General features: G+C 63.7%; 207 protein-coding genes, 1 tRNA gene, 8 pseudogenes and 1 riboswitch. Of the genes and pseudogenes, 96 read left to right on the top strand and 120 right to left on the bottom strand.

Annotated elements, in window-relative coordinates; translation table 11 throughout:
- Positions 1-142 precede the first annotated feature (142 nt).
- Positions 143-1,108, bottom strand: coding sequence for an NAD(P)H-hydrate epimerase (locus NTH_RS00005; protein WP_338528070.1), 966 nt, complete (start codon positions 1,106-1,108; stop codon positions 143-145).
- A 312-nt stretch (positions 1,109-1,420) separates the two neighbouring features.
- On the opposite strand from NTH_RS00005, the pseudogene NTH_RS00010 reads away from it, so the two are divergent.
- Both NTH_RS00010 and glnA read left to right on the top strand, forming a co-directional pair.
- A pseudogene (locus NTH_RS00010) lies at positions 1,421-1,741 on the top strand (P-II family nitrogen regulator); the annotation flags it as partial.
- Between the two features lie 57 nt (positions 1,742-1,798).
- Positions 1,799-3,193, top strand: a pseudogene (glnA, locus tag NTH_RS00015) (type I glutamate--ammonia ligase).
- Between the two features lie 81 nt (positions 3,194-3,274).
- On the opposite strand, the gene NTH_RS00020 reads toward glnA, so the two are convergent.
- The 4 genes and pseudogenes from NTH_RS00020 to NTH_RS00035 all read right to left on the bottom strand — a co-directional run.
- Positions 3,275-3,871: an ABC-type transport auxiliary lipoprotein family protein gene (locus NTH_RS00020; protein WP_338528071.1), complete on the bottom strand. Its 597-nt coding sequence runs from the start codon at positions 3,869-3,871 to the stop codon at positions 3,275-3,277.
- Between the two features lie 65 nt (positions 3,872-3,936).
- A pseudogene (locus NTH_RS00025) lies at positions 3,937-5,309 on the bottom strand (MlaD family protein).
- Positions 5,310-5,338: 29 nt separating this feature from the next.
- The gene (locus NTH_RS00030) at positions 5,339-6,145 is read right to left on the bottom strand and encodes an ABC transporter ATP-binding protein (RefSeq protein ID WP_338528072.1); all 807 of its coding nucleotides are present in this window, start codon (positions 6,143-6,145) and stop codon (positions 5,339-5,341) included.
- A gap of 1 nt (position 6,146) precedes the next feature.
- Positions 6,147-7,331, bottom strand: a pseudogene (locus NTH_RS00035) (ABC transporter permease); the annotation flags it as partial.
- A 100-nt stretch (positions 7,332-7,431) separates the two neighbouring features.
- On the opposite strand from NTH_RS00035, the gene dgcA reads away from it, so the two are divergent.
- Positions 7,432-8,415 (top strand): N-acetyl-D-Glu racemase DgcA, encoded by a 984-nt coding sequence (gene dgcA / locus NTH_RS00040; protein ID WP_338528073.1) that lies wholly within the window; start codon positions 7,432-7,434, stop codon positions 8,413-8,415.
- Between the two features lie 81 nt (positions 8,416-8,496).
- On the opposite strand, the gene NTH_RS00045 is transcribed toward dgcA, so the two are convergent.
- Complete coding sequence (locus NTH_RS00045; RefSeq protein WP_338528074.1) at positions 8,497-9,342, bottom strand: UDP-2,3-diacylglucosamine diphosphatase; 846 nt, start codon at positions 9,340-9,342, stop codon at positions 8,497-8,499.
- A gap of 213 nt (positions 9,343-9,555) precedes the next feature.
- Here NTH_RS00045 and NTH_RS00050 point away from each other — a divergent pair, with 213 nt between their 5' ends.
- From NTH_RS00050 to NTH_RS00060, 3 genes are all read left to right on the top strand, one after another.
- On the top strand, positions 9,556-10,335 hold the full coding sequence (locus NTH_RS00050) for an SDR family oxidoreductase (protein WP_338528075.1): 780 nt from the start codon (positions 9,556-9,558) through the stop codon (positions 10,333-10,335).
- Positions 10,336-10,371: 36 nt separating this feature from the next.
- Positions 10,372-12,678 (top strand): NADP-dependent malic enzyme, encoded by a 2,307-nt coding sequence (locus NTH_RS00055; RefSeq protein ID WP_338528076.1) that lies wholly within the window; start codon positions 10,372-10,374, stop codon positions 12,676-12,678.
- A 137-nt stretch (positions 12,679-12,815) separates the two neighbouring features.
- Positions 12,816-13,856 carry a DUF2865 domain-containing protein gene (locus NTH_RS00060; protein ID WP_338528077.1) on the top strand — a complete coding sequence of 347 codons (1,041 nt, stop codon included), beginning with the start codon at positions 12,816-12,818 and terminating at the stop codon, positions 13,854-13,856.
- On the opposite strand, the gene gltX is transcribed toward NTH_RS00060, so the two are convergent.
- The 10 genes and pseudogenes from gltX to rpiA form a co-directional block, all read right to left on the bottom strand.
- Entirely contained in the window at positions 13,762-15,135 is a 1,374-nt protein-coding gene (gene gltX / locus NTH_RS00065) for a glutamate--tRNA ligase (protein ID WP_338528078.1), read from the bottom strand. The two genes, NTH_RS00060 and gltX, sit on opposite strands and share 95 nt — an antisense overlap.
- Positions 15,132-16,376: an MFS transporter gene (locus NTH_RS00070; RefSeq protein WP_338528079.1), complete on the bottom strand. Its 1,245-nt coding sequence runs from the start codon at positions 16,374-16,376 to the stop codon at positions 15,132-15,134. Before NTH_RS00070 ends, gltX begins: the two co-directional genes overlap by 4 nt.
- Positions 16,377-16,555: 179 nt before the next feature.
- Positions 16,556-18,237, bottom strand: a pseudogene (locus NTH_RS00075) (NAD+ synthase).
- Positions 18,238-18,295: 58 nt separating this feature from the next.
- Entirely contained in the window at positions 18,296-18,889 is a 594-nt protein-coding gene (locus NTH_RS00080; RefSeq protein ID WP_338528080.1) for a hemerythrin domain-containing protein, read from the bottom strand.
- Positions 18,882-19,316, bottom strand: a complete 435-nt coding sequence (locus NTH_RS00085; protein ID WP_338528081.1) for a GFA family protein — start codon at positions 19,314-19,316, stop codon at positions 18,882-18,884. Before NTH_RS00085 ends, NTH_RS00080 begins: the two co-directional genes overlap by 8 nt.
- Positions 19,317-19,411: 95 nt before the next feature.
- Entirely contained in the window at positions 19,412-20,788 is a 1,377-nt protein-coding gene (locus NTH_RS00090) for a class II 3-deoxy-7-phosphoheptulonate synthase (protein ID WP_338528082.1), read from the bottom strand.
- 125 nt (positions 20,789-20,913) lie between these two features.
- Positions 20,914-21,576, bottom strand: a complete 663-nt coding sequence (locus NTH_RS00095; RefSeq protein WP_338528083.1) for a gamma-glutamylcyclotransferase family protein — start codon at positions 21,574-21,576, stop codon at positions 20,914-20,916.
- Positions 21,554-22,942: a glutathione-disulfide reductase gene (gene gor / locus NTH_RS00100; protein WP_338528084.1), complete on the bottom strand. Its 1,389-nt coding sequence runs from the start codon at positions 22,940-22,942 to the stop codon at positions 21,554-21,556. The genes NTH_RS00095 and gor overlap by 23 nt, the downstream gene beginning before the upstream one ends.
- Before the next feature lie 117 nt (positions 22,943-23,059).
- The gene (locus tag NTH_RS00105) at positions 23,060-23,629 is read right to left on the bottom strand and encodes a DUF2059 domain-containing protein (protein ID WP_338528085.1); all 570 of its coding nucleotides are present in this window, start codon (positions 23,627-23,629) and stop codon (positions 23,060-23,062) included.
- A gap of 41 nt (positions 23,630-23,670) precedes the next feature.
- Positions 23,671-24,369 carry a ribose-5-phosphate isomerase RpiA gene (rpiA, locus tag NTH_RS00110; protein WP_338528086.1) on the bottom strand — a complete coding sequence of 233 codons (699 nt, stop codon included), beginning with the start codon at positions 24,367-24,369 and terminating at the stop codon, positions 23,671-23,673.
- Positions 24,370-24,607: 238 nt separating this feature from the next.
- Here rpiA and NTH_RS00115 point away from each other — a divergent pair, with 238 nt between their 5' ends.
- The 3 genes from NTH_RS00115 to NTH_RS00125 all read left to right on the top strand — a co-directional run bounded on the left by NTH_RS00115 (position 24,608) and on the right by NTH_RS00125 (position 26,970).
- A complete protein-coding gene (locus NTH_RS00115) occupies positions 24,608-25,303 on the top strand; it encodes a phosphoglycolate phosphatase (protein WP_338528087.1) in 696 nt (231 codons plus the stop codon).
- Between the two features lie 55 nt (positions 25,304-25,358).
- Positions 25,359-25,433 (top strand) — tRNA-Val (locus NTH_RS00120).
- 79 nt (positions 25,434-25,512) lie between these two features.
- Entirely contained in the window at positions 25,513-26,970 is a 1,458-nt protein-coding gene (locus tag NTH_RS00125; RefSeq protein ID WP_338528088.1) for a TrkH family potassium uptake protein, read from the top strand.
- 4 nt (positions 26,971-26,974) lie between these two features.
- Here NTH_RS00125 and NTH_RS00130 read toward each other — a convergent pair whose 3' ends face one another.
- Together NTH_RS00130 and NTH_RS00135 are read right to left on the bottom strand one after the other, a co-directional pair.
- Complete coding sequence (locus NTH_RS00130) at positions 26,975-28,825, bottom strand: L,D-transpeptidase family protein (protein WP_338528089.1); 1,851 nt, start codon at positions 28,823-28,825, stop codon at positions 26,975-26,977.
- Positions 28,826-29,022: 197 nt separating this feature from the next.
- Positions 29,023-29,937 (bottom strand): alpha/beta hydrolase, encoded by a 915-nt coding sequence (locus NTH_RS00135; RefSeq protein WP_338528090.1) that lies wholly within the window; start codon positions 29,935-29,937, stop codon positions 29,023-29,025.
- Between the two features lie 45 nt (positions 29,938-29,982).
- Here NTH_RS00135 and NTH_RS00140 point away from each other — a divergent pair, with 45 nt between their 5' ends.
- On the top strand, positions 29,983-30,435 hold the full coding sequence (locus NTH_RS00140; RefSeq protein WP_338528091.1) for a MarR family winged helix-turn-helix transcriptional regulator: 453 nt from the start codon (positions 29,983-29,985) through the stop codon (positions 30,433-30,435).
- A 29-nt stretch (positions 30,436-30,464) separates the two neighbouring features.
- Here the strand turns inward: NTH_RS00140 and NTH_RS00145 are convergent, their stop codons facing one another.
- Both NTH_RS00145 and NTH_RS00150 read right to left on the bottom strand, forming a co-directional pair.
- A complete protein-coding gene (locus NTH_RS00145; RefSeq protein WP_338528092.1) occupies positions 30,465-31,100 on the bottom strand; it encodes a pyridoxamine 5'-phosphate oxidase family protein in 636 nt (211 codons plus the stop codon).
- Entirely contained in the window at positions 31,090-31,443 is a 354-nt protein-coding gene (locus NTH_RS00150; protein ID WP_338528093.1) for a DUF971 domain-containing protein, read from the bottom strand. The genes NTH_RS00145 and NTH_RS00150 overlap by 11 nt, the downstream gene beginning before the upstream one ends.
- A 134-nt stretch (positions 31,444-31,577) precedes the next feature.
- Between NTH_RS00150 and moaA the strand changes: the two genes are divergently transcribed.
- The 10 genes from moaA to NTH_RS00200 all read left to right on the top strand — a co-directional run bounded on the left by moaA (position 31,578) and on the right by NTH_RS00200 (position 40,282).
- A complete protein-coding gene (moaA, locus tag NTH_RS00155; RefSeq protein WP_338528094.1) occupies positions 31,578-32,585 on the top strand; it encodes a GTP 3',8-cyclase MoaA in 1,008 nt (335 codons plus the stop codon).
- A gap of 85 nt (positions 32,586-32,670) precedes the next feature.
- Complete coding sequence (locus NTH_RS00160) at positions 32,671-33,591, top strand: DMT family transporter (protein WP_338528095.1); 921 nt, start codon at positions 32,671-32,673, stop codon at positions 33,589-33,591.
- 18 nt (positions 33,592-33,609) lie between these two features.
- A complete protein-coding gene (locus NTH_RS00165; RefSeq protein ID WP_338528096.1) occupies positions 33,610-34,815 on the top strand; it encodes a multidrug effflux MFS transporter in 1,206 nt (401 codons plus the stop codon).
- A complete protein-coding gene (gene mobB / locus NTH_RS00170; protein WP_338528097.1) occupies positions 34,812-35,321 on the top strand; it encodes a molybdopterin-guanine dinucleotide biosynthesis protein B in 510 nt (169 codons plus the stop codon). The genes NTH_RS00165 and mobB overlap by 4 nt, the downstream gene beginning before the upstream one ends.
- 120 nt (positions 35,322-35,441) lie before the next feature.
- On the top strand, positions 35,442-36,227 hold the full coding sequence (locus tag NTH_RS00175; RefSeq protein ID WP_338528098.1) for an ABC transporter substrate-binding protein: 786 nt from the start codon (positions 35,442-35,444) through the stop codon (positions 36,225-36,227).
- A gap of 276 nt (positions 36,228-36,503) precedes the next feature.
- Positions 36,504-37,217 carry an ABC transporter permease gene (locus tag NTH_RS00180; RefSeq protein ID WP_338528099.1) on the top strand — a complete coding sequence of 238 codons (714 nt, stop codon included), beginning with the start codon at positions 36,504-36,506 and terminating at the stop codon, positions 37,215-37,217.
- 59 nt (positions 37,218-37,276) lie between these two features.
- A complete protein-coding gene (locus NTH_RS00185; RefSeq protein ID WP_338528100.1) occupies positions 37,277-38,047 on the top strand; it encodes an ABC transporter permease in 771 nt (256 codons plus the stop codon).
- A 111-nt stretch (positions 38,048-38,158) separates the two neighbouring features.
- The gene (locus NTH_RS00190; protein ID WP_338528101.1) at positions 38,159-39,028 is read left to right on the top strand and encodes an NAD(P)-dependent oxidoreductase; all 870 of its coding nucleotides are present in this window, start codon (positions 38,159-38,161) and stop codon (positions 39,026-39,028) included.
- Between the two features lie 21 nt (positions 39,029-39,049).
- The gene (locus NTH_RS00195; protein ID WP_338528102.1) at positions 39,050-39,625 is read left to right on the top strand and encodes a GNAT family N-acetyltransferase; all 576 of its coding nucleotides are present in this window, start codon (positions 39,050-39,052) and stop codon (positions 39,623-39,625) included.
- Positions 39,626-39,679: 54 nt separating this feature from the next.
- The gene (locus tag NTH_RS00200) at positions 39,680-40,282 is read left to right on the top strand and encodes a DUF3299 domain-containing protein (RefSeq protein ID WP_338528103.1); all 603 of its coding nucleotides are present in this window, start codon (positions 39,680-39,682) and stop codon (positions 40,280-40,282) included.
- On the opposite strand, the gene NTH_RS00205 is transcribed toward NTH_RS00200, so the two are convergent.
- From NTH_RS00205 to NTH_RS00220, 4 genes are all read right to left on the bottom strand, one after another.
- Positions 40,240-40,731, bottom strand: a complete 492-nt coding sequence (locus NTH_RS00205; protein ID WP_265518733.1) for an Lrp/AsnC family transcriptional regulator — start codon at positions 40,729-40,731, stop codon at positions 40,240-40,242. The genes NTH_RS00200 and NTH_RS00205 overlap by 43 nt on opposite strands.
- A gap of 100 nt (positions 40,732-40,831) precedes the next feature.
- Complete coding sequence (locus NTH_RS00210) at positions 40,832-41,446, bottom strand: uracil-DNA glycosylase family protein (protein ID WP_338528104.1); 615 nt, start codon at positions 41,444-41,446, stop codon at positions 40,832-40,834.
- A gap of 20 nt (positions 41,447-41,466) precedes the next feature.
- Positions 41,467-42,078 carry a glutathione S-transferase gene (locus NTH_RS00215; RefSeq protein WP_338528105.1) on the bottom strand — a complete coding sequence of 204 codons (612 nt, stop codon included), beginning with the start codon at positions 42,076-42,078 and terminating at the stop codon, positions 41,467-41,469.
- The gene (locus NTH_RS00220) at positions 42,075-42,647 is read right to left on the bottom strand and encodes a thermonuclease family protein (RefSeq protein WP_338528106.1); all 573 of its coding nucleotides are present in this window, start codon (positions 42,645-42,647) and stop codon (positions 42,075-42,077) included. Before NTH_RS00220 ends, NTH_RS00215 begins: the two co-directional genes overlap by 4 nt.
- Positions 42,648-42,784: 137 nt before the next feature.
- On the opposite strand from NTH_RS00220, the gene NTH_RS00225 reads away from it, so the two are divergent.
- A complete protein-coding gene (locus NTH_RS00225) occupies positions 42,785-44,320 on the top strand; it encodes a sensor histidine kinase (protein ID WP_338531760.1) in 1,536 nt (511 codons plus the stop codon).
- 9 nt (positions 44,321-44,329) lie between these two features.
- Here NTH_RS00225 and NTH_RS00230 read toward each other — a convergent pair whose 3' ends face one another.
- Positions 44,330-45,304, bottom strand: a complete 975-nt coding sequence (locus NTH_RS00230; protein WP_338528107.1) for a nicotinate-nucleotide--dimethylbenzimidazole phosphoribosyltransferase — start codon at positions 45,302-45,304, stop codon at positions 44,330-44,332.
- Between the two features lie 132 nt (positions 45,305-45,436).
- On the opposite strand from NTH_RS00230, the gene NTH_RS00235 reads away from it, so the two are divergent.
- Positions 45,437-45,667, top strand: coding sequence for a DUF1289 domain-containing protein (locus tag NTH_RS00235; RefSeq protein WP_338528108.1), 231 nt, complete (start codon positions 45,437-45,439; stop codon positions 45,665-45,667).
- A gap of 3 nt (positions 45,668-45,670) precedes the next feature.
- Positions 45,671-45,949 (top strand): hypothetical protein, encoded by a 279-nt coding sequence (locus tag NTH_RS00240; RefSeq protein ID WP_338528109.1) that lies wholly within the window; start codon positions 45,671-45,673, stop codon positions 45,947-45,949.
- A gap of 100 nt (positions 45,950-46,049) precedes the next feature.
- Here the strand turns inward: NTH_RS00240 and NTH_RS00245 are convergent, their stop codons facing one another.
- The 5 genes from NTH_RS00245 to NTH_RS00265 all read right to left on the bottom strand — a co-directional run bounded on the left by NTH_RS00245 (position 46,050) and on the right by NTH_RS00265 (position 52,723).
- Positions 46,050-46,871, bottom strand: coding sequence for a sulfite exporter TauE/SafE family protein (locus NTH_RS00245; protein ID WP_338528110.1), 822 nt, complete (start codon positions 46,869-46,871; stop codon positions 46,050-46,052).
- 116 nt (positions 46,872-46,987) lie between these two features.
- Positions 46,988-48,004, bottom strand: coding sequence for a tRNA dihydrouridine(20/20a) synthase DusA (dusA, locus tag NTH_RS00250; protein WP_338528111.1), 1,017 nt, complete (start codon positions 48,002-48,004; stop codon positions 46,988-46,990).
- A gap of 433 nt (positions 48,005-48,437) precedes the next feature.
- Positions 48,438-49,646: a flavin-containing monooxygenase gene (locus tag NTH_RS00255; RefSeq protein ID WP_338528112.1), complete on the bottom strand. Its 1,209-nt coding sequence runs from the start codon at positions 49,644-49,646 to the stop codon at positions 48,438-48,440.
- A 102-nt stretch (positions 49,647-49,748) separates the two neighbouring features.
- Positions 49,749-51,332 carry a LuxR C-terminal-related transcriptional regulator gene (locus tag NTH_RS00260; RefSeq protein WP_338528113.1) on the bottom strand — a complete coding sequence of 528 codons (1,584 nt, stop codon included), beginning with the start codon at positions 51,330-51,332 and terminating at the stop codon, positions 49,749-49,751.
- A gap of 569 nt (positions 51,333-51,901) precedes the next feature.
- On the bottom strand, positions 51,902-52,723 hold the full coding sequence (locus tag NTH_RS00265) for a helix-turn-helix domain-containing protein (protein WP_338528114.1): 822 nt from the start codon (positions 52,721-52,723) through the stop codon (positions 51,902-51,904).
- Between the two features lie 147 nt (positions 52,724-52,870).
- On the opposite strand from NTH_RS00265, the gene NTH_RS00270 reads away from it, so the two are divergent.
- The 6 genes from NTH_RS00270 (at position 52,871) to NTH_RS00295 (ending at position 60,354) form a co-directional block, all read left to right on the top strand.
- Positions 52,871-54,877 carry a CocE/NonD family hydrolase gene (locus NTH_RS00270; protein WP_338528115.1) on the top strand — a complete coding sequence of 669 codons (2,007 nt, stop codon included), beginning with the start codon at positions 52,871-52,873 and terminating at the stop codon, positions 54,875-54,877.
- Between the two features lie 92 nt (positions 54,878-54,969).
- Complete coding sequence (locus NTH_RS00275) at positions 54,970-56,511, top strand: ABC transporter substrate-binding protein (protein ID WP_338528116.1); 1,542 nt, start codon at positions 54,970-54,972, stop codon at positions 56,509-56,511.
- 11 nt (positions 56,512-56,522) lie between these two features.
- Positions 56,523-57,467: an ABC transporter permease gene (locus NTH_RS00280; RefSeq protein WP_338528117.1), complete on the top strand. Its 945-nt coding sequence runs from the start codon at positions 56,523-56,525 to the stop codon at positions 57,465-57,467.
- A 2-nt stretch (positions 57,468-57,469) separates the two neighbouring features.
- Positions 57,470-58,360 (top strand): ABC transporter permease, encoded by an 891-nt coding sequence (locus NTH_RS00285; protein WP_338528118.1) that lies wholly within the window; start codon positions 57,470-57,472, stop codon positions 58,358-58,360.
- Entirely contained in the window at positions 58,361-59,350 is a 990-nt protein-coding gene (locus tag NTH_RS00290; RefSeq protein ID WP_338528119.1) for an ABC transporter ATP-binding protein, read from the top strand.
- Positions 59,347-60,354, top strand: a complete 1,008-nt coding sequence (locus tag NTH_RS00295) for an ABC transporter ATP-binding protein (RefSeq protein WP_338528120.1) — start codon at positions 59,347-59,349, stop codon at positions 60,352-60,354. The genes NTH_RS00290 and NTH_RS00295 overlap by 4 nt, the downstream gene beginning before the upstream one ends.
- 133 nt (positions 60,355-60,487) lie before the next feature.
- Here the strand turns inward: NTH_RS00295 and NTH_RS00300 are convergent.
- From NTH_RS00300 to NTH_RS00320, 5 genes and pseudogenes are all read right to left on the bottom strand, one after another.
- Positions 60,488-61,832 (bottom strand): annotated as a pseudogene (locus NTH_RS00300) (IS5 family transposase).
- Positions 61,833-62,091: 259 nt separating this feature from the next.
- Positions 62,092-63,723, bottom strand: a complete 1,632-nt coding sequence (locus NTH_RS00305) for an ankyrin repeat domain-containing protein (protein WP_338528121.1) — start codon at positions 63,721-63,723, stop codon at positions 62,092-62,094.
- A 319-nt stretch (positions 63,724-64,042) separates the two neighbouring features.
- Entirely contained in the window at positions 64,043-64,339 is a 297-nt protein-coding gene (locus NTH_RS00310) for a hypothetical protein (protein WP_338528122.1), read from the bottom strand.
- 278 nt (positions 64,340-64,617) lie between these two features.
- Positions 64,618-65,649, bottom strand: a complete 1,032-nt coding sequence (locus tag NTH_RS00315) for a uroporphyrinogen decarboxylase family protein (protein WP_338528123.1) — start codon at positions 65,647-65,649, stop codon at positions 64,618-64,620.
- Positions 65,650-65,673: 24 nt separating this feature from the next.
- Positions 65,674-67,041, bottom strand: coding sequence for an amidohydrolase family protein (locus tag NTH_RS00320; protein WP_338528124.1), 1,368 nt, complete (start codon positions 67,039-67,041; stop codon positions 65,674-65,676).
- Between the two features lie 183 nt (positions 67,042-67,224).
- On the opposite strand from NTH_RS00320, the gene NTH_RS00325 reads away from it, so the two are divergent.
- Genes NTH_RS00325 through NTH_RS00350 form a run of 6 tightly spaced genes read left to right on the top strand, consistent with a single transcriptional unit; the run spans position 67,225 to position 72,318 of the window.
- Positions 67,225-68,367: a CaiB/BaiF CoA transferase family protein gene (locus tag NTH_RS00325; protein ID WP_338528125.1), complete on the top strand. Its 1,143-nt coding sequence runs from the start codon at positions 67,225-67,227 to the stop codon at positions 68,365-68,367.
- Between the two features lie 22 nt (positions 68,368-68,389).
- Positions 68,390-68,773, top strand: coding sequence for a YciI family protein (locus NTH_RS00330; RefSeq protein WP_338528126.1), 384 nt, complete (start codon positions 68,390-68,392; stop codon positions 68,771-68,773).
- Positions 68,774-68,796: 23 nt separating this feature from the next.
- Positions 68,797-69,876, top strand: a complete 1,080-nt coding sequence (locus tag NTH_RS00335; protein WP_338528127.1) for a C4-dicarboxylate TRAP transporter substrate-binding protein — start codon at positions 68,797-68,799, stop codon at positions 69,874-69,876.
- 20 nt (positions 69,877-69,896) lie between these two features.
- Positions 69,897-70,469, top strand: a complete 573-nt coding sequence (locus NTH_RS00340; protein ID WP_338528128.1) for a TRAP transporter small permease subunit — start codon at positions 69,897-69,899, stop codon at positions 70,467-70,469.
- Entirely contained in the window at positions 70,466-71,779 is a 1,314-nt protein-coding gene (locus tag NTH_RS00345) for a TRAP transporter large permease (protein ID WP_338528129.1), read from the top strand. Before NTH_RS00340 ends, NTH_RS00345 begins: the two co-directional genes overlap by 4 nt.
- Before the next feature lie 2 nt (positions 71,780-71,781).
- Positions 71,782-72,318 carry an NADPH-dependent FMN reductase gene (locus tag NTH_RS00350; protein WP_338528130.1) on the top strand — a complete coding sequence of 179 codons (537 nt, stop codon included), beginning with the start codon at positions 71,782-71,784 and terminating at the stop codon, positions 72,316-72,318.
- 241 nt (positions 72,319-72,559) lie between these two features.
- Here NTH_RS00350 and NTH_RS00355 read toward each other — a convergent pair whose 3' ends face one another.
- Both NTH_RS00355 and NTH_RS00360 read right to left on the bottom strand, forming a co-directional pair.
- Positions 72,560-73,108 carry a peptidase dimerization domain-containing protein gene (locus NTH_RS00355; protein ID WP_338528131.1) on the bottom strand — a complete coding sequence of 183 codons (549 nt, stop codon included), beginning with the start codon at positions 73,106-73,108 and terminating at the stop codon, positions 72,560-72,562.
- A gap of 120 nt (positions 73,109-73,228) precedes the next feature.
- Positions 73,229-73,402 (bottom strand): hypothetical protein, encoded by a 174-nt coding sequence (locus NTH_RS00360; RefSeq protein ID WP_338528132.1) that lies wholly within the window; start codon positions 73,400-73,402, stop codon positions 73,229-73,231.
- A 98-nt stretch (positions 73,403-73,500) separates the two neighbouring features.
- On the opposite strand from NTH_RS00360, the gene NTH_RS00365 reads away from it, so the two are divergent.
- From NTH_RS00365 to NTH_RS00380, 4 genes are all read left to right on the top strand, one after another.
- A complete protein-coding gene (locus NTH_RS00365; protein ID WP_338528133.1) occupies positions 73,501-74,007 on the top strand; it encodes a LysR substrate-binding domain-containing protein in 507 nt (168 codons plus the stop codon).
- A gap of 199 nt (positions 74,008-74,206) precedes the next feature.
- A complete protein-coding gene (locus NTH_RS00370) occupies positions 74,207-74,371 on the top strand; it encodes a hypothetical protein (RefSeq protein ID WP_338528134.1) in 165 nt (54 codons plus the stop codon).
- Positions 74,372-74,455: 84 nt separating this feature from the next.
- A complete protein-coding gene (locus NTH_RS00375; protein ID WP_338528135.1) occupies positions 74,456-75,931 on the top strand; it encodes a protein adenylyltransferase SelO in 1,476 nt (491 codons plus the stop codon).
- Positions 75,932-75,988: 57 nt separating this feature from the next.
- Positions 75,989-76,447, top strand: a complete 459-nt coding sequence (locus NTH_RS00380; RefSeq protein ID WP_338528136.1) for a metallophosphoesterase family protein — start codon at positions 75,989-75,991, stop codon at positions 76,445-76,447.
- A 271-nt stretch (positions 76,448-76,718) separates the two neighbouring features.
- On the opposite strand, the gene NTH_RS00385 is transcribed toward NTH_RS00380, so the two are convergent.
- The 4 genes from NTH_RS00385 to NTH_RS00400 form a co-directional block, all read right to left on the bottom strand.
- The gene (locus tag NTH_RS00385; protein ID WP_338528137.1) at positions 76,719-77,807 is read right to left on the bottom strand and encodes a TolB family protein; all 1,089 of its coding nucleotides are present in this window, start codon (positions 77,805-77,807) and stop codon (positions 76,719-76,721) included.
- Between the two features lie 3 nt (positions 77,808-77,810).
- Positions 77,811-79,721 carry a TRAP transporter permease gene (locus NTH_RS00390; protein ID WP_338528138.1) on the bottom strand — a complete coding sequence of 637 codons (1,911 nt, stop codon included), beginning with the start codon at positions 79,719-79,721 and terminating at the stop codon, positions 77,811-77,813.
- A gap of 77 nt (positions 79,722-79,798) precedes the next feature.
- Complete coding sequence (locus tag NTH_RS00395; RefSeq protein WP_338528139.1) at positions 79,799-80,794, bottom strand: TAXI family TRAP transporter solute-binding subunit; 996 nt, start codon at positions 80,792-80,794, stop codon at positions 79,799-79,801.
- 50 nt (positions 80,795-80,844) lie between these two features.
- Positions 80,845-81,786: a dihydrodipicolinate synthase family protein gene (locus tag NTH_RS00400; RefSeq protein WP_338528140.1), complete on the bottom strand. Its 942-nt coding sequence runs from the start codon at positions 81,784-81,786 to the stop codon at positions 80,845-80,847.
- A gap of 196 nt (positions 81,787-81,982) precedes the next feature.
- On the opposite strand from NTH_RS00400, the gene NTH_RS00405 reads away from it, so the two are divergent.
- The gene (locus NTH_RS00405) at positions 81,983-82,993 is read left to right on the top strand and encodes a LacI family DNA-binding transcriptional regulator (RefSeq protein WP_338528141.1); all 1,011 of its coding nucleotides are present in this window, start codon (positions 81,983-81,985) and stop codon (positions 82,991-82,993) included.
- Between the two features lie 200 nt (positions 82,994-83,193).
- Here NTH_RS00405 and NTH_RS00410 read toward each other — a convergent pair whose 3' ends face one another.
- Entirely contained in the window at positions 83,194-84,099 is a 906-nt protein-coding gene (locus NTH_RS00410; protein ID WP_338528142.1) for a LysR family transcriptional regulator, read from the bottom strand.
- Positions 84,100-84,205: 106 nt separating this feature from the next.
- On the opposite strand from NTH_RS00410, the pseudogene NTH_RS00415 reads away from it, so the two are divergent.
- The 4 genes and pseudogenes from NTH_RS00415 to NTH_RS00430 all read left to right on the top strand — a co-directional run.
- Positions 84,206-84,868 (top strand): annotated as a pseudogene (locus tag NTH_RS00415) (MFS transporter); the annotation flags it as partial.
- An 87-nt stretch (positions 84,869-84,955) separates the two neighbouring features.
- Positions 84,956-85,270 carry a TOBE domain-containing protein gene (locus NTH_RS00420; protein WP_338528143.1) on the top strand — a complete coding sequence of 105 codons (315 nt, stop codon included), beginning with the start codon at positions 84,956-84,958 and terminating at the stop codon, positions 85,268-85,270.
- The gene (locus NTH_RS00425) at positions 85,263-86,300 is read left to right on the top strand and encodes an endonuclease/exonuclease/phosphatase family protein (protein WP_338528144.1); all 1,038 of its coding nucleotides are present in this window, start codon (positions 85,263-85,265) and stop codon (positions 86,298-86,300) included. Before NTH_RS00420 ends, NTH_RS00425 begins: the two co-directional genes overlap by 8 nt.
- Positions 86,297-87,013 (top strand): glycerophosphodiester phosphodiesterase, encoded by a 717-nt coding sequence (locus NTH_RS00430; protein ID WP_338528145.1) that lies wholly within the window; start codon positions 86,297-86,299, stop codon positions 87,011-87,013. Before NTH_RS00425 ends, NTH_RS00430 begins: the two co-directional genes overlap by 4 nt.
- A gap of 470 nt (positions 87,014-87,483) precedes the next feature.
- Here NTH_RS00430 and NTH_RS00435 read toward each other — a convergent pair whose 3' ends face one another.
- Positions 87,484-88,167 (bottom strand): glutathione binding-like protein, encoded by a 684-nt coding sequence (locus tag NTH_RS00435; RefSeq protein WP_338528146.1) that lies wholly within the window; start codon positions 88,165-88,167, stop codon positions 87,484-87,486.
- A gap of 97 nt (positions 88,168-88,264) precedes the next feature.
- Between NTH_RS00435 and NTH_RS00440 the strand changes: the two genes are divergently transcribed.
- From NTH_RS00440 to NTH_RS00450, 3 genes are all read left to right on the top strand, one after another.
- Positions 88,265-89,713, top strand: coding sequence for a PLP-dependent aminotransferase family protein (locus tag NTH_RS00440; RefSeq protein WP_338528147.1), 1,449 nt, complete (start codon positions 88,265-88,267; stop codon positions 89,711-89,713).
- Between the two features lie 59 nt (positions 89,714-89,772).
- Positions 89,773-90,762: an RNA polymerase sigma factor SigJ gene (sigJ, locus tag NTH_RS00445; RefSeq protein ID WP_338528148.1), complete on the top strand. Its 990-nt coding sequence runs from the start codon at positions 89,773-89,775 to the stop codon at positions 90,760-90,762.
- Positions 90,763-91,030: 268 nt separating this feature from the next.
- Positions 91,031-91,438, top strand: a complete 408-nt coding sequence (locus NTH_RS00450) for a putative quinol monooxygenase (RefSeq protein WP_338528149.1) — start codon at positions 91,031-91,033, stop codon at positions 91,436-91,438.
- A 186-nt stretch (positions 91,439-91,624) separates the two neighbouring features.
- On the opposite strand, the gene NTH_RS00455 is transcribed toward NTH_RS00450, so the two are convergent.
- Genes NTH_RS00455 through NTH_RS00485 form a run of 7 tightly spaced genes read right to left on the bottom strand, consistent with a single transcriptional unit; the run spans position 91,625 to position 97,679 of the window.
- Positions 91,625-92,605, bottom strand: a complete 981-nt coding sequence (locus NTH_RS00455; RefSeq protein ID WP_338528150.1) for a threonine ammonia-lyase — start codon at positions 92,603-92,605, stop codon at positions 91,625-91,627.
- Positions 92,606-92,625: 20 nt separating this feature from the next.
- Positions 92,626-93,051, bottom strand: a complete 426-nt coding sequence (locus tag NTH_RS00460) for a GNAT family N-acetyltransferase (protein ID WP_338528151.1) — start codon at positions 93,049-93,051, stop codon at positions 92,626-92,628.
- 56 nt (positions 93,052-93,107) lie between these two features.
- Complete coding sequence (locus tag NTH_RS00465; protein ID WP_338528152.1) at positions 93,108-93,719, bottom strand: putative glycolipid-binding domain-containing protein; 612 nt, start codon at positions 93,717-93,719, stop codon at positions 93,108-93,110.
- Between the two features lie 31 nt (positions 93,720-93,750).
- Positions 93,751-94,239 carry a DUF1772 domain-containing protein gene (locus tag NTH_RS00470; protein ID WP_338528153.1) on the bottom strand — a complete coding sequence of 163 codons (489 nt, stop codon included), beginning with the start codon at positions 94,237-94,239 and terminating at the stop codon, positions 93,751-93,753.
- A 6-nt stretch (positions 94,240-94,245) separates the two neighbouring features.
- Positions 94,246-95,070 carry an NmrA family NAD(P)-binding protein gene (locus NTH_RS00475; RefSeq protein WP_338528154.1) on the bottom strand — a complete coding sequence of 275 codons (825 nt, stop codon included), beginning with the start codon at positions 95,068-95,070 and terminating at the stop codon, positions 94,246-94,248.
- A 44-nt stretch (positions 95,071-95,114) separates the two neighbouring features.
- Positions 95,115-96,632, bottom strand: a complete 1,518-nt coding sequence (locus NTH_RS00480) for an alpha/beta hydrolase (RefSeq protein ID WP_338528155.1) — start codon at positions 96,630-96,632, stop codon at positions 95,115-95,117.
- 39 nt (positions 96,633-96,671) lie between these two features.
- Positions 96,672-97,679 (bottom strand): hypothetical protein, encoded by a 1,008-nt coding sequence (locus NTH_RS00485; protein WP_338528156.1) that lies wholly within the window; start codon positions 97,677-97,679, stop codon positions 96,672-96,674.
- 211 nt (positions 97,680-97,890) lie between these two features.
- Here NTH_RS00485 and NTH_RS00490 point away from each other — a divergent pair, with 211 nt between their 5' ends.
- The 4 genes from NTH_RS00490 to NTH_RS00505 all read left to right on the top strand — a co-directional run bounded on the left by NTH_RS00490 (position 97,891) and on the right by NTH_RS00505 (position 104,793).
- A complete protein-coding gene (locus NTH_RS00490) occupies positions 97,891-99,084 on the top strand; it encodes a sensor histidine kinase (protein ID WP_338528157.1) in 1,194 nt (397 codons plus the stop codon).
- Positions 99,085-99,339: 255 nt separating this feature from the next.
- Positions 99,340-100,962 (top strand): alpha-amylase family protein, encoded by a 1,623-nt coding sequence (locus NTH_RS00495; RefSeq protein ID WP_338528158.1) that lies wholly within the window; start codon positions 99,340-99,342, stop codon positions 100,960-100,962.
- Between the two features lie 58 nt (positions 100,963-101,020).
- Positions 101,021-102,409, top strand: a complete 1,389-nt coding sequence (locus tag NTH_RS00500; protein ID WP_338528159.1) for a hypothetical protein — start codon at positions 101,021-101,023, stop codon at positions 102,407-102,409.
- A complete protein-coding gene (locus NTH_RS00505) occupies positions 102,406-104,793 on the top strand; it encodes a glycoside hydrolase family 31 protein (RefSeq protein WP_338528160.1) in 2,388 nt (795 codons plus the stop codon). The genes NTH_RS00500 and NTH_RS00505 overlap by 4 nt, the downstream gene beginning before the upstream one ends.
- A 494-nt stretch (positions 104,794-105,287) precedes the next feature.
- Here the strand turns inward: NTH_RS00505 and NTH_RS00510 are convergent, their stop codons facing one another.
- The 5 genes from NTH_RS00510 to NTH_RS00530 form a co-directional block, all read right to left on the bottom strand.
- A complete protein-coding gene (locus NTH_RS00510; RefSeq protein ID WP_338528161.1) occupies positions 105,288-106,580 on the bottom strand; it encodes an amidohydrolase family protein in 1,293 nt (430 codons plus the stop codon).
- A complete protein-coding gene (locus NTH_RS00515) occupies positions 106,577-107,518 on the bottom strand; it encodes an ABC transporter permease (protein WP_338528162.1) in 942 nt (313 codons plus the stop codon). The genes NTH_RS00510 and NTH_RS00515 overlap by 4 nt, the downstream gene beginning before the upstream one ends.
- The gene (locus NTH_RS00520) at positions 107,518-108,567 is read right to left on the bottom strand and encodes an ABC transporter permease (protein ID WP_338528163.1); all 1,050 of its coding nucleotides are present in this window, start codon (positions 108,565-108,567) and stop codon (positions 107,518-107,520) included. Before NTH_RS00520 ends, NTH_RS00515 begins: the two co-directional genes overlap by 1 nt.
- A 45-nt stretch (positions 108,568-108,612) precedes the next feature.
- On the bottom strand, positions 108,613-110,154 hold the full coding sequence (locus NTH_RS00525) for an ABC transporter ATP-binding protein (RefSeq protein ID WP_338528164.1): 1,542 nt from the start codon (positions 110,152-110,154) through the stop codon (positions 108,613-108,615).
- Between the two features lie 147 nt (positions 110,155-110,301).
- Positions 110,302-111,333 (bottom strand): BMP family protein, encoded by a 1,032-nt coding sequence (locus NTH_RS00530; protein ID WP_338528165.1) that lies wholly within the window; start codon positions 111,331-111,333, stop codon positions 110,302-110,304.
- A 235-nt stretch (positions 111,334-111,568) separates the two neighbouring features.
- Here NTH_RS00530 and NTH_RS00535 point away from each other — a divergent pair, with 235 nt between their 5' ends.
- Positions 111,569-112,225 (top strand): glutathione S-transferase family protein, encoded by a 657-nt coding sequence (locus NTH_RS00535; RefSeq protein ID WP_338528166.1) that lies wholly within the window; start codon positions 111,569-111,571, stop codon positions 112,223-112,225.
- Positions 112,226-112,439: 214 nt separating this feature from the next.
- Positions 112,440-113,150 carry a fumarylacetoacetate hydrolase family protein gene (locus tag NTH_RS00540; protein ID WP_338528167.1) on the top strand — a complete coding sequence of 237 codons (711 nt, stop codon included), beginning with the start codon at positions 112,440-112,442 and terminating at the stop codon, positions 113,148-113,150.
- A gap of 63 nt (positions 113,151-113,213) precedes the next feature.
- Here NTH_RS00540 and bhcD read toward each other — a convergent pair whose 3' ends face one another.
- The 4 genes from bhcD to bhcA are packed head-to-tail and all read right to left on the bottom strand — an operon-like array spanning position 113,214 to position 117,531.
- Positions 113,214-114,179, bottom strand: coding sequence for an iminosuccinate reductase BhcD (gene bhcD, locus NTH_RS00545; protein WP_338528168.1), 966 nt, complete (start codon positions 114,177-114,179; stop codon positions 113,214-113,216).
- A 7-nt stretch (positions 114,180-114,186) separates the two neighbouring features.
- The gene (bhcC, locus tag NTH_RS00550; RefSeq protein WP_338528169.1) at positions 114,187-115,350 is read right to left on the bottom strand and encodes a 3-hydroxy-D-aspartate aldolase BhcC; all 1,164 of its coding nucleotides are present in this window, start codon (positions 115,348-115,350) and stop codon (positions 114,187-114,189) included.
- 12 nt (positions 115,351-115,362) lie between these two features.
- Positions 115,363-116,316, bottom strand: a complete 954-nt coding sequence (gene bhcB, locus NTH_RS00555; protein WP_338528170.1) for a beta-hydroxyaspartate dehydratase BhcB — start codon at positions 116,314-116,316, stop codon at positions 115,363-115,365.
- Between the two features lie 12 nt (positions 116,317-116,328).
- A complete protein-coding gene (gene bhcA, locus NTH_RS00560; RefSeq protein ID WP_338528171.1) occupies positions 116,329-117,531 on the bottom strand; it encodes an L-aspartate--glyoxylate aminotransferase BhcA in 1,203 nt (400 codons plus the stop codon).
- A gap of 197 nt (positions 117,532-117,728) precedes the next feature.
- Here bhcA and bhcR point away from each other — a divergent pair, with 197 nt between their 5' ends.
- Positions 117,729-118,553, top strand: coding sequence for an HTH-type transcriptional regulator BhcR (gene bhcR, locus NTH_RS00565; protein WP_338528172.1), 825 nt, complete (start codon positions 117,729-117,731; stop codon positions 118,551-118,553).
- A gap of 25 nt (positions 118,554-118,578) precedes the next feature.
- On the opposite strand, the gene NTH_RS00570 is transcribed toward bhcR, so the two are convergent.
- The 5 genes from NTH_RS00570 to NTH_RS00590 all read right to left on the bottom strand — a co-directional run bounded on the left by NTH_RS00570 (position 118,579) and on the right by NTH_RS00590 (position 124,898).
- A complete protein-coding gene (locus tag NTH_RS00570; protein ID WP_338528173.1) occupies positions 118,579-119,580 on the bottom strand; it encodes an NAD(P)H-quinone oxidoreductase in 1,002 nt (333 codons plus the stop codon).
- Between the two features lie 78 nt (positions 119,581-119,658).
- Positions 119,659-120,393, bottom strand: coding sequence for a GntR family transcriptional regulator (locus NTH_RS00575; protein WP_338528174.1), 735 nt, complete (start codon positions 120,391-120,393; stop codon positions 119,659-119,661).
- 146 nt (positions 120,394-120,539) lie between these two features.
- Positions 120,540-121,457 carry a succinate--CoA ligase subunit alpha gene (sucD, locus tag NTH_RS00580; RefSeq protein ID WP_338528175.1) on the bottom strand — a complete coding sequence of 306 codons (918 nt, stop codon included), beginning with the start codon at positions 121,455-121,457 and terminating at the stop codon, positions 120,540-120,542.
- On the bottom strand, positions 121,457-122,656 hold the full coding sequence (gene sucC / locus NTH_RS00585) for an ADP-forming succinate--CoA ligase subunit beta (RefSeq protein ID WP_338528176.1): 1,200 nt from the start codon (positions 122,654-122,656) through the stop codon (positions 121,457-121,459). The genes sucD (NTH_RS00580) and sucC (NTH_RS00585) overlap by 1 nt, the downstream gene beginning before the upstream one ends.
- Before the next feature lie 115 nt (positions 122,657-122,771).
- Complete coding sequence (locus NTH_RS00590) at positions 122,772-124,898, bottom strand: acetate--CoA ligase family protein (RefSeq protein ID WP_338528177.1); 2,127 nt, start codon at positions 124,896-124,898, stop codon at positions 122,772-122,774.
- Between the two features lie 349 nt (positions 124,899-125,247).
- Between NTH_RS00590 and NTH_RS00595 the strand changes: the two genes are divergently transcribed.
- The 8 genes from NTH_RS00595 (at position 125,248) to sucD (NTH_RS00630) (ending at position 134,873) form a co-directional block, all read left to right on the top strand.
- Positions 125,248-126,270 carry a Bug family tripartite tricarboxylate transporter substrate binding protein gene (locus tag NTH_RS00595; RefSeq protein WP_338528178.1) on the top strand — a complete coding sequence of 341 codons (1,023 nt, stop codon included), beginning with the start codon at positions 125,248-125,250 and terminating at the stop codon, positions 126,268-126,270.
- Between the two features lie 116 nt (positions 126,271-126,386).
- Positions 126,387-126,893: a tripartite tricarboxylate transporter TctB family protein gene (locus NTH_RS00600; protein WP_338528179.1), complete on the top strand. Its 507-nt coding sequence runs from the start codon at positions 126,387-126,389 to the stop codon at positions 126,891-126,893.
- 80 nt (positions 126,894-126,973) lie between these two features.
- A complete protein-coding gene (locus tag NTH_RS00605) occupies positions 126,974-128,503 on the top strand; it encodes a tripartite tricarboxylate transporter permease (protein ID WP_338528180.1) in 1,530 nt (509 codons plus the stop codon).
- A gap of 358 nt (positions 128,504-128,861) precedes the next feature.
- Positions 128,862-129,017 carry a hypothetical protein gene (locus NTH_RS00610; RefSeq protein WP_338528181.1) on the top strand — a complete coding sequence of 52 codons (156 nt, stop codon included), beginning with the start codon at positions 128,862-128,864 and terminating at the stop codon, positions 129,015-129,017.
- A gap of 407 nt (positions 129,018-129,424) precedes the next feature.
- Positions 129,425-131,164 (top strand): oxalyl-CoA decarboxylase, encoded by a 1,740-nt coding sequence (oxc, locus tag NTH_RS00615; RefSeq protein WP_338528182.1) that lies wholly within the window; start codon positions 129,425-129,427, stop codon positions 131,162-131,164.
- Positions 131,165-131,174: 10 nt separating this feature from the next.
- The gene (gene frc, locus NTH_RS00620) at positions 131,175-132,449 is read left to right on the top strand and encodes a formyl-CoA transferase (protein ID WP_338528183.1); all 1,275 of its coding nucleotides are present in this window, start codon (positions 131,175-131,177) and stop codon (positions 132,447-132,449) included.
- A 370-nt stretch (positions 132,450-132,819) separates the two neighbouring features.
- Positions 132,820-133,995 carry an ADP-forming succinate--CoA ligase subunit beta gene (gene sucC / locus NTH_RS00625; RefSeq protein ID WP_338528184.1) on the top strand — a complete coding sequence of 392 codons (1,176 nt, stop codon included), beginning with the start codon at positions 132,820-132,822 and terminating at the stop codon, positions 133,993-133,995.
- A complete protein-coding gene (gene sucD, locus NTH_RS00630; RefSeq protein WP_338528185.1) occupies positions 133,992-134,873 on the top strand; it encodes a succinate--CoA ligase subunit alpha in 882 nt (293 codons plus the stop codon). The genes sucC (NTH_RS00625) and sucD (NTH_RS00630) overlap by 4 nt, the downstream gene beginning before the upstream one ends.
- A 113-nt stretch (positions 134,874-134,986) precedes the next feature.
- Here the strand turns inward: sucD (NTH_RS00630) and NTH_RS00635 are convergent, their stop codons facing one another.
- From NTH_RS00635 to NTH_RS00670, 8 genes are all read right to left on the bottom strand, one after another.
- Positions 134,987-135,760, bottom strand: a complete 774-nt coding sequence (locus tag NTH_RS00635; protein ID WP_338528186.1) for a fumarylacetoacetate hydrolase family protein — start codon at positions 135,758-135,760, stop codon at positions 134,987-134,989.
- A gap of 38 nt (positions 135,761-135,798) precedes the next feature.
- Positions 135,799-136,818, bottom strand: a complete 1,020-nt coding sequence (locus NTH_RS00640; protein WP_338528187.1) for a 2-dehydropantoate 2-reductase — start codon at positions 136,816-136,818, stop codon at positions 135,799-135,801.
- A 369-nt stretch (positions 136,819-137,187) separates the two neighbouring features.
- Positions 137,188-138,339, bottom strand: a complete 1,152-nt coding sequence (locus NTH_RS00645; RefSeq protein WP_338528188.1) for a putative sulfate/molybdate transporter — start codon at positions 138,337-138,339, stop codon at positions 137,188-137,190.
- Positions 138,340-138,380: 41 nt separating this feature from the next.
- On the bottom strand, positions 138,381-141,170 hold the full coding sequence (fdhF, locus tag NTH_RS00650) for a formate dehydrogenase subunit alpha (protein ID WP_338528189.1): 2,790 nt from the start codon (positions 141,168-141,170) through the stop codon (positions 138,381-138,383).
- A 1-nt stretch (position 141,171) separates the two neighbouring features.
- Positions 141,172-142,839: an NAD(P)H-dependent oxidoreductase subunit E gene (locus tag NTH_RS00655; protein WP_338528190.1), complete on the bottom strand. Its 1,668-nt coding sequence runs from the start codon at positions 142,837-142,839 to the stop codon at positions 141,172-141,174.
- Positions 142,840-143,210: 371 nt separating this feature from the next.
- The gene (locus NTH_RS00660) at positions 143,211-144,380 is read right to left on the bottom strand and encodes an Mrp/NBP35 family ATP-binding protein (RefSeq protein WP_338528191.1); all 1,170 of its coding nucleotides are present in this window, start codon (positions 144,378-144,380) and stop codon (positions 143,211-143,213) included.
- Between the two features lie 95 nt (positions 144,381-144,475).
- Positions 144,476-145,147 (bottom strand): DUF3306 domain-containing protein, encoded by a 672-nt coding sequence (locus tag NTH_RS00665; protein WP_338528192.1) that lies wholly within the window; start codon positions 145,145-145,147, stop codon positions 144,476-144,478.
- Positions 145,125-145,670, bottom strand: coding sequence for a DUF3305 domain-containing protein (locus NTH_RS00670; RefSeq protein ID WP_338528193.1), 546 nt, complete (start codon positions 145,668-145,670; stop codon positions 145,125-145,127). Before NTH_RS00670 ends, NTH_RS00665 begins: the two co-directional genes overlap by 23 nt.
- 104 nt (positions 145,671-145,774) lie before the next feature.
- On the opposite strand from NTH_RS00670, the gene NTH_RS00675 reads away from it, so the two are divergent.
- Entirely contained in the window at positions 145,775-147,814 is a 2,040-nt protein-coding gene (locus NTH_RS00675; protein ID WP_338528194.1) for a 4Fe-4S dicluster domain-containing protein, read from the top strand.
- Positions 147,815-147,944: 130 nt separating this feature from the next.
- On the opposite strand, the gene NTH_RS00680 is transcribed toward NTH_RS00675, so the two are convergent.
- From NTH_RS00680 to NTH_RS00725, 10 genes are all read right to left on the bottom strand, one after another.
- A complete protein-coding gene (locus tag NTH_RS00680) occupies positions 147,945-148,244 on the bottom strand; it encodes a hypothetical protein (protein ID WP_338528195.1) in 300 nt (99 codons plus the stop codon).
- Positions 148,245-148,257: 13 nt separating this feature from the next.
- Positions 148,258-149,310 (bottom strand): DUF6352 family protein, encoded by a 1,053-nt coding sequence (locus NTH_RS00685; protein ID WP_338528196.1) that lies wholly within the window; start codon positions 149,308-149,310, stop codon positions 148,258-148,260.
- Positions 149,307-150,068: a biotin/lipoate--protein ligase family protein gene (locus NTH_RS00690; protein WP_338528197.1), complete on the bottom strand. Its 762-nt coding sequence runs from the start codon at positions 150,066-150,068 to the stop codon at positions 149,307-149,309. The genes NTH_RS00685 and NTH_RS00690 overlap by 4 nt, the downstream gene beginning before the upstream one ends.
- Positions 150,065-150,256, bottom strand: a complete 192-nt coding sequence (locus NTH_RS00695; protein WP_338528198.1) for a DUF6494 family protein — start codon at positions 150,254-150,256, stop codon at positions 150,065-150,067. Before NTH_RS00695 ends, NTH_RS00690 begins: the two co-directional genes overlap by 4 nt.
- Before the next feature lie 87 nt (positions 150,257-150,343).
- Positions 150,344-150,472, bottom strand: a complete 129-nt coding sequence (locus NTH_RS00700; RefSeq protein WP_338528199.1) for a hypothetical protein — start codon at positions 150,470-150,472, stop codon at positions 150,344-150,346.
- Between the two features lie 62 nt (positions 150,473-150,534).
- Positions 150,535-151,707, bottom strand: coding sequence for a formate dehydrogenase subunit gamma (locus NTH_RS00705; protein ID WP_338528200.1), 1,173 nt, complete (start codon positions 151,705-151,707; stop codon positions 150,535-150,537).
- A 154-nt stretch (positions 151,708-151,861) separates the two neighbouring features.
- Positions 151,862-152,458, bottom strand: coding sequence for a formate dehydrogenase FDH3 subunit beta (gene fdh3B / locus NTH_RS00710; protein WP_338528201.1), 597 nt, complete (start codon positions 152,456-152,458; stop codon positions 151,862-151,864).
- 16 nt (positions 152,459-152,474) lie between these two features.
- Positions 152,475-155,393 (bottom strand): formate dehydrogenase subunit alpha, encoded by a 2,919-nt coding sequence (locus tag NTH_RS00715; RefSeq protein ID WP_338528202.1) that lies wholly within the window; start codon positions 155,391-155,393, stop codon positions 152,475-152,477.
- A 58-nt stretch (positions 155,394-155,451) separates the two neighbouring features.
- Positions 155,452-155,649 (bottom strand): twin-arginine translocation signal domain-containing protein, encoded by a 198-nt coding sequence (locus tag NTH_RS00720; protein WP_338528203.1) that lies wholly within the window; start codon positions 155,647-155,649, stop codon positions 155,452-155,454.
- An 82-nt stretch (positions 155,650-155,731) separates the two neighbouring features.
- The gene (locus NTH_RS00725; protein WP_338528204.1) at positions 155,732-156,307 is read right to left on the bottom strand and encodes a molecular chaperone TorD family protein; all 576 of its coding nucleotides are present in this window, start codon (positions 156,305-156,307) and stop codon (positions 155,732-155,734) included.
- Between the two features lie 243 nt (positions 156,308-156,550).
- Here NTH_RS00725 and NTH_RS00730 point away from each other — a divergent pair, with 243 nt between their 5' ends.
- The 3 genes from NTH_RS00730 to NTH_RS00740 are packed head-to-tail and all read left to right on the top strand — an operon-like array spanning position 156,551 to position 158,902.
- A complete protein-coding gene (locus NTH_RS00730; protein ID WP_338528205.1) occupies positions 156,551-157,258 on the top strand; it encodes an ABC transporter permease in 708 nt (235 codons plus the stop codon).
- Positions 157,251-158,045: an ATP-binding cassette domain-containing protein gene (locus NTH_RS00735; RefSeq protein WP_338528206.1), complete on the top strand. Its 795-nt coding sequence runs from the start codon at positions 157,251-157,253 to the stop codon at positions 158,043-158,045. The genes NTH_RS00730 and NTH_RS00735 overlap by 8 nt, the downstream gene beginning before the upstream one ends.
- 23 nt (positions 158,046-158,068) lie before the next feature.
- The gene (locus NTH_RS00740) at positions 158,069-158,902 is read left to right on the top strand and encodes a substrate-binding domain-containing protein (RefSeq protein ID WP_422392330.1); all 834 of its coding nucleotides are present in this window, start codon (positions 158,069-158,071) and stop codon (positions 158,900-158,902) included.
- A gap of 97 nt (positions 158,903-158,999) precedes the next feature.
- Here the strand turns inward: NTH_RS00740 and NTH_RS00745 are convergent, their stop codons facing one another.
- Genes NTH_RS00745 through glp form a run of 3 tightly spaced genes read right to left on the bottom strand, consistent with a single transcriptional unit; the run spans position 159,000 to position 161,429 of the window.
- Positions 159,000-159,890, bottom strand: coding sequence for a helix-turn-helix transcriptional regulator (locus NTH_RS00745; RefSeq protein WP_338528207.1), 891 nt, complete (start codon positions 159,888-159,890; stop codon positions 159,000-159,002).
- Positions 159,887-160,120, bottom strand: coding sequence for a sulfurtransferase TusA family protein (locus NTH_RS00750; protein ID WP_265518327.1), 234 nt, complete (start codon positions 160,118-160,120; stop codon positions 159,887-159,889). Before NTH_RS00750 ends, NTH_RS00745 begins: the two co-directional genes overlap by 4 nt.
- 52 nt (positions 160,121-160,172) lie before the next feature.
- Entirely contained in the window at positions 160,173-161,429 is a 1,257-nt protein-coding gene (gene glp, locus NTH_RS00755; RefSeq protein ID WP_338528208.1) for a gephyrin-like molybdotransferase Glp, read from the bottom strand.
- A 196-nt stretch (positions 161,430-161,625) separates the two neighbouring features.
- Here glp and fdhD point away from each other — a divergent pair, with 196 nt between their 5' ends.
- The 10 genes from fdhD to NTH_RS00805 all read left to right on the top strand — a co-directional run bounded on the left by fdhD (position 161,626) and on the right by NTH_RS00805 (position 173,553).
- Complete coding sequence (fdhD, locus tag NTH_RS00760) at positions 161,626-162,519, top strand: formate dehydrogenase accessory sulfurtransferase FdhD (RefSeq protein ID WP_338528209.1); 894 nt, start codon at positions 161,626-161,628, stop codon at positions 162,517-162,519.
- Positions 162,509-163,159: a molybdenum cofactor guanylyltransferase MobA gene (gene mobA, locus NTH_RS00765; RefSeq protein ID WP_338528210.1), complete on the top strand. Its 651-nt coding sequence runs from the start codon at positions 162,509-162,511 to the stop codon at positions 163,157-163,159. Before fdhD ends, mobA begins: the two co-directional genes overlap by 11 nt.
- Positions 163,160-163,332: 173 nt before the next feature.
- Complete coding sequence (locus tag NTH_RS00770) at positions 163,333-165,267, top strand: PrkA family serine protein kinase (protein ID WP_338528211.1); 1,935 nt, start codon at positions 163,333-163,335, stop codon at positions 165,265-165,267.
- A 24-nt stretch (positions 165,268-165,291) separates the two neighbouring features.
- Positions 165,292-166,614: a YeaH/YhbH family protein gene (locus NTH_RS00775; RefSeq protein ID WP_338528212.1), complete on the top strand. Its 1,323-nt coding sequence runs from the start codon at positions 165,292-165,294 to the stop codon at positions 166,612-166,614.
- Positions 166,607-168,115, top strand: coding sequence for a SpoVR family protein (locus NTH_RS00780; RefSeq protein WP_338528213.1), 1,509 nt, complete (start codon positions 166,607-166,609; stop codon positions 168,113-168,115). Before NTH_RS00775 ends, NTH_RS00780 begins: the two co-directional genes overlap by 8 nt.
- Before the next feature lie 261 nt (positions 168,116-168,376).
- Positions 168,377-168,865 (top strand): hypothetical protein, encoded by a 489-nt coding sequence (locus tag NTH_RS00785; RefSeq protein WP_338528214.1) that lies wholly within the window; start codon positions 168,377-168,379, stop codon positions 168,863-168,865.
- Positions 168,834-169,586 (top strand): DUF427 domain-containing protein, encoded by a 753-nt coding sequence (locus NTH_RS00790; protein ID WP_338528215.1) that lies wholly within the window; start codon positions 168,834-168,836, stop codon positions 169,584-169,586. Before NTH_RS00785 ends, NTH_RS00790 begins: the two co-directional genes overlap by 32 nt.
- A gap of 75 nt (positions 169,587-169,661) precedes the next feature.
- Entirely contained in the window at positions 169,662-171,383 is a 1,722-nt protein-coding gene (locus NTH_RS00795; RefSeq protein WP_338528216.1) for a glycoside hydrolase family 15 protein, read from the top strand.
- Between the two features lie 25 nt (positions 171,384-171,408).
- Positions 171,409-172,188: an SDR family NAD(P)-dependent oxidoreductase gene (locus NTH_RS00800; RefSeq protein WP_338528217.1), complete on the top strand. Its 780-nt coding sequence runs from the start codon at positions 171,409-171,411 to the stop codon at positions 172,186-172,188.
- Between the two features lie 18 nt (positions 172,189-172,206).
- Positions 172,207-173,553 carry a dihydrolipoyl dehydrogenase family protein gene (locus NTH_RS00805; RefSeq protein WP_338528218.1) on the top strand — a complete coding sequence of 449 codons (1,347 nt, stop codon included), beginning with the start codon at positions 172,207-172,209 and terminating at the stop codon, positions 173,551-173,553.
- A gap of 22 nt (positions 173,554-173,575) precedes the next feature.
- On the opposite strand, the gene NTH_RS00810 is transcribed toward NTH_RS00805, so the two are convergent.
- From NTH_RS00810 to NTH_RS00835, 6 genes are all read right to left on the bottom strand, one after another.
- Positions 173,576-174,283: a TVP38/TMEM64 family protein gene (locus NTH_RS00810; protein WP_338528219.1), complete on the bottom strand. Its 708-nt coding sequence runs from the start codon at positions 174,281-174,283 to the stop codon at positions 173,576-173,578.
- 125 nt (positions 174,284-174,408) lie between these two features.
- On the bottom strand, positions 174,409-176,301 hold the full coding sequence (locus tag NTH_RS00815; RefSeq protein WP_338528220.1) for a bifunctional sugar phosphate isomerase/epimerase/4-hydroxyphenylpyruvate dioxygenase family protein: 1,893 nt from the start codon (positions 176,299-176,301) through the stop codon (positions 174,409-174,411).
- Positions 176,302-176,436: 135 nt separating this feature from the next.
- Positions 176,437-177,945, bottom strand: coding sequence for a tripartite tricarboxylate transporter permease (locus NTH_RS00820; protein WP_338528221.1), 1,509 nt, complete (start codon positions 177,943-177,945; stop codon positions 176,437-176,439).
- A complete protein-coding gene (locus NTH_RS00825; protein WP_338528222.1) occupies positions 177,946-178,440 on the bottom strand; it encodes a tripartite tricarboxylate transporter TctB family protein in 495 nt (164 codons plus the stop codon).
- Positions 178,441-178,509: 69 nt separating this feature from the next.
- The gene (locus NTH_RS00830; RefSeq protein ID WP_338528223.1) at positions 178,510-179,505 is read right to left on the bottom strand and encodes a tripartite tricarboxylate transporter substrate binding protein; all 996 of its coding nucleotides are present in this window, start codon (positions 179,503-179,505) and stop codon (positions 178,510-178,512) included.
- 173 nt (positions 179,506-179,678) lie between these two features.
- A complete protein-coding gene (locus NTH_RS00835; protein WP_338528224.1) occupies positions 179,679-180,587 on the bottom strand; it encodes a LysR family transcriptional regulator in 909 nt (302 codons plus the stop codon).
- A 249-nt stretch (positions 180,588-180,836) separates the two neighbouring features.
- Here NTH_RS00835 and NTH_RS00840 point away from each other — a divergent pair, with 249 nt between their 5' ends.
- From NTH_RS00840 to NTH_RS00890, 11 genes and pseudogenes are all read left to right on the top strand, one after another.
- Positions 180,837-181,151, top strand: coding sequence for a co-chaperone GroES (locus tag NTH_RS00840; RefSeq protein WP_338528225.1), 315 nt, complete (start codon positions 180,837-180,839; stop codon positions 181,149-181,151).
- 49 nt (positions 181,152-181,200) lie between these two features.
- A complete protein-coding gene (gene groL / locus NTH_RS00845; RefSeq protein ID WP_338528226.1) occupies positions 181,201-182,835 on the top strand; it encodes a chaperonin GroEL in 1,635 nt (544 codons plus the stop codon).
- 125 nt (positions 182,836-182,960) lie between these two features.
- On the top strand, positions 182,961-183,158 hold the full coding sequence (locus NTH_RS00850) for a hypothetical protein (protein ID WP_338528227.1): 198 nt from the start codon (positions 182,961-182,963) through the stop codon (positions 183,156-183,158).
- A 46-nt stretch (positions 183,159-183,204) separates the two neighbouring features.
- The gene (locus tag NTH_RS00855) at positions 183,205-183,351 is read left to right on the top strand and encodes a hypothetical protein (RefSeq protein ID WP_338528228.1); all 147 of its coding nucleotides are present in this window, start codon (positions 183,205-183,207) and stop codon (positions 183,349-183,351) included.
- A 152-nt stretch (positions 183,352-183,503) separates the two neighbouring features.
- Positions 183,504-183,622, top strand: a riboswitch (TPP riboswitch).
- 118 nt (positions 183,623-183,740) lie between these two features.
- Positions 183,741-185,591, top strand: coding sequence for a phosphomethylpyrimidine synthase ThiC (gene thiC / locus NTH_RS00860; protein ID WP_338528229.1), 1,851 nt, complete (start codon positions 183,741-183,743; stop codon positions 185,589-185,591).
- 3 nt (positions 185,592-185,594) lie between these two features.
- Entirely contained in the window at positions 185,595-186,593 is a 999-nt protein-coding gene (thiO, locus tag NTH_RS00865; protein ID WP_338528230.1) for a glycine oxidase ThiO, read from the top strand.
- Complete coding sequence (gene thiS, locus NTH_RS00870) at positions 186,577-186,774, top strand: sulfur carrier protein ThiS (RefSeq protein WP_338528231.1); 198 nt, start codon at positions 186,577-186,579, stop codon at positions 186,772-186,774. Before thiO ends, thiS begins: the two co-directional genes overlap by 17 nt.
- Positions 186,775-186,777: 3 nt before the next feature.
- Entirely contained in the window at positions 186,778-187,551 is a 774-nt protein-coding gene (locus tag NTH_RS00875; RefSeq protein WP_338528232.1) for a thiazole synthase, read from the top strand.
- Positions 187,548-188,153 (top strand): thiamine phosphate synthase, encoded by a 606-nt coding sequence (locus tag NTH_RS00880; RefSeq protein ID WP_338528233.1) that lies wholly within the window; start codon positions 187,548-187,550, stop codon positions 188,151-188,153. The genes NTH_RS00875 and NTH_RS00880 overlap by 4 nt, the downstream gene beginning before the upstream one ends.
- Positions 188,150-188,907 (top strand): annotated as a pseudogene (thiD, locus tag NTH_RS00885) (bifunctional hydroxymethylpyrimidine kinase/phosphomethylpyrimidine kinase). The gene NTH_RS00880 and the pseudogene thiD overlap by 4 nt, the downstream one beginning before the upstream one ends.
- Positions 188,908-188,956: 49 nt before the next feature.
- Positions 188,957-189,565, top strand: coding sequence for a LysE family translocator (locus NTH_RS00890; RefSeq protein WP_338528234.1), 609 nt, complete (start codon positions 188,957-188,959; stop codon positions 189,563-189,565).
- 98 nt (positions 189,566-189,663) lie between these two features.
- Here the strand turns inward: NTH_RS00890 and dksA are convergent, their stop codons facing one another.
- Positions 189,664-190,080 (bottom strand): RNA polymerase-binding protein DksA, encoded by a 417-nt coding sequence (gene dksA / locus NTH_RS00895; RefSeq protein WP_338528235.1) that lies wholly within the window; start codon positions 190,078-190,080, stop codon positions 189,664-189,666.
- A 256-nt stretch (positions 190,081-190,336) separates the two neighbouring features.
- Here dksA and NTH_RS00900 point away from each other — a divergent pair, with 256 nt between their 5' ends.
- The 4 genes from NTH_RS00900 (at position 190,337) to NTH_RS00915 (ending at position 194,136) form a co-directional block, all read left to right on the top strand.
- A complete protein-coding gene (locus NTH_RS00900; RefSeq protein ID WP_338528236.1) occupies positions 190,337-190,843 on the top strand; it encodes a SixA phosphatase family protein in 507 nt (168 codons plus the stop codon).
- A gap of 54 nt (positions 190,844-190,897) precedes the next feature.
- Positions 190,898-192,394, top strand: coding sequence for a YcjX family protein (locus tag NTH_RS00905; RefSeq protein ID WP_338528237.1), 1,497 nt, complete (start codon positions 190,898-190,900; stop codon positions 192,392-192,394).
- On the top strand, positions 192,391-193,464 hold the full coding sequence (locus tag NTH_RS00910; RefSeq protein ID WP_338528238.1) for a YcjF family protein: 1,074 nt from the start codon (positions 192,391-192,393) through the stop codon (positions 193,462-193,464). The genes NTH_RS00905 and NTH_RS00910 overlap by 4 nt, the downstream gene beginning before the upstream one ends.
- Positions 193,465-193,590: 126 nt before the next feature.
- Positions 193,591-194,136: a hypothetical protein gene (locus NTH_RS00915; protein ID WP_338528239.1), complete on the top strand. Its 546-nt coding sequence runs from the start codon at positions 193,591-193,593 to the stop codon at positions 194,134-194,136.
- On the opposite strand, the gene folK is transcribed toward NTH_RS00915, so the two are convergent.
- From folK to folP, 3 genes are read right to left on the bottom strand one after another with little or no spacing between them, the layout of a single operon-like run.
- Complete coding sequence (gene folK / locus NTH_RS00920) at positions 194,123-194,668, bottom strand: 2-amino-4-hydroxy-6-hydroxymethyldihydropteridine diphosphokinase (RefSeq protein WP_338528240.1); 546 nt, start codon at positions 194,666-194,668, stop codon at positions 194,123-194,125. The genes NTH_RS00915 and folK overlap by 14 nt on opposite strands.
- Positions 194,652-195,017: a dihydroneopterin aldolase gene (folB, locus tag NTH_RS00925; RefSeq protein ID WP_338528241.1), complete on the bottom strand. Its 366-nt coding sequence runs from the start codon at positions 195,015-195,017 to the stop codon at positions 194,652-194,654. The genes folK and folB overlap by 17 nt, the downstream gene beginning before the upstream one ends.
- A gap of 9 nt (positions 195,018-195,026) precedes the next feature.
- Entirely contained in the window at positions 195,027-195,860 is an 834-nt protein-coding gene (folP, locus tag NTH_RS00930) for a dihydropteroate synthase (protein WP_338528242.1), read from the bottom strand.
- 169 nt (positions 195,861-196,029) lie between these two features.
- On the opposite strand from folP, the gene NTH_RS00935 reads away from it, so the two are divergent.
- Positions 196,030-196,641 (top strand): DUF922 domain-containing Zn-dependent protease, encoded by a 612-nt coding sequence (locus tag NTH_RS00935; RefSeq protein ID WP_338528243.1) that lies wholly within the window; start codon positions 196,030-196,032, stop codon positions 196,639-196,641.
- A 27-nt stretch (positions 196,642-196,668) separates the two neighbouring features.
- Here NTH_RS00935 and NTH_RS00940 read toward each other — a convergent pair whose 3' ends face one another.
- The 3 genes from NTH_RS00940 to NTH_RS00950 form a co-directional block, all read right to left on the bottom strand.
- A complete protein-coding gene (locus tag NTH_RS00940) occupies positions 196,669-197,694 on the bottom strand; it encodes an NAD(P)/FAD-dependent oxidoreductase (protein WP_338528244.1) in 1,026 nt (341 codons plus the stop codon).
- Between the two features lie 23 nt (positions 197,695-197,717).
- Positions 197,718-198,038 carry a 2Fe-2S iron-sulfur cluster-binding protein gene (locus NTH_RS00945; RefSeq protein WP_338528245.1) on the bottom strand — a complete coding sequence of 107 codons (321 nt, stop codon included), beginning with the start codon at positions 198,036-198,038 and terminating at the stop codon, positions 197,718-197,720.
- A gap of 167 nt (positions 198,039-198,205) precedes the next feature.
- Positions 198,206-198,535, bottom strand: a complete 330-nt coding sequence (locus tag NTH_RS00950; protein ID WP_338528246.1) for an Hpt domain-containing protein — start codon at positions 198,533-198,535, stop codon at positions 198,206-198,208.
- Between the two features lie 268 nt (positions 198,536-198,803).
- On the opposite strand from NTH_RS00950, the gene NTH_RS00955 reads away from it, so the two are divergent.
- Positions 198,804-203,831: a hypothetical protein gene (locus NTH_RS00955; RefSeq protein ID WP_338528247.1), complete on the top strand. Its 5,028-nt coding sequence runs from the start codon at positions 198,804-198,806 to the stop codon at positions 203,829-203,831.
- 179 nt (positions 203,832-204,010) lie between these two features.
- Positions 204,011-204,748, top strand: a complete 738-nt coding sequence (locus NTH_RS00960; protein ID WP_338528248.1) for a helix-turn-helix transcriptional regulator — start codon at positions 204,011-204,013, stop codon at positions 204,746-204,748.
- A 9-nt stretch (positions 204,749-204,757) separates the two neighbouring features.
- Here NTH_RS00960 and glpK read toward each other — a convergent pair whose 3' ends face one another.
- The 19 genes from glpK to NTH_RS01055 all read right to left on the bottom strand — a co-directional run bounded on the left by glpK (position 204,758) and on the right by NTH_RS01055 (position 223,782).
- The gene (gene glpK / locus NTH_RS00965; protein WP_338528249.1) at positions 204,758-206,251 is read right to left on the bottom strand and encodes a glycerol kinase GlpK; all 1,494 of its coding nucleotides are present in this window, start codon (positions 206,249-206,251) and stop codon (positions 204,758-204,760) included.
- Positions 206,252-206,328: 77 nt separating this feature from the next.
- Entirely contained in the window at positions 206,329-208,056 is a 1,728-nt protein-coding gene (locus tag NTH_RS00970; protein ID WP_338528250.1) for an ABC transporter substrate-binding protein, read from the bottom strand.
- 71 nt (positions 208,057-208,127) lie between these two features.
- Entirely contained in the window at positions 208,128-208,409 is a 282-nt protein-coding gene (locus tag NTH_RS00975) for a DUF2160 domain-containing protein (RefSeq protein ID WP_338528251.1), read from the bottom strand.
- Positions 208,410-208,421: 12 nt separating this feature from the next.
- Positions 208,422-209,240: a carbohydrate ABC transporter permease gene (locus NTH_RS00980; RefSeq protein WP_338531762.1), complete on the bottom strand. Its 819-nt coding sequence runs from the start codon at positions 209,238-209,240 to the stop codon at positions 208,422-208,424.
- 104 nt (positions 209,241-209,344) lie between these two features.
- The gene (locus NTH_RS00985; RefSeq protein ID WP_338528252.1) at positions 209,345-210,214 is read right to left on the bottom strand and encodes a carbohydrate ABC transporter permease; all 870 of its coding nucleotides are present in this window, start codon (positions 210,212-210,214) and stop codon (positions 209,345-209,347) included.
- A complete protein-coding gene (locus NTH_RS00990) occupies positions 210,211-211,287 on the bottom strand; it encodes an ABC transporter ATP-binding protein (RefSeq protein ID WP_338528253.1) in 1,077 nt (358 codons plus the stop codon). Before NTH_RS00990 ends, NTH_RS00985 begins: the two co-directional genes overlap by 4 nt.
- 10 nt (positions 211,288-211,297) lie before the next feature.
- Positions 211,298-212,380, bottom strand: coding sequence for an ABC transporter ATP-binding protein (locus NTH_RS00995; protein ID WP_338528254.1), 1,083 nt, complete (start codon positions 212,378-212,380; stop codon positions 211,298-211,300).
- Positions 212,364-213,947: a glycerol-3-phosphate dehydrogenase gene (glpD, locus tag NTH_RS01000; RefSeq protein ID WP_338531763.1), complete on the bottom strand. Its 1,584-nt coding sequence runs from the start codon at positions 213,945-213,947 to the stop codon at positions 212,364-212,366. The genes NTH_RS00995 and glpD overlap by 17 nt, the downstream gene beginning before the upstream one ends.
- Before the next feature lie 93 nt (positions 213,948-214,040).
- Entirely contained in the window at positions 214,041-214,820 is a 780-nt protein-coding gene (locus NTH_RS01005; protein ID WP_338528255.1) for a DeoR/GlpR family DNA-binding transcription regulator, read from the bottom strand.
- An 85-nt stretch (positions 214,821-214,905) separates the two neighbouring features.
- A complete protein-coding gene (locus NTH_RS01010) occupies positions 214,906-215,634 on the bottom strand; it encodes a proteasome-type protease (protein ID WP_338528256.1) in 729 nt (242 codons plus the stop codon).
- Between the two features lie 33 nt (positions 215,635-215,667).
- A complete protein-coding gene (locus NTH_RS01015) occupies positions 215,668-216,462 on the bottom strand; it encodes a transglutaminase family protein (RefSeq protein WP_338528257.1) in 795 nt (264 codons plus the stop codon).
- Between the two features lie 6 nt (positions 216,463-216,468).
- The gene (locus NTH_RS01020; protein WP_338528258.1) at positions 216,469-217,413 is read right to left on the bottom strand and encodes an alpha-E domain-containing protein; all 945 of its coding nucleotides are present in this window, start codon (positions 217,411-217,413) and stop codon (positions 216,469-216,471) included.
- Positions 217,414-217,455: 42 nt separating this feature from the next.
- Positions 217,456-218,865, bottom strand: a complete 1,410-nt coding sequence (locus NTH_RS01025) for a circularly permuted type 2 ATP-grasp protein (protein WP_422392331.1) — start codon at positions 218,863-218,865, stop codon at positions 217,456-217,458.
- Positions 218,866-219,013: 148 nt separating this feature from the next.
- Positions 219,014-220,144, bottom strand: a complete 1,131-nt coding sequence (gene tgt, locus NTH_RS01030) for a tRNA guanosine(34) transglycosylase Tgt (protein ID WP_338528259.1) — start codon at positions 220,142-220,144, stop codon at positions 219,014-219,016.
- Positions 220,141-221,214 carry a tRNA preQ1(34) S-adenosylmethionine ribosyltransferase-isomerase QueA gene (gene queA / locus NTH_RS01035; protein WP_338528260.1) on the bottom strand — a complete coding sequence of 358 codons (1,074 nt, stop codon included), beginning with the start codon at positions 221,212-221,214 and terminating at the stop codon, positions 220,141-220,143. Before queA ends, tgt begins: the two co-directional genes overlap by 4 nt.
- Positions 221,215-221,511: 297 nt before the next feature.
- Positions 221,512-221,988, bottom strand: a complete 477-nt coding sequence (locus NTH_RS01040) for a peptidylprolyl isomerase (RefSeq protein ID WP_265518415.1) — start codon at positions 221,986-221,988, stop codon at positions 221,512-221,514.
- A gap of 22 nt (positions 221,989-222,010) precedes the next feature.
- Positions 222,011-222,595 (bottom strand): peptidylprolyl isomerase, encoded by a 585-nt coding sequence (locus NTH_RS01045; protein ID WP_338528261.1) that lies wholly within the window; start codon positions 222,593-222,595, stop codon positions 222,011-222,013.
- Between the two features lie 24 nt (positions 222,596-222,619).
- Positions 222,620-223,120 (bottom strand): pantetheine-phosphate adenylyltransferase, encoded by a 501-nt coding sequence (gene coaD, locus NTH_RS01050; RefSeq protein ID WP_338528262.1) that lies wholly within the window; start codon positions 223,118-223,120, stop codon positions 222,620-222,622.
- 47 nt (positions 223,121-223,167) lie between these two features.
- Positions 223,168-223,782 carry a LysE family translocator gene (locus tag NTH_RS01055; protein ID WP_338528263.1) on the bottom strand — a complete coding sequence of 205 codons (615 nt, stop codon included), beginning with the start codon at positions 223,780-223,782 and terminating at the stop codon, positions 223,168-223,170.
- Positions 223,783-224,012: 230 nt separating this feature from the next.
- Between NTH_RS01055 and NTH_RS01060 the strand changes: the two genes are divergently transcribed.
- Positions 224,013-224,147 carry a hypothetical protein gene (locus NTH_RS01060; RefSeq protein WP_338528264.1) on the top strand — a complete coding sequence of 45 codons (135 nt, stop codon included), beginning with the start codon at positions 224,013-224,015 and terminating at the stop codon, positions 224,145-224,147.
- A 33-nt stretch (positions 224,148-224,180) separates the two neighbouring features.
- Here NTH_RS01060 and gyrA read toward each other — a convergent pair whose 3' ends face one another.
- Positions 224,181-226,976: a DNA gyrase subunit A gene (gene gyrA / locus NTH_RS01065; protein WP_338528265.1), complete on the bottom strand. Its 2,796-nt coding sequence runs from the start codon at positions 226,974-226,976 to the stop codon at positions 224,181-224,183.
- A gap of 354 nt (positions 226,977-227,330) precedes the next feature.
- Here gyrA and NTH_RS01070 point away from each other — a divergent pair, with 354 nt between their 5' ends.
- Complete coding sequence (locus NTH_RS01070; RefSeq protein ID WP_338528266.1) at positions 227,331-227,966, top strand: MarC family protein; 636 nt, start codon at positions 227,331-227,333, stop codon at positions 227,964-227,966.
- A gap of 133 nt (positions 227,967-228,099) precedes the next feature.
- On the opposite strand, the gene NTH_RS01075 is transcribed toward NTH_RS01070, so the two are convergent.
- Positions 228,100-228,579, bottom strand: coding sequence for a GyrI-like domain-containing protein (locus tag NTH_RS01075; RefSeq protein ID WP_338528267.1), 480 nt, complete (start codon positions 228,577-228,579; stop codon positions 228,100-228,102).
- Between the two features lie 48 nt (positions 228,580-228,627).
- Positions 228,628-229,122: a single-stranded DNA-binding protein gene (locus NTH_RS01080; protein WP_338528268.1), complete on the bottom strand. Its 495-nt coding sequence runs from the start codon at positions 229,120-229,122 to the stop codon at positions 228,628-228,630.
- Positions 229,123-229,588: the final 466 nt, after the last annotated feature.

The following is a 229,588-nucleotide window of genomic DNA, read 5'->3' on the forward strand; positions in this document are numbered from 1 at the left end:
GCGTCAGGAAGAGATCGCCACGCCTTTTCGAGGCGGCGTCGGCCAACCGTTGGGGGTCTCCGGCGAAGGCCGTTATTGCATCGGCGTCGAGCACCAGTCCGGCGCCTGCTGGGTTGCAGAATCGCTTCGGCGAAGCGGCGCGTCAGCTCGCCAATGCCGAAACCCGGCCCAGCACATAGGCCTTCGGCCGCCGTTCCTCGTGGAACTCGAGAAGTTCCCGCTCCTCTTCCACCCGGCGCAACATGATCGAGGTCAGGTGCATGGCATTGACGGCCAGCGCAGCGCCCGGCGACAGCAAGGTGACGGCCCCTGCCCCGATCCGGGCCGCCGCCCGCGCCGAAAGCCGCGCCGCGCCGGTCGCCATCGGCCCGCCGGAGAACACTCCGACATGACCGCGGCGATACTTATGCAGGTCCGGCTCCATGACCGGCCACTCCGCCCGCCAAAGCGCCGGATCGTTGACGAAGCACCGCGGCGCGATCTCGTCGAGCACACGGGCGTCTATGCCGATATCGGCGACCAGCGTTTCGCCGCACAGCGCCCGGCCGGGATAAAGCAGATGGCCGGGCTTGCGCCGGAAGAAGGTGACTGTCAGCGCCGCCGGCGCGGCAATGCCCAGCACCTGGCCGGTGGCGCCGGAAACGCCGGAAGGCAGGTCCACCGCGACCACGCGCACACCGGTTTCCGCCAGGCTGCCCAGAACGCGGGCTGCCGCGCCCCCGACCGGTTTGGAGAGCCCGGCGCCAAACAGCGCGTCGACGGCGATGCGCCCCGGCAGCGGCCGATAATCCTCGAGGGGAGCGCATTCGGCGTGGCACCGCGCCGCCACCGCTTCGCAGTCGGACCCTTGGCGCGGCATCGCCAGCCGCCAGACCTTTGTGTCGAGACCCCGCTCCCGAAGGAGATCGGCAACGACATAGCCATCGCCGCCATTGTTGCCGGGCCCGCACAGAATGTCGAAGCCGGCCGCACCGGCGAACCGTGCGAGAACCGCGTCCGCGACGGCGGCACCCGCACGGTCCATCAGGCCCGCGCCGTCATGCGGTCCCTTCTCCATGGCCAGCGCGTCGGCGCGGCTCATCTCTTGCGGCGTAAGCAGTTCAATCATGGCGGCCCTTTGTGCGACAAGTTTCCACGACGCCGCCCGTCGCGGCAATTGCATTTCGCGCTCTGCTAATTCTTTTTGCATGGTGCACAATAATTGATCACTTGTTAGGGTGCAGACTGCATGTCAGCCGGGCAGCACGGCCCGACCAAGCGCCATCATCTGCACAGCGGGCCGCGCTTCCCGGCGAAAAGCCACTCCCGCCCCGTGCCGGAACGCCCGCGCATGAACTGGCACGCTTCGTGCATACGATAACGGGAGCGGGGGGCGAACCCTGCTTTACAAAGCAATCGGAGGCCGCCAAAGCATGAAGAGATCGAGGCGATCATCAAACCGTTCAGCTCGACGAGGTGAAGGAAGCCCTTCAGGAAGTCGGGCTTCAGGGCATCACCGTCCCGAGGCGAAAGGTTTCGGCCGCCAGAAGGGACATACGGAGCTCTACCGTGGCGCCGAATATGTCGTCGACTTCCTGCCGAAGGTGAAGATCGAGGTGGTGCTCGCCGACGACATGGTCGAGGCCGCTATCGACGCCATCCGCAAGGCGCGCAGACCGGCCGGATCGGCGACGGGAAGATATTCGTCACGAATGTCGAGGAAGTGATCCGCATCCGCACCGGCGAGACCGGACCGGACGCGTCTGAACGGCCACCGAACCGATTGTTGAAGAGTTGTCATAGACAGGGATTGAAAAGAATGACGACAGCACAGGACCTTATGAAGCAGATCAGGAAAACGACGTGAAATACGTCGATCTGCGCTTTTACCGACCCAAGGGCAAGATGCAGCACGTGACCATGGATGTGGGCTCCGTGGACGAGGACATGTTCGCCGACGCGTCATGTTCGCGGCTCATCGGATCGCGGCTGGAAGGCCATCAACGAGTCCGACATGGTGCTGATGCCGGACACCGAATCGGCCCATATGGACCCCTTCTTCGCCCAATCCACCATGGCGGTGATCTGCGACATTCTCGATCCGGTTTCCGGCGAATCCTATAATCGTGATCCGCGCGGCACCGCAAGAAGGCGGAAGCCTATGTGAAGTCGGAAGGCTTCGGGGACACCGTTTATTCGGCCCCGAGGCGGAATTCTTCGTCTTCGACGACGTCAGGTACAAGGCCGACCCCTACAACACGGTTTCAAGCTGGACTCGACCGAACTGCGTCCAACGACGACACGGAATATGAGACCGGCAATCTCGGTCACCGTCCGCGCGTCAAGGGCGGATATTTCCCGGTTCCGCCATCGATTCCTGCAGGACATGCGCTCCGAGATGCTCACGTATGGGCGAGATGGGGTGAAGATTGAGAAGCACCACCACGAGGTGGCCGCCGCCCAGCACGAGCTCGGAATGAAGTTCGACACGCTGACCCGCACCGCCGACATGCAGCAGGTCTACAAATACGTCGTCCACCAGGTCGCCAACGCCTATGGCAAGACGGCCACCTTCATGCCCAAGCCCATCTATGGCGACAACGGCTCCGGCATGCACGTGCACCAGTCGATCTGGAAAGACGGCAAGCCCACCTTCGCGGCAACGAATATGCCGGGCTTTCCGAGACCTGCCTCTATTATATCGGCGGCATCATCAGCATGCCAAGGCGATCAACGCCTTCACCAACCCCTCGACCAACTCCTACAAGCGCCTGGTTCCGGGCTTCGAGGCACCGGTCCTGCTCGCCTATTCCGCGCGCAACCGTTCGGCCTCCTGCCGCATTCCCTTCGGCTCCTCGCCGAAGTCCAAGCGCGTCGAGGTCCGCTTCCCCGACCCGTCGGCAAATCCATACCTGGCCTTCGCGGCCATGCTGATGGCCGGCCTCGACGGCATCAAGAACAAGATCCACCCCGGCCAGCCGATGGACAAGGATCTCTACGACCTGCCGGCCAAGGAGCTGAAGAAGATCCCGACCGTCTGCGGCTCCCTGCGCGAAGCCCTGATGAGCCTCGACAAGGATCGCGGCTTCCTCAAAGCCGGCGGCGTGTTCGACGACGACCAGATCGATTCCTACATCGAACTCAAGATGGCCGAGTGCTGCGTTTCGAGATGACGCCGCATCCGGTCGAGTTCGATATGTACTACTCGGTCTGATCCGCGCCACGCGCTTTGCAACGAGCAGAACCCCCGGTGGAAACGCCGGGGGTTTTTCGTTTGCCGGCGGCGGGCGGGCGGCTACAGACGGTCGAGCGACCAGCTGACGATTTCGGCGGCGGCAACCTGGAAGGCGGCGTCGAGCGCACGGAAATAGGCATTGTTGCCGCTTCCGCTGACAGGCGCGCTGGCCACGAAGGTCTGCGAGGCCCGGACGACGCCCGTGCGGTCGTTCAAAACGCGGACGTAAAGCTCGACGAAAGCCGCCTCGCCGCCATCGGCGCGAATCTCGAATGCGCGGATTTCCGGAATGATCTGATAATCGATGGCGAGCCCATCGCCTGGCTTGCCGACGCCGCCAAGCGCATCGGTCGACTGAAAGGCCGCGGAGAGCTTGGCCTGGACGATGTTGGGCAGATTATCGGCCCAGCGCGCGCCGCCGAGGAGTTGGACGGCGCCATCCCGGGTCCGAACGACGATGTTCTCGCCGTCGAACACTTTCAGCGCGTCCGGCTCGGCAATCAATATCTGGACACGCGCCAGCCGACGGCCGCTCTCGACGCGCGGTGAACTCAGCTCATAGGCGTCGACCGGCGGCGGACCGAAGCCGGGAATGGCTGCGCATCCGCTCAGGGAAGCGGCGAGTGCAAGCCCGCATGCAATGCGCAATCTTCTCAATTCGAGCTCCCGGAAATCCCCTGCCCCCGTACAGGTCGAAAGTCTTGCGGGCCGATCTGTCCTTGTCAACGGCGCTGGCGGCCCTCATAGCGCCGAATGGAGCCTTCCCCACCGGTAATGATGCGTTGCGGGTTCTGCTCGAATTCGGTGACGGCGCGCTCTATGCGGTTGATCGCGCGCCGGGAGTCTTGCACCAGCGCCTCCACCTCGCGCAATCCCTGAACGGAAAAGCGCGAAAGCCCCTCGGTGATCGGTCCTATGCGGGCATTCAGCGTTTCGGCCACCTGGCGGAACGATTGCAGCGTGGCTCGCGCCTCTCCAATCAGGTCCTCGCCTTCGCCCGCGTCCAGCATGCCGTCGAGCTTCGCCAGCACGCCATCGACGCGAACGGAGGCCTGGTTGAGCCGACTGGCAAGCTGGCCCGCGTCGGAGATGAACTGATCGATATCCTCGGTGCGTCCGCCGATCGTCTGGCTGACGCGGGCGATGTCCTTCGAAGCCTCGTTGACGGCGGTGCTCGCCTGCTCGAAATTCTGAACGGCCGTGGCCACGGCCGCGGCGTCCACTCCCTCCAGCACGTCATCGACCTTGCCGAGCGTGACGGTCGCATTGCGCGAGAAGTCGCCGATCGAGGCGACCGCCTCGTCAACGCCCGCCATGATCGTGTCGAGCTCGTCGCTGGCGCTCGCCAGCCGGCTGGTGAACGTGTCGATATTGCCGACGATCTTGGCCACCCGCTCCCTGTCGACGGAAACGATCAGTTCCTCGGCTGCCTGCAGGGTCGTTTCGAGCTGGTCCGAAACCTTCGCGATGGTGCCGGACAGGTTGCTGACATTTTCGAGGAAGCGGTCGATGCCTTCGGCATTGCGCGACAGCGAGGCAGAGAAGGTCTCGACATTGCGTAGCGTCTCCGTCAACGGACCGCGCGCGTCGGTCACGAAGCCCTCCAGTTCCCCGATGACGTTGTCGGCGCGCGTCAGGAGGCTTTGGGCCGTCTGCAGCAGGTTCGTCACTGCGGAAGGGCTCGCCGTGATCTCGGCGACCGTATTCTGCTCCTCGGCCAGTTCGAGGAGGTTCGGCTCATCGGGATCCCCGCCTTCAGTTCGATATTTGCCGTTCCGGTGAGACCCGCCAGCCCGACATCGGCCTGCGTCGAGCGCGTGATGGGCGTCAGCCGGTCGACCTCCGCATCGGCGATGGCAACGCTCGGATTGGTAAGGTCGAGATAGACGCGGCGGACATCGCCCACCTGGACACCGTTGAAAAGAACCGCGCTGCCACGTCGAAGTCCGGACGCCGAACCGGGGATGCGGAAACGCAGCGTAGCGGTCTCGCCGCGATCGCCGATTGCAGCCGTCCAGTAGACGAACCCGAATGCCGCCAGAACGGCAAGGATCGTGAACAACCCGACGACGACATAATTTGCTTTTGTTTCCATCAGTTAGACGTCTTCTTTATATCTGTTCGTCAGCGATCTATACGCCGCGCGCGCTTGCCCCGGAAATAGGACTTCACCCACGGCTCCTCGCTTTGCATCATGTCGTCGACAGTGCCTTCCACCAGTACACGTTTCTTGCCCAGCACGGCAATGCGATCGCATGCCGTCAACAGGCTGTCGAGATCATGGGTCACCATATAAACGGTCAGGCCCATCGTATCGCGCATCTTGGCGACCAACTCGTCGAAGTCGGCCGCACCGATCGGATCGAGGCCGGAAGTGGGTTCGTCCAGGAACACGATGTCGGGATCAAGCGCCAGGGCGCGGGCAAGCGCGGCGCGCTTGATCATGCCTCCCGACAATTCGTAAGGGTGCTTGTAAGCGGCATCGCGCGGCAGCCCCACCAGTTCCACCTTGAGCAGCGCCAGCTCGTTCATGAGCGCCTTCGGCAGGTCGAGATATTCGCGCATGGGGACCTGAATGTTCTCCAGGACGGTCAACGCCGAAAACAGGGCGCCGTGCTGGAACATGACGCCGAGGCGCATGTCGAGCAGCATGCGCTCGTGCTCGTCCAGATGCTGCAGGTCCTTGTCGAACAGGCAGATCGACCCGGCGGCCTTGGGCACCAGGCCCAGTATGGCGCGCAGCAGCACCGACTTTCCCGACCCGGAAGCGCCGACGAAGCCCAGGATTTCGCCGCGATACACGTCCAGCGACAGGTTTTCCAGAACGCTTGTCTCGCCGAACCTCACGCTGACGTCCCGCGCCGAGAGCACCACCTCGCGCCGTTCGTTCTGCGCCGGCTCGGCGCCGTCGTTTTGGGGCGATGCGGCCATCAAAATCGATCGCCGCGTAGAACATGGCAAACATCCCGTCCACCACGATGACGACGAATATGGCCTTCACCACCGAGGCCGTGACGTGGCTGCCGAGCGACTCGGCGCTGCCGCCGACCTTCATGCCTTCGACCGAGGCGATCACGCCGATGATCAGCGCCATGAACGGCGCTTTGATGAGGCCGGCGAAGATGCTCGACAGATCGATGGCCTCACGCAGTCGGTCGATGAAGGCAGCCGGCGGGATGCCCGAATAAAGCCAGGCCGTGGCCATCGCGCCAGCCAGCGCGGCGAAATTGGCTACGATGGTAAGGCACGGTATGGCGATCACGAGGGCGACGAGGCGCGGAAACACCAGCACGCCAACGGGGTTGAGGCCGATCACGGTAAGGGCGTCGACTTCCTCCCGCATCTTCATGGAGCCAATTTCGGCGGTGATCGCACTTCCGGAGCGGCCGGAGATCATGATCGCCGTCATCAGCACGCCGAGCTCGCGAAGGATCAGGATGCCGACAAGGTCGACAACGAATATCTCCGCGCCGAAATAGCGCAGCTGGAACGCGCCCTGCTGGGCGATGATGGCGCCGACGATAGCCGACATCAACACGATGATCGGCACGGCGCCCACGCCCATCCGGTCGATCTGGCTGACGATGGCCGCCGGGTTGATGGCATGCTTGCGGCCCAGCTTCATCTGGGCGCCGCTGACGGTGGCCCCGAGGATGTGAAGCCCGTAGCGTATATCGTCGCGCGCTTCGTACATGGAGCGGCCGACAGCCATGGGAATACGAACGAGCCAGCCGTCCCGCGGCGGCTTGGGCGGCAATTCCGGCTGTTCCGCGATTGGCTCGACGGCCTCCAGCAATATTCTGGCGGCAGCGCTTTCGCCGCTGATCTCGACGGTTGCCCCGCGCCGCCGCTGTTCGGCGATGAGCCGGGCGATCAGCCATGCTCCGGCCGTGTCCAGATAGCCCGTTCGGGAAAGGTCGAGTTCCAGCGTTTCGAAATCGTCGCGTGCCAGAAGTGCCCGCATATCGCCGTCGACGAGGCCCACCGTCCGCGTGGTCCAGTCACCGGCAAGCCGGCAGGCCAGCGTGCCGCCGTCGGACGAGGTTTCCACGGCCGGGGCGCGCACCGCCCCAGGCTGGCCTTCGTCATGTGCTTGCGTCATCTCACTGCTCGCCATAAACGTGCTTTAGCGCATCAACCCGTTCCGTGGGAACCGATTTCGCCCCGCGCGGCTTCGGATAGAGGCTTGCCCACAACAGACGAACCCGAGAGGACCCATGCCGCTTTCCCTGATCGTCGAAGTCGAGCGCTTTCCCATTGCCGGCGTTTTCCGCATTTCCAGGGAATCGCGCACGGAAGCGACTGTCGTCACCTGCATTATCGGCGACGACAGGGCGACCGGGCGCGGGGAGTGCGTGCCGTACAAGCGCTATGGGGAGACACTGGAAGGGGTCGTTGAACTCATTGAAAGCCTCCGCTCCGACATTGCCGACGGCATCACGCGGCGGGAACTCATGTCGAAGATGCCGGCAGGGGCGGCGCGCAACGCCATCGACTGCGCCCTGTGGGATCTGGAAGCCAAGCGGAGCGGCAAGCCCGTTTACGAGCACGTCTGCCGGCAGCCGCCGCGGCCCGTGACGACCGCCTACACGATCTCGCTCGGAGAGCCCGACGAGATGGCCACACGGGCGCGCGCCGTCTCGGACCGGCCGCTGCTCAAGGTGAAGGTCGGCGGCGCCAATGACGTGGCCCGCATTCGAGCAGTCGCAGCGGCCGCGCCGAACAGCCGGCTCATCGTCGACGCCAATGAAGGCTGGAACGACGACAACATAAAAGACAATCTTTTGGCCTGCGCCCATCACAATGTGGCGCTGGTAGAGCAGCCGCTGCCCGCGGGGAAGGATGCGATATTACGGGATATTCCCCACGCCGTGCCGGTCTGCGCCGACGAAAGCCTGCATACCGCCGATGATCTGGAAGCGATGCGCGGCCTTTACGACGCCATCAACATCAAGCTCGACAAGACCGGTGGCCTGACGGCAGCGCTGGAACTGCGCGAAAAGGGCCGTGAACTCGGCTTCTCGATAATGATCGGCTGCATGGTCGGCACGTCGCTTGCCATGGCGCCCGGCGTCTTGTTGGCGCAAGACGCCGATTTTGTGGACCTCGACGGGCCATTGATGCTCAGGGAAGACCGTGTGCCGGGGCTCCGCTATTCCGGTGCCCTCGTTTCGCCGCCCGATCCCGACCTGTGGGGCTAGAGTGCTTCCAGGAAAAGTGGAAGCCGGTCTTCGGTCTAGAATTGCATACGGTTCGGCGCTCTTGTGAAATGGTGAACGGATCTAGGCCGGTTCGACTTCGACCGGCTTCGGGCGGATGCCGGCTTCCAGGCGTTTGCGCCCACGTTCGGCCGCTGTCGTCAACGCGGGATGGCCCGTCCATGACAGAATGTCGAAACGGCCGTCGAAATCCTCGACCAGCGCGGTGCAACTCTCCACCCAGTCGCCGGTGTTCATGTAGCGCACGCCGGCGATGTCCTCGATCGCGGCGTGATGGATATGGCCGCAGATCACTCCGTCGACATTCGACCGCACCGCTTCCTGCGCCAGGATGTCCTGAAAGGAACTGATGAACTTCACGGCCTTCTTGACCTTGACCTTGGCCCAGGAGGAGAACGACCAGTAGGGCCGCCCCATGAGCCGGCGGAAGAAGCCGACGGCCCGATTAACCAGAATGGCACCGTCATAGGCCTTATCGCCGAGATAGGCGAGCCAGCGGACATTGTGCACCACGGCGTCGAACTGGTCGCCATGGATGACCAGAAAGCGCTTTCCGTCCGCGGCCTCGTGGACAATGCGGTCGGCCACCACGATCCCGCCGAAATGCACGCCCTGGAAAGGCCGCAGGAACTCGTCGTGATTGCCGGCGATATAGTAGATTCTCGTCCCCTTGCGCGCCTTGCGCAGCAGCTTTTGCACGACGTCGTTATGGGCCTGCGGCCAATGCCAGGAGCGCCGCAGCCGCCAACCGTCGACGATATCTCCGACCAGATAGATCGTCTCCGCCTCGTGATGGCGCAGGAAGTCTATGAGGAATTCCGCCTTGGCGGGCTTCGATCCCAGGTGAACGTCCGAGATGAAGATGGTGCGGTATCTGTGGGGCGTGGCGGCGGTCATCGCTTCGTCCATGCTAGAGCCTTCTGCGGTCAGATCGAATCGTTTGGGCTCCGCATGGATGCGGAAAACCGAGGAAATGAGGGCATTTTGTGCGTTCCAGAGGCCTCAAGGCGTTCCAAGTGCGGTCGCGCCTCCTATGGCCAGATTCATGTCACAGCCATATGACGGTTGTTTATTGCCCCCCTTGCGGCTAGATGAACCGGACGGAAAATCGGGGAGAAAATCATGGATCTCGGCATCAGCGGGAAGAACGCCATCGTCTGCGCATCGAGCCGGGGCCTCGGCCGCGGTTGCGCCATGGCGCTGGCGGAGGCCGGCTGCCGCGTGGTCGTCAACGGGCGCAGCGCCGATTCGGTGAAGCGGACGGCCGAGGAGATCCGCGACCGCTTTTCCGCCGAGGTCGCCGAGGTCATCGGCGACGTGGCGGAGCCTGCGGTCCAGAAGGCGCTTCTGGCCGCGTGCCCCGCGCCAGACATCCTCGTCAACAATAATGGCGGCCCTCCCCGGCGCGACTTCCGGGAGCTTACGCGCGAAGCGATGCTCGACGGGGTGACCCAGAACATGGTCGTTCCTCTCGAGCTCATTCAGGCCGTGGTGGACGGTATGGCCGAGCGCGGTTTCGGCCGTATCGTCAACATCACCTCGCTTTCCGTGTACATGCCGATCGAAGGTCTCGACCTTTCGTCCGGCGCGCGCGCCGGTCTCACGGCCTTCCTTGCCGGGGTGTCCCGCACCGTGGCGTCCAGCAACGTGACCATCAACAACATCCTGCCCGGCAAGATGGATACCGAGCGCCTGCAAGGCGGAATTCGCCGCGGCGCAGAAACGTCGGGAATGAGCGTCGAGCAGCAGGCCAAGCTCCAGATGGAGGCAATCCCGGCCAAACGGTTCGGAACGGCAGAGGAGTTCGGCAAGGCCTGCGCTTTCCTGTGCTCTTCGCATGCGGGCTACATCACCGGCCAGAATCTCATCCTGGACGGCGGCCTCTACACCAGCGCATTCTAATTCTTCCCGCATCGCGAGCGGACAAGGGAATATTTCATGGCGGACGACCAGCCCCTATCGACCGACAGTGCGGATCTCGACGAGGCAGCCCTCTTCTTTCACCGATATCCCGTTCCAGGAAAGCTGGAGATCCAGGCAACGAAGCCGCTCGGCAATCAGCGCGACCTCGCGCTCGCCTACTCGCCCGGCGTTGCGGCGCCATGCCTTGCCATTCAGGAAGATCCGGGAATGGCGGCCGAATATACCGGGCGTTCCAATCTGGTGGCCGTGGTTTCCAATGGCTCCGCCGTCCTGGGATTGGGCGATATCGGCCCCCTGGCCTCCAAGCCCGTGATGGAAGGCAAGGCGGTTCTGTTCAAGAAATTTGCCGGCATCGACGTATTCGATATCGAAATCGATGCACCCGACATTGCGCGCATGGTGGACACCGTGTCGGCGCTGGAGCCGACATTCGGTGGCATCAACCTCGAGGACATCAAGGCGCCCGAATGCTTCGAGGTGGAAGATCAGCTCAAGAAGATCATGGATATCCCGGTCTTCCACGACGACCAGCATGGCACCGCCATCATCGTCGCCGCCGCGATCCTCAACGGGCTCGAGCTTGCCGGCAAGGACATCGCGAAAGCGAAGATCGTGACTTCCGGCGCCGGCGCGGCCGCGCTCGCCTGCCTCAACCTGCTGGTTCATCTGGGCGCCAGTATCGAGAACATCTGGATCACCGACCGCTTCGGCGTCGCTTATCGTGGCCGCACCGAGGAGATGGATCGCTGGAAGGAGCCCTACTGCAAGGACACCGATGCGCGCACGCTGGCTGACGTCATCGGCGGCGCAGACATTTTCCTCGGCCTGTCGGCGGCCGGCGTCCTCAAGCCGGAAATGCTCGAGCACATGGCGGATCGTCCGCTGATCCTGGCGCTGGCCAACCCCAAGCCGGAGATAATGCCGGACCTTGCCCGGAAGGCCCGGCCGGACGCGATGATCTGCACCGGCCGCTCGGACTTTCCGAACCAGGTCAACAACGTCCTGTGCTTCCCCTACATCTTTCGCGGCGCCTTGGACGTGGGCGCAACCGCGATCAACGAGGAGATGAAGATGGCCGCCGTGCGGGCCATCGCCGCACTGGCGCGCGAGGAGACCTCCGATGTGGCGGCCCGTGCCTATTCGGGCGAGACACCGGGCTTCGGGCCGGACTTCCTCATCCCCTCGCCTTTCGACCCACGACTCATCCTGCGGATCGCACCCGCCGTCGCCAAGGCCGCCATGGAAAGCGGCGTTGCCACACGGCCGATCACCGATATGGACGCCTATCTCGACCGGCTGAACCGGTTCGTCTTCCGCTCGGTGCTCATCATGAAGCCCGTTTTCTCGGCCGCCAAGGCGGCGGGGCGGAAGCGCGTCATATATGCCGACGGCGAAGACGAAAGGGTGCTGCGCGCGGCCCAGGTCGTGCTTGAGGAAGGCATCGCCGAGCCCGTCCTGATCGGCCGGCCCCAGGTGATCGAGACGCGCCTCAAGCGCTACGGGCTGCGTATCCGCCCCGACAAGGACTTCGCCATCGTCAACCCGGAGGACGACCCGCGTTACCGCGACTATGTCGATCTCCTGAGCCGCCTCACCGGCCGGCGTGGCGTGACGCCCGAGGCGGCCCGCACGATGGTCCGCACCAACAACACGGTCATTGCCGCGCTCGCCATGATGCGCGACGAGGCCGACGCGATGATCTGCGGACTTGAAGGCCGTTTCGAGCGCCATCTGCGCAATGTCGACATGATCATCGGCCGCCGTGAAGGCGTGGACGAACTGTCCGCCCTGTCGATGCTGATCACGCAGCAGGGCGTCATGTTCTTCACCGATACCTATGTGACCGTCGACCCTTGCGCCGCCGAAATCGCCGAGATGACCGTGCTTGCGGCCGAGGAGATCCGCCGTTTCGGCATTGAGCCCAAGGCGGCGTTGCTGTCGCATTCCGACTTCGGCTCGCGGGATTCGGCGAGCGCGCTGAAGATGCGCGAGGCGACCGATATCCTGCATCGCATCGCACCGAACCTGATTGCCGACGGCGAGATGCATGGCGACTCTGCCCTGTCGGAGACCCTTCGCATGCGCGTGTTCCCGCACGCCAGCCTGAAGGGCGAGGCCAACCTGCTGGTTTTCCCGAATCTCGATTCGGCGAACATCACCCTGACCACGGTGAAGGTGATGACCGACGCGCTGCATGTCGGCCCGATCCTGCTGGGTACGGCACGGCCAGCCCACATCCTTACGCCTTCCGTCACGTCGCGCGGCGTGGTCAACATGACCGCGCTTGCGGCGGTCGAAGCCCTGCAGCACCACGCTCGCTAAATTTGCTTGTACGCGGATAAGTGGTATTTAAGACCGATGCGCTAGAGGGAGCGCATTGTGGCTGAAAGCAGTCGAACGCAGGGTTCGGCGGCTGCTGGAGTTCGGGAAAGGCGCGGCCGCCTTCCCGGGGGGCGGGCATGAACACTCACAGGCATATCGCCTATATGGTGCGGGCGTTGGCATTGGCGCTCGCCTGCGTCCCGATCCTGGCACAGCCGGCTGGAGCGCAGTCACGCGCCTGCCGCAGCCTGCAAGCACAACTGGCCTCCCTGCCTACGAGCGCATCCGCCGGTCAGGCGGCGAAATACGACCGTGCCATCGCTCAGCAGGGCGTCGAACTCGGGCGCGCGCGCGACAATGCACGCACCGCCCGCTGCGGCGGCCTCTTCGCGAGCCGCTCGCAGCAGTGCGCGCAGCTCAACGCCACGATTGCCCGCATGGCGCGCAACCTGGCGGACCTGCAGAACAAGCGCCGCACGATGACGGTGCCCTCAGGCTCTCGGCGCGAGCGCGCACGCCTCCTTGCCTCGCTCAAGGCGAACGGGTGCGGCAACAGACCCGCAGCTTCGGTCCCGGTCCGGAAGGAGGCTCCGAAACACCAGCAGGCCGCGCGGCCCGACTCCGGCGGTGCCGTCTACCGCACCATGTGCGTCCGCCTCAGCGACGGCTATTATTTCCCGATCTCCTTCTCCGTTCCCAGAATCATGTTCGACCGGGACGCGGCAGCCTGCCAGGCCCGGTGCCTTGGCACCCAAGTGGCGCTATACGCCTATGACGTGACAGCGCAGGAGAGCAGCGCCATGGTCTCCGTGGCTGACGGCAGTCCGTACACCGAGCTCGATACGGCCTACAGATACCGACAGGCACCGGTGCGCACGCCTATGTGCGGCGCCGCCGCTCCCGCACAGAAGAAGAGCTTCACCATCCTGGCTGGAGCAACGGACAAGCGGGAGGTCGCGTCGATACCGGCCCCGATCCAGCGGCCCGATCCCGAAGCGCAAGAGACAGGCACCGAAGCGGCCGTCGATGTCGCACCCGCCAAGCGCGAACCTCGCGAGGGCGCGCCGGCGGGCGATCGTCGGGTCAGGGTCGTCGGGCCAACGTTTCTTCCCGACCAAGCAGAGGCAATAGATTTGCGAGCTCCGGCCCGGACTCCAGTCCGGTCAGCGCAACCCTGAGCGGCTTGAACAGCGCTTTTCCCTTGCGCCCGGTCCGCTCTTTCAGAACCGACGTCCATGCAGTCCAGGTCTGATCGTCCCAAGGCTCGGGCGGCAGATGATTCATGGCCTGGCGCACGAAATCGCGATCCTCTTCGGAAAGGTCTACCGGATGCTGAATGCCTTCGGTAACGATGCGCCACCAATCGACGGCCTCGCCGACGGTTTCAAGGTTGCCGCGCACGGCAAGCCAGAAGCGCTCGGCCTTCTCGCCGACAATTCCCATCGCTGCCAGCCGGTCTTCAACCGCCTCGAACGGCGTTTCCTGGATGAGGTTGCGGCTCAGCCCGCGCAATTCCGCCGGGTCGAATTTCGCAGCGGACTTCGAGCTGGACGACGGCGAAAAATGGGCGGCAAGTTCCTCCATGTTGCGGCAGGCGACAACGGGGCCGGATGTTCCGATCAGCACCGCAAGGGATGCGACCGCCATGGGCTCTATGCCGGCCTCACGCAGGCTCGATATCGATAGCGCACCGGTGCGCTTGGAAAGCCCTTCGCCGGTCACGCTGGTAAGAAGATTATGGTGCCCGAAGGAAGGCGCCTTGGCACCCAGGGCGTTGAACAGGGCGATCTGCGCTCCCGTGTTGGTTACGTGGTCGTCGCCGCGGATGATATGGGTGACGCCCATTTCGATATCGTCGGCGACCGACGGCAGTGTGTAGAGAAACGTTCCGTCTTCGCGGATGAGGACGGGATCGGACATGGAAGCAAGATCCACCGTCTGCGGGCCGCGGACGATATCGTCCCAATGCACCTCCGTGCGCTCGGTCTCGAACGGATTGTCCCTGAAATTGGGCAGCAGGAAGCGCCAGTGAGGGCGCCTGCCCTCCGCTTCCAGCGCCGCCTTTTCCTCGCCGCCAAGCTTCAGCGCCTCGCGGCCATAGACGGGTGGAAGCCGGCGGGAAAGCCTGATGCGGCGCCGCCGTTCAAGCTCCTCGGAGGTCTCGTAGCAAGGGTAGACAAGCCCTGCCGCCTTCAGTCTTTCGGCCGCAGCCTCATAGACCGGGACACGGTCCGACTGCCGGACGACGGCATGCGGGTGAATGCCAAGCCACTCCAGGTCGCGCTCAATCTGCTGGGCGAACTCCCGGCGCGACCGTTCGACGTCCGTGTCGTCGAAACGCAGGATGAAACGCCCATCCGCCTTCAGCGCGAAAAGCCAGTTGAACAGCGCCGTGCGCGCGTTGCCGATATGGATGTGGCCCGTCGGGGACGGTGCGAAACGAACCGTTGTGTTCATGCGGCGGGCGTAGCCGACCGTTCAGCCGTTTGCAAGGCGCGCGAGGCAAGCCGCCGCGAAACGAGCAGCATCAGGCCCGACGCGGCAATGCAGTAAAAGCCCATGACCAGCACCTGCAGGGGAAACGACACACCGAGATCGATCAGATATCCGGTCAGCCCCGGTCCCATTGCCGAAGCGAACACCATGACCGCCACCGTCATCGCGCGGACCGCGCCGAGGAAACGCGTGCCGTAGACCTCCGGCCACAACGCGCCCATCAGCGTGTTCGAAAAACCGCTGGAAACGCCGAGCAGCCCCATGAACACGAAAATGCTCCACTGCGCCTCCAGCATGCCGAGCACCAGACAGGCAAGCGCCATGGGCAGGAGAAAGACGGGAAGGAGCGCGGTGGCGGAGAATTTGTCGATCAGATGCCCGCAGATGAGCGCGAACGTCACGGTCGACACGGCCATGAAGGTGAAGGAAGCCGCGAAGACCTCCAGCGACCACCCCCGCAGTTCCACCAGGTAGACCTGGTGAAAGAAGATGCTCGTGCCGATGAAGGCAGGCGCCATGATGCCCAGCAGCAACAGGTAGAAGAACGGATCGCGCAGCACCTCCGCTCGGGTCCAGTCGCGGACGGCGCCGCCGCGCGGCAGCGGATCGCTGGCCCGGGGGCGCCGCTCCTGCGCGAACAGGCTTGCCACGAGAGGCATCGCAAGCACCGTCAAGGCGGCCGCGGCGACCAGCCACCCGTTGCGCCATCCCACGAGCCCGGCAATCGTGACGAAGAAAAAGGGGATCGTGGCCGACCCCGCGTCCACGCCCAGCGACACGACCGAGACGGCACGGCCGCGCTGGGACGCATACCATCGGCCGATGGCGGTCATGGCGTTCTGCGTCATCATTCCCTGGCCGAAGAGCCGGAGCAGGTAGACCGTGACGACGAGCACGGCGATCGACCGGGAAAGCGCCATGGAAACGCAGGCAAGCGCCAGCATCGGCACGATGAAAAGGGTCACCGCGCGCGGCGAATAGCGATCGACGATCTGGCCCAGATAAGGCAGCGTCAGTGCGCTTGCCAGCGTAGCGAGCATGTAGAGAAGCCCGAACTCGCCATGCGAAAGCGCATATTCCTGGCGGATGTTTCCGGCCGACAATGAAATGAAATAGGTCTGCCCGAATGCCGAGAAGAAGGTGAGCAGGAACCCGCCCGCAAGCCAGCGCGCGTTCTCGCGTAGAAACTGAAAAAAGGGCATCAAGCGTCTCGAGGCAGGATGAAAGGCGGCTCATCCGCAAATGGCGGCCGCACCGGGGATGCAGGCGATCTTAAAACCTGAAGCAGGCTTTGCAACCTTGCCCGTTGGGCCACGGCAGCAATGGCATCGCGACAGGCCGAGGCGGGCGTCGGGTTCCGTTGCCTGGCCCGGCGCCGGCCTCAGCTCCGGTCGCGGAACTTGTTGGTGATCGGATAACGCCGGTCGCGGCCGAAGTTCTTTCTGGTGATCTTCACGCCGGGCGCCGCCTGCCGCCGCTTGTATTCGGCGATATAGAGCAGGTGCTCCACCCGGTGCACGGTCTCCCGGTCATGGCCACGCGCGACGATCTCGTCGACGCCCATCTCGTTTTCGACCAGGCATTCCAGAATATCGTCGAGCACGGGATAAGGCGGCAGCGAATCCTGATCGGTCTGGTCGGGCCGGAGCTCGGCCGAGGGCGCCTTGTCTATGATCGCTGCGGGAATCACCTCTCCCGAAGGCCCAAGAGCGCCGGGCGGCACGGTCCCATTGCGCCAGCGCGACAGGCTGTAGACCTGCATCTTGTAGAGATCCTTGATCGGATTGAAGCCGCCATTCATGTCGCCATAGAGCGTGGCATAGCCTACCGACATTTCCGACTTGTTGCCTGTAGTGACCACCATCGAGCCGAATTTGTTGGACAGCGCCATCAGCAGCGTTCCGCGCGTCCTGCTTTGCAGGTTCTCTTCCGTCACGCCCTCCTGGGTACCTTCGAAAACCTGCGTCAGCGCGTTCAAAAATCCCTCGACCGGCTCGAAAATCGGCACGATTTCGTAGCGGCAGCCGAGCGCGCGCGCGCAATCCTCGGCATCCTTGAGCGAGTCTTTCGACGTATACCGGTAAGGCATCATCACGCAGCGCACGCGTTCCTCGCCGAGCGCATCCACGGCGAGCGCCGCACAGATGGCCGAGTCGATGCCCCCGAAAGGCCCAGCACAACGTTCTTGAAGCCGTTCTTGTTCACATAGTCCCGCAGCCCGAGCATGCAGGCGCGGTAATCCGCCTCTTCCTTCTCCGGAATTTTCGACATGGGACCCGACGCGCAAACCCAATGCTCCGCCTCCCGCTTCCAGATCGTCACCGCCAGCGTTTCCTCGAACTGGCTCATCTGGAAGGCCAGCGTCCTGTCGGCCTGTATGGCAAAGGATGCGCCGTCGAAGACAAGCTCGTCCTGCCCGCCGAGCTGGTTGGCGTAGATCAGCGGCAGGCCGCTTTCGATCACCTGGAGGATCGCCACCTGCTGGCGCACGTCCACCTTGCCCCGGTAATAGGGCGATCCGTTGGGTACGAGCAGCAGTTCGGCACCGGATTCGGCCAGCGTCTCGCAGATGCTGAGCGTGCCCCATATGTCCTCGCAGATCGGAATGCCCAGCCGCACCCCCCGGAAGTTCACGGGGCCCGGCACGCTAGGCCCGGCCTGGAAAACGCGTTTCTCGTCGAACTCGCCGTAGTTGGGCAGGTCGAGCTTGTGGCGCTCCGCGATGATCCTGCCGTCGTCGAGCAGGACGATCGAGTTGTGCAACCCGCTATCGCGCCGCAGCGGAGTGCCCATCACCATGCCCGGCCCGCCGTCGGCCGTATCGGCGGCAAGGTCCGCCACCGCCTTCTCGCAGGCCGCGACGAAGGCCGGCTTCATGACCAGATCCTCGGGCGGATAGCCGGCGATGAACAGCTCGGTGAAGAGCACGAGATCGGCGCCTTGCCGTGCTGCATCGGCCCTGGCCGCGCGCGCCATTGCAAGATTTCCCGCAACATCACCTACGACGGGATTGAGCTGGGCAACGGCGATGCGCAGGATATCGGGAGAAGCGTTCTTGATCATGCAGCCCCTGTAGCCCGCAACCATTCCGGTTGCAATAATGGCTGCTGTCAGGACGGCGCTAACTGACGCCCAGCCCGCCCTCGCCCCTGTCCAGGATGAGCGGAATGATCAGGTCTTCCTCATCATGCAGATGCCTGCCCAGCATGGCGATCAGCCGGGCGTTCTCGTCCGCATAGGCATCTCCCGCAAAGCGCTTCGCATCGCTGTCGGCTTTTTGGAGGACGGTCAGGAATTCCCTGGCCGCTTCGGCGTTCCGCTCGAGGGCGTCGTGGATGACGTGATGGTCGCTGTCGAGGAGTTCGAAGCCGCGCGCCAGCCTGGCCTCGGCGGCTGCAAATACCGGGAAATAGTGCATGTCCTCGATCTGGTGGTGGCCATGGAGCTGCTGCAGGAAGAAGCGCAGGCGCGGCGCGAACCATGTCTGGAAGGCATCCGGAGCCAACCGCCCTTCGCGGTAGTCGAGCACGCTGTTCTGCAGCATGCCGCTCAGCTCCCGAAACATGTCGTGCCGCTGAAGCCAGAACTGGGCCATGTCGCCCAGATTTTCGTGCGTCTTCCACTGTTCGCGCGGGTATTTTTCCAGCAGGAACCGCAAATCCTCGGGCAAGCCGTGGCGGATTTCCAGCCCAAGGCCGTCGATCCGGTTATTCATGCGGGCCGGCTTCCCCAGCCACAGGCACATCCCAGGACGAACGCTCGAACTGCGGCAGCCCATCCTGGATCTCGTAGAAGTCGCCCTTGTCGGCGACGAATATGTGTGACTTCGCCACCAGGCCGCTGGGCTGATCGAAGCTCCCGGCAAGAATGGACGTGACATCGGCGCCGAGACGCTTCCAGAACATGGCCGATCCGCAGCGGCTGCAAAAGGCGCGCCGGGCAAAGTCTGAGGCGGCGTACCACGTCAGATGTTCGCCGCCGTCGATCTCCAGCCGGGAATCCTCGAGATCGGTTGCCGCATAGTAGAGCCCTGACTGCCGTCGACACTGCGAGCAGTGGCAATAGACCACCTCCCGCAGCCGTCCCTGCGCGCGGAAACGGACAGCGCCGCAAAGGCACCCGCCGGTTCGTTCCTCAGTCATGAAACCTCCAAATGAAAACCCCCGCCACTATGCCATGACGGGGGCTCGATCTGCATCGCAAATTGCTGAACACAGCGGTCAACGCGACATGGGGCTCAGGCGCCGACGGCTTCCTTCATCGTGTGCGCTGCGCGGTCCTTCTTCAAGAGCTCGGCCACCAGGAAAGCCAGCTCGAGCGACTGGTCGGCGTTCAGCCGCGGATCGCAATGGGTGTGGTAGCGGTCCTGCAACTCCTCATCGCGGATGGCACGCGCGCCGCCCGTGCATTCGGTCACGTTCTTGCCGGTCATCTCGATGTGCATTCCGCCCGGATGCGTACCCTCGGCCCGGTGAACGTCGAAAAAGGTCTGAACCTCCTTCAGGATGCGGTCGAATGGACGCGTCTTGTAGCCGGCGGCGGTGATCGTGTTGCCGTGCATCGGATCGCAGGACCAGACCACCTTGCGGCCCTCCTTCTCGACCGCGCGGATCAGCTTCGGCAGGTGCTCGCCGACCTTGTCCGCGCCGAAGCGCGCGATCAGGGTCAGGCGCCCCGCCTCGTTCTGCGGATTGAGCAGATCGATCAGTTCGATGAGCCCGTCCGGCGTCATCGACGGTCCGCATTTGAGGCCGAGCGGATTCTTGATGCCGCGGCAGTATTCCACATGGGCATGGTCAGGCTGGCGCGTGCGGTCGCCGATCCAGATCATATGGCCCGAGGTCGAGTACCAGTCGCCGGAGGTTGAATCGATGCGCGTCAGCGCCTCTTCGTAGCCGAGCAGCAGTGCCTCATGGCTGGTGTAGAAATCCGTTTCGCGCAGCGAAGGATGGCTTTCGGCGTTGATGCCGACGGCGCGCATGAAGTCCATCGTCTCCGAGATCCGGTCGGCCAGCGCCTGATAGCGCTCGCCCTGCGGGCTGTCGGAGATGAAGCCCAGCATCCACTTGTGCACGTTTTCCAGATTGGCAAATCCACCCTGGGCGAAAGCGCGCAGCAGGTTGAGCGTGGCAGCGGACTGGCGGTAGGCCATCTCCTGGCGCGCCGGATCCGGAATGCGGGAGGCTTCGTCGAATTCGATGCCGTTGATGATGTCGCCGCGGTAGCTGGGCAGCACCACGTCGCCCTTCTTCTCGACATCGGACGAGCGCGGCTTGGCGAACTGGCCGGCGATGCGGCCGACCTTGACCACCGGCTGCGAGCCGGCGAAAGTCAGCACCACCGCCATCTGGAGGAAGACGCGGAAGAAGTCGCGGATATTGTCCGCGCCATGTTCGGCGAAGCTTTCGGCGCAGTCGCCGCCCTGCATCAGGAAACCGTCCCCGTCGGCGACCGCCGCAAGCTGCTTCTTCAGCTTGCGCGCCTCACCTGCAAAAACAAGCGGCGGATAGGTCGCCATCCGCGCCTCGACCTCGGCCAGCGCGGCCTGGTCCGGATAGGCCGGAACTTGGCTGATTGGCTTGCTTCTCCAGGAATTCGGCGACCAGTTTGTCATGTCAGCACCCATAGATGTTACGCGTCGGGCGGAATGCGTGGCATCTCGACCGGCAAGGCGGCTATTTAGCGAAAGCCGCACCCACATACTACCCCGGAAATGAACGCAAATCGAACCCCACCGTGTCAGCCCGGCAAGATTGTTGCGCCGGCATGGGGGATGAAGCGCAAAGGAAGCTGGGCAAGGGCGCCGTCGATCAGCTCCCGCTCCATTTCGCTCAGCCTCACCGGCCGCGGATAGAGCGGGGCCTGCCGGTCGGCCAACACGGGCGTGTCGAAGCCATGGGTGTCGCGGACGAAACGGCGCATTCCCTCCTCGCCGTGCACGCGCAGGAAGCCTTGCAGAACAGCGTCGAGATAGGACTGCAGAATGTGGCCTTCGCCATCCCGCTTCGCCGCCGGCGGCAGCGCTTCGTAAACGTAAAGGGGACAGTCGAACGGGAGCTCCGCCTCCAGTTCCAGGTCCTGCGGCTGGACCTGGCGGCGCACATAGCCGATCTCGCGTTCGTCTACCTGCGGAAGGTTCTCCAACAGGTCGAGAACGAGCAGCCCGTCGCAGACATGGCCCTCGTCCCGCTTGACGCTCAACAGGACGGCGCTGCGCATGTCCGCTTCGTGATAGGGTATCCAGTGGCGCCGCCAGCCCTTCAGCCGTGCCGGCACGCTGGTCACAATGCGCGTGCGGTGCGTGTCGGCGTTCACCAGCGAGCCGTAGCCGAAATAGCCGATGACCGCGCCCTCGGCCGGATATTCCTTCTTCGTGAGATCAATCGTCGATGCGTTCGCCATTTTTGACCCTGTAGCTCGGCTTGTACATCGTCACCAGTTCCTCCGCCGCGCTGGGATGGACGGCCATGGTGCGGTCGAAGTCTTCCTTTGTCAGCCCGGCCTTCAGCGGGATCGCGAGAAGCTGCGCCATCTCGCCGGCGTCGGGACCCAGCACATGCGCCCCGACCACACGCCGCGACGCCGCATCCACCACCAGCTTCATGATCATCTTTTCCTGCCGGCCCGAAAGCGTGTGCCGCATCGGCCGGAAACTCGCGCGGTAGACCTCCAGGGCGTCGTAGCGCTTGGCCGCTTCCTCCTCGCCGAGACCCACCGTGCCGATCTCAGGCTGCGAGAAAACCGCGGTGGCAATCATTTCGTGGTCGACCTTCGTGGGGTTGTCCCGGAACGCGGTCTCGATGAAGCACATGGCCTCGTGGATCGCCACCGGTGTCAGCTGAACCCTGTCGGTCACGTCGCCCACGGCCCAGATGTTGTCGACATTGGTGCGTGAATACTCATCGACGACGATTTCGCCCTTCACCCCGGTCTCCACGCCCGCTCTCTCCAACCCCAGGCCTTCCGTGTTGGGAATGCGGCCGATGGCAAGCATGATCTGGTCGAAGCTTTCCACCGCGCCCGACTTGAGGTGCGCGTCGAGCGCCCCGTCCGGCCGTTTGTCGACCTTTTCGATGAGTTCGTGGCAGAGAATGCGTATCCCCTTGGCTTCCATCGCCTCGTGCAAGCCGCGCCGAAGGTCGTTGTCGAAGCGGCTGAGAATTTCCTTGCCGCGATAGACGAGCGTCGTCTCCACGCCCAGGCCATGGAAGATGTTGGCGAACTCCACGGCAATATAGCCGCCGCCTTCGATGGCGATGCGCTTCGGCAGTTCCTTCAGATCGAAGGCTTCGTTGGAGAAGATGCAATGCTCGTGCCCGGGCAAGGCCTCATGCGGATTGGGCCGTCCGCCGACCGCGATCAGGATATTTTGCGCCGTCAGGGTCTCGCCGCCCACCCGCACGGTGTGGCGATCCACCAGCACGGCACGATCCTCGATGATCCGCGCGCCGGCGTTTTCAAGGCCCCTGCGGTAAAGGCCTTCCAGGCGGGAAATCTCCCGATCCTTGTTGGCGACCAGCGTTCTCCAGTCGAAGCGCGTCTCACCGACCGTCCAGCCGTAGCCGGCCGCATCTTCAAAGTGCTCGGGGAACTGCGAGGCGTAGACATAAAGCTTCTTGGGAACACAGCCGCGGATGACACAGGTGCCGCCGAACCGGTACTCCTCGGCGATGGCCACCTTCTTGCCCAGGCCCGCCGCCAGCCGCGCGGCGCGCACGCCTCCCGATCCTCCGCCGATGACAAAAAGATCGAGATCGAAATCGCTCATGTCGGAAAAACCCCGTGCTGCTCGTTCTGTCGCCTGAGGCAGCTATGCTCTTGTCGCACAAATTGAAAGCCCGGCGCGGCGGCCGGGCTTTCAATAATATTCAATCGGGCACGCTGTCTATTGTCCGGTGGCGTTGCTGTCGCCGGCGTTGCCAGCCTCGCCGGTGCCGTTGCTTTCGCTGGCGGGCGCCTGCGCGTTCGCTGCCGCTTCGATCTGTTCCGTCACGCTCTGGGTCAGGTCGCGCACGATGCCGCGGCGCCAGATCTCGGCCGCACTGAGCACTTCGCGCGTGACGATGGGCCCGTCCGCCAGAAGCTTCTTGCCTGTCTCGGAATTGTAGAAATTGGCGATGTTGTTCAGGTCTTCCTCGCTGAACACGCGCGCATAGGCCAGCGCCGCCTCCCGTTCCAGATCGGCCCGGCGGCTGGCCAGTTCCAGCGCCTTTTCATCGACCGTCGCATTGATGAGGTCGACGAGGTTCGGGCTCTGCTGGATAAGCTCGCTCTTCAGCGCCTGTGCAGCCTGGGGCAGCACATTGTCGAAATTTTCGGTGGCGTTGATGGCGGTGATCGCCTGGCGCGCGGCCCGCAGATGCGTATCAGATATTTCCTGCGCGCCAGCCGGCAAGGTGAAGGCGGTAAGGGCCATCGCCGCGGCCAGCGCAATGTGGCGAACATTCTTGGCCATGTTCATATCTGTTGGACTCCGTTTCTTATATAATTCAACCGTTACGCGTCGATGGTCCTGATGCCGTCCCCGCCCGCCAGGATCGCCAGACTGGCCAACCCGGTAAAGAGCCCCGTTTCGACGACGCCCGGAATACCGTTCAGCGCCTGTGCCAGCGCTCTTGGCTCCGGAATACGGCCAAATGATGCATCGAGGATGAAATGGCCACCATCCGTAACAAATGGCTTGCCGTCAGCCAACCGCATTTCGTGGGTAAGGGAAAGACCCAGCCGCTCCGCCGTTTTCTCGATGGCCAGCAGCGTGGCGCGCAGGCCGAACGGAACCACTTCCACCGGCAGCGGAAACCTGCCGAGCGTGGCGACATGCTTGCTTTCGTCCGCGATGACGATCATCCGGCGCGAGGCGGATGCGACGATCTTTTCGCGCAGCAGCGCGCCCCCGCCTCCCTTGATCAGCGCCAGCTCCGGCCCGATTTCGTCGGCGCCGTCGATAGTCAGATCCAGGCGCGGGGTCTCGTCCAGGTCCGTCAGCGGGATCGACAACTGGCGGCAGAGCGCGGCCGTGCGCTCGGAGGTGGGAACGCCCACGACCTTCAGCCCCTCGCCGACCCTGACGCCCAGCAATCTGATGAATTCTTCGGCAGTGGAGCCGGTACCGATGCCGAGCTTCATGCCGTCTTCCACATGTTCGAGCGCGGCCTGCCCGGCCGCAATCTTCAATGCCTTTGCATCGAGCGCCATCGATTCCCCCAGAACTTCCCCTGCCTCTACCGCATCGGCCCGAAAACCGAAACCGGCTTCGGACGGCCCGCTGCGGCCTTAATTATCCACGGCGTCTTTGGTGCATCCAACGATGCATGGCGCTGTAGCCGTTTTCCGCCGGCACGGCAAACCCGCTTGCGCATCGCCGCGCTTGCACGGGGCGATGCGGGAGGGTATCGCCTCCACGGAAGATCTTTGCAGGCTCAGGGGAAGCACCATGGCACCGCCCATCATCGTATTCGATCTCGACGGCACGCTCATCGATACCGCGCCCGATCTTCTCGACAGCCTCAACCACTGTCTTCAGACGGCGAACGTGCCACCGGTCGAGGCGGCGGAAATCCGCCGTTTCGTCGGCTTCGGCAGCCGCGTCATGATCGAAAGGGCCTTTGCCGATCACGGACAGCCCCTCATCGAGGGGCAGCTCGACGCCCTGCAGGCACTGTTCCTGGAGCATTATTCGGCCGCGATGCCCGGCAAATCCCGCCCCTTCGCCGGCGTGCCCGAAGCGATAACCCGTTTTCGCAAGGCGGGCTACCTGACCGCCGTGTGCACCAACAAGCTCGAAGGACTTTCCGTGTCTCTGCTGGACGCACTGGAAATGACCGAACTCTTCGGCGCGGTCTGCGGCGCCGATACATTCGCTCACCGCAAGCCCGATCCCCGCCACCTCCTGGAAACGATCGAGCGATGCGGCGGCGACCGCGACCGCGCCGTGATGGTCGGCGATTCGCGCACCGACATCGACACCGCCAAGGCCGCCGGCATTCCCGTCGTTGCCGTGGATTTCGGCTATACCGACGTGCATGTCAGCACTTTCGAGCCCAGCCGCGTCATCTCCCATTTCGACGAACTTACGGTCGAATTGGCTGAAAGCCTCATCCGCGAGGCATCGGGCATCGCGGTCTCTTGACTTGCGGCCCCTGCCCCCCTTATATCGCCGCGCGCTCGGTAATTGAGCACCGGGCGGGCGCGTAGCTCAGCGGGAGAGCACACCCTTCACACGGGTGGGGTCACAGGTTCAATCCCTGTCGCGCCCACCATTTGAATGAGGTTGGCCAGCCGCACCGGCCTGTTACCCCGGTCCCCTTATCCTTCCGCATCCATGAAAGTGAAGAAACCGTGCACGCTTCCGTTGTCCGGGCAAGTGCTTTCGCAGCTTCCATTTTCGCCCTTTACATAGCCGGCGCAATGCTCGTTCCGGCGGCTGTCGATCTTTATTACGGCAATAGCGACTGGCAGGTTTTCGTCTTCTGTTCCCTCACCACCAGCGGTGTGGGGCTGACGATCGCCGCCGCCACGCACGGACGGCGTCATGTCGGTTCGACGCGGTTTGCCTTCTTCGTCGTCGTGATGTTGTGGGCCACGCTCGGCCTCGTCGGGGCTCTGCCGTTCTACGCGGCGTCCCTCAGGCTAGACCTTGCCAGCGCCGTCTTCGAATCGGTGTCGGCGATAACGACGACCGGCTCCACAGTGATAGCGGGGCTCGATGGTCTTCCCCCGGGCATGCTCCTGTGGCGCTCTTTGCTGCAGTGGATCGGCGGCCTCGGCGTCATCGCCCTCGGCCTGTTCTTTCTGCCCATGCTGCGCGTGGGCGGCTTCTCCTATTTTCGCATCGAATCATCCGATATCGAGGAGGATCGGCCGTTCGGGCGGCTGGCAAGCTATACCCAGGCGCTGGTCGCCATCTATATCGCCCTGACCCTTTTGTGCGCGATCGCCTACGGCATGGCCGGGATGAGCTTTTTCGACGCCGTCAATCACGCGATGACCACGATCGCGACAGGCGGGTTTTCCACCCATGACGCTTCCTTCGGCTATTTCGAGGGCCGTGCCGTCCTGTGGGTCGGCGTCGTCTTCATGATGCTCTCGGCGCTCCCCTTTTCGATTCTGATCCTGTTCCTGGTCAGCGGCCGGCTGGACGCCCTGCGCGATCCGCAGATCCGGGTCTTCCTGGGTTACGTGGCGGCCGCCGTCCTCGTCATGGCCATCTACCGGCGGCTTGCGACGGGCATGGACTTCGGCGATGCGCTGACGTCGTCGGCCTTCAACCTTGTGTCGATCATCACCACCGCCGGATTCGCCAGCGAGGACTACACATTGTGGGGTCCTTTCGCCATCACCCTCTTCTTCTTCGCGACATTCCTTGGCGGCTGTTCGGGCTCGACCGCCGGCGGCGTCAAGGCTTACCGCTTTCTGATCCTGGGATTGATGCTGCGCAACGGGCTGCGATCGTTGATCCATCCGAGTTCGATCCAGCCGCTGCGCTATGGCAACCGGGTCGTCGATCCTCAGATGCAGCGTTCGGTCACGCTTTTCGCCATAGCCTTCATCGGTATCTGGGCCGCCGCCTCGCTGGCTCTGTCGGCGGGCGGGCTCGATCTTGTCACGTCGACCACCGCAACCCTCACGGCGATTACCAATGTCGGGCCCGGCCTGGGCCCCGTCATAGGCCCGGCGGGCAATTTCAGCGCGCTCAACGACTATGCCAAATGGATACTGACGGTGACCATGCTGCTCGGCCGGCTCGAGATCCTCGCCGTCCTGGTGCTGCTGTCGCCGGCCTTCTGGCGGGATTAGCGGGTCAGCTGCCGGCCGAGCGGGCGTCCCCGACCTTGGTCAGCGCCGTGGAGAGGCGGGCGTCGCGATCATAGACGTCGTCATGATAGGCAACGCTTCCCGACGCATCGGGCCAGGCCGTGAAATAGCCGACATAGACGGGTATCTTCGACGGCACGTTCCGGCGGCTGTTCTTGCCCCGGGCCACGGCCGCGCCGACATCTTCCTCGGTCGTACCCAGGACGGCCGCCGCCATCGCCCGCGGCTCATGCAGCCGCACGCAGCCATGGCTGAAAGCGCGGGTATCGCGGCTGAAGAGATTGCGGGCCGGCGTGTCGTGCATGTAGATGGCGTGCTTGTTGGGAAACATGATCTTCAACTCGCCCAACGCGTTGCGCTCGCTCGGCGTCTGGCGAACATTATAGGGGATGTTGGCGCCGTAGCGCGACCAGTTGACGGCCGATGAAGGAATGCGCCGCCCCTTGGCGTCCGTGACCTCATAGCCGGCCCGGTCCAGATAGCCCGGATCCTTGCGCAGACGCGGCAGCATCTCGTTGATCAGGATGGAACGCGGCACGCCCCAATAGGGGTTGAACTCCACATATTCGATCTCGTCGTAAAAGAAGCTGGTCTGGTTGGCGGTCTTGCCGACGACCGTGCGCATCGCCAGCTTCTCCTTGCCGTCCTCCATATAGCTGGCGGTGAAGGAGGCGGCGTTGATCATCACGCGCCGGCTGCCCATATGGGAAGGGTGCCAGCGCAGCCGCTCCATCGCCAGGATGACCTTGTCAATGCGGGCGGCCTTCGATTCGCCTGCAAGAGCGCCGACCGTGCGCCGCCCGACGATGCCGTCGGGGTTGAGATCATGCCGCTTCTGCGCGGCCTTTATCACGGGAACGAGCTCGTCCGCATAGGTTTCGCTGCCGGCGTAAGAGGCCAGGAGGACGCCGTGCTCCCGCCGGAATGCGTCGTCCGCGTCCCTGTCGATGATGCGCAGCAATTTCGCGAAATCCGGATGACTCCCGCCCGGCCGCACGAATGTGTCGGGATCGACGACGATTTCCCGCTCCTGGCTGGCGCGCAATGCGGCAAGCTCCTTGCGCAGCGCGGCGTAGATCTCGTTGGCCGGTTGAAGCGACGCCAGATAGCGCGGGGCATTGGCCGTCTGCGACAGGATATTCAATACGCGTCCGGCATCGAACGGCTTTTCCGGGAAATCGTGGTAGCCTGAAAGCTTGTTGGGATCGACGCGCCCCCGTGTGGCATCCCTGGCATATCGAAGCGCCCGCGCCGACAGCATCAGTTCGAAGCGCATCAGATCCGCCAGCCGCGCATCCTCGTCACCCGAAGCGGAGGGTTCCCGGACCGCATAATCGGCCTCGACCAGCCCATCCTCACTGGCGGCGCGAAGGACGCCGAGCGTGGCAAGCGCCCGCTCGTTCGGCCCATTCTCGTCGCTCCAGATGAAGGCGGGATTTTCCTGGTAATAGGCAGTGACGGCGTCGACGATCGGCTTTTCTGCAAGGATGTCGAGATCACCAGCCGCTGCCAGCGCTCTGGTGAAGCGTGAATCCGGTGGAAACTGCGCCCCCTCTTCCGCTTTCGGCGCAATGGCGGTCACGTCGAGCTTCCGCAGATCCTCGGCCCGATAGTTGTAATAGCTGGGGCCGCTGACCTTCGGCGCGGCCGCTCTTGGCGCTGGCTGCTCCGGCTCACGAACCACCGGAGCCTGCCGTACCGGCTGGCGGTTCGAACGATTGCCGAAAAGCATGTCGAACAGATACTGCTCGGCACTTGCCTGCGGCACATGTCCGGCAAGCCCGGCGGCGAACGCCAGAACGGTCAGGCTGACATATTTAACGGACCGCTTCGCCATCTGGCGCACTCCCCCAAGGTTTTGCAGGTCATCACTTACCGCCGCCACCGGCCATGGCGTGAGCCCCGCAGGCCGGACAACGACCACCGCGACACTATAATGATTCATCAAACTAAGGTTAAGCGCGCGCTAAGATCGGCCGTGGAGCCAGCGAAAGACACCATCAATTTAACGTGAAGGCGGCGACCGGGTTCCCTTTACTCGGCAGCGGCAAGCAGCCGCTGCCCGGCGAAGAATTCGGCCAGATGGGCAAGCGTCGCCGGATCGGAAAGGATACGGCGGTGGCCGGCGCCGTCGACAGGCCGGAGCCCGGCACGGTTTGCGCCCGCCGCGATGGCTTGCGCATCGGCGAAAGGAACCTCGCGATCGTCGGGCGCATGGAGAACCATGATCGGGACGGCCAGCGATGCAGCTTGCCGCGCTACGACGAACTCCGACAATGGCGAGCCCGTGACGCGTTCGACCCGATCGAAGAAAGCCTCGCGGCTTCTGCGGCCCAATCCGAGCTCGCGCGAAAAATAGGCGAACAGATCGGGCATGGAGTTCGGCGACGCGATCAGCGCCAGGCGACCGGCGTCGACCGGTTCCAGCCCGTTCACCGAGCCCTTGAGCGCATTGACCAGCACCGTGCCTCCGAAGGAATGGCCGACGAGGCCGGCAAACGGGCCGAACCAGTCCTGAACGGTTTTCACCGCCGCCACGGCGCTCGCCATGTGAAGCCGCCGTCCGGAGGAAGCGCCATGGCCGGGAAGATCGAGCGCAATCACCCGGAAGCCGTGCGCGCGCAGTTCCCCGATGATGGCCCGCATGTATTCGCTGCGCGATCCCCAGCCATGCGTGACCAGGATCGTCCCCCTGCCCCGCCATGCGCCCTGCGGCCGGAACTCGTGGGCAACAAAATATCCATAGGCGGATTTCAGGCAGTGCCGCCGCGCTTCCAGCATGAAGGCCTCGGCCGCAGCGATCCTTTCGCGCGCCCTTGGCGAGCGGCCGCCATCCGGTTTCGGCGTCCGGCAAAATATCTCGAAAGCCGCATGTCCGGCTAGGCGCGGCGCGATATGTTCTGCTATTCCAAACAGGATGCGCAGTGCAGACAGTCGGAGAGAAGCCATCATCGTCGCCCTGAAATGTTCATTATTGAACAGGATAGTTCAATCATGAACAATAAGCAACAGCTCCCTTGGGACAATCCGCGTTTTCACAACTGGATTGCCGTGGTCCGTGCCGAAAAGGCAGTCGTCAAGGCGCTCGGCCAGGCGCTTGCGCCGCTCGGGCTCAAGATCGCGCAGCTCGACGTCCTGATGAATCTCTACCGGCATCCTGGAACTTCCCAGCACGATCTTGCCCGGCGGCTTCTCGTGGGGCGATCGAACATCACCATGCTGCTGCCGCAATTGGAAGAGCAGGACCTCTTGCGCCGCGAAGGCGATCCCAATGACCGGCGCGTCATGCGCCTCTACCTGACCGAAAAGGGCGAAGCTCTGCTCATGAAGGCGCTGGAGGTCTACACGGGACTGATCGACCGCGTCATGGCGCAGTCCACACCCTCGCAGTGCCAGGCGCTCGGAGAGCACATGCGCCGCATCATCGACGAACTCGAGCGGGACTGAGCCGGCTCCGCTTCCCGCACGCTGCGGCTCTACCACATCGTCGCGGCAGCGCGCTCCGGCCATTCCCGGTCATATTTGGCGCCGTCGATCTTGCCCGAGGTGAGCGCGCCCAGTATGTCGCCTGGTGTCGGCAGGCCCGAGGCGGCGGCCTGCGACGCGGCATCCCACAGCCTGGACCGCTGTATGGCGCGGGCGCACTGAAAATACACCGTTTCCACATGCACGACGATGACCGAGCGTGGCGCCTTGCCGCCGACGGCGAAGCTGTCGCACAAGCCGGGATCGACGCTCAGCCGGGCACGGCCGTTGACCCGCAGCGTCGTGCCCGATCCCGGCACCAGGAACAGCAGCGCCACCCGGCCGTCGCGCACGATATTGCGCAGCGAATCGATGCGGTTGTTGCCCCGCCGGTCGGGCATCAGCAACGTCCGTTCGTCGTGGACCCGGACAAAACCCGGCTCGTCGCCGCGCGGCGAGCAATCGAGCCCTTCCGGTCCCGACGTGGCGAGAGCCACGAAAGGCGATGCCTCGATGAACGCGGCATAGGGCGCAATGATGTGATCGACCTCCTTCACGAGCGAGGCCGTGCCGGGCTCGCCATAGATGTCCTCCAGCGCTTCCACGCTCTCGACAAATCCGCAAATCCCACCTGCTTCATCGATCACGGCTCAGCCCCTTTTCATCCAGTTCTTCGAGATATTCCTGCCACCGTGCCTCACGCTCGCGGCACAAGGTGGCCAGATAGGTCCAGCTGAAAAGCCCGGTATCATGGCCGTCGTCGAATACGATGCGCACCGCGTAATTGCCCACGGGCTCCATGCGGGCAATGCCGACATCGCGCTTGCCGCCCACCGTCACGCGCTGATCCGGCGAATGGCCCTGCACTTCCGCCGAGGGCGACAGCACCCGCAGCAGCTCCGCACCGAGCGCGACGGGCTCCTCCCCGTCGAATGTGACGGTCAGCGTTCGCCGATCGCGGGAGACCCTGAGTTCGCTGGGAGGCTTCATGAGTATGTCCGCAGGTTGGAGCGATGAATATTGCCGAAGCGTCTGCCGTGATGCTAGCCTGCCCTTCGCCCTTGAAAAAGCCCCTGATCGGCCTGACATTCGGTCCAGCCGGAAAAACGAGCCAGGAGCGCGGAATGAACACGGTATCCAGCATGATCGACCCATTCGGACGCGCCATCGACTACCTGCGCGTCTCGGTCACCGACCGCTGCGACTTCCGCTGCGTCTACTGCATGGCCGAGGACATGACGTTCCTGCCCAAGCGCGACCTGCTCAGCCTTGAGGAGCTCGACCGGCTGTGCACGGTGTTCATCGAGAAGGGCGTGCGCCGGTTGAGGCTCACCGGCGGCGAGCCGCTGGTCCGCAAGAACATCATGCATCTCGTCCGCGAATTGTCGCGGCACCTGAAATCGGGCGCGCTCGATGAGCTGACCCTGACGACGAACGGCTCTCAGCTGGAGCGCTTTGCCGGCGAGCTTGCCGATTGCGGCGTCGAGCGTATCAACGTCTCGATCGATACCCTCGATCCGGACAAGTTCCGCGCCATCACGCGCTGGGGTCATCTCGACCGGGTGATGCGCGGCATCGATGCGGCCGCCGCCGCAGGCCTGAAGATCAAGCTCAATACGGTGGCGCTCAAGGGCTTCAACGAAGCCGAGATCCCGGAGATGCTTTCCTGGGCCCATGGCCGCGGCATGGACATGACCGTGATCGAGACCATGCCGCTCGGCGAAATCGACGGCGACCGCACCGATCAGTACCTGCCCCTTTCCCAATTGCGCGCCGACCTGGAAAAGCGCTTCACGCTGACGGACATACCCTACAAGACGGGCGGGCCGGCGCGCTATGTCGAGGTCGCCGAGACCGGAGGCCGACTCGGCTTCATCACGCCGATGACCCACAATTTCTGCGAAAGCTGCAACCGCGTCCGCATGACCTGTACCGGCACGCTGTTCATGTGCCTCGGCCAGGAGGACGCCGCCGATCTGCGCGGTCCGCTGCGGGCCTCGGAAGGCAACGACCTTCTGTCGGCTGCGATCGACGAGGCGATCTTCCGCAAACCCAGGGGCCATGATTTCGTCATCGACCGGCGCACGAAGCGTCCGGCCGTCTCCCGCCACATGAGCGTCACCGGCGGCTGAACCACTGTTTAGCGCCGCTGGACCGATTGCCAGGCGCGCCCGAAAATAATAAGCCATCCTGATCAATTCTGCCGACGGGGTGCGCGTGGCTCTTTCTCCCAATCTGCGTGGTGCGCTTTTCATGTCGGTCTCGATGGCCGGCTTCACCATCAACGATGCTTTTGCCAAGCTGGCCTCGCAGGGTATGAACATGGGCCAGATCATGCTCGTGCGCGGCGTCTTTGCCACCATCCTGCTGGCGCTGCTCGTCTGGCGCACCGGCGCATTCTCCAGGCTCGGCGGGCTCCGCCATCCAAGCGTTTTCCTGCGCATGGTTTGCGAGGTCGCGGCCACTGTGACGTTCCTGACGGCGCTCATGCGGCTTCCCATCGCTAATGTTCACGCTGTCCTCCAGGCCCTGCCGCTCGCCGTCACCATGGGTGCGGCGCTTTTCTACGGCGAGCCCGTCGGCTGGCGCAGATGGGCCGCCATCGCGGTCGGTTTCGCCGGCGTCATGATCATCGTTCGCCCCGGGCTGGAAGGTTTCAGCGGCTGGTCGTTGCTGGCGCTCGCCGCGGTCGGCTTCTGCATGGTGCGCGACCTTGCCACGAGGCAGATCCCCGGCACCACGCCCACGGCGCTGGTATCCATCGCCACCTCGATCGCGGTCTCCATATGCGGAGCGGCTCTGATCGGGCCTTTCGGCGGCTGGTCGCCGCTCACCTTCGCGAACGTTTCCCTGCTTCTGGCTGCCGCCGTTTTCCTGATCTTCGGCTACCAGTTCATCATCATGGCCATGCGCGAGGGGGACGTCTCCTTCATGGCTCCGTTTCGCTACACGGGGCTGCTGTGGGCCATTCTGCTGGGCCTTGTAATCTTTGGCGACATTCCTGATCTGATGATGCTTGCAGGAGCGGCGATCGTCGTGGCCTCGGGGCTTTACGCCCTGTACCGCGAGCAGGTCGTTGCGAGGAAAACGCCCATCGTCCACAGCACCGGGCCGGGCATGGCGCCCGACGGCGTGTAGGGCGGAGAAAGAAACAGCATGTCGGTCCGCAGCTTAGATCGCACGACCCCGCCGCACATTCTGACCCTCGTGATGGCGGCCGCCACCGCGGCCGTCGCCATGAACGTCTTCCTGCCGTCCCTGCCCGGCATGGCCGAGTACTTCGAGGCGGACTACGGCATCGTCCAGCTCGCGGTCTCGCTTTACCTCGTGGCGACCGCCATTCTCCAGCTCGGCATCGGCCCGGCCTCCGACCGGTTCGGACGCAGGCCGGTCATGCTGGCAAGCTTTGCGATCTTCATCGCGAGCACCTTTGCCGCGACCTATGCGCCGACCATCGAGATCTTTCTGGTCTGCCGTGTCCTTCAGGCATTCGCCGCAGCCGGAATGGTGCTGTCGCGGGCCATCGTGCGTGACACGGTCGGGACCGACGAGGCCGCGAGCCGCATCGGCTACATAACGATGGGCATGACCGTCGCCCCGATGATCGGCCCGTTGATCGGCGGCTTCCTCGACGAGCTTTATGGCTGGCAGGCCACGTTCCACCTGATGCTGGCCTTCGGCGTTCTGGCCTTTGCCGTGGTCTGGCTCGACCTCGGCGAGACCAATCACAGCCGCTCTGCATCCATGTCCAGCCAGTTGAGGAACTATCCCGAACTTTTCCGCTCCCGCCGCTTCTGGGGCTATGCGGCCACCGCCGCCTTCACTTCCGGCGCCTTTTTCGCCTTTCTGGGCGGAGGGCCCTTCGTGGCAACGGTGCAGTTGAACCTGTCTCCTTCGCAGTACGGCATGTATTTCGTGCTGATCACCTTCGGCTATATGCTCGGCAACTTCATTTCCGGACGGTTTTCGCGGGTCGTCGGCATCCATCCCATGATGCTGGCCGGCAACCTTGTGTCAGCCGTGGGGATGGCCCTGTCGATCGGCCTGTTCGCCGCTGGCCTCTACCACCCGCTTGCCCTTTTCGGCCCGACTTTCTTCGTCGGCATCGGCAATGGCGTCACGCTGCCCAACGCCACCGCCGGCATCGTCAGCGTACGGCCCCATCTGGCTGGGACCGCTTCGGGGCTTGGCGGCGCGCTGCAGATCGGCGGTGGTGCGGTGCTGTCGGTGGTCGCCGGCGCCCTGCTCGCCCCCGGATCAGGCCCATACCCGCTGCTTTTCGTCATGTTCTTCTCATCCATTGCGGGCGTGCTGGCCACCCTTTACGTCATTCACGTCGCTCGCAAGATGGAGAGCCTATGAACCGCCATGTCTTCGGCATTGCCGGCTGGAAGAATTCCGGCAAGACCACGCTGACCGAACGGCTCGTCTCCGAATTCGCCGCGCGGGGCCTGCGGGTGGCGACGGTCAAACATGCCCATCACGGTTTCGACATCGACAAGCCAGGCAGCGACTCCTTCCGCCACCGTGCCGCCGGCGCCACGGAAACCGCGGTCGTTTCAGCGCGCCGCTGGGCGCTGATGCACGAATTGGGCGACGAGGACGAGCCTCCGCTTGAGGCGATGCTGGCAAAACTGGCACCGGCCGACATCGTGCTGGTGGAAGGCTACAAGAAGGAGCCGCATCCCAAGATCGAATGCCGCGGCCCCGCCACGGGCGCCGTCCCCATCGCCAACCGGGTTTCCTCGGTCGTCGCCATCGCCTCCCACACCGGAACCGCTGAAGAACCGGTTCCCGCCTTCTCCCGTGACGACATCGCCGGCATCGCCGATTTCATCCAGCAATATCTGGGCATGAAGCGTGGCTGAGGGATCCGGGACCGCAGTTTTACGGTTGCAATTTTGTTTCAAAGAGTGGGAATATCGCTGCTCAAACCCGGCGATTGCAAGACAAATGCCCGGGGACAAGCAAGACAGAGAGGAACATTCATGAAGGTTTCAAGGCGTATCGCGCTGGGTCTTTCGGCTTTGGCCCTGGCCGCCACGATGGGTGCGGCCGGCGCGCAGGAGAAGATGCAGCTCAAGATCGGCACCGAGGGGGCGTATCCCCCCTTCAACAACCTCAACGCAGCCGGCGAGCTGGAAGGCTTCGACATCGACATCGCCAAGGCGCTGTGCGAGGAAATGAACGCCGAGTGCGAGTTCGTTACCCAGGATTGGGACGGCATCATCCCAGCGCTTCAGGCCGGCAAGTTCGACGCCATCGTCGCTTCCATGTCGATTACCGAGGAGCGCAAGGAGCAGGTCGATTTCACCGACAAGTACTATAATACGCCGCCGGCGCTTGTGGTGCCGAAGGATTCGGACATCACGTCGGCCACGCCCGAGCAACTGGAAGGCAAGGTGATCGGCGCCCAGGCCGCCACGACCCACGCCCAGTTCGCCGAGACGACCTTTCCCGACGCCGAGATCAAAGCCTATCCGACTGCCGAGGAATACAAGCTGGACATGGCGAACGGCCGTCTGGATGCCGTCATCGACGATGTGATCGTGCTCGAGGAATGGTTGGGTACGCCCGACGGCGAGTGCTGCAAGGTTCTGGACACGCTGACGCCGGTCGAGGAAATCTACGGCGAAGGCATCGGCATCGCCGTCCGCAAAGGCGAGGACGAACTGCGCGAAAAGCTGAACGCCGCCATCAAGGCCATCCGTGAAGATGGTACCTACAAGGAAATCAACGACAAGTATTTCAGCTTCGACGCGTACGGAGAGTAAGCGCGCCCCCAGAGCGCGGCGGGACCGGCCCGCCGCGCTTTCACTTGCTCCACTGTATCCTGCTGTATCAGTTCACGGTTTCACGGAAACGCTGAATTGATCTAACTATTTGATTTAAAGCAGTTCCGGACGGAAACCCGCTTTCCACTTGCCCTGGAACTGCTCTAGAAGCGTAAAGGGGCGCCCGGGCTTTCGGGCAGCCCAGCGCCGAATGTGAATGCGGCCGGGTGGATCGCGGCGGATCCCCTCCCGTCGAAAAATGCCTTGGGGAGCCTCATGGACAGGGTCTTGACCCTTCTCAGCTTTGGCCGCGAGGGCTGGGGCGACGACATTGCGGCAGGCGTGCTGGTCACAATATCGCTGGCGCTGGCAACGCTTCCCTTCGGCCTTGTCGTCGGTTTCACCGTTGCCCTTGGAAAGCGTTCGCAGGATGCGGCGCTCCGGCTGGCCGCCAACATCTACACGACCATATTCCGCGGACTGCCGGAACTGCTCACCCTCTTCCTCGTCTATTACGGCGCGCAGATCGGCGTCCAGCAACTCTGGCACCTCCTGGGCGGCACGGGCGGCATCGAGATCAACGCCTTTGTCGCCGGAATGGTGGCACTGGGCGCGGTGTTCTCTTCCTATGCGAGCGAGGTCTTCCTGTCCGCCTTCCGCGCCATACCGGCGGGACAATATGAAGGGGCCTATGCCATCGGCCTGTCGCGCTGGCTTACCATGCGTTTCGTCATCCTGCCCCAGCTTATCCGCGTCGCACTGCCGGGCCTCTCCAATCTCTGGCTCATCCTTTTGAAGGAGACCGCGCTCGTATCGGTAATCGGACTTTCCGATATATTGCGGCAGACAGGCATCGCATCCCGCGTGACCAAGGAGGCGTTCCTGTTCTTCGGCATTGCCTGTCTGCTCTATCTCGTGCTGGCGATGCTGTCCTCCATCGTCCTTTCGGCGATCGAGCGCAGGGTTTCGGCCGGCGGGGCGCCGCGATGAGCGCCGTGCGCCCAGCCGTCGTAACCGAGGATTCGCCGCCGCCGCCGCCGGCGCGAAGGATGACGCGCGCTCGCGCGCTCGGCATCGCGTTGATCTCCCTATGGGCGGTCCTCGGCCTCGGCATCGTGCTTTTCCTGATCTCGTCGTGGAACCCCGAGCTTTTCCAGCGCTACCTGCCGCGATACGCCTCGGGCCTTTGGGTAACGATCAAGCTGGTCACGCTATCGGTTTTAGCGGGGGCCCTGCTTTCGGTGCCGATCGCGCTCGGGCGCAACTCCCGGAACCGGCTGATTGCGGCACTCGCTTACGGCTATGTCTATTTCTTTCGCGGCACGCCGCTCCTGGCTCAAACCTTCCTCGTCTATTACGGCCTTGGCTCGTTTCGCGAGGAATTGCAGGCCGTGGGACTGTGGGGGTTCTTCCGCGACGCATGGAACTGCGCCGTCTTCGCCTTTGCGCTGAACACGGCCGCCTACCAGGCCGAAATCCTGCGCGGCGCCATCCAGAGCGTCGGACGGGGGCAGTGGGAAGCGGCCTCCGCGCTCGGCCTTTCGCGCCTCCAGACCATACGCATGATCATAGTCCCCCAGGCACTGCTGGTCGCCCTGCGCCCCTATGGCAACGAGATCGTGCTCATGATCAAGGGCTCGGCGATCGTCGCCATCATCACCGTCTATGACCTGATGGGCGAAACGCGCCGCGCCTATGCGCGCACCTTCGATTTCCAGACCTATATCTGGGCTGCGCTCATCTATCTGACCATCGTCGAGATGCTGCGCAGGGGCATAGACCGGATCGAACGGCGCTTGACACGCCACCTGATCCGCTGATCTTCATGGCGTGATCCGACGCGAAAGATCACGCAAAAGCATAATGATGGGCTGGATCGCGATGCTGCGTATCATGATCGGCCCGTGCATGTCGAACGAGGAGGTAGCGCCATGGCGAAGGTAGCATTCATCGGACTGGGGGTCATGGGATACCCCATGGCCGCGCATTTGAAGAACCGCGGCGGCCATGAAGTCACGGTCTATAATCGCACGCAGGCCAAGGCCGAAAAGTGGGTGGCCGAACATGGCGGCGCCTCCGCTCCCACGCCGGCCGAGGCGGCCGACGGCAAGGATTTCGTGTTCTCTTGCGTCGGCAATGACGACGATTTGCGCTCGGTGACGCTCGGCGGCGACGGCGCCTTCGGCGCCATCAAGCCCGGTGCGGTGTTCATCGACAATACGACCGCCTCTGCCGATATTGCGCGCGAACTGGCCGATGCCGCGGCGCGGAAGGATTTCGGCTTCATTGACGCCCCGGTCTCAGGCGGCCAGGCCGGCGCGGAGAATGGCGTCCTGACGGTCATGTGCGGCGGCGACCGGGCCGTTTTCGACAGGGCAAAGCCGGTGATCGAAGCCTATGCCCGTATGGTCGGCCTCATGGGGCCCGCCGGTGCCGGACAGCTTACCAAGATGATCAACCAGATTTGCATTGCCGGGCTGGTGCAGGGCCTGGCCGAAGGAATTCATTTCGGCAAGAAAGCGGGCCTCGACATCGAAAACGTAATCGAGGTCATCTCGAAGGGTGCGGCCGGCTCCTGGCAGATGGAAAACCGCTACAAGACCATGAACAAGGGCGAGTACGATTTCGGTTTTGCCGTCGACTGGATGCGCAAGGATCTCGGCATCTGCCTGACCGAAGCCAACAACAACGGCGCCAAGCTGCCGGTCGCCGCGCTCGTAGACCAGTTTTACAAGGAAGTGCAGGAGATGGGCGGCAAACGCTGGGACACGTCTTCGCTGCTGGCGAGGCTGGAGAGATAGCGAGGATCGAGGAAGAAGCCTGTGACCGCCCTTCGTTTTGCCCCGGTCACTGCCAGGACGTGGACCGATTTCGAGGCGCTGTTCGAAACACCCGGTGCGCCGAAATATTGCTGGTGCATGGCATGGCGGCACATGCCGGAGCGGCAGTCTGCCACCAACGCCGACAGAAAACGGGCGATGGAGTCGCTTGTCCGCAACGGCACACCGGTGGGGATGCTGGCCTATTCGGAGGATGAGCCGGTCGGCTGGTGCTCCGTCGCCCCGCGCAACAGCCTGCGCAAGCTCTCGCCGCAACAGGACGAGGCCGAGGAAGGGGTATGGTCCATTGTCTGCTTCTTCGTCCGAAGTGCCCAGCGCCGGAAGAAGATTGCGTCCGCCCTCCTCGAGGCGGCGGTGGAACACGCTTTCGCCTCGGGCGCAACAACGGTCGAGGCCTACCCGGTGGATCCAGGATCGCCGAGCTACCGGTTCATGGGCTTTCGAGACATGTTTGCCGCGCGCGGCTTCCGCGAGACGGGCATGGCGGGGTCGCGCCGCCACGTCATGCGTCTCGACAGATCCGCAGGAGCAACCGCCCGAAGCGGAAGTTCGGCTTGACCTGGCTGCAAACCGGAATTCTACTCGGAAAGCAGGAAACGCGGAGAGCGGCAAATGAACATGCCCATTTGGTTGTCGGCCGCCATACTGGCCACGCTCCTCCCGGCTTCTGGAGTAGCTGCCGAAAGCCTGCGGGTTGGCTGGAGCGACCTGTTGCCTGCCGGTGGCTCCCCGGGCTGGAGGAAGATGAGCCCTGCATCTACCGCAACACCCCCTGCCCTCGCCACAGAACTTGGCGGAAAGACGGTCGAGCTCTCCGGCTATCTGCTGCCGGCCGACCGCGAGGGCGAACTGGTCTATTCGTTCATGCTGGTGCCCCGCCGCGGCGCCTGCAGCCATATGACCCAACCGCCGCCGGCCCAGATCGTGCGCGTGGTGCCTGAAAGGCCCTATCGGCTCTCGATGAACTACGAGCCGGTGTCGGTGACCGGCAGGCTGACGCCGGGGCTGGAGAAGACGCAACTCTTCATCCTCGATGGCCCCGCCGTGGTGGAATCGGGCTACACGATCCGCCTGGCACAGGTCGCGCCCGCCGCGATCTCAGACGCCACGCCATCGCGGGCAGAAGGCCGCTCGCCCTGGTCTTTCATCGACAATCCGCATCCGGCGGGCACTCAAGCGGCAGACCCGGCGGGCTCCTTGTCCAGCACCAGATAGTCGAGCGGCAGTTCCGTCGTGTATTTGATCTGCTCCATCGCAAATGTCGAGGACACGTCCCTTATCTCGATCTTGGAGATCAATCGCTTGTAGAACGCGTCATAGGCGGCGATATCCGGCACCACCACGCGCAGCAGATAGTCGACATCGCCGCTCATGCGGTAGAACTCCACCACTTCGGGAAACTCCTTGATCACCTCCGCGAAGCGCTTGAGCCATTCGTGGCTGTGCGCATTGGTCCGGATCGAGACGAAAACGGTCACCCGCGCATTGACCTTGACCGGATCCAGCACCGCGACGCGGCGGCGGATGACACCCTCCTCCTCCAGCTTCTGGATGCGCCGCCAGCACGGCGTCGTCGACAGGCCGACCTTTTTGGCGATGTCGGCCACCGCCAGCGTTGCGTTTTCCTGGAGCAGGCGCAAGATTTTGCGGTCGAGACGGTCCATGCTTAAGACTCCTTAGAATGAAATTCCAAAATGAGGCCGACATAAGGTGTTTGCAAGAAAAATATTCTTGACGGCAGTTGAAGGCCGCTGAACCGCTCCGTTAAATCCGCCGAGCGATGTCCGCGCGCAGGACCGGCAGCAGTTCCGTCTCGAACCACGGATTCTTTTTCAGCCATCCGGTATTTCGCCATGAAGGATGAGGCAGCGGCAGGACCTTCGGCTTGCTCGAACGCTCATAGATCCCGCGCCAGTCCCGCACCGTGTCGGTCAGCGTCTTGCGCCTGAGATCGCCCAGATGCCAGGCCTGGGCGTATTGGCCGATGGTCAGAACCAGATCGACTTGCGGCATTGCGGCCATCAGCCGGCTGCGCCACAGCGGTGCGCACTCCCGCCTTGGCGGCAGGTCGCCGCCCTTGGAGTCATGCCCGGGGAAGCAGAAGCCCATCGGCGCAAACGCAAATATATCCGGATCGTAGAACGTCTCGCGCCCCACCCCCAGCCAGTCGCGAAGCCGATCGCCCGAGCGGTCGTCGAAGGGGATGCCCGATGCGTGAACGCGTGTGCCGGGCGCCTGCCCGGCAATCAGGACACGCGCCGTGCGCGAGCCGACGACCACGGGCCGCGGCTCGTGCGGCAGGCTTTTGCCCTGCGCGTTGTCTTTGCAATACCGGCAGGCTCGTATTGCCTCCAGCAGATCGTCCAGATTACCGCTCATGTGCCGTCAAGTAGGGCCGTTCACGCCTTCGCGCTCGGACGGCCCGCCACTGTGTGATACCAGCGCATCAGATGGTCGAGCCCATCCGGAATATCAATACGGGCCGGTTTCATGAAATCCACGCTCACCAGCGCGGTGATGTCGGCGATCGTGTAGCGGTCCCCGGCGACGAACTGCCTGCCGGCGAGCTCCTCGTCGAGAAATTTCAGGAACTCCCTTGCCTTCGGCTTGTTCGCCTCGCCCCATTCGGGCACCTGAGGCACCTCCCATTCCTTCATCGCAGGGTGCAGATGACGGAATGCGGCGGCGACCGGCATGAAGAGATGGAGTTCGACCCGTCTTTGCCACATCTCCACCCTCGCCCGCCCGAGCGCCCCCTCTCCGAACAGCGGAGGCTGCGGGTTGAGTTCCTCGAAATAGCGGCAGATGGCGACGGTCTCGGTGAGGCAGGTGCCATCGTCGAGTTCCAGCACCGGCAGCCGCCGCATGGGATTGAGCGCGCTGATCTGCGGCCCCTTGTGCTCCAGCGCGCCCATGTCGACCGGCACCGTGGGCACGACGATGCCCTTCTCGTGCAAGAAGATGCGCACCCTGCGCGGATTGGGCGCCCTGCCTCCATCGTAAAGCTTCATCGGTCCCCCTTCGTATCTGCCGTGTCCGCGGACCGGCCGTATCCGAGCAATTGCCGCAGGAAACCGGCGATCCGGCCGAACCAGTCGTGGGGTTGTTCGTTCACCCCATCCCGGTCGAGCGCCCGCCACTCCCTCGGCTCGTCGAAGGAGCCGGCCCACAGACCCCGGCGGAGAGCCCGTGCCCGCGCTTCCTCGGCACGGAAATCACCGTAGGAGATTGCCCATCCCGATTCCACCATCCTTTGCGCCAGGTCGCCTGCCTCCGTCGTGCATCGCGCCAGAAGCCGATCATATCGGTCGAACTCCCACCCCTCGCAGATGACGCGGCGACCCTGCACGAGTTCGCTCAGAGCCGCCCGGGCGCTACGTCCGCAGGCATAGGACCTTCCATCGAGCGAGCATTGCTGATCGAGTTCCGGCGCATCGATGCCGCGTAGCCGGATGTTTTCCGCCGAAACTCTCAGGCTGTCGCCATCCATGACCCGCACCGGTCCCGAATATTCCCGCGTCGCGATCCGCTCGAGCCGCGCCGAGACGAACGCGACGGCCGCCAGCAAGGCGAGGGCCACAAGCCAATCGCCATAGCGCCGCCATCCGCTTCGCCTTCTGCGACGCCTTGCGCTCCGGCGCACACTCATACGGTGAAGGGTCTCTTAATCATTAAAAGTTACCCTGCCGGCAACAAGGCGGGAAATTGAAGCAGCCTATGGGGCCCGGCAGCAACCATACAGCGGACAAATTCATTGTGGACCGTAGAAAGCCGCATCGCAACAGCGAGGTGGCGCGCGCGGTGCGCAAAACGCGCGACCGTCTTTCCCAGCGCATAGGCAGCCCGGATTTCGAGCGCGAGATGCTCAAGATCCACGCCCGCGCCATTATCAACAGCGGGCCGGCCGTGCTGGCCATGGCGCTGCTGATAGCCGCAGTAGGCCTCTCGGTCGGCATGGATTTCGCCCTTGCCGGCTGGGCGCTGCCGACCGCCTGCAGCTATGCCGGCCTCTACCTTCTGGCGCGCCGCACGGACCGGGCCCAGGTTTCCGACATCGACGCGCCCGCTACCCAGCGCCTTCTGCTCATCCTCTATTTCGTAAGCGGCATCGGCTGGGCCTGGCTCGTTTCGCTCGGCCGCTCCTCCTGGAGCGTCGACCAGATGCCGCTGATCCTTGCAATCGTCCTGCTCATGGCGATAGCCGCGACCGCGCTCATCGCCGCCTCCCTCCGCGGCGCCGTCATCGTCGCCTTCGCCCTGCCGGTGGGAGTGTTCGTCTGGCTCTTCGCCGGCCCGACCCTTTCCATACAAACCATCATGGCGGGACTGCTGACGATCTCGCTGCCGTTCTTTGCCTATGTCTCCCATCACCGCAACCAGGCCGCCGTCACGCTCTTGTCGTTTCGCAGCGAAAAAGACAGCCTTATCGCCGAATTGGAAACCGCCAAGGCGATGTCGGATGAGGCGCGGCGGCGCGCCGAGGAGGCCAACCTGGCCAAATCCCGCTTCCTGGCCTCGATGAGCCACGAACTGCGCACGCCGCTCAACGCTATCCTCGGATTCTCGGAGGTCATGGCCAAGGAAGTTCTGGGACCGATCCAGAACGATACCTACCGCGAATATGCCAATGACGTGCACGAGTCGGGCCAGCACCTGCTGGACCTGATTAACGAGATCCTCGACCTTTCCCGGATCGAGGCGGGGCGCTATCAGCTCAACGAGGAGCCGATCCTGCTCGCTGCTATTGTGCAGGAAAGCTGCCGCATGGTTGAGCTCAAGCTGCACGCCAAGGGCATCCGCCTCGTTCAGCAGATCGAGCCTGCCCTGCCGCCAATGGTGGCCGACGAACGCGCTATAAGGCAGATCATGCTCAACCTGCTCTCCAACGCGGTCAAGTTCACGCCCAGCGGCGGCGAAATCCGCGTGCGCGTCGGCTGGACCGTCGGCGGCGGGCAATATCTGGCGGTTCGCGACAACGGACCCGGCATTCCGCAAGACGAGATACCGGTCGTGCTTGCCGCCTTCGGCCAGGGATCGATCGCGATCAAGAGCGCCGAACAGGGGACCGGCCTCGGCCTGCCGATCGTGCAGGGGCTGACCAGTCTTCACGGCGGCCAGTTCGATCTCAAATCGAAGCTGCGCGAGGGTACCGAGGCAATCGTCGCATTTCCTGCCTCGCGGGTCATGGAAGAGCTTCCGGCGATGCCGCGTCAGCAACAGCAGCCGGCAGTGCCGAGGCGCGTTCGCGCTTGAAAAGCCGCATCAGGAGGCGGCGGTCTGCCTCTGCGCCACCTCGGCGGCCCCGCTAGCGACCTTGCATGCCGACTTGATCATGCCGGCCGCCAGCACCAGGCCCGCCGGATCCCGCGTGCCCGAATGGCACACGGGCGGAGGCAGGAGGGCCTCGAACCCGCCCTCGTTCGAGAAGCCACTATCGGCAAGCAGGCAATGATCGAGCGCCGCCGGATTGAGACCACGAAGAACCGCGGCCGCCGCGAGCGCCGGCAGACCGTCCAGCACCACGGCCACCTTTTGCGTGCGGGCTGCGAGTATCGCGCCCGCCAGCGCCGAGATCTCGCGGCCGCCGAGCCTGCGCAACGCTTCGAGCGGCTCCCCCAGATAGCCGGCATGAGCCGCCAGCGCCTCTTCGGCAAGCGCCGTCTCCTCAGGCGCGGCTTCCGCAGCGCCGTCCGCCCCCGTTCGGAGCGCCCGAAGCAGCGCCAGCGCCGAAACATCCGCCTGGGCGCCCACCGTGCCGAGGCACAGAAGATCGGCCCCGCTGGCCACGGCCTCCATTCCAAAAGCGATGGTCGCAGCGCAATCCCGCTCTTCGAGAGCGGCCTCAATGGTGATGTCGCCCACCGGCACCTCGAGCGCCAGGTCGAAGACGTCAAGGCCCAGATCGTTGGCGCCGCACAGCTGGCTCACCGGCGCTGCCCCCGATGCGATCTCTTCCACCAGCTCCAGCAGCGATGCGGCGGGACGATCTATGCCAAGCCTTGCCGATACGCCGTGGGTGCCGGCAAAAAGCGCAACCGAGGGACGGGCGACAAGTCCCGGCGCCCGGCCGGTCGCTGCCGAGTACCAGGCGGCCAGATCGGGCAGCCGGCCCAGCCGACCCTCTCCGCCTCCCGTCCGCAACGATGCGCGAACACGGCCGGCCGCATCTTCATCGACCGGCGGCAGTTCGCGCAGCAGATTGCGGATGTCGTCGAAAGGCAGGCCGGTGGCAGTCATGCGGAGTTCTCCAGGATCCGCCAGGGGCATAGCGGCCGGGGCGCGGCAAGGCAATGGCTCCCGGCCGTTGGGGTTGCATTGATCCTCCACGTCGCCCACATGCCTCTGATGAGAAGCTGCTAGTCTGGCAACATGATCGAATCGCCCTGCATCCTCGTATGCTCCATCGATACCAAGACCGGCTACTGTTTCGGCTGCGGCCGCACGCGCGAGGAGATCGCCTCGTGGACGGCCATGAACCCGGCCCAAAGGCGCGGCGTCATGGCTGATCTGCCGGCAAGGCTGGAAACGGTCGAGCGCAAGCCGCGCCGCGAAACCCGCAGACGCCGCATGGCGCGGTTGCGGGAGGAGAACGAAGGGTGAAAGATGCAGATATTGTGGATTGCGCTCGCCATCCTCGGCATCGGCCTTGCCCTGCTGATTGTCAATCACGACGGCGGCCGCGTCTTCGGCCTGCAGAACGACATCTTCGCCTCGCTGCTCTATCTCAGCCTGTGGGTCTCGGTGCTGATCGTCGGCCTCGCCGGCCATTACTACCGGCGCGGCAACATGCTGAGAGACCTCGCCTTCTGGGCGCTGCTCATCCTGATCCTGAGCGTTTTGTATGCATACCGCCTCGACCTTGCGGCATGGGTCGGGCTCTGAGCACCAGATCAGCCCATCGTCTCACAGAAGCGCTGAACTGATCTGACCGTTTGATTTCACGCAGTTCCGGACCGAAAACCGGCGTCCACTTTTCCTGACCCTAGATCAGGCTCCAGAAGAAGCGGCCGGCGACGAAAACCGCGAACAGGCCGAAGCTGATCTCCAGATGACGCTTGTCCAGCGCGTGGGCGATCCGCACGCCCAGCGGCGCGACGGCCAGCGTTATCGGAATGACCAGCGCCACCGCGATCCAGTTGACGAATCCGGTCGAGCCCGGCGGCAATTGCGGGGCGCCCCATCCGGCCCAGACATAGCCGAGAAATCCAGGAATGGAGATCAGCACGCCGACGCCCGACGACGTTGCCACCGCCTGGTGCATGGGCCGGCCGAACAGTGTCATGAAGGTATTGTTCAGGATGCCGCCGCCGATGCCGATCAGCGTCGACAGGAACCCGATGACGAAGCCGACGATGGAACGCACGGGGTTGCCTGGCAACTCATTTGCGATTGTCCAGCCCGTGCGGTTGAAGATCAGCTTGATGCCGATGAGGAAGATGATCGCTGCGAAGATCGCACGCAAGCCTGCGTCGGAGATCACTGCTGTCACCAGTGATGCCGCGACGACGCCCGCCGGAACGGCGAAGACGAAGCTGCGAAGGAGCGCCATATCCACCGCGCCACGCAGGAAATGGGCCCGGCAGGAACGCAGCGAGGTCGGCACGATGATTGCGAGGGACGAGCCCACCGACAGATGCATCGCCACGGCTTCGTCGACGCCGAGCAAGCCGAATACCTGGTAGAACACCGGTACCAGCACCGCGCCGCCGCCGATGCCGAACAAGCCGGCCAAAAGGCCGGCCACGACGCCCGCCGAGGCGATTGCCAAGGCAAAGGTGACTATTTCGCCCGCGGGCACATCCATGCCGGCAATTCCCCGTCCTGTTCAGCGCCAGTGGCTATAGTATTTTCCGCGCAAGGGGAAACGGCCGCCGACCGATAGATGAGGAAAACACCGGCAAGGACTGCCGCCGCCCTGTCCTATGCCGCCTGCTGCGACACGGCGTCCTCGACCGCGGCGAAAGCCTTGACGAGAACCTCGGGGCCGGCATTCGGACGCGTTGCCTCCGTCGACAGTATCTGGCGATAGCGCCGCGCGCCCGGCAGGCCGTGGAACAGCCCGGTCATGTGCCTGGTGACATGGGAAAGCCTGCCGCCGGCCGCTATATGCCTTCCGGCATAAAGGGCCATTGTCCGGATGACGTCACCAAGATCGACGGATGGACCCGCATCGCGATACACCTCTGCGTCCGCCGCGGCCAGGATTGCCGGCATATGATAGGCGGCGCGGCCGATCATCGCGCCGTCGGCCTTTTTGAGATGCGTGAGCGCGTCTTCGATGCTCCCGATACCGCCGTTGACGCCGATGAAGCGCCCGCTCAGCCGCTGCTTCAGCCGGTAGACCCGATCATAGTCGAGCGGTGGAATGTCGCGGTTCTCGCGCGGGCTCAGCCCTTCCAGCCAGGCCTTGCGGGCATGCACCCAAAGGGCGTCCGCGCCCGCTTCGAATGCCATATCCGCCAGACGGTCGAGCGCGACCTCGGGATCCTGATCGTCCACGCCCAGCCGGCATTTGACGGTGACGGGCACCTCGACCGCCCGTTTCATGGCCGCAACGCCGCGCGCCACCGTTTCCGGCTCCTTCATTAGGCATGCGCCGAAAGTCCCGGACTGCACCCGGTCGGACGGACAGCCGACATTCAGATTGATCTCGTCATAGCCGAAATCGGCGGCCACCCGCGCCGCCTCCGCCAGCTTGGCCGCGTCGCTTCCCCCAAGCTGCACCGCAACCGGATGCTCGCAGGCATCAAATCCCAGGACCCGCCCCCGGTCCCCATGGATCACCGCATCCGCAACCACCATCTCGGTATAAAGCAGCGCCCGCCGCGTAAGCTGGCGATGAAAGAACCGGCAATGCCGGTCCGTCCAGTCCATCATCGGGGCGACGGCAAACCACAGCCGTGAATAATTCGTATCCGCGCGCACTCGTCCTGACAATATTTCTGCTCCAATGCACCTTTCAGATGCCCGTGCCAGATATAACCGTCGTCCCCCTCCCCCGCCAGTCTGTTGACACCAAAATAGTCCAAGCGGAAGAGACACTCGTCAAAATCGATCAGCTCCCGATCCAAAGCGTCAATCGGGCTACATTATTGCTCACAGCGTCCGCTTCGCGCCCCCATATCGGTCATTCCGGCAAGTGCCTGACGATCCCCAAAGCGGTCGTTTGTCAGTTGCTGAGCCGCGGCTTGTGCACTGCCGCGCCGAACGGGCGCTCGCAATCAGCATCGCGGCAGTCAGCCGGACCCAGGGTGCTCGGGCACAATGCACAGTCTTCCTTCCGAGGCGGTGACCGGGGCTGCGGTGCTACCGCGCGATCAAAGATGCCATCTTCCGCGCTTGTTTCAGCGGGACGCCGGTCGCGCCGACGTCAACCCTTCCTTGCGGCGGCGATCCAGCCCGCAACGCGCTCAGCATCGCGGCCGACGCCGGCGACCATCGTGGAGGACACCGCGTACTGGAAATGAAGCCCGGCGAAGTAGAGCCCGTCCATGTCGGTCGCCTTGCCGAACCGCTGGCGCGGCTCGCCGTGGTCGTCCAGGACCGGCAGGTCGATCCAGTCGAAGCCGGAGTGGAAGCCGGTGCACCAGATCACGCTCTCGAAAGGCACGGCCTTGCCGTCGTCGGAGACCGCCTTGCCGTCCCTGATTGCGGTGATCTTGCCGATGCGCCGCACGCCGGCGCGCTCGATCTGGCCCGGACGTGTCCGGATCAGCGGCATGCCGTGCCCGTGCATCTTCGAACGGAACTTGCGTCCCATGGGTGTGCGCATGGTGAGGACGCGGTGAAAAATGCCGCGAATGACCAGGCGAACCAGGAGCTTGCGCCCCATGAAGCCGGCGATGTCGAACGGAATGTGCCCGACGTTGCGCCCTGACAGATACACCTGGTGCGTTCTGGCCAGGTCCATTGCGATCTCGGCGCCCGAATTGCCGGCACCGACCAGCAGCACCGGTCCGTCCGGAACCTGGGCAGAGTTCCTGTATTCGTGCGAGTGCATCTGGAAAACCTGCTCGTCCAAATCGTTGGCGAAGGCCGGCAGGCGCGGCTTCTGATAGCTTGCCGCCGCGACAACCACGCGGTCCGCCTCATAGACGCGGTCCGTGGTTTCCAGGCGGAAGCGGCCGTTCGCCTTGTACAGCCGCTCGACCGGCTCGTTCACCCGCACCGGCAGGTCGAACTTCACGGCATATGCTTCGAGGTAGTCCGCCATCTCGTCCTTGGTGGGGAAGGTGTCCTTGTGCGCCGGGAAGCGATAGCCGTCGAGCGAGTCGAACTTCGCCGGGGTGAAGAGGCGCAGCGAGTCCCAGCGATTGCGCCAGACGTCGCCAACGCGGGGCGCACCCTCAAGGATGACGTGATCGATGCGTTTCCGCTTAAGGTGGTAACCGACGGATAATCCCGCCTGGCCGGCGCCGATCACCACGACATCGTGACGCTCGGGTCTGGATTCGGCCGTTTCCCGGGACGATGCCGCCGGAAACGTGTCGGGTTGAGTTCTGAGCAGGTTGCCCGTCTCTACCAGGTCCGCCGGATGGCGTTCGATGTGGGCGCTGTCGGTCGTGCGTGTGCTAGCCATGGCTCTTCTCCTGTCGTCGTTGTGGAGACGAGCTTAGGTCTTCGACCGGCGGCCTTTCATCGTGAGGATGACCCACGACGCATTTATATCGAATGGGGCGTTCTACCCATTCCGGCGCGAGTCGATCGACCCTGACTGCAGGCCCTTCGCGACAGCGGCCGCGCGCGAGGAAACCCCGAGCTTGCCGAAAATGTTCTCGAGGTGGCGATTGACTGTCTTGGGGCTGAGTTTGAGTTCGTCCGCGATCTCGCGGTTGGTGCCGCCGTCGGCGACCAGCGCCAGCACCTGCCGTTCGCGCGCCGTCAGATTGTCCGCTCTCGCCGCCTTCAACCCGGCCCGCAACTTGGGTATTCGCGCCAGGTCGGGTGCCGCGCCGAGATCCTCGAAGATTTTCTCGGCAGCGTCGAACTCCCTTTCGGCACTTTCGACGTCGCCGAACTCCGCACATGCGCGCGCGATGTCGACGCGCAGGCGCGCAACGAGATAGGGCGCGCCGAATTCCGACCAGTAGCGCCGGGCACGGGTGAGCGCAGGCACGGCGTCGCCGAACTGGCCGCGCGCCAGCGCCAGCGAGGCGTGTCCCTGATCGGCCACGCGGGCGAGGATTTCCGTCCCGAAGCGCTCCGCGATGTCCGACACTTCACCGCAAAGCCGTTCGGCCTCGTCCAGAGCGCCGCAGGCGATGAATATCTCGATGCCCGCAGGCAGCAGTGCAGCCTTCCGGGGCATGTCGCCGGCCGTTTCCAAAGCGCGCCGAATCCCGGCAAGCGCCTCCTCGCGCCGGCCCTGTGCGAGGCGCAGCAGCGCCAGTCCGGGCTGCGGGTCCACCCCGATTTCTCCAGCCAGACGATACTCGGCATCGGATTTGTCGAACTCACCGCGCAGGCGCAGGATTTCGCCGCGCCGGTAGGCGGCGTTGGCCATGGCGGTGTGCTCGGTCGTGCCACTCAGGCCATTGCCCGCGCGCTCGGCCTCCGCGAAGGCTTCGCTCCAGTTGCCTTCGAGCTGCAGCACCTCGGCCCGGTGCACCTTGCAGACACCGTTGAACGCCTTGGCCTGGGGATTGCGCCGGCACCATTCGGTGAGGATCGCAGTCCATTCGCGCGCGCGGACCATTTCAAGAACACGGCAGCAGGAGGCGACGATCTCGCAATAGACGACGCCGCATACCACTGGCGAAAGCCGCCGGCTGTTGGCCAGCAGCATCGCCTCGTCGATAGGGACATAACCCTCGCCGATCCGCCCGAGCCGGAAAAGGATACCGCCCTTCAGGCTGCCGGCCAAGGCGATCAGGTCCGGGTCTTCTCCATTTTCTCCGATGGCGATTGCCTTGTCGGCAAGTTCGATCGCCGCTTCGTAGTCGCCTTTTCCCCGTTGCATGTAGATTTGAGGCAGGAGCAGATAGCCGCGTTGCACGCAATCAGGCGCGGTCTGTTCGGCATGTTTCGCGGCGCGCTGGAGCCAGCCGGATCCCAGTCCGACCTCTCCGATCAGCATGTTCCGCAATCCGCTCCAAAATGCTGTGCGCGCGCATTCCACATGGTTCTCGTCGGCGGCGTAATGCCCGTAGAGCCGCTCCAGCCCGTCGAGCATGACGCGATCCTGGGCCGAAATCCCCGCGGCCCAGACCAGCGCCTCAAGATCGTCGGCCCCGAGCTCCGACTCCGCATCCGCGGTCAGAAACAATTCGGTCGCGTCCGCCCAGGCGCCTTCGCTGTAGGCGTCCTTCGCAGCCCTAAGGGTTTCACGCAGGTTCTGTGGCATCTCCCGGACAAATATACACCAGGGTTCCGGGATGCAGAAACTTGTATGAGGATAGCCTCAGCGGTTACAGGATGGTCGAGGAGCGAAGGGACAGCCGGGGCCGCGCGAGAAACCGCTCTTGTCGGCGCGCTCTGTGAATGCCGCGGTTGGATCTGGCTGCCTCGACACCGACCACGAAGCCTGAAGATCAGCTTCTGACAATCACAGCCTGCTAGTCCGCTGTCGGCCCCGATCGCCACTGTCCGCAACGCGCCCCCATCTCGGCCGTTGAACTCAGCATTACCATTGCCGGAAAACGGACATTGCGGTGACCATGCCGTAGGTCGTGGTCGCGCCAGGAGAAGCCGTTCGGTCCTCCGGATAACAATGGCCGCTACTGCTCAGTTCTCCGACATTGATCGTACACACCTCCAGATCGTGCCGGTCAACCGAATTTGCTTAGCTGAAGCAGGACCACATAAGAAGAGTGGTTCTGCTCGCCCGGCAGTGATTCAGCTTTCCGAGACCAGGAGAACGAATGCATCGTCAGCGATGTGATTATCAAGGCGAGCCTTGATAGCCGGAGCCACCTCGTCACCATCGTGCCTAAAAAGTCCACAGCTTCGCAATGCGCGTCGGATTTGAATGTCTCGCCCGAGGAACTCGAACACCACCTTTCCGGCAGCGGGCTCGCGGCTGCGTCGCCCTGCGAGAGTGCATTGGACGCCAAGTAATAGGTCGATGCGGCGGTAGGCGGGATAGAGGATCGTCTCCGAAACGATGTCGCGCAATACCGATTCATATTCCAAAAGGAAGATTCGGTCGTTCACGAGAAGCGGCAGGCCGAGATATTTGAAGCGGATCGCATGGCGCCGCTCCGTAGGCTTCTCAGAGAGGATGCCTAAGTTCTTGGAGTAGTAGATGTCGCCCTTACGGAAGAGACCGAACAGCGACTTTACGATCATTCCCGGAAATCCGTAGGAGTAGAAATAACGGTAGTAGTAGCCGAGATAGGCGTCGAGCTTGTTGCCTCCTATCTGACGCAAGGCTTCAAGATGATCGATGTGTGTCGCGTGGTCGGCCGTCGTTCTCCGACGCTGCGGACGCAGTTCGATGATGTCGGCAAACCGCCGGCTCGGCAGAAGGATTTCCGCCTCCTCCACGCTAAAGAAGTCGCAGATGCGCCGCAGGTTGTGACGCGACGGCATCGCCCGCCCGGCAAGGTATTTATTGAATTGCTGGCGGTTGATGCCAAGCCGGCGACATACCTCGGACACAGAGCTGTAATAGCTGCACAAAAGCTCGAGGTTTCGCGCGAAATTTCCGTCCTCCACCGCAACCGCTCCCAAGAATAGTGTAAGCGACTTGACGCTATCACAGCTTCAATTGGCTAAAAAGAGTGACAAGACGCGAAATTGCCCATTCATGATCGCTGGGATCAACTGCTTTCCTGAAAGTCCAGGCGAGGACCAGAAATCCAGATGAACGTGCACGCAGCGCCGCTCAGGCAGACGACCGAAATAGAGAATTTCTGGATACCGCTTGCCGACGGCTGCCACCTCGCGGCACGGATGTGGATGCCGGTGGATGCCGCGAATAGTCCCGTGCCCGCGATTATCGAATATATCCCGTACCGGAAGCGCGATCATACAGCCTTGCGGGACGAGAGCATGCATCCACAGATGGCCGCGCGCGGCTATGCGTATGTCCGCATCGACATCCGCGGAAACGGCGAATCCGAAGGGCTGATGCTCGATGAATATCTGCCGCAGGAACTTTCCGATGGTGTCGAGGCGATTGAATGGATCGCGCGGCAACCCTGGTGCAACGGCAGGGTCGGCATGGTCGGAATTTCCTGGGGTGGTTTCAACGGTTTGCAGATCGCGGCGCTTCGGCCGCCGGCGCTCAAGGCTATTATCACAGTCTGTTCGACCGACGACCGCTACGCCGACGACATCCATTATCGCGGCGGCTGCCTGCTGAATGACAATCTCGGCTGGTCGGCGACGATGATGGCCTACTCGTCGCGGCCGCCGGATCCGCTGCTGGTCGGCGAGCGCTGGCGGGAAATGTGGCTCGAACGGCTGCAGAACATGCCGTTCCTCGCCGCCAACTGGCTGGAGCACCAGCAGCGGGACGAATTCTGGTGCCACGGCTCGGTCTGTGAGGACTTCGATGCGATCGCGATCCCGGTTCTCGCTGTCGGCGGCTGGGCCGATGCCTACACAAACGCGATCCCGCGCCTGCTTGCCGGCTTGAAGAGTCCTGCCTACGGGCTGATCGGCCCGTGGGGGCACAAATATCCGAATGCAGGCGTGCCCGGGCCGGCGATGGACTTCATCGCCGAGATGGCACGCTGGTGGGACCATTGGCTGGCGCAAAAGAGTGAAATCGAACTTCCCGCTTTGAGGGCATATGTGCTGGACGGGCCAGATACCGGCGAAGGCAACGATGAGCGGCAGGGGTTCTGGGTGAGCGAACCGTCTTGGCCGTCGCCGAATGTCGAAGAGCAGACGCTCTTCTTCACTGGAGACGGTCGACTTGCCGAGGCAACTGGAAGTCAGGGAGCGCGTGTGGCGCGCTCGCCTCAGACCGTCGGCCTGACGGGCGGACGCTATTATCCCAAGGTCGGCCGGCCCGACCTTGCAGTTGACCAGCGTCCGGACGATGCGGGCTCGATCGTCTTCGATGGAAAGCCGCTGGAAGAGCCGCTCGTTTTGCTCGGCGCGCCGGCGGTAAACCTTACGGTTTCAGTGGATCGGCCACAGGCCAACATCGCGGTCCGCCTGTCGCATGTTGCTCCCGACGGCGCTTCGCATCGCATCAGCGTCGGCGTGCTGAATCTCACTCATTCCGACGACCACCAAAGCTGGAAACCGCTTGAGCCGAACCGCGCCTTCACTACCCGCGTCGCCTTGGATGACATCGCCTACAAGGTGCCGGCAGGCCACCGGTTGAGGGTTTCGATTTCCACGACCTATTGGCCAATGATCTGGCCCTCTCCGGAACCGGTGACGCTCACCGTCGAGGCCGCAGGCAGCCGGATCGACCTGCCTGTGCGCAAGGATCGGGGGCAGCCGGCGGTAGAGATCGCGCCGACGCCACTGCCGCCTATCGGCAATGTCGAGTTCCTGCGCGATCCGGTCACCGAGCGTCGTGTCTGCCACGACCAACTGACCGGCGAGGTTACGATCGAAAGTACCGACGATACCGGGCTGAAGCGCCTACCCGCTCACGGGATCGAATTCCGTTCGGTCTGCCGCGAGCGCTATTCCATCCGTCGCGACAATCCGTTGTCGGCCGAAATGTCGACGGATTGGGTGACTGAAACCGGGCGTGAGGGATGGCGCGTGCGTACGGAGTCAAGTCACGCGATCCGTTCGGATGCGACCACCTTCTACCTCGAGGCCGAACTGGTGACGTTTGAGAACGAGAAGGAAGTCTATCGCAATCGATGGGAGCGCGCGATCCCCCGCCAGGGGGTCTAGTTTACGGTCAACATCGCCGGGATCCGGCAAGGGAGGAGAGTATGACCAACATTCAATCCAGGAAGTCCATGTGGATGACGCGACGCGGCTTCATGCTGTCGTCGCTGGTCTTCGGCGCCACTACGGCTATGCCCAGCGGCGTGGTCCGCGCCTTCGCCGCAGATGACGGTATCCTGCGCGCTAGGCTCTATAACGACATTAACCGTCTCGACCCGGCCATCTACGAAAATGCCTACAACGTGGATGTGATGGGGCTGATCTATCCGAAGCTCATCAGCTACAAGCCGAACAGCGACAAGTGGGAATGGCAGCTTGAGGCAGCCGAGGCGATCGAGCAAATCGACGACACTCACATTCGGTTCAAGCTGAAGGATGGAATGCGCTGGAGCGGCGATTTCGGCGAGATCACCGCCGAGGACGTGAAGTTCTCGTTCGAACGTGTGATCGACCCGGCATTGGAATCTCCCGTCGCGGGCGACTGGGGTCCCCTCAGCCATGTGGAGGTGGAGGACAAGCTTTCCGGTGTCGTCGTGCTAAAGGAGCCGTTCCAGCCGCTATGGACGGTAGCGCTGCCATACGGCGTCGGCCACATCGTCTCCAAAAAAGCGGTCGAAGCCGCTGGCGGCGGCAAATTCACGATGGATCCGCCCAAGGCCTTCGGCGGGCCCTATAAGCTCAAGGAATGGCGTGCCAATGAGGTGACGATCCTTGAACGCAACGAAGCATGGACTGGCGAAGAGCCCGCCTTCCAAGAAATCCATCTGCATCCGATTGCTGATCCGCAGGCCGGAGAGATTGCGTTCGAGGCGCGGGACATCGATTATACCCAGCCGAGCGCGGCCTCCCTGCAGCGCTACAAGGACAACCCGCCGGCCGATTCAAAGATCGCCGACTACCCGGCGTTGTTCTATGTCTGGGTCGGCATGAACACGGAGCACGAAAAGCTGAAGGACAAACGCGTGCGTCAGGCGGTGCAGAACGCGATCAACGTCCCCTTGATCATAGAGGCGGCCTATTTTGGGGTCGCTCCGGCGGCTACCGGCATCATCGCTCCAGGCCTGCCGGGCCATCGTGACAAGACCTTGGTTCCGATGGAAGGCGATCCGGAGAAGGCCCGTACGCTGCTCGCCGAGGCCGGCGCCGAGGGGCTCGAGCTGACGCTAACGGTCCGGAACACCGCCACCTTCACCACAATCGCCCAGATCATCCAGGCCAATCTCCAGGATGTCGGTATTACCTGCAACATCAATATCCTCGATTCAGGCGTGTTCTGGACGATTGGCATGGAGTCGGAAGGTGACCAGTGGAAGGACGTGCAGCTGATTCTCAATCGCTTTTCGTCTCTGGCCGATCCCTATTACGCGACGCAGTGGTTCACTACGGATCAAGTCGGCGAGTGGAATTGGGAGCGCTTCAGCGATGCCCACTACGACGAACTGCACAAGCAGGCCGTGCGGGAAACCAATCCTGAAAAGCGCGACGCCATGTATCGCGAGATGCAGGACATTCTCGAGGAGTCCGGCGCCTACCGATTCATCACGCATGAGGTGAACGCGGTCATGCATCGCGACTTCATCAAGCCCGCCGTCCGGCCAGACGGCTTTGCGCTCTACAAATATTTCGAGCGGGCCTGAGGAGCCGCGCCATGTGGCTCTACCTGGTGAGGAGGATCGGACTGGCCATTGCCATCGTTGCAGTGGCCGTCACGATGCTCTTCACCATGATCCATCTCGTTCCAGGGGATCCAGCCAGTATTCTGCTTGGGCCGCGCGCCACGCCGGAGATTCGAGAAGCACTGCGCATCCGTATGGGCCTGGACGAGACTTTTATCGTTCAAGTCGGCACGTTCTTCATGAACGTGCTGACTGGCGATCTCGGCATGGATATCGTGCGCAATCAGCCAGTTTCGCGGATCGTCCTGGGGCATCTGCCTCACACGGTCGCGCTGGTGCTGACGTCGATCGGTTGGGCCGCTGTGGTGGGGTTACCACTGGGGTGTTTTTCTGCAATCAGGCGCGACAGCGTCGCCGACAAGCTGATCGCGATATCATCCGTCAGCTTCATCGCGATTCCGTATTTCGTCGTCTCCATCTACGCACTGCTCATCTTTGCCGTCTCGTTGCAGTGGTTCCCGGCGATCGGGGTGGGTGAACCTGGCAACATCGCGAGCCAAGCTCGCCATCTCGTACTGCCGGCATTCGCTGTTGGCCTGAGTTGGGTCGGCTACATCGCGCGCATGGTTCGAGCCTCCATGCTGGAGGTTCTGGGGGAGAACCATATACGGACGGCACGGGCCTTCGGCCTGTCGGAGTGGCGGATAACTTTCCGCTATGCACTGCCTATTGCGGTGCTGCCGACCGTCACCATCCTTGGCGTGGGGATCGGCTATCTGATTTCATCTGCAGTTTTCGCGGAGATCGTATTTTCCCGTCCCGGCATCGGCAGTCTGATCTATGAAGCCGTCGGCCAACGCAATTACCCGCTCGTGATGGGCGGTGTTCTGGTAACCACCGCGCTCTTTGTCGTATCGACGACCTTGGCCGACCTGATCAACGCCGCGCTCGATCCGCGCAGCCGGGAGAAGCTTTAACGATGGTCGCCGTGGAAGCTCCGTCCAATATGGGAAAGACACGGCGGGCTGGCACGGTCGGCGTCGCCTTGCGGCTGCTGCTAGCTAACCCGCTTGGCATGCTCGGTCTCGTCACTGTGGTCGTGATCATCCTTGCGGCCGTCTTTGCCCAATGGCTGGCGCCCTATGATCCGACGCGGATCATGGCCGGCCCGCGCTTGGCGCCCCCTTCGCTCGACCACTGGTTGGGGACCGATCAGATCGGGCGCGACGTCTTCTCGCGCGTACTGGTCGGCGGCCAGATCGCGCTTCAGGTGGCGCTGGCCTCGATATCGGCGGCACTCACCCTCGGTCTAGCCCTGGGACTCCTCGCCGGTTTCGGCCCCCGCTGGCTCGACAATATTATCATGCTTCTTTTCGATACGGTGCGCTCGTTCCCGGTCGTTATTTTCGGTCTTGCCACGGTCACGGTGATCGGACCAAGCCTTGCCACGATCATCCTGATCGTGGTCGTGACATCTATACCGACCTTTGGCCGCGTCGCACGTACTCAGACCATGGCGATGCGGAACGATGAGTTCATTCTGGCCGAGCGAGCGATGGGAGCCGGGACGGCACGCATTCTAGCGGTTCATGTTCTGCCCAACATCATCGGACCGCTTCTGATCCTCGCTTCGATGGATATTCCAGTCGTCATCACCATTGAGGCCGGCCTGAGCTTTCTCGGAGTCGGCGTGCCGCCGCCGGCACCAAGCTGGGGATCGATCCTAAACGACGGCTTTTCCTTTATCCGAAACACGCCCTGGCCGGTGATCGCAGGCGGCATCCCGCTCATTCTCACCACTCTAGCCTTCACCTTTTTGGGCGAAGCCTTGCGCGACATTTTTGATCCCAAGCTGCGCAGGGATGTCTGAATGAAGACGGGTACAGGGAAAAACCTGGTCGAGATACGCGATCTGTCGCTGCGCTTCCGCACTCCCCGTGGGCCGCTCAACGTGTTGCGGAACGTTTCGCTGGACGTTCCACGAGGCCGAATCGTCGGCATTGTTGGCGAATCCGGCTGCGGGAAGTCGACGCTGATCTCCAGCGTGATGCGTCTGCTTCCCGGCAACGCCGAAATTGTGGGCGGGGCGATAAATTTTGACGGCCGGAATATCCTGCGGTTGAGCGAAAGCGAGATGCGCGGCCTTCGCGGTGGCCGCATCTCGATGATCTTCCAGGATCCCATGACGTCGCTCAATCCGGTGCGCTCGGTCGGCCAGCAAATGATAGATGTGCAGCATCGCGAGCGACGTTCAGCCCGCGAGAAGCGGGAGCGTGCCGCCGACATGCTGGCGCGCGTCGGAATTCCTGATCCGGTATCGCGGCTCGACGCCTATCCGCATCAATTCTCAGGAGGAATGCGCCAGCGCATCGCGATCGCCATGGCACTTATGGTCGAGCCGGACCTCTTGATTGCCGACGAGCCGACGACTGCGCTGGATGCCACACTGGAAGTGCAGATCATCGGGCTGCTGGAGCGGCTTCAAGAAGATTTCGGCTGCTCGGTCATGTTCGTCACCCATCACCTCGGCGTCGTTGCCGAACTCTGCGATGATGTGGTGGTGATGTATGCTGGCGAGGTAGCAGAGGCCGGCTCGGTACGCGACATCTTCCATCGACCGGCGCATCCCTATACGGCCATGCTGCTGGAAGCAGATCCGGGCCGCATCTCAGAACGCACCCGACATTTGCCCACCATTCCCGGTGAAATACCCGATCTGGTCAATCTGCCGACCGGCTGCGTCTTCCGCGACCGGTGTCCACACGCCTTCAGCGCCTGTGTCGAAGCCCCGCCGCTTTATCCGGCTGCGGCCGGCCATGTGGCCGCATGCCATCTGCTGGCGTCGGAGACTGTCGCATGACCGCCCTGCTCGAGGTTCGCGATCTCAAGGTGCGCTTCCGCGCCAAGCCAGCGCTGCGGGCGTTTATCAATCGCGATCCGAACGTGTGGGTTGATGCCGTCTGCGGCGTTTCGTTGGATATCGCTGAAGGCGAGACGTTCGGACTTGTTGGTGAGTCCGGCTCCGGCAAGACGACGCTCGCCCGCGCCATAATCGGGTTGGTTGATGTCGCCGGTGGAACGATCCGGTTCGCCGGCCAGAAAATCAACGGCCTCTCGCATCAGGCTATGAAGCCAGTGCGGCGCAACATCGCCATGATGTTCCAAGACCCTATCGGCTCGCTCAGCCCACGCCTGACAGTGCGGTCGCTGGTCACCGAGCCCTACCGGATCCATGGCTTCAACAATCGCTACCGAGATGCCGAGTGCCGCCGTTTGCTCGGCATGGTCGGCTTGCCTGCGGACTTCGCCGAGCGATATCCGCACCAGCTCTCCGGCGGGCAGGCGCGTCGGGTTGGCGTGGCGCGCGCGTTGGCACTGGACCCCAGGCTCATTCTTGCGGACGAGCCGACCGCCGGACTCGATGTCTCGGTGCAAGGTGAAATCCTTAACCTGCTCGCAAAGCTACAGGACGAGATCGGCTTGTCGATCCTGATGGTGACGCACAATCTAAACGTGGTCCGCCATGTCACCAATCGCGTGGCGATCATGTATCTAGGCCGGTTCGTCGAGACGGGGGCGACCGAGGAGATTTTTCGTCAGCCGCGTCACCCCTATACTGCGGCTCTTTTGTCAGCGAATCCCGAGCCCGATCCGGATGCGCGTTCGGAACGGATCGAGCTTGCAGGCGATGTACCGAGCCTGCTGCGCCGTCCTGCAGGTTGCGAATTCCACACACGCTGCTTTCGCGCCCAAAGCTGCTGCAGAGACGCGGCTCCGGCGGTCACTGTGGAGGCTAAGGCACGGCTGTACACTTGTCATTTCCCCCTCGGGCTGGACCATGATGTCCGCGACAACGCGGCGTAAATCCTGAAGCCCATGTCCCGTTTTGCGGTCATGCGGTGATCCAGACGCTGTCGGGGTCAAAGCTTCATGCTCCCGATCCGCTTGATTGATCGAGCCGGATCTAGTCCGTAGTCGATCGTGAACAATCCGGGTTCTAAGCGGCGGCCTGCATCGGCCGGAATTGAAGCACAGCGATCAAGAACGATAAAAACACCTTCAGCCACCTGAGCAGGAGGGAGAAGTTGTAGCCGGCGGCGGCCAGGATGGCGTTGATGGCATCGCCCTGGGCGTGGGCGAGGTAGTTGCGGCCCATCCTTGCTCGTTCTTGATATGGCCGATCACCGGCTCGACGGCGGATCGTCGTCGCATCTGGCGCTTGATGGCCGGCGTCACGCGACGCTTCTGGCCTGCGGTGAAGACCCTGAACCTGTGGCTTTGCGGCGCGTTGTGGCCGCGGTAGCCGGCGTCGGCGAGGATGCGCTCGATCTCGGCGCCGACGGTGTCTTGCATCGCGGGGATGACCGTTCCCAGGGTATGGCCGTCATAGGGGTTGCCGGGAAGGGCCATGACGTGCAGGGCGAACTGGCCGCCCTTCGAGCGCTTCAGCGTGGTGGCGATCGAGACTTTGACGCCGAATTCATAAGGGGCGTGGGCCTTGCCCTTGCCGATGCACTCGACCTCATGGGCGTGCAGGCTGTAGATCTTGCGGCCACGCTGGCGTTGCCTCTGCTCGAGAACGGTGGAGGCCTGGTAGAGCGGCCACTTGAAGACCGCGTCCAGCTCCGCATCGCCGGCGATCTGGCGCTTGATGTCGCGGATGGTCCGTCCGAGATAGGTCTTCAGCTTGCGCAGCGCCTTGCCCGCTCGCTTGAATTGCTTGGCGTGGGCATAGCGCTGATGCTTGATCAGCGCCAGCTTGCCGACCCGGACATAGGACTGGCGCAGGTCGAGCCCCGTCTTCTTGGCCAGCCGTACCAGCCGCTCGCGGGCACGATGGATAAGCTTGGCGCCGGTCGGAAACATGACATTCTTGGGCTGCACCGTCGTGTCGACGATGACCCGCCGCGTGTCCTGCGGCTTCATCGCGCCAGTCTTCACCGCCACGCACGGCTTTCCTGCAGCAGGACTGCGATCCGTTCCTCGCCCATGCGCTGACGCCAGCGCGTCATCGAGGAGCGGTCAAAAGGCAGTTCGTGCTGGAAGAACTCCTCGCCGCACAGATACTGGTAATAAGCGTTCTCGATCCACCGCTCGCACAGTGCCTCGTCCGACAGGTCGAAGGTGTGCTTGAGGAGCGCCAGCCCAGCCATCAGCCGTGTCGGCAAGGGCGGCATACCCGGCCCGTCGGAATAGACCGCGCCGAAACGCTCTTCCAGCACCGGCCAGTCGATGGCCTGCGTCAACCGCACCAGCTCGTGCTTCATGTTGAGAATCTGATCAAGGCGGGCGCGGAACAGATCCTGTTCTCCCGTCTCACGCCGCTCGCGTGGTTTGCCCATCGCCTGGCTCTCCGATTCACCGCGATAAAGGCAGTGAATCATGCTTCGCCGGGCAGACCATAAACTGGAATTGCAAGAAAACGACCCACAACAAGGCTGTTTCCTGCAATCTCGAAATCAACACTGCAGACTTTTTCTACGAAATATCAGTGGCTTCCGGATTCTTCACGGCCGACTCCGTAGCGGGGCATATCAGGAAATGCGCCAAACGACTGCACTACACTGTAGTGCAGTCTGCGCCATGGCCATCTCGGCGCTGTTAGCCCGAGGGCGCGGAGCCACTCTCCAGAAGATGCGCTGCCACGTCCTCCGAGAACCGCCTGCGTTTGCCGCCGACGAGGACGCATTCCGGATATTCAGGATCCCGTTGCGCGCCCGGCATACCGTGCTCGACCAGCGCCTCGGCGCAGGCCACCCAGTCGCCATCCTCGACGGGCCGGTTCCATGAAGCCCAGCTCAAAGTACCGCACACGTTGTCGCCGTAGCCGTGTTCTTCGGTCCAAGAGGCACCGCATCCGAGCAAATGACGCACCAACTCAGCGTCGCCCCGAAAGACAGCATGATTCAACGCGCTCGCGCTCCAGTCGCCGCCGCGAACGGAGATCGGCCAGCCGAGATCGGTCATCAGACGGACTGATCCGGAACAGCCAGCCGCAGCCAATTCTGGAAGCATCCGTAGCCGGGCCTCATCAAGCGTAGCAGGAAGATCAGGCTGGCGGGCCTTGATCCGACGGGCAGCCTCCGCATCGTTGCTCGCGCAGGCGGCCAAGAACAGGTCCGCGTCGTCGAGATCCGCAGTAGCACCTGCCTTTTTGAGCACGGCAGCAACCTCCGGCACTCCGTATCGCAGCGCGTGCGTATAGGCGCTGACACCGTCCGGCGTCCTGGCCGTGGGATCGGCGCCCGCTTCGAGCAGAGCCTCGATATGGGCGGGCGAACGACGACGTCGTATCGCCCAGAGGACCAGCTTTCCATCCTTCAACTCGTCGGTGCCAGCGGCATCCGATAGGAGAAGTCCAAACGTGTCGAGATCATCAAAGTCGAGGCATCGATAGAGCGCGTTTGTGCCGGTGACGATGGCACCAGCCTCCAGCAAAATGGGCGTGCAGATCGGTTTGTCCAAAGAGTGATAGAGGGATTCACCGTCATTCGGATCGGCACCCGCCGCAAGCAGACGGCGCGTGAGATCCGGATCGTAGTTCACTCCGGCCGCGCCATGGAGCGCCGAGACCTGCCATTCCTGACCTGGTGCACCGGCCAAAGCAGCCCAGCGCTTGCCCACGGTCAGGTTCGGATCGGCACCGGCTTCGAGCAACAGATCCACCACCTCGTGCAACCGGCCCGTATAGTCAGCGATGCGGAGCAGGCTCGAATGCGTTACGGCGATAAGCGGGGTCAGATCGAGCGGGCCGCCGGTTCGGTTGACCCAGGAGGGGTCCTCCTCTATGCGGCGGCGGACCATCTCAATGTCTCCGACGGCGCAGGCGAGCCAGGCATCTTGCTTGGGCAGGTCCGGGTGATCGGCCAAGAGCCGTGTTGCGGCCTTGGGCCTGGCGCTGTTCGTGCCGCCGGCCAAGTCGCCGGCATAGACCAGTCCGCAGAACGCCTCTGCGAGGGTGCCCGAATCCGTATCACGCGCCCGGCTGGCATCCACATAGGCCTTGAGGTCGGCCCACGAATCAAAACCGTATTCGCGGGCTATGCAAGATTGCGCGTCGTGCAAGCGCAACTTCAATCCGCTTATCGCGGCAGAATCGCGGCCTGCCGCTATGGGTAAAGCATTGTGGAAGCGTGCGATGGCCTCCGGTGTCGCGCATCTGAAGTCTGCCAGCAGGTCTTTCGCCTGACGCTTCAGGTGGTCGATGTCGGGCCGGCGGGGGAGCGATTTCATGAAAACCTCCGTGCATCTGACGCCGACGACTCGCAACTCGGCTGCACAAAGGCTGGAGAGCTATCAGGTTTTCAGTGCAAGTGGGCTCTGCCCTTCCCGCGAGTCCAGGTGCGGCTTGCCCGCACGGCAGAAGCTATTTCAGTGCGCGATCCAAGTCAAATGGTGGGGGCACGCGGAAGCGCAACATTCGAGTTGGGTCAGGATGAGCTATTCGGCACGCATCCCGCGGAGCCGGTTCGCTCTAGACTTTCCGTCGACTCCCTCCGATGTACGCTTCCAGCGAAAATAGAAGCTCGCCGCTACGACTGGGCCGAGGTCATCAGCCGAACGGCGGCTTACTTAGTTTTTCGGCCAATACCGGATAGGCAGAATCGGCCCCAACAGGACGTTCGTCAGCGCGCGAGAGTGCCCGCATTCCACCTACTTCAGCCATCGCTGTCACCCGACAATCCTTGCGTCGTCTTTGATTTCCTGGTGCACGGATAGCGCACAGGAACGCTGGTAACTCTTTGAAAAAAGTTCTCTTTTCGGTCCAGTCCATCATCGGTGCGACGGCAAACCGTGGCCCAGAGTAATTCACGCGCGCGCATTCGTCCTGACAATATTTCTTCTCCAATGCGCCGTTCAGATGCTCGTGCTAAATATAGCCGTCATCCCCCTCCCCCGCCAGTCTGTTGACACCAACATAGTCCAAGCGGAAGAGACACTTTCAAAATCGATCAGCTACCGATCCAAAGCGGCAATCGGGCTACATTGCTCGCAGCGTCCGCTTCGCGCCCAATTTCGGTCATCGAGCCAACCGTGCCCGCGATCTCAAAAGCCGCCATTCGAACGATCAAGCCGGCGTGGCTGATAAGCAAAAATGCCGCCTACATGACCACCGATGGCACCGGATCATGCCATTTCGGCACGCACGATCGCCGCGCCATCGGCCATTGCCTTCATCTTGCCGAAGGCGATGTCGCGAGGCAGGTACTTCAAGCCACAATCCGGCGCGATCACGAGCCGCTCAGGTGCGACGTAGGATAGCGCGCGGCGGATGCGCCCGGCCACGATTTCCGGCGTCTCGATCTCCAGCGTCGACAGGTCGAGAACGCCAAGGATGATCGTCTTGCCTTCCAGCGTCGCCAGGACCGAGCAATCGAGCTCTGACTGCGCCGTCTCGATGGAGATGGCCTTGACCGCGCTATCGACCAGTTCCGGTAGGAAGCTGTAGCCGTTGGGCCGTTCGTGGATGACCGCGGCATAACCGAAACAGATATGCAGCGCCGTCTCGCCGTTCACGCCATCGAGCGCGCGTGCAATCGCCTGCAAGCCGTATTCGCGGGCCTTCTCGGGCCGGGCCTGCAAATAGGGCTCGTCGATCTGCACGATGTCGGCCCCGGCGGCGAAAAGATCCTTGATCTCCTCGTTCACCGCGCCCGCATAGTCCAGCGCCAGTTCCTCGTCGCTGTCGTAGAAATCGTTCTGCGCCTGCTGCGCCATCGTGAAGGGACCGGGCACAGTGATCTTGATCGCCCGGTCGGTGTTGGCGCGCAGAAACTCGACGTCGCGCACCTCCACCGCATGCCTGCGCTTCACCTTGCCGACCACGCGCGGAACCGGGTTGGGGTGGCCCGAACGGTCGAGCGCAGTGCCAGGATTGTCGATATCGATGCCGTCGAGCGCCGTGGCGAAACGGTTGGAGTAGCTTTCGCGCCGCATCTCGCCGTCGGTGACGATGTCGAGGTCTGCCCGCACCTGGTCGCGGATGGCAAGGAGCGTGGCATCGTCCTGCGCCTCGTCGAGAAACTCAGGCGCGACCCGCCACAGTTCCTTCGCCCGCACGCGCGGCGGGAACCGGCCGGCCAGCTTGGCGCGATCGAGGAGCCATTCGGGCATGGCATAGGAGCCCACCAGGGATGTGGGAAAGAGAGGTAGTTTCATGAGGTCGCGTCTCCCGGTCTTATGTTAGTTTCTGAACACGTCACGATCGACGCCGGATGCCTCGAAGAGATGATCGCGGCTGGCTTCCAGTTCGGCCCGCAGTTTGGGCAGGTCGACGCCGAGCAGTTCGCCGCGCCATTTGCGGATCTTGCCGGCGACCAGGACCGTGTCGACATTCGACCGCTCCATCAGCGTCACCACGGCGCCCGTCGCATGGTTGAGCGGCGCGACATTGATCGCATTCGCGTCGAGAAGGACGATGTCCGCCTCCTTACCGGGCGTCAGGCTGCCGGTCTTCGCGTCCAGCTTAAGCCCCTTCGCGCCTTCAAGCGTCGCGAAGCGCAGCACGTCGCGCGAGGTCACCATGGCCGAGCAATCCGTCCGGCCGCCGAGCGCTTCCTCGTTGATGAAGGCGCGTTGGAGCGTCATCGCCGAGCGCATCTGCGTGAACGGGTCGGCCGTCATGGTGCACTCCACGTCGGTGGAAAGCGAGGGCTGCATGCCGAGGTCGAGCGCCTTCTGGATCGGCGGCATGCCGTGGCGCATCGTCATCTCGATCGGGACGGACAACGACACGTGCGCGCCGGCGTCGGCCGCCGCCTTCCAGGCGAGATCCGACATGCCCGTCATGTGGATGAAGATGTTGTCCGGACCGAACAGGCCCGACGTCGCCAGTTCGTCGAAGGTCTCGCGCATGCCGAACGTGCCGACGACGTGGAGTGCAACGGGGACGTCCAGTTCACGGCCCAGCGCCCACGACGTCTCATAGCCAGGGATATAGATCTCGCCGCCCATCACCATGGTGAGAAGCTGATCATCGGAGGAGAAATGCTCCCGTTTCAGCCGGCGCGCGTCGTCCGGATATTTCGACTGGTCGCCCCAGCCCTCGAAATAGCCGAAGACGGCACGCCGTCCGGCCTGGCGCAGCGCCTCCACCACGGCGTCCGAATGCTCCGGCGAATGGTGAATCTGCGACACGTCCATCACGGTGGTAACGCCGGCGTCGAGCTGCGAGAGCGAGCCGAAGAGCTCGTTGATGTAGACGTCGTGCGGACGATACACCATCGAGAACTTCTGCAGCATGTGCTCGTAGTAATTGTAGAAGCTGTGCGGCTGTCCGTCATTGACGAGGATGCAGTCGGCCAGGAAGCCGCGCAGCGCGGTCTCGAACTGGTGATGGTGCGTGTCGACGAAGCCTGGAATGACCACCATGCCGGTCGCGTTGACGACTGTCGTGTCGTCCGCCTGCAGGTTCATGCCCACCGCTTCGATGCGCTTTCCGGAGATCAGGATGTCGCCGCCGGCAAAATCGCCCACGGCCGGGTCCATCGACACGATATGGCCGCCGCGGATCAGCAGCCGGCGCCCTTCCTCGCCCGACCATGACGGCATTGCGCCGGCGCCCGGCCGACCTCCGGCTGCCGCACCGGATGCCTCCCCGGACGGGCTGTAATGTATCGCCGAGCCCAGCGCTCGATCGGCTTCATCATGTCCCACAAGGCTGATCTTGCGATCGCCTATGACGGCGCGCCTTCCGCTGCTGCCGCCGCCAAGAAGAATTCCTGAGGCCGGCACATGAAGATACTGAAGGACATACGGGTTATCGAGATGGGGACCTACATCACGGGTCCCGCCGCCGGCATGCATCTGGCAGACCTCGGCGCCGACGTGATCAAGGTCGAGAGGCCCAAGACCGGAGACCCCTTTCGCGCGTTCAAGGGCGGGCTCTATTCGCCGCATTACCAGACCTATAACCGTAACAAGCGCTCGATCGCGCTGGATACCAGCCAGCCAGACGACAAGGCCGTCTTCGATGACCTCATCCGTGGCGCCGACGTATTCATCCAGAATTTCCGACCTGGCGTCGCCGAGAAGCTCGGTGCAGGCGCAGCCCAACTCAGCGCGCTCAATCCCAAGCTCGTCTATTGCGCCATTTCCGGCTTCGGCCAGAGCGGCCCATCGCGCGACAGGCCGTCCTTCGACACCGTCGCACAGGCCGCCAGCGGCTATTTGCGGCTGCTGACGCCACCGGCAAATCCACGCGTGATCGGCCCCGCGATCGCCGACGCCGTAACCGGCCACTATGCGGCGCTCGGCATCGCCGCCGCGCTTCTGGAACGCACGAAGACCGGCAAGGGCCGTCGCCTCGACATCTCGATGATCGAGGCCATGTGCCATTTCAACCTCGACAGCTTCACGCACTACTATTCCGTGGGCGAGATCATGGGTCCGCTCAGCCGGCCCACGGTCTCCCAGTCCTACACGTTCGCCTGCTACGACGGGAAGTGGATCGCCATCCACATGTCGTCTCCGCCCAAGTTCTGGGAAGGGCTCGTCGCCGCCGTCGGCATGCCCGAGCTTTTGAGCGACCCGCGCTTTGCCGAACGCCCGGCGCGCATCGCGCATCAGGACGACCTGATCGATATCCTCACGCCTGTCTTCGCAAGCAAGTCACGTGACGAATGGTGCGATCTTCTTCTCGCGAACGAGGTGCCGCATTCGCCGGCCTACGATGCCAACGAGGCGCTGGAAGACCCACAGGCGGTCCATCTCAATATCAAGGTTGAGGCAGAGCATCCGGAGATGGGGCAGTTCACCACCGTGCGCGCGCCTTACAGCTTCGATGGCGAACCGGAACTCGGCGTGCTGCCGCCTCCAACCCTCGATGAGCATGGCGCGGAGATCCGGCAGGAACTCGCGCGCGGCAAGACGAAGTGACCTGAGTTGCGAAGGGGGAGCCATGGGAATTCCAGTCGAAAATGTGAAGCAGGCATCGAGCGCGATGCTCCAGAAGGAGCTCTATGCGATCTTCACCGTGCCGACGGGCGGCATCGAGCCGATACTGGAAGGCCTTGAGGAACACCTCGCATTTCAGACCGGGCTCGAGCGCGACGGCATCATGTTCGCCGCCGGGCCGATGTGGAGCAATGACGGGAGCGAGTGGAACGGCGACGGGCTCGTAGTAGTGCGCGCCTCTTCCCGCGAAGAAGCGATCCTCATAGCCGAGCGCGACCCCATGCATATCAGCGGTGCACGCCGGTTCACGGTGCGACCGTGGATGGTCAACGAAGGAACCATGACGGTAAGGCTCGCGATGTCGAGCCAGACCTTCACACTGCTCTGAAGCAAGAAACGGGAGGAACAGACATGAACAGATTGAAAGGACTGCTGCTTGCAGCCACGATTGCCTTTCCGGCGGTCGCGCAGGCCCAGGAAGAGATCGACCTGACGGTCGCCTCCAGCCATCCGGTGGTCATTCCCTGGGTCGGGATGATCAAGTCCGTTTTCATGGCCGAGACCGACAGGATCCTCGCCGAGAAGGGCAACTACAAGATCAACTGGAACGAGGCCTTCGGCGGCTCGCTTTATAAGGCCAACGCAACGCTGAGCTCGGTGCAGGAAGGCATCACGGATATCGGCTGGGTGTTCTCGTTCCTCGAAGGCGCGCGGCTGCCGCTCAGCCAGGTTTCCACCTACACCCCCTTCTCCACCGCCAATCCGCCGGTGCAGCTCGAAGTCATCTGGGACCTCCTGGAGAACAACGAGGTCTTCCGGAACGAGTGGGAGCAGTACAACATCAAGGTGCTCGGCCTGACTGATACCGACGATTACGACCTCTACACCAAGAAGCCGATCGAAAGCATCGCCGACCTCGAGGGCATGAAGATCTCCGCACCGGGCGTGCTGGGCCAGTGGCTGCGTGGCACCGGCGCGAATGCCGTCGACGGTTCGCTCACCTCGTTCTACACCGACATCCAGACAGGCGTCTCCGATGGCGTTCTGTCGCTGGCGCTTGGCGTTCTACCCTCGAAGCTCTACGAGGTCGCGCCATACATTACCCGCGTCAACATCGGCACGGCCTTCTCGGGCGCCATCGCGATCAATAAGGACACCTGGGACGGGCTGCCCGAGGAGGTCCAGCAGGCGATGATCGAGGCCGGCAAGACCTATACGGACACACATGCCCAGGACATGATCGACCTTCACGAGGCCGCTTTCGCCAAAATGATCGAAATGGGCGAGGACCAGAACCCGCCCGTGACCATGACGGAACTGCCGGCGGCCGAGCGCCAGAAATGGGTCGACGGACTTCCCGACATCGCAGGCGAATGGGCCGCAGACGTGGAAGCCCGAGGCCTTCCCGGCAAGGCTTTCATGAAGGCCTACATGGAAGGCCTGCGCAATGCCGGCGAGAAGCCCGCGCGCGACTGGGACAAGGACCTCTAGGGCACGACAGGGCAAGGATCATGCAGTCCGAAGGCGACAAGACCGTGGCGGGGCAAGGCGTCCCGCCCGAGACCGGAGGTCCGGCACGCTACTGGAACAGGGGCGTCGACGGGCTGGCCGCGCTCGGCACTGTGATGATCCTGTTCCTGATGGCGATCATTGTCGCGGACGTGGCCGCTCGAAACGCGATGGGCGCATCGCTGCCACTGATCGCGGAACTTGGCGCGCTGACGGTGGTGATCATCGTCTTCCTCCAGCTCGGCGCTGCGGTGCGCAACGACCGGCTGGCGCGCACGGATTTCCTGCTTGCAGCGATTTCGGTCCGCTGGCCTCGCTTCGCCGCTCTCATACGCGGCGTGTGGGACCTCGTCGGCGCGCTTCTTTGCATCGGCATCGCCTGGTCGAGCTGGGACATTTTCGGACGCGACCTCGAACATCGCGAATTCATCGGCGTCATCGGTGTGCTGACGCTGCCGACGGCGCCATTTCGCGCATTCATTTTTCTCGGCGCAGCCGTCGCGGCCATTCAGTTCCTGCTGATGGCGGCCATGTACCTGCGCGCGGCGATCACCCCCGGGGACAGACGCCCATGACCGGCGTGGAAATAGGCATTGCTGCGATTGCCGTTCTGCTTCTGCTCATCATCTTCGGCATGCCCATCGGCGTGGCCATGATGGCCTCTTCCTTCGGGGCCGTGGTCTTCATCCGCAACGAGAAGGTCGCCACGAGCATGCTCGGCTCCGTCGCGAACGACAGCTTGGAGGAATATCTCTACGCCATCGTTCCGCTGTTCGTGCTGATGGGTTTGCTGGTGACCGTTTCCGGCGTCGGCAAGGACACGTTCGACCTGTTCGAACGCCTGTTGCGCCGGGTGCGCGCGGGGCTGGGCATCGCCACCGTTTTCGCCAATGCGGTCTTTGCGTCCATCACCGGCATTTCGGTTGCCTCGGCATCGGTGTTCTCGCGCATTGCCGTGCCCGAAATGACCCGGCATGGCTATACGAAGAGCTTTTCCACCGGCGTTGTGGCGGGAAGCTCAGTGCTCGGAATGCTGATCCCACCCTCGCTGCTTATGGTCGTCTACGCCGTTCTGGCCGAGCAATCGGTCGGCCGCATGTTTCTTTCCGGCATCGGGCCGGGCCTGCTTCTGTCGGCGCTCTTCGCGGCGACAATCCTGCTGACGGCATGGCTGCGGCCGGCATCGGTCTTCGTGAAGGAAGACGGTCACGACGCGGGCGAACCGCTCGCCTTTCTCGGCTTCCTCCGCAAGGGTGCGCCGATTCTTATCCTGGTGACCGTCGTGCTCGGCGGCCTCTACGGCGGATTTCTCAACCCGACCGAAGCTGGCGCCATGGGAGCGCTGGGCGCGCTGCTGATTGCGCTGGCACGGCGCTCGCTCACTCTGAAAAGCTTCTGGTCGCTCCTTCTGGAAGCCGGCCAGATAACCGTATCTGTCCTGTTCCTGATCGTTGCCGCGACCTTTTTCAGCCGCATGCTGGCCATGTCCGGCCTGCCCATGGCGCTGGCCGGGTTCCTCATCGACGGGTCGCTCGGCCCGTGGGGCTTCATGATCGCCTTCATCGCACTTGTCATCGTGATGGGCTGCTTCATCGATTCCATCTCAATCATGCTGATCCTTCTGCCGATCGCGCTGCCGGTCGCGGAAGCCGCCAATTTCGACCTGATATGGTTCGGCGTGATGACGGTCGTGGCGGTCGAGATCGGCCTGCTGACGCCGCCTTTCGGCCTCTCGGTCTATACCATCAAGTCGTCGATAGACGATCCGGCGCTCAAGGTCGGCGACATCTTCCGCGGCTCGTTCCCCTTCGTCGTCGCCATGGTCGTCTGCCTGGTCGTCCTGTCGATTTTCCCCTGGATCACTACGTGGCTGGCGAGACTTTGACCATGCATTCGATACTCTGCATCTCGGGCAGTCTGCGCGCGGCCTCCTCCTCGACGGCGGTCGTCAACACCATCTGCCGGACACTCGCGGACGAGGCCGGCTTCTCGCGTTTCGACATCGGCTCCCTGCCGCATTTCAACGCCGATCTCGATCCGCTGCCGGAGAGCGCGACCGCGCTGAAGGCGGCGATTGCGGCGGCCGACGGGGTCGTCATTGTCACGCCCGAATACAACTATTCGATTCCCGGCGTGCTGAAGAACGCGATCGATTGGGCTTCGCGGCCCGGCTACGCCTCCGTCTTCAAGGACAAGCCCGTCTTCATCGCCACGGTTTCGGGCGGGGCACTCGGCGGGGTTCGTGCCCAGGCGCATCTGAAGAACGTGCTCGGCGCCGTTCTGGCCAGAACCTTCGTCTGGCAGGAAGTGGCGATCGCCAACGCCAATACAAAAGTCAAGGACGACCACTTGGTTAATGAAGCCAGCGAAGCGTTCCTGCTGGAAGCGCTCCGCGCCTTTCTTCGTTCCATCGACAAACTCTGATCTGCATGCGGAGCAACTTCTACCGGGGATTTGACGAAGTTGCCTGGAGAGCTGGTTCCGGTTGTTTGGTCATCCGGCGTCATCGGCAGCGATTTCCGCGCCGGCAATTCCGATAGAATTCGCACCCAACTGCGTATGTCTTTGCGCAACCGCTCGACGTCGTAGCGCTCGTTCGGGGCATGGATGGCGTCGTCGGCGAGGATGAAGCCGGTGACGATGCAATCGACATCGAGGCGATCCGTCAGGAGCTCCACCAGGGTGATGGTGCCTCCCGTCCCTTGATCGGCGCCGGCTGCGCCCACTCGGCTTCCAGCGCGCGGGCGGTCGCGGACACGTAAGGACTGGCCTCGTTCACGGACACTGCGGACGTTCCGCCGCTTCCTTTGAACTCGACACGGCAGCCTGCGGGAAGGCCGGCCTCCACGAATCTGCGAAACCTAGCGCGGATATGCTCGGGACGCTGCCGGCCGACCAGGCGAAACGACAGTCGCGCCGTGGCCGACCCGGGCAGGACCGACCGCTCACCCGGCCCGGCATTGCCTGCCACGATGCCGTTGAAGTCGACGCCGGGGCGGCCCCACATCAATTCGACCGTGCCCAACCCACCTTCGTCGGGCCCACCCGTGACGGAAACGCCCGAAAGAGCCTCCTCGATGTCGAGCGCCTCCCATTGGTCCCGGAGTGTCGGAGACACTGGTTGGACGCCATCGTAGAAGCCGTCGATGGTCACGCGTCCCTGCTCGTCATGCATCGAAGCCAGGATCCTGGCCAGCGGATACCGATGGGCCAATGGCCACGCAGACCTCCCCTTTCCCGATCGTCAGGTCTACGCCGCACAGAGCGTGGAAGTCGTTGTAGAATTTGCGGATTCCTTGGAGTTCGACGGCCGGACTGACTGGCGTACCATGCATCAGCGTGGCCCTCCCTCGGCAACGATCACGTCGTGGCCGCGGCCGAAATGACGTTCGAGATAGTATTGCCCGACCATCAGCACCGAGGTGATCGCGAGGTACCATGTCGCCGCGACAAGGAGCAGGGGGATGGGCAGGTAGGTCCGGTTGGCGATGGCATTGGTCGCGAACATCGCCGGCGCTCATCTTACCGATCGTCTCTCGTCCTCAGCGCCGCGCATGCTTACCAAGGCGCGACGGAGTGGCACCTTTGCAAGCCGCGGGAGGGCACATGCTCATGAAACCGCCACGCAAGACACCGGGCTTCGATACAACTTTCGTAATGGAAAGCCTGAGTCTGCCCGAAGAACAGATGCGGGACCCGGAGATCGGCTATCCAGCGCTGATCCCGCGGGTGCCAAACGATCTCATGACGCACGCCTGTCTGCACCATCGCTACGCGACGAGCGGCAAACTGGAACCCTGGGCACTCTACGAGGGCGAAACAGAGCTGCGCCTGGACCTGCCGGCGACCGCCGTTGTCGACACGATCGAACCACTGATCATGATGGCGGAACGCGGCGTGGGGATCGCCTCCCTGCCCGATTTCGCAATCGCCGACCAACTCGCCACAGGCCGCCTCGTAACCGTCCTGCCGAACTTTGTCCGGCACGAGGGTTCGTTTCGCCTGCTTTGGCCAACCAACCGTCACATTGCGCCCAAACTCCGGGTCTTCGTCGACTTCATGGCCGCGAAACTCTTTCCGGTGTCTCCGCATCGGAAGCCGATCACTGCATAACCGGCAGATACCTAGGATTGCTCTTAAGCTCAAGCACCGAAGCTGTCTCGTATTCAAATCACGTTTTCAATGCCCGCCCCAGGCAGATGGACATCGGAGCCATCCGTCGCCGCCGCGATCATCATCGGCGCGGGCAATCGCGGCGAAATCACCTTTTGGCGCCCTGCAGGCGACCCTGGATCGCGGCTACAGCCCGTCCATGATCTTCTTTACATGGGCCGGCTTTGATGAAATGGACGAGCTCAGCGGCGACGGCCATGCCGAATTACTCGATGACGGCTCCATCGAGATCACATTCGCCTATCACAATGGCGATGAGGCAATCCTCAAAGCCACACGGGATACTTCTTCAACAGCCTGCTAGAAATCCGGCATCGGCAACGCCACCTATGTGCAGAACGGTCGAGAGCCAGCGGCCGAGCGGTACGATGGAAGCGATGCGGAAAAGATGACGGTACATTTCGACTTCGACAACAGCTACGCGCGCCTCGGTGCCGCCTTCCACTGGCCTGCCGTGCCGTCACCCGTCGCTGCGCCGCATCTCCTGAAGCTGAACCGGCGGCTCGCCGAGGAGCTCGGGCTCGACGCGGATGTGTTGGACAATGCTGAAGGGGTTGAAATCTTCGCCGGCAACCGACTCCCAACAGGAGCCGAGCCGATCGCGGCCGCTTACGCCGGACATCAATACGGAAACTTCGTGCCGCAACTCGGCGATGGGCGCGCCATCCTCCTCGGCGAGGTCGTCGATCGGCAGGGCCGGCGTCGCGACATTCAACTGAAGGGGGCTGGCCCCACCATCTTCTCGCGCAGCGGCGACGGACGGGCCGCGCTCGGCCCGGTCTTGCGCGAGTATCTCGTTAGCGAGGCCATGGCCGCGCTCGGAATCCCAACCACGCGGGCGCTGGCCGCAGTCGCGACGGGAGAACCAGTCTACCGGCAAACGGCCCTGCCGGGCGCCGTCCTCACGCGTGTCGCCTCCAGCCATGTACGCGTCGGCACGTTCCAGTTCTTCGCGGTACGGGGCGACGATGCCGCGGTTCGCCGACTCGCCGACCATGTGATCGACAGGCATTACCCCGAGGCCGCGGGCGCTCCCAATCCCTACCGCGCTCTTCTCGAAGGCGTCTGCGCCCGCCAGGCGGGACTCGTCGCACGCTGGATGCAAATCGGCTTCGTGCACGGCGTCATGAACACCGACAATATGTCGATCGCCGGGGAAACGATCGACTACGGTCCGTGCGCCTTCCTCGACGCTTACGATCCCGCAACCGTCTTCTCCTCGATCGACCGGAACGGGCGTTACGCCTACGCCAACCAGCCCCGCATCGCGAACTGGAACCTCGTACGTCTGGCAGAATGTCTGCTTCCTCATCTCGATCCAGACGAAAACAATGCCATCGAAGCCGCACAGGACGTCCTCTCCGGCTTTGCGAACGCGTTCAACACCGCTTATATCGACGGCTTTCGCGCGAAGATGGGTTTGCAGACACCGCAGACGGAAGACGCCGCGTTGATTGAGGATCTTCTTGGGCACATGGCACAGCAGAATGCGGACTTCACCTTGACCTTCCGCAGTCTCGGCAAAGCGGCGGAAAGCGAGCAGGCCGAGGAGTCGCTGCGCGGTCTCTTTGCTGATCCAACCGCCTACGACGGCTGGGCGGCTCGCTGGCGTATGCGCCTCGCGGCCGAACCGAGAGAGCCGGGTGAACGTCGCGTTGCGATGGATGCGGTAAACCCGGCGATCATTCCGCGCAACTACCTCGTCGAGGAAGCGCTTGCCGCCGCGGTGGCCGGCGACCTAGCGCCCTTCGAACGCTTGAACGAAGCGCTGGCCACGCCCTTCGAGGATCAGGCGGAGTTCACCGATTATGCCGGCCTTCCGCCGGTGCCCGAGGCGGCCTACCGGACCTTCTGTGGCACGTAAACGCGCGGCCCACGAGCGACGCAACCCTATTCGGCGGACCGAGGAGCAGCTCTTTCAATGGCGGTTATCGGGATCATTTCGGATACGCATGGGCTGCTGCGCCCCGAGGCCTTGTCGATGATCCAAGGCGTGCAGCACATCATCCACGCCGGCGACATCGGCAAGCCGGAGATAATTTCTGGCCTTGCCGAGATTGCTCCGGTCACCGCCATTCGCGGCAATGTCGACGTCGCGGATTGGGCGCGCGCTTTCCCTGAGACGGCTTCCGTAACACTGCTTGGCCGTCGCTTCTTCGTCATCCATGATCGCAATGATCTCTGGTTCGATCCTGCGAAAAATGGTTCCGATGTCGTAATTTCCGGGCATTCGCACCGAGCCAGCACAGAAACGGTCGACGGCGTTTTCTATCTGAACCCCGGAAGCGGCGGACCCAAACGCTTCAGTCTTCCGATAACAATTGCGACCCTCCACCTTGAGGGAAACTCGATGTCCTCGACAATCCATCGTATCGCATAAACGAGGACGGCGCGACCGATCCAACTGCTTCCATCCGCCTCGTTCACGGCATCGTACCTCCAAGGCCGTTCGGCTGCTGTCAGCTTCTTACAATAGAAATCGGAAGCCGACTTTCCGCTAACGGCCCCCTTGCCGGCATTCGTCTTTGGTCCCGCGAATGACCCTCACATAGCGTTCGAGGTTCGAAGGCAGTTCAGCAACCTCGCAGCCCGCCGCCACAGCCGATGAAACCCTGGAATATCTTCTGCAAACGACGGCAGGGGCCAGACGTCTATTCCGACATGCTCAAGACATAGACCTGTGCGTGGCCGGTGCGATCTGATGTGAACACAACCTGCCTTCCGTCCGGCGAGAAGCGCGGGTGCGGATGGGTGTGCTGCGGCGCATAGACTTTCACAGGGCCATTGCCGTAAGGAAAGGGCCGGGCCCAATGCGCGCCCATGGAACTGGCCTCAGGCTCGTGAATGAACATAGGCTCCGCATTGAGCGTGGCGGCAAGTTCGATAAGATGCAGCCCTCGATCAGGGAAGTTGGTGTCGCAGACCAAGCGCGTGCCGCCACGATCCGGCGCGCCATGCCAGGCGGGGAAGTTCGATATCTGCCGGACCTCGCCGGTCGGCACGTCAATCTCTCCGATCCCATTCGGCCAATCGACGAAGAGAATGGAGCGATGGCGGGGCCGCCAGACCTCGTGTGTGATCCACTGCAGATCGCGGGTGCGCTCATGCATCCGGCGGTCCATCGTGCCTGAACGGTTGGTCACCCAGACCCGGTCTGTCATGGGGCCGGCATAGAGGATCAGATCCTCATCGTCGGGGCAGAACTGCGGGTGGCCGATCGTCGGCCTCTCAAGGAAAACGTCTGCCGTCTGCCTTATCGTGTCGATCATCCAGAAGCGGGTGATCTCGCCGCTGCGCACCGGAACCGCCCAGTATCGCCCGCTGGCCGAGAGCGCCGTGGTGCCCATGGCCGCGCCGACCATGCCCTTCTCGCGCATTTCCGCTTGCCCGAAATCGACCAGACACTCGGCTTGCCCATCGAGTGGGCTGACGCGGTAACCAGCCTGCCCCGCAATGTAGTAGATCCAGCGGCCGTCGCGAGAAGGGATAACGGACCATTCCGCAAGGCTTTCCTCTTCGGTCAATTGGATCAGTTCGTGGCTTTGCTGGTCTTCGATAAAAATATTAGGCCTTCCGGTTCGGTGCGACAGGAACACCAAATGGCGCATCGCATCATCGAAGGACTCGACGAAGAAAAAGGGATGGTGATGGATCGATGGATGGGTCGTGACCTGCCGGACGACCACCCCGTGCTCGTCGCTGAAGATCTTCCCTTCTGCGGGCCAGACATGCCGGGACATTGGCTACTCCGCAGGCTGCACGAACAAGCGGTTGGCAAAGAGCCCCGCATTCAGGCGCGAGGCGGCAAAGGTCGCAGCGACCATACCCCATCCCACCGCAATCGCTATCATCCAGATCGTTCCTCCCATCGGCTCGATGACGGCCGCAAGACCTGCAACGCCGATGATTATGCGAAGCGGCAATCCGAGCGGCTTGCCGCACCAGCCACCGAAGGCGACCGCCCAAAGCGCGGTTGAAGCCAGCAAACTGACGGCGCTGAGCGCGATCGTGCCGTAGCTGCCTTGCCAAAGGATGCCGGGATCAAAGACGAAGCCGAATGGAATGAAGAAGGCGACGAGACTCAGGCCGAACGCCGAGAAGCTGGTTTTCATGGCTGATGTATTGCCCACGCCGGCCGCCGCGAAGGACGCCAGCGCCACAGGAGGCGTCACCATGGAGAGGACACAGTAGTAGAAGATGAAGAAATGCGCCGCGAGCGGCTCCAAACCGAGCTTCTGCATGGCCGGAACGTAAAGCACTGCACCGATGATATATGCGGCGACCGTGGGCAGGCCCATGCCCATGATGATGCAGCCGAGCATGGCGAGCGACAGCGAGGCGTAGATCGAGCCTTCCGAAAGCGACAGCAGCGAACCAGCAAATTTCAGGGCGAGGTTGGACTGCACCGCCACTGCGATAACGAGGCCGATGGCGGCGATGGGAACGGCTACTTCCGCCGCCTGCCTCGGTGCTTCGCGCAGGCCCTCCAGAAAGGCCGGCAGGCCGACGCGGGTGGACTTGCGCAGGAACGGCGTGACGAGGCAGCTCAGCGATGCAACGACGGCGGAGTAGGCTGCGGAATACCCCGTCACCAGGGCGACGATCAAAACGACCGGCGGGAGAAGCAGGTGGATGCGCGGCAGGAGCGCGCCGGTTTTAGCCACTTCCTCGGCGGTCATGGCACGCTGGCCGCCGCGCCGGGCGGAAAGGTCAACCACGAGCAGCAGTGCAAGATAGAAGGCGACGGCGGGGATCAGGCCGGCCAGCGCGATCTGCGCATAGGGCATGTTGAGCATTTCGGCCATGATGAAGGCCGCAACCCCCATCACCGGCGGCATCAACTGACCGCCGGTCGAGGCGATGGCCTCCACACCTGCCGCCCGGTGGTCCTTCATGCCGCAGCGCTTCATCAGCGGAATGGTAAAGACGCCGGTGGACACGACATTGGCGACCGCCGAGCCTGAGATCGACCCCATGAGCGACGAAGAGATGATGGCGGTCTTGGCCGTGCCGCCGACGGTGCGCCCGGCAAGCCGGACGGCGAGGTCGATGAAAAGTTGGCCGCCACCGATCGCTCCATAAAAGGCGCCGAACAGGATGAAATAGAAGACGAAGTCGGCCGAGGTGGAGGTGGTGATGCCAAGAACGCCTGCCGTCGTCATGGTTGTGATCTCGATGGCAGGCTCCAGATCAAAGCCGCGGAAGGAGAGCCAGCCCGGCAGCAGATTGCCGAAGAATGCATAGGCGATGAAAACCAGCAGCACGCCGACCAGGATCCAGCCGACCGCGCGACGCGCGCCCTCCAGCAGAAGGGCTACGAGCGCGACGCCGGCCCAGAGGTCAATCGGAAAGATCGGCGAGACGTTTTCCATGCGGGTCGTCAGACGGTCGAACTCAACGATGTAGTAGGCGCCGACGGCAAGCGTAGCCGCAATCAGCGCGAAATCGACCATGCGCGCCCACCGACACGTAAGAAAGGAGATACTGAAGGGCCGGCAGAGGAAGAGCAGCACCAGCGCGAAGCACAGGTGGACGGGGCGCTGGAACATCGGCTGCTGGGGTGCGAAGAGGATCCAAATCTGGAATGCAATGAAGAGCAAACCGATCAGAAAGACCGGAGAACGGAAGAGGGAACGGGGCTCGGTCGTGGTCATGGCTCTGGCTCCGGCTGCCGGAAACGGATAGGGGTCAGGCCCGGTGCGGAAATATTCCGCGCCGGGCAAGCGGCAGGTCACATCCAGCCGCGCTCCTTGTAGTAGCGGATCGCGCCGGGATGTAGTTCTATGCCGACATTCTCGGGCTTCCAGGCGTCTTCCGGCTTGAAGAACTTCCAGGCAGCATGGGCGTCGCCCATGGTCTCGGCATTCTCGACCAGCGCCTTGGTGATCTGATAGGCCTTTTCCTCATCAAGCGAAGCGCTGGCGATTAACACGGTGCCGAGATTGGCGCCCGAATTGGGCCCCTTCTGGTCGTCGAACCAAGGGCCATACTCGCCGGGCGTCAGGCCGTTTTCGGCGAGAAGGTCCATGGCCTCCTGCGGGATATCGAGAAACACCATGTCAGCGGTGAGATTCACTTCAGTGATGGTGGGATGGCCCCTGATCATCGTGTCGACATAGATGTCGGCGTTGCCGTTGCGCAGCGAATCGGCGATCTGCGCCTCGGCGACCTGGATCACGTCGCCGCCGTCGGCCTTCACCTTGTCGAAGCTTGAACCATAGGCCTCCAGCAGCATTTGGGCGGCGGGAACGGCGCTGGAGCCGGTGGGTTTGAGCAGCAGGCGGATGGGCTTTCCCGATTTCACGATGGCGCCAAAATCATTCGTCCCTGCAGCGTCGATGAATTCCTCGCGGGCCATGATGCCGACATAGACCTTGTTCAGGCCGCCCACGAGCGCGCGAATATCCGGGGCCGAAGCGCCTTCGTAAATCGGCGCGCCGGACTTGGCCCAGACGGCGGTCGCGACGTTGGAAAGGGCGATTTCGGCCTTGCCGGACTGCACGACCATCGGATTGGCGACACCGCCGCCGCGCGCGATCACCTCAACCGTGTTGTCGCCGAAGATCGGCTCGATCATCTGTTCAAGCGTGGCGGCGAAAACATACCAGGACGAGCCTTCGCGCATGGCGCCGATCCGGATTTCCTGTGCGAAGGCAGAGGTCGTGGCAAAAACTGCAGACAGCGCCAAGGCAGCGATCTTCAGGTGTTTTGCGAAATGTTCAATCATCTTGTTTCCTCCCGATGGATGGACCCCCGCCCACTGGCGGGGGCAATGACTTACTCGGCGGCCATTAGATCCTCGACCCGGCCGATACCGGCAGCCTCGAATGCGGCCTCGATCACGCGTTCGGCGGCTGCGCCAAGGTCCTTGAGCGGCTCGCGGATCGTCGCATGGTCAAGAATGCCGCGATACCGCAGGCCGATTTTGAGCGCCACGGTGCCTTCCATGTGAGATCCGCGGTGGTAGACAGCTCGTGTGACCGGCAGCAATTGCTCGAAGATCCGGCGGGCGGTGGGATAATCCTGCGCCTTTCCGGCCTTGATGAGATTGATCAGAAGCTCGGGTGCGATGTTTCCGTAGCCGACGAGCAGGCCATCGACATCGAACATGGTAGGCAGAAGCCATTCGTCATGGCACGACAGGATCTGGAGGTCGGACTGGGCCTTCTTCAGTTCCGGGATTTCCACATACCAGCGTTTCATGTTGCGAACGCCGTTCTTGGTCGCCACGACGCCTTCCTGCGCCGCGATGGCAAGCTGGGTATCGAGATCGTAGCTGGCCTTGGTGGCGTCCGGATACTGGAAGAGAATGCACTGCAGGCCCGAGCTTTCCCAGATAGCCTTGTAGCGGTCCTGGGGTGCACCCTTCTGAAAGCCGAAGCGCAGCCAGCCATGGTTCGGATAAACCAGCGCGCCAGTCGCACCTGCCTCGCGGCACTTCCGGGCTTCCTCAGCGGCAACCTTGGTTCCCTCGCCGGTGATGCCGGCAACGATCGGGATATCCACCGCGTCCGCATAAGCGCGGATGAGGTCGAGACGCTCACCTTCGGTCAGAAAAGTGCCTTCGCCGGCATGGCCGAGGATGACCAGCGACTTGACGTCATCGAATGAGGCCAGCCACTTGGCGATGCGGACGTTAGCGTCGAAATCTACTTCGCCATCGCGGGTAAAAGCGGTGACCGGTGCGGGGCTGAGACCGCGAAGATCCATGGTGGGCATATTGTTCTCCTAGTGATAGGAACGATAATCGGAACGTTCCCATCTTTGCGTCACTGATTTCCCGCTTGCGGAAAGGGATCGTTTATGGGAACGTTCCCATATTGAAATTTGACTCTCCTCCGAGTCAAGCAAAAAAGTAGCCGGAATATTCGACCGATACGAAAACGAGGGATCAACTTTGGATCAGAAGCTTGAAATGGCAGAGAAAAAGGGGCGAATCACGATTCTCGACGTCGCGGCTGCAGCCGGAGTATCGAAGTCGACCGTTTCGCGCATTCTGGACGAACGCCTTCCTCGCTCCGAAAGTGAAACGGCTCGACGTGTGCGCAGGGTCGCCATGGAGCTTGGCTACATACGTGACATGTCCGCTGCGAGCCTCCGGCGCGGCAAGACCATGACGATTGGCGTGATCGTACCGCGGCTGACTGACACCGTCATGGCCATGCTTTATGAGGCGATCACACGAGCTTGTCGAAGGACAGACCTGTTCGCGATCGTGGCGACCACGGACGATGACCCAGATGCCGGACGAGAGGCGGCAGAGACTCTTCTCAATCGTGGTGTCGATGCCCTCATTCTTGCGACCGCGCGCTTGGATGACGATTTTCCGGCGGAACTCGAAAGACGTGGCGTGAACTATGTGCTCACGTTGCGAACCAATGGCAGGAGCCCCGCCTCTGTAGGGGACGACCAATTGGGCGGTTACCTCGCTACGCGCCATCTGCTCGATCTCGGTCACAGATGTATCGGCCTAATCTCCGGTCCGTCTTATGCGTCGAGCGCCACGCAGCGCGTTGAGGGCTATCGCCAAGCGTTTTCGGAGGCGGGTATCGCCATTGATCAGGATCTTCTCATTGGATCGACTTTCGGCATCGATTCCGGTACTGAGGCCGCCGAAAAGTTAATGGCGCTGCCAAACCGGCCGACCGCTATATTTGCTGTCAACGACAATACTGCCATCGGCGCGCTTTCGGCACTCACGCGGATGGGATTGAGAGTGCCCCACGATGTGTCGCTGGTGGGCTACAACGATATCCCCCTCGTCAGCCGGCTTCCCATTCCGCTCACCTCCGTCCGCGTGCCCTTTGACCAGATCGCCAGCGCTGCGCTGGACCTACTCGCATGCGAGCCGCAAGCAAGTGACGATCGTGTCCGCGTCGCGACGCCATCATTGATTCCGCGCCGCTCGACTGCTGCGCTCAGCTAGGGCCCGATTTCTACATTGAAGTCTGACGCGGGTCGTAAAGGGAACGTGACGTGCTCCCCTTATTGGTACCTTTGTCTCGACAGCGGACGGGCAGATTCCGGGCCCCAAGTCTACTCTGATCGTACAGGCACGAAATGCGCTATGGTGGCTCATCGTCATGCTGGGGATGATCGGCGAACGGTGTGGATTGCCAAATGGCGTCAGAACACCTTTCCTTCCTCCGCGAGGAAATTGAGCAGCGCCCGGACGCTAGAGGGGAGCAGTCCGCCCTGGCCGACATAGACGGCGTGGAAGGCTTCCTTCTCGCCCGTGTCAAGATGATCGAGGACCGGCACCAGCCGTCCAACGGCGATGTCGTCGCGAACAGTGAAGGCGGCGAGGCGCGCCAGGCCCACGCCGGCGAGCGCCAGATGGCGCAGGCCCTCGCCGTCGCTGCCCTGCACGCGGCCTGTGGCGGGAACCACGACGGTCTCGCCGTTTTCCCGCAGCGGCCAGCCATCGACAGCGCGCGCATAGCCGAAGCCGAGACGATGGTGCTGTTCAAGATCGGCGATGGTGCGTGGCTCGCCGCATCGGTCGAGATAGGACGGGGCGGCTACGATCGTCTGCGCCGTCTCGCCGAGCTTGCGCGCCACGAGGCTGGAGCTTTTCAGCGGCCCGGCCCGGATCGCGACATCGGTGCGCTCCGCCAAAAAATCAACCACCGCATCGGTCTGCACCATGTCGAGCGTGAAGCCGGGATGGCGTAGCAGAAACTCCGGCAGAACCGGCGCGAAAATGTGGTTTGCATAGGAAGCGCTGGTGTTGATACGCACGCGCCCGACCGGCTGCTCGCCCACGCCCACTGCGCGCTCGGCGTCCTCCAGGTCGGCGAGGATGCGGGTCGCCCGATCGTAGAAGGTGCAGCCCTCCGGCGTGAGCTGGAGCTGGCGTGTCGAGCGGTTGAGCAACCTTGCGCCAAGCCGGGATTCCAGCCGCGCGATGAGCTTGCTCACCGCCGAGGGCGTCATGCGTGCGGCCCGAGCGGCTGTCGAGAAACCGCCGAGTTCGACCACACGGACGAACACTTCCATTTCGCCGGATCGGTTGACGTCAAGCCGCGCCATGATGAGTTCATCTCACAAGTAATGTTCCTTTCGGCATTCTATCTCATTCGATTTCGCCGATCTATCTTCGCCGCATCGCACAATCGAAGAAGATTGGACCGCATCCATGCCGCTGGCGCTCTATGCCCTGACGGCCGGAGCCTTCGGCATCGGCGTCACCGAATTTGTCATCATGGGCCTCTTGCTGGGGGTCAGCCGTGAGTTGGACGTGACCATTGCCGCCGCCGGCCTGTTAATATCCGGCTACGCCCTGGGCGTGGCAATGGGTGCTCCTGTCCTCACGGCACTCACCGCCCGGTGGCCACGCAAGCGCGTGCTGGTCGGGCTTATGGTCATCTTCATCATCGGCAATGCCGCCTGCGCGCTCGCGCCGACCTATGGCTGGTTGATGGCGGCGCGCGGGTTGACGTCGTTGACGCACGGCACATTCTTCGGCGTCGGAGCCGTTGTGGCGACCGGCCTTGTCGCCGAAGACAAGCGCGCCTCGGCCATCGCCATCATGTTCACGGGCCTCACGGCCGCGACCGTGCTCGGCGTGCCCTTCGGCACGTGGCTCGGCCAGCACTATGGCTGGCGCGCGAGCTTTTGGGCGGTGACGCTCGTGGGGCTGATCGCCCTGACCGTCCTCGCGCTGTTGGTGCCGCAGGACAGGACGCAGCCCGAAACCTCCGACTGGCGGGCTGGCCTGTGCGCCATCTGCCGCCGCCCGGTCCTGCTCGGGCAGCTGACGACGGTGCGCGGCTATGCCGGTGTCTTTGCGGTCTTCACCTAGATCGCGCCACTATTTACCGAGATCAGCGGGTTTGCCGAAAGTGCAGCCCATTTCTCCGAGGGCGAGCTGCGGGTCGGAACGACCGTGCTGGCGCGACCGAACGGCCGCGGGGCGGCCCTCCCCGCCGCATTGAGGCTCGGAATACGCCCCGAGCACCTGATTGTCAGGGAGGAGGAGCCCGGCGGCCTGGCCGCGCGCATCCAGGGCAGCGAGGCAATGGGCCGGGAAACCATGTACACCGCGGATACCGATCTCGGCATGTTGCGCTTCCTTGAGACGACGCCACTGCCGCGATTCAGACCGGGCGACAAGGTCCGGCTCGGTTTCGAGCCGTCGCACGCGCTCCTGTTCGACCGCGCGTCCGGGCGGAGAGTGGAGGGTCTCGAAATCCATGTCTGAAACATCGTTGCGCAACCGTGTGACCTCGACAGTAGACTTGCTCGACCGGCCGTCGCACACTTGGCGCGAGGCAGCCGAAGGAGGTGAGGCGAACCTTACCCGCCATGACAGCCTCCTGCAGGCGGCCGGATGCATGAATGCTGTCGAACTGCGCCAGCCGGTGAATCCCGCCACGCCGGCAAGCTCGCTTACCGTCGCCTGCTGGAACCTCGAGCGCTGCAAGCATGTGCCTGAGAGCGCCGCAAGGCTCCAGGGCACGGGCGCCGACATCTGCCTGCTGACGGAAATGGATCTCGGCATGGCGCGCTCCGGAAACCGCCATACGACCGCGGACCTCGCCCACCATCTCGGCATGGGATACGCCTTCGGCGTCGAGTTCATCGAGCTCGGACTGGGGGATCGTCGCGAACAGGCCGAGCACACGGGCGAGCGCAACGAGGCCGGCCTGCACGGCAACGCGGTGGCCACGCGCTTTGCCATCGACCGCGCGGCGCTCCTTCCGCTCGACCGGGGCGGCATGTGGTACAGCCCGGACGGGATCGACCAGCGGCGCATCGGCGGGCGCATGGCGCTGGCCGTCCGCCTTTGCCTGGCCGAGCCGGTCTGGTTCGTGGCCGTGCACTATGAGAGCCGGCTTTTTCCACATGACCGGGAGCGCGAGACGGCTTACCTGCTGCGCCATGTGGACGAGCTTTGCGGCGACGATGCGGTTCTCGTCGGCGGCGATTTCAACTGCCGGGCGATGGCGGACGAGGGTTTCGACGATGCGGCGCTCCTCGATCGGCCTCAGGAAGCCGAGCCCATGTTCGCGCGGTTGGCCGAAGCCGGATTCGACTGGCGAGCCTGCAACACGGCCCAGCCGACGACGCGTCTTCATTCCTGGGACGACCGGAAACGCATGCTGAAGAAGATCGACTGGTTCTTTTCGCGTGGACTGAAGCCCTCCGCGCCGCGCGTGATCCCGGCCGTCGCCGCCGACGGCCGGACCCTTTCCGACCACGAAATCATTGTTGTCACGGTGTCGCTGTGAAGAAGCCGCTCGTTGTCTGCCACCGTGGCGCCTCCCACCACGCGCCCGAGAATACCTTCGCGGCGGCCGACAAGGCCATCGAGCTCGGCGCGGACTATGTCGAGCTCGATGTCAGGGAGAGCGCCGACGGCGTTCTCTACGTCATGCATGACCGCACCGTGGACCGCACCACCAATGGCAGTGGGCAGATCGCTGCAATGTCCTCGGCCGAGATCGACCGGCTCGACGCGGGCTCCTGGTTCGGGTCGGACTTTGCCGGCGAAAAAGTGCCCCGGCTTTCCGACTATCTCGTAAATCTCAAGGGCCGCGCCGGCGCCTATATCGAGATCAAGTGGTGCGATCCCGAGAAGGTGGTGAAGACCGTTCGCGACCTCGGCATGGTCGACGACATCTTCTGGTACTCCCACAAGCAGTGCATGCGCCAGGCGATGCTGGCCTGCGCCTCGGGATTCGCCCATATGGTCACGCTCAGCACTGCGCGTTCACCCTCCGTGGCACAGGCAGTGTTCGGCGCGACCATGGTTGAGATGAACGTCGAGGAACTGCGGCCGGCCGTGCTCGCTGCCTGTCGCGAACTCAAGCTGCAGACGATGGCCTACTATATCGGCGACGAGGACGAGGTCTTCCGGACCATGGCCGCCGCCAGCGTCGACCTCGTCAATGTCGATCACGCGGATCGCTTTGTCGCTGCAACCAGTGCCCTGCCGCCGTGATCACGCCGGCACCATCGATATCGACTACCGGAGTCAGACCGATCTGCATGTTGCCGAGGCGCTTTGCTCGGCAGCCGAGGTGGGCGGTTGGCCGGTATTGCTGCACGGCCTGTCGGACGATCGGCTGCCAGTGGCTATAAAGGGGCATGCATGCAAGGGCGCGGCTGGACGGTGGCGACGGATTGCAGACAGCACCGGCAGGGTGAAGGCAGTCTGGCTCGAGTCGGTTCCGAAACGGGCAGTGCTGCGCCTTTTCGGTATGGCTCGGAATATGGCGAAGGAGCACACGCCATCTGAACTGGTTTTTCCAGTGTCTCTCACCAACAGGTAGGCGTGGGACTGGCTGTTCGGAAAACGCGGCAGAGGATGTTCCGGGCTGGTCTGCCAAAGGTCATCGTATAATTGCTTCATCTCGTTGCCTTTCCACATCATCCGCCTCGCTGGCGACGCCCGGGCTGGAAGACTCGTGATTACCGACCGAACAACACTCTGCGTTCCGCATCCGAGAGTCGTCTGCGTCGTGCGCCGTAGACATCCTCAACGCCCTCATACGTCCTGAACGTTGCAGGACGGGCGCCGATCGCGGCGAACCAGTTGGCGAGGTTGGGGAAGAGTTTGAGATTCAATCCAAAAGCTTCATGCGGCGCGATCCAAGGATAGCAGGCGATATCAGCGATCGAATATTCGTCAGCGATGAACTCGTGATCCGCCAGCCGCCGGTCCAGAACGCCATAGAGACGGGCGGTTTCTCGCGCATAGCGATCGATTGCGTAGGCCACCTTCTCTGGCGCGTGAACGTTGAAATGGCCGATCTGCCCGGCCATGGGTCCAAGCCCGCCCACCTGCCAGAAAAGCCACTGAAGGACCGTGTTACGCCCGCGCGGAGACGTCGGCATCAGCATGCCCGCTTTGTCGGCGAGGTAGACAAGCATGGCCCCCGACTCGAACATCGCCACCGGCGCCCCACCGTCGATGGGTGAATGATCGACAAGGGCCGGGATCTTGTTGTTGGGCGAGATGGCGAGGAACTCGGGTGCAAACTGTTCGCCCTTTGACAGAGCGATTGGGACAATCCGGTGCGGCAGACCGGTCTCCTCGAAGAATAGCTTCAGCTTCAGGCCGTTTGGCGTCGGTGAGAAATAGAGATCGATCATCGACGGACCCTCGTCCTTCTCGCCCCCAGAACAATGCGTTGCCCGCAAAGATGCCTGGGGATATGGTTCCAAAAAAGGTCCGATAGACCGGAGAATCATGGAGCCAATTCTCGACATTGCGATCGACCTGCCCGAGAAGGGATCGCGCGAGCTTTTGCGATCTCTGCACCGGCAATTGCGGGCAGCGATCATCGACGGGCGGCTCCAACCCGGACTTCGGCTGCCGCCGACGCGCGCGCTGGCAGAGGGACTCGGCATATCGCGCAACACTGTGATTGCCGCCTATGACATGCTGTTGAGCGAAGGGTATGTGGAGGGACGACGGGGCGCGGGCACCTACGTCGCGGATGTGCGCCCAAGGCTGGAGCGGCCCAGGGCTCCATTGCGGGCTGACCCCATCGCCGACAGGCGGCTTGGCCCCACTTGGCGCGGATGGCGGCCTTTGGCAGAGACTTGCAGCGGTGAGACCTACCGCTACGACTTCGTGGCGGGTATGCCCGACGGCCAGTTCCCGTTCGACATATGGCAGCGGCTGTCGACGCGTGCCGTGCGCAAGGTTGCCAAAAGCCAGGTCCGTGCGCACGACCCGGCTGGCGAACCACTATTGCGCGAGGCGATTGCCAGCCACGCATCTTTCGTTCGCGCGGTGGCGTGCCGGCCCGAGGACATCGTGGTGACGGCGGGCACGATACAGGCGATCGATCTCATTGCCCGCATCTTGGTGACCCCGGGCGAGACCGAAGTCGCGGTTGAAGACCCCGGATATGGACCCACACGCCGGTCATTTCTCGGGGCTGGCGCAAAAGTCCTTTCCATTCCTGTGGACGAGGAAGGGCTTGTCGTGGACCGATTGCCGCCGAGTGCGCGCGTCATCTGCGTTACACCATCGCATCAGCTTCCTCTCGGCGTCGCTATGTCGGCACGGCGACGCGCGGCTTTGCTCCATTTCGCCGAGAGCTTCGGTGCCGTCATCGTCGAGGACGACTACGATAGCGAGTTCCGGCACGATCATATGCCGCTCGACGCGCTGCAGACACTCGACCGTTCGGGGTCGGTCTTTTACGTCGGCACGTTTTCCAAGAGTATGTTCCCCGCGCTCAGGATGGGCTTCGTCGTCGTCCCGGAATGGGCGCGCTATGCACTCACGCTTGCCAAGCAGATGAACGATCGGCACAACCCGCTCATCAGTCAGCTCGCGCTTGCCGACTTCATCACCGAAGGGCACCTGGCGCGTCACGTGCGAAAGATGCGCAGGATCTATTCGGCAAGGCATGAGGCGCTGCGTGCGGCGCTTGATGAGCACCTGGGCGAACGCCTGCGCGCCTTTCGCGCCCATGCCGGGGTTCATCTTGCCGCCGAGCTCACTGTGCCTTGTGATGAACAGGCTCTCGTTGCCAAGGCCGCCGCCAGCCGCATCAGGATAGAGGACATCGCCCGCTACGCCTCACGCGACGTTGTCCAGAAAGGTCTCGTGTTCGGTTTCGGGATGATCGAGGCGGAGGACATCGAGCCGGCAGTTGAGGAACTGGCCAGCATGGTGACGTGATCGTAAGTCATTGCGACGCCTAGCCGGTAAAACCTCACCCAGTTGGTTCCGGGGAAATATTGGCTCGCGTCACAAATTTAAGGCCTGGATCGTCACGTCGTCAAAGAAGCCATCCTTTGACAAAAGAGCTCTCGACAATGACGCTAAAAAAGAGTGGACGAGCGATCGAAGGCCGGTCAGCGATCCGAACCTTCGAGCAGGCACGCCCGCGGCTCCTCGGCATCGCGTACCGTATTCTTGGCTCTCGGGTGGAAGCGGAAGATGCCGTCCAGGATACATTCCTCCGCTGGCAGGCAGCAGATATCGAGAGCATCCAATCTCCGGGCGCGTGGCTGACGACAGCCTGCACACGGCGCGCCATCGACATGCTGCGCGCCTCCTACCGCAGCCGGGTGGACTATGTGGGCAACTGGCTGCCCGAACCAGTCCACACGTTCATCGACAACGACACGGAGGCGCAAGTGGAGCTTTCATCCTCTCTCTCGACCGCCTTTCTGCTGATGCTGGAGCGTCTGACGCCGAAAGAACGGGCCGCCTATCTTCTCTACGAGATTTTCGAGATGTCCTATGCCGACGTCGCCGCATCGTTGGATATGAACGAGCCGGCATGCCGAAAGCTCGTTTCGCGGGCCAAAGCGCGGATTGGCGAAGGGCACGTCAGGTATCAGCCGCCGAAGGAACGTCAGGAGGAGCTTCTTGCTGCCTTCGAAGATGCAATCCGTACGGGCAAGCCCGATACCCTAGCCGCGATGCTCGCCAGTGATGTGCGCCTGACCGCCGACGGCGGGGGCAAGGTAGCAACGGTGACAGAGATCCTGGAAGGCGGTGCGGTGAGGGCCTTCCTGGTCGAACGTCTGAGCGAATGGTGGGCAGCCTATGACTGGACGTTCACCGACATCAACGGTGCCCGTGGGCTTGTCCTGCGAGAGGGCGAGAAGATCGTCGCAACGGTTTCTTTCGCTTACGACGAGGCGGACCTCATCACCGATATCTTCATCGTGCGCAACCCAGACAAACTGGAACGTCTCGGCGAGGTCAAGATTTGCTAACGCCAATGGGCTCTCAAGACGATCGGTCGGTCGCTGGCAGCCGATATCCACTTAGCCCCGAACCAGGCCGGGGACGCGTCTTGAAGCGTCCAGGATTGCCCTGGCGATTCGCATGCCACTGCGTCTCTCGGCGCGAGCGGCGCAGTGCGGCAAACTTCTGCCTAGCGGCGGTCGCATTGGCGAACACGTATTCACCCAGGCCGGGGACCTCGCCCATGCCGGGTTACGTTCTGAACCGCATGTCTCGACTTGGGAAAAAACTCCGCCCATGTCACAAACACCTCTCCTCGAACGTCACATGGTCATGGGCATGGTGCCCAGCCGTCGGCGGGAAAGCGCCGCGAAACTCGAGGTGAAGATCATGAGCATGAAAGCACTTTACATCAGGCACAAGGCGCAACCCGGCAAGCGCGACGAGGTGAAGCGCGTCTGGGAGAAGTACGCCCGCGAATATGTCGAGGGAGCCAGCGGACAGATCGCCTATGTGTATGGGTTCGACGACACCGATCCGGATGCGATCGTGGCCTACCAGCTCTATACCGGTGATGCAGCAACGGACGATTTCGTCAACCAAAGCTGGTACGAGGACTATCAGCGAGAGACGGCGGCCCTTCTCGTCGGCCAGTCCGAGTTTCGTACCATCACGCCGCAATGGATCAAAGGTGACAGGGCCTAAGCAGCGACATGAGCTCGGCGACCGCCCGGTCGCCGAGCGCATGTCGCGATCAGGCAATGTAAGGTTCGCCCAGCCAGTGGGGGTCGTGGGTGTCGCTGCTGCGTACACCTGGCCGAGCGGATGCATTCCAGATCACAGTCCTGGTGATCCGACGGTTTTCAGAAGAGCTTTGTGGAGCGGACGGTTTCATGCGACGATCTGCCGAAGCTGCTCTTCGGACGGGTTTCCCCCGGAAAGGATGACTGCAACGGTCTTGCCCCGGAACACGGCCTGATGAGCGATTATCGCCGCCAGTCCGACCGCGCCTGCGGGCTCAAGCAACACGCCGAGTTCGAGAAACGCCAACCGCATGGCAGTTCCGATCGTCGCCTCCTCCACAAGCAGAAAATCGTCCGCAACGTGCAGCAACTCGGTAACGGATTCGGCAAAGGGTGTCTGAATGGCAATTCCGTCCGCAATCGTATCGGGTACGTGTGTCTGCACCCGGCCTGTGCGCCATGATCGCTCCATAGCTGGCGCGCCCCTGGCGCAGACGCCGATCAGGCGTGTGTTGGCGGAGGTGTGCTTGACATAGGTGCCGATCCCCGAAAGCAATGCTCCGTCCCCAACCGGCACGACGATCGCGTCGATCGGCTCCTGCCACCGCATCAATTCAACGCCGATGGTTCCGGCTCCCTCGGCAATGGCAAGCTCCCGCCCGTCCTCGACAAACAAGGCTCCGCATCGATCTGCGAACGCTTTGGCGGCGACGTAAACCTTGTCGAGATCACCTTCGACGAGGCTGACGTCCGCACCAAGGGCGGAGATGCGGCTGATCTTGCTCCGGTTCGCGTCGGATTTCGCGAAGGCAGTCAGGCGCAGCCCCCGGGATCGCGCTGCATAAGCCATACCCTGGCCGAAATTGCCGGCCGTGACACAAACCAGATGAGAAACCTGGTCCAGCCGCGAAACGAGCGTCTGCGCACCCCTGGCCTTGAATGAACGAATGGGATTGGCTGTCTCCACTTTCACGATGATGCGGCAGCCCAATTTTTCGGAAATGTTTTCCGCCAGGAATTGCGGCGTGTCGCGGAACTCGGCGCTGATATGCGCCATTGCTCCCTCTATACGACCAACGGAAAGGCGCGGGCGGGTGTTGCTCGCTAAACCGGGCTCAATTCGTTCCATGGCAAAACGACCCTTCCTACCTACAGATCCAGCGTGAAATAGTAGGCAAACCGCTGCATACCCTTCCGCTCGTAGAAGCGGTGCGCGCTCTCCCGGGTGAGGGCAGAAACAAGCCGCAGGTGATTGCAGTTCTGTGAACGTGCGTAGTCGACGATCCAATCGAACAGTCTCCCGCCATGTCCCTGGGATCTGGAACCGGCTCTTACGACGAGATCTTCAATCTCAAGATAGCGTCCCTGGTGAAGCCACTCGGCGATGCGCAGTCCCGCCACAGACATGACCTCCTCATGCGCCAGATACGCCAACAGAAATCCATAGTGGCTGTGAAGGTGATCGATTTGCGAAAGAAAGCTCTCCTCCTGCAGATTGGGACGCAACTCACGCATTACCGGGAAGCAGGCGCGGATCTCGTCGTCTGTTTCGGCGAATTTGATTATCTCGGCCATGGGCGGTCGCCTCTGCATATCGGTCTTCGCAGGGTTATCGACATTGGCAATATCAATCATGCCATCCCGGGAGGCGCAGCGGACTCCTCCATCATCCACAGGTGCGGATAGCTTTGGACGAAGCCGTTCGGTGCCATTTCCAGGACCGCTTCATATGGAACGGACGGCGCCGAGTACTCGTAGGTCGTCTCGCTTCGCCGGATATAGACCTGCGGCAACGCCGTGATCCGGGTTTCGCCGATGTCGAACCAGGCTACGGTCAGTTCCGCCCTGCGACCAAGCTGGGGCCCGGCGCGCCGCAGTTGAAGCAGATTGGTGGCCGGCGTGAAGCCGAGATCGAGATCCCGCAGCCCTGCCACATCGGGCATCATTGAGCCGTCCAGCCGCCAACCGTCACCGTCGCGCCCGATTTCGTGCCGAACCGTCTCTCCGGCAACAAACCCTTCAATCTGGCCATAGATCGTGCTCCACTCGTGATCGACTTGGACCTGGTACCCGATGCAGGCAGGCCCTTTGGCGTGGAGGAATACGGCGGTTCCTGCCAGCAAATATCCTGCACCGGCCCTAACGAGTCGGGCCGCGTCGTGTCCGGGCGTGTCCAGTCGCCGCCATATGGCCCACGCGACATTCTCTCCGTCGGCGTTCTTGCGAAACTGGCTCATCTTCATCCGTCTTCTTCCAAGGGCTGATTGAGGCGCGTCAAGGCGAGGTGGAGTGCCGGGCAAGAAGTGCGACGATGAAAAGCGCCATCGCGGCCGTCGAGGCGACGGTTCGGACGTGGTTCCAGAAGGTCCAGTCCTTGAGATAGCGCGCCCATGCGTCCGCCGCGCCGGACCCCACTCGCGCCAATTCATTGTTGAGCGGCACGTTATAGACGACCGTACAGAGGAACATGCCGACAACATAGACCAGCCCGCCGGCGAGCATGACCATCGCGCCGGGTTCGCTCCAGCGGACGAGACCGAGTAAGGCCAGCAGCGCGGCAGCGGCGGTCGTGCCGAAAAACAGCGGCATGAACAAGGAGCCGAGAATGGTCGAGTTGATCGAGTTCATCGCGGCCGCGCCCTGCGCATGTCCGATGCGGTCGAGCGCGGTCATGATGAATGTGGAGAAGGCGAAGTAAAGTCCCGCGATCAGCCCGCATCCGATGGCTGAGAACCACAAAAGGGCGGTGATGAGCGTCTGCATCAGCTTTCACACCGCCCAGACCCCAGATGCAGCCACCCGGCGGGCATAATCAGCGAAGTCGACTGGCTTGCGTCCAAGCGCCTCCTCCACACCGTGCATGACATTGACGTTGCGCCCGTCGAGCACCACGGTGAACAGCTCCATGAGCAGGTTGAGGATGTCTTCCGGCACATAGGGCCGCATCTGCTCGACGAAGGCTTCGGCGGAGATCTGCCTGTAGCGGATCGGCCGACCGGTCGCCTCCGCAATCTCGTCGACAGCCTCGGCGAAGGTGAGCGCACGCGGGCCGGTCACCTCGTAGAGCCGGTTCTTGTGGCCGTCCTCCGTCAGCGCCGCGACGACCACGTCGGCGATGTCGTCGGCGTCGATGAAGGGTTCCGGGATCGGATCGGCCGGCAGAGCCAGCTCGCCCGCGAGGATGCCGTCGCGGAACGGACCTTCGGAAAAGTTCTGGTTGAACCAGCTCGCCCGCACATTCGTCCAGACCACGCCGGATTCCTGCAGCACCGCCTCGGCGCGCTGCGCGCCGGGCTCGCCGCGCCCGGACAGGAGCACGACATGCTCCAGCCCCTCTTCCCGGGCGAGACGGGAAAGCTCGGCGATGTCCTCGTCGGCGCCATCCACCGCAAGGTCGGGCTGATAGGTGACATAGGCCCTGGAAACGCCCTTGAGCGCGGGGGCCCATGTCTCGCGCCGCGTCCAGTCGAAGGGAGTCTCGCTGGAGCGCGATACCGGCCGTGTGGCCATGCCGCGCTCACGAAGCAGCGTGTTGACGCGGGCGCCGGTCTTGCCGGCTCCGCCGATGATGAGAATGGGTCGGTTCTCCGTCATTGTTGTTACCTCTGCGGGCTTGGCAATAGACGCGGGTCGCGCCGTCAGTTCGCATTACCGGACTGCGGCAGTTCGGCATCGAGGAAGGGGGCCACGAGTTCCGCGGCAACCGGCGTTGCAACCAGGTTGTAATGGGTCGTGCCGGGCACGATCGCCAGCCGAGCCTGCGGCCTCAACGAGCCGTCAAGTCCGGCATCGCGCTGCCCGCCGCCGAGAAGGCGCCAGGCCTCCATGATGTATTCCGGCGTCTGCGCATCCGCGTCGGCGAAAACCAGCATGGTCGGCGATGAGATCGCAGCAAATTCTTCGGACCAGTCATAGTCGCGCTTCAAAAGGTCGCCCATCTTGGTAAACAGCTGAACCCAGTCCACGTCCGGATGGAGCTCGGCCAGGGGAGATTGCGCGACGTTCGCACCGATCTGCGGCGCCATCGCTTCCATCTGGTCGAACGCGGCAATGACTTCGGGATAATACCCGCTGCGCTTCATGGCTTCGGAAAGGACGACCAGCCGGTCGACAGCGTCGGGATGCCGGATCGCCAGTTGCATGGCCACGCCGCCGCCGAGGGAGTAGCCCATCACGTCGGCCTTCTCGATGCCGAGGTGAGCCATCAACGCAGCGATATCGTCAGCCATGAGTTCGAAGCGAAGGGGCCGGTCGATATTCTTCGTCCGGCCATGCCCCTGCAGGTGCACGGGGATCACCTGGCGGGTGCCGGCGAATGCGGGCAGGCTCGTTTCAAAGAGTTCAAACGCCGCGATACCGCCGTGAAGCAGGATCAGGGGCTTGCCCGTGCCGTGGATCTCGTAATACAGCTCAAGCCCGTTGACGGGCGCATACCCGGTTTCCGTGGGAGTGGTCATATTGTTCTCCTCCTGAACATCTTGCGCCCTCGCTGGAGACGGGAAAAAGGTGGAAAAGGCCGGTATTGCTGCCAGTGAAAGAAATTGCCGCCTATGCATTTTCCGGCCTCCGAGTACTATGTCTGCGCAATAATTGTCGTGTCGAATGGCTCCCGAACAGGTCCAAAACTGAGCAACCTTGGGGAGCCAATTTGAGAGTGGGTTTGGTGTGGACGTGTGACCGATCTGGACATCAGACGGGCACAATGTCCCGGCCTCTCGAACGTCGATTCGATGGCGGACAACGACAATCCGGCGCTCAGGCGGCTTCTGAGCCTGGCGCGCGAATTCGCGGGCTGTGACAAGAGCAGCCTCTACCGCTCTATGCCAAGCTCTTCTGACCTCGATGTAGAGATCGCCTGTGCGCTCGCACCATTCATCAAGCGATTCTTCTTCGCTCGAAAACAGTCGCTCAAGCCAGCGGCCTTTGGCACCGCCCCAGCAACTGACGGTCACGAGCAGGTCTTCCGGCCGGACGCCGCTTCCATCCTGCTTGTGAAGCTGAGCAAGTTTCGCTGCGCGTTTCTCACCCAGCACCGCGATCGAATCATCGTTGGTGTGGTGGTTGGCACTGAGCAGAGATGCTTGGTCTGTGGCCGTGTACGGATGGCATTGGGGTGGTAGGCCGACAGGCGGCTTTCGGAGATTGAACCAGAGCAAGCAGCCGTTGCGTTTGCGTCCTTTGGGCGATCAATGCGGTTACTCTCCAACCGCCTTTGCATCGTCTCTTGGGCCTCCAACCTTTAGGGCGAGGATGCCCGCGGCGAGGACAATGGCCAGCATCGCTACGTTGTGCAGGTATTTGGGCAAGGGCTCTACCTCACCAAGAAGCGGAAAATAGGTGAAGGCCAGCACGCCACGGCTGAGCAAGTAGCCGAGTGCCACGGCCGCAGAGTGCCGGGGTGTCCAGACAAATCGCATCCTTAACTGGATGATCATGGCGAGGATCAGGATCGTCGAACCCAACCCCACCACCACGCCGAACCAACCCTCCCCCGCGAAATTGCTTAACACAGCCACAGCGAACGTCACCGCTAGCACCACAAGAGGGCTCACGCGGCCGGTTGGTGTTGATCGGATGCTCACATTGCGGCGGCCGATCAGGACGGCCGCCAGAAAGCATGCCGCGACCAGCAGCCATGAAGTAACAAGTTGGGTCTGAGAGGCACTTTGCGACTCCGGGTCAAGCATTATCAACGCGGCCGATCCCACGTAGAAGACCGCTGCAACGATCATGCCGAAGGGACGCAGCCAAGGCGCTTCCGCAGGCTTCGGCCGCCAGGCTTCCGCTATTGCGATGGGGCCGGCGTAGCTGAAGATGATATGGCCGATGATGAAGTTGTAGGCATTGTGCGCGCTGATGCCGAACTCTGGGATTAAGGTCGCCGACCGGCTTTCTTCCCAGCCGGCATATCCGTGGTACTGCTCGGCAAACATGGACTGGTCGATAATGCAGGCCTGGAGAACACCCAGAGCGGCGCAGAGCAACAGCAAGGAAGGCCAGCCCCATCCCAAGCGCCGGGCAAGCTCTCGCATGAGCAAGGCGGGCGCCCCATAAAGCGCCATGAAAAAGATCAGGTTGAACAGGACAGCGCCGATGTCGCCGGTGCTATCGGAGTATGCGGCCAGCAGCTCCGCGCTGACAGCACAAAGAGCCGCCAAGGCCAAGATTTGGGCGCTACCGAAAATCCAGTCTTTCCCGGCCATTCAAACCCCTGGCTTTGCTTCCATCGAGCATATCAGGCCCCCTCGCGCGCCTCCGTGTTCTCGAAGATCCCTGCAAGCGCCTTCATGCGTGCATTCGACCATAATGCGTTTTCGGACCTGCCATATAGAAATGAAATTGCAGGCCTGCTGCTGCAAGCATTAAGGTCGACTGAAATGGCGGACGCGGCGGGAGAACGAGGAGCAGGACCGGATGGAAAAAGACCGCTCGATTTCGGGAACGATGAGCTTCGATGAGGTCGACATAACGCACGAACTCCAAAGTCGCCCAGCCCGCGCACCGGCCCTGGAAGCCGAAAACACAGCCATCCGGCTTCTATTGGAGGAGATGGCCAACCCCCGTGTCGGCGTCCTCGAACTACTCAGTGAGACGGCCATGCGCCTGTGCGGCGCGCAATCGGCAGGGGTTAGCATTCTGGAGGAGGACGAGGATGGCAGAGAGCGCTTTCGCTGGCACGCGGCCACCGGACGATGGAGCATCTTGTCTGGTCAGAACATGCCTCGCCACAGCCCGTGTGGTGTCGTTGTCGATAGGCAGTCAACCATTCTCATGCAGCATCCCGAACGCTACTTCCAATACAGCAACAACATTCCCGCGCCGATCCAGGAGGCCCTCCTTGTCCCGTTTCATATCGATGGCCGAGCAGTAGGCACGGTCTGGGTCATTGCTCACGAAGAAGAGCCCCGTTTCGAGAGGGAGGACGAGCGGCTCCTCGGCGTCCTAAGTCATTTCGCGTCGATCGCTTACAATGAGCATGAGAAGCGCGAGCGCTTGTCCAGGAGCGAGCAAAGAAACCGGCTGCTGGCGCGCGAACTCAGCCACCGGGCGAAGAACCTGCTTTCGATCGTCCAAGCTCTCATGTCGCAGTCAGCATCGCGGGCGGAAACGCTGGAGGAATTCCAGCGGACGTTCCGCGCTCGCCTGCATTCGCTCGCGGCATCGCACGACGCGGTGTTCGCAAGCGGGACTGGAACTGTAAAGCTCGACGAGTTGGTCAAAACGCAGACTCTCTCTCTCGTCGAGGATTCCAGTGACTGCATCGTGCTTGAGGGTCCGGAGTTGCATCTCGACGCGGCATCAGCACAGATCATCGGGATGGCTTTGCACGAGCTCTCCACAAACTCTGTCAAGTACGGCGCACTGTCCGATGATGCGGGAGGCGTGGTGATCCGGACGAGGATCTTCGAAGAGGATGGAAGCAAGTTCTACCAGATATTGTGGTCTGAGCACGGAGGCCCGCCCGCCGAAGAACCCGCGGCGGCCGGTTTCGGCAGCATGTTGCTCAAACGCGTTGTGCCAAGTTCCACCGGCGGGAAGGCAAGTCTCGAATACCTCCCACATGGTCTTACCTGGAACCTGATCGCGCCTATCGCCGATCTTCCCTGAGCGTGAGGAACCCTGGCACCGGTTCCGGTGCCAGCGACCCATTCAAATGTCCCGTCTTTCGGCCACCGTGGCCGCGGAAAGCGGAACTGGTTCGGTATGATCCCGCCACCGCAACGTGACCCTTCAACTCAATGGTCAGCAGTTTAACCTGCCGACCGGTGCCGGGGCCTCTACGCAGATCCGTACCACTGGGAATGAACATCCGCGCAGCAATCGCGTTCCGTTCTCGAATGCCATTAGCCTCGCGGAGCAGATATGATCGATCGATGGTATAAGAACGCCATCATATACACTATCAACGTCGGCACCTTCATGGATTCGAATGGTGACGGCGTGGGAGACTTCGGGGGGTTACGAGACCGGCTCAACCATCTGACCTGGCTTGGCGTCGACTGCATCTGGGTGCAGCCCTTCTATCCGAGCCCGATGCAAGACTACGGCTATGACGTGACCGACTACTATGCCGCTAAACCTGCAAACGGCAACCTGGGCGAGTTTGTCGAGTTCAGTCAGCTTGCCCGCGACAAGGGCATCCGCATCCTCGTCGACCTGCCGGTCAACCACACGTCGGATCAGCATCCCTGGTTTCAGGAGGCGCGCAGGGATCGGAGATCCCGCTTCCGGGACTTCTACGTGTGGTCGGAGACGGAGCCGTCTGAAACCGACAAAGGCGTTGCCTTTCCCGGATTCCAGCAACGGATCTGGACCTATGACGACACGGCGCACGCCTGGTATTTTCACCGCTTCTACCGCCACCAGCCGGACCTGAACATCACCAATCCGAGCGTCAGGGACGAGATCAAGCGAATCATGGGTTTTTGGCTCAAGCTCGGCGTTTCCGGGTTTCGCATAGATGCCGCGCATTTCCTGGTCGATGAGGTGCGGCCCGACGGCTCCGTGGTGCGCCACTACAAATATCTCGAGGAGTTCCGGGAGTTCCTCTCCTGGCGCCAGGGCGATGCGGTCATGCTGGCTGAAGCACATGTCGATCTCGACGAAATCCCGCATTTCCTGGGGCGTGGGCGCATGCAGATGGGCTTTGCCTTCCAGCCCAATCAATACGTGTTCCTGGCGCTTGCCACAGGCGACTCGAAGCCGCTGATCGAAGGCATGAAGCGCATGCCCCACCTCGACCACACGGGCCAATGGGCGCAGTTCCTGCGCAACCACGACGAACTCGACCTGAGCGACCTTTCGCCCGACGAGCGCCAGCGCGTGCTCAAAGCCTTCGCACCCGATCCCAACATGCAGATCTTCGGGCGAGGCATAAGGCGCCGTCTCGCGCCGATGCTCGGCAACGATCGCCGCAGGCTGGAGCTCGCCAACAGTCTCATGTTCTCGCTGCCGGGAACGCCCGTCATCTACTACGGCGACGAGATCGGGATGGGCGAAGACCTCTCGCTCGAGGAACGCTGGCCTGTGCGAACCTGCATGCAGTGGTCCGATGCCCCGAGCGGCGGGTTCTCCACGGCACCTCCCGGCGAGCTTCTGCATCCGATGATCCACAACGGCGCATTCGGGGTCGAGACCGTGAATGTCGACGAGCAGAGGCGAGATCCCGATTCTCTGCTCAACTGGATGCGCCAGCTCTGCGACATCCGCAAATCTTGCCCGGAGATCGGCTGGGGCGAGATGGAGATCATCGAGACCGACGACGATGCCATGCTTGCCTTGCACTACCGCTGGCAAGGCGGCAAGGTCCTGCTGCTGCACAACCTGGCCGATGTCGCCCGCGGCGTGCGGCTGGAACTCAAGGAGGAGGAGGCTGGCGAGCTGGTCGACCTCTTCGGCAACCAGGTCTATCCGCGGGAAAGCGGCGCAAGCCGCACTATCGAGCTCGACGGCTACGGCTATCGCTGGTTTCGGGTGCGGCAATGATGACGGCCCCATGGACCGCCGAGCTTTTCCGCCGCCCGCAATGCGCAGTCCGAACGCCATGACGCGCCTTCCCGACTACGTCACGCTTTTCGATTCCGGAAGCCTGCCGCTCGAGGCGCTCGCCGCCCATCTGAAAGGCAAGGATTACAGATGGTTCGAAGGTTCAAGAATACGGGCAGCGGCGGTCCGCGTGGTGAGCCATCTTCCCGGCCGGCTGCGGGAGGAGCTTTATCGGCTTGCTGGCGGGCTCGACGCCGTTCCGCCGCGCCGGATCGAGGACGTGGACGCCGAAGCGATCGCCCGCTGGGCGACGCGGAGCTATCCGGCACGGCAGTACCCGGCGGTCATGATCGGCTCCTCCACCGGCGCTGCGGTCCATCTCTGCGCGGCGCTCGGGATTCCCTGGCTGCCGCAGACGGTGCTCGTGCCGGTGAGGCGGACGCTCGATCCCGACCGCCCCCGGGACGACCTCGAATGGGGACGCGAGCCGGCGGCGCGGCTGGTCGAGCGCAACCCCGAGCTTCGGGTCTACCAGATGCACGATCCGAACCAGGACCGGCTGATGCTCATGCACATGGGCTATTTTCGGGCGAAGCGCCGCCGCCTCGGCCAAAGTTACGAGGAGTTCCTGCGCCGCAGCCTGCCGCCTGGGGGCACGATCTTTCTCCTGGAATGCAATTTCCGTTGGCCTGCGGTGCGCGTCTCGGACAGCCACTTCTTTCAGACCGGCGGCTATGGCGGCCTCGCGCCCGAAGAGTACCTGCACGGCAGCGAGCGCGTCCGCCGGCATCTGGAAAGGCTGGGCGCCGGAGTGGACCGCTGGGACGCGCCGCAGCCGGATGGGGACTTCCCCGAGGCCGAGTGGGGCTTCGACCCCGATCTCGGCAAGGACGCCGAGCGCTTCGCGCGGGAGAACGGCTATCGGCTCTGCCGCATCGTCTATGACGACCCGGTCGATCTCAGCCCCTTTGTCGCCGATCTCCATCGCTGGTGGTACCGGCGCCTGGGCCAGCCGGACGATCGGCTGCTGGTGGAATCCTTCATCATGCTCCAGCCGCGCCTCGCGCTGACGGCGGGCGCGGTGCCCTACTGGATGACCTTCAATTCCGTGCGGTCGGCGTCGGACCTGCGCGCCTATATCGAAAGCCGCCCACGCTTCAACGAGATCTATCTGATGCCGTTCTCCAACAGCATCGAGGGCGCGGGATTGGCCCCGGTGGAGACCTGGCGCGATATCCTGGCGAAGGCCGCGCATCGGGGCGAGTTCATCGGCATCGATCCCGACAAGTACCCCAAGGACCTCGCATCCTTCGTGACGCACACCGAGGCTATCGCGAAGCTCGCGTGCCGGGAGGTGCCGTCCCCGCTGTCACTCGACGAGCTGTCCGAGTTCTTCGCCAGGGACACGGAGGGCAAGGTCCGATTCGATATCAGGTGCGAGGCATGAGGCATAGGCTGCGGGAGCTGGCCGTCCAGTGGCGGTTCTGGGGTTTTCTGGGGCTGGCGCGGTCGGTGCACTATTCGGTGCTCGGAACTTGGGGGCAGTTGCGCCGCGCCCGGCGATCGAGGCCGTTGGAGAAGGTCGGACAGGTCATATCCTGCGCCGCGCGCCCCGACGGCGCCGACCTGGAGCTCGAGGCGGCGCGGCTGGAGATCCGGTTCCTGGCGGCCGATCTCGCCCGCGTCACCTGGACGCCGGGGCGCCTGCCCCTGCCGTACGGGCTTGCCGAGACCGACTGGTCGGGCGCACCGGTTCGCTTTGAGGAGACGGCGGAGGGGTGGCGGCTGGCGACCGGTGACTTGCACCTGAGCGTACTCCGCGACGGCACGCTTGTCTGGGCGACGCCGGACGGCACACCGCTGCGGCGGGAGGCTCCGCCTGAAAGACGCGGCGAGGAATGGCATCACAGGGCGAGCCTGGCGCCGGACGAAGCCGTTTTTGGACTCGGCGAGCACACGGGCCCGCTCGACCTGCGCGGAACCGAACGGCGGCTCTGGAATAGCGACCCCATGAAGTCCTACGGGCCTGACGAGGACCCGCTGTACATGGGCATTCCCGTCCTGCAGACGCTCAAACCGTCAGGCGGATATCTGGCCTTCTACGAGAACAGCCACGCCGCTGACTTCACGTTCAACGACGAGATCCGCGCCCGCTTCGAGGGTGGCGCGTTGCGGTATTATCTGACGCCAGGCCCGCCGGAGCATACGCTGCAGCGCTATACCGAGCTAACGGGCCGCCCGCCGCTGCCGCCCCGCTGGGCGCTCGGCTATCACCAGTCGCGCTTCAGCTACCGGACCGAAGCGGAAATCCGCGATCTCGTGCAGGGCTTTCGCAAGCACAATCTGCCGCTCAGCGCCATCCATCTCGACATCCACTATATGGACGGTTTCCGCGTCTTTACGGTGGACGAGGATTCGTTCCCCGATCTCAAAGGCTTGGCCGAGGAGCTTGATGCCGACGGCATTCGCCTCGTTACGATCCTCGACCCCGGGGTGAAGCGGGACAAGGATTACCGCGTGTTCCGACAGGGCAGCGAAGGCGGTCACTTCTGCCGGACGAAACGGGGCCGCATCGCGACCGCCCCAGTCTGGCCGGGCTGGAGCGCCTTTCCAGATTTCACGCGGGCCGAGACGCGGGCCTGGTGGGGCGAGCAGCATTCCGTGCTGCTGGAGCGCGGGGTCACCGGCTTCTGGAACGACATGAACGAGCCGGCGATGGTCGCGCTCTGGGGCGAGCGGACGCTGGCGCAGGACGTCGTCCACGATTTTGACGGACGCGGGGGCACCCATGCCGAGGCGCACAACCTTTACGGCATGCTGATGGCGCGGGCAACCGACGAGGGGCTGAGGCGCCTGGACCCGGACCGGCGCCACTTCCTGCTGACCCGGTCCGGCTGGGCCGGCATCCAGCGGCATGCGTGGATGTGGACCGGCGACATCTCCAGCGGCTGGGATATGCTGCACCAGACGGTTCGAACAGTGCTCGGCCTTGGCCTCTCCGGTATGCCCTATTCGGGACCCGATATCGGCGGCTTCAAGGGCACGCTCGGGCGCGAGGAGTATCTGCGCTGGTTCGAATTGGCCGCCTTCCTGCCCTTCTTCCGGACGCACTCCTCGCAGAGCACCGAGCCGCGCGAGCCCTGGCGCTTCGGGGCCGAGGCGCTGGAGCGCGTCCGCGGTCTCCTGCGGCTTCGCTACGCGCTTATGCCGTATCTCTACACGCTGGCCTGGGAGGCGAGCCGGACCGGCCATCCTCTCGTGCGGCCGGTATGGTGGGGCGCGCCCGGCGAGGACCGCCTGCGCTCGGTCGACGACGCGTTCCTTCTCGGCCCGGACCTTCTCCTCGCACCGGTGCTCGGCCCGGGCGAGCGGCGGCGGCGCACGATGCTGCCCCCGGGAGAGTGGTACAGCTACTGGTCGGGCGAGCGATACAGCGCGGAAGCCGATGTCGAGGCACCGCTCGGTCGCCCTGCGCTCTTCGTCCGCGGCGGTAGCGTCCTGCCCCTGGAGCAAGACCGGGTCCTCGAGCTGCGTCTGTTCCCTTCGGCCGGAGTTCGCCGCGTGAGCATGCTCTATTCGGATGCCGGCGGCATTGGTGCGGAAGCCCGCGTGGACACGTTCCTGCTGGAAGTGTCGGACGGCAAGCTGGCCCTTCGGAGGTCGTTCACCGGCAAAGGCCACTGTCCCTATGAAACGATCCGGCTCTCCCTCCCGAAAGCCGGGAACTGGGCGTGCGATGTGGACGGGCAACGGGTCCCTGCGGAGGCGGAAGGCTGGTCGGTCCGGCGGGACTTCCACACGGCACATTTCCTGCTACCGGGCCACGACTGAAGGGACGGGAACCAGGTGCAGCGCAGCGCAGCCCGCAGCAGAGCTCCGCGTCTCCTCCGGTTCCGACTGCCTCGGGTCGAGAGACGAGCCGCCGAGCGAATGAAGCGGCACCGAATTGAACATCTTCTCGAGCACTTTCGGCACTGCCGGGAGTCTGGCGTGGTGACAAACAGCTCCTCTCTGACGATGATCGAGGGGATGCAGGCTTTGAGTTCTCCGACCCACTCGAGCGCAATATCGCTCAGTCGGGACTCATCCTCTAGGTAGCTGCCGCCGGCATCGCTGTGGCAGCCGGCGAACCAGAGCGGGTCGAGCCATTGGGGCTTTCAGCCCTCACCTCCTGCACGGCGGCGCGCGTACCCTATTCAACTCGGGGGAAATCGGCTCGGTTTCGTCGATCGAGAGCGCATGGCGCGCAAAACCTGCACAGGGACGCAGCTAAGTCTTTAAATAAAAGGAGCTTTAGGTCCAGCCCATCATCGGCGGGGCTCGATCTAAGGACACCGGCCTTCCGGCCTGAGCCGCCTTTCCACAGTTGAGGGCCGGCCGTCGATGTTCAGCCTCGTCGCCCGTTTCTCGCGCTCGGCGACCACCTGCCCCCCGGCGACGACGCAGAGCCTTTCGGCGCGCAAGCGGATCGCCTCCACCGGATCGCCGGCGTCAAGCACCACGAGGCTCGCCTTCCTGCCCACTTCCAGCCCGTAATCGGCAAGTCCCATGATGGCCGCGCTCTCAGCGGTCACCATGTCGAAGCAGCGGCGCATATCGGCCGGGCTCGTCATCTGCGCCACATGCAGCCCCATGAACGCCACGTCCAGCATGTCGGCCGTGCCCAGCGAATACCAGGGGTCGAGCACGCAGTCCTGCCCGAAGCCGACGCGAATGCCGGCCGTCAGCATCTCCGGCACGCGCGTCAGTCCGCGGCGCTTCGGATATGTATCGTGGCGACCCTGCAGCACGATGTTGATCAGCGGGTTGGGGATGGCTGAAACCTGGGCTTCCGCCATCAGCGGCAGCAGCTTGGAGACATAGTAATTGTCCATGGAGTGCATGGAGGTGAGGTGCGAGCCGGCCACCCTGCCCTGCAGGCCCAGCCGCTGCGCCTCGTAGGCGAGCTGCTCGATATGCCGCGACAGGGGATCGTCCGTCTCGTCGCAATGCATGTCGACCATGAGGCCTCGGTCTGCCGCGATCTCGCAGAGTTCGGTGACGGAGCGGCGGCCGTCCTCCATGGTGCGCTCGAAATGCGGTATCCCGCCCACCACGTCGACGCCCTTGTCCAGCGCCCGGATCGTGTTTTCCCGCGCCTTGGGGTCGCGGTAGAAACCGTCCTGCGGAAAGGCGACGAGCTGCATGTCGATATAATGCGCCACCTCGCGCTTCACCTCGAGCAGCGCCTCGACCGCCAGCAGCCGGTTGTCGCAGGTATCCACATGGGTGCGGATGGCAAGCAGTCCCATGGAGACCGCCCAATCGCAATAGGCAAGCGCCCGCTCCTTCACTGCCTCGTGCGTGAGAAGCGGCTTGAGTTCCCCCCAGAGCGCGATGCCTTCGAGCAGCGTGCCGGAGGCATTGATGCGCGGGATGCCGTAGGAGAGCGTGGCATCCATGTGGAAATGCGGATCCACGAAGGGCGGCGTGACGAGATTGCCCGCAGCGTCGATCACGCGCCCGGCCTCCGCCTCGATGCTGGCCTCGATCGCCCGGATCGTCTGCCCCGAAATGCCGATATCGGCCCTGGATCCGTCCGGAAGCCGGCCGCCCTTGACGATCAGGTCGAAGCTCATCTTTCGCCTTTCTGATAGGGGATCATCAGCGCCTTGGGATAGGTCGCCCGCCGCGCCACCAGCACCAGCGCCAGGATCGATAGCACATACGGCATCATGAGGAATATCTGGTAAGGCACAACGCCGCCCGTAATCTGCTGCAGCCGCACCTGATAGGCATCGAAAGCGGCAAACAGGATCGCGCCGACGAGCGCCTTACCCGGCCGCCACGAGCCGAAGACGACGAGCGCGATGCAGACCCAGCCCCGTCCGTTGATCATTTCGAAGAAGAAGGAGTTGAAGGCCGACATGGTGAGAAACGCACCGCCGACGGCCATGAGCGCGCTGCCTGCCATCACCGCGCCCATGCGCACGGCGGTCACGCTGATCCCCTGCGCCTCCACCGCCGACGGGTTCTCGCCGGCCGCCCTGACGGCCAGCCCGAGCGGCGTGCGGTAGAGCGCCCAGGCGGTGAGCGCCACGGTGAGAAAGGCGAAATAGGTAAGCGGCGTCTGGTTGAAGAGTGCCGGCCCGACCAGCGGTATTTCCGACAGGACGGGGATGGGCAGCGGCTGGAACGGCGCGATCTTCGGCGGCGAGGTTACCTCCGGCAGCACGATGCGGTAGGTGAAGTAGGTCAGGCTGGTCGCCAGAAGCGTGATGCCTATGCCAACCACGTGTTGCGACAGGCCGAGCGGCACCGTAAGCGCGCCATGAAGCAATCCGAACAACGCGCCGACGGCTGCCGCGACGGCCACGCCGGTCCACAGATCTCCTCCGGCATAGACCGTGAGCCAGCCGGCGAAGGCCCCCGCCGTCATGATGCCCTCGATGCCGAGGTTCAGAACCCCTGCCCGCTCGCAGATCAACTCGCCCATGGTGGCGAAGATCAGCGGCGAAGCGATCCGCACCGCTGCGACCCAGAATGAAGCGGTCAGCAGGATGTCGAGAGCTTCCATCACCGCCACCGCACCTTGAAACGCATCAGCATGATCGCCACCACCATTGTCAAAAGCGCGGTCGCCACCATCACCTCAGCGATGTAGCTCGGCACCCCGGCCGAGCGGCTCATGGCGTCGGCGCCCACGAAGATGGCGGCGACGAAGATCGCCGAGGCCACGACGCCGATGGGATTGAGAAGGGCGAGCATGGCCACGACGATGCCCGTGTAGCCGAAGCCCGGCGACAGATCGAGCGTGAGGTTGCCCTTGAGCCCGGCCACCTCCGAAAAGCCTGCAAGGGCCGCGATGCCGCCGGAAAGGAGCGCCGTCTTCATCAGCACCACGTTGACCGGGATGCCGGCGAAGCGGGCGGCTTCAGCATTGTGGCCGACGGCGCGCATCTCGTAGCCGAGCGTGGTCTTCTTCATGATCACCCACACGACGGCTGCCGAGGCAATCGCGATGACGAAGCCGAGATGCAGCCGCTTGCCCTGGATAAGCCGCGGCAGTTGCGCCTCGGCGATCACCCGTTGCGATTGCGGCCAGCCAAGCCCCATCGGGTCCTTCAGCACGCCTTCAAGCAGCATGGAGACAAAGAGCAGCATGATGAAGTTGAGAAGCAGCGTAGTGACCACCTCGTCGACCCCGAAACGGGTCTTGAGCAGCGCGGGACCGAGCAGGAGAGCCGCGCCGGCGGCCATCGAAGCCACCATGATGATGGGGATGAGGATCGGTGCCGGCAGCGGTAGCGCGCCCGTGCCAAGCACCACCGTGACCACGGCGCCGGCATAAAGCTGCGCCTCAGCGCCGATGTTCCAGAGCCTGGCGCGGAAGGCGACGGCAACGGCCAGGCCGGTGAAGATCAGCGGCGTGGCACGCGAGAGCGTCTCCATGAGAGCGAACTGCGAACCGGCCGCGCCCTTGGCGACCAGCGCGAAAACGGACAACGGCGAAGCCCCCGCTGCCAGAACCAGGAGCGAGCTCACGAGCAGGGTGGCGAGCACGGCGCCCGCCGAATAGGCGAACGTTCCGGCAAGGGACGGGGCGGGCTTGGCCTCAAGGCGCATTGGAGCACTCTCGCGGCAGGCATGCCGCGGTTTTCCGAATCCACGTCACGCTGCCGCCTCCAGCCCGTGCCCCGCCATCATCTCTCCCAACTCCTGGATGGAGCGCGCGCCGCGCGGCGAAGGCGGAGAGATGCGGCCCTTGAACATGACGCATACCTCGTCCGATAGGGCAAGAATCTCGTCCAGGTCCTCGGAAATGAGCAGGACCGCCGCTCCCCTCCGCCGCGCCTCCAGCAGCCGCCGGTGCACATAGGAGACGGCGCCCACGTCGAGCCCGCGCGTAGGCTGGTTGGCGAGGATGACCGCCGGATCGGGATCGAGCGCGCGGCCGAGGATAAGCTTCTGCATATTGCCGCCTGAAAGCAGCCGGACACGCGCCTCCGGCGACGGGCACTTGACGTCGTAGTCGCGAATGATCTCCTCCGCGAAGGCGCGGGCGGCCCTCCAGTCGATGAAGCCGCGGCGGCTGAACGGCCGGTCCCGGTAGCGCTCGGCGATCACGTTTTCCGTCACGCTCATGTCCCCGATCGTGCCGACCGCGTGCCGATCTTCGGGAATGCGCGCGATGCCCAGGTTCAGCGCCTCTCGGGGCGACCCGCCGGCGATCGTTCGGCCGGCGATGCGCATCGTGCCGGAAACCGGGCGCTCCGTGCCCGCGATCAGCGCGGCAAGCGCCGACTGACCATTGCCCGAGACGCCGGCCAGGCCGGTGATGACGCCGGCATGGAGCGCAAGCGACACCTGTTCCAGCCGGCTGCCGGAAGCGCCTGGTCCGGTGGAAACGTTCTCGAGCTCGAGCAGCGCCGCGCCGGGCTCCGCCGGCGCTACGGCCGGGGCGGCGACCTCCTTCCCCACCATGAGCGCGGCCAGCTCGGTGCGGGTGGTCCCGTCCGTGCGGCGCTCGCCCACGAGCCTGCCGCCGCGCAAGACGAGCACACGGTCGCTTACCGCCATGACCTCGCCGAGCTTGTGCGAGATGAAGATGATCGAGAGTCCGCGCGCCACGAGCATCTTCAGCGTGCGGAACAGCGCCTCGGCCTCGATAGGCGTGAGAACCGCCGTCGGTTCGTCAAGGACAAGGATTTGGGCGTCGCGATAGAGCGCCTTCAGGATTTCGACGCGCTGGCGCTCGCCCACCGAGAGGGCGGAAACGGGGCTGTCCGCATCGACCGCCAGGCCGAAGTCCTGCGAAAGCCGAGCGATGCGCTCGCGCGCCGCGGACCGGTCGAGGCGCCACGACCACGGACTCTGCGTGCCCAGCGCGATATTTTCCAGCACCGTCATGTTTTCGGCGAGCGTGAAGTGCTGATGGACCATGCCGACCCCCGCATCGAGCGCGGCGCGCGGATCGCCGGGCGGGAGCGGCTCTCCGAAGACCTCGACCGTCCCCGCATCGGCCACATAGTGGCCGAACAGGATGTTCATGAGCGTGGTCTTGCCGGCGCCGTTCTCGCCCAAAAGCGCCACGACCTCGCCCTCCCCGAGATCAAGGCTGATCGCGTCATTGGCGACCAGAGCACCGAAGCGCTTGGTGATGCCGGAAAGGCGCAGGACGGTATTGCTTGTTGCAGCGGCGGATTGGAGCATGTGGAGGCGTCGCAATTTGTGAATCGGCCATTCTCCGCCGATCGGCAGATGACCCCGGAACGGTCGGGTGGGGTGAAAAGTCGATCATCACCCCTACCCTGCATTTTCGCGTGACCTCCCCGTCAAGGAGGAGGTGGATACGCTCCTCTAGCTTGCCTTCGGCTCCGCGTCGTCGATCTCGACGGTGAAGCTTCCCGCCTTGATCGCCGCCTCGCGCTCGGCCACCAGCTTCATCGCAGCCTCCGGCACTTTTCCTTCGAAGGTACCGAGCGGCGAGACGGAGCAGCCGCCCTCCTTCATGAAGGAGTAGACGCCGTAGTCGGCCGCCTTGAAGGTGCCGGCCTTCAGCTCGGCCAGCGCGTGGTCGAGCGTGGGCTCGAAATGCCACAGCGCTGATACCACCACCGTTTCCGGATAGTCCGCCTGCGTCTCGATGACGTTGCCGATCGCCAGCACATTCCGCTCCTGCGCTGCGTCGGAAACGCCGAAGCGTTCGGCATACATCATGTCCGCGCCGGCATCGATCTGCGCAAAGGCGGTCTCCTTGGCCTTGGGCGGATCGAACCAGGAGCCGATGAAGGCGACCTGGAAGGTGGCGTCGGGCGCGGTCTCCTTCACGCCGGCCATGAAGGCATTCATCAGCCGGTTCACCTCGGGAATCGGATAGCCGCCGACCATGCCGATATTCTTCGTTTCGGTCATGGCGCCCGCTATGATTCCAGTAAGATAGGAGGCATCCTGAATGTAATTGTCGAATACCGCGAAATTCGGAATGGCCGGATCCTCCTTGAAGCTGGAACCCATGAGAAAGGCCACGTCCGGATAATCGCGCGCCACCGATCTTGCGGCGTCCTCCAAGCCGAACACCTCGCCGAGGATGAGCTTGTGGCCGGCTTCGGCATATTCGCGCATGACGCGCTCATAATCATTGTTGGAAGTGTTCTCGGAGAAGACATATTCGATGCCGCCGCGGTCCTTGGCGGCGTTCGCGGCCTTGTGAATGCGGCTCACCCACTGCTGCTCGACCGGCACGGTATAAACGGCCGCGACCTTGATCGGCTCCTGCGCGAGCAAGCGGCCGGGAAGCCCGACGCCTGCCAGTGCGGCGGCTCCCGCTCCCGTCAGCAGCTGGCGGCGGCTTAGTGGAAAGAGCTCTGCATTCGCGGACTTGATTCTCATCTGTTCACCCCTGGCTGGATTGGCGCGTTTGCGACTGTTTTTTATCGTTTGGTCAAAGCTATGCCAAAATTGAGAACGCGGCAATGCGGAACAAGCTGTAGAACGCGCGGAAAACGAGACGGGTTGTCGGGAGCCGCACTGGCCGTTCGTCCTCGGGATGCCAAGCGCAAGAGCCGAATGCTCAGATTGCGCGCATCGCTCTCGACCGCATCATTCAATCACCCGGAGCCTTCCAATGACCCCCACCATTACCGCCTTTGAACGTTCGCCCGATCGCGGCCAGGGCCTGGCGCGTGACACCCGCGTTCGCTGGGCGCTGGAAGAAGTAGGCCAGCCCTATGATGTCCGCCTTGTTTCGTTCAGCGAGATGAAGGAGCCCGCGCATCTTGCCCTTCACCCTTTCGGGCAGATTCCGACCTATGAGGAAGGCGATCTCGCCCTGTTCGAGACGGGGGCGATCGTGCTCCATATCGCCGAGCGCCACGCGGGACTGCTGTCAGAGGATGCAAATGCCCGGGCACGCGCGATCAGCTGGATGTTTGCCGCGCTCAACACGGTGGAACCGCCGATCCTCGATCGTGAAACCACCAGGCTCCTGGAGCGCGACGAGGCTTGGTACGACCAGCGCATGCCCGGCGTCGAGGATCGCATCCGCAACCGGCTGGGCCAGCTTTCCGCCCGCCTTGGCGATTCGGACTGGCTGGATGGCGCGTTCAGCGCCGGCGACCTTATGATGGTGGCGGTGCTGCTCAGGTTGAAAGCCTCATCCGGCATGCTGGACGAATATCCCAACATCTCCGCCTATGTCGCCCGCGGCGAGGCCCGGCCCGCCTACAAGCGTGCTTTCGATGCCCAATTGGCGGTCTTCACCGCGGCATCGACCGGCTCATAAGGTCGCTCTGGCGCGCTTGATCCCACGGAAGCGAGTATCCGAATTGGGCGCTCCGGATTTCGGGCGGGCGGATGTCTCCCGGCGGTGCTCACCGAGGCGTTGGGAGGATATCAACGGCGATCCGGCCGTCGTCGCCGAGTTGCGTGCGCAGTATTGACCTCCTGCCCGACCTGCCGGATGAGGCAGCGGCCGAGCAGAAGTCAGGAGCAAGTGAATGTCCGAAGCCGCCTATCAGAACGCCGGTCAGTATGTGATTGCGCCACCCGCCATGGCAGCGCTGCCGGTGGACGGAAGCGATCAGCTTTTCCCCGTCAACCGCATTTTCTGCATTGGCCGCAATTATGCGGCCCACGCGGTGGAGATGGGCCATGACCCGTACAAGGAGCCGCCCTTCTTCTTCTTCAAGCATCCGACCAATCTGGCCGTCGGAGAAGATTTTCCCTATCCAGCCAGGACCAACGACGTGCATCACGAGATCGAGATGGTGGTGGCGCTCGCCAAGGGCGGAACGGATATCGGCGTCGAAGACGCGCTCGACCACGTCTTCGGATATGGCGTGGGCCTGGACATGACCCGGCGCGACCTGCAGGGCGAGGCCAAGAAGCTTGGGCGCCCGTGGGAGGTCGGAAAATCCTTTGAGAAATCAGCACCCTGCGGCCCGCTCGTTCCGGCATCCCGTATCGGTCATCCGACCGCAGGCGCCGTGACATTGGACGTCAATGGCGAAAGGCGCCAGAGCGGCGATCTCAACCAGATGCTCTGGAAAGTGCCTGAGATGATCGCCATCCTGTCGCAATATTTCGAACTGCAGCCAGGCGACCTGATCATGACGGGCACGCCGGCCGGTGTCGGGCCCGTCCAGCGCGGCGACGTGATGCATGGCAAGGTGGCAGGCATTGGCGAAATAGCCGTAAGGGTGATCTGATCCGCACCGGCTTTGCGGAAGGAGCGGCGTCCCATGCGGACGCCACCTTCTTCTGTGCGGTGTTCAAAGGTCGATCTCGGCGGCCAACCCCGCGCTGCGCGCCGCCTCCGCGGCCAGTGCGGCGACCGCCAGGTCCTGCAGGCCGACGCCGGTGCCGTCGAATAGGGTGATCTCGTCATCGTGGGTGCGGCCGGGATGCTTCCCGTTGACCACCGCGCCGACCGGCGTGATGTCGGCCTTGTCGATGAGCCCTTGCGCGACCGCGTGTTGGCACTCGCCGATGCTGGCGGACTGCGCCACCTCGTCGGTGAAGAGCGTGGCGGCCGCCACCAGTTCGGCATCGACCTCCTGCTTGCCCTTGGTGTCGGTGCCCATGCAGGCCAGATGCGTGCCGGGCTTGACCTGGCCGCGCATGAGGATCGGCTCGAAGCTCGAGGTGATGGTGATGATCACGTCGGCTTCCGCACCGAGCCGGTCGAGCGAAACCGGCTCGAAGGGCAGGCCGAGCTCGGCCGCCGTTTCGGCCAGACGCGGCAGCATTTCGGGGTGCAGGTTCCAGCCGATGACGCGTTCGAAATCCCGTTGCTCGGCCGCCGCGCGCATCTGAAAGGCCGACTGGAAGCCCGCGCCGAGCATGCCCAGCACCTTGGCATCCTTTCGCGCCAGATGGCGGATCGACACAGCCGAGGCAGCGGCCGTCCGGATCGCCGTCAGGTAGTTGCCGCCCACCATGGCGTGGGGCCGGCCCGTATCGGGATCGAACAGGAACACGGTCGACTGGTGGTTGGTCAGGCCGCGCTTCTCATTGCCCGGCCAGTAGCCGCCCGACTTCAGCCCGAGCACGCCGTTCTTCCGGTCGAAGCCCGATTTGAACCCGTAGAGAGCATCCGCATTGCCGATCGCCTCGCGGATAACGGGAAAATTACAGGCCTCGCCCGCCGCCATGGCGGCGAAGACGCCTTCGATGGCGGTGAAGGCGTTTTCGCGCGTGACCACCTTGCGGCAGGTCTCTTCCGAAACGACCAGCATACCGGCCTCAGTAGGCCAGGCCGCGCGCCGTCACCGGCCAAAGGCACTCCACCTTGCCGTTGCGGACGCCGACATACCAGTCGTGCACGTTGCAGGTGGGGTCGCAATGGCCGGGAACGAGGCGCAGCTTCTCGTTGATCTTCAGCACCCCATGAGGGTCCTCGATCACGCCGTGCTCGTCGGAGCATTTGATATATTTCACGTCGTCGCGGCCATAGACGAAGGGCAGGCCCGAATCCACCGACTGCGCCTTGAGACCGGCGTCGCAGATCGCCTTGTCGGCCTTGGCGTGGCTCATCACGCTCGTCAGGATGAACAGCGCATTCTCCCACTCGCCCTGGTCGATGCGGTTGCCGTCCTTGTCCTTGATGCGGCCGTAGTCGGCATCCATGAAGGCATAGGATCCGCACTGCAGTTCGTTATAGACGCCCGAATTGCTCTCGAAATAGTAGCTGCCGGTACCGCCGCCGCTGACAAGCTCGGGCTCCAGCCCTTCCTTCTTCAGCGCCTCGACGGCGTCTTCCACCTGAGCGATTGCGGCGTCGAGCTTGGCCTTGCGGTCCTCGTAGCTGTCGAGATGCTGCATCGCCCCCTGGTAAGCCTGGATACCGGTAAAATCGAGGTTCGGCGCGGCGGCGATCGCCTGGGCGATCTCCACCACCGCCTCACTGGTCGTGACGCCGCAGCGGCCGGCGCCGCAATCGATCTCCACGAAGCATCCGAGCGTGGTGCCATGTTTTTGCGCCGCCGCCGACAGGTCGGCGACGTTCTCGACATCGTCGATGCAGACGATGACGCGGGCGCCATAATTCGGCAGACGGGCCAGGCGATCGATCTTCGCCGGGTCGCGGACCTGGTTCGACACCAGAATGTCCTTGATGCCGCCGCGCGCGAACGCCTCGGCTTCCGACACCTTCTGGCAGCAGACGCCGACGGCGCCACCGAGCTTTTCCTGCAGTTTTGCGACATCGACCGACTTATGCATCTTGCCATGCGCGCGGTGGCGCATGCCGTGCCCCCTGGCATAATCGCCCATCTTCCTGATGTTGCGCTCGAGCGCATCGAGGTCGAGGATCAGGCAAGGCGTCTGGATGTCTTTCTCGGCCATGCCGATGGCGGCGGGAATGTCGTAGCCGACCTCATGTCCGGCGACGGTTTCGTGCTTGGTCATAGGCTTTATCCCTTATGATTGTGCCCAGGGCAATTTGCCGAGATCGACATTGCCGCCGGTCACGATGACGCCGACGCGCTTGCCGGCGAAAAGCTCCTTGTTCTTCAGGATCGCTGCCAGCGGCACCGCGCTCGACGGCTCCATGACGATCTTCATGCGCTCCCAGATGAGCCGCATCGCCGCAACGATCTCCTCCTCGGTGGCCGTGAAGATGTCCTCCACATGCTTCGAGACGAAGTGCCAGGTGAGTTCCTTGAGCGGTACCTTCAGCCCGTCGGCCACCGTCTGCGGCGCATCGTCGGCAATGATGCGCCCGGCCTTGAAGGAGCGGTAGGCATCGTCCGCGTTCTTCGGCTCGGCCGCATAGATCTTCGTCTTCGGCGCGATGGTCGACAGCGTAAGGCAGCAGCCTGAAACCATGCCGCCGCCGCCAATGGGCGCCACCACGGCATCGAGCTCGCCGAGATCCTCGACCATCTCCTTCGAGCATGTCCCCTGCCCGGCGATGACGCGCGGGTCGTTATAGGGGTGCACGAATTCGGCACCCGTCTCGGCCACCACCTCGGCGAAGACCGCCTCGCGCGAGGAGGTCGAGGGCTCGCATTCGACGATATGCCCGCCATAGCCGCGAACCGCCGCCTTCTTGGGCTCCGGCGCGGTCCTCGGCATCACCACGGTGACGGGAATGCCGCGCTTGCCGGCGGCATAGCTCAGCGACAGCGCATGGTTTCCCGAGGAATGGGTCGCGACGCCGACCTTTGCCATTTTCTCATCCAGCCCGAACACCGCGTTGGATGCGCCTCGCGCCTTGAAGGCGCCCGCCTTTTGGAAGTTCTCGCATTTGAAGAACAATTCGGCACCGGTCAGGTCGTTGATGAAGCTGCTGGTCAGGATCGGCGTTCGGTGGATATGCAGAGCGATGCGCGCATGCGCGGCCTCGACATCGGCGTAGGTCGGTATGTCCATATCGCGCTCTCCTCAGGCTGCGGCGCGCGGCATGGCGCCCGCGCCGCGCCCGGCGGTCGTCCGATAATGCTCCTGGGCGGCGGCAACGCCAGAGCCGAGCGTGACCGGCAAGCCGAGATCCGCCATGACCATCTCCGCCGTGGCGATGCCCGATAACGCCATGACGTCGGTCATAGAGCCCAGATGGCCTATGCGGAACAGCTTGCCGGCCACCTCGCCCAACCCGACACCGAAAGCCACGCCGTATTTTTCAGCGGCATGGGTAACGATACGGGTGGCATCGAAGCCGTCCGGAACGAGGATTGCGCTCACCGTGTCGGAGTAAAGCGCCGGTTCTTTCGCGCAGAGCGACAGGCCCCAGGCGCCGACCGCCTTGCGCACGCCGTCGGCAATACGCCGGTGGCGCCCGAAGACGCGCTCAAGCCCTTCCTCCTCCAGCACGGTGATGGAGACGCTCAGGCCGCGGATCAGATTGACCGGCGGCGTGTAGGGAAAGCCGCCAGCGGCCATGGTGCTCAGCATGTCGCGGAAATCGAAGAAGCAGCGCGCGCATCTGGCCGAGGAAACGACCTCCAGCGCCTTTGGGCTGATGCCCAGTATGGCGAGTCCTGCCGGCAGCATGAAGCCCTTCTGCGAACCGGTGATGGCGATGTCGACGCCCCATTCGTCCATGCGGAAATCCATCGAGGCGATGGAGCTCACCCCGTCGACGTAAAGCAGCGCCGGATGGCCGGCCGCGTCGATGGCGCGGCGCACGGCGGCAATGTCGCTGCGCACGCCGGTCGCCGTCTCGTTATGACAGACGAGCACCGCCTTGATCGCATGGCGCGTGTCGGCCTTCAGCGCTCGCTCGAACGCCACCGCCGGCGCGCCTTCGCCCCACGGCCTCTCAATGACCTCGACGTCAAGGCCGTGCCTCCGGCACAGGTCGATCCAACGGTGCGAGAACGTGCCGTAGCGTGCCGCCAACACCTTGTCGCCCGGCGACAACGTGTTGGTCACCGCCGCTTCCCACGCCCCGGTGCCGGTCGACGGGAAGAGGATCACCTCCGCCTCCGCCGACTGCAGGACACGGCGCACCCCTTCGAGTGCCGGCTTGTACATCTCGGCAAAGACGGGCGAACGGTGATCGATCGACGGATAATCGAGCGCCCGGCGCAACCGCTCTGGGATGTTGGTCGGGCCCGGAATGAAGATCGGATTCTGCGTCGACATCGACCTGTCTCCAAAGTCTGCAAGCAGCGAACGGACTGCGGGATCAGACTAAGCCCCTCCCCATCGCATTCGCAATTATTTTGAAAAACATTTTCATTGGTACAAAAATCTCGTTATACTCATGTTATGGAAGGGCTTTTGGGTTTTTCGCCTGGTGAAAAATCCGCAAGACCTATGATGGTTGAAGGGAAGACAGGATGGCTCATCGTGTCGGCCGCGCGCGAGGCAGACCGCGCTCGTTCCACAACAGCTCTGACAACACGCTCATACAGTCGCTCGACCGTGCAATGGACGTGCTCAAGGTCGTGGCGCGCGGTGACGGCCTGTCATTGACAGAGATCGCCGACCTGTCCGGCCAGTCGGCCTCCACCGCCTATCGCATCCTCATCACGCTGCAAAAGCACCGCATCGTCGAGTTCGACGAGCCGACGCAGACCTGGCATGTGGGGATCGAGGCGTTTCGCGTTGGCAGCCATTTCCTCGGCCGCACCAGCATCGTCGAGCAGAGCCGGCCCGTCATGCAGCGCATTATGGCCGAGACGGGAGAGACGGCCAATCTGGCCATCATCGACCGCGGCGAGGTCATCTTCGTCAGCCAGGTGGAGACGCATGAGCCGATCCGCGCCTTTTTCCGGCCCGGCACGCGCGGCCCCGTGCACGCATCGGGCATCGGCAAGGCGCTGCTTGCCTATCTGCCGCGGGCACAGTCCGAAAGCATCCTGAAGAGGGGCGCGCTCAGCACTTATACGGCCAAGACCATCGTCTCGCACGAAGCCCTGGCCGCCGAAATGGAGCGGATCCGCGCGCACGGCTTCGCCGTCGACGACGAGGAGCGAACCCAGGGCATGCGCTGCATCGCAGCGCCCATCTTCAACCAGTTCGGCGAGGCGGTGGCCGGGGTTTCGCTTTCCGGGCCCGCCTTCCGCATCACGCCTGGTCGCGACACGGAATATGGCGCCGTGGTCCGCAAGGCGGCGGAAGACATTACGCGCGCCATCGGCGGCGTGCCTCCACGGGAGTGATGCGCATTCGTCCCGCCGCGCGTCGTCAACCGACCGTCAGGACGATTTTCCCGATATGCGCGCTGGTCTCCATCAGCGCATGGGCCTTGGCGGCGTCGGCCAGCGGGTAGCTCCTGTAGATCGGGGGCCGGCACTTTCCCTGCGCCAGCAACGGCCAGACCTTTTCCTCCAGCTGCGCCGCGATCCGCGCCTTGGCCGCGACCGGCTGGGACCGCAAGGTCGACCCCGTATGCGTCAGGCGCTTGAGCATCAGGCGCATATAGTCGATCTCGACGCGCGAGCCCTGGAGGAAGGCGATGTTGACGATCCGGCCGTCGACGGCGGCGGCCTGGTAGTTCTTCGCGATATAGGGTCCGCCGACCATGTCCAGTATCACGTCGGCACCGTGTTTGTCCGTCACCTCCTTGACGACAGCGACCCAATCCTCCTCGCGATAGTTGATGGCCGTATCGGCGCCGAGCCTGCGGCAGGCGGCGCATTTTTCATCCGAGCCGGCGGTGACTACGACTGTGGCGCCGAAGGCCTTGCCGAGCATGATCGCCGTCGTGCCGATGCCGGAACCGCCGCCATGGACAAGCAGCGTCTCGCCGGGCTTGAGCGCCCCGCGCTCGAAAACGTTGTGCCATACGGTGAAGAAGGTTTCGGGGATGGCGGCCGCATCCTCCAAAGGCAACCCGGCGGGAACCGGCAGCGCGTTCGAGGTGTCGACCAGCGCATATTCGGCATATCCGCCGCCCGGCGTCAGAGCACAGACCGGATCGCCCGCTTTCCAGCGCGACACGTCGCTGCCCACCGCCTGCACGGTTCCGGCCACCTCCAGCCCTGGAATCTCCGATGCCCCCGGTGGTGCCGGATAAAGGCCAGCCCGTTGCAGGAGATCCGGCCGGTTAACGCCGGCAGCCGCCACCCGGATCAGGATCTCGCTCGAGCCAGGCGGCGAAACGGGCAACTGCTCCAGTCGCAGCACATCCGGCCCGCCGGCTTCGCTGATGGCAACGGCCGACATGGTCTTGGGAAACTCCGTCAAGACACTCTCCTGCGTTGAGGAGAGCCGGCTACCCTGCCCGCGCGTCCGGCCGGGGATCTCTCCAAGATTGGTGTGAAGCTAGGCGAAAATGCCTTTGCTGTGCTTCTCCACATAATCGGCGAGGCCGAGCGTGTGGTCACGGCAGAGTTTTTCCGCCAGTTCGGTTTCGCGTTTTTCCAACGCGTCGATGATGGCCAGATGGTCCTTGATCGATTGGCTTGCCCGGTCGTCGCGCCCAATGGTGATTTTGCGGATGCCGCGCACATGCAGGAGAATATTCTCCGTCATCTGCTGCAGGGTCTGCGATCCGGTCATCTCGATGAGCGTCTGGTGGAAACGCAGATTGGCTTCGGAATATTCGCTCAGATAGTCGCCGGGCGCATGCCCTTCGTGGAACTCTTCGAAGATCTTGCGCAAGCGATCGATGTCCTTGCGGCTGGCATTGAGCGAGATAAGCCGGGCGGCCATGCCTTCCAGCGCCGCCCATACCTGGATCATCTCGATGACCTCGCGTTTCGTCTTGCGCAAGACGATGATGCCGCGCCGCGCGATGGATTTGACGAAGCCCTGCTGCTCCAGCATGGCGATCGCCTCGCGGATCGGCGTGCGGCTGACATTGAGGCGTTCGGCAAGCAGGCGCTCGTCGAGCCAGGTGTTTTCCTGCGTGGCGTAAATATCCATCTCGGCGATGGCATGCTTCAGCGCGGCATAGACGCGCGTCTTGATGTTCGGCTCCGCGGAGAACGGCTCCAGGACAAGGCCTGGGGTGCTCTCATCGGGAAGCGGCCAGCGGGTCTGGCTTCTGGAACTCACATCAGTCTCCTGCTGTCTGTCTGAGTCTGGAACCTGTAATACCATATGTATCAATGGAGCGGTTTATCCAACGGTGCAAGAATTGACTGTCTCCATGCGGCCGGTAGCTAAATGGTTTCGGCGTGTACCTGCCATCTCACAGAGATCTATCCCACAGGTTCCAGGCATGCGCTTTCCGGCTGCCCGTCGAGGAGTTCCACGAGCGTCTCGCCAAGGCGTGCCGGTGTGGGCGAAATGCGAATGCCGGCCGCCTGCATGGCCTCGATCTTGTCTTCCGCCCCGCCCTTGCCGCCGGCGATGATGGCGCCCGCATGGCCCATGCGCCGCCCCGCAGGAGCGGTGCGACCGGCAATGAAGCCGACCGTGGGCTTGCTTCTGCCGCGCCTTGCCACATCCGCAAGAAACGCGGCCGCCTCCTCCTCGGCCTGCCCGCCGATCTCGCCGATCATGACAATCGATTCGGTTTCGGGATCGGCAAGGAACATCTCCAGCACGTCGATGAATTCGGTGCCCTTGATGGGATCCCCGCCGATGCCCACAGCCGTGGTCTGGCCAAGGCCCTTCTGCGAGGTCTGGAATACCGCCTCATAGGTGAGCGTGCCCGAGCGCGAGACGATGCCGACCGAACCCTTGCGGAAGATGGAGCCCGGCATGATACCGATCTTGCATTCGCCGGCGGTGATGACCCCCGGGCAATTCGGCCCGATCAGGCGTGAACGCGATCCCGAAAGCGCCCGCTTGACGCGCTGCATGTCGAGCACGGGAATGCCCTCGGTGATGCAGACGATCAGCGGAATTTCCGCGTCGATGGCCTCGCAAATCGCGTCCGCCGCTCCGAAGGGCGGCACGTAGATGACGGTCGCATCGGCATCCGTCGCTGCGCGCGCCTCCTTCACCGTGTCGAAGACGGGCAGGCCCAGATGCGTCATGCCCCCCTTCCCCGGCGCTACGCCCCCGACCATCTGCGTGCCATATTCGATGGCATGCCGTGAGTGGAATGTGGCGGTCTTGCCGGTAAAGCCCTGACAGAGGAGACGGGTGTTCTTGTTCACCAGGATGGACATCAGTTTCTTCCCTTGGCCGCAATGACGATCTTCCGCGCCGCATCATCGAGGTCGTCCGCGGCGATGACATCGAGGCCGGACTCTGCGATGATCTTCTTGCCTTCCGCGACGTTCGTGCCTTCGAGCCGCACCACGAGCGGCACCTTCAGGCCCACTTCCTTGACGGCTTCCACCACCCCCTCGGCAATCACGTCGCAACGCATGATGCCGCCGAAGATGTTGACCAGAATGCCCTTCACGCTGGGGTCGGTGGTGATGATCTTGAAGGCCGCCGCCACTTTCTCGGCCGTCGCGCCGCCGCCGACATCTAGGAAATTCGCCGGCTCGCCGCCGTGATGCTTGATGATGTCCATGGTCGCCATGGCGAGGCCCGCCCCATTGACCATGCAGCCGATATTGCCGTCGAGCGCGATGTAGGAAAGGTCGTGGCGCGAGGCGGCCAGTTCCCTGGCGTCCTCCTCCATCTCATCGCGCAGGCTTGCCAGTTCCGGCCGCCGGTCCAGTGCGTTTGAGTCAAAGCCGACCTTGGCGTCGAGGCAGACAAGCCGCCCATCACCCGTCAGGACCAGCGGGTTGATCTCCAGCATTTCCATGTCGGTGGCGGTGAAAGCCGTATAAAGCTGCGTGGCCAGAAGGCCCGCCTGTGCGGCAAGGTCTCCCTGAAGGCCGAGCGCCTTGGCAACGAGCCGGCCATGATAGGGCATCAGGCCGGTGGCCGGATCGACGGTCAGGGTGACGACTTTCTCCGGCGTTTGGGCGGCAACGGTCTCGATATCCATGCCGCCCTCGGTCGAGACCACGAAGGCGACCCGGCTGGTAGCCCGGTCGATCAGCAGCGAGATGTAGAATTCGCTTTCGATCCGCGAGCCGTTTTCCACATAAAGGCGGCTGACCTTCTTGCCGGTCGGTCCGGTCTGCACCGTGACCAGCGTGTTGCCGAGCATTTCTGCGGCATGCGCGCGCACTTCGGCCACCGTATCGGCCACGCGCACGCCGCCTTTCGCCTCGGGGCCCAGTTCCTTGAACTTGCCCTTGCCGCGCCCGCCTGCGTGGATCTGCGACTTGACGACGAAGACCGGACCCTCAAGGCCCGCCGCCACGTCTCCGGCCCCGTCGACATCCATGGCCGGCGCGCCGTCGGGAACGGGCACGCCGAAGGACTTCAGCACGCCCTTGGCCTGATATTCATGGATATTCATTGATGTGCTACCTCTCCGCAGAGACAGAAATGTTGGGGCGCGCCAGGTCCGACCAGGCGCGACACGAGCTCGAAGGAACCGCGTCGCGCCCGGCGGAAGGCCCGCCTGGGAGGGACTACAGAAGACCGGCGCCGCGCGCCCACTTGTACTTGGCGCCCAGCACTTCGACCGGCAGTTCGGTCGAATAGGCATAGGCAGGAATGCCGTGCTGGTAGAGATACTCGGCCGCCTCCTCGACCTCGACATCGCCTGCGAGCGAAGCGACCATGGGCTTTTCGATGCCCTTGGCGGCCATTTCCTCCTTCACCTCGACCATCAGCTTGGCAAAGACCATGGGCGGCGTGACGATGGTATGCCAGTAGCCGAGGATCAGCGCGTGGATGCGGTCATCCTCCAACCCGAGCTTGACCGTGTTCTTGTAGGTCTGCGGCGGTTCGCCACCCGTGATGTCGACTGGATTGCCGGCCGCGCCGAAAGGCGGGATGAACTTGCGGAAGGCAGTGTCCAGATCGTCCGGCATCGACATAAGGCTCAGCCCGTTGTCGACACAGGCATCCGACAGAAGCACGCCTGAACCGCCCGCCCCGGTGATGATCACGACATTCTCGCCCTTCGGCGTCGGCAGCACCGGAACGCCGCGAGCAAACTCAAGGAGCTGCTTCAGCGAACGGGCCCGGATGACGCCCGACTGCTTGAACACGTCCTCATAGATCTTGTCGTTGCCGGCGAGCGCCCCCGTGTGGGAAGACGCGGCCTTCGCCCCGGCAGATGTGCGGCCCGCCTTGAGGACCACGACCGGCTTGGTCTTGGAAACGCGCTTGGCGGCTTCGGCGAAGGCGCGCCCGTCTTTCAGATCCTCGCAATGCTGAGCGATGATCTTGGTGTTTTCGTCCTGCTCGAAAAAGGCAAGCAGGTCGTCCTCGTCGATATCCGACTTGTTGCCGAGGCCGACAATGGCCGACACACCCATCTTCGCCGAGCGAGAGAAGCCGATAATGGCCATGCCGATCCCGCCGGACTGCGAGGACAGCGCGGCCGATCCCTTCACGTCGTAGGCCGTGCAGAAAGTGGCGCAGAGGTTTTCCGGCGTGTAGTAGAAGCCGTAAATGTTCGGCCCCATCATGCGGACATTGTATTTGCGGCCGATCCTGACGATCTCTTCCTGCAGTTCAGGCGCTCCGGCCTCGGCGAAGCCGGAGGGAATGAGGACGGCGCCGGGGATGCCCTTTTCGCCGCATTCCGTCAGCGCGCCGGCGACGAATTTCGCGGGAATCGCGAACACCGCGGTATCGATCTCGCCTGGAACGTCCTTCACGCTCTTATAGGCCTTGTGCCCAAGAATCTCGTCGGCCTTGGGATGAATGGGATAGATCCCGCCCTTGTAGCCGCCGTCGATGAGATTGCGCATGACCGAATTGCCGATCTTGCCCTGCTCGTTGGAGGCGCCGATGACAGCCACGGCCTTCGGCCGCATGATGCGGTTCATCGCCTCGACAATCTCGTCCTGGCTCGGGCGGTGGCGCGGCTCCGGCTGGCTGTAGTCCATCACGATGCGCACGTCGGCGGCGATCGCCCCTTCCTTCGTGGCAAACACCGGATTGAGGTCGAGCTCGGAGATCTCCGGATAGTCGCTGATCAGCTCCGACACGCGCACGATCATGTCGGCGAGCGCGTCGCGGTCGACCGGATCGCCGCCACGCACGCCTTTGAGCATCTCGGCCGCCTGGATGCCGTCGAGCATGGACAGCGCCTCGTTCTTGTCGAGGGGCGCCAGGCGGAAGGTGATGTCCTTCAGGACCTCCACCAGGATGCCGCCCATGCCAAAGGCAACGAGCTTGCCGAAGCTGCCGTCGGTGACGGCGCCGATGATGACCTCCTGACCGCCCGTCAGCATCTGCTGGACCTGTACGCCCTTGATTTCGGCATCCGCCTTGTAGGCACGCGCATTGGCAATGATGGTGTCGTAGCCCGCCCGGGCCTCCTCCGCCGACTTGACGCCCACGATGACGCCGCCGGCGTCGGTCTTGTGCAGGATGTCCGGCGAGACGATCTTCATCACCACCGGGAATCCCATGCCGGAGGCAAGCGTCGCCGCCTCCTCCGAGCTGGCCGCCACCCCCTCCTGCGGGACTGCAATGCCGTAGGCATCGCACAGCAACTTGCCTTCAGGCGCGGTAAGCGCGTCGCGCCCCTCGGCCTTAACCTTCTCGAACATGTTCCGTATAGCGGTCTTGTCGAGCATGTCTTTCCTCCCTTGACCGCCAAGGCGGCCCTTCTGATGGCCGGCTTGGCTTGATGCGTCGCAGCCGTGGTGGCGATCTGTTACTGGTTCTGGCATTTTGTATTCCAGAGCATTACCATGTCAAGCCCCATAGCCCGGCGCATCCGCCTTTTGAACGAGACGGCACCTGACGGCGAACGCGAAAGCGCCTGGGCAACACCCGGCGCGAAAAACCAATTGGTGCAATGCACAAGGCATTAGGACTTGACTCGGTAAGGTTCTTAAGGTGACATACGCGTTGGCATACAAAATGCCATGGCAGACTGAGCAATCGGGAGCTTGCAGTAGCCTTACGAGTATCGTCCTGAATTTGCTTGGTAAAACGGGAGGAAATCGAATGGCGAGTTTTAAGTTGCGCGGCCTCGGAATGGCTTTGGCCGCAGGAACGGCCTTTGCGCTCATGCCGCAGGCCACGGCCGCAGACTGGCAACCAAGAAAGCCGGTGGAATTCATAATCATGGCGGGAACGGGGGGCGGCGCCGATCAGATTGCCCGCCTGATGCAGGGATTGATCCAGAAGAATGATCTGTCTCCCATGCCGTTCATCCCGATCAACAAGGCGGGAGGATCGGGCGCCGAGGCGCTGCGCTATATCCAGGACAAGGCCGGCGACGACCACACATTGCTGGTCACCTTGAACAGCTTCTACACGACGCCGCTGGTGCAGGAGGGGCTTGGAGTCGACATCACCAAATTCACGCCGATCGCCCGCATGGCGATCGACACGTTCCTGCTGTGGGTGCCGGCCGACTCCGAGATATCCGATTTCCAGACCTGGGGCGCCGAGGTGGCGAAAGCCAACAAGGATTTCAAGGTCGGCGGCACGGGCATCGGCCAGGAGGACTCGATCCTGTTCGCCATGCTCGAAGCCGAGTTCGGTGCGGACGTGACCTACATCCCTTTCCCGGGCGGTGGCGATGTCGCCAAGAGCCTGGTCGGCAAGCACATCGTGTCGACGGTCAACAATCCGGCCGAGCAGATGGAATTCTGGCGCGCAAAGCAGAGCCTGCCACTGGTGCAGTTCACCGACGAGCGGATGGAGTCCTTCGCCGATGTGCCCACCGCGAAAGAACTCGGGCATGATCTGGTTTACTACATGCAGCGCTCGATCAACGGCCCGCCCGGAATGTCTCCCGAGGCGCAGGAATGGTACGTCGACCTGTTCCAGAAACTCTTCGAGTCACAGGAATGGCAGGATTTCTGCAAATCCGACGGGCTGACCTGCGACGAGTTCGTGGGAGGCGCGGAGCTCGCGACGTTCCACAACAATCAGCTGGAGCGCCACAAGGCGCTTATCGATAAAGTCGGCGCCGCCGCAATTACCAGCGACTGAGGCGAGGCTTGTTTGGCCGAGGGGATTTCCGAAGGGAGATCCCCTCCCTCGACATAGCGGGCTATCTCTAGGCCGATATGCAACGATATCGGCCGGCTTTGGGAGGAGTATTGGGAATGACTGTTCGCACGGCAGAATTTACCGCAGCACTGCTGCTCATTCTGGCTTCGCTCGGGCTCATGTGGAAAAGCACGGATGGCCTGTCCATCGGCTGGATCAGCGGCGCCGGTCCCGGCTCCGGTTTCTGGCCCTTCTGGTTGTCGGTCATCATGCTCCTTTCGAGCATCGCGATACTGATACGCTGCTACCTGCAAGCGACGCCGGAATCGCGCGACACCTCTTCCTTCGTTGACCGGGAAACCGTGTGGATCGTCGGCCTGACCGTCCTGGCCCTGTTTTTCCTTCTGCTCGCCTCCTCTTTCGTAGGCATGTATCTGTCCCTGATGGCCTTCTTGCTCTTCTATTTAAGATTTCTCGGAGGTCATTCATGGAGGCTGTCGATCGCCTTGATGATATTCATCCCGTCCTTCGTATTCTTTTTCTTTGAATATCTAATGACAATTCCACTGCCAAAAGGAATCACAGAACCTTTGTTCTTCCCGATATACAGGTTGATCTACTGACCTGAGGCCCTCCCAACAAACCCACCGCAAGTTTTCGCGCGACGCAGCGCGTATAAACGGAACACAGGAAGGTATTGGCAATGGAATCGGTACTCATCCCGCTAATGGGCGGCCTGGCCGACGCTCTTCAGCCATTGAATCTGACCATGCTCGTCATCGGCTGCCTCATCGGCCTGTTCGTCGGTGCAATGCCTGGGCTCGGTTCGGTAAACGGTGTGGCGATCCTGCTGCCGGTGACCTTCCTGGTGCCGCCCGACGCTGCGATCATCTTCCTTGCGGCCGTCTATTACGGTGCCATGTATGGCGGTGCGGTCTCATCGATCACGCTGGGCATCCCCGGCGCCTCGACGGCGGTTGCCACGGTCTTCGACGGGCGGCCCATGGCGCAAGGCGGAAAGGCTGATCAGGCACTGTTGACCGCGGCGATCGCCTCCTTCATCGGCGGAACGATCTCTGTCGTGCTGTTCACCCTTTTCGCGCCGCCGCTCGCTGCCTTCGCGTTGAAATTCGGGCCAGCGGAGGAATTCGCGCTGATGATGCTGGCCTTCGCCACGTTCGTCGGCCTCGGCGGCGGCGACATAGCCAAGACCATCTGCTCGATTGTCATCGGCCTCGTCCTGGCGACGATCGGCCTGGATATCATTTCCGGCAAGCCGCGCCTGATCTTCTTCGACATTTCCGGCTTCTTCCACGGCGTCAACTTCCTCGTCCTGGCCATCGGCATTTACGGCATCGGCGAGATGCTGTGGACGCTGGAGCAAACCAAGGGCGACGTACAGGCGCACCGTGTGACCGCGGGATTGCGGTCGATCAAAGAGCATCTCAAGCGCATCAAGAGTTACATCGTCCCCGCCAGCCTCAGCGGCCTGCTTGGTTATTTCGTCGGCATCCTGCCGGCGGCAGGCGCCACGCCCGCCTCGCTGATGGCCTACGGCATGACAAAGGCGCTGTCGAACGATCCCGACAGTTTTGGCAAGGGCAACATGAAAGGCGTCGCCGCCCCCGAAGCGGCGAACAATGCCGCCTCCACCGGTTCGATGCTGCCCATGATCACGCTGGGCATTCCCGGATCGCCGACAACGGCGATCCTTTTGGGCGGCATGATCATCTGGGGCCTGCGGCCAGGGCCACTGCTGTTCACCGAGCATCCGGACTTCGTTTGGGGGCTCGTGGGGTCGCTCTATTTCGCCAATATCGTCAGCGTGCTCCTGAATATCGCACTCATTCCGCTTTTCGTGCGCGTGCTGACGCTCAAGTTCACCATCCTGGCGCCGATCATCTTCGTGCTTTGCATCGTCGGCGGCTACGCGCCCACCCAGACCATGCACGATCTTTGGCTGATGCTGCTGTTCGGCGTCGTCGGCTATCTGCTGCGCAAGCTCGACTATCCGGTAGCGCCAGCGGTGCTGGCCATCGTCCTCGGCCCCCTCGCCGAGCGCTCGCTGCGCCAGTCTCTTCTATCTTCCCAAGGCGACCCGCTGATCTTCGTCGAGCGGCCGCTCTCGGCAATCTTCATGCTCGTCGCGGTGGCGCTCTTCGTCTATCCGCTGGCCCTGCGCTGGTGGCGCACGCGGCGTGCCAGCAACAAGGTCGTGCCGGCCGGCGAATAGAAGAGCACTCCTTTTCCAGCCCGCGCGCTGACAGGATATCCACGGCCGCTGCTTCTCCGAGCAGCGGCCGTCACCGTCTCGGATCGTTCGTATTGCGGCTTCCGGCGGTTCGTCGAGGCTCCTTGCTGCAAAAAAACGCGAAGCCGCAGCTTGAAATACTGAAACCTCCGCTGCGACACCGCGACGCGGCCTCAATAACCCATTGTTTTTAATTGTGAAACCCCTCTCCGTGTGGAGCTATGCTGCACACGCGAAGGTGCTATGCAGCATCTGGTATACAAAATCTCACGAAACCGCATTACATCGGGCGCATCGCAAAACCGGGCCGCGAGCGGCTCGCAATCCTCAGGAGAGACGCATGGACACGCATCGCAACATCGAGAAGCTTTCCAATCGGGATCAGCGGTGGCTCGGCCTTGGCCTGGCGTTCGGCGCCCTGCTCAAGCAGATCTTCGACAACAAGGACACGAGGGGCGGCGCTAACGTGCAGCCGGATGCCTGTCACCAGCTATAGTCCCGCCCATCCATGGCGAATACCAAGGGCCGCTTCCGTTCCGCGGCCCTTTTCTTTGGCCTTCTCTTGGCGGCCGCACGCCACCGGCTGGCCTCTATTGGGGACCGCAGCCTTATCGGGGCGCCGAGAGCGGCGGAAACGACGCCATCCACCGCGTTCCGCCGAAATCTTCGCCGGCCCTCATCCTCCCAAAATCGGTGAACCTGAACCGCCCGCGCCTGGTTGAGGCCGGTCCGGCCGGCCCGCGCGCTCGGCAGCTGGGGCGGTTTGACTTTTGGTATTAGTTATGCCAGAAATCGATGAACGACCACGCTGGTTTGCGGCTGCATGCCGAACGTCGCACGAGATGACTGCCGGGCGTCGAGGGACCCGCAAACGGCACGGTCGAAGAGGAGGAAACGCCCCAAATGACAATCGCCACAAAGGTTGAATCGTCGGTGCCCGGCGAAGAACGGGAACTAACGGACGGCTTTCATCTTATTATCGACGCGCTCAAGCTCAACGGGCTCAACACCATCTATGGCGTGCCCGGCATTCCAATCACGGATTTCGGCCGTATGGCACAGGCCGAGGGCATCCGCGTTATCTCCTTCAGGCATGAGCAGCATGCCGGCTATGCGGCGGGAATTGCCGGCTTCCTGACGAAGAAGCCCGGAATCTGCCTGACCGTGTCGGCGCCCGGCTTCCTGAATGGCCTGACGGCGCTTGCCAATGCCACGACCAACTGCTTCCCGATGATCCTGATCTCGGGTTCGTCCGAACGCGAGATCGTGGACCTGCAGCAGGGCGACTATGAGGAGATGGACCAGCTTGCCATCGCCAAGCCGCTTTGCAAGGCCGCTTTCCGCGTGCTGCATGCCGAAGATATCGGCATCGGCGTGGCGCGCGCCATCCGCGCCGCCGTTTCGGGCCGGCCGGGCGGCGTCTATCTCGATCTGCCGGCGAAGCTCTTCCCCCAGGTGATGGAGGCGGAGGCTGGGCGCAAGTCGCTCGTCAAGGTCATCGATCCGGCGCCGGCGCAGATCCCCGCGCCATCGGCAATTGAGCGCGCGCTCGATGTGCTTAGGGGCGCCAAACGTCCTCTCATCATTCTTGGCAAGGGCGCGGCCTATGCCCAGGCCGACGAGGAAATCCGTGCATTTGTGGAAAAAAGCGGCGCGCCGTTCCTGCAGATGAGCATGGCTAAGGGCTTGCTGCCCGATGTGCATCCGCAATCGGCGGGCGCGGCGCGGTCGACGGTCCTGAAGAATTCCGACGTGGTGATGCTGATCGGCGCGCGCCTCAACTGGCTCTTGTCGCACGGCAAGGGCAAGGCTTGGGGCGAACCTGGTTCGAAACAATTCATCCAGATCGACATCGAGCCGAAGGAGATGGATTCGAATGTCGAGATCGCGGCGCCCTTGGTCGGCGATATCGGATCCTGTGTTTCGGCCCTCCTTGAAGGTCTTGGCGACAACTGGCCGATGCCGCCCGGGGATTGGATCGACGCGGTCGAGACCAAGAAGCAGGAAAACATCACCAAAATGGCGTTGCGCCTGAAGAAGAACTCGACGCCGATGGACTTCCACGGCGCCCTCGGCGCGTTGCGCACGGTCGTTAAGGAGCGGCCCGACGCCATTCTGGTCAATGAGGGAGCCAACACGCTCGACCTCGCGCGCGGCATCATTGATATGTACCAGCCGCGTAAGCGGCTCGATGTCGGCACCTGGGGCGTCATGGGCGTCGGCATGGGCTCGGCGATCGCCGCGGCCGTCGAGACCGGCAAGCCCGTGCTGGCGGTCGAAGGAGATTCCGCCTTTGGCTTCTGCGGCATGGAGGTGGAGACGATCTGCCGCTACAACCTGCCGGTCTGCATCGTCATCTTCAACAACAACGGCATCTACCGCGGCACCGACGTCAACTCGACGGGCGGCGCAGATGCCGCGACGACTGTCTTCGTCAAGGACGCGCGCTACGACAGGATGATGGAGGCCTTTGGCGGCGCAGGCGCCAATGTAACCACGCCGGATGAGCTCTATCGGGCCGTCAGCGAGGCGATGGATTCGGGCAGGCCCACCCTCGTCAATGCGGTCATAGACCCCGCGGCCGGCACCGAAAGCGGCCGCATCGGCAATCTCAACCCACAAAGCGTCGTCGGAAAGAAATAAGGAGCCCACCATGAAAGCGCTCGAAGGCGTCCGCATCCTCGATTTCACCCATGTTCAGTCGGGTCCGACCTGTACGCAGTTGCTTGCCTGGTTCGGCGCTGACGTCATCAAGGTTGAACGGCCCGGTGTCGGAGACATCACGCGCGGTCAGTTGCGCGACTTGCCCGATGCCGACAGCCTCTATTTCACCATGCTCAACCACAACAAGCGCTCGATCACGCTCAACACCAAGACCGCCGACGGCAAAAAGGTCCTGGAAGCGTTGATCAAGCAGTGCGACGTGATGGTGGAGAATTTCGCGCCGGGCGCGCTCGACCGCATGGGCTTTACCTGGGAGCGCATCCAGGAGCTCAACCCGGCGATGATCGTCGCCTCCATCAAGGGGTTCGGTCCGGGTCCGTACCAGGACTGCAAGGTCTATGAGAACGTCGCCCAGTGCACCGGCGGGGCGGCTTCCACCACCGGCTTCCGCGACGGGCTGCCGCTGGTGACCGGTGCGCAGATCGGCGATTCGGGCACCGGCCTGCATCTGTGCCTCGGCATCGTCACGGCGCTTTACCAGCGCACCAGGACCGGGCGCGGCCAGAAAGTATCGGCCGCCATGCAGGATGGAGTGCTCAATCTGTGCCGCGTCAAGCTGCGCGACCAGCAGCGCCTCGCACACGGCCCGCTGAAGGAATACAGCCAGTATGGCGAAGGCATTGAGTTCGGCGACACGGTGCCGCGTGCCGGCAACGATTCCGGCGGCGGGCAACCCGGCCGCATCCTCAAGTGCAAGGGCTGGGAGACCGACCCTAACGCCTATATCTATTTCATCACGCAGGCGCCGGTATGGGAGGCGATCTGCGACGTGATCGGTGAGCCCGGCTGGAAAACCGATCCCGATTACGCCAAGCCCGATGCCCGACTGCCCCGGCTCGAGGAAATCTTTGCGCGGATCGAGAAATGGACCCAGACGCTCGTCAAGTTCGAAGTGATGGACATTCTCAACGCCAGGGATATTCCCTGCGGCCCCATCCTCTCGATGAAGGAGCTGGCCGAAGACGCTTCGCTGCGCGCCACCGGCACGGTGGTCGAAGTCGAGCACCCCGTTCGCGGAACATATCTGTCGGTCGGCAATCCCATCAAGCTCTCCGATAGCCCCACCGAGGTGCGACGTTCGCCCCTGCTCGGCGAGCACACGGACGAGATCCTGCGCGAGGTGCTTCAGTTCGACGACGAGACGATCGCTGATCTGCAGAAGGGCGGGGCGCTCGGAGACCTTGTCAAAATGGCCGCCGAATAAACCCGCTGCCATTCCCCAGGAAGGGGACTGAGGCGGCACTTACGGCATCGGCCCGAACATCGGAACCGATCTTCGTAGAGCACGATACGTAGATTCAAAACCCGGTGCGTGTGAATGGACGTACGGCGCGCCAGCTGCCGCCGTCGTCCTTTCTGCCGGGTCATCTCATGGTCAGCACGCGGTCGGCGCCAGAACGGCGGGCGGGTGGAAAGACTTTCCTTCCTCAGGCGCCGCTCCGTTTCCAGTTGCAGCCGCAGTCCCAGCCCCTGCCGTCCCACTTCCGATTGACAGTCATGATGCCGATTGGCATTATGTATACCATCACTGATCGGCAGAGCGCGAACCGGCCATTCGTGGGAGGAGGCAGCATATGAACCTGCAGGAATTCCAGTCCAAGACATTGCTGGCGCGTTATGGCATCGACGTGCCGAAGGGACGGCTCGCATTGTCGGGCGACGATGCACAAGCTGGCGCGCGCGCCCTCGGCCTCGAGCGCAGCGCGGTAAAGGCGCAGGTTCCGGCCGGCGGGCGCGGACGCTCGAAAGGCGTGGTGCTGGTCTCATCGCCCGAAGAGGCGGGCGCGGCGGCCCGCCGATTGCTTGGCGAAACGCTCGTCACCGAGCAAACCGGCCCGGCCGGCTATCTCGTCCGGCAGGTTCTGGTGGAAGAGGCGGTCGAGGCAGACAGGAGCCTTTACCTGGCCGTCCTCATAGACACGGCCAGGGCAGAGATCGCCATCCTCGCCGGCCCCGAGGGAAGCGAGGACATCGAGGACAAGCTGCAGTCGGGACAAACGAGAATCGAGCGGCTGACGCTCGCTCCCGGCGGCGCCCTGAATGAAACCGAGGCGTTGGCCCAGCGCCTTGGCCTCGACGCCAGGCTGCATTCGTCTTTTGCCCGGCTTCTCGGGCAGTTGCGCACTGCCTTCATGGAAAATGACGCAACCCTGATCGAGCTCAATCCACTCGCCATCACCACTGCCGGCACCTTCGTTGCGCTCGATGCCAAAATCGTCATCGACGACAACGCGCTGTTTCGCCACCCCGATCTCGTGGCACTGCGCGATGACCGGGAGGATGACGGCGTTGAGATCGCCGCCCAGAGCCATCAGCTCAACTATGTGCGCATGGACGGCGATATCGGCGTCGTGGTCAACGGCGCGGGCCTCGGCCTTGCGACGCTGGACATGATCCGCGCCGCCAATGGTCGGCCGGCCAACTTCATGGACATCCGGACCACGGCCACCAGCATCGACGTGGCTCATGGCTTCGCATTGCTGCTCGATAATCCTGCCGTGCGCTCCATTCTGGTCAATGTCCATGGCGGCGGCATGCAGCCTTGCGACATCATCGCCGACGGGCTGGGCATCGCCATGCGCCGCACGGGAAAGGCACGGCCGACAATCGTCCGCCTGGCCGGCAACAACGCCGAATATGCCCGCTTCCGCTTCCAGAACTTCGGCTGCAAGGTGATCGACTGCCCCGACATGTGGGGCGCCGTCACCCGCGCCGTCGACGAAGCCAGTGCAAGGGGAGAAAGCCGATGAGCATTCTTGTCGATGCCGACACGCGGGTGATCTGCCAGGGCATGACAGGCCGCGCCGGCACCCATTATTCGGCCGCCATGATCGCATACGGCACACGCGTTGTCGGCGGCGTCAGGCCCGGCCGCGGCGGCAGCCGGCATCTGGGCCTGCCCGTCTTCGACACGGTTGCCTCCGCAAAAGCCGATACCGGCGCAAACGCCAGCATGGTCTTCGTTCCACCCGAAAATGCCGCCGCCGCGATGATCGAAGCGATCGAGGCCGAGATGCCGCTGGTGGTCGCGTTGACGGAGCGCGTGCCGCTGCAGGACATGATCCGCGTGCGAGACGCGCTCAAGCACGGCACGACCACGCTGATCGGTCCCAACTCGCAGGGCGTCCTTGCGCCGGGCGTGTGCAAGATCGGGGTCATGGCGACCGGCGGCGAAAGAAGCGGCCACATCGGCATTCTTTCGCGCTCCGCCTCGCTGACGAGTGAGGTGACCGCACAGGTGAGCGCCGCCGGCCTTGGCCAATCAACGACGGTCGGCATCGGCGGCGACGCCATTCACGGGCTGAGCATGCGCGCCTGCTTCGAGCTCTTCCTCGCCGATCCCGAAACCCATGGCGTCGTCGTCGTCGGTGAAATCGGCGGCATCGAAGAGGAGGAACTGGCGGATTTCATCGCTGACAGCAGGCCGGATATGCCGGTGGTGGCATTGATCGTCGGCCGCCACGCGCCCGAGCGCCGGCGCATGGGGCACAGCGGCGCATTCATCGAAGGCGCCAGGAACGACGCCGCGGGCAAGATCCGAGCTCTCGAGAATGCCGGCGTCATCATCGCCGAAAGCCCGCATCTGGTGGGCGAGACGATGCAGCGGGCTCTTCTGATCGAGGCTTGAGCCCCCTGCCCTCGCGGCAATTCCAGGAAAAGCGGATATCCCGTTTTCCTGGAACTGCGCAAGATCAACAGCCTGGATCGGTTCGCCGTTCCCCCGGGGATAGGGGCAGTGATCTATTGAAGGAACCGGTTGGTCAGCGTACCGATCCCTTCGATCGTCACGCTGACGGTGTTGACCGGTTCCTTCATGGAGCCCACACCCAGCGAGGTGCCGCAGCAGATCAGGTCGCCGGGCAACAGCGTCATGTCCTGTGAAAGCAGACTGACCAGCCGGGCCGGCGGGAAGATCATATCGTCCAGCGGATAATCTTGCCGCTCTGCACCGTTGAGCTCCGTTCGCACACGAAGACCGTCCGTATCGAGGCCCGTCGCAATTGCCGGGCCGAAGGGGCAGAAGCCGTCGAAGCTCTTGGCGCGCGCCCATTGGGCGAAGGTCTTGTCCCGGCTGATGATATCGCCCGCCGTGACGTCGTTGACGCAGGTATAGCCGAAGATGGCGCTTGCCGCCTCTGTCTCCGAAACATCGCTTATCCGGCGGCCGATGACGATGCCTAATTCCCCCTCATAAACCACTCTTCCAGAATAGGAGCCAGGGCGGCTGATTTCGGCACCGGGCGCGGCAATGCTCGATACCGCCTTGAGCAGGTAGAGCGGCTCGGCAGGTTCGGCGACTTCGAGCTTCGCAGCCAGTTGGTGAAAATTGTTCCACAGCGCGATGATCTTGGAAGGACGGCAGGGCGGCAAAAGCCTTGCGGCATTCAACGGGTAGCGCATGTCCGTCGGCTGAGGATTGTCGAAGAGATCGCCTTCATACACAACGATCTGGTCGCCTTCGATAAGGCCGAATTGCTCCTGCCCGTCCGTCTTGAAACGCACCCATTGCATCATCGTCTCTCCTCCAGGCTCTATTGTAAAAAGGCTGCCGCTCAGGAAGCCGTGCGCCGCTGCTCCGGCTCCACCTCGGGAAAGGTGGGATAAAGCCCTTTGACACGCCCCATCTGCTGGGCGAGCGCCAGCACGCTGTCGATGAACGGCGTTTCGAAGCCGCCAAGGCGTCCCATTTCCTGAACGGATGTAAGGAGAGCGTCGAGTTCGATGGGGCGTCCATTGGTGACGTCCTGGAGCATCGACGTGCGATGGGCGCCGACGCCGGCGGCGCCATTGATGCGGCGCTCCACATCGACGCGGAAAGAGGCGCCGAAATACTCCGCGATCTGCTGCGCCTCGATCATCATGTTGCGGGCAAGTGCCCGCGTGCCAGGTTCGGTGGCAACGACATCGAGTGTCGCGCCGGTGAGGGCCGAAATCGGATTGAAGCAGAGATTGCCCCACAACTTTATCCAGATGTCATTGCGGATGTCGTCGTAAAAGCGGGGCTTCAGACCGCCCGCCTCCAGCGCGGACGCCAGTTTCGCAACGCGCTCGCTCTGGCTGCGATCCGGTTCGCCAAGGCCGAACTGATTGCCGTAGACATGCTTGATGACGCCCGGCTCGATGATCTCCGCCGCAGGATAGACGGTGGCGCCGATGACCCGCTGCGGGCCGATGTGACGCCATTGCCGCTCGCCCGGATCCACGCTTTGCAGGCGAAAGCCTGAAAAAGCGGAGCCCAGTCCGTGGAAATACCACCATGGCAGGCCGTTCTGCGCCGTCACCACCGCTGTGGTCTCGTGCATCAGCGGCGCCATGTCGGACGCCGATTCCCATGCCTGATGCGCCTTCAGTGCGACGATCACATAATCCTGTGGGCCAATGTCGCGCGGGTCCTTGCTCGCGGGCATGCGCTCGACGATCTCCTCCCCATCGATGAGAAGTTTGAGTCCGTTCTCCTGAATGGCTTTCAGATGTGGGCCGCGAGCGATCAGTGAAACATCGGCACCGCCGCGCTTCAGCATCACCGCCATGTAGCCGCCAATTGCGCCTGCGCCAAAAATGCAGATTTTCATTGTTCCTCCTCGGTCGATCATTAGGGCGCCGGGCATGGGACCGCACGATCATCACCAGTCGGCAACCTTGCCATCGTCCATTTCGCCCGGAGGCGTGAATGGGCAATGCAGCCAACGATGCGTGCCAGTCGTCTGGTATACGTAATACCACACGACGCCGAAAGTCAAGGAAACGCTTCCACCCCGCGGGCTGACGGCCGCGGAACGGGACGCTCCGGCAATGAGATGGAGCCAAGCTCCGACCGGCGAGAGACGCTGATGCAACCGCTACGAGCAATTCCAGGAAAAGTGGAAGCCGGTTTTCGTCCGGAGTTGCGGAAAATCAGAATGGGCAGATCACTCGGCGTTTCTGTGAAACGCTGAACTGATCTACAAGCTGCCGGCGTGGCGCCGCAGGGCGCGAACGGCCGCGCAGCGGAAAAGTTCGGCACATGAGCCGGCGAGCAGGCCCCAGAAGGGATCGATCCACACGGTTACGCCCGCTGTCGCCGCTATCACCGGCCAGCAGGACGGCTTGCAGTCGAACAGCCGTTTTGTGAACGCAAGCTCACCGGAGGCCATCAGAAGCAGCGCGCCCAGTCCCGCCGCCGGTATCGCGGCAAGCGCAGCCAGCCCGAGCCCGCCCGGCAGAAGAGCGAAACCCAGCAGGGCCAGCCCCAGGACGAGCGGCGCCGTGCCGCTGCGGGCGCCAAACCTGTAGTGTGCCGCCAGCCCGCCAGCTCCATGGCACATCGGCAGCGCGCCGAATGGCGTCAGCAACAAATTGGCAAGACCGCTTGTCACCGACAACCGCGCGGGCGTCACATGGGCGGCGTGCTCCCCGAAGTACCCGCCGGCGATCAGCGCCGTGAGCAGAACGGCATTGGTGAGGGTGAGCGAAAGCTGTGGCAGCACGAATTGCGAGATGGCACGCTGCAGTTCCGCCAGGGACGGCAACGCGGGGGTGGAGAATGGCGCCGCCGTCGCCATCCCCAACTCCATCCCGGGAACGTCGAACAGCTGTGCCGACGCGATCGCCAGCACGAGCGCGATCAAGGCGGCCGGATAGCGCGGCACCAGCAGCAATCCCAGAAGCAGGCTGAGGATCAGCACGGCGATGACCGGTGCGGTGGCCATCAATTCGACGCTTACCAGCGCAAGCGCCAGACCGAGCCCCAGCTGAAGTCCGGCCAGCACCGATGGCGGCACGACACGGGCAAGCCGCGTAATCCATCCGGTCAGGCCCAACACCAGCAACACCAGACCGATCATGACGCCGCTGGCCGCCAGCCCGGCCGGCGCCATGCCGGCGGTAAGCAGCACCGCCGCAACGGCCTTCATGGGCTGCACCGGTATGGGAAGACGGTAATGGACGGAAGTTGCGATATAGAAGATGGCGAAGCCAAGAAGCACCGGCGTCGGCGCCAGTCCGACCAGCGCGATGGAGCCGAGCATCAAGGGCAGCAGCGTGCCAAGGTCGCCCAGCGCGCCGCTCAACTCGCGCAGGCTGAAGATGAACCTCTCACCCGTCGCTCTTGGCATCGCTCGCAATCATCCCGGTTGGCCCACCCCAATCCGAACCGTCAGCGGGATCGCGGAATTTCGTCGGCGGCCTCTATCTGTGCCGCACAATATTTGAACTCCGGAATCTTGCCGTAAGGATCGAGCATCGGGTTGGTCAGCTTGTTGGCCGGGCTCTCATTGAAGCAGAACGGCATGAAGATCATGCCGTCAGCCACTTCCCGGTCGGCGCGCAAGATCGCCTCGACGGTGCCGCGCCGCGTTTCAACCTTGACCATTTCACCCTGCGACAGCCCGCGCCTGGCGATCTCGCGCGGGTTCATCGCCGCGATGCCGACGGGCTCGATCGCATTAAGGACGCCCGCCCGCCGCGTCATCGCGCCGGTGTGCCAGTGCTCAAGAAGGCGCCCGGTGGTCAGCACCAGCGGATACTCCTCGTCCGGCACCTCGTCGGGCGGCAACAGGTCTGCCGGCGTAATGCGGCCGCGTCCGTCCGATGTCGGGAAGCCGTTGGAGAAAATGATCTCGTTGCCGGGCTTGTCTTCGGCGTCCGCTGGATAGATGACCGATTCCTCGCGCTCGACACGCTCCCAGGAAATGTTCCGAAGCGAAGGCATCACGCTCGCCATTTCGGTGTAGACCTCGGAAACGGACTTGTAGTTCCAGTCCAGTCCCATCCGCCTGCCGATCTCGACGATCAGTTCCCAATCCTGCCGGGCTTCGCCGGGCGGCTCGAGAGCGGGACGGCCAATCTGCACCTGCCGGTTGGTGTTGGTGTAAGTGCCGAGCTTCTCGGCATGGGCCGAGGCCGGCAGCACCACATCGGCATGCCATGCGGTCTCGGTCAGGAAGATATCCTGCACGACCAGATGCTCGAGCTTGGCCAATGCTTGCCGGGCATGGGTCTGGTCGGGATCCGACATGGCCGGATTCTCGCCCTGAATATACATGCCCCTGATCTCGCCATCGTGGATGGCATCGATGATCTCGACCACGGTGAGGCCGCGCTTGGGATCCAGCGCCTGGCCCCAGAAATTCTCGTACTGGCCTCGAATGTCGGCGTTTTCGACCGACTTGTAATCGGGGAAGTACATGGGGATCAGGCCGGCGTCGGAGGCGCCCTGCACGTTGTTCTGGCCGCGCAGCGGATGCAGGCCCGTGCCCGGGCGGCCGACATGGCCGGTGATCAGCGCCAGCGCGATCAGGCAGCGCGAATTGTCGGTGCCGTGAGTATGCTGGGATATGCCCATGCCCCAGAAGATGATGGAGCGTTCGGCTGTGGCATAGGTCCGCGCGACGTCGCGCAGCACCTCGGCCTCGATGCCGCAGACTTCCGCCATCGCCTCGGGCGAAAAGTCCTTCACCTTCTCCCTCAGCGCCTCGAAGCCCGAGACGTTGGCCTGGATATATTGCTCGTCATAGAGCTTCTCCTCGATAATCACGTGGAGCAGCGCGTTGAGCATGGCGACGTCGGTGCCCGGCTTGAACACCAGCGAGTGGCTTGCGTGCCGCATCAGATCCTGCTTGCGCGGATCCATGACGACCAGTTTGGCGCCCAGCTTGGCGGCCTGCTTGAAATAGGTCGCGGCGACGGGATGGTTGGTCGTGGGGCGCGCGCCGATGACGATGATGCACTCGGCCTTCATGGCGTCGTTGAAGGGCGCCGACACGGCGCCGGAGCCGACGCCTTCCATCAACGCCGCCACGGATGAGGCATGGCAAAGCCTGGTGCAGTGATCGACATTGTTGGTGCCGAAACCCTGCCGCACCAGCTTCTGGAACAGATAGGCCTCCTCATTGGAGCCCTTGGCCGAGCCGAAGCCGGCGAGTGCCTTGCCGCCATGGGTATCGAGCAGGGACTTCAGCCCGCCTGCCGCGCGCTCCAGCGCCTCTTCCCAGGTCGCCTCGCGGAATATGGTGAGCGGATCGACGCCGCTCAGGTCGATGTCGCCGGACTTCGGCGCGTCGTCGCGGCGGATGAGCGGTTTGGTCAGGCGCTCGGCCGACATGACATAGTCGAAGCCGAAGCGGCCCTTCACGCACAGGCGGTTTTCATTGGCATAGCCGTCGCGCCCGTCGACCTGCACGATCTTGCCGTCCTTGACGGCAACGCTGGTCTGGCAGCCGACACCGCAGAAGGGGCAGACGCTGTCGACGACCTTGTCGAAGGCCTGGACGGCGCGGGTCTTGCCCGCCTCATCCATCAGCGACTTCTCGTAGAGCGCGCCGGTCGGGCACGCCTGGACGCATTCGCCGCAGGTCACGCAGGTGGAATGGCCCATCGGGTCGTGCATGTCGAAGACGGGAAAGGCATGGTTGCCGCGATTGGCCATGCCGATCACGTCGTTCACCTGCACCTCTCGGCAGGCGCGCACGCAGGCGCCGCAGGAGATGCAGGCATCCAGATTGACCGCGATCGCCGGGTTGGAAAGGTCGAGCTCGGGCTGGACGCCGGATGAGAACTTGGAGCCGAGACGCTCGCTGCCCCCAATGCCCATGGAAGATGCCCATTCCCAGAAGACGGACTGGTTGTCGGGTCCCTCTTGGGCGGGGCGCATGTTGCTGGCCAGGAGCTCGAACACCATCTCACGCGACTTTACGGCGCGCTCGGTGTCGGTCCGCACGACCATCCCCTCGCCCGGCTTGCGGATGCAGGAGGCGGCAAGCACGCGCTCGCCCTCGATATCGACCATGCAGGCACGGCAATTGCCGTCCGGCCGGTAGCCGGGCGCGTCGACATGGCACAGATGCGGGATGCGCTTGCCCTCGCGCTTCGCCACTTCCCATATGGTCTCGCCTTCCGAGGCGGTTACCGTTTTCTCGTCGAGCGTAAAAGTTATCTTGCTGGACATGTCAAAGATCTTCCCGGAAATGGGTCAGAAGGTGGTTGACCGGATTGGGCGCGGCCTGGCCCAATCCGCATATCGAAGCGTCCCGCATCACCATTTCGAGGTCGCGGACGGTGGCTTCGTCGAATTTGTCCTGCGTCTTGAGCAGCGTGACCATTTTTTCGGTACCCTCGCGGCACGGCGTGCATTGGCCGCAGCTTTCGTGCTTGAAGAAATTCAGAAGGTTGAGCGTCACATCCTTGACGCTGTCGACCTGTGAAAAGATCACGATCGCATGCGAGCCGACAAAGGCGCCTTGTCTGGCGAGCTCGCCGCCGAAATCCAGCGGAATGTCGCCCATCGACGACGGCAGGATACCGCCGGAAGCCCCGCCTGGCAAATATGCCTTGAACTCGTGGCCTTCCGCCATGCCGCCGCAATAATCGTCGATCAGCTCGCGCACCGTGACGCCGGCCGGCGCCAGCTTTACCCCCGGCTCCCGCACTCTGCCGGAAACCGACCAGGATCGCACGCCGGGGTGGTCCGGCCTGCCCTTTTTGGCGAACCATTCCGGCCCCTGCTCGACGATATCGCGGACCCACCATAGTGTTTCGACATTGTGGTTGAGCGTGGGGCGGCCGAACAGGCCGGCCTCGGCGATATAGGGCGGGCGATGGCGCGGCAGGCCGCGCTTGCCTTCGATGCTCTCCAACATCGCGCTTTCCTCGCCGCAGATATAAGCGCCCGCGCCGCGTCTCAGTTCGATGAAGCCGGGCGCCGCGAGGCCGGCGGCCTCGAGAGCGGCGATCTCGGTGCGCAAAATCTGCAGGACTGCCGGATATTCGTCGCGCATGTAGAAATAGATGCGCTCGGCCTCGACCGCGTGTGCGGCGACCAGGGCACCTTCGAATGTGCGATGCGGATCCCGTTCGAGGTATATGCGGTCCTTGAACGTTCCCGGTTCCCCCTCGTCGCCATTGATCGACATCAGGCGCGGCCCCGGATAGGAGCGTACGATGCTCCACTTCCTGCCGGCGGGAAAGCCGGCGCCGCCAAGGCCGCGGAGGCCAGCGCTCTGCATTGTCTCGATCAGCGTGTCGACGCTGACTTCACCCGACCGCACTCTTTCCAGAAGCCGGTAGCCACCGGATGCGCGATAGGAACCAAGCCCGGTATAGTCGGGGACGACGGTCTCCGTTTCGCCTTCGGCAGCCATCTGCAGCAGGCCTTCGGCGCTGGCATGATCCACCTCGCGGTTGCCGATCCGCGCGGCCGGCGCAGTGGCGCAGCGCCCCATGCAGGGCGCGCGCAGGATGCGGATCGCATTGGGATCGGCTTTCGCGGCAAGCCTGCTGAGCAGCGGCTCGGAGCCGGCCAGCATGCAGCTGACCGAATCGCAGACGCGGATCGTCAGCGGGGGTGGAGGTGTTTGGCCCTCCTTCACGATATCGAAGTGGTCGTAAAACGTGGCGACCTCGTAGACCTCGGTCTGCGACAGGCGCATCTCTTCAGCCAATGCGCGAAGATGGGCGGCGGAAAGGTATCCATAGCGATCCTGCACAAGATGCAGGAATTCGATCAGGAGATCGCGACGGCGCGGACGCTCTCCCAGAAGGTCGCGAACATCGTCGAGCGCCGCGTCATCAAGTGCGCGTCCTTTAGGTCCACGATCGCGAGGACGCCGATCCTTCATTATCAAAACCCTTCATCTTTCGATCTCGGTAAGGCACCGCGCGCGACGATCGGTGTCAACACCATTTAGGCCGGGATTGGCTCGTTTCGCTGCCGGGGCGAACAACGCTGCGGTCTTCTACAGTGCGATCCATCTCCTCCCCTGATGGCAGCCGCACGATGATGGCAGTTCCGTTGCACAGGTCGCAGATGCAGCAACGCCATCACAGGTCGCAGATGCAGCAACGCCGCCGCAAGTTCGTGGCATTTTGTATTCCAGAGGCGCGTACTGTCAAGCCCAATACCAACGGCCAGGGTTCGACCGCAGACAAGCCGGCTGGAAATCATGCCTGGATAGGTGATGGCTCCAAGGCCAACGCTGCTGCGGGCCTGCTATTCGAAGATGATCTCCGGCACGCCCGCCATCTGCCGCTCCTCTGCGATCCGCGACCATGCCCGGTTTGCGATTTCCTTGTAGACCGTGGCATGCACGCTGTCGGGGCTCGTTACGACCACGGGCGTGCCGCTGTCGGAAGTCTCGCGGATCTGCATGTCGAGCGGCACTTCACCAAGGAACGGCACCCCGATGCGCCCGGCTTCCGAGCGCGCTCCGCCATGGCCGAAGATATCGTGCCGGCCGCCGCAGTCCGGGCAAACGAAATAGCTCATGTTCTCGATCACCCCGAGGATCGGCACATCGACCTTGCGGAACATGGCAAGCCCCTTGCGGGCGTCTATGAGGGCGAGGTCCTGCGGCGTGGAGACAATGATGGCCCCGGCAAGCGGCACGTTCTGCGCCATGGTGAGCTGCGCATCGCCGGTACCGGGCGGCATGTCGACGACCAGCACGTCGAGTGCGCCCCATTCCACCTCGCGCAGCATCTGGGTGAGCGCCGAGATCACCATGGGACCGCGCCAGATCATCGGCGTTTCCTCATCGACAAGGAAGCCCATGGACATGACCTTCAGCCCATACCCCTCCATCGGCTTGAGGATGCGGCCGGTCACGCTCTGCGGACGGCCGGAAATGTGCAGGAGGCGCGGCATGGAAGGGCCGTATATGTCTGCGTCGAGCACGCCGACCCTCAGCCCCATGGCCTGCAGGCCGAGCGCCAGGTTGACGGCCGTGGTCGACTTGCCGACCCCGCCCTTGCCGGAGGCGACCGCTATGATGGCGTCAATGCCTGGCACGCCCGATCTGGCGGCCGGCGCAGGGGCCGCGTGCGGCGCGGCGCGTGCCGCCATTGGCGGCGGAACCATGGCGGCCTGGCCCCGGCTGGGCGCCGGTCTTACCGGGCGGGACGGCTCGCCTGCCTTCTTCGCGGCCGTCAGAACGACCGTTGCCTTCTTGACGCCCTCGGCGCGCAGCGCCGCCTTCTCCGCCGCCGCGCGCAACGGCTCCAGTTCCTCCGCGCGTTCGCCGGGCACCGTTAGCGAAAAGAACACGGCAGGCCCGGCGATCACGATCTCGGAGACGAGGTCGAGATCGACGATATTGCCGCTGAGGTCGGGGCCTTTGACCTTGCGAAGCTGTTCGAGAACATCCTGCCTGCTGATTTCCACTGACGCGCCACTCCCTCAATCCAACCCGACAAGACATAGTACGATTTCCCGGTCCGAGCCAAAGCCGGAGTTCAAACCGGTGTCAGTCACCGGTATCAGCCTTCGAGGCGGCGGCGGATGGAGACGCGCTGTCGCGGCCGCTCTTCTTCCCCTCCGCCGTCGGCGCCCTCGGCGGAGGGCGGCGCTGTTTGGCTTTCAGCCCCTTCGTCTGGACCGGCTTCTGGCCGTCCCAGGCTGGAAGCCGCTTGCGGTTGCTCGACGGCGGAGGCCGAAGGCTTGCTTTCCTCATCGCCGTCCGTCTCGGCGGGTTTGTCCTGCGAGGCTTGGCCGATACCGCCGGAATCTCGCTGCCTTTGCTGTTCGGACTTACTCAGGAACCCGCGGCCTGCCTGCCAGAGCGAGCTGTAGGTGTTGTGCGCCGGGTCGTTGAAATCCGTGTCATAGTCATTGAGCCCGTCGAGATTTGCCAGCAGCGGATTGGACTGCCATAGCCTGCGCAGCGCCTTCGTGCGCAGCGCCGTCGGCACGCCGCGCTTGAGAAACAGCGAAAAGTCGTCGCCTTTTTCCAGGGAATCGATATCGATTGCTTCGGCGGCCTGCCGATTGGCTTCCATTTCCTCGTCGATCGCTTCCGCAGAAGGCTCCTCACCGGCTTCGTCGGGGCTGGAGTCCTCGTCCGCATCCTGCCGCGAGACTTCCCGCTTGCGCCGCGACCAGCGAGACAGGAAGCCTTTATCCCCTGGCTCAGCCATCGAGCTTGCCTCCACGCGGCCTGGCGCGGTTCAGAAAGATCGGCTCCTTGCCGAATTGCTGGGTTTCGGCAGCACCCTGATCGCGCCGGCGCTTGATAAACTTCTCCTCCTTGTGAAAATGCTCGGTGAAATCCATGATCGCCCTGGCGATTTCGGGGGGCATGGCAACGCGTTCAACGATATCTTCGCCGACATCTTCGAAATCCTGCGCCAGATAGGGCGAGGCGGTTACCGTGTGGACGAACCAGGGCAAAGGATGCGTACCGTCCGCATTGCGCCGCAGGACGACGAACAGCGCCGGGGCCTGGCTGTTGAAGTTGTGAACATAGGCCTCGGTTTCGGCGGCATGACAGGTAAGTTCGGCCGCGCCCATGAAATAACGCGTCATGCGCTCGTCGCTGACAAGCACGTCGCCGGCCGAAAAGCCTGTTGCGCTCGGCGTGACGCCCACGGGAATCCAGTAGTCCTTCGCCCACCGCGAGACCGACTGGCGACATTCCGCCAGCACGCCGACCAGGATCGTCAGTTCCCGGTCCATTATTCATGGTCCTTGGCAAGCGTCATCACCAATTCCTCCCGCCACTGTTGCCAGCGGCATATGAAAGAATAAAGTGCTGGGGTTGAAGGAACAAGAGCAAGGTGATGAACCAGGAAGTCCCGCGGCGGCTGGTGTGCAACTGCGAAAAGTCCATGTCGCTGGACGACAAGGCAATTGCCGCTGCCTTGGGTGATGACGATCTTCACGTCCACAGCCAGCTTTGCCGCAGCGAAATTGCAAGCTTTGAGGCCGCGCTCGGAGAGGGGCGCCGCCTGTGCGTGGCCTGCACGCAGGAAAGCCCCCTCTTTTCCGAGATCGCCGAGGAGGCAGGTCACAAAGCGCCCCTCTTCGTCAACATCCGCGAAATGGCCGGTTGGACCGCGGACAAGGCCGACCCCTCGCCAAAAATATCGGCCCTGATCGCCGCCGCCGAGCTGCCGGCAAAGCCGGCCCGGCTGCGCACGATCGAAAGCGACGGTCTGTGCCTTGTCATTGGTCGGGGGCAAGCCGCCCTGGAGGCCGCGGAACTCCTTAACCGGACCTTGTCGGTAACGCTGCTTTTGACCAGCTTCGAAGACGTGCTCCTGCCGACCGTGCTCGATTTTCCCATCTTCTGCGGGCGCGTTCGCTCGGCGCGCGGTTCGCTGGGGGCTTTCGACATCGTGGTGGACGGCCATGCGCCCATGCTGCCGTCCTCGCGCAGCGCGCCTCAATTTGCGCTGACCCGCGATGGCGCAAGTTCCAAGTGCAGCGTCTTGTTCGACATGACCGGAGGACCTGCGCTGTTTGCACGGCCCGAAGGGCGCGACGGCTATTTTCACGCCGACCCGGCGGATCCGGCCGCCGTTATGCGCGCGGTGTTCGAAGCAAGCGCCTATGAGGGCGCGTTCGAAAAGCCGATCTATGTCAGCTACGATCCCTCGATCTGCGTGCATGAGCGTTCGAAGAAGACGGGCTGCACCAAGTGCATCGACAACTGCCCGTCCGGCGCTATCGCGCCGGACGGCGACAATATCTCGGTCGACACCGCATTGTGCGGCGGCTGCGGCAATTGCGCTGCGCACTGCCCGACAGGTGCGGTCTCCTATGAATACCCGGCACGCCAACAATTGATCGAGCGCGTGCAAGTGCTGGCCCGGACCTATCTGGAGGCCGGCGGCAAGGAGCCGGTCCTGCTCATCCATGACGGCGAGCACGGCACGGCGCTCATCAGTGCGATGGCGCGGTTTGGCCGTGGGCTGCCGGTCAACGTCATTCCGCTCCAGCTTCATTCGGTGAGCGGCCTTGGGCATGATCTGTTGGCGGCCGGACTGGCCGCAGGTTTCCGCTCGGTCGTCGTGCTTGCCGATCCGCGCAAGAGCGACGAGCTCGACGCCTTGAACGAAGAGCGCCGTCTGCTCGAGGCCCTGCTGAGCGGGTTTGGGCTGGCGGGCGGCCGGTGCTCCGTGCTGCTCGAAACCGATCCCGACATCGTCGAGAACGTGCTCTACGACCTCGACCCTCCGCCCGAAGTCGCCCATACGGCTTTCGCTCCCGTCGGCGGCAAACGAGAAGTGGCCCGCGCAGCGCTCGCCCTTATTGCAGGCGCGGGCAGCGCCGGCGAAGAGATCATCCGGCTGCCGCCCTCCGCGCCTTATGGCGCGGTCGAGGTGGACAAGGAGGCGTGTACTCTCTGCATGGCCTGCGTTTCCGCCTGTCCGGCCGATGCGCTGCGCGACAATCTGGAAAAGCCGCAATTGCGGTTCGTCGAATCGGCCTGCGTGCAATGCGGCATCTGTGCCGCCACCTGCCCGGAAGACGCGATCACCTTGTCGCCGCGCTACAATCTTGCGCCGAACGTGATGCAACCGGTAACGCTGAACGAGGACGAGCCAGCCGAATGCACCCGCTGCGGCAAGCCTTTTGCCTCACGCGGCGTGCTCGAGCGGGTGAAGGACAAGCTCGGCGGCAAGCACTGGATGTTCCAGAGCGACGAGCGGATTTCGCTGCTTGAGATGTGCGATAGCTGCCGGCTTGAGGTGCTCTCGTCCGGAGGCCGCGATCCCTTCGCGATGTCGCAGCGTCCGCGCACGCGCACCACCGACGACTACAGGGAAGCCGGCAAGAAAGGACTTTCGGTCGAGGATTTCCTGAGCGAGGAATGATCTTCTCCGGAAGCATGCTCGTCTTTCAGGAGCACGCCTCAGATCGCTTCACCGTTTCGCGGACAGTAAGCCGATCCGACTATTGTTTTACCGGGGGCGGGAACCGGCTCCCGCTTTTCCTGGAACTGCCCTAATTTTGCTGCACGCAAAACGAACGCGCGCGTTGCAGCGACAATTCGGCGGCATGCGCCTCCATCAGCCCCTCGTCGAGCAGCGCGTTGATTTCCGCTTCACGCTTGTCGATGCAGTTCGCTACCTCGGCGGGCATCCCCAGACCCGGCAGTTGATCCGCCGAAAGCGGTCTGGCGGCGCTGCGGCTGTCGGCATTTTGCCAGACGAACCAGCCGGCCACGCCCAGCAGGATGGCAAGCACCAGGGCCACAAGGCGCGGCCAGCGGGCTCTTGCGGTTGCGGCTGCGGGAGCTGTCATGCACGATTTCCTTTCACTGCCGGTCGTCCTTCAACGGAAGGTTCGTGAGCAGGTTCTGCGGCTTCAGGCGCACGAGACCGTCCGTCGTCATGGCCATTCCCAGATAGGCGGGTTTGCCGCGCATCGTTTCGATGATGCGATCCTGCTCAAGAAACTCAAGGCGGAACAGCGCCATGATCCGCCCCAGATCGTCCTCGCCGACCGCCACGCCCTCATAGAGCGCGTTGAGGATTTGCGTCGCCTGTGCGTCCAGTCCGACATGCCAGGACCAGCGCTCGTCGGTGATCGACCGGACGGCCTGGACGCGCACCGGCAGACGGAAGAAATGGACGATCCAGCGCTCGATCACGCGGGCCAGCGCGTCCTGCCCCGGCTGTGTGAAGCGGAAATCGAGCGCGAAATTGAACTGGTCGGCACGCTCCGGATAACTTGCAGCGTTCTCCTCGGTAAGCACGTCGAGCGAAACCTCGCGCATCGCCGTCCCCGCCTCGGCCAGCAGCGCGCCCAGTCCGCCCAGCCCTCCGGTCTGCGAATACATTTCCACGACTTCGGCGTCGGCCAGCATCAGCCGATCGTCGGCAACCGTCGCCTTCTGATCACGAAAGAACAGCTCCGCCGCGCGCAGGATGAAGACGTCGCTTTCGCCATCGAGCATGTTGGAGATGATGAGATGGACCAGTTGCTCGATAAAGACCGGCGGGACCTGTGGCGCGCCGGTCTCGAATAGCGCCCGATAGCCGGCCTCGATCGAACCGTGTTTCAATAAATGGTCGCGGTATCGAAGGAGCAGGCGGTAATTGTCGGCCGCGTCCCGGTCGGCGATCGCCGTAAGTTCGGCGTCCGCCACCGGCGCATCGGGGACCTCCATCAGCTTTTCGAACAGCAGGTGCTCGTTGCGGCAGCTCGTTTCGATGGGATGTATTTCGGGCCGCGTGTAATAGGCGCGCAGGAGATCCGGCGAAACGGCGAGCCAGCCACTGTCGAGCCGGCCGGTCAGATGCAGGCCGGCCGACTTCCAGATGGGCCTGCGGCCGCCGTCCGGCCGCGCATGGATCGTTTCGCTCACCGGCATGGCTCCACCGCGTCCACAAGTGGAACAGCATCTATGGAACGGCCGGCCTCGAGAAGAAGGCTGCCGTCCTCATCCAGCCCGATCATCGTCCCGGCCCGATTTCCCCCGGCCAGCGCGAGCTTGACGGGGCGCTCCAGATCGTACGCACGCGACATCCATGATTGACGCACGGTGGAAAACCCGTCCTGAAGCCAGCTGTCGATCCAAGCCAGAAAATGTCGTGCCACGGCTTCGACCAGGACCGTGCGGTCGAGATCGCCGCATCCTTCCTCGTGGAGGGCGGTGCTGTCCGGATGATGGCCGGGCTCACCGTCGCCGGCCGCTGATTCGACGGCAAGATTGAAGCCGACGATCAAGGTGCCCGGAACCTGCGACGGCACCACGCCGTCGGGAACGGCGACAAAGACGCCGCCGACGGCACCGCCATTGGCCAGCACCGTGAGCGGCCAGCGGAAGGTGATGGCCAGAGCGGGCGGGCCGATCGCGCCCAGCGCGTCGCCGATGGCCACCATCAGCACCGGTGCCATCTGGATTGCCCTGGAAAGCGGAACTTCAGGTTCGAGCACGAAGGCCGCCGCCGCTTGGTCGGTATCGGTCGACCAGAATAGATCCCCTGCTCCGCCCTCGCCTCCAGCCACCGCTGCCACAGCCGCGGCCATCGGCTCCTGTCCGTCGACGACCGCGAAACTCCTGAAGGCCGGCGGAAACTGCGGCGCGCCGAATGATGGCTGGATCGGTCCGGTCGCGCTCACGGCAGTTCGATCTCTCCCGTAACGACGTGGTTCAATTCCGTGCCTTCGGCCGTCAGTACCATCTTGACCTTCAGCTTGCCCGGCCCCGCCTTGCCCGAACGGACAATTTCCTCGATCTGGCACTGCGAGGTCACGCCGACCTGCTTCAAGAACTTGCGCAGCGACATGTTGAAAGCTTCTTCGCTCATCGTTTCCTCCTCGTGTTCCGTTGAGACAGGTTGGCTGAACGGCGCGGCGTTCGCCTGCGGCGCCACCCGCCGCTCCGTGATCCCCATTCACCGGAGCCTGACATTGCCCGTTGAATAGGCCCTTTCGGCAGAGGTCTCGAATTGCGAGTTGAGCACGAAACCGGCGCCAAGCGCGACGACCAGAAGGATCACCACGCTCAAGAGGAATGCTCTCATTATTGCCCGTTCTCCATGTATCCCATAGGCACCTGGTATCATTGATCAGCCCTGGGCAGGACCTATTCGGCCGGCTGAGGCTTTACATCGTCGGACGAACGAGCCTCCTCCGCCTCGATCTGCTCGACCCAGAGCGAATGATGTTCCCTCGCCCAGTTCAGATCGACATCGCCGCTGCCCATCGCGTCATATGCGCCCTCCATGCCGATCGTGCCGATATAGATGTGGGCGAAGATGACGCAGATCATGAAGACGGCCATGATCGCATGCCATACCGAATTGAACTGTTGTTCCTGGATCGGCGTGTAGGGCGGCTCGGGCAGTCCGAACCAGGCGGGAATGTCGATGCCGATCGCCGAAAGCGCCGCGAATGTGTCGCTGAAATAAGCGTGTTCGAACGGGAACAGCAGAGCCCACCCCGACAGGCAGAGCGACAGGCCGCCAATCATGACGAGCCAGAAAACGATCTTCTGCCCCGCATTGAACTTCCAGGCCGGGGGGTGCACTCCCTTGCCGAACATTCCGCCGCCCTTCGCGATCCAGATCAGATCGTGCCGGCTGGGGAGGTTGTGCACGATCCACATGACGAAGGCGCCGGCCAGGCCCAGCATGAAGGCGAAGGCGACATAATTGTGCGTCTGCTTGAGGAAGCCCGCCATCGGGCCGAAAGCTTCCCTGCCCATCAGCGGCATGATCAGCTCGCGCCCGTATGAAATGTTGAGGCCGCTGATGGCGAGGATGATGAAGGAAAGCGCCATCAGCCAGTGGGCCGTCCGTTCGATCATGCTGAAGCGCTTGATCCTGACGCCCGACAAGCCGTGCTCGACGCGGATGCGGCCGCGGAACGCGAAAAAAAGCGACAACAGCACCAATGTCCCGATCATCGCCAGGCCGAGATAATCGAACATCGGCCCGTTGCGCAGAAGCCGCCAGCTCTCCCCGTCGGACTGAACCAGGACGGCCGCGTTCCTGTCGGGAATGGAGACCGTGCCGGCAACGCCCTGGCGCACGCCCCGCCAGATCTCGGAGTCGGATGTCGTGCCAAGCGCATCGCCGGGCACCGCGCCGCCGACGGGACCGGCATCGCCGCTGACCGCTCCCTCGGGCGGACGAACCGAACTCTGCGCGAGCCCTGCGCCGGTCAGCGCCATGGAAACCAGAACCGCGCAAACCAGCACCGGCAGACCCGGGAAAACGTGCGGGAGCCAGATGCGCAGTGCCCTCAGGCTGGACATATTCGTTCTCCTCCAGGGCACGGCGGCCCTTGATGCACCGTCGATTGTGCCGCCCGGAGCGATCGAGCGCAAGCGATCGGCGGCCCGCAATGCGAGCCGCCCGTTTTATGAGCGGGTGGTATCAAGACCGGCCGCCCCATCTTGCTTGCGGCCGTCAGCCGCCCGCTTTGCTCTCATAGGCCGTGCCCCAGCCCCAGGCGCCGGCGCCGAAGCCGCGCGCCACGACCCGTTCGCGATAGATGTTCGAGACGGTGTCGCCGTCGCCGGCCAGCAGCGCCTTGGTCGAGCACATTTCCGCGCATAGCGGCAGTTTGCCTTCCGCAAGACGGTTGCGGCCGTATTTCTGGAACTCGGCAGCCGAATTGTCCTCTTCCGGGCCGCCGGCACAGAAAGTGCACTTGTCCATCTTGCCGCGTGAGCCGAAATTGGAGGCCTGCGGATATTGCGGCGCGCCGAACGGGCACGCATAGAAGCAATAGCCGCATCCGATGCACAGATCCTTGGAATGCAGCACCACGCCATCGGCCGTCTGATAGAAGCAGTCGACCGGGCACACCGCCATGCACGGCGCATCGGAGCAATGCATGCAGGCAACCGATATGGAGCGCTCGCCCGGCTTGCCGTCATTGATGGTGACGACCCGCCTGCGATTGACGCCCCAGGGCACCTCATGTTCGTTCTTGCACGCGGTGACGCAGGCGTTGCACTCGATGCAGCGCTCGGCGTCGCAGAGGAATTTCATTCTAGCCATGGTTTGATTCCTCTCGTTACGCTCGTTCGATCCGGCACAGCGTGGACTTGGTTTCCTGCATCTGGGTCACCGAGTCGTAGCCATAGGTTTGGGCCGTGTTGCAGGCTTCGCCGAGGACGTAGGGATCGGCTCCCTCGGGATATTTGTGGCGCAGGTCCTCGCCCTGGAAATAGCCGCCGAAATGGAACGGGGTGAAGACGACGCCCCTTCCCACGCGCTCCGTGATCATCGCCATCACCCGGATCTTGCCGCCTTCGGGACTGTGCAGCCACACCGCGTCGCGATCCCGGAGGCCGAGATCGTTGGCGTCGGCGGGATTGATCTCGACGAACATGTCCTGCTGCAATTCGGCGAGCCACGGGTTCGACCGCGTTTCGTCGCCGCCGCCCTCATACTCGACCAGCCTGCCCGATGTCATGATCATCGGGAAATCCTTGGAGAAGTCGTTCTTCTGGATCGAGGCATAGGCCGTCGGCACCCGCCAGAACGTCTTGTCCTCCCAGGTCGGATAATCGGCGACGAGATCCCGGCGCGGCGTATAGAGCGGCTCGCGATGGAGCGGGACCGGATCGGGGAAGGTCCACACCACCGCGCGCGCCTTGGCGTTGCCGTATGGCGCACAGCCATGCTGGATCGCAACGCGCTGGATGCCGCCCGAAAGGTCGGTCTTCCAGTTCACCGCGTCGATCTTTTCCTGGTCGTCGGAACCGGCGACCATCCTGATGCTCTCCATCTCCTCAGGCGTCAGGTCGCCATCCCATCCAAGCTCACGCAGCATTGCCATGGTGAACTCGGGATAGCCGTCCTCGATCTCCGAGCCTGCGGGCCATGAGCCTTCGGCGAGCAGGTTGTCGCCGTCGCGCTCGACGCCGAAGCGCGCACGGAAACCCATGCCGCCTTCGGCAACCGGGATGGACGTGTCGTAAAGGTTCGCGGAGCCCGGATGCTTCATCTCCGGCGTGCCCCAGCACGGCCACGGCATGCCGTAGAATTCACCGTCATGCGGACCGCCCACGCCACGAAGCGTCGTCTTGTCGAAGGTCTGCTGGTGGGCCATGTGCGACTTCAGCCGCTCGGGCGACTGGCCGGTATAGCCGATCGTCCACATGCCGCGATTGTATTCGCGGGTAAGATCCTCGATCAGCGGCTCCTCGCCATTGACCTCGATATTGCGGAACATGCGGTCGGCGAAGCCGAACTTCTGCGCGAACTTGTACATGATGGTCTGGTCGGGCAGCGATTCGAACAGCGGCTCGACCACCTTTTCACGCCATTGCAGCGAGCGGTTGGAAGCCGTCACCGAGCCGGAAGTCTCGAACTGCGTTGCCGCCGGCAGAAGGTAGACGCCGTCCTGCCGGTCCTGCAGCACCGCCGTCATGGTCGGATAAGGATCGATGACGACGAGCATGTCGAGCATGCCCATGGCCTTCTGCATTTCCGGGAGCCTGGTCTGCGAGTTCGGCGCATGGCCCCAGAACACCATGACCTTGGTGTTGTCGGGCTGCACCAGATTCTCCTTGGCTTCCAGCACTCCGTCGATCCAGCGCGAGACCGTTATACCGGGCTCGTTCATCATCGGCTTGTCTTCGCCGTTGGCGCTTCGAAGCACGGCAAAACGGCCCTTGAGCCAGTCGAGGTCCTCCTCCCAGACCCTGGCCCAGTGCGCCCAGGAGCCGTCCGTCAGGCCGTAGTAGCCCGGCAGCGTGTCGGCCAGAACGCCGAGATCGGTCGCGCCCTGCACATTGTCGTGGCCGCGGAAGATGTTGGTGCCGCCGCCGGCGACGCCCATGTTTCCGAGCGCAAGTTGCAGGATGCAGTAGGCACGGGTGTTGTTGTTGCCGGTGGAATGCTGGGTGCCGCCCATGCACCATATAAGGGTGCCGGGCCTGTTCTCGGCCATGGTGCGGGCGATCCGCTCGACCTGCGAGCCTGGAACGCCCGTGACGCGCTCGGTCTCTTCCGGCGTCCATTTGGCGACTTCCGCGCGGATCTGGTCCATACCCCACACCCGGCTCTGGATGAACTGCCTGTCCTCCCAGCCGTTCTCGAAAATGTGGTAGAGCATGCCCCAGATCAGGGAGACATCGGTGCCCGGCCGCAGGCGCACATATTCGTCGGCATGCGCGGCCGTCCGCGTAAACCGCGGATCGGCGACGATGAGGGGCGCGTTGTTTTCCTCCTTCGCCTTCAACAGATGCAGAAGCGAAACCGGATGGGCCTCGGCCGGATTGCCGCCGATCAGGAAGATCGCCCTCGAATTGTGAATATCGTTGTAGGAATTGGTCATCGCGCCGTAGCCCCAGGTGTTGGCAACACCTGCGACCGTGGTCGAATGACAAATGCGCGCCTGGTGGTCTACGTTGTTCGTGCCCCAATAGGCGGCCAGCTTGCGGATGAGATAAGCCTGCTCGTTGGAGTGCTTGGCCGAGCCCAGCCAGTAGACCGAGTCGGGACCGGAGGTTTCCCGCACCTCGAGCATCTTGTCGCCGATCTCGTTGATGGCTTCGTCCCAGCTGACACGCTGCCATTTGCCACCGACCAGCTTCATCGGATATTTCAGGCGCCGCTCGCCATGCGCATGCTCGCGCACCGATGCGCCCTTGGCGCAATGGGCGCCGAGATTGAACGGGGAATCGAAGCCGGGCTCCTGCCCGATCCACACGCCGTTGGAAACCTCCGCGATGACGGTGCAGCCGACCGAGCAATGGGTGCAAACGGATTTCTTGATCTCGACGTTTCCTGTGCCTGCGGCACCCTGGGCCGCCGCCTTGCGCACCATTCCGCCCGAAAGGGACGAGATCGCCGTCATCCCGCCGATGGCGAGACCGGAGCGCTTGAGGAAAGTGCGGCGGTCGACGGCCGCATTTCCGAACTCCGACAGCGCAGATGACAACCGGTGGCCTCTCGCCGCTCCATTTGCCTTCTTCCTGAGCATGGTCGTCTCCGTTTCCTCCGTTGCAGTCGCCTGCAAACCGGTTTTCTTGTCCGCGGCGTCAGAAGCGCGCCGACTTGTAGAACGCCTTCACATGATCGGTTTCCGTATAGCCTGCGCCGGAGGCGTTGGACTTCGCCTCCACCGCCTCGGCTTTCTTGCCGGTCACCAGCGCGGTGCCGCCGGCAACGCTCCCGAGACCTGCAAACTTGAGGAAAGTACGACGATCCGTTTTTGCGTCTTCGGCCTTGGCCGTCATGTCTGTCTCCCTTTCGCCTGCCCGCTTTGCCTCTTCGTCCGGCAGGGCACATTCACCGGACCCGTGCGACGTCGAAGATGCGCTACATGTCGAACGCCGCCACTTCGATCTCCATGAAAAGCCTGCCGATCGTGCCGACGGGACGATAGAGCCGAGCCGTCCGTGCTGTTTCGAGATCGCCGTAGAAATGCGGCATCCATGACCCGACATGCTTTTCGAAAAACTGCTTCTGGACGGTGAGCGTCTGCGGCGCGCCGAAGGTGCCGTCGATAAGCCCCGCCATCATCTCCATCAGCGCGCTCGCATGATCCTCCGGCTCGGTCACTTTGGGCGAGCGGCCAATGCCCAGCGGCGCCATGTCGTTGCGCAGGCGCGCCAGCGGCTTCTCGTGCAGGAACCCCGTCAGATAGTAGGATCCATAGGGAACGAGTTCGCCGCGGCCGACACCGATGAAGAGATTGTGATACTCCTCGCCCGCCTCGCCGGCGGACATCGCACCGGCCGTTGCCGAAAGCTCTCCGATCGCGCGGCCCAGCTCCGTATCGTCGCCGGAAAGCTCGCTCAGCGTCTGCAGCAACTGAAAATCGGGCGGGGCCGAGAGAAGCCGTGCGAGCAGTCGGTAGAGATCGGCTCGCAGTCGCTCAGACTCAGTCAGCATTGTCGACTTTGCGACGCTTTGAATCGGCACAGGCACCTCCCGAAATAAATAAAGCAACAAATCGAAAGTTTTACAATGATACTTGCGTATCAAAATGAACAACATCAGTGATTTATTTAACTAGACTTATACAGTCACCTTTTATCGGTTCCCGATATATCGCATTACAGGGCAATCGACTTTCTCGTCGTTATCGACCATTATTTCCTGGAATAATGAGCACAACGGAAGTATCATCCAATTATGCAGGATTTCGCCTCATCGTTCTTCCTGGCCGTCAACCTGATCCTGTCGGGCGATCCTGAGTTATGGTCGATCGTCCTGCTCTCCCTGAAGGTCTCGCTGACTGCCGTTGCCATCGCCGCGATGATCGGCATGCCGATCGGTGCAGCCTTGGGAGTGGGACGCTTTGCCGGCAGGCGGACCCTCATCGTCCTGATCAACGCGCTCATGGGCCTGCCGCCTGTGGTGGTCGGCCTGATGGTCTACCTCTTGCTGTCGAACAGCGGCCCGCTCGGCGTTCTGCAACTGCTTTACACACCCACCGCCATGATCATCGCGCAGGTCATCCTGGTCACGCCGATTGTCGCCGCCCTGACGCGACAGGTGGTCGAAGATCTGGATGCCGAATATGCCGAACAGTTGCGTTCGATGGGCGTATCGCGACTTGCCTCGGTTCCCACGCTCCTGTGGGACGGGCGGACCAGCTTGATGACAGCGGTTCTCGCCGGCTTCGGCCGCGCGACCGCCGAGGTCGGCGCCGTCATCATCGTCGGCGGCAACATCAACCACGTCACCCGCGTCATGACGACGGCGATCGCGCTCGAAACCTCGAAGGGCAATCTGGCGCTGGCACTGGCGCTCGGAGCCATCCTCATGCTCATCGCTATTTCCGTAAACGCGGCGGTCGGCCTCTTGGGCGTCAGGTCGGAGCGTGTCGCTCATGCCTGACGCCGCCCTCGCCCATTCCCTCGAGCCCCGCATCGCCCCAGCGGAGGGTTCGGCCGGAGCGGATACGGGCTCCGTCCTGCCGGTGAGCGCGGCGGGCCTGGTTTTCACCGTGAATGGCAAGCGCCTCGTCGATATCGACCGTCTGACGCTGCAGGCGGGCGGGCCGACCATCGTCATGGGGCCGAACGGCGCCGGCAAGAGCCTGCTCTTGCGCCTCCTGCACGGCCTCATTGCGGCCAGCGAAGGCACGGTGCTGTTCAACGCCCAGCAGATGAGCGCCCGGGTGCGCCGCCGGCAGGCCATGGTCTTTCAGCGGCCGGTGGTCCTGCGCCGCTCCGTGCAGGCCAATATTGACTATGCGCTGGCCGCCGCACACGGATATCGCGGGTTCAGCCGTCGTGAGCGGCTGCGCGAGCTTCTCGAGATGGGCGGGCTGGCCGACATGGCGCGGCAGCGCGCGCGCACGCTTTCCGGCGGGGAGCAACAGCGGCTCGCCCTGGTACGGGCGGTTGCCGCCTCACCCGATCTGCTCTTCCTGGACGAGCCGACATCGAGCCTCGATCCCGCCTCGACGCATCGGATCGAAGCCCTGATCCACCGCTTTGCGGAAGAAGGCACGAAGATCGTGATGGTGACGCACGATCTGGGCCAGGCGCGACGTCTCGCCGCCGAGGTCGTGTTCATGCATCGCGGGAAAGTAACCGAGCAAACGCCGGCGAATGTCTTTTTCGACGCTCCCTCATCACCCGCAGCCCGCGACTTCATCGCCGGTCGGCTGCTGGTTTGAACAGATTCATATTGGAGGAAACGATGATAAATCCGCGCCCACTGCTCGTCTTTGCCGCCATGCTGGCCATCCATTTCATAGTGGGACCGGCGGTAAGCGTGGCCCAGGACCGCTTCATCATCGTCCAGTCGACGACGTCGACGGAGAATTCCGGCCTGTTCGATACGATCCTCCCGGCATTCACCGATAAATCCGGCATCGAGGTGCGTGTCGTCGCGGTTGGCACGGGCCAGGCGATCAAGAATGCTCAAAACGGCGACGGCGACGTTCTTCTGGTGCATGCCAGGCCAGCGGAGGAAAAATTCGTCGCCGACGGGTGGGGCGTGGAACGGCTCGACGTGATGTACAACGATTTCGTCGTGGTCGGACCGGAGGATGATCCTGCCGGCGTCGGCGGATCACGGGATGCTGTCGCCGCGCTGCGGAAAATCGGAGAAAGCAAGGCGCCCTTCGCCTCGCGCGGCGACGATTCGGGCACGCACAAGGCCGAACTGCAGCTGTGGAAGGAGACCGGGATCGATGTCGGGTCGGCGTCGGGAGAATGGTACCGCGAGACCGGTTCCGGAATGGGGGCGACGCTCAACACGGCAATTGGCATGGGCGCCTATGCGCTGACCGACCGCGCCACCTGGATCTCCTACGGGAACAAGGCCGGCCACAAAGTATTGGTCGAAGGCGATCCGAAGCTCTTCAATCAATACGGCGTCATTCTCGTCAATCCGGACAGGCACCCCAACGTGAAGGCAGAGGAAGGGCAGGCTTTCATCGACTGGCTGACGGGTCCGGAAGGCCAGGCAGCCATCGCCGGCTTCAAGATCGACGGCCAGCAGCTCTTCTTTCCGAACGCCCGGAGATAGAGCCATCCGAGGAAAAGTCGAAGCCGGTTTCCCGCCCGGAGTTGCGTAGAGTGATACAGCAGGATGGATTCAGCGTTTCCGTGAAACAGTGAACCGATCACCCCGCATCGCTGTTGAAATGGACGCGCCCAAGCCCACTGATATCGTAACCCATCAGCTCCCCGGCCCGGTCGGCAAACGGCTTTCCCGAAAGAAAGCGCATGAAAGTCTGAAACGGCGCTTCGAAATAGTCACGGCGCCAGACCAATATGTCGAACCGCTCCTCGAGAAGCGGTACGAAGCCAAGACGATAGCGCGCCGCCATCGCCGCCAGGCCGAAGGCCACCTGGGCCTTGTCCTCCTGCACCTGCAGCGCGGCCTCGTCCTCCGTGAGCGCCGGAGAGGCGGGCCCCGCCAATGCTGCCACGTCGATACCCGCCTCTCCGGCTAAGGTCTCGAACAGGCCCTGGCTGGCGGCGCTCCGCTGGCGGCGCACGACGCGGAGACCGGCAATATCGCGCAGGCCCGTCACCGCCTGGGGATTGCCCGCGGGCACGATCAGGCCACGCTGACGGCGCGCGAACTCGATCAGCACCGTTGGCCGATCGCCCACCGCGCGCCTCGCCGTGTCGGTGTTCCACGCCCCCTCACCCTCATGCACATGCATGGCGCAGGCAACCGCCTCCCCGCGGGAAAGGCGCTCCACGCCATCCAGGCTGCCGTCGAAAAAGGCTGCGATGCCGCTGCCGGATTCACGCAACGCCCACTCAAGCAGCGGATCGTGGCTTCCGGCCAGGATCAGCGGCACGCGTGCGGTCGGTGCCGTAGGCCCGGAACGCGAGGCCGCGATCCAGGCCGCGACCTCGCCGCGCGGGAACAAGAGTTTGCCGACGACCCGGACGCAAGGCACATCGCCGCTGGCGGCAAGGTCATAGACCTTACGCTCCTTGATGCGCAGCAGATCGGCAAGCTCGCGCGTGGTGAGGTAATCGGGTTCCGTCGCCGTCATGCCGCCCCGGCCTTCTCGATGCGGAAGATGAGGCGGTCGCCGTCGCGAAGCGAGCCCTCGAGCCGGTCGCCGGTTTCGTTGAGCAGGTTGGGAATGTCGATTGCCGCCAGCGGATCGGTGCAATGGACTTCGAGCCGGCTGCCGGGCGTCAGCCGGCTCAGTGCCTTGCGCGTCTTGAGAGCTGGAAGCGGGCATTTCAGCCCCGAGAGATCGAGAATATCGGTTGTCATGACGCGACGTTGGTCCAGCCCGGCGCGCTTGTCAATTTGCCGCCTGTCATGGTCAGAACATGCTCGAATATGGGAGGAAACGCACCCTATCGCCGCGGCTTACCTCGACGGTCTCTTCATCGAGCTCGATCAGCCCGTCCGTTTCGACGAGCGAGGACAGGAGACCTGCGCCTTCGCGCGGAAACTTTACCGCTTCCATAACGCCATCCTCGCCCGGTCGAAGATTGGCGCGCACATATTCCCTGCGCCCCGGCTTCTTGCGATAGGTGAATGCGGCGCGCAGCGGCGTGAACAGCGGGGCCGGATCGATTGCGCCGGCAAGCGCCAGCACCGCCGCGCGAGCGATATGGGCGAAGGTGACGAAGCTCGCCACCGGATTGCCAGGCAGTCCGATGAACGGCATGCCCCTGACCACGCCCATGGCAACGGGCCGGCCGGGCTTGATCGCCACGCGCCAGAAGACCAGGGTCCCGACGCTCTCGACCGCGGCTTTCACGTGATCGGCCTCGCCGGTAGAAACGCCGCCGGACGCGAGAATAAGATCATAACCCGCCGCGGCATTCTCCAGCGCATCGGCGATCGGCGCTTGATCGTCATCCAGAATGCCGAAATCGCCGACCGCGCAGCCGAGGCGTGCGAGCATCGCCGTCAGCATGAAGCGGTTGGAATCGAAGAGCTGCGCAGGCCCGCGCGCGGCACCCGGCTCCACGATCTCATTGCCGGTCGAAAACACGGCCACGCGGACCGGGCGGCGAACCTTCACCGAGGTCAGGCCCAGTGCGGCCGCCAGCGCGACGTCCTGCGGGCGCAGCCGCTGCCCCTGCCGCAGCACGGTCTGGCCCTGCGCGATATCCTCGCCTTGCGGCCGCACATTGGCGCCGCGGCGCAGGCCGGGCGGCAGGATCACCCGGCCCTCCCCGGCCTGTTGCACGTCTTCCTGCATGAAAACCGTGTCGGCGCCTTCGGGCATCGGCGCGCCGGTGAAGATGCGCACGGTCTGACCGGCGGCAATACTCAAGCGCTCGGGCGAGCCCGCCTGCAAACGCCCGGAAACAGCGAACGCACGCGGCGCATCCTGCGGAATCTCGTCGCCGGCCAGCGCATAGCCATCGACCGCCGAATTGGTGTAGGGCGGCAGCGCGATCGGCGCGACGATGTTTTCGGCCAGCACCCGGCCATCGGCCGAAGCGATCGGAACGCTCTCCGTCTCCTCCACCGCGCCGAGCCGCGATCGGATCAGCGCAACGGTTTCGTCGACCGGCATCAGCGGACCGCCGAAGGCAAAGCAGTCGTCGGAAAGTTGCGCCATGAGGCTGTCAGTCTCCTTGCCGCGAGCTGATGGGAAGAATCGGCGCTGGAATACCGCCCTGCATCCCCGAATCCTCCCAGACCTTGCTGCGACTAGCAAATCATTTGCCGCGCCCCACATGCAATAGCGCTACGCCAAGGCGATTTCTTTTCCCAGGCGGATGCTTTAGTTCTAAGGCGTGACTGCTGGAGAAGACATGCACGAGACAACCGCCGGAAATCAATCCCTGACGATCATGCCCCGGCCTGAAGATCCGCGCCTGACCGAGCGCGTGGCGGGCATCGATCACACCGGCCAGCCGATCGAGGTGAACGTTCCGGTCGAGCGCGCCCTGACGCTCTATCTGAACGCCCAGGAGATCGTCACCATGATGACGATCAACGACTATCCCGAATATCTGGCGCTCGGCTATCTGCTCAACCAGAACATGCTCAAGCCGGACGATGTGGTGACCGGCGTCGATTACGACGAGGACATCGAAACCGTCGTAGTGCGCACCGAACGCAATACCAATTACGAGCAGAAGCTGAAGAAGAAGACGCTCACCTCGGGCTGCGCCCAGGGCACCGCCTTCGGCGATCTCATGGAGGCCATCGACCACATCGTGCTGCCGGAGGCTGAATTGCGCACCTCCTGGCTCTACGGGATGACCCGCACCATCAACACGACGCCCTCCCTTTATCTCGAAGCCGGCGCGATCCACGGCTGCGTGCTTTGCGTCAAGGGCGAGCCCGTCTGCTATATGGAAGATGTCGGCCGCCACAACGCCGTCGACAAGATTGCCGGCTGGATGTTCCGCCACGGCGTCGATGCCGGCGACAAGATCCTCTATACGACCGGCCGCCTCACATCCGAAATGACGATCAAGACAGTGCGCATGGGCATCCCGATCCTGGTATCCCGCTCCGGCTTCACCGCCTGGGGCGTGGCCCTTGCCCGTCAGGTCGGCCTGACCCTGGTCGGGCGCGCGCGCGGCAAGCGCTTTACCGTTCTGTCCGGACAGGAGCGCTTGGTCTACGACCAGGATCTTGCGGCGGTCGAAGAAGAATCTCCCCGCCATCAGCGCAAGGCTGCCGGCAATGCCGACTGAGGGGCCGGCCGAGGGGCCGACTGAAGCGCCCGCGGTGGGCGTCGTTCTGGCCGGCGGGCTCGCCCGGCGCATGGGCGGCGGCGACAAGACCATGCGCACGATCGCCGGGCGGCCGATTCTCGATCTGATCGTCGAGCGCCTTCGGCCGCAATGCGATGCGCTGATCCTCAACGCCAATGGCGATCCGACGCGCTTCGCAGGCTTCGGCCTGCCGGTTATCGCCGACAGCGTGGCGGATTTTCCCGGCCCCCTCGCCGGCGTACTCGCCGCGCTCGACTGGACGGCGGAGAACCTGCCCGGCAACGACTGGGTCGTCAGCGTGGCCGGCGACTGTCCGTTCCTGCCGCGCGACCTCGTCGCTCGCCTGCAGCAGGCACGGCGCGAGGAAGGCGCTGAGCTTGCGGTAGCGGCCTCGAACGAGCGGACGCATCCCGTGATCGGATTGTGGGACGTCAGGCTGCGCCATGCCTTGCGGCAGGCGCTGGTCGAGGAGGAAATCCGCAAGATCGACCGCTGGACCGCCCGCTACCGCGTTGCCGCCGTTAGCTGGCCGACCGACCCCATCGATCCCTTTTTCAACGTCAACACCGTCGATGACTGGGACGAAGCCGAACGCGCGGCCGCGAGCGTCCTGAACTGAAGCCCGGCCTCTTGCCGGCCTCCACACATGACGTCGCAGCACCGGCTATCGCCGCTGCGGCCAATAAAAATTCTCCAGAAGCGAAAGATCGGATTGCCAGCGCGAATTCGAACCCCATCTTAGAGTTAGAGTATCCGCTTCTGCGAAATGGCCCTAGCAACGGATGTCGAAAGATGGAGATCTATACACGGTTCGCCGAGGACTACCGGCAGAGGAATCTGGAGGAGCTTTCCATCCAGGACTATCTGCTGGGATGCAGAGACAATCCTTCCATGCGCGCGACGGCGGCAGAGCGAATGATGGCGGCGATCGGAGAGCCTGAGATCGTCGACACGAGCCAGGACCAGCGTCTCGGCCGCATATTCATGAACCGCACGATCAAGCGCTACGCTCCCTTCAAGCGCCTTTACGGGATGGAAGCAACGATCGAGCGCATCGTCGGCTTCTTCCGGCACGCCAGCCAGGGTCTGGAGGAACGCAAGCAGATCCTCTACCTGCTGGGGCCGGTGGGCGGCGGCAAGTCGACCATGGCCGAGATCCTCAAGCAGTTGATGGAGCAGGAGCCGATCTACGTCCTCAAGGCGGGCGATCAGATAAGCCCGGTCTTCGAATCCCCGCTCGGCCTGTTCAATCCCGATCGGATGGGCGACCTTCTGCAGGACAAGTACAATATTCCAAAGCGGCTGCTGACCGGTCTCATTTCGCCGTGGGCGGCAAAGCGCCTCGACGAGTTCGAGGGCGACATCTCCAAGTTCTCGATCGTCAAGCTCTATCCCTCGCGGCTGCGCCAGATCGGCGTGACCAAGACCGAGCCGGGCGACGAGAACAACCAGGACGTCTCCTCCCTGGTCGGCAAGCTCGATATCCGCAAGCTGGAGCACTTCAGTCAGAACGACCCGGATGCCTATAGCTACTCGGGCGCGCTCAACCGCACGACCCAAGGCCTGATGGAGTTCGTGGAGATGTTCAAGGCGCCGATCAAGGTGCTGCATCCGCTCCTGACGGCGACCCAGGAGGGCTCCTATGTCGGCACCGAGAATATCGGTGCCTTCCCTTATCAGGGACTCATTCTCGCGCATTCGAACGAGTCCGAGTGGTACCAGTTCAAGAACAACAAGAACAATGAGGCCTTCCTCGACCGCATCAGCGTCGTCAAGGTGCCGTATTGCCTGCGCGCCACCGAAGAAGCCGAGATCTATGAGAAGCTCTTGAGCGAGAGCGCGCTGGCGGAGGCTCCCTGCGCGCCGGAAACCTTGCCGCTTCTGGCGCGCTTCAGCGTGCTCACGCGACTGCACGAGCACGAGAACTCGACGCTCTATTCAAAGCTCAGGGTCTATGACGGCGAGACGTTGAAGGACGCCGACCCCAAGGCGAAGTCGCTGCAGGAATATCGCGATGCCGCCGGCGTCGACGAAGGCATGACCGGCATCTCCACCCGCTTCGGCTTCAAGGTCCTGTCGGAGACCTTCAACCACGACACGGAGGAGATCGCCGCCGATCCGGTGCACCTTCTGTACGTGCTGGAGCAGGCGGTCAGGCGCGAGCAGTTCGATGAGGAGACGCAAAGCCGGTACCTGGACTTCCTCAAGACGGAGCTTGCGCCGCGCTATGCCGAGTTCATCGGCAACGAGATTCAGAAGGCGTATCTGGAATCCTACGCCGACTACGGCCAGAACCTGTTCGACCGCTACATCGCCTATGCCGATGCCTGGATCGAGGAGCAGGACTACAAGGATCCCGACACCGGACAGATTTTCGACCGCGAAGTTCTGGAAAAGGAACTTGAGAAGGTCGAGAAGCCGGCCGGCATCGCCAATCCCAAGGACTTCCGCAACGAGGTGGTGAAATTCGTATTGCGCGCCCGTGCCGAGAACCAGGGGCACAATCCCGACTGGCGCCGCTACGAAAAGCTGCGCCAGGTGATCGAGAAGCGGATGTTCGGCCAGGTCGAAGAGCTGCTGCCGGTGATCAGCTTCGGCGCCAAGCGCGACAAGAAGACGGACGCCAAGCACCACGAATTCGTCGAGCGCATGACGGGACACGGCTATACGAAGCGCCAGGTGCAGCGGCTGGTCGAGTGGTATATGCGGGTGAACAAGGCAGGGTAACCCCCTTCGGAGGCAGAACGCACGATGGCCCATTTCATCGACCGCCGCCTGAACCCGAAGGACAAGAGCCTGGGCAACCGCCGCCGTTTCCTCAAGCGCGTGCGCGGTCAGGTCAAGAAGGCCGTGGACGAAGCGGTGCGCCGGCGCGGCATCGCGGACGTGGACCGCGGCGAGCGTGTTTCCGTTCCCACCGACGGCATCGCCGAACCCAGCTTTCGGCAGGCATCGGAGGGCGGCCGGCGCGAGCAGGTCTTTACCGGCAACAAGACCTTTCAGGCCGGGGACAAGGTCGAAAAGCCGCCGCGTGGTGGAGCTGGCGGCGCCGGACGGCGCGGCTCACCGGATGGAGAGGGAGAGGACGATTTTCTGTTCGCGCTGTCGCGCGAGGAGTTTCTCGACCTTTTTTTCGACGATCTCGAACTTCCGGACCTGGTCAAGCGAAGTCTCAAGGAAATCACCAGAACGCATCCGCGCCGGGCCGGATATTCCACCACCGGGACGCCGTCTAACATCAATGTGGCGCGCACGATGCGCAATGCGGTCGGCAGAAGGATCGGGCTGAAGCGCCCCAAGGACGATGAGGCGCGGGAACTGCTGCACAGGATCCTCTTGCTGGAGCTGATCTCCTCTCCAACCAGGGAGCAGCGCGAGGAACTGCTCGCCCTGCGAGCCGAGCGCGACGAGCTCATGCGGCGGCGCAAGGTGATCGCCTATATCGATCCGCTCGACGTGCGCTACAGCTATTTCGATCAGCAGCCTGAGCCGAACGCGAACGCCGTGATGTTCTGCCTCATGGACGTGTCGGCCTCGATGGGAGAGCGGGAGAAGGATCTGGCCAAGCGCTTTTTCGTGCTCCTTCACCTGTTCCTGAGCCGCCGCTACGAGAAGACGGACATCGTCTTCATCCGCCATACCCACGATGCGAGCGAGGTGGACGAGGAGACCTTTTTCTACTCCCCCCAGACAGGCGGCACCGTGGTCAGTTCCGCGCTCGTCAAGATGAAGCAGATCATCGACGAACGCTATCCGCCATCGGAATGGAATATCTATGCCGCGCAGGCCTCGGACGGTGAGAATTTCGGCGGCGATTCGCCAAAATGCGCAACGATCCTGTCGCAGGATCTGATGAAGATCTGCCAGTATTTCGCCTATATCGAGATTGTCGAGGAGGAGGAAGCCCGGCTGATCAACAGCGAGGCGAGCGGCATGGAGCTATGGCAGGCCTATCGGCAGGTAGGGGAAATCTGGCCCAATTTCGCCAGAAAGCGCGTCGCCAGCGCTTCCGATATCTACCCGGTTTTCCGCGAACTCTTCGCCCGGAAACATGCGGGAGAAAGACATGGCTGAGCACGCTTCCCGTGCCAAATCCGCGCTGCTGTTCGACCAGGTCGACTGGGACTTCGATGCGCTGCGGCGGACCTACGACGCCATAGAGCGGGTGGCTTGCCAGGACCTTGGGCTGGACATCTATCCAAACCAGATCGAGATCATCTCCTCCGAACAGATGCTGGATGCCTATTCGTCCATCGGCATGCCGCTGATGTATCGTCACTGGTCCTTCGGCAAGCATTTTCTCCACCATGAGCGGCTCTATCGCAAGGGAGCGCGAGGCCTTGCCTATGAGATCGTCATCAACTCGGACCCGTGCATCAGCTACTGTCTGGAAGAAAACACGATGCCGCTGCAGGCCCTCGTGATGGCGCATGCGGCCTTCGGGCATAACCACTTCTTCAAGGCCAATCACCTGTTCGAGCAATGGACCGACGCCGAAGGCATACTCGACTATCTGGACTATGCACGCCGCTATATCGCTCGCTGCGAGGAACAGCACGGTGCGGACGAAGTCGAGGCGGTGCTGGACGCGGCCCACGCGCTGATGCCGTCGGGCATCTTTCGGCACCGCCGCCCGCGGCAGCATTCCCTGCGTGAAGCGGAGGAGCAGCGCCAGAGACGGCGCGCGGCGGCGGAGCAGAATGTCTATTATCTGTGGAACACGATCCCCAACCGCCCCGGCCACGAGCGGGAGAGAGATGCCGCGATGCTGGAACGCAAGCGGGAAATGCGGCTGCCGGAGGAGAACCTGCTTTACTTCCTCGAGCATTACAGCCCTATCCTCAAGTCCTGGCAGCGCGAGATCCTCAGGATCGTCCGCAATGTCGGCCAGTATTTCTACCCGCAGAAGCAGACCAAGGTCATGAACGAGGGCTGTGCCTGCTTCGTGCACTATTACATTTTGAATGTGCTGCATGCCGAGGGCCGCCTGACGGATGGGGCGATGCTGGAAATCCTCCACAACCACACCAACGTGCTGACCCAGCCGGATTTCGACGATCCCCGTTTCGGCGGCATCAACCCGTATGCGCTGGGCTTTGCCATGATGCAGGACATACGCCGCATCTGCGAGGAGCCGGGCGAGGAAGACCGCGAGTGGTTTCCCGATATTGCCGGCAAGGGCGACTGGCGAAACGTGCTGAAGCACGCCTGGGCGAACTATCGCGACGAGAGTTTCATCCAGCAGTTCCTCAGTCCCGCGGTGATGCGCCGGTTCCGGATGTTTGCGCTGTCCGACGATGCCGGCGACCCCTATTATACCGTGACCGGCATCCATGACGCCCGCGGCTACCGGCATCTGCGGGACGTGCTGGCCAGCAACCACGACATATCCACCCTGGAACCGGACATCCAGGTGGTCGACGCCGACCTTCTGGGGGATCGTTGCCTGCACCTGCGCGCCTCGCGACGCGAGGGCGTGCCGCTGGACAGTTCCAGCAGGGAGGCGACGCTCAGGCATGTCGAGCGGCTCTGGGGATACAAGGTCGCGCTCGAGGAAGTGGAACCGGGCCGCTGACGCAGGCCCTAGCCGCCCATATGCATTTGCAAGCGAGACCAGGCACCACGGCCGGAGTACGGCCCGTTCGATCATGATATCGTGATCGAGGAACAGTCTCACAAGCACACTGTTATGGACAGGTAATCCCGAGCGCCGGGCGCCAGAAGCAGTTCCACGGAAAGTGGAAACCGGTTTCCCGTCCGGAATTGCGCGCCATCGAATCCCCGGATCGGATGCCGCAGTCGCCCACCGCCCGCTCGGACTGCAGCGGAGGATGACATGACAAGAACGCTCGATTGGAAAGCCGCGATAGCGGCCGGCATCGTCGCCGGTGTCGTGTTCATGATGCTGGAAATGCTTCTCGTACAGATGTTCCAGCCGATGAGCATGTGGGCGCCGCCCCGCATGATCGCGGCGATGGCCATGGGCCGCGAAATCCTGCCGCCGCCCGATACGTTCGATGCCATGGCGCTGATGGTGGCCATGCTGATCCACTTCCCGCTGTCGATCATCTACGCCATCATTCTCGGGTGGATTATCAGCCGGTGGGAACTGGGCCTGATGGCGGCCATGATTGCCGGCCTCGTGTTCGGACTGGTGATCTACGTGGTGAACTTCTACGGCTTCACCGCGGTTTTCCCGTGGTTCGCCGATGCGCGCGGCTGGGTCGCCCTCTTCTCGCACGCCATGTTCGGCCTCGTGCTCGGCCTGGTCTACGAACCCCTGGAGAGACACGATGAACGGCACAAGACAGCATCTCAGCTTTGAGCCTAGCCCGAAGCGCATCCGCGCCATTGTCGGCGACGAGGCCGTTGCGGATTCGGTCGACGCGGTGCTCCTGCTGGAGAAAGGCCATATGCCGGTCTATTACTTTCCGCGCAGGGATGTGCGCCTCGACCTGATGGAGCGGACGGACCACGCCACCCATTGTCCGTTCAAGGGCGATGCCTCCTACTGGAACGTGAGGATCGGCACGAAGCGGCTGGAAAACGCCGCATGGAGCTATGAGAGCCCGACCCCGGAATCGGACCAGATCAAAGGCCACGTCGCATTCTATTGGGACAGGCTCGACCGCCGGTTCGAGGAGGACGAGGAGGTGTTCGGCCATCCCCGCGACCCGTATCACCGCATCGACGTCCGGCCCAGCTCGCGCGAGGTGAAGGTGGTGTTCGCCGGCCAGACGGTCGCCCGCACCCACCGCGCCCTCTACCTGTTCGAGACCGGCCTGCCGACGCGCTACTACATCCCGCCCGGGGATGTCCGGAGCGAGTTCCTTGTGCCTTCGCAGCGGACCTCGATCTGTCCCTATAAGGGCACGGCCTCATACTGGTCGCTGAAGGTCGATGACGAAGCCGCGGAGAATGCGGTCTGGGCCTATGAGAACCCGCTGCCGGAGTGCCCGCGGATCAAGGGCCATTTCTGCTTCTATCCCGAGCAGGTCGAGCAGATCTCGGTGGCGCGCAAGGGACTGCGGGAAGACATCGCCTGAGGCGTTGCGCAGACCGCTCTTCCGGTGAAGGGCCGGTGCTCCGGCGAGACAAGAGGAGAAGCGGAGCTGTCCGAGATGGAAAGCGACGACGCCATACGCGACCTGGCCATGATCGGCGACCGGCGCACGGTCGCCCTGCTCAACCGGCGGGGCGATATACTGTGGTACTGCCCGGGCCGGTTCGACAGCCCAAGCCTTTTCGCCTCGCTGCTTGATCCGGGAGGCGGATCCTGGCGGCTCGATGTCGCCGAAGCCCGGCCCCTTCGCCGCGCCTATGTCGACGACAGCGCCGTCCTGCAGACCGTCCTGGCGGTGCCTGGCGGCGAGTGGACCATCACCGACTTCATGCCCGCCGGTCCGGACGCGCCGGAAGGGCTCGTCTGCCGTCTTTTCTCCGCCCCTCCCCGCGACATGCGGTTCGTCCTCGAGCCGCGGCCGAACTATGGCGGCAATCCGGCGACCTTCGAGATCGCCGGGGCCGTGGCCATAACCGACGGAAGGCATCGCCTCTACACCTCGTGTCCGCTGAGCATCGACGGCGGCGCGATCGGGTTCACGGTGCCGCAAGGCCGTGAGGGCTGGGCCGTCCTTGCCGGCGGCGAACTTCCCCGGCCCGATCGCGCCGGGATCGAGGGTTGGCTCTCCGCCACGGTCGAGCATTGGCGCCGGCTGTTCTCCGGCGCCTCCTATTCGGGTCCCTATGAACGCGAGGTCTCGGCCTCCCTGCGGGCGCTCAGGCTCCTGACGCACGAGAAGACGGGCGGCATCGTCGCCGCCGCCACCGCCTCGCTCCCCGAAATTGCCGGCGGCAGCGCCAACTGGGACTACCGCTATGTCTGGCTGCGGGATGCTGGCATGATCGTCAGCGCCCTCGCGCGGCTGGGCGGCGATCTTACCGAGGGCGAGCGCTATCTCGATTTCATCTGCTCCTCGCGCGGCAGCTCCAGGCATTACCCGGTGCCCGTCTTCACCACGCTCGACTATGAAAAGGCGCCGCCGGAGCAGCTTCTCGACCTGGCCGGGCATCTGGAAAGCCGCCCGGTGCGCATCGGCAACGATGCCCGCGACCAGTTGCAGCTCGATGCCTTCGCCAATGTGCTGCTTGCGGCCAAGCTCATCTACCAGCGGACGGAGCGGAGGCCACACTGGGACACGGTTGCCGCCATCGCCGATTTCCTGGCCGCGCACTGGCACGAGCCCGACCACGGCATCTGGGAAGAGCCGGTCACGCGCCAATATACCGCCGGAAAGGTGGTCGCCGCCTGCGGGCTCGATTCGCTCGCCGGCTTCTCGCCGGATCCGGAGCAAGCCGCGCGCTGGCGGGCGGCCGTGCGGGACATCCGCGCTTTCGTGGCGGAGAATTGCCTGACGTCGAGGGGCGCCTACGCGGTCTATGCCGGCAGCGAGGAGGTCGACGTTTCGGCCGCGCTGTTTCCCGTCTGGGCCTATACCGCGCCAGACACGCCGGAGATGCTGGCGACCATGGCGGCACTGGAACACGAGTGGTCGTGGAACGGTTTGCTCTACTGGCGTCGCCTGGAATGCTCCGATTCCCGCAAGGAAGGCGCTTTCCTGGCGGGCACTTTCTGGGTCGCCCAGTATTGGATCATGCGCGGTGAGGTGGAGCGTGCCCGGGGCATCCTGGATGCCGCCCTCGCCTGCGCCAACGATCTCGGGCTGTTTGCGGAGGAAGGAGACCCGGAGGCCGGACGCATGCTCGGAAACTTTCCCCAGGCATTCGTCCATTCCGCCTTCATCGGCGCCGTGATCGACCTCAAGGCCGCTCTCGACCCATGACGCCCAACCATCCAAGGAGAAGATCATGACCGACAAGCTGAAGGACAGGGTCGCCATCGTTACCGGCTCGGATTCGGGCATTGGCCAGGCCACGGCCAAGGCCTTCGCGGAAGAAGGCGCCGACGTGACGATCACCTATTTCCACGATGAAAAGGGCGCGCAGGAGACGCGTGGCCAGGTGGAGGCGGCGGGCCGGCGCGCCCTCGTCGTCCAGTGCGACCAGCGCGACCCGGCGCAGGTGGAGCGCGTCTTCCGGGAGACGGAGGACAAGCTCGGCACCCCCTTCGTCCTGGTCAACAATGCCGGCATCGATTCCACCGGCAAGCAGGTGGCCGACATGCCGCCGGAAGACTGGGACCGGGAGATCAAGACCAATCTCTACGGCCCCTTCTATTGCTGCCAGCACTTCATCCGTATGCGGCGGGCCGCCGGCGGCAAGGGCAAGATCGTAAACGTCACCTCCGTGCATCAGGACATTCCGCGCATCGGCTCGGCCGGCTACGACTGCGCCAAAGGCGGCCTGCGCAATCTCACCCGCACGCTGTGCCTGGAGCTTGCGCCCGACCGCATCAACGTCAACAACATCGCGCCGGGCATGGTGATGACGCCGATGAACCAGCCGGCGGTGGAAGACCGCAAGGTTTACGAGAAGCAGGTCCAGAGCATTCCCTGGAAACGCGCCGCCGAGCCTTGGGAGATCGCCCATCTGGCGGTCTACCTCGCCTCCGAAGATGCCGACTATGCCAGCGGCCAGACCTTCACGCTCGACGGCGGGCTGATGATGAATCTCGGCCAGGGCGCCTGAGATAGGGGGAGTTCGGAGATGGCCAAGCGATACGACCTCGTCATTATCGGCACCGGAACGGCGGCGACGGTCGCGGCGATGCGCGTGCGCGGCGCTGGCCGGAGCGTCGCCGTCGTCGATTTCCGCCCCTTTGGCGGCACATGCCCGCTACGCGGCTGCGATCCGAAGAAGATGCTGGTAGCCGGCGCCATGGCGGCCGACCACGCCGTTCGTATGCACGGCAAGGGCGTTGCCGGCGACACGCGCATCGACTGGCCGGATCTGATCGCCTTCAAGCGCAGCTTCACGGACCCGGTGCCGGGGAACCGCGAAGAGGCGTTTGCCGACAAGGGCATCGACACCTTTCACGGGCAAGCGCGCTTCACCGGCCGCAATATGCTGGAGGTCGACGGCGAGGCACTCCAAGCCGATCACATCCTGATCGCCTCGGGCGCCGAGCCCATGAAGCTCGGCATTCCGGGCGAGGAGCATCTGATCGACAATGAACGGTTCCTCGAGCTGGAAGCCCTTCCCCGCCGGATCGCGCTGGTCGGCGGCGGCTATATCGCCGCCGAGTTCTCGCATATAGCGGCGCGCGCGGGTGCACAGGTGACGGTCCTGCAGCGCGGAAAGCGCATGCTCAAGCATTTCGAGCCGGAACTGGTCGACTGGCTCATGGAAAAGTTCGAGACGTTTGGAATCGATGTGCGCACCGGCACGGTCGTCGAAGCGATCGAAAAGGAAGCGGACGGATACCGGGTGAAAGCCTCGTCCGACGGGCGACGGATTGACGTCGAGGCGGACTTGGTCGTGCATGCGGCGGGCCGGGTGCCGGCTCTCGGCAGCCTCGATCCGGACGCCGCGAACGTCGCGGTGAAGGATGGCCGCTTGCAGCTCAACGAATATCTGCAGAGCGTTTCGAACCCGGCGGTCTATGCGGCAGGCGATGCCGCGCAGATGGGGCCGCCGCTGACGCCGGTGTCGAGCCACGACGCGAAGGTGGTGGCGGCCAACCTTCTGGAAGGCAACCGCCACAAGCCGGACTATAGCGGCGTACCGAGCGTGGCTTTTACGATCCCGCCCATCGCGGCTGTGGGGCTGAGCGAAGCCGAAGCGCGCCGGAAAGGGCTCAAAATCCGCGTGAAAGCGCAAAAGGCGTCCGACTGGTTCACGGCGCGCCAGGCGGCCGAACCCACCTACGGGTTCAAGGTGATTGCCGATGAGGGGACGGATCACATCCTCGGCGCCCACCTGGTCGGACCGCATGCCGACGAGGTGATCAATGTTTTTGCCCTGGCGATCCGCCACGGTCTCACGGCGGAGCAGTTGAAGGCGACCATGTTCGCCTATCCCACCGGCGCCTCGGACATGAGCTATATGGTGTGACCTTGAGCCGAAATGAACTGAACTAGCGGGTTCGATACCGGTCCCACAGGAGCTTGAGTCCGACGGGCACGAGCGTGATGCCGCCGACGATGAGAGCGATGATCATCATGCGCGCCGGATCGGCGGTGATGAACTCCTCACCGAAATAGGCGAGCAGAAAGCTGATCGGGATGACCCCGACGAGCGTCGCGATCGCAAACCGCCAGAAGGCGAGCGGCGTCAGCCCCGCTGCATAGCTGATGGCATCGAAGGAAATGGGAACGAGCCGGGAAGCGAAGACGGCCGCCATCAGCCAGTTCTGCGACCGGTCCTTGCGGAGCTGGTCGAGGAGCGGTTCGACCCTCGACCAGCGTCGCACGACTTCATAACCGAAGATCCGGGCGATCCAGAAGGCGGCGATGGCCCCTGCCACTGCGCCCGCCACGACGTAGATCGTGCCCAGCACGGGCCCGTAGACGGCGCCGGCCACCATCGCGATGGGGCCGCTGGGGATCGGACTCAGGACGATTGCCCCGGCGACCATCACGATGACCGCCAGCGGTCCCCACATGCCGAACCGCCGGACCTGCCCCCGCAGCGCCTGCTCGTCGCCGAGAATCTCCAGCGCGCCGGACCGCCAGAGCCACCAGTACAGCCCTGCCAATGCGAGAACGATTGCGATCCCGATCGCGATCTTGAGCCACGGCGATCCGTCCCGGCGATCCTGCGCCGGTGGTCTCTGCCCGTTCATCCGCTATCGGCGCCCTGGCCGCATGCCGGTCCTCGCCTGGTTCCTGCCGGTGAGACACAGTCCACGTTCCTTATGCGCTCGTGGAGCTTCTGAATATAGCTGCCCGGCAAGCAGATGTCCTGACCCTAGACCTTCGGCATTCCCTCAGGCCGCATGCGGCGCTTTTGTGCGGCAATGCGGAATGGCGCGTTGGGGCCGCCATAGCCGTTGTAGCCGCCGCGGCGCTCGACGATCTCGAAAAAGAAGCCCTCGCCGAATGTCGGGCTGTAGATCTGGAAATATTCGCCCGCGCCGTCCCGATCGTAGAGAATATTCTCCGCGCGCAACCGGTCGGCCAGATGCGGCTCGAGCCCGAAGCGCGCCTCGAGATCGTCATAGTAGTTGCGGGAGATCTCCAGCGGCTCAAGACCGCTCTGCCTCAGCGCGGCGGCGGTCGCGAAGATGTCGCTCGTGGCGAAGGCCAGATGCTGAATGCCCGACCCGAAGCTCTCGGCGATGAAATGGCCGGCCAGCGTGCGCCGGTTCTCCGCCCCGTTCAGCGTCAGCCTCAGCGTGCCGTCCTCATTTGCAACTGCTTGGCTGCGCACAAGACCCGCCGAATCGACGATGTCGACCATCGGTTTCTTTTCGGTGCGGAAAATGGACGTGTAGAAGAGAACCCAGCTCAGCATCTCCTCGTAAGCGACCGTCTGGGCAACATGGTCGACTGCCGTAAGCCCGACCGCCATGCCGTCAGGTTCCACCCCGACCGGATCGAACTCGATCTCCCAAATCTTGCCGAGGTTCGATTGGCCGTCGATGAAATAGATGATGCCGCCGCCGACCCCGCGGATGGCCGGGACGGTGAGCTCTCCGGGTCCCGGCGCTTGTTCGAATGTCTCCGCGCCCAGTGCCCGCGCCCGCGCGACCGTGGGCCCGACATCGTCGACCTTCAGGCCGAGCGCATAGGCCGATGTGCCGTGGACGAGATAGGCGGAACGTGCGAAGCCTTCCCTCTCGGTGTTGATAACGAGATTGATGCCGCCTTGCCTGAACAGCGCCACCTTCTTCGACTTATGGCGGCCGGCCTCGCGAAAGCCCATCGCCTTCAGCAGAACGGCAAGCTGAGCGGCCCCTTCCTCGTCCGCGGTGAATTCCACGAACTCCACGCCGTGCGCCGCGATCCGGTCCGGCATGTCGGGCACGCTGACGGCGATGCCTGGCTCGCGGCGCTTCACCCGGTCCATCAGATAGATCAGCGAGCGATGGCCGTCGACGGCCACCGTCTTCGGCGAGCCGCCGCGGAACTGGTCGTTGAATATCTCGAGCGACAGCATGCCCGAGTAGCCGGTCGCGGCCACTGCGCGCATGAAGGCGGTCACCGGCAGGTCGCCCTCGCCCGGCATGTTGCGGAAATGCCGGCTCCAGTACAGCAGGTCCATCTCGATTTTCGGCGCGTCGGCGAGTTGGACCATGAATATCTTGTCGCCGGGAATGGAGCGGATCGTGTCGGGGTCGATCTGGCGGGCAAGCGTGTGGAAGGAATCGAGGATCAACCCGATGCTGGGATGATCGGCGCGGCGCACGATCTCCCACGCGTCGCGGTGGTCGCTGACATGCTTGCCCCAGGCGAGCGCCTCGAAACCGACGCGCAGGCCGCGCTTGGCCGCCCGTTCCCCCAGCTCGCGGAAATCGGCTGCCGCACGGTCGATGCCGCCGAGCGCCAGTGGCGAGACGTTGGAACAGACGAGCATCAGGTCCGTGCCGAGTTGGGCCATCAGGTCGAACTTGCGCTCCGCCCGGTCGAAGGTGCGGCTGCGCTGCGGCTCCGGCATGCCCTCGAAATCGCGGAAGGGCTGGAAGAGCGTGATCTCCAGCCCCTGGTCGCGCACCATTTTGCCGACGTCGGCGGGTGAACCGTCGAAGGCGAGAAAATCGTTCTCGAATATTTCGACCCCGTCGAAACCGGCGGCCGCGATGGCTGCAAGCTTCTCCCGCAGATCTCCGCTGATCGATACCGTCGCGATGGAAGTCTTCATCTGGTCATGTGCTCCGGTGCTGCGTCGTCTGCCGCCGTGGCCCCGGCGGCGCATCTGCAAGGCGCGCTGTCGCCCGCTCTTGTTCCGGCAATATGCCCCTGCCGCCCGGCCGGACTGCCCGCAGGTTTCGGCTTCTCAGGCATTTTGATGCCGCAGGCGAGAGCGGGCGAAACGCCACAGCGGCGTTTGCGACACCAGCATCGTGAGAAATGCGACGGTCAGGACCAGCGAGATCGGATGCGACAGGAAATCCCAGAGGAAGGTTCCCACGTCGCCGCGCGCGCCGATCATCGCCCTGCGGTAGTTCGCATCCATCATCGGCCCGAGGATTACGCCCAGAATGACGGGCCCCACGGGAAAGCCGTAGGTTTTCATGAAATACCCGACGACGCCGAAGAGCAGCATCCAGTAGATGTCGACCGGGTTGTTCTGGATTGCATAGGTGCCGACCGCCGACAGGACGATGATCAGCGGGATAAGGATGGCCTTCGGGCATTCCACGATCTTGGTGAACACCTTGATGCCGGTCAGGCCGAATACCAGCAGGAACAGATTGGCGAGCGTCAGGCTCCCCACCATGAACCAGAACAGATGGGGCGTTTCCGTCAGAAGCAGCGGTCCGGGCTTGAGCCCGTGGATGAACAGCGCTCCTATGATGACGGCTGTCACGGCGTCGCCGGGGATTCCGAGCGTCAGCATTGGGATGAAAGCGCCGCCCACGGCCGCGTTGTTCGCCGTCTCCGGCGCCACCAGGCCCTCCTTGGCGCCTTCGCCGAACGGTACCTTTGGGTTCTTCGTCGTCCGCTTGGCATGGTCGTAGGCGAGCAGGGCCGCGATATCGCCCCCGGTGCCCGGCAGGGCGCCGATGATCGTGCCGATGCCGGAGGCCCGAATCGCCAGCCAGAAATACCGCTTGATGTCGGAGAAGCGCGGCACGATCCGGTCGATCTTCTGCTTGATTGCCGGCACGTCGAGCGTGTGAAGCTGGACCAGCGCCTCGGCGACGCCGAAGAAGCCGATCATCGCGGCGACATAGGGGATGCCGCCCATGAGCGTGATCGTGCCGAAAGTGAAGCGGCCTTCCGCCGTCATCGGGTCGAGCCCGACCATGCCGATAAGGACGCCAAGGGCGCCGGCGAACACCCCCTTTGCGAAGCTCTCGCCGGAGAGGGTTCCCACCAGAAGAATGCCGATCAGGCCGAGCAGCAGGTAGTCGCGCGACTGGAACTTGAGGGCGAAGCTGGAGATCGCCGGGGCTATGGTGGCCAGCGCCAATATGCCGACAAATCCGCCGAACACCGACATCACCGTCGTCAGGCCGATCGCTTCGCCGGCCTCGCCGCGTTTGGCCATGGGATAGCCTTCGAGCGCCGTGGCGATGGCGCTCGGCGCGCCGGGTATGTTGAGCAGGATGGCGGTGCGCGATCCGCCATAGACCCCGCCGACGAAGACCCCGGCAATCAGTGCCAGCGCGTCGTTGACCGGCCATTTGAAGGTGAAGGAGATCAGGATCGAGGCGGCCATCGTCACCGAAAGGCCGGGTATGGCCCCCACATAGATGCCGGCCAGCGTCCCCGCCGCCGTCAGGAACAGCAGCCAGGGGTCGAGCCATACGATCGCGAAATTTCCGAGCGCCTCGGGCATTCAGATCAGTCCCCCGAAAAGCGAGCCCTGGGGCAGCACGACCTGGAACACCGTCCGGAAGACGAAATGGATTCCGCCCAGCGCGCCGATCGTAAGGGCGGCGGTCACGAGCAGGTTCTTGCGCCAGAGATACTGAAAGGCGGCGAAGAGGAACAGCCCGGAACCGACGACGAAACCGAGCGCTGGTAGCAGCACCAGGTAGACGAGGACAAGCCCGATCACGATGACGTGGCGCACGGGCATCACCTCGCGCAGGAAGCGCACCGGAGCGGCCGCGCCGCCGGCGCGAGGTCCATGCCGGCGGATTGCATCTGCAAGGATGAAAAGGCCCGCCATCACCATCGTGCCGGCTGCAAGCAGGGGAAAGACGCCCGGCGTGGCCAGGCCGCTGAACCCCGAAATCCCGTAGGCCTGCCAGAAAGCGGCAAGGCCGAAGATCGTAACGAGCAGCGCGAAGATTGCTTCTCCGGGCCTGAGGTCAGGTTTGGGTGGCATGGATTCTTCCTCCGGAGCATCCGAGGCTGCCGGTCCGGGGGCTTCCCGCGGACCGGCAGCGGGATCGGATCACGGCCGCGGAATGCCGAGCGTCTCGGGATTGACCTTGGCGGCGCCCGTGTCCTGCAGCGCCCAGACGGTCACCTGTTGCCATTTCTTCAGGAACGCCTCGGCTTCCGCGCCGGAGATGTTCATGACGATGTTGCCGCGATTGGCCATCAGCGTGGTGAATTCCTCGCTGGTTGCGGCGGTCTTGAAGGCCTCTTCCAGCTTGGCCTTCACGTCGTCGGGCGTGTCCTTCCTCACGAAGACGCCGTAGAACGGGCCCCAGGGCAGGAACTTCGCCATGTCCGGCACGGCATCCGTGATCGCCGGCACGTCGGGCAAGGTGTCGACGGGCGCCGTATCCACCACCGCCAGCGCCCGCATCTTGCCGGCTTTGATGTTTTCGGCAGCGGCCGAGATGCCCGAAGGCATGAAGTCCACTTCCCCGCCGAGCATGGCCGTCAGTCCCGGGCCTTCGCCGTCGAACGGGATAGCGGTCACCTCGAATTCGACCGCGTTCTTGATCAGCGCGCTGATCGTGCTCGGCAGGCCCCCGGGGCCTGTAGAGCCCATCTTCACCTGGCCCGGATTGGCCTTGATGTCGGCCAGCAGCTCTTCCATCGTCTGGTACTTGGATTCCTCCGGCACCACGATGACGGCAACGCCGCGGCCCAGGATGTTGACCGGATAGAAGCTCGAATAGTCGAGGCTCGACACACCCAGCACCGGATGGAGCTGCGGGTTCTCGGCGCCGTAGAGGAACGTATAGCCGTCGGCGGGCGCCGCGTTCACATAGGCCGTCGAGATCGCGCCGGCGCCGCCGGATTTGTTGAGCACGACGATCGACGTGCCGAGCGCCTGCTCTGCCGCGGGGTTGACCGCGCGCGCGACCGTGTCGGTAGCGCCGCCCGCGCCCCACATCACCACGCCCAGAAGCTCGCGCTCCGGAAATTCCTGCGCGGCCGAGATGGCAGTCATCATCAATAGGGCAGATGTTGCCCGGATCATCTTGCGAATCATGTTTCCTCCCTTGGCGGCACCATCTGCCGCACCCACCGGCATATAATACGGAGGGGACCTTGTCAGGCATCCATCAAGGTGCAGATGCGGCCCCTCCAAGCCCAGCCAGGGCAGGATGACGGCGTTGCGAAGATAACGCAATTACCAATTATTCGACGAGCCATAACCTGACGCTATAGTTTGGCGCCCCGCGCGGTGGTCTCTTCCATGATATGGCGCAACTTGTCGATCAGGGTTTCGGCGAAGCTGGACAACGCCACGTCGCTGCGTCGGGCAATGTAGGTCTGGAATTCTGTCGGCCCGGCGATTGGCACGACCGCGATGTCGGACCGGGCGATGTCGGCGACCGTGAACGTGTCGACGACGGCCACCCCCAGATCCTCCTTGATCAGGGCAAGCACCGTGGTGCCGAACCGGGCGCGAATGGCGATGTCGTAGTCGAGATCCTCGCGCGCAAAGATACTCGCCATGATCCCGCCATACGGATCGTTGGGATCGATTCCGATCAGCGGACAACTGGCGATCTCGGCCGGTGTGACCACCTCCCGCGCGGCAAGGGGATGGTTCGGCGCGACGATGACCACCAGGTGGCCCCTGGCCAGCGGTTCGAACAGAATGGAGGGATGATCGAAGCGGTAGCTCATCGCGACGAACTCGCCTCGTCCCAGCATCAGGTAGTCGATGGCGTCCTCGATCTTGAGAATGTCGATGTCGATGCGGATGTCCGGATAGCGCCGCTTGATGGCGGCGATCGCCCGCGGGACCATCACATTGGCAATGCTCGGCACGGAGCCGAAGGAAAGTTCCACCCCGCGCCCGCGCTCGAGCTGCCTGATGGTGAATTGCAGGTCCTCGATCTTCTTGTGCACCTCCTGCAACTGCTCGAAGACGTGGACCGCTTCCGGCGACGGCACATAGCGGCCGCCCTTTCGGATGAAGAGCTTGATCCCGAGCAGATCTTCAAGGTGCTTCATCGACCGGCTGACGCCGGGCTGGGCGACGTTGAGCAGCCGCGCCGCCCCGGCGATGCTGCCGGCAACCATGACCGCACGGACGACTTCAATCTGGCGTAGCGTCAGCATGTCCCGACCTCTTTTCCTGGCAGGAGTTGCCCGATGTGCAGCGTCGCCAGGCTGCCCCTCGGCACGGGCAGAAGCGCCACCGGCCAGCGCGGCGCATATTGAGGGCACAAGGCGCCGCGGCACAAGCTGAAGATGGCAGCCGGCCCGGCCGATTTATTTCTGGCACTCCTATCATTCGACTGCCAAATCCTCTATATGACAGACGTGGCCCCTACATGCTCCCATACGCGGCCGCAGAAAGAACACTCCATGAAATTCCGGCCCCTCCACGACCGCGTCGTCCTTCGGCGCGCCGAAGGCAATGACAAATCCAAAGGCGGGATCATCATTCCCGACAATGCAAGGGAAAAGCCACAGGAAGGCAAAGTGGTCGCCGTCGGCCCGGGGCTCCGCGACGAAGGCGGCAAGCTCGTCCCGCTCGATGTGAAGGCGGGCGATGCGGTTCTCTTCGGCAAATGGTCCGGCACCGAGATCAAGATCGGCGGCGACGACCTGCTGATCATGAAGGAATCCGACATCATGGGCATCGTCGAGCCCACGGCTGCAGCCGAAAAGGCCGCCTGACCGGGCGATTTCCTACACTCAGTTTCAAGAACGAACGGATCGAAATCTTATGTCTTCCAAGGAAATCAAATTCGGTGCCGACGCGCGCGACCGCATGCTGCGCGGCGTCGAGCTCCTCAACAACGCAGTCAAGGTGACGCTCGGCCCCAAGGGCCGCAATGTCTTGATCAACAAGGCCTATGGCGCGCCGCGCATCACCAAGGACGGCGTCACCGTCGCCAAGGAGATCGAGCTTGACGACAAGTTCGAGAACATGGGCGCCCAGATGGTGCGCGAAGTGGCCTCCAAGACCAACGACCTCGCCGGCGACGGCACCACCACTGCGACTGTGCTCGCCGCCTCCATCTTTCGCGAAGGCACCAGGCTGGTGGCCGCCGGCATGAACCCGATGGACCTGAAGCGCGGCATCGATCTTGCGGTCGCAGCCGTGGTCAAGGACATCGAGGCCCGCGCCAGCAAAGTCAAATCCTCCGGCGAGATCGCGCAGGTCGGCACCATCGCCGCCAATGGCGATGCCACGGTAGGCGAGATGATCGCCAAGGCGATGGAAAAGGTCGGCAATGAGGGCGTGATCACGGTCGAAGAGGCCAAGACCGCCGAGACCGAGCTGGAAGTCGTCGAAGGCATGCAGTTCGACCGCGGCTACCTGTCGCCCTATTTCGTCACCAATGCGGAGAAGATGCGCGCCGAGCTCGAGGACGTCTACATCCTCATTCACGAGAAGAAGCTCGGCAATCTGCAGGCGATGCTGCCGATCCTCGAAGCCGTCGTCCAGACGGGCAAGCCGCTGCTGATCATCTCCGAAGACGTCGAAGGCGAAGCGCTCGCAACGCTCGTCGTCAACAAGCTGCGCGGGGGGCTGAAGGTCGCCGCCGTCAAGGCGCCTGGCTTCGGCGACCGCCGCAAGGCCATGCTCGAGGACATCGCCGTGCTGACGGCCGGCCAGATGGTTTCCGAGGATCTCGGCATCAAGCTCGAGAACGTCACGCTCGACATGCTGGGCCGGGCCAAGCGCGTTCTGATCGAGAAGGACACGACGACGATCGTGGATGGCGCCGGCGGAAAGGCCGACATCTCGGCACGTATCCAGCAGATCAAGGGTCAGATCGAGGAAACCACCTCGGACTACGACAAGGAAAAGCTGCAGGAGCGGCTTGCCAAGCTGGCCGGCGGCGTTGCCGTCATCCGCGTCGGCGGCGCGACCGAGACCGAGGTCAAGGAAAAGAAGGACCGCATCGACGACGCGCTGAACGCCACCCGCGCGGCGGTCGAGGAAGGCATCGTGCCTGGCGGCGGCGTTGCGCTGTTGCGCGCCAAGGCAGCTCTGGCGGGCCTTGCGGGGGCGAACGCCGACATGACCGCCGGCATCTCGATCGTCCTGCGGGCGCTCGAAGCGCCGATCCGGCAGATATCCGCCAATGCCGGCGTCGAAGGCTCCATCGTCGTCGGCAAGCTCCTGGAAGCGAAGGATCCCAATATGGGCTTCAACGCGCAGACGGAACTTTACGTCGACATGATCAAGGCAGGCATCGTCGATCCGGCAAAGGTCGTCCGCACGGCCCTGCAGGATGCGGGCTCCATCGCCGCGCTGCTGGTCACCACGGAGGCGATGGTCGCCGATATGCCGCAGAAGGACGCGCCCGCGGTCTCGGGCGCCGGCGGTATGGGCGGCATGGGCTACTGAAAACGGTCGCAAGTCCCGCCGGAAACGGCGGGACTCGGACAAATTTGACCGCCGCGGGACAATCAGCGGCCGCTGGGGCCAGGTGCCCCGCAAACCGCCCTGCGGCGGAGGATAAGGTGACAATCATGATGACCCATCGTTTTGCCGTCGGCCAGCTCGTCCGTATGAACGGAGGCTTTGGCGCCTTGCCTGCCGCGGCCGAGACCTATCGCATCACGGCGACCCTGCCGCCGGCGCGCGAAAACTCGCCCCAATACCGCATTCGCAACGAAACCGAACGTTACGAACGCATGACCACAGAAGACAATCTCGAAGAAATATAAGGTCGCCGCCAGCCCCTGGGGCTGCCCCTCTCAAAGGAAATAGAAAATGGCCAAAGGACAAAAACGCAGCAGCCGCGAGATCAGAAAACCGAAGCAGGACAAGGCCGCGCCAAAGGTGGCGGCATTGGCCGGTTCGCAGGTCAAGCAGGCTAGCAGCAGCAACGTCTCCTTCGGGAAAGCCAAGAAGACCTGAGAACGTGCTCCACGCCTTCCTCGCCGCCGGCATGACCAAACCGGCGTCGAAACTGCCGCCACGACCATAGGGGCGGACATTGCCGCGGACACGTTTTGCCCGCGGCAATTCTTATCCGGCCTTGACACGGACGTGCGCCGGGGCCCATCCTCACATTTCACCAGGGGGGTCCCGACAAGGGGCTGAGATACTGCTGGCGCGAATGCAGCGCAGTGACCCGTTGAACCTGATCCAGTTCATACTGGCGTAGGGATGGTGCGAAGGTCCTTGCGGCATCGCTTCGACGGAAATGACAAGGTTTTCCGGAACGCAGACGGTAACAAGGTCCCATTCTCATCCTTCCGGCGACGAACTGGGTCTCCATTGCAACAACGCAAAGGAGCCTCGTCATGGATGTTCGGACACGAGAAAAGGCCGCGGTCGAAGTCACCACCGGCCCCCTGCCCGCTTCAAGGAAAGTCTATAAGCCCGGCGCGCTTCACGATGGGCTGCGCGTGCCGCTGCGCGAGATCGCCGTGCATCCCAGCGCCGGCGAACCGCCCGTCACCGTCTACGATTCCTCCGGTCCCTACACCGATCCGGACGTCTCGATCGAGATCGACAAGGGCCTGCCACGCACCCGCGAAGCCTGGATCAAGGCGCGCGGCGACGTGGAAACCTATGACGGCCGCGCGGTGGCTCCCGCCGACAACGGCTTCGTCACCGGCGACCGGCTGACACCGGAATTTCCCGCCCTGCGCAGGCCGCTGAGGGCCAAGGACGGCAAGGCGGTGACACAGATCGCCTATGCCCGCGCCGGCATCGTCACGCCGGAGATGGAATTCGTCGCCATCCGCGAAAACCTTGGCCGGGCCCAGGCGAAACACGCCCTCGCGCGCGACGGCGAGAGCTTCGGCGCGGCGGTGCCCGATTTCGTCACGCCGGAATTCGTGCGCGACGAGATCGCGCGCGGCCGCGCCATCATCCCGGCAAACATCAACCACCCGGAAACGGAGCCGATGATCATCGGCCGCAATTTCCTGACCAAGATCAACGCCAATATCGGCAATTCCGCCGTCACCTCCTCGATGGCCGAAGAGGTGGAGAAGATGGTCTGGGCGACGCGCTGGGGCGCCGACACGGTGATGGACCTTTCCACCGGCCGCAACATCCACAATATCCGCGAATGGATCATCCGCAATTCGCCCGTTCCGATCGGTACCGTCCCCATCTACCAGGCGCTGGAAAAGGTGAACGGCACGCCCGAGGCGCTCACCTGGGAAATCTACCGCGATACGCTGATCGAGCAGGCCGAACAGGGCGTCGACTACTTCACCATCCATGCCGGCGTGCGCCTGCACTATATCCCGCTCACCGTCGACCGCGTGACCGGCATCGTCTCGCGCGGCGGCTCCATCATGGCCAAATGGTGCCTCGCCCACCACAAGGAAAGCTTCCTCTACGAGCATTTCGAGGAGATCTGCGACATCTGCCGCGCCTATGACGTTTCCTTCTCGCTGGGCGACGGGCTGCGGCCGGGCTCGATTGCCGACGCCAACGACGCCGCCCAGTTCGCTGAGCTCGAAACGCTGGGAGAGCTGACCAAGATCGCCTGGGCGAAGGACTGCCAGGTGATGATCGAGGGGCCGGGCCATGTTCCCATGCACAAGATCAAGGAGAACATGGACAAGCAGCTCGAGATTTGCGGCGAGGCTCCATTCTATACGCTCGGCCCGCTCACCACTGACATCGCGCCCGGCTACGACCACATCACTTCGGCCATCGGTGCGGCGATGATCGGCTGGTTCGGCACGGCCATGCTCTGCTACGTCACGCCCAAGGAGCATCTGGGCCTGCCCGACCGTGACGACGTGAAGACCGGCGTCATCACCTACAAGATCGCCGCCCACGCCTCCGACCTTGCCAAGGGGCATCCGGCGGCGAAGATCAGGGACGACGCCCTCTCGCGGGCGCGCTTCGAGTTCCGCTGGGAGGATCAGTTCAACCTGTCGCTCGACCCGGAGACCGCACGCGACTTCCACGACGAGACCCTGCCGAAGGAGGCGCACAAGGTGGCGCATTTCTGCTCCATGTGTGGCCCCAAATTCTGCTCCATGCGGATTTCCCATGAGATCCGCGATGCGGCCCAGCAAAAGGGGAAGCAGGAGGGCATGGAGAAGATGGCGGAGCGTTACCGCCAGGGCGGCGACCTTTACATGCCCGCCGATGAGGTGGAAGCAGCCGGCGAAGGCGGCGCTTGAGCCATGAAAGTGCTGGTCAAGGGGGCCGGCGTTGCCGGCCTCACGCTCGCCCATGAGCTTGCCGCTCGCACCATGGACGTGGTCGTGACGGAGACGCGGCCCGGCCTTGCCGGCAGCGCCTCGTGGCAGGCCGGCGGCATGCTGGCGCCATGGTGCGAGCGGGAGAGCGCGGAAGAGGATGTGATCGCGCTCGGCGCTTCGGCCGCCGATTGGTGGGACGAAGCCCTGCCCGGCCATGTCGAACGCAAGGGAACGCTGGTGCTGGCCCAGCCGCGCGATGCGGGCGAGTTGTCCCGCTTCGCCCAGCGCACCAGCGGCTGTTCATGGCTGGATGGCGACCAGGTGGGCGAGCTTGAACCGGACCTTGCCGGACGCTTCCGCCGTGGCCTGTTCTTCGCCCGCGAAGCCCATCTCGATCCGCGCCGGGCGCTGGAGGCGCTTCACCGGAAGCTTGCCGCAACGGGCGTTGCGTTCCGCTTCGATGCCGGGCCTGATCCTGCGGAAGACGCTGATTTCGTGGCCGACTGCACGGGCATGGCCTCGCCGCAGGCAGGCCTGCGCGGCGTGCGCGGCGAGATGCTGATCCTGCACGCGCCTGAAATCGCGCTGTCGCGTCCCGTAAGGCTGCTCCATCCCCGCTTCCCCGTCTATGTCGTGCCGCGCGCCGGCCACCGCTTCATGGTCGGCGCCACCATGCTGGAAAGCGATGCCTCGGGACCAGTGACCGCCCGCTCCATGATGGAGCTGCTCGCCGCCGCCTGCGGGCTGCACCCCGCCTTCGGCGAGGCCGAAGTGGTGGAAACGGCAAGCGGCGTACGCCCCGCCTACGCCGACAATCTGCCGCGCGTTCAAATGGATGGACGGACCATCCGCATCAACGGGCTTTACCGTCACGGCTTCCTTCTGGCCCCGGCGATGGCCAGACGCGCGGCGGCGACAATGATGAGGATGGCGCACGATCCTGCCGGGAAGGAGGAATTTCTCCATGCAGCTCACGATTAACGGCGAAAAGAAAGAAGTCTCGGCGGCCACGCTGGCGGGCTTGCTCGTGGAACTCGACTACCGGGGCGACTGGCTCGCCACCGCCCGCAACGGCGAAATCGTGCCTCGGGACCTGCGCTCCGAGTGCCGCCTCGACGAAGGCGACCGCATCGAAATTCTTTCTCCCATGCAGGGAGGCTGAACGATGCTGGAGCTCTACGGAAAGACGCTGTCCTCGCGGCTGCTGCTCGGCACCGCCCAATATCCCTCGCCCGCGATCATGGCGGAAGCCATCCGGGCGAGCCGGACGGAAATCGTCACCGTTTCCCTGCGCCGCGAGACGGCGGGCGCGGGAAGCGGCGGCGGGTTCTGGTCGCTGATCCGCTCGCTGAACGTCGACGTGCTGCCCAACACCGCCGGATGCCACTCGGTCAAGGAAGCCGTCACCACAGCGCGGATGGCGCGCGAGCTGTTCGCAACGAACTGGATCAAGCTCGAAGTGATCGGCAATCCCGACACACTGCAACCGGACGTCTTCGGGCTGGTCGAGGCCGCGCGCATCCTGTCCGACGAGGGCTTCGAGGTCTTTCCCTATACGACCGACGATCTCATCGTCGCCGAGCGCCTGCTGGAGGCCGGCTGCCGGGTGCTGATGCCCTGGTGCGCGCCCATAGGCTCGGCGCGCGGGCCCTCGAATCCCGACGCGCTGCGCTCCCTGCGCGGCTATTTTCCGGACACGCCGCTCATCGTCGATGCGGGGCTCGGCCGTCCCTCCCATGCGGCAATCGTCATGGAACTCGGCTACGATGCCGTTCTGCTCAACACGGCGGTTGCCAAGGCCGGCGACCCCGTCCGCATGGCCTCGGCCTTCGCGGATGCCGTGGATGCCGGCCACGCCGCGCACGAGGCCGGCCTGCTGGAGCCGCGCGACATGGCGGTTCCCTCCACGCCTATTTTCGGCAAGGCGGTGCTGACATGAAGCTCGACCCGTTCTACCTGATCGTGGACAGCGCGGCCTGGATCGAGCGTCTCGTGCCGCTCGGCGTCAAATTCGTGCAGCTGCGCGTCAAGGACGCCCCCGGGGACGCGCTGCGCCGCGAAATCCGCCGCGCCCGCGACATCTGTTCGGCCCACCATTGCCAGCTCGTCGTCAACGACTACTGGCGCATCGCCATCGAAGAAGCCTGCGACTTCGTGCATCTGGGCCAGGAAGACCTCGCGGAAGCCGACCGGACGGCGATAGGCAGGGCCGGGGTGAAGCTGGGGCTGAGCACCCATGACCATGCCGAGCTCGAGACCGCGCTGGCCGCCGAGCCTGATTACATCGCGCTCGGTCCCATCTACCCGACCATCCTGAAAAAGATGAAATGGGCGCCGCAAGGCCTGCCGCGCATCGCCGAGTGGAAGGCGCGCGTTTCGCCTCTGCCTCTGGTGGCCATCGGCGGCCTGACGCCTGAGCGGCTTCCGGGCGTCTTCGAGCACGGCGCCGACTGCGCCGCCGTCGTCACCGACATCACGCTCAGCGCCGATCCGGAACGGCGCACCCGGCAATGGCTGACGGCGACCGCGCCATGGCGATGAAGGGCGATCGCCATGTGCTGATCGTCGCCGGCTCCGACTCCTCCGGCGGCGCCGGCATCGCCCGCGACATCGAGACCGTCGCCGCATGCGGCCTGCGCTCATGCCTTGCCGTAACGGCGGTGACCGTCCAGACCCATGAGCGGGTCGAGCGTATCGAGCGCGTCGCACCCGAGAATGTCGCCGCCCAGATGCGCGCTGCGCTTGCCGCCAACGACGTCGCCGCGATCAAGATTGGCATGCTTGGCGCGGGCGGCGCGGTGGAGGCGGTCGCCGCCGTCCTGCGTGACCACGCTGCCGTGCCGGTGGTTCTCGATCCCGTCATCGCCGCCTCCTCGGGCCGGGCCCTCCTCCCCGCGATGCGGTGGACCTCATGCGCCGGCAACTGATGCCGCTATGCATCCTGGTAACGCCGAACCTTGTGGAACTCGCCATTCTGACCAACGAAGCTCCCGCCGGCGACGAAGCCGCGATGGAGCGGCAGGCGCGCGCCGTTCTGGACACCGGATGCGCCGGAGTGCTGGCCAAGGGCGGCCATATGAGCGGAACCCGCGCAACGGATATCCTGCTGCGGCGGGAACAGGCGGCGCGCCGCTTCGAGGCGCCCCGCATCGCCGGCTCCCTGCGCGGCACCGGCTGCATGCTGTCCAGCGCCATAGCCGCCTGTCTGGCGCGGGGCGAGCCGATGGAAGCAAGCATCGGGGAGGCGAAGGCGATGGTGCTGGAGCGGCTGGCGCGGCGCCATCTTCCGTTCTAAGGTCGGGACCTGCTGATCTACCGTCATTGCCCCATGCGAAAGGCCCATCATGATCGCCTGGTCGATCTTCATTCCCGCCTGCTTCGCGCTCAACTGCGCGCCGGGTCCCAACAACATGCTGGCCTTCGCCAACGGCGCGCGGCTGGGCCTGGTTCCCGCCATGGTCGGCGGCCTCGGCCGCATGCCGGCCTTCGCCATTCTTATCGCGGTCACCATTGTCGGCCTCGGCGCGATCCTGGCGACCTCGGCGGTGGCTTTCACCATCATCAAGATCGTCGGCGCGCTTTACCTGATCTATGTGGGCATCCAGTTCTGGCGCAAGGCACGGGCGCTCGCTGCGGCGCAGTCGTCCGAATCGGCGGTGGCGGCGCTGATGCGGCGCGACTTTCTCATCGCCATCAGCAATCCCAAGGCCATCGCCGTGTTCACCGCCTTTTTCCCGCAATTCATCGATGCCTCCCAACCCGCCTGGAGCCAGTTGGCGGCGATGGGGGGCGTGTTCCTCCTTCTGGAGGTCGCGGCGGTGCTGCTTTATGTGGCGGCCGGGGTCCTGCTCGGCAGGATGCTGAAATCCCAACGCATTTTCGTCAATCTCAACCGCCTGGTCGGCGGCGTCCTGGTCGCCTCCGGCGCGAGCATGGTCCTGTCGAGGCAATAAAAAGCCCGCCCAAAGCAGGGCCAAACCGGAAAAAACCAGCCATTTCCAGGTGAAAACGGGCCGGTTTCAGCCCAAAACGGGTCGAAACGGCCTGAGAATCAGTCGTCCCGGTAGACTTTCTCGCGGCGTTCGTGGCGCTCCTGCGCTTCGATCGACAGGGTCGCGATGGGCCGTGCGTCGAGACGTTTCAGCGAAATCGGCTCGCCGGTCTCCTCGCAATAGCCATAGGTGCCCTCGTCGATGCGCTGCAGCGCGGCGTCGATCTTGGAGATGAGCTTGCGCTGCCGGTCGCGCGCGCGCAGCTCGATCGCCCGGTCCGTCTCGGAGGAAGCGCGGTCGGCAAGGTCGGGATGATTGGCGTTTTCCTGCTGAAGCGCTTCCAGTGTTTCGCGGGCTTCTCTGAGGATTTCGCTCTTCCAGGCGATCAACTTGCCGCGGAAATATGCGCGCTGCCGATCGTTCATGAAGGGTTCGTCCTCGGATGGGACGTATTTTGCATCAACGAGATCGGTCATCGATTTACCCCACGGCTACCAGCGGCGCCTATATATTCGTGGAAGCCGCCCCCGACAAGCACAAAGCAGGCTCCGGTAACGCATTTGTCAAAATCTTATTAATATTGCAGACGGATGAGGCAAATCGTTGCGACGGCAGCGTCTTTGCGCGTGACCGTGAAATTTTTCTCCCCGCAGCTTGAGCGGCCGGAGATATCGGCTGGCATCCCGCGGACGAATCACGCCGTACTTGCGGTTCGCAGCGCGGAGGTGACCCATGTACAGGCTCTATCTGATGCGTCATGCCAAGGCGGCATGGGGAGGACCGGCCGTTTCCGACTTCGATCGGCCGCTGGCCCCCACCGGAAAGGAGGATGCCAGGCTCCTCGGCCAGAACATGAAAAAACTCTCGTATTTGCCCGGGATTATTATATGTTCAGGAGCCAGAAGGACCCGCGAGACCTGGGACGCTGTCGCCTCCTTCATCGCAGCCGAGGCCCGGCAGGTCCACTTCTTGGATGAGCTGTACCGGGCCGATTCTGCCGAGTGCCTGGCTCTCGTCATGGCCTATGCGGGCCGCTCCTCTCTCATGGTCGTCGGCCACAACCCGGTCATGGAGGACCTTGCGCTGGCGCTGGCCCCAACGGGCGACGGGCGGGCGCTGGCGGCCGTACGGGCGGGATTTCCCGCTGCCGGGCTCGCCGTACTCGAATTTGAGACTCCGCTGGGCGATGCTGGTCCGGGCAAGGGAGCGCTGGTGGATTTCCTGCGGCCGGCAGGGTGATGTAGCTGGTCCGTTTCATCTTTGCCGTGCATCTCCTATATGCGGAAGCCGGACATGCAGCCGGAGAGGACTTTACGGAATGCCCAATTGCCGTCGCTGACCACCTTCACCGATGAAGCGCGCATCGCGCTCGACACCGTGGCCGACCGGGCAGCCGGTCTCTGGTCGCCTGCCATTCGCCTCGGCGTCACCGGCCTTTCCCGCGCCGGCAAGACCGTTTTCATCTCTTCGCTGGTGCACAATCTCATCCATGGCGGCCGTCTGCCGCTGTTCGAGGCCCAGGCTTCCGGCCGCATCGCCAGGTCCTATCTCGAACAGCAGCCCGACGACGCCGTTCCGCGCTTCCAGTACGAAGACCACATCGCCTCGCTGCTCGACGAGCGCATCTGGCCCCAGTCCACGCGCTCGATCTCCGAACTGCGTTTGACGATCGAGTACGAATCGGCCTCCGCCTGGGGCCGGTTCCTGTCGCGCGGACGGCTGTCGGTGGACATCGTCGACTATCCCGGCGAATGGCTGCTCGATCTTCCCCTGCTCGGCAAATCCTACGAAGCGTTCAGCCGGGAGGCGGTGGAACTTGCGGCCGGCCCCGCCCGCGCCGACCTTTCGGCGGACTGGCGCAGCCTGGCCGAGACCGTCGATCCGGATGCGCCGGCCGACGAAATGCTGGCGCGGCGCCTGCACGAGCTCTTTTCCGCCTATCTTGCCGCCTGCAAGCAGGAGAGCCGTGCTCTCTCCACCCTGCCGCCCGGCCGCTTTCTGATGCCCGGTGACCTGGACGGCTCCCCGGCCCTGACCTTCGCGCCGCTGGCCGGCCTCGACGGCGGGCGCGGAAAGCCGAACTCCATGCGGGCCATGATGGAAAGGCGCTATGAGGCCTACAAGACCCACGTCATAAAGCCCTTCTTTCGCGAGCACATCGCCCGGCTCGACCGCCAGATCGTGCTGGTCGACGCCATGCAGGCCATCAATGCGGGGCATTCCGCCATCGCCGACCTGGAGCGGTCCATCGGCGAGATCCTCGCCTGCTTCCGGCCGGGACGGAGCCGCTTCCTGACCGACCTGGTCATGCGGCGCATCGACCGCATCCTCATCGCGGCGACGAAAGCCGACCATCTGCATCACGAAAGCCATGACCGCATGCAGGCCATCGTCCGGCGCCTGGCCGAGCGGGCCATCGCCCGCGCCGGCTTCAGCGGCGCCGAAGTGGAGGTGGTCGCCATGGCCGCGATCAGGGCCACGCGCGAGGGAACGGTCAAGCAGGGCCGGCAGAACCTGCCGGTGATCATCGGCACCCCGCTTGCCGGGGAAACCATCGGCGGCGAGACCTTCGACGGCGAGACCGAAACCGCGATCTTCCCCGGCGACCTGCCCGACGCGCCGACCGCCCTCTTCCGCAAGGGGTCGCAAGCCGCCGCCGAGCCCGAACTGCGCTTCGTGCGCTTCCGCCCCCCGAAGCTGGAGCGCACCGCCGAGGGCCTGACCCTTTCCCTGCCCCATATCCGCCTCGACCGGGCGCTTCAATTCCTGCTTGGAGATCAGTTGGCATGAGCCAGACACGACGCCCGGCCGCCTTTCGCCTGGACCCGCCGGAGCCTTCCAAGGTCGGCGAGGACGGACAGCGCGAGACGCCGCGCAAGCCGCGCGCCGTCAAGGATGCGGCGCAGATTGTCGTCACCCCGTCCGAGGACGATTTCTTCGAAGCGGCGGATGCCGTCGATGCGGCACCGCCGCCGCCGGTTGCGCGAAAAGGCGGCTCGCGGCTGGGCCGGATATTCCTGACCGCCTTCGGGCTTCTCGTCTCGCTCGGGATCGGGCTCTGGGCCGACCGGCTGATCCGCGACATGTTCGCCCGCAGCGACTGGCTCGGATGGCTGGCCCTGGCGCTGGCCGCGACAGCGCTCCTCGCCCTCCTGGCGCTGATTGCCCGCGAAGCCTTCGCTCTTTCCCGCCTTGCCTCGGTGGAGCGGATGCGCAGGCGTGCCGAGGACGCCTATGCGCTCAACGATGCGGCTTCCGCCCGCGCCGTCATTGCCGACCTTTCGGGCCTGATGCAAAGCCATCCCGACACCGCTGCCGGCCGGCGCGCGCTCAAGGAACTGGAGCACGACGTCATCGACGGCAGCGATTATCTGCGCATCGCCGAACAGGCGCTCCTGCGGCCACTCGACGCGCGTGCCCAGAAACTGGTGCTCGACGCCGCCAAGCGCGTCTCCGTGGTCACTGCCGTCAGCCCGCGGGCGCTGGTGGATGTCGCCTATGTCCTGTTCGAGGCAGCCCGGCTTGTGCGCCGCCTGGCCGAACTTTATTGCGGCAGGCCCGGCTTCTTCGGATTCCTGCGCCTGTCTCGCAGCGTCGTCGCGCATCTGGCCGTCACCGGATCCATGGCGATGGGCGAAGCGCTCGTCCAGCAGGTGGTCGGCCACGGCCTTGCCGCACGCATCTCGACCCGTCTCGGCGAGGGTGTCGTCAACGGCATGATGACCGCCCGCATCGGCATCGCCGCCATGGACGCGATCCGCCCCCTGCCCTTCAACGCCGTCGAGCGGCCCGGCATGGGCGATTTTCTGAAGGCGCTGACCCGCTTCGCAGCGCAGGAAAAATCCGCCTCCGGCAAATAAGCTTGCGCTCGCGCCGGGACTCGATCATCCTGCCGGCGTCCGCGGGTGACGATCCGTTAACCGAAACAGGCCATCCTCGCTGAAACAGACCGCCCGAAACCTGCTGCCATTGAGCTGATCGATCCCATGCACGCATCGCTTCGCAAATTCGCCATCCTGCCGCTCGCGGCGCTGCTGTCGGCGGGCATCGCCCAGACGGCCGCCGCTTCGGAGCGCGAGAAGCGCTTTTTCGAGCAGATGGAGGGCGAATGGTCGGGGCCGGGCGAGATCGTCGCCGGCAAGTACAAGGGCACGAAGTTCGTCTGCAAGTTCGCCGGCACCACGCCGGACGGCAAGATCGGCATGGCGCTGGATGGAGGCTGCCGCGTCGGCGTGATCAATCAGGAAATGTCGGCACGCATCGAGCGCTCGCAGTCGGGCTATCGCGGCTCGTTCCTGGACGGCGCCAAGGGCAAGGGTCTCGACGTCGTGGGCGGTTCCGTCAAGGACAAATACGTCGTCTTCGCGCTGCACCGCAACGAGCTCACCGGCGCCATGCGCGCCCAGATCGACGACAAGGACACGATGAACGTGACCATCTCCGTCCATGTGGACGAGGAACTGGTTCCCGTCATCGGCATGAACCTCAAGCGGCTGGACACGCGCACCGTCGGGGCGCTCAGCGCGCAGTAGTCGTCGCGGCAGACCTCCACCAGCCGCCATCGCTGCTGGCGGGCTCTATTCCGGCCTGATCCAGCGCGGCCAGATGCTTTTCCACGGGTGCGCCCGCGATATGCAGGCCAGGCGCGATCTCGGCCAGCGGCCGCAGCACGAAAGCGCGTTCCAGCATGCGCGGGTGCGGCACCTCGAGCCCTTCCCCCGCGACATGCCGATCTCCATACAGAAGCAGATCGATGTCGATCGCCCGCGGTCCCCAGCGCTCCTTGCGCACGCGCTTCAGGCTCCGCTCCACCCGCAGGCAAAGCGCCAGCAGTTCCGCCGGCCCGAGCCGCGTCGACAAGAGACAGGCAGCGTTCAGGAAATCCGGCTGGTCGAGCTTTCCCCAGGGCGGCGTGCGATAAAGGCGGGATACGGCGATGATCTCGTTTTCCGGCGCAGCATCGATGCGGCGCAGCGCTTCGCCCATGGCCTGGGCAGGATTGCCGATATTCCCGCCGAGCCCCAGAAAGGCCCGCACCGGCGCGGCGCTATTGCGGCCAGACAACCGTGACCTCGACATGGTCCAGCACGCCGGGCACGGGCGCATTCGGCTTGCGGATCGTGATCTCGGCGCGCGTGATCGCCTTGAAGCGTCCGCACAGCGTCTTGGCCACTTCCAGCGCCAGCGCCTCGATCAGGAACCGCCGCTTGCCGGTTATGATCTTCTCGATCTCGCTGAAGGCCACGCCATAATCCACGGTTCCGGCGATGGAATCCTCCTCCAGCGCCTGACCTGGATCGACCTCCAGCAGCGCATCGACGTAAAAGCGCTGGCCGAGCCTTTCTTCTTCGTCAAGCACGCCGTGCCGGGCGAAGAAGGCGCAGTTCTTCATGTGGATCGTGTATCGGGGCATGGGATCTCCTCAACCTGCCGCCAGGATAGCATCGGCGACCAGCAGCGCATCCCTGTTTTCCGCGACATCATGCACACGGAAAACCGACGCGCCGCGCATGCGCAGCAGCGCGCTGGTGGCCGCCGTACCCGCCGCCCGCGATCCGGCCTCGCGGCCCGTCAGGTGCCCGATGAAGCGCTTGCGCGAGGTGCCCACCAGAAGCGGGAAACCGAGGCCGCCAAGCTCGCCGAACCGCGCCATGATCTCCACATTCTCCACCGGGTCCTTGGCAAAGCCGAATCCCGGATCGAGCAGGATCTGCATCTCGCCGACGCCGGCATCGCGGGCGATCTCGACGGAGCGCCGCAGGAATGCGAACTGATCCGAGATGACGTCGGGCAGCTTTTCGCGGTCCCGCCCCGTATGCATCAGCACCAGGCCCGCGCCGGTCTCGGCCGCGACCCGGGCAAGGCCGGCCTCCTTGTGCAGCCCCCAGACATCGTTGACGATGTGCGCACCCGCCTTGACCGCCAGTCCGGCGGTCTCGGCCCGGTAGGTATCGATGGACAGGACGATGCCCTTGTCGCCGGCCAGCGCCTCGATCACCGGCAGCACGCGGGCCTGCTCCTCGGCGGCACTCACCGCTTCGCCTCCCGGCCGGGTCGATTCGCCGCCGACATCGATGATATCGGCGCCCTCCGCCCGCATCTCCCGCGCCCTTGCGACGGCGCTGTCGACGGCCTCGTAGCGCCCGCCGTCGGAGAAGCTGTCCGGCGTGACGTTCAGGATGCCCATGATGCGCGCGCGCGGGCCGAGCTCGAGCCGGCGCCCATGCGCCAATTGCCAGTCATGCCGCTTGATCATTCGCGCCTCCACCGTGTTGCTCACGCGCTGCCGTTCAGCCCGTCACGACCGCCCGTTCCGTGCTGTAGCCGAGGGCCACCACCCTCACAACCGGCCGGCGCCGACATCCGCCAAAATTTCCGTTGCCGTTGCCGCCAGCCTGTCGCAATCATGGTCCATGAGGTGCCATATGAAAACGACATTCGTCCTGCCGCTGCTTGCATGCCTCGCCGCCACGAGCGCGTCGGCCGCCTCGATGACGCGTTCATACAGCTATTTTCCCATCAGCGGCCTCACCCTGCCGGAGATCGAGAGCCAGTTGCGCACGCGCGGGCCGAAGCTCGAAAGCACCGGCATGCGCCATCCCGGCGCCACCAATCTCGCGTTCAACACGAGTGTCGACTATGTCGAGCGCGACGGCCGCTGCCATGTCTCCGACGCGACCGTATCGGTCAAGGCCAAGGTGACGCTGCCGCGCTGGCGCAACCGCAACCGCGCCAAGCAGGAAGTGCGCCTTGTCTGGGACACGCTGGCCAAGGACATCAAGCGCCACGAGGAAAGCCATCTCAGCATAGCGAAGAACCATGCGCGTCAGCTCGAGGACGCGATCGACGGCATGCGGGGAACCGGCCCCTGCGCGGCGCTGGAAAAACGGGTCAAGGCAAAGGTCGCCGAAATCATGGACCGGCACGACGCGGCCCAGGCACGCTTCGACCGCATCGAGAGCATCAATTTCGAAAGCCGCATCATGCGCCTTCTGCGCTACCGCCTCGAGCAGATCGAAGCCGGCCGGCTGAAATAGAGCCGTCCGCCATCCTCGCCCGCCCGGCTACGCCACGCCCAGCTTCTTCTGCAGCTTTGTCGACGAGGTCGTGTACTGGAAGACGACTTTCTCGTCGGGATGCACGATCCGTTTCGCCGCCTGCGCCATGAGCGCCGCTTCGTGGAAGCCGGACAGGATCAGCTTCAGCTTTCCCGGATAATGGTTGATGTCGCCTATGGCGAAAATGCCCGGTTCCGACGTCTCGAATTTTTCCGTGTCGACCGGAATGAGGTTCTCATGGAGGTCGAGGCCCCAGTCCGCGATCGGCCCGAGCTTCATGGTCAGGCCGAAGAACGGTAAGAGCCGCGTGCTCGCGATCTGCCGCTCGCCGTCCGCCGTTTTCAGCACCGTCGCCTCCAGCCGGCCCTTCTCGCCGCGCAGGGCGCCGACCTGCCCGACCGCGAAATCGATCTTTCCCGCATCGCGCAGGGCGAACATCTTCTTGACGCTGTCGGGCGCGGCGCGGAACTCGGACCGGCGGTGGACGAGCGTGAGGGAGCGTGCGACGGGCGCCAGGTTCAACGTCCAGTCCAGCGCCGAATCCCCGCCGCCGACGATCACCAGGTCCTCGCCCCGGAAATCCTCCATGCGCCGCACGGAATAGTGCACGCCGGTGCCCTCGAAGGCTTCGATGCCGGGGATGGGCGGCCGCTTCGGCTGGAACGAGCCGCCGCCCGCCGCGACCACCACCACCTTGGCCTCGAAATGCTCGCCTTCGTCGGTCGTGACGCGGAAGGAGCCGTCATCGAGGCGCTCCAGCCCGCTGACCATGCGGTTGAAGGTGAACTCGGCGCCGAAAGGCCGGATCTGCTCCATCAGCCGATCCACCAGTTCCTGCCCCGAAATCACCGGCCATGCCGGAATGTCGTAGATCGGCTTTTCGGGATAGAGCTCGGCGCACTGGCCGCCCGGACGATCGAGAATGTCGATGAGATGGCATTTGAGGTCGAGCAGCCCCAGTTCGAAGACGGCGAACAGGCCCACGGGTCCCGCGCCGATGATCAGGACGTCGGTCCTCACTGTCTCAGACATGCGGCCTCCTGCCTTTCCAGTGTCTATGCCTGGCGCTCGGGCACCTGGACGACCAGCCCGTCCAGTTCGTCGCTCACCTTGATCTGGCAGGAAAGGCGCGAATTCGGCCGCACGTCATAGGCAAAATCGAGCATGTCCTCCTCCATCACCTCCGGCCCGCCGACCGCATCCGTCCATTCCTCGTCGACATAGACGTGACAGGTGGCGCACGCGCAGGCCCCGCCGCACTCGGCCTCGATGCCCGGCACGGCGTTGCGGATGGCGTTTTCCATCACGGTCGAACCGTTCTCGGCCTCGACCTCGAACCTTGTGCCGTCAAATGCGATGAATGTCAGTCTGGTCATGCCTCATCCTGCAGCTCTGCAGCGCCGTGCGTCCTCCGGGGCGCATGGGGACGCTGCAAATTACCCAATCCGCGCAGCTGCCTTTCCGGTCCCGGAACCATGATGCGCTGTCAGGAGCCCGAGATAAGGGTTGCGGGAGGCCTGTCAACTGGCCGGACCGAACCGAACTACGATGACGCGGTCCGCATCTCGACAAAACGACGCGTCTGGCGCGCGGCCTCGATCAGCGCTTCCAGGTCCGCCGCCTCCTGCCGCCCGGTCTCGATGCGGGCGGCCGCGTCGGCCAGCGCATGGGCGCCCAGCGCCCGCGCCGACCCGGCCAGCGCATGTGCCATTTCGCGACGAAGCTTGTCGTCCGCCGCCCCGATGCCGGCCTGTATATCGGAAATCTGCTGCAGGAAAAGCTGAAGCACCTCGCGCTCGAGCATCCTGTCGCCGAGCGTCTGCCGTTCAAGTTGTATCAGATCGAACAACCGTCCCTCAATCGTTTCGCCCATATGGTTGGTCCATGTCCCCCCGGCATCGTTCGACACCGAGAATGGCCGGGAAACGATGTCTGCACAAGGCGTTAATGGAAAGGTCCAAAATTCCTTGCTCCGGCCACAATCGCGTTAACCTTATGTTTAAACTTCTGGGCATTGTCGCGAAATCGTGTTTCCAACGGCTGCCTGTGCCACTACGATACGGTTTGGCGAGTTGTGGGCGTAGTGTGGGTTACGAGGACCCTTGCGGGAAGACCCATGCCAGTAACAGGGTGATGGCGGAATGGCTCGAAACACAACGAAAAAAAAGGCACCGCAGGACGATTTCGCGAAAGAGCTTGAAGAAGCGCTTGAGCTCGAAGTGTCCGATTTTGCGCTCACCGACGATGGCGATCTCGACATAGCCGCTTCCATGGAGGACCTGGAGGCGCAGATCTCGATGGCGGCTGAAGAGCTGGCCAGGGAAGGCCGTTCGGACGAGGAGGCTCCCGCCGCCGGCAACGGCACGAAGAGGGCGGCAAGCGAGCCGGTGAAGCCGGAGCCGCCCGAGACGAAGCAGAACGCTTCGGAACGCCCTGCTCCCGGGGCCCCCGCAGGCCGGGAGACGGCGCCGCGGCAGGACAATCTGTCGCCGGCCCCGGTCACGCCCTCCGCCTTCTCTCCCGCCAATGACGACCAGCAGCGTTCCTATGCGGCGCCCGGCGGCAAGCTTGCCGGCCAGCCGCCGCGCACGATCTACTGGATGGTCGCCCTGCTTTCCGTTCTGTGGGTCGCCGGCGCCGCCATGCTGGGCCACCTGCTCTATGCGCCCGAAATCTGGGAGATCCGGACGGTCGAGGGCCTCCTGGCCGCGCCGCATACGATCGGCCTGCTGGTCGGCGCGCTGGTCCCGGTCCTGCTGTTCTGGGCCTTCGCCATCATGGTGCGCCGCGCGCAGGAGATGCGCATTGCGGCCCAGCAAATGGCGGAAATGGCCTTCCGCCTCGCCGAGCCCGAAAACCTGGCGCAGGATCGCGTGATGATGGTCGGCCAGGCCGTGCGCCGCGAAGTGCAGGCCATGGGCGACGGCATCGAACGCACGCTGGCGCGCGCCGTCGAACTGGAGACCCTGGTCCACACCGAGGTCAACGAGCTGGAGCGCGCCTACTCGGAGAACGAGACCCGCATCCGCCTTCTGGTCGACAGCCTGGGCAGCGAGCGCGAAGGCATCGTCAGCCACGCCGAGCGCGTTCGCGCGTCCATTACCGGGGCCCACGAAATCCTCAAGGAGGAACTGGACTCGGCCGGCGAACAGATCCGCATCAGCGTGGACAGCGCCTCGCAGCGCCTCACCTCCTCTCTTGCCGAATCCGGCGAGGGGCTGGTGCAGCGCATCAGCAGCACCGGCGAGAACATCTACAAGGCCGTGGACGAACGGGTCGCGACGATCTCCGACCGCATCACGACGTCCGGCGATGCGGTCGCCAGACTGCTCGACACGCGCATCGCCTCGCTCGGATCCTCAAGCGAGGATTTCATGCAGCGCCTCAGCGACGTCACCGCCGGGATCGGCCAGACGATCGATCACCGCGCCGAGGAACTGACGGCCCGCGTCCGCCAGTCCGGCGACGACGTTGCCGGACTGCTGGACGGGCGCATCGCGTCCCTCGCCACCTCCGGCGACGAACTGGTGCGCCGCCTAGACGAGACCACCGCCGGCGTCGGCCAGGCCATCGACCATCGTGCCGAGGAACTCACGATCCGCGTCCGCAAGTCCGGTGACGACGTTGCCGGACTGCTGGATTCGCGCATCGCATCCCTCGGCACCTCCGGCGACGAGCTGGTGCGCCGCCTCGACGAGACCACCGCCGGCGTCGGCCGGGTTCTCGACGAGCGCGGCAACGAGCTTGCAAACCGCGTCCAGACGACCGGCGACACCGTCGCAGGCCTTCTCGATGCGCGCATTGCCTCGCTGTCGGAACGCACGGAAGAGGCCACCCGCTCGCTCAGCGAGACCTTCGACAGCCGGGTGTCCGGCCTCTTGTCGTCGGTCGGCGATGCCTCCAGCAGGCTGAACGCCGAGTTCGATACGCGTCTCAGTCAGCTTGAGCGGTCGCTTTCCGAGCGCGGACAGTCACTTATCCAGGAGTTTTCGACTCGTGCCGAAGCACTCGACACGGGCATGCAGAAGCTTAACGCGGCCCTCGACGCGCGCGCCCGCAGCATCAACGAGTCGCTGGTCGAGCGCAGCCGCGAGATCGCCGACACCTTCGCCCGCGGCAAGCAGGACGTGTCGGCCGCCATCGATGCCGGCAAGTCGGCAATCGACGGCGAGCTCGCCGATCTCGTTGCCTCCACCTCGATCATGCTCGAAGGCAAGGCCGAGGATTTCGCCCGCCGCCTCGAAGACGGCCAGGCCATGCTCAGCGCCCGGCTCGACGGCGAGCTGGGCAGGTTCGATTCCATCCAGGCCCGCATGGATGAAGCCGTCGACCGCCAGGTCCAGGCCTTTTCCGAGAACCAGGACAGGCTGGCCACCGTCCTTGAAGCCGATCTGGAGAAGCTCAACGAAGCGCGCAGCGCGTTCCAGGAGCGCATCGAAGGCCAGTTGGAGAAGCTGTCGGAGACGCGCAGCACGTTTGCCGCGGCCCTCGACCAGGACATCGCCAAGATCGGCGAACGCCGCGAGGAGCTGACGGCTGCGATCGGCGCCGATATAGAGCGCATCAATGCCGCCTTCAGCGCCCATACCGGGGTGATCGAAGAACGCACCAGCACCATGGAGAAGGCGCTGACGGTCGGCGTCGGCAATGTGCGCCAGACGCTGGAAAACAGCGCCGGAGCCCTGGCCGGAGCCCTGCGCGAAAAGGTCCTGGAAGCCACCACGTCCCTCAACGAGGAGGCTGGAAAGGTGCTCGACGGCGTCGATGCCCGGATCCAGACGCGCGTGGAGCATGCGGCGCAGACGCTCGGCCAGCAGGTGGATGCCATCGACCGCACCTTCGAGGGCGCGGCCGAGCGCATCGCCACCCACACCTCGGCATTCGGCGAGCATTTCGCGGACATCGACAGCCGCATCGCCGCCCGCGTTTCGCAGACCGCTCAGACGCTGTCCGGCCGGGCCGAGGAAATTGCCCGCACCTTCGAGGAGGCGGACGGCCGCATCGCCGCGCGCACCCACGAGACGGCGGAAGCCCTGGCTGCCCGCGCCGACGCCATCGCCCGCACCTTCGAGCAGGCGGACAATCGCATCGCGGCCCGCACCAACGAGACGGCGGAGACCCTGGCTGCCCGCGCCGACGCCCTCGCCCGCACTTTCGAGGAGACCGATCAGCGGATCATCGCCCGCACGCATCAGACATCGGCTGAGCTCGACGCGCGCGCCGCGGCCATTGCCGAAACGCTGGGCACCGTCGAATCCCGGCTGAAATCCACCGCCGGCTCCACGGCATCGGCCTTCGTCAACGGCATGCTGGAAGTCGAGAAGAAGCTCACCGAAACGGCCACCCGCACCCGCGCCACCCTCGACGAGGGCCTGGGCGATGCCGAGACCCGTCTGCTTTCGTCGGCCGAACAGGCGGCGCAGCACGTCAGCCAGCAGCTTTCGCGCACGCAGGCCGACCTGGTCTCCACCGCGGACACGATCGGTCAGACCTTTGCGGCCGTCAACGAGCACATCAGCAAGCGCACCGGCGAAACCGTGCGCACGCTCGACGAACGGACCCGGGAGCTCAATGCGATGCTCGCCGGGCGCACCTCCGAGATCTCGCGCATTCTCGACGAAAGCGCGCGGCCGCTGGTCGAGCGGTTCGAGGCAAGCGGCGGTGAGTTGCAGCAGAGCATCCGCTCCATCACCGACGAGACCGCCGAGCGCCTGCAGAGGGAGAATGCCGCCCTGGTCAACGCGCTCGCGGCCCGCACCTCCGACACGCTCGGCGCGCTCGAGCAGGCCCGCAACAAGCTGTCGGGCAACGTCCAGCAGCTTCTCACGGAGCTGGACAGCTCGGGCGACCGCCTGGGCCAGCTCATCGAGCAGGCCGCCCAGAATCTGAGCGAGGTCGACAACCGTCTCGTCTCCACCACCAGCAACTTCGCCGCCAATGCGGAAAAAGCTGCCGAGACGTTCTCGAACTCTGCCAGCCTGATAAACGCCAATTCGGGTCGCCTGACCGATTTCTCCGAACGCACCTTGCGCGAGATTTCGGCAATCGCCAGCCGGTTCGAGGACCACAGCCGCGTTCTGGAAAGCGCGTCGGAACTGCTCGACAAGGCGCAAGGCGGGCTCACCTCAACGCTGGAAGGGCGCCAGCAGGAGCTGCAGGCGCTGGCCAGCGGCCTCGTCGAAAAGTCGGAGAACCTGCAGCGCGTGATGCAGTCCTTCGAGGGCTATCTTGGCCGCGCGCTCGAAACGGCGGAAGGCCGCACGAAGCAGTCGGTCGAATCCATACGCGATGCCATCGGCGAAGTCGTGGAGGCTGCGACCGAGCGCTTTGCCGGCGCGACGGACGACATCCGCCGCACGGCCACGGAGATCCGCGCCGAGCTGGAAGCAACGCGCGCCGACATGAAGCGCGGGATCGTGGAGCTTCCCGAGGAAGCCAAGCAGTCCACTTCCGCCATGCGCCGCGCTATAACGGAGCAGATCAACGCTCTCAAGGAACTCTCTGACATCGTTGCCAAATCCGGCAAGATGCAGAACTCTTCCCGGCCCGATGAGAGCCTGTCTTCGCCGGCGGTGGAGCAGCCCCGCCCCCAGCCCGTGCCGCAGCAGGCCCGGCAGCCGGTGCAGCCGCAGGCTCCCGTGCTGGAGCGCTCGCCCACCGCCCGGACGCAACAGCCGCGCACGACCGAACAGGCCGCTTCCGAACCGGCCCCGGAGGCCCAGCAGGGCGGCGGCTGGATAAGGGATCTCCTGCGCAGCGCCTCGCGCGAGGAAGAGGCGGCCCATCGCAACAAGCCGGCGGCCGAAGCCGACCGTTCCGCGCTTCACGTGGTGGAATCGCTCAACTCGCTGTCCGTCGACATCGCGCGGGCCATCGACCATGACGCTTCGGTCGAACTCTGGGACCGCTATCGCCGCGGCGAACGCAACGTCTTCACCCGCAGGCTCTACACGCTGAAGGGCCAGCAGACCTTCGACGAGATCCAGCGCAAGTACCGCGGCGATGCCGACTTCCGCAAGGCGGTCGACCAGTATTGCCGCGACTTCGAGAAGCTGTTGGCGGATGTGTCGCGCTCGGACCGCGACAACATCATGACGCAGACCTATCTCACGTCGGATACCGGCAAGGTCTACACCATGCTGGCTCACGCCAGCGGAAGGCTGCGCTAACCAGGGAACGCATCGCACGCGCGGGCGACTGTCATCCGCGCGGGCTTCCGGCTTCCGGCCACCGCCGGAAGCCTTTTCTTTCGCCGGATGGGGATTATACCAAAGGAGGCGTTTATCGGCCGGCCATGCCGGTCGATAGTCGTATCCCTTCCGGGGCTGGGCGGCGAGGCAGGGAGCCGATGACGGGAAAGCTGGTCCACCGAAATGCAACCGGCGCTGCCGGCGCCGATCCGGTGCAGATGATCAGGGACAGCAGCTCGCCCGGCGACGCGGTGTTCGGCATTCGCGACGGGCTCGGCGTCGAGCATGTCACCTACCACAGCATCGCGCTTAATCCGGGGCCTCTTAACGCCCCCTTTGTTCGCAGCACATATCCGGCCGAATGGGTCGCGCGCTATCTCCTTCATGACTATCTGACGATCGACCCGGTGGTGCGCCAGGGCTTCGAGACCGCGCGCCCCTTCTTCTGGCATCAGCTTTCGCTCGACCGCCGGCAGCGCGAACTGATGCAGGACGCGGTTGCACACGGTCTGGGCGAGGCCGGCTACTCGATCCCGATCTTCAAAGGATCACGGCGCGCCCTGCTCAGCCTCAACACGAAGCGCGCCCTGCCCGACTGGGTCGGCTATGTGGAGAAAAACGCCGCTTTGCTCGTGCGTGTTGCCGGCGCCATGGACGAAAAGGCGGCCCTGTCCCTGTCGGGCGATACGGAGCCGGGGCCGGGGCTTGCGCCACGCCAGCGCGAATGCCTGCTGTGGACCGCACGCGGCAAGGACGCCAAGGCCATCGCGGTCATACTGGACCTGTCGGAGTTCACCGTCCGCAGCTATCTGCGCTCCGCCCGTCAGCGGCTGAAGAGCAGCACGCTGTCTGAGGCCGTGGCCAAGGCCATCGGCGCGCAGCTGATCGCTCCGTGAATTCGGCGGTCAATTATGCGTCAGCGTCCGCCGCACGGCGTCGTGCCAGCCGGCGAGCTTGCGTTTCCGCTCGTCGTCGCGCATCTGCGGCCTGAACTGCCGGTCGAGCGCCCAATTGCGCGCGAACTCCTCGGCGGAAGGCCAGACACCGGCCTTGAAGCCGGCAAGCCATGCCGCACCGAGCGCCGTCGTCTCCAGTATCGTCGGCCGATCCACCGGCGCATCGAGTATGTCCGCCAGCCTCTGCATGGTCCAATCGCTGGCCACCATGCCGCCGTCCACACGCAGGATGATTTCGTCGCCGCCGTCGGGCCAGTCCTTGTGCATCGCATCGAGCAGGTCGCGCGTCTGGAAGGCGACCGATTCCAGCGTCGCGCGCGCGAACTCGGCCGGTCCGGTGTTGCGCGTAAGGCCGAAGATCGCGCCGCGCGCCTCCGGGTCCCAATGGGGCGCTCCCAGACCGACGAAGGCGGGAACCAGATAGACGTCCTGGGTGGGGTCGGCCCGATCGGCAAGCTTGCCGGAATCTGCGGCCTGGCCGATGATCTTCAGCCCGTCGCGCAGCCACTGCACGGCGGCGCCGGCCACGAAGATCGAGCCTTCGAGGGCATAGGTGGTCTCGCCGTTCAGCCGATAGGCGATCGTCGACAGCAGCCGGTTGGACGAGCGCACCAGCGACGTCCCGGTGTTCAGCACGGCGAAACAGCCCGTGCCATAGGTGGATTTCAGCATGCCCGGCTTGAAACATGCCTGGCCGATGGTCGCCGCCTGCTGGTCGCCCGCAACGCCGAGGATGGGAATGGCCGCGCCGAACAGGCTTTCGTCCGTGACGCCGAATTCGTCCGCGCTGTCCTTCACCTCGGGCAGGAGCGCGGCCGGAATGTCCAGGATGGAGAGCAGTTCCTCGTCCCAGCAATTGTCGGCGATGTTGTAGAGGAGCGTTCGCGAGGCGTTGGTGGCATCGCTCGCATGCGCCTTGCCGCCGGTCAGCCGCCAGATCAAATAGGCGTCGACGGTGCCGGCCAGAAGCTCCCCCTTCTCGGCCCGCGCACGCGCGCCCTCGACATTTTCGAGGAGCCAGGCGAGCTTGGTGCCGGAGAAATAGGGATCGAGCAGCAGGCCGGTCTTTGCCGAGAATTTCGGCTCCAGCCCCTTTTGCTTGAGCTCCTCGCACAGCGCGACGGTCCGCCTGTCCTGCCAGACGATGGCGTTGTGCACCGGCCTGCCGGTCTGCCGGTCCCACAGAAGGACGGTTTCGCGCTGGTTCGTGATGCCGATGGCCGCGACATCGCCGGCCGATAGGCCGGCATTCCGCAAGGCCGCCTTCACCGTGGAAACGACCGTGTTCCAGATGTCCTCGGGATCGTGCTCGACCCAGCCGGAGCGCGGAAAGTGCTGGGTGAACTCTTCCTGGCTGCTGCCGACCGATTTCATGTCGGCGTCGAACACGATGGCGCGGCTCGACGTGGTGCCCTGATCAATCGCCAGTATGTGGCCAGCCATTTTGCCTCCCGGTCATGCCTTTACGAAGCGGGAGGAGGCGATCGGACCGCCTCCTCCCTTGTCACCAGGACGGAGCGCTAGTTCTCGCTCCAGCTCTTGACGAGCTCGTCATAGTTGACGGTCTTGGGCTCTTCCTTCTCGTTCTCGATCTTGAGCTGCGGCGCAAGGTTGCCGGCCTCCTGGGCCTGCTTGTTCCAATACTCCAGATCGTGCTCTTCGGCCAGCTTGGGGCCGATATCGCCCTGGACGCCGGCGCGCTCGAGGCGGGCAAGCACCTTTTCCTGCTCCTCGCAGAGCGAGTCCATGGCCTCCTGCGCGCTCTTTGCGCCCGAGGAAGCGTCACCGATAGCCTGCCACCAGAGCTGTGCCAGCTTCGGATAGTCGGGCACGTTGGTGCCGGTCGGGGTCCACTGCACGCGTGCGGGCGAACGGTAGAACTCGACCAGGCCGCCGAGTTCCGGCGCGCGCTCGGTGAAGCTGTCGTGCTGGATCGAGCTTTCACGGATGAAGGTCAGGCCGACATGGCTCTTCTTCACGTCTACGGTCTTGGAGGTGACGAACTGGGCATAGAGCCATGCCGCCTTGGCGCGGTCTTCAGGCGTCGATTTCATCAGCGTCCAGGAGCCGGCATCCTGATAGCCGAGCTTCATGCCGTCCTTCCAGTAGACACCATGCGGGCTCGGCGCCATGCGCCACTTCGGCGTGCCGTCCTCGTTCACCACCGGCAGGCCTTCCTTGACCATGTCCGCGGTGAAGGCGGTGTACCAGAAGATCTGCTGGGCAATCGCTCCCTGCGCCGGCACCGGGCCGGACTCGGAGAAGGTCATGCCCTGGGCTTCCGGCGGAGCATAGGCGCTCAGCCACTCCAGGTACTTTTCGATGGAGTAGACCGCGGCCGGGCCGTTGGTATCGCCGCCGCGTGCCACGCAGGAGCCGACCGGACGCGAGTTCTCGTCGACCTTGATGCCCCACTCGTCGACCGGCACGCCGTTCGGAATGCCCTTGTCGCCATTGCCGGCCATGGACAGCCATGCATCGGTGAAGCGCCAGCCGAGCGACGGGTCCTTCTTGCCGTAGTCCATATGGCCATAGACTTTCTTGCCGTCGATTTCCTTGCCGGTGAAGAATTCGGCAATGTCCTCATAGGCCGACCAGTTGACGGGCACGCCGAGGTCGTAGCCGTACTTCTCCTTGAACTCGGCCTGGATCTCCGGATCGTTGAACCAGTCGTAGCGGAACCAGTAAAGGTTGGCGAACTGCTGGTCGGGAAGCTGGTAGAGCTTGCCGTCCGGCGCGGTGGTGAACGACTTGCCGATGAAGTCGTCGACGTCGAGATTGGGGTTGGTGACGTCCGCGCCCTCGCCCGCCATCCAATCGGTCAGGTTGCGCGCCTGCTGGTAGCGCCAGTGGGTGCCGATCAGATCGGAATCGTTGATATAGGCGTCGTAGATGTTCTCGCCGGACTGCATCTGCGTCTGCAGCTTCTCGACGACGTCGCCCTCGCCGATCAGGTCGTGGGTGATCTTGATGCCGGTAATGGCCGTGAAGGCAGGCGCCAGGACCTTGGACTCGTATTCATGCGTGGTGATCGTCTCCGACACCACTTTGATGTCCATGCCCTGGAACGGTTCGGCGGCGTCGACGAACCATTGCATCTCCGCTTCCTGTTCCTCGCGCGACAGCGTCGACAGGTCGCCGATCTCGGCGTCGAGGAACTGCCGTGCTTCCTCCATTCCCGCCATGGCGCCGCCGCTGGTCATCAGCAGCATCAGCGCCGAGGTTGTCATTAACAAGTGCCGTTGCATGGTATCCTCCCTAGCAAATTTTCGCACTCAATCGGAGAAGCCGCGACGCGGCGCTCCAGCCGTTTCTCCCCCTAAACCAACCGAAACACGCCGATGGCGTAGACGATCGATAGAGCGAGAGCCCACCACAGGTTGGGACCGACCAGTCCCAGCCATGCGAGATGAATGAAGGCGCTGCCTAGCAGCGATACGAAGAGCCGGTCTCCGCGCGTCGTCTCGAAGCGCAGAATGCCCACGCGGGGGTGCCCGCCCGGCGAAAAATACTCCCACACGCCCATCGAAATCATCAGCAGCGCGATCACGATGAAGAATGTGGCGGTCGGCCAGGTCCAGGCCATCCATGACAGGTCCATCCTTGCCGCCTCCTATACCCGGCCAAGGGCAAAGCCCTTGGCGATGTAATTGCGCACGAAATAGATCACGAGCGCGCCCGGAATGATGGTCAGGACACCGGCCGCCGCCAACACGCCCCAGTCGAGCCCGGAGGCCGAAACGGTCCGCGTCATGGTGGCGGCGATCGGCTTGGCGTCGGTCGTCGTCAGCGTGCGCGCGATCAAAAGTTCCACCCAGGAGAACATGAAGCAGAAGAAGGCGGCGACGCCGATGCCCGACGCGATCAGCGGCATGAATATCTTCACGAAGAAGCGCGGGAACGAATAGCCGTCGATATAGGCGGTCTCGTCGATCTCCTTGGGCACGCCGGACATGAAGCCTTCCAGGATCCATACCGCCAGCGGCACGTTGAACAGGCAGTGCGCGATGGCGACCGCGATGTGCGTATCGATCAGGTTGAAGGCCGAGTAGAGCTGAAAGAACGGCAGGGCGAACACCGCCGGCGGAGCCATGCGGTTGGTCAGAAGCCAGAAGAACAGATGCTTGTCGCCCAGGAACCGGTAGCGCGAAAAGGCATACGCCGCCGGCAGCGCCGCGCTGACCGAGATCACCGTGTTGAGCACAACGTAGATGATCGAATTGATATAGCCCGAATACCAGGATGGATCGGTGAAGATCACCGCGTAGTTCGCCAGCGTCGGCTCCTGCGGCCAGAGCGAGAACGTGCTCAGTATCTCGCTGTTGGTCTTGAAGCTCATATTGATGAGCCAGTAGATCGGCAGCATCAGAAAGATGATGTAGATCGTGGGGACCAGCCACCAGAAGCGCGACTGCGTGCCCCGCTTGAGCATCAGTTGGCCGATCTCCGCCTGGCTTCTTGCGCTGCCTCCGGCGGCTTCGCCTGCCCCGGAATCGACGCGGGCTGCCGTCATCGCGGCCTGGTTCTTCGCCGCCATTACCGCTTCTCCGTCCCGTAATTGGTCATCACCGTGTAGAACACCCACGACATCAGAAGGATGATGAGAAAGTAGACGATCGACATGGCGGCCGCCTCGCCGAGATTGAACTCGCCGATCGCCAGCTTCACCAGATCGATGGAAAGGAACGTGGTCGTGTTGCCGGGACCGCCGCCGGTCAGCACGAAGGGCTCCGTGTAGATCATGAACGAGTCCATGAAGCGCAGCAGGATGGCGATCAGCAGCACCCGGTGCATCTTCGGCAGCTGGATGTAGCGGAACACGGCCCAGCGCGAAGCGCCGTCGATCTTGGCCGCCTGGTAATAGGCATCGGGGATCGAAACGAGACCGGCATAGCTAAGCAGCACGACCAGGCTCGTCCAGTGCCACACATCCATCAAGATGATGGTGATCCAGGCATGCACGGGATTGTTGACGTAGTTGTAGTTGACGCCGAGATCGGCAAGGGTGTGGCCGAGAAGGCCGATATCGATGCGCCCGAAGACCTGCCAGATCGTGCCCACCACGTTGAAGGGAATGAGCAGCGGCAAGGCCATCAGCACCAGGCAGACCGGCACCCCCCACCCCTTGCGGGGCATGTTGAGCGCGATGAATATGCCGAGCGGCACCTCGATCGCCAATATGATGGCCGAGAACACGAGGTTGCGGCCCATCGCCGCCCAGAAGCGGTCGGACGCCAGTATTTCCTGGTACCATTCGGTGCCCGCCCAGAAGAACTCGTTGTTGCCGAAGGTGTCCTGGACGGAATAGTTGACGACGGTCATCAAAGGGATGACCGCGGAGAAGGCGACCAGCACCAGGACCGGCAGCACCATGAACCATGCCTTGTTGTTTGCCGTCTTGTTCATGCGCCGCGCTCCAGCTCCACACGCCAGGAATTTGCATAAAGGTTGAGACGCGCGGGGTCGAAAACCACGTGCGGTTCCGCCGGAACCTCCGTGTCCTCGTCGATCACCGCGGCGATCGTCTCGCCCTCGAGCTCGGCGCGCACGATCTTCTTGCGGCCGATGTCCTCCACCTTGGTGATGGAGACGGGCATGCCCTCGCGCCCCAGCCGCACGAATTCGGGCCGGATGCCGAGTTCGACGCGCCCGGCATCCAGGGCGCCTGCCCTGCCCGGCAGTTTCAGCGTTTGCGATCCTATGCGCACCATGGCTCCATCGACGGCCGCCGGGAGGAGGTTCATGCCGGGCGAGCCGATGAAATAGCCGACGAAGGTGTGGCGTGGACGCTCGAAAAGCTCTTCCGGCGTGCCGATCTGCACGATCTCCCCTTCATACATCACCACCACATTGTCGGCGAAGGTAAGGGCTTCGGTCTGGTCGTGCGTGACATAGACCATCGTGTAGCCGAAGCGCCGGTGCAGCTCCTTCAACTGGGTTCGCAGTTCCCATTTCATGTGCGGATCGATGACCGTCAGCGGCTCGTCGAACAAAATCGCGTTGACGTCCGCACGGGCAAGGCCGCGGCCCAGCGAGATCTTCTGCTTCTCGTCCGCCGTCAGGCCCTGCGCCTTGCGCCGTGCCCGCTCCTCCAGGCCGATCATGGTGATGATCTCGCGCACGCGCTTGTCCACCACGTCCTCCGCCACGCCCCGGTTGCGCAGCGGGAACGCCAGGTTGTCGTAGACGGTCATCGTGTCGTAGACGACGGGAAACTGAAAGACCTGAGCGATATTGCGCGCCTCGGTCGGCAGGTCCGTCACGTCGCGCTTGTCGAACAGGATCTGTCCCTCGCTGGGGCGCAGCAGGCCGGAGATGATGTTGAGCAACGTCGTCTTGCCGCAGCCCGAGGGGCCGAGCAGCGCGTAGGCGCCGCCATCCACGAAGGTGTGGTGCACCTTCTTGAGCGCATAATCCTCGTCGCCGGCCGGATTGGCCATGTAGGCGTGGCGGATATTGTCGAGATCGATACGTGCCATGCCCCGCCTCCTATGCCGCCACCGGCCGCGCCGGCGTGGCGCTGCGCCCCGACGGCTCGAACACGAGGAGATGCCTCGTGTCGATATAGACCTGGACGGTTTCGTCGACCGCGAGGCGGTGGACGCCCTCCTCCAGCATCACCCAGCGATTGCCCGCATAGTCCAGATGGATGAAACTCTCCGAGCCGGTGATCTCGGTCACCGTCACCCTCGCATTCAGCGCGGTGCCGACACCGGCGCTTTTTGCCAGTGAAAGATGATGCGGCTGGAACCCGATTTCGTAAGGGCCGTCAGGAAGACCCTCATATTCGGCCGGCACGGGCAGGCCCACGGTTGCATCGAGCATGAAATTGCCGCGCTTCTTTTCCACCTTGATCGTATTCAGCGGCGGATCGGAAAAGGTCTGGGCGGTGACGAGGTCGGCCGGCCGGCGGAAAACCTCGATCGTCGGCCCGAACTGGGTCACCCGCCCCTGGCTGAGCGTGGCGGTGTTGCCGCCCAGAAGCAGCGCCTCGCTGGGCTCGGTCGTGGCATAGACGAAGATCGCGCCGGTGGCGGCAAAGATGCGCGGCAGTTCGGCGCGCAGTTCCTCGCGCAGCTTGTAGTCCAGATTGGCCAGCGGCTCGTCCAGCAGCACGAGCCTTGCATCCTTCACCATCGCCCGCGCAAGCGCCGTGCGCTGCTGCTGGCCGCCCGAAAGCTCGAGCGGCATCCGGTTGAGATAGGGTCCGAGCCGCAGCAGGTCGGCAGCCTCGCCGACCCTGCGCTTCAGCGTCTCGGCATCCGTGCCCGCCACCCGCAAGGGAGAAGCGATATTCTCAAAGACGGTCATGGCAGGATAATTGATGAACTGCTGGTAGACCATGGCGACCGAGCGGCGCTGCACCGGCACGCCCGTCACATTCGCTCCATCCATCCACACCGTGCCCGATGTCGGCTGGTCCAGCCCGGCCATCAGCCGCATCAGGCTGGTCTTGCCTGCCAGCGTCGGCCCCAGGAGGACATTGAGGGACCCCTCCTCCAGGCGCAGCGAGACATCGCTGATATGCCGGGCACCCGAAACGACCTTGGTAACGTTACGCAGCTCCAGCACGGCCCTGTCCTCCCCTGGCTACCTGTTCGCCGTCACGTCCGGCAGCATCCTCCAGGCCGCCCCGGCGGGCGATGTCGCTCATGAACGCATCGACGATGCCGGCCTGCGTCGGCGACAGCCGCAGGCCGCGCTTGGTGCGGCGCCACAACACGTCGTCGCCCGTGCAGGCCCATTCGCGCGCCGCAAGGTGGCGAAGCTCCACCTCATAAAGATCGGCGCCGAAATGGCGGCCCATCTCCTCGACCGAAGCCGCTCCGCCAAGGATGTCATGCGCGACCCGGCCGTAAAGCCGGACGAGCCGCCGAGCGTGCTCCGCCGGGAGGAACGGATAGGCGGACCGCAAGGCCTCGACCTCCCGCTCATAGCCGTCATGGCCGAAATCGCCGCCGGGCAACGCCTCGCGATGCGTCCAGGCGGTGCCACGCACGCCGATCTTCCGGCCGATCTCGGCGACGACCGATTCGGCCAGCCGGCGGAAGGTCGTGATCTTGCCCCCGAAGACATGCACGATGGGCGCACCGAAACTCTCCTCGTCCGACTTCAGGACGTAGTCGCGGGTGGCCTCCTGAGCCATCGACGCACCGTCGTCGAACAGCGAGCGCACGCCGGAAAAGCTCCAGACGACATCGGTCGGGCGGATCGGATCGGTGAAATACTCGCTGGCCGCGTTGCAGAGATAGTCGATCTCTTCGCCGCTGATCTGCGCCTTGGCCGGATCGCCCTCGAAATCCTGGTCGGTCGTGCCGATGAGCGTGAATTCTTCTTCGTAGGGGATCGCGAAGATGATGCGGCCGTCCGCGTTCTGGAAGAAATAGGCCCGCTCTCCCTCGAACTTGCGAGGAACGACGATGTGGCTGCCCTTGACCAGCCGCACATTATGGACGTCGTTGCGGCCGAAGGCCCCGGCGATCACCTCGTCGACCCACGGGCCGGCCGCGTTGACCAGCATGCGCGCCCGCACCTCCTGGCTCGCTCCCGTCAGCAGGTCGTCGAGCGTCAGGACCCATTTGCCGTCTTCGATGCGCGCGCGGGACACTTTGGTGCGGGTGCGTATGTCGGCGCCGCGATTTGCCGCGTCGCGCGCGTTCAGAACGACGAGGCGGGCATCATTCACCCAGCAGTCGGAATATTCGAAGGCACGCCGGTAGGAGGCCTTCAGCGGCTTTCCCGCCGGATCGCTTCGCATATCGAGGGTGCGCGTGGCGGGCAGCAGCTTGCGCCCGCCGATATGGTCGTAGAGGAAAAGGCCGAGCCGGATCAGCCAGCCGGGCCGCATGCCCTCGTGCAGCGGCAGCACGAAACGCATCGGCCAGATGATGTGCGGCGCGTTGCGCCAGAGCACTTCGCGCTCCATCAACGCTTCGCGCACCAGCCGGAACTCGTAATATTCCAGATAGCGCAGGCCGCCATGGATGAGCTTGGTCGAAGCCGAAGACGTCCCGCTGGCCAGGTCGTTCATCTCGGCCAGGCCGACCGAATAGCCGCGCCCGGCCGCATCCCGCGCCACGCCGCAGCCATTGATGCCGCCGCCGATGACGAAGACATCGAAGACCGCTCCTTGCTGGATCGGACGCTGGCCCAACCGCTCCTCCCGAATGGATAATGAAGCCTCTCCCGGAAATGAAACTAAACCGAATGCATAACGAATGTCAAACGAATATCAGACCGTCTCTGCGGTGGCGCAGGCTTCCACCAGCCGCACATTCGCTTCTTCGCAAACGGCTCTGAAACGCAAATCGGGGCAGCGGTCGGTGATGAAGGTGTCGACCTGCGAGATATGGCCGATGCGCACCGGCGCGGCGCGGTCGAATTTGGACGAATCGGAGACCAGCACCACGTGCCGCGCATTGGCGATGATGGCCTGGGCCACCTTCACCTCGCGAAAATCATAGTCGAACAGCGCGCCGTCCTCGTCGATCGCCGAAACGCCGATCACCGCATAGTCCACCTTGAACTGCCGGAAGAAATCGACGGCCGCCTCGCCGACGACACCCCCGTCGGACCCGCGGACCACGCCGCCGGCGATGATGACCTCCAGCGAGGGGTAGACCCGCATCCTGTTGGCAACGTTGATATTATTGGTGATGACCATCAACCCCTGATGGTCGAGGAGCGCATCGCTGACAGCCTCCGTCGTGGTGCCGATATTGATGAACAGCGATGCCTTGTCGGGGATGAGCTCGGCTGCCGCGCGCCCGATGGCGCGCTTCTCGTCCGCCGCCAGCTCGCGCCGCGCCTCATACTCCATGTTCTCGATGCCCGACGGCAAAAGCGCACCGCCATGTATGCGGGTCAGCAGGCGCTGGTCGCAAAGATCGTTCAGATCCTTGCGTATCGTCTGCGGCGTCACGCCGAACAATTCGGCCAGGGTTTCGACCGTGACCCGGCCGTGCTCCTTGGCGAGCTGCAGGATCTGCTCGTGGCGCGGCAGAAGGAACATCGGAGCCTCACTTTCGTTTCCGGCAATTTATAGCAGAAACGAAAGGATGCGAAAGTGCGTCGGCCGCGGCAGGCTTAACGAATCCTCAGGCGCTGAAGTCCGGCAGGCTGCGGAACGCGTCCTTGAGGGCGCTGGACCAGCCGTCGGAGATCGCCTTGAAATAGGGATCGTCGGCCTCGATGCGCCTTTCCAGCGAGACGGCGTAGGTATCGCGCTCGTAGAATATGAGATCGAGCGGCATTCCCACGGAAAGGTTCGACTTCAGCGTCGAATCGAAGGAGACCAGCAAAAGCTTGACCGTCTCCTCGAAGCTCATCTTCGCGTCGTGCGCGCGCACCAGGATCGGCTTTCCGTATTTGGTCTCGCCGATCTGGAAGAAGGGCGTGTCGTCACCGGCCTCGATGAAGTTGCCCTCCGGATAGATCAGGAAAAGCCGCGGCTCCATTCCCTTGATCTGCCCGCCAAGGATGAAGGATGCGCCGAAAGCGTCGGCATTCTGGCCTTCCGGCGCGGTCTGGCGGATGACTTCCTTGACCGTGTCGCCCACCAGCTTGGCCGCCTGATAGAGCGAAGGCACCTCGAGCATCGTGGCCGAACGCTCCTCGGGCGCCTTGGTGCGCTCGTTGAGCAGGCTCACGACCGCCTGGGTCGTCGCCAGGTTTCCGGCTGACAGCAGCACCAGAACGCGCTCGCCGGGCCTTGTCCAGCAATGCATCTTCTTGAAGATGGCGACGTCGTCGACCCCGGCATTGGTCCGCGTGTCGGACACGAATACCAGCCCCCGATCGATCCTGAGCCCAACGCAATAGGTCATTCCGGCGCGATTCCCTGAAAATATCCGCCTGAATTACTGCTCGACCCTGATGTGGACTGCAAGCTGTTCCTGCGCCTGTCCCAGCCGAATGCCCATTACCGGCATGGCGTCGCGGTAGTCGCGGCCCGTGGCGATGCGCACGTAGCGCTCGTCCGGCGAGATCCCGTTGGAGCAATCGAAGCCGACCCAGCCGATCTCCGCCACATGGGCCTCGGCCCAGGCGTGGCTCGCCGTCTGCTCGTCGACACCGTCCATGCGCAGATAGCCGCTCACATAGCGGGCCGGGTAGCCCAGCTTGCGCGCCGCGCCCAGGAAGATGTGCGAATGGTCCTGGCAAACGCCCCGCCCGGCGCAAAGCGCCTCCTCGCCCGTGGTCGTCGCTTCCGTCGTCCCCGTCTCATAGGCGACGCGCCCGCGTATGAGCAGCATCAGCTGATGAAGCCGGTCGAGGTCCGAGCCCTCCCCGATCTCCGTCACCAGCGCTGTGACTTTCTCGCCGGCAGCGCTCAGCGCCGTATCGCGCTCGAAGAGCCACAGGGGCGCGAGCCCCGCGTGCCGGCCCGAAACGCCGGCGGTATCCACCGTTTCGACCGTGCCCGAGGCCGTGACCGTGATCGTCTGCGGCGCGCCCTCGATGCTCAGAAGCCGCGTGTCGTTGCCATAACAATCGTCGTAGCGCACCTCTTCACGCGCACCCTCGATTGCCAGCGACCACTCCACGACATTCTGGGCGGCATCGCTCTTGGGAAACACCCGCAGCCGCTGCAAGGCATAGGAAAGCGGCGCGTCGTAGGCGTATTCGGTGCGGTGGGAAATTTTCAGACGCATGGATCGTCACTCATAAAAGCGATAGTCCGCCGCGATCTGGTTTCCCAGTTCGGCGTTATCGCGAATGAACTCGCTCAGGAATTCGTGCAGCCCTTCGTCGAATATATCTCCGACTGTGGCCGTTTTGAGCTTGGAGAGCGTCGCGCCCGCCCGATCCGCCGACTTGTGCCGGGTTCCGTACTCCTCGGTGAGAAACTCGAGGGAATCGCAGATGCCGCGATAGCAGAAGGCGAGCGAACGCGGCATGCGTCGATTGAGGATCAGGTAGTGGGCGATGTTGCCCGGCTGATAATCCCCTTCATAGTTCCAGCGGTACGAACGATGCGCCGAGACCGACCGCAGGATCAGCTGCCACTGATGATTGTCGAGCGATGACCCCACCCACGTCGCCGACGGGAGCAACACGTAATATTTGACGTCGAGAATGCGCGCCGTGTTGTCGGCCCGCTCCATGAGCGTTCCGATCTGCGCGAAGTCGAAGATCTCGTTGCGCAGCATGGTGCCCTGGAAAGCCCCCCGGATCAGCGCCGTCTCGCGCTTGATCGCGTCGAGCACGCTCGGCATGTCGCGCTCGTCGATGGGCCGCGTCAGCATCCGCCGCAGCGCCATCCAGGCCTCGTTGATGCTTTCCCATACCTCCCGAGTGAGCGATGTGCGGACCATGCGCGCGTTCATCCGCGCCGTCTCCATGGATGCCATCACGCTGGACGAGTTGGACACGTCGCGCAGGAGAAAATCCGAGACGCTGCGCGCATCATATTCGCCGTAGCTCTGTTCGAAGGCATCGCGCACGCCGGCGCTGGTCATGACCGAGGCCCATTCGTCGGCGGGGGAACTCGTCTGGGTCAGGGCGAGCCGCTGCCCCGTATCGACAAGCCGGGCCATGTTCTCGGCCCTCTCGATGTACCGGCTCATCCAGTAGAGCCCGTTCGCCGCCCGCCCCAGAAGCATCAGCAGCGCCCCCGGTATCGTGCGGCCATCAATTGCTGCGGGTCAGTCATCGAGAACCCATGTGTCTTTCGTCCCGCCCCCTTGCGATGAATTGACCACCAGCGATCCCTCCTTCAACGCCACCCGCGTCAGCCCGCCGGGCACGATGCGGATACGGTCCGACACCAGCACGAAGGGCCGCAGATCGACATGCCGCGGCGCCAGCCCGCCATCGGTCAGGATCGGGCAGGTCGAAAGGGAAAGCGTCGGTTGCGCGATGTAGTTGGCGGGCCTGGCCTTCAGCTTCTGCGCAAAGGCCTCCCTCTCCTTCTTCGAGGCGGCAGGCCCCACCAGCATGCCGTAGCCGCCCGACCCGTGAACCTCCTTGACCACCAGCTCCTCCAGATGCTCCAGCACATAGGAAAGGCTGTCCGCTTCCGCGCAGCGCCAGGTCGGCACATTCTGAAGGATGGCCTTGCGGCCCGTATAGAACTCCACGATCTCGGGCATGTAGGAATAGATCGCCTTGTCGTCGGCGATTCCGGTGCCGGGCGCGTTGGCAATGGCGATGTTGCCGGCCCGGTAGACATCCATGATGCCGGGCACGCCCAGCGCCGAATCCGGCCGGAACGTCAGCGGATCGAGAAAATCGTCGTCGACCCGGCGATAAAGCACATCGATGGGTTTGTAGCCCTGGGTCGTGCGCATCGCCACGCGCCCGTCGATGACCCTGAGATCCTGTCCCTCCACCAGTTCCACGCCCATCTGGTCGGCAAGGAAGGCATGCTCGAAATAGGCAGAATTGAAGCTGCCGGGCGTAAGCACGGCGACGGTCGGCTTGCCCTCGCAGCCCTTCGGCCGCACCGCCCCCAGGGACTCGCGCAGCAACTGCGGGTAGTTCTCCACCGGCAGGACCTTGATCTTCTGAAACAGCTCCGGAAAGAGCTGCATCATCGTCTCCCGGTTCTCCAGCATGTAGGAGACGCCCGAGGGCGTGCGCGCATTGTCCTCGAGCACGAAGAACTCGTTCTCGTCGGTGCGCACGATATCGACGCCGATAATGTGGGTATAGACGCCGCCCGGCGGCCGCACGCCGATCATTTCCGGGAGGAAGGCCTCGTTTCCGGCGATGATCTCCTTGGGAATGCGGCCGGCGCGCAATATCTCCTGGCGGTGATAGATATCGTCAAGAAAGGCGTTCAACGCCTGAACCCGCTGCTCTATCCCCTGCACCAGGCGGCGCCACTCCTTGCCGGAGATGATGCGCGGAACGATGTCGAAGGGAATGAGCCGCTCGGCCGCTTCGGTGTCGCCATAGACCGCGAAGGTGATGCCGGTGCGCCGGAAAACCCGCTCCGCATCCAGCGATTTCTCGTTGAGACGACCCGCATCCTGCTGGTTGAACCAGTCCTCGTACGCTTCGTATGGCTGTCTCGCCCGGGCCCCCAGGCGCATCTCGTCGAACGCGGTCAAGAAATGCTCCTTCTAGAAGGGCATTTCAACGTCCTTGCCAGGCAAAAGCAAGCAATTTCTGAGGCTTGCCGTCATCTGCCCAATCCGTGGGCAGCATGGACGCCGCACAGGCAGCGCCAGCCCGGACTTGCCGCAGCGACGGGCAGACTCACAGGGCCGGCATGTCGCCCCGCACCCATTCCTCGCGAATCTCCCCTGCCCGCTCGGCGAACCGGCCCGCTTCGATCGCCGTACGGATGTCGGCCATCAGGCCCTGGTAGTAGGCCAGATTGTTCCAGGTGAGCAGCATGCCGCCCAGCGCCTCCCCGGACTTCACCAGATGATGCAGATAGGCGCGCGAATAGTCCCGCGTCGCCGGGCAATCGCTCTCCTCGTCCAGCGGGCGCGGATCTTCGGCATGGCGCGCATTCTTGAGGTTGATCTTGCCGCGGCGGGTGAAGGCAAGCCCATGGCGGCCCGCGCGGGTGGGCATCACGCAATCGAACATGTCGACGCCCCGCTCGACCGACCGCAGGATATCGTCCGGCGTTCCGACCCCCATCAGATAGCGCGGCTTGTCGGACGGAAGCGCCGGGCATGTGGCCGCCAGCACCTCCAGCATCACCTCCTGCGGCTCGCCCACCGCCAGCCCGCCGACGGCATAGCCCTTCAGGTCCATCGCGGCCAGGGCCGATGCGGAGCTCTCGCGCAGCTTCAGGTCGTCGCCGCCCTGGACAATGCCGAACATGGCCTTTCCGGGCTGGTCGCCGAAGGCCGTCTTGCACCGCTCCGCCCAGCGCAGCGAAAGCTCCATCGCCCGCGCGATCTCCTTTTCGTCCGCCGGCAGCGCCACGCACTCGTCGAGCTGCATCTGTATGTCGGAGTCCAGAAGGCCCTGAATTTCGATGGAGCGTTCCGGCGACATGTCGAACACCTGCCCGTCGACATGCGAGCGGAACGTAACGCCCTTTTCGGTGATCTTGCGCAGCGCCGACAGCGACATCACCTGAAAGCCGCCCGAATCCGTCAGGATCGGATAGGGCCAGCGCGCGAACTCGTGCAGCCCGCCGAGCCGCGCCACGCGCTCGGCGCCCGGCCGCAGCATCAGATGATAAGTGTTGCCCAGGATGATGTCGCTGCCCAGCGCCCGCACCTGGTCGAGATACATCGCCTTGACCGTACCGCCGGTGCCGACCGGCATGAAGGCCGGCGTGCGGATGGTCCCGCGCGGCGTGGAAATTTCGCCGCGCCGGGCTTCCCCGTCCCGCGCCAGAAGATGAAAGGAGAATGCGTCGGTCACGGCTCTGCCCTGAACAGGAGGCTGCCATCGCCATAGGAATAGAAGCGGTAACCGCTTGCAATGGCATGCGCATAGGCCCGCTTCATGCGCTCAAGCCCGCTGAACGCGGAAACGAGCATGAAAAGGGTCGAGCGCGGAAGGTGAAAATTGGTCATCAGAATGTCGGCCGTGCGGAACCGGTATCCGGGCGTGATGAAGATGTCGGTCGCCCCCGACCACGGTTTGAGCAGCCCGTCCTCGCCGACCGCGCTTTCCATGAGCCGCAGCGAGGTCGTGCCCACCGAAACGATGCGCCCGCCCCGCGCCTTTACGGCGTTCAGCGCTGCGGCCGTGCTTTCGCTCACCACGCCGATCTCGGCATGCATGCGGTGGTCCTCCGTCTCCTCGGCCTTGACCGGCAGGAATGTCCCCGCCCCCACATGCAGCGTCACGAAGTGCATCTCGATGCCCGCCGCCTTCAGCGCCTCCAGCAGTTCCGGCGTGAAGTGCAGGCCGGCGGTGGGCGCTGCGACCGCGCCTTCCTCGCGCGCGTAGACGGTCTGATAGTCCTGCTGGTCGCGCTCGTCTTCGGCCCGCTTGGCGGCAATATAGGGCGGCAAGGGCATGTGACCGGCGGCCATGATCGCCTCGTCGAGAGCCGGCCCCGACAGGTCGAACACAAGCAGCGCCTCGCCGCCCTCGCCCTTTTCCGCGACGGTGGCCTCGAGTGCGCCCAGAAGGCAGGCTTCGCCGTCATGGCCGAACCGGATGCGCTCGCCCACCGCCACGCGCTTTGCCGGCTTGAGGAACGCCCGCCACCGATCCGGCCCGGCCCGCATATGCAGCGTCGCCTCGATCCGCGCCGCAGCCTCGCCGCGCCGGCGTAGACCGGCAAGGCGCGCCGGGATCACCTTCGTGTCGTTGAAGACGAGCGCATCGCCGGGCCTCAGCAGCGAAGGCAGGTCGCGCACGATCCGGTCTTCGAGCCGTTCGCCATCGACCACCAGCAGGCGCGCGGAATCGCGCGGGCTGGCCGGCCGCAGCGCGATCCGGTCTTCGGGCAGATCGAAATCGAATTGATCAACACGCATATTGGCAGCTCAGGAACGAAAATCGGCACCTTGGCCGTCGTGCCGGCCGAGCGTAGCGGGAGCCGGGCCGATTGAGAAGCGCGGCCGGCCCCACAGAAGGCGGGGCCGGTGCTGAAATGGCCGCGCTCCACGATGATCCTTCAACCGGTGCCGGTTAGAGCGCCGTGCGTCCATTCGGACGCACAAAGGACGCTCTAACCTCCTGAATCTACACATCGTGCTTTTCGAAAATCGATTCCGATTTTCGGGCCGATGCTGTAGGCTCTCGGGCCTCCGGAATGAGGACGGTTGGGTGCCTCAGGCCACGTCCGCCGCGACCCGCATCGAAACGATGGAATCGGGATTCTGCACCGGCTCGCCGCGCTTGATCTGGTCGATATTGTCCATGCCCTCGATCACCTGGCCCCAGGCCGAATACTGGCGGTCGAGCCAGGGGGCGCGGTCGAAGCAGATGAAGAACTGCGAATTCGCCGAGTTCGGGTTCTGCGAGCGCGCCATTGAGCAGGTGCCACGCTGATGCTGCGTGTTGGAGAACTCGGCCTTCAGGTCCGGCTTGTCCGAGCCGCCCGTGCCGGTGCCCGTCGGATCGCCCGTCTGTGCCATGAAGCCATCGATCACCCGGTGGAAGACGATGCCGTCGTAGAAGCCGTCGCGCGACAGTTCCTTGATGCGGGCCACATGGCCCGGCGCGACATCCGGCAGAAGCTGGATGACCACCTTCCCCTTCGTCGTTTCCATGATGATGGTGTTTTCGGGATCCTTGATCTCGGCCATGACGCGTCCTTTCTGATTGGTCTTATTGGTCGGCGGCGATTTTTGCGCTGACGATGCGGTCCGGGTTGTCGACCGAGCCGTTATTGGCCTGATCGCCCTTCTTGATGTTGTCGACATGTTCCATGCCGCTCTCCACCTGCCCGACGACCGTATACTGTCCGTTGAGGAACGGGCCTTCGGCAAACATGATGAAGAACTGGGAATTGGCCGAATTGGGATCCTGAGCCCGCGCCATGCCCACCGTGCCGCGCTCGAACGGCACGTCGGAAAACTCGGCGGGCACATTGGGCAGGTCGGAGCCGCCGGTGCCGGCGCGGGCGGCCACATAGCCGTCCTCCATGTCGCCGAACTGGACGTCGCCGGTCTGCGCCATGAAGCCGTCGATCACCCGGTGAAAGGCGACATTGTCATATTCGCCGGCGCGCGCCAGCTTCTTGATCTGCTCGACATGCTTGGGCGCAAGGCCGGGCCGCAGCGCGATCTGCACCTCGCCGTCCTTCAGCTCCAGGATGAGCGTGTTTTCCGGCTCGGCCGCCCCTGCCGCGAAAGCCGAGGCGAACAGGCCCGCCGCGACGCACAACGGCGCAATGAATTTCGTGAACTGCATTGAAGATCTCCCGAATGCTTTCGATCAGCCGGCGAATTTGGCTTTGAGCGCGCCGGCAACGACGGCCGGCACGAATGGCGTTATATCGCCGCCCATGGACGCGATCTGGCGCACAAGTGTGGCCGTAATGGTGCGGACCGACGGGCTTGCCGGCAAAAAAACGGTCTGCAGGTCCGGCGCCATGGTCTCGTTCATGCCCGCCATCTGCATCTCGTAGTCGAGATCGGTGCCGTCGCGCAGGCCCCGAATCATGATCGAGGCGCCATGGGTGCGGGCGGCGTCGATGACGAGATTGTCGAAGGCCGCCACCTTGATGCGGTCGGCATCCGCGCCGAGCTCGTCCACCGCCGACCGTTCGATCAGCATGACCCTTTCATCATAGTCGAAAAGCGGCTTCTTGCCGGGATGAAGCCCGATGCCGACAACGATCGTATCGGCAATCGTCATCGCCCCCTTGAGCACGTCCAGATGGCCGTTTGTCAGGGGATCGAAGGAGCCGGCGTAAAAAGCGGTGCGCGTGATCATGCCAGCGCTTTTACTTGGCCGCGCCGCTCAACGCAATTCGCAACACGCTACCGGCGCGCAAAGGCGAGCCAGAGCCCGCCGCCTATGAGAAACGTCCCGGAAATGCGCTCGGCCAGCCGCACGCGCGCCCGCGTCAGCCTGGCCCCGGCGCCGCCGGCGGCGAAGGCGTAGAGCGAATCGAACACCGTTGCCACCGCCATGAATATCGCCCCCAGGAAAACCGTCTGTGCAACAGCGCCGCCTGCCGGGTCGATGAATTGCGGAATGAACGCGCCGAAGAAGAGCAAAGCCTTGGGATTGGACCATATGACGACAAACCCCTGCAGGACGAAGGAGTTGCCCGCCGCAGGCGTGCTTTCGCCCGTGCCGAGGGAGCCGTCCGAGCGCCACATGCGGATGCCCAGCCACACCAGATAGGCCGCGCCCAAAAGCCGCAATATGTCGAAGACGCTGGCCATGGCGCTGACCACCGCCGAAAGCCCGCAGGCAAGAACGCCGATCATCAAGGCAAGGCCAAGCTGCGTGCCGGCCACGTTCAAGAGCCCGGCGCGCGCCCCGTGGCGCATGGAATTGGCGACGATCACCGTGACCGAGGGGCCCGGCACGACGACGATCAGGATGCAGGCGGCAATATAGGAAAATAGCGCGGCGGTTTCCGGCATGGCTTCGATCTCCACGTTCGGCCGGAGCACACGAAGCCACAACCGCCCGAGCCGCGCAAGTCATGCGGCAAGGTTTTCGTGCCGCCGCGGCAGGCTCCACCGCCAGCCGATGAACCGCGCATGAACGGCTCATTCAGCATCGGTTTGAACCAAAAATGGCACCAGCGACACACAGAAATGGTGAAACCAAAACCCCGGATACGCCGTTACTGGTGCAAGGAGACACGACCATGATGATTTTTACGCTAGCAGCCGCGATGACCTTGGCCATGTTGATCGCCACCGCCTTCGGTCTTCACCAGGAAGCACAGCGCGTCAGGCTCGAGCAACGCATCGCCGACAGGCGCCCTCCCTACCGCCGATAAAGACAAGGCGCCGCGGCGCCTTGTCTTTGCGGCTCAGGTTTCGGACGGCGGCGTGCCATCGGCCGGCGGTTCCGCCCCGGGCTCGATGACGCCCTCGGCCTCGGCCGCCACTTCCTCCTCGCCCTGCGGCTCGGAGATCCGCTCCACCGAAACCACTCTCTCGCCCTTGGCGGTGTTGAAGATGGTGACGCCCTTTGTGGCGCGGCTGGCGATGCGGATGCCGTTCACCGGCACGCGGATCACCTGCCCGGCATTTGAAACCAGCATGATCTGGTCCTCGTTGGCCACGGGGAATGCGGCGATCAGCTGGCCGATCTCGTCCCTTTTGGACACGTCCGTCGCCCGAATCCCCTTGCCGCCGCGCCCGATGACGCGGAAGTCGTAGGAAGACGAGCGCTTGCCGTAGCCGAACTCGCTGACGGTCAGCACGTATTGCTCGTGGGCCTTCAGTTCCTCATAGCGTTCGGGCGACAGATCCGTTTCCTCGCCGACATCCTCGTTGGTGAGCGCGATCTCCTCCTCCTCGCCATTGGCGAGCCGCCGCTCGGCCGCTGCCTGCTTGAGATAGGCCGCGCGCTCGGCCGGCGTTGCTTCCACATGTTCCAGGATCGCCATCGAGATGACGGTGTCGCCATCGGCAAGGTTGATGCCGCGCACGCCGATGGAGCTGCGCCCGGCGAACACCCGCACGTCGCTGACGGGAAAGCGGATGCACTGGCCGGAGGCGGCCGTCAGAAGCACGTCGTCGCCCTCGGTGCAGGTGAAGACGCCGAGGATCTCGTCGGCATCGTCCTCCAGCTTCATGGCGATCTTGCCGTTGCGGTTGACCTGGACGAAGTCGGAAAGCTTGTTGCGGCGCACCGTGCCGCGCGTGGTGGCGAACATAACGTCGAGATCGCCCCAGCTTTCCTCGTCCTCCGGCAGCGGCATGATCGAGGTGATGCGCTCGCCATCCTGCAGCGGCAGCATGTTGCGCAGGAACTTGCCCACCGACTGCGGCGAGCCGACCGGCAGCCGCCAGACCTTTTCCTTGTAGACGATGCCGCGCGAGGAGAAGAACAGGATCGGCGTGTGCGTGTTGGCAACGAACAGCCGCGTGACGAAATCCTCGTCCTTGGTTGACATGCCCGAGCGGCCCTTGCCGCCGCGCGCCTGCGCCCGGTAGATCGAAAGCGGCACCCGCTTGATATAGCCCTTGTGGGTGACGGTGACGACCATGTCCTCGCGCTGGATCAGGTCCTCGTCGTCCATGTCCGGACCGCCCTCGACAATCTCGGTGCGGCGCGGCGTGCCGAACTCGTCGCGGACCGCGATAAGCTCGTCCTTGATGATCTGCTGGATGCGCGCGCGCGAGGACAGGATGTCGAGGAAGTCGCTGATCTCGGCGCCGATCTTGTTCAATTCGTCGGCAATCTCGTCGCGGCCGAGCGCTGTCAGCCTTTGCAGGCGCAGGTCGAGGATCGCGCGGGCCTGCTCCTCGGAAAGATTATACGTCCCGTCGTCATTGACCTTGTGGCGCGGGTCGTCGATCAGAAGGATCAGCGCCTCCACATCATGCGCCGGCCAGCGCCGCTCCATGAGTTGCTCGCGGGCGGTCTGCGGATCGGGCGCCTGCCGGATCAGCTTGATCACCTCGTCGATATTGGCGACAGCGATGGCAAGGCCGACCAGCACATGGGCCCGCTCGCGCACCTTGCGCAGCAGGTATTTCGTGCGCCGGCTGACCACGACCTCGCGGAAATGAACGAACGCCTTCAGCATGTCGGTCAGCGTGAGCTGTTCCGGCTTGCCGCCGTTCAGCGCCACCATATTGCAGCCGAAGGACGTCTGCAGCGGCGTATACCGGTAAAGCTGGTTCAGCACCACGTCCGCCATGGCGTCGCGCTTGAGCTCGATCACCACGCGGTAGCCCTGACGGTCGCTTTCGTCGCGGATGTCGGAGATGCCCTCGATGCGCTTGTCGCGCACCAGTTCGGCCATCTTTTCGATCATCGAGGCCTTGTTGACCTGGAAAGGCACCTCGGTGATGATGATCGCCTCGCGCTCTCCGCGCACATTCTCGACATTGACCTTGCCGCGCATCATGACGGAGCCGCGCCCCGTCTCATAGGCGCTGCGGATGCCTGAGCGGCCGAGGATGATGCCGCCGGTCGGGAAATCCGGCCCCGGTATCATTTCCATGAGCTGCTGCAGGGAGATGGCGGGATTGTCGATCAGCGCGACGCAGGCGTCGATCACTTCGGACAGGTTGTGCGGCGGGATGTTGGTCGCCATGCCGACGGCGATGCCGCCGGAGCCGTTGACGAGAAGGTTGGGAAAGCGCGCCGGCAAAACCTTGGGCTCCCGCCCGGAGCCGTCATAGGTATCCTGGAAATCGACCGTTTCCTTGTCGATGTCCTCCAGAAGCTCGTGCGCCACCTTCGACAGCCGCGACTCGGTGTAGCGCATGGCCGCCGGCGGATCGCCGTCGATGGAGCCGAAATTGCCCTGCCCGTCGATCAGCGGCACGCGCATCGACCAGTCCTGGTCCATGCGCACCAGCGCGTCATAGATCGAGGCGTCGCCATGGGGATGGTACTTACCCATGACGTCGGCGACGGGACGCGCCGACTTCACATATTTGCGGTTCCAATGATAACCGCTCTCGTGGGAGGCATAGAGAATGCGGCGATGCACGGGTTTCAGCCCGTCGCGCACGTCCGGCAGCGCCCGGCTAACGATCACGCTCATCGCGTAATCGAGATAGGAACGCTGCATTTCCTCCACGATGGAGATCGGCTCGATGTCGTCGGGACCGATCGGCCCGCTCGGCGTCGTCTGGTCAGTCAAGATGGGTCACATTCAGCTAACAGAATCACTTTATCCTTATATAGGAACGGAGCCGGCGACTCCAACCGGACAGGCTATTATTCACGAGGATTTTCAGAAGCTTTTTCAAATAGATAGTGCCGCAGGGCGATTCGCGGCACAGGCGTTTCGCCGCACCGGCCGATTTCGCGTCCGGCAGCGGCCGTTTCGGCGCCGGAAGATTGCAGGCGCCCATCCGCCGTGATCGAGCGCCGTTCGCCCGCCAGGACCGGCAAAGGCCTCTACATCTTCCTGTTTCGCCACGTTCATGCGGATGCCGGGAGATTCCACCCGGCCGCAAAATGCTATAGCAGTAACGGGCGGAAGGAGACGCCGATGCCGGCTTTCGATACATTGCTCAACGCCTTCGTGACACTGCTCGTCACCGTCGATCCGCCCGGCCTCGCCCCGCTTTTCCTGGCGCTGACGGCGGGTATGAACCGCTCTGAGCGCAATCAGGTCGCCGTCCGGGCGAGCCTTATCGGTCTCACCATTCTGCTGGTGTTCGCCCTTGCCGGCGAAGCCATCCTCAAGGTCTTCGGCATCACGCTTCCGGCCTTCCGGGTCGCCGGCGGCCTGCTTCTGTTCTGGATCGCCTTCGAGATGATCTTCGAGCGCAGGCAGGAGCGCCACGAAAAGAGCGCGGAACGCGCCGTTACACGCGACATGATCCGCAACATAGCCGCCTTCCCGCTCGCCATACCCCTCATCGCCGGCCCCGGCGCCATCTCGGCTTCGGTGCTGCTGTCGGGAAGTTTCGCCGGACCGGCGGACCGCGCCGCCCTTGCCCTGATCATCGCTTCGGTGATCGCGCTGACCTATATCGTCTTCGTACTGGCCGAGCGCATCGACGGCTTCCTGGGCGAGACCGGCCGCTCCATCCTGACGCGCCTCCTGGGCGTGATGCTCGCCGCGCTCGCCGTCCAGTTCGTCTCCGACGGCGTCAAGCACCTGTTCGGCATCGCCGGCTGACCTTGGGTGCCGGAGAAAAACCGGCTGCCGGAGCCTCGCCTGTCCTCTTGGCGGAGCATGATCTTTTCCAAAAACCGGTGTCCACTTTCCGGGATCATGCTCAAACATGGAGCATCGCAATACGGCAGCCGCCTCAGCCGGCGACCGGCGCCATCAGCTGCAGTTCCGGCGGCGCATCGAGATCGATGCCGGCCGAATACTCCTCGCGATGGTGGAAGGGCACGTTCACCCTCCTTAGGCCCTGAGCCTCGATCCAGGCGAACATGCGCTCGTAATGGGCAAAAACGTCGCCGTCGGCCGCACCATGCCAGGCCGTCGCGAGCCGCGTCTGCGGCAATTCGACATGCTCGATCCCGTCGCCGGTCGCGGCATCCGCCAGCGCCGGCGGCAAGGCCGCAAGGTAGCGGAAGCCGCCTTCGATGTCGTTCCATGAGATGCCGATCACGCCGCCGCGCTTCCGGCCGGGGTCAAGCCGGTGCAGAAGCTGCGCCATCTCGCCGATTACGGGCTTAACCCGGCCCTCTGCGGCGTCCCGATAGCTGCCCTGCCAGATCTTGCCGGCAAGCCTCTGCGGCTCGCGCCAGACCAGCTCGAACTCTCCATCGCTTCCCATCGAATGCCGATCCGTCTCCACGGCCCGCGGCCGCACAGTTCAGGGCGATCAAAAGGGGATTTCGTCGTCCATGTCGCGGGAATAGCCGCCGCCGGCATTGTCCGTCGGGCTCGACTGGCCGAAATCGGAGCCGCGCCCGGCGCCTTGGCCGACCTGGCCGCCATAATTGCCCTGGCTTTCGCCGCCCTGGCTGCGCGTGTCCAGCATCTGTAATTCGCCGCGGAACTTCTGCAGCACGATTTCCGTCGTATAACGGTCCTGTCCCTGCTGATCGGTCCATTTGCGGGTCTGCAGCTGGCCCTCGATGTAAACCTTCGCACCCTTCTTCAGATACTGTTCGGCCACCTTGGCCAAGTTGTCGTTGAAGATGACCACATTGTGCCACTCGGTGCGCTCGCGGCGCTCTCCCGACTGGCGGTCGCGCCATGTCTCGGACGTGGCGATGCGCAGGTTGGCTACCGGGTCGCCGGAATTCAGCCGGCGGATTTCAGGATCTGCGCCCAGATTCCCAACCAGAATTACCTTGTTCACACTGCCCGCCATGGGATCACTCCACTCGTCCGAAATTGAAAAACGCACATCAATGGCCGCGGAGCCGGCTTCCCGGCCGTCCGCCACATCTTGGCTTCGTTGACAATAGCCTATGGTGCGGGTGGGCGCGCCACCTCACCTTGCACGGCACGTCATAGTCCACAGCTCATTTGTTCTCTCTATGTTCTACACTACGGATGCGCCTCGCGCAACCCGGCAGCCGCCTTTCGCCAGACAAGCGTCCCGCTCCGCAGGCCGGATGGAGAATGAGGCTCAAGCCCATTCCGGGAGCTCCGGGCAGAGCCGGAAGCTCCGGGCAGACATGAATCAGGCCCTGCCGCCATCTGTCCGGGGCGCGCAGGGCCTTCCTGGGACTTTACCCGTGCCGGGAGCGTTTTACCGGCATTCTCCGGGACCCGAAGGCCCGGTTCGTTCAGGTTGGATTTTCATGTGGCAGCCGCTCGCCTGGAAGATGCCG

The organism is Nitratireductor thuwali (assembly GCF_036621415.1).
Lineage (GTDB): Bacteria > Pseudomonadota > Alphaproteobacteria > Rhizobiales > Rhizobiaceae > Chelativorans > Chelativorans thuwali.

Bases quoted from the DNA above. Each gene is read 5' to 3' on its own strand.
- NTH_RS00780 (WP_338528213.1), top strand. From the start codon at position 166,607: ATGGCTGAGCACGCTTCCCGTGCCAAATCCGCGCTGCTGTTCGACCAG.
- NTH_RS00700 (WP_338528199.1), bottom strand. From the start codon at position 150,472: ATGAGAGCATTCCTCTTGAGCGTGGTGATCCTTCTGGTCGTCGCGCTT.
- NTH_RS00990 (WP_338528253.1), bottom strand. From the start codon at position 211,287: ATGGCACGTATCGATCTCGACAATATCCGCCACGCCTACATGGCCAAT.
- sucC (WP_338528176.1), bottom strand. From the start codon at position 122,656: ATGAATATCCATGAATATCAGGCCAAGGGCGTGCTGAAGTCCTTCGGC.
- NTH_RS00805 (WP_338528218.1), top strand. From the start codon at position 172,207: ATGGCCAAGCGATACGACCTCGTCATTATCGGCACCGGAACGGCGGCG.
- NTH_RS00150 (WP_338528093.1), bottom strand. From the start codon at position 31,443: ATGAAGCCTCCCAGCGAACTCAGGGTCTCCCGCGATCGGCGAACGCTG.
- bhcB (WP_338528170.1), bottom strand. From the start codon at position 116,316: ATGGACATACCGACCTACGCCGATGTCGAGGCCGCGCATGCGCGCATC.
- folB (WP_338528241.1), bottom strand. From the start codon at position 195,017: ATGCCCCGATACACGATCCACATGAAGAACTGCGCCTTCTTCGCCCGG.
- bhcC (WP_338528169.1), bottom strand. From the start codon at position 115,350: ATGACCAAGCACGAAACCGTCGCCGGACATGAGGTCGGCTACGACATT.
- NTH_RS00955 (WP_338528247.1), top strand. From the start codon at position 198,804: ATGGCTCGAAACACAACGAAAAAAAAGGCACCGCAGGACGATTTCGCG.
- mobB (WP_338528097.1), top strand. From the start codon at position 34,812: ATGAACCGCCATGTCTTCGGCATTGCCGGCTGGAAGAATTCCGGCAAG.
- NTH_RS00950 (WP_338528246.1), bottom strand. From the start codon at position 198,535: ATGGGCGAAACGATTGAGGGACGGTTGTTCGATCTGATACAACTTGAA.
- NTH_RS00795 (WP_338528216.1), top strand. From the start codon at position 169,662: ATGGAAAGCGACGACGCCATACGCGACCTGGCCATGATCGGCGACCGG.
- moaA (WP_338528094.1), top strand. From the start codon at position 31,578: ATGAACACGGTATCCAGCATGATCGACCCATTCGGACGCGCCATCGAC.
- thiO (WP_338528230.1), top strand. From the start codon at position 185,595: ATGAAAGTGCTGGTCAAGGGGGCCGGCGTTGCCGGCCTCACGCTCGCC.
- NTH_RS00400 (WP_338528140.1), bottom strand. From the start codon at position 81,786: ATGCCCACCATGGATCTTCGCGGTCTCAGCCCCGCACCGGTCACCGCT.
- sucC (WP_338528184.1), top strand. From the start codon at position 132,820: ATGAACCTGCAGGAATTCCAGTCCAAGACATTGCTGGCGCGTTATGGC.
- NTH_RS00640 (WP_338528187.1), bottom strand. From the start codon at position 136,818: ATGAAAATCTGCATTTTTGGCGCAGGCGCAATTGGCGGCTACATGGCG.
- NTH_RS01075 (WP_338528267.1), bottom strand. From the start codon at position 228,579: ATGGGAAGCGATGGAGAGTTCGAGCTGGTCTGGCGCGAGCCGCAGAGG.
- NTH_RS00725 (WP_338528204.1), bottom strand. From the start codon at position 156,307: ATGCTGACTGAGTCTGAGCGACTGCGAGCCGATCTCTACCGACTGCTC.
- bhcD (WP_338528168.1), bottom strand. From the start codon at position 114,179: ATGCTGGTCGTTTCGGAAGAGACCTGCCGCAAGGTGGTCACGCGCGAA.
- NTH_RS00535 (WP_338528166.1), top strand. From the start codon at position 111,569: ATGACCCCCACCATTACCGCCTTTGAACGTTCGCCCGATCGCGGCCAG.
- NTH_RS00335 (WP_338528127.1), top strand. From the start codon at position 68,797: ATGAACAGATTGAAAGGACTGCTGCTTGCAGCCACGATTGCCTTTCCG.
- NTH_RS00810 (WP_338528219.1), bottom strand. From the start codon at position 174,283: ATGAACGGGCAGAGACCACCGGCGCAGGATCGCCGGGACGGATCGCCG.
- NTH_RS00505 (WP_338528160.1), top strand. From the start codon at position 102,406: ATGAGGCATAGGCTGCGGGAGCTGGCCGTCCAGTGGCGGTTCTGGGGT.
- NTH_RS00270 (WP_338528115.1), top strand. From the start codon at position 52,871: ATGAACGTGCACGCAGCGCCGCTCAGGCAGACGACCGAAATAGAGAAT.
- dgcA (WP_338528073.1), top strand. From the start codon at position 7,432: ATGCCGCTTTCCCTGATCGTCGAAGTCGAGCGCTTTCCCATTGCCGGC.
- fdhF (WP_338528189.1), bottom strand. From the start codon at position 141,170: ATGTCCAGCAAGATAACTTTTACGCTCGACGAGAAAACGGTAACCGCC.
- NTH_RS00515 (WP_338528162.1), bottom strand. From the start codon at position 107,518: ATGGAAGCTCTCGACATCCTGCTGACCGCTTCATTCTGGGTCGCAGCG.
- NTH_RS00330 (WP_338528126.1), top strand. From the start codon at position 68,390: ATGGGAATTCCAGTCGAAAATGTGAAGCAGGCATCGAGCGCGATGCTC.
- NTH_RS00645 (WP_338528188.1), bottom strand. From the start codon at position 138,339: ATGCCAAGAGCGACGGGTGAGAGGTTCATCTTCAGCCTGCGCGAGTTG.
- NTH_RS00200 (WP_338528103.1), top strand. From the start codon at position 39,680: ATGAACATGCCCATTTGGTTGTCGGCCGCCATACTGGCCACGCTCCTC.
- NTH_RS00255 (WP_338528112.1), bottom strand. From the start codon at position 49,646: ATGGCTAGCACACGCACGACCGACAGCGCCCACATCGAACGCCATCCG.
- NTH_RS00240 (WP_338528109.1), top strand. From the start codon at position 45,671: ATGCAGATATTGTGGATTGCGCTCGCCATCCTCGGCATCGGCCTTGCC.
- NTH_RS01080 (WP_338528268.1), bottom strand. From the start codon at position 229,122: ATGGCGGGCAGTGTGAACAAGGTAATTCTGGTTGGGAATCTGGGCGCA.
- NTH_RS00280 (WP_338528117.1), top strand. From the start codon at position 56,523: ATGTGGCTCTACCTGGTGAGGAGGATCGGACTGGCCATTGCCATCGTT.
- NTH_RS01010 (WP_338528256.1), bottom strand. From the start codon at position 215,634: ATGACCTATTGCGTTGGGCTCAGGATCGATCGGGGGCTGGTATTCGTG.
- NTH_RS00315 (WP_338528123.1), bottom strand. From the start codon at position 65,649: ATGAAACTACCTCTCTTTCCCACATCCCTGGTGGGCTCCTATGCCATG.
- NTH_RS00370 (WP_338528134.1), top strand. From the start codon at position 74,207: ATGATCTTCTTTACATGGGCCGGCTTTGATGAAATGGACGAGCTCAGC.
- NTH_RS00750 (WP_265518327.1), bottom strand. From the start codon at position 160,120: ATGACAACCGATATTCTCGATCTCTCGGGGCTGAAATGCCCGCTTCCA.
- NTH_RS00460 (WP_338528151.1), bottom strand. From the start codon at position 93,051: ATGGCCGAGATAATCAAATTCGCCGAAACAGACGACGAGATCCGCGCC.
- NTH_RS00635 (WP_338528186.1), bottom strand. From the start codon at position 135,760: ATGATGCAATGGGTGCGTTTCAAGACGGACGGGCAGGAGCAATTCGGC.
- NTH_RS00900 (WP_338528236.1), top strand. From the start codon at position 190,337: ATGTACAGGCTCTATCTGATGCGTCATGCCAAGGCGGCATGGGGAGGA.
- NTH_RS00135 (WP_338528090.1), bottom strand. From the start codon at position 29,937: ATGGCTTCTCTCCGACTGTCTGCACTGCGCATCCTGTTTGGAATAGCA.
- NTH_RS00855 (WP_338528228.1), top strand. From the start codon at position 183,205: ATGGCCAAAGGACAAAAACGCAGCAGCCGCGAGATCAGAAAACCGAAG.
- NTH_RS00465 (WP_338528152.1), bottom strand. From the start codon at position 93,719: ATGAAGATGAGCCAGTTTCGCAAGAACGCCGACGGAGAGAATGTCGCG.
- NTH_RS00345 (WP_338528129.1), top strand. From the start codon at position 70,466: ATGACCGGCGTGGAAATAGGCATTGCTGCGATTGCCGTTCTGCTTCTG.
- bhcA (WP_338528171.1), bottom strand. From the start codon at position 117,531: ATGTCGACGCAGAATCCGATCTTCATTCCGGGCCCGACCAACATCCCA.
- NTH_RS00305 (WP_338528121.1), bottom strand. From the start codon at position 63,723: ATGAAATCGCTCCCCCGCCGGCCCGACATCGACCACCTGAAGCGTCAG.
- queA (WP_338528260.1), bottom strand. From the start codon at position 221,214: ATGCGTGTTGATCAATTCGATTTCGATCTGCCCGAAGACCGGATCGCG.
- NTH_RS00325 (WP_338528125.1), top strand. From the start codon at position 67,225: ATGAAGATACTGAAGGACATACGGGTTATCGAGATGGGGACCTACATC.
- NTH_RS00835 (WP_338528224.1), bottom strand. From the start codon at position 180,587: ATGCTGACGCTACGCCAGATTGAAGTCGTCCGTGCGGTCATGGTTGCC.
- NTH_RS00775 (WP_338528212.1), top strand. From the start codon at position 165,292: ATGGCCCATTTCATCGACCGCCGCCTGAACCCGAAGGACAAGAGCCTG.
- NTH_RS01040 (WP_265518415.1), bottom strand. From the start codon at position 221,988: ATGGCCGAGATCAAGGATCCCGAAAACACCATCATCATGGAAACGACG.
- dksA (WP_338528235.1), bottom strand. From the start codon at position 190,080: ATGACCGATCTCGTTGATGCAAAATACGTCCCATCCGAGGACGAACCC.
- NTH_RS00090 (WP_338528082.1), bottom strand. From the start codon at position 20,788: ATGACAAACTGGTCGCCGAATTCCTGGAGAAGCAAGCCAATCAGCCAA.
- NTH_RS00340 (WP_338528128.1), top strand. From the start codon at position 69,897: ATGCAGTCCGAAGGCGACAAGACCGTGGCGGGGCAAGGCGTCCCGCCC.
- NTH_RS01020 (WP_338528258.1), bottom strand. From the start codon at position 217,413: ATGCTTCTGGGGCGGGCGGCGAACGGGCTCTACTGGATGAGCCGGTAC.
- NTH_RS00395 (WP_338528139.1), bottom strand. From the start codon at position 80,794: ATGATTGAACATTTCGCAAAACACCTGAAGATCGCTGCCTTGGCGCTG.
- NTH_RS00115 (WP_338528087.1), top strand. From the start codon at position 24,608: ATGGCACCGCCCATCATCGTATTCGATCTCGACGGCACGCTCATCGAT.
- gor (WP_338528084.1), bottom strand. From the start codon at position 22,942: ATGAGCGATTTCGATCTCGATCTTTTTGTCATCGGCGGAGGATCGGGA.
- NTH_RS00435 (WP_338528146.1), bottom strand. From the start codon at position 88,167: ATGATCGATCTCTATTTCTCACCGACGCCAAACGGCCTGAAGCTGAAG.
- NTH_RS00940 (WP_338528244.1), bottom strand. From the start codon at position 197,694: ATGTCTGAGACAGTGAGGACCGACGTCCTGATCATCGGCGCGGGACCC.
- NTH_RS00245 (WP_338528110.1), bottom strand. From the start codon at position 46,871: ATGGATGTGCCCGCGGGCGAAATAGTCACCTTTGCCTTGGCAATCGCC.
- NTH_RS00055 (WP_338528076.1), top strand. From the start codon at position 10,372: ATGGCGGACGACCAGCCCCTATCGACCGACAGTGCGGATCTCGACGAG.
- NTH_RS00425 (WP_338528144.1), top strand. From the start codon at position 85,263: ATGTCTGAAACATCGTTGCGCAACCGTGTGACCTCGACAGTAGACTTG.
- NTH_RS00095 (WP_338528083.1), bottom strand. From the start codon at position 21,576: ATGGCGAACGCATCGACGATTGATCTCACGAAGAAGGAATATCCGGCC.
- NTH_RS00410 (WP_338528142.1), bottom strand. From the start codon at position 84,099: ATGGCGCGGCTTGACGTCAACCGATCCGGCGAAATGGAAGTGTTCGTC.
- NTH_RS00695 (WP_338528198.1), bottom strand. From the start codon at position 150,256: ATGAGCGAAGAAGCTTTCAACATGTCGCTGCGCAAGTTCTTGAAGCAG.
- NTH_RS00050 (WP_338528075.1), top strand. From the start codon at position 9,556: ATGGATCTCGGCATCAGCGGGAAGAACGCCATCGTCTGCGCATCGAGC.
- NTH_RS00525 (WP_338528164.1), bottom strand. From the start codon at position 110,154: ATGCTCCAATCCGCCGCTGCAACAAGCAATACCGTCCTGCGCCTTTCC.
- NTH_RS00735 (WP_338528206.1), top strand. From the start codon at position 157,251: ATGCCTGACGCCGCCCTCGCCCATTCCCTCGAGCCCCGCATCGCCCCA.
- NTH_RS00230 (WP_338528107.1), bottom strand. From the start codon at position 45,304: ATGACTGCCACCGGCCTGCCTTTCGACGACATCCGCAATCTGCTGCGC.
- NTH_RS00815 (WP_338528220.1), bottom strand. From the start codon at position 176,301: ATGAAGACTTCCATCGCGACGGTATCGATCAGCGGAGATCTGCGGGAG.
- NTH_RS00365 (WP_338528133.1), top strand. From the start codon at position 73,501: ATGCTCATGAAACCGCCACGCAAGACACCGGGCTTCGATACAACTTTC.
- NTH_RS00915 (WP_338528239.1), top strand. From the start codon at position 193,591: ATGCACGCATCGCTTCGCAAATTCGCCATCCTGCCGCTCGCGGCGCTG.
- fdh3B (WP_338528201.1), bottom strand. From the start codon at position 152,458: ATGGCTAGAATGAAATTCCTCTGCGACGCCGAGCGCTGCATCGAGTGC.
- NTH_RS00875 (WP_338528232.1), top strand. From the start codon at position 186,778: ATGCTGGAGCTCTACGGAAAGACGCTGTCCTCGCGGCTGCTGCTCGGC.
- NTH_RS00890 (WP_338528234.1), top strand. From the start codon at position 188,957: ATGATCGCCTGGTCGATCTTCATTCCCGCCTGCTTCGCGCTCAACTGC.
- NTH_RS00190 (WP_338528101.1), top strand. From the start codon at position 38,159: ATGGCGAAGGTAGCATTCATCGGACTGGGGGTCATGGGATACCCCATG.
- NTH_RS00405 (WP_338528141.1), top strand. From the start codon at position 81,983: ATGGCAGAGAAAAAGGGGCGAATCACGATTCTCGACGTCGCGGCTGCA.
- NTH_RS00045 (WP_338528074.1), bottom strand. From the start codon at position 9,342: ATGGACGAAGCGATGACCGCCGCCACGCCCCACAGATACCGCACCATC.
- NTH_RS00985 (WP_338528252.1), bottom strand. From the start codon at position 210,214: ATGAACAAGACGGCAAACAACAAGGCATGGTTCATGGTGCTGCCGGTC.
- NTH_RS00975 (WP_338528251.1), bottom strand. From the start codon at position 208,409: ATGGACCTGTCATGGATGGCCTGGACCTGGCCGACCGCCACATTCTTC.
- NTH_RS00670 (WP_338528193.1), bottom strand. From the start codon at position 145,670: ATGGACCGGGAACTGACGATCCTGGTCGGCGTGCTGGCGGAATGTCGC.
- NTH_RS00840 (WP_338528225.1), top strand. From the start codon at position 180,837: ATGAAATTCCGGCCCCTCCACGACCGCGTCGTCCTTCGGCGCGCCGAA.
- NTH_RS00495 (WP_338528158.1), top strand. From the start codon at position 99,340: ATGATCGATCGATGGTATAAGAACGCCATCATATACACTATCAACGTC.
- NTH_RS00850 (WP_338528227.1), top strand. From the start codon at position 182,961: ATGATGACCCATCGTTTTGCCGTCGGCCAGCTCGTCCGTATGAACGGA.
- NTH_RS00905 (WP_338528237.1), top strand. From the start codon at position 190,898: ATGCAGCCGGAGAGGACTTTACGGAATGCCCAATTGCCGTCGCTGACC.
- NTH_RS00475 (WP_338528154.1), bottom strand. From the start codon at position 95,070: ATGACGGAGAACCGACCCATTCTCATCATCGGCGGAGCCGGCAAGACC.
- NTH_RS00600 (WP_338528179.1), top strand. From the start codon at position 126,387: ATGACTGTTCGCACGGCAGAATTTACCGCAGCACTGCTGCTCATTCTG.
- NTH_RS00005 (WP_338528070.1), bottom strand. From the start codon at position 1,108: ATGATTGAACTGCTTACGCCGCAAGAGATGAGCCGCGCCGACGCGCTG.
- frc (WP_338528183.1), top strand. From the start codon at position 131,175: ATGAAAGCGCTCGAAGGCGTCCGCATCCTCGATTTCACCCATGTTCAG.
- NTH_RS00830 (WP_338528223.1), bottom strand. From the start codon at position 179,505: ATGATTCGCAAGATGATCCGGGCAACATCTGCCCTATTGATGATGACT.
- NTH_RS00375 (WP_338528135.1), top strand. From the start codon at position 74,456: ATGACGGTACATTTCGACTTCGACAACAGCTACGCGCGCCTCGGTGCC.
- NTH_RS00225 (WP_338531760.1), top strand. From the start codon at position 42,785: ATGGGGCCCGGCAGCAACCATACAGCGGACAAATTCATTGTGGACCGT.
- groL (WP_338528226.1), top strand. From the start codon at position 181,201: ATGTCTTCCAAGGAAATCAAATTCGGTGCCGACGCGCGCGACCGCATG.
- sucD (WP_338528185.1), top strand. From the start codon at position 133,992: ATGAGCATTCTTGTCGATGCCGACACGCGGGTGATCTGCCAGGGCATG.
- NTH_RS00210 (WP_338528104.1), bottom strand. From the start codon at position 41,446: ATGAGCGGTAATCTGGACGATCTGCTGGAGGCAATACGAGCCTGCCGG.
- NTH_RS00450 (WP_338528149.1), top strand. From the start codon at position 91,031: ATGTCACAAACACCTCTCCTCGAACGTCACATGGTCATGGGCATGGTG.
- NTH_RS01055 (WP_338528263.1), bottom strand. From the start codon at position 223,782: ATGCCGGAAACCGCCGCGCTATTTTCCTATATTGCCGCCTGCATCCTG.
- NTH_RS01005 (WP_338528255.1), bottom strand. From the start codon at position 214,820: ATGTTCCTTCTGCCGCGCCACGAGCAGATCCTGCAGCTCGCCAAGGAG.
- NTH_RS00960 (WP_338528248.1), top strand. From the start codon at position 204,011: ATGACGGGAAAGCTGGTCCACCGAAATGCAACCGGCGCTGCCGGCGCC.
- NTH_RS00540 (WP_338528167.1), top strand. From the start codon at position 112,440: ATGTCCGAAGCCGCCTATCAGAACGCCGGTCAGTATGTGATTGCGCCA.
- NTH_RS00205 (WP_265518733.1), bottom strand. From the start codon at position 40,731: ATGGACCGTCTCGACCGCAAAATCTTGCGCCTGCTCCAGGAAAACGCA.
- oxc (WP_338528182.1), top strand. From the start codon at position 129,425: ATGACAATCGCCACAAAGGTTGAATCGTCGGTGCCCGGCGAAGAACGG.
- NTH_RS00680 (WP_338528195.1), bottom strand. From the start codon at position 148,244: ATGACAGCTCCCGCAGCCGCAACCGCAAGAGCCCGCTGGCCGCGCCTT.
- NTH_RS00490 (WP_338528157.1), top strand. From the start codon at position 97,891: ATGGAAAAAGACCGCTCGATTTCGGGAACGATGAGCTTCGATGAGGTC.
- NTH_RS00165 (WP_338528096.1), top strand. From the start codon at position 33,610: ATGTCGGTCCGCAGCTTAGATCGCACGACCCCGCCGCACATTCTGACC.
- NTH_RS00140 (WP_338528091.1), top strand. From the start codon at position 29,983: ATGAACAATAAGCAACAGCTCCCTTGGGACAATCCGCGTTTTCACAAC.
- NTH_RS00185 (WP_338528100.1), top strand. From the start codon at position 37,277: ATGACGCGCGCTCGCGCGCTCGGCATCGCGTTGATCTCCCTATGGGCG.
- NTH_RS00605 (WP_338528180.1), top strand. From the start codon at position 126,974: ATGGAATCGGTACTCATCCCGCTAATGGGCGGCCTGGCCGACGCTCTT.
- NTH_RS00705 (WP_338528200.1), bottom strand. From the start codon at position 151,707: ATGTCCAGCCTGAGGGCACTGCGCATCTGGCTCCCGCACGTTTTCCCG.
- glpK (WP_338528249.1), bottom strand. From the start codon at position 206,251: ATGGCTGGCCACATACTGGCGATTGATCAGGGCACCACGTCGAGCCGC.
- sucD (WP_338528175.1), bottom strand. From the start codon at position 121,457: ATGTCCATCCTGGTGAACAAGAACACCCGTCTCCTCTGTCAGGGCTTT.
- NTH_RS01015 (WP_338528257.1), bottom strand. From the start codon at position 216,462: ATGCGTCTGAAAATTTCCCACCGCACCGAATACGCCTACGACGCGCCG.
- thiC (WP_338528229.1), top strand. From the start codon at position 183,741: ATGGATGTTCGGACACGAGAAAAGGCCGCGGTCGAAGTCACCACCGGC.
- gltX (WP_338528078.1), bottom strand. From the start codon at position 15,135: ATGAACACAACGGTTCGTTTCGCACCGTCCCCGACGGGCCACATCCAT.
- NTH_RS00440 (WP_338528147.1), top strand. From the start codon at position 88,265: ATGGAGCCAATTCTCGACATTGCGATCGACCTGCCCGAGAAGGGATCG.
- NTH_RS00285 (WP_338528118.1), top strand. From the start codon at position 57,470: ATGGTCGCCGTGGAAGCTCCGTCCAATATGGGAAAGACACGGCGGGCT.
- NTH_RS00820 (WP_338528221.1), bottom strand. From the start codon at position 177,945: ATGCCCGAGGCGCTCGGAAATTTCGCGATCGTATGGCTCGACCCCTGG.
- NTH_RS00790 (WP_338528215.1), top strand. From the start codon at position 168,834: ATGAACGGCACAAGACAGCATCTCAGCTTTGAGCCTAGCCCGAAGCGC.
- bhcR (WP_338528172.1), top strand. From the start codon at position 117,729: ATGGCTCATCGTGTCGGCCGCGCGCGAGGCAGACCGCGCTCGTTCCAC.
- NTH_RS00275 (WP_338528116.1), top strand. From the start codon at position 54,970: ATGCTGTCGTCGCTGGTCTTCGGCGCCACTACGGCTATGCCCAGCGGC.
- NTH_RS00390 (WP_338528138.1), bottom strand. From the start codon at position 79,721: ATGACCACGACCGAGCCCCGTTCCCTCTTCCGTTCTCCGGTCTTTCTG.
- NTH_RS00720 (WP_338528203.1), bottom strand. From the start codon at position 155,649: ATGACGGCCAAGGCCGAAGACGCAAAAACGGATCGTCGTACTTTCCTC.
- NTH_RS00935 (WP_338528243.1), top strand. From the start codon at position 196,030: ATGAAAACGACATTCGTCCTGCCGCTGCTTGCATGCCTCGCCGCCACG.
- NTH_RS00715 (WP_338528202.1), bottom strand. From the start codon at position 155,393: ATGCTCAGGAAGAAGGCAAATGGAGCGGCGAGAGGCCACCGGTTGTCA.
- NTH_RS00745 (WP_338528207.1), bottom strand. From the start codon at position 159,890: ATGACGGCGACGGAACCCGATTACCTCACCACGCGCGAGCTTGCCGAT.
- NTH_RS00070 (WP_338528079.1), bottom strand. From the start codon at position 16,376: ATGCCCTTTTTTCAGTTTCTACGCGAGAACGCGCGCTGGCTTGCGGGC.
- NTH_RS00215 (WP_338528105.1), bottom strand. From the start codon at position 42,078: ATGAAGCTTTACGATGGAGGCAGGGCGCCCAATCCGCGCAGGGTGCGC.
- NTH_RS00530 (WP_338528165.1), bottom strand. From the start codon at position 111,333: ATGAGAATCAAGTCCGCGAATGCAGAGCTCTTTCCACTAAGCCGCCGC.
- NTH_RS00485 (WP_338528156.1), bottom strand. From the start codon at position 97,679: ATGGCCGGGAAAGACTGGATTTTCGGTAGCGCCCAAATCTTGGCCTTG.
- NTH_RS00500 (WP_338528159.1), top strand. From the start codon at position 101,021: ATGACGCGCCTTCCCGACTACGTCACGCTTTTCGATTCCGGAAGCCTG.
- NTH_RS00675 (WP_338528194.1), top strand. From the start codon at position 145,775: ATGAACCAGGAAGTCCCGCGGCGGCTGGTGTGCAACTGCGAAAAGTCC.
- NTH_RS00590 (WP_338528177.1), bottom strand. From the start codon at position 124,898: ATGCTCGACAAGACCGCTATACGGAACATGTTCGAGAAGGTTAAGGCC.
- NTH_RS00880 (WP_338528233.1), top strand. From the start codon at position 187,548: ATGAAGCTCGACCCGTTCTACCTGATCGTGGACAGCGCGGCCTGGATC.
- NTH_RS00970 (WP_338528250.1), bottom strand. From the start codon at position 208,056: ATGCAACGGCACTTGTTAATGACAACCTCGGCGCTGATGCTGCTGATG.
- NTH_RS00510 (WP_338528161.1), bottom strand. From the start codon at position 106,580: ATGAGCTTCGACCTGATCGTCAAGGGCGGCCGGCTTCCGGACGGATCC.
- thiS (WP_338528231.1), top strand. From the start codon at position 186,577: ATGCAGCTCACGATTAACGGCGAAAAGAAAGAAGTCTCGGCGGCCACG.
- NTH_RS00105 (WP_338528085.1), bottom strand. From the start codon at position 23,629: ATGGCCAAGAATGTTCGCCACATTGCGCTGGCCGCGGCGATGGCCCTT.
- NTH_RS00360 (WP_338528132.1), bottom strand. From the start codon at position 73,402: ATGTTCGCGACCAATGCCATCGCCAACCGGACCTACCTGCCCATCCCC.
- NTH_RS00080 (WP_338528080.1), bottom strand. From the start codon at position 18,889: ATGAATAACCGGATCGACGGCCTTGGGCTGGAAATCCGCCACGGCTTG.
- NTH_RS00655 (WP_338528190.1), bottom strand. From the start codon at position 142,839: ATGAAGGATCGGCGTCCTCGCGATCGTGGACCTAAAGGACGCGCACTT.
- NTH_RS00800 (WP_338528217.1), top strand. From the start codon at position 171,409: ATGACCGACAAGCTGAAGGACAGGGTCGCCATCGTTACCGGCTCGGAT.
- NTH_RS00910 (WP_338528238.1), top strand. From the start codon at position 192,391: ATGAGCCAGACACGACGCCCGGCCGCCTTTCGCCTGGACCCGCCGGAG.
- NTH_RS00740 (WP_422392330.1), top strand. From the start codon at position 158,069: ATGATAAATCCGCGCCCACTGCTCGTCTTTGCCGCCATGCTGGCCATC.
- NTH_RS00730 (WP_338528205.1), top strand. From the start codon at position 156,551: ATGCAGGATTTCGCCTCATCGTTCTTCCTGGCCGTCAACCTGATCCTG.
- NTH_RS00175 (WP_338528098.1), top strand. From the start codon at position 35,442: ATGAAGGTTTCAAGGCGTATCGCGCTGGGTCTTTCGGCTTTGGCCCTG.
- NTH_RS00980 (WP_338531762.1), bottom strand. From the start codon at position 209,240: ATGCTCAAGCGGGGCACGCAGTCGCGCTTCTGGTGGCTGGTCCCCACG.
- glp (WP_338528208.1), bottom strand. From the start codon at position 161,429: ATGGCGCAACTTTCCGACGACTGCTTTGCCTTCGGCGGTCCGCTGATG.
- NTH_RS00320 (WP_338528124.1), bottom strand. From the start codon at position 67,041: ATGCCGTCATGGTCGGGCGAGGAAGGGCGCCGGCTGCTGATCCGCGGC.
- folP (WP_338528242.1), bottom strand. From the start codon at position 195,860: ATGATCAAGCGGCATGACTGGCAATTGGCGCATGGGCGCCGGCTCGAG.
- NTH_RS00130 (WP_338528089.1), bottom strand. From the start codon at position 28,825: ATGGCGAAGCGGTCCGTTAAATATGTCAGCCTGACCGTTCTGGCGTTC.
- NTH_RS00455 (WP_338528150.1), bottom strand. From the start codon at position 92,605: ATGGAACGAATTGAGCCCGGTTTAGCGAGCAACACCCGCCCGCGCCTT.
- NTH_RS00785 (WP_338528214.1), top strand. From the start codon at position 168,377: ATGACAAGAACGCTCGATTGGAAAGCCGCGATAGCGGCCGGCATCGTC.
- NTH_RS00350 (WP_338528130.1), top strand. From the start codon at position 71,782: ATGCATTCGATACTCTGCATCTCGGGCAGTCTGCGCGCGGCCTCCTCC.
- NTH_RS00470 (WP_338528153.1), bottom strand. From the start codon at position 94,239: ATGCAGACGCTCATCACCGCCCTTTTGTGGTTCTCAGCCATCGGATGC.
- rpiA (WP_338528086.1), bottom strand. From the start codon at position 24,369: ATGGCGCTCGATGCAAAGGCATTGAAGATTGCGGCCGGGCAGGCCGCG.
- NTH_RS01060 (WP_338528264.1), top strand. From the start codon at position 224,013: ATGATGATTTTTACGCTAGCAGCCGCGATGACCTTGGCCATGTTGATC.
- coaD (WP_338528262.1), bottom strand. From the start codon at position 223,120: ATGATCACGCGCACCGCTTTTTACGCCGGCTCCTTCGATCCCCTGACA.
- NTH_RS00610 (WP_338528181.1), top strand. From the start codon at position 128,862: ATGGACACGCATCGCAACATCGAGAAGCTTTCCAATCGGGATCAGCGG.
- NTH_RS00290 (WP_338528119.1), top strand. From the start codon at position 58,361: ATGAAGACGGGTACAGGGAAAAACCTGGTCGAGATACGCGATCTGTCG.
- NTH_RS01070 (WP_338528266.1), top strand. From the start codon at position 227,331: ATGCCGGCTTTCGATACATTGCTCAACGCCTTCGTGACACTGCTCGTC.
- NTH_RS00180 (WP_338528099.1), top strand. From the start codon at position 36,504: ATGGACAGGGTCTTGACCCTTCTCAGCTTTGGCCGCGAGGGCTGGGGC.
- NTH_RS00060 (WP_338528077.1), top strand. From the start codon at position 12,816: ATGAACACTCACAGGCATATCGCCTATATGGTGCGGGCGTTGGCATTG.
- NTH_RS01045 (WP_338528261.1), bottom strand. From the start codon at position 222,595: ATGCAGTTCACGAAATTCATTGCGCCGTTGTGCGTCGCGGCGGGCCTG.
- NTH_RS00030 (WP_338528072.1), bottom strand. From the start codon at position 6,145: ATGGCCGCATCGCCCCAAAACGACGGCGCCGAGCCGGCGCAGAACGAA.
- fdhD (WP_338528209.1), top strand. From the start codon at position 161,626: ATGCACGAGACAACCGCCGGAAATCAATCCCTGACGATCATGCCCCGG.
- NTH_RS00770 (WP_338528211.1), top strand. From the start codon at position 163,333: ATGGAGATCTATACACGGTTCGCCGAGGACTACCGGCAGAGGAATCTG.
- NTH_RS00385 (WP_338528137.1), bottom strand. From the start codon at position 77,807: ATGTCCCGGCATGTCTGGCCCGCAGAAGGGAAGATCTTCAGCGACGAG.
- NTH_RS00235 (WP_338528108.1), top strand. From the start codon at position 45,437: ATGATCGAATCGCCCTGCATCCTCGTATGCTCCATCGATACCAAGACC.
- NTH_RS00085 (WP_338528081.1), bottom strand. From the start codon at position 19,316: ATGACTGAGGAACGAACCGGCGGGTGCCTTTGCGGCGCTGTCCGTTTC.
- NTH_RS00380 (WP_338528136.1), top strand. From the start codon at position 75,989: ATGGCGGTTATCGGGATCATTTCGGATACGCATGGGCTGCTGCGCCCC.
- NTH_RS00295 (WP_338528120.1), top strand. From the start codon at position 59,347: ATGACCGCCCTGCTCGAGGTTCGCGATCTCAAGGTGCGCTTCCGCGCC.
- NTH_RS00945 (WP_338528245.1), bottom strand. From the start codon at position 198,038: ATGACCAGACTGACATTCATCGCATTTGACGGCACAAGGTTCGAGGTC.
- mobA (WP_338528210.1), top strand. From the start codon at position 162,509: ATGCCGACTGAGGGGCCGGCCGAGGGGCCGACTGAAGCGCCCGCGGTG.
- NTH_RS00825 (WP_338528222.1), bottom strand. From the start codon at position 178,440: ATGCCACCCAAACCTGACCTCAGGCCCGGAGAAGCAATCTTCGCGCTG.
- NTH_RS00520 (WP_338528163.1), bottom strand. From the start codon at position 108,567: ATGCGCCTTGAGGCCAAGCCCGCCCCGTCCCTTGCCGGAACGTTCGCC.